185 protein-coding genes and 7 tRNA genes (2 of these 192 cut by a window edge) are annotated in these 230,686 nt (G+C 70.9%); 72 read left to right on the top strand and 120 right to left on the bottom strand.

The genetic code is table 11. The annotated features are described in order from the left end of the window. On the top strand, positions 1 to 197 hold the 3' portion of the coding sequence (locus tag IA22_RS0102660; protein WP_030122622.1) for a TerC family protein. 871 nt of this gene lie to the left of the window's left edge; 197 of the gene's 1,068 nt are visible here — the last part of the coding sequence; its start codon lies beyond the left edge, outside the window; it ends in the stop codon at positions 195 to 197. Positions 198 to 660: 463 nt separating this feature from the next. Here IA22_RS0102660 and IA22_RS0102650 read toward each other — a convergent pair whose 3' ends face one another. The 5 genes from IA22_RS0102650 to IA22_RS0102630 form a co-directional block, all read right to left on the bottom strand. Beyond that, positions 661 to 1,068 (bottom strand): PIN domain nuclease, encoded by a 408-nt coding sequence (locus IA22_RS0102650; RefSeq protein ID WP_030122620.1) that lies wholly within the window; start codon positions 1,066 to 1,068, stop codon positions 661 to 663. Next, positions 1,065 to 1,298: a type II toxin-antitoxin system VapB family antitoxin gene (locus IA22_RS0102645; protein ID WP_015577068.1), complete on the bottom strand. Its 234-nt coding sequence runs from the start codon at positions 1,296 to 1,298 to the stop codon at positions 1,065 to 1,067. The genes IA22_RS0102650 and IA22_RS0102645 overlap by 4 nt, the downstream gene beginning before the upstream one ends. A 365-nt stretch (positions 1,299 to 1,663) precedes the next feature. Further along, positions 1,664 to 1,740 (bottom strand) — tRNA-Ile (locus tag IA22_RS0102640). A gap of 211 nt (positions 1,741 to 1,951) precedes the next feature. Continuing rightward, positions 1,952 to 2,024, bottom strand: a tRNA-Asn gene (locus IA22_RS0102635). A 5-nt stretch (positions 2,025 to 2,029) separates the two neighbouring features. Continuing rightward, a tRNA-Asn gene (locus tag IA22_RS0102630) sits at positions 2,030 to 2,102 on the bottom strand. A gap of 181 nt (positions 2,103 to 2,283) precedes the next feature. On the opposite strand from IA22_RS0102630, the gene IA22_RS0102625 reads away from it, so the two are divergent. The 4 genes from IA22_RS0102625 (at position 2,284) to IA22_RS0102610 (ending at position 7,906) form a co-directional block, all read left to right on the top strand. Then, the gene (locus IA22_RS0102625; protein WP_015577069.1) at positions 2,284 to 2,586 is read left to right on the top strand and encodes a YtxH domain-containing protein; all 303 of its coding nucleotides are present in this window, start codon (positions 2,284 to 2,286) and stop codon (positions 2,584 to 2,586) included. An 82-nt stretch (positions 2,587 to 2,668) separates the two neighbouring features. After that, positions 2,669 to 4,114, top strand: coding sequence for an FGGY family carbohydrate kinase (locus IA22_RS0102620; protein WP_014156407.1), 1,446 nt, complete (start codon positions 2,669 to 2,671; stop codon positions 4,112 to 4,114). 136 nt (positions 4,115 to 4,250) lie between these two features. Beyond that, a complete protein-coding gene (locus IA22_RS0102615) occupies positions 4,251 to 5,984 on the top strand; it encodes an ABC transporter ATP-binding protein (RefSeq protein ID WP_030122619.1) in 1,734 nt (577 codons plus the stop codon). After that, positions 5,984 to 7,906, top strand: a complete 1,923-nt coding sequence (locus IA22_RS0102610; protein WP_014156405.1) for an ABC transporter ATP-binding protein — start codon at positions 5,984 to 5,986, stop codon at positions 7,904 to 7,906. Before IA22_RS0102615 ends, IA22_RS0102610 begins: the two co-directional genes overlap by 1 nt. Positions 7,907 to 7,986: 80 nt before the next feature. On the opposite strand, the gene IA22_RS0102605 is transcribed toward IA22_RS0102610, so the two are convergent. The 5 genes from IA22_RS0102605 to IA22_RS0102585 all read right to left on the bottom strand — a co-directional run bounded on the left by IA22_RS0102605 (position 7,987) and on the right by IA22_RS0102585 (position 14,873). Continuing rightward, positions 7,987 to 9,063: an RNA polymerase sigma factor gene (locus IA22_RS0102605; RefSeq protein WP_030122618.1), complete on the bottom strand. Its 1,077-nt coding sequence runs from the start codon at positions 9,061 to 9,063 to the stop codon at positions 7,987 to 7,989. A gap of 176 nt (positions 9,064 to 9,239) precedes the next feature. Next, positions 9,240 to 11,147: a DNA primase gene (dnaG, locus tag IA22_RS0102600; RefSeq protein ID WP_014156403.1), complete on the bottom strand. Its 1,908-nt coding sequence runs from the start codon at positions 11,145 to 11,147 to the stop codon at positions 9,240 to 9,242. Positions 11,148 to 11,242: 95 nt separating this feature from the next. After that, positions 11,243 to 12,502: an NAD(P)/FAD-dependent oxidoreductase gene (locus IA22_RS0102595; RefSeq protein ID WP_014156402.1), complete on the bottom strand. Its 1,260-nt coding sequence runs from the start codon at positions 12,500 to 12,502 to the stop codon at positions 11,243 to 11,245. A gap of 118 nt (positions 12,503 to 12,620) precedes the next feature. Then, entirely contained in the window at positions 12,621 to 13,931 is a 1,311-nt protein-coding gene (locus IA22_RS0102590) for a deoxyguanosinetriphosphate triphosphohydrolase (protein WP_014156401.1), read from the bottom strand. 36 nt (positions 13,932 to 13,967) lie between these two features. After that, a complete protein-coding gene (locus IA22_RS0102585) occupies positions 13,968 to 14,873 on the bottom strand; it encodes a sirohydrochlorin chelatase (protein WP_014156400.1) in 906 nt (301 codons plus the stop codon). Between the two features lie 186 nt (positions 14,874 to 15,059). Between IA22_RS0102585 and IA22_RS0102580 the strand changes: the two genes are divergently transcribed. Together IA22_RS0102580 and IA22_RS0102575 are read left to right on the top strand one after the other, a co-directional pair. After that, positions 15,060 to 15,821 carry a SanA/YdcF family protein gene (locus IA22_RS0102580; RefSeq protein ID WP_030122617.1) on the top strand — a complete coding sequence of 254 codons (762 nt, stop codon included), beginning with the start codon at positions 15,060 to 15,062 and terminating at the stop codon, positions 15,819 to 15,821. 67 nt (positions 15,822 to 15,888) lie between these two features. Beyond that, positions 15,889 to 17,964, top strand: a complete 2,076-nt coding sequence (locus IA22_RS0102575) for a molybdopterin oxidoreductase family protein (protein ID WP_015577075.1) — start codon at positions 15,889 to 15,891, stop codon at positions 17,962 to 17,964. Here IA22_RS0102575 and IA22_RS0102570 read toward each other — a convergent pair. The 3 genes from IA22_RS0102570 to IA22_RS0102560 form a co-directional block, all read right to left on the bottom strand. Continuing rightward, entirely contained in the window at positions 17,927 to 18,385 is a 459-nt protein-coding gene (locus IA22_RS0102570) for a gamma-glutamylcyclotransferase family protein (protein WP_014156397.1), read from the bottom strand. The two genes, IA22_RS0102575 and IA22_RS0102570, sit on opposite strands and share 38 nt — an antisense overlap. Continuing rightward, on the bottom strand, positions 18,382 to 18,720 hold the full coding sequence (cutA, locus tag IA22_RS0102565; protein WP_030122616.1) for a divalent-cation tolerance protein CutA: 339 nt from the start codon (positions 18,718 to 18,720) through the stop codon (positions 18,382 to 18,384). Before cutA ends, IA22_RS0102570 begins: the two co-directional genes overlap by 4 nt. Before the next feature lie 80 nt (positions 18,721 to 18,800). Further along, complete coding sequence (locus tag IA22_RS0102560) at positions 18,801 to 19,379, bottom strand: NADPH-dependent FMN reductase (RefSeq protein WP_014156395.1); 579 nt, start codon at positions 19,377 to 19,379, stop codon at positions 18,801 to 18,803. A 69-nt stretch (positions 19,380 to 19,448) separates the two neighbouring features. Here IA22_RS0102560 and IA22_RS0102555 point away from each other — a divergent pair, with 69 nt between their 5' ends. From IA22_RS0102555 to IA22_RS0102540, 4 genes are all read left to right on the top strand, one after another. After that, a complete protein-coding gene (locus tag IA22_RS0102555; protein ID WP_014156394.1) occupies positions 19,449 to 20,243 on the top strand; it encodes an aminotransferase class IV family protein in 795 nt (264 codons plus the stop codon). Between the two features lie 29 nt (positions 20,244 to 20,272). Continuing rightward, on the top strand, positions 20,273 to 20,743 hold the full coding sequence (locus IA22_RS0102550) for a DUF5990 family protein (RefSeq protein WP_015577077.1): 471 nt from the start codon (positions 20,273 to 20,275) through the stop codon (positions 20,741 to 20,743). A 410-nt stretch (positions 20,744 to 21,153) separates the two neighbouring features. Then, the gene (locus tag IA22_RS0102545) at positions 21,154 to 21,819 is read left to right on the top strand and encodes a hypothetical protein (protein ID WP_030122615.1); all 666 of its coding nucleotides are present in this window, start codon (positions 21,154 to 21,156) and stop codon (positions 21,817 to 21,819) included. Between the two features lie 24 nt (positions 21,820 to 21,843). After that, the gene (locus tag IA22_RS0102540; protein ID WP_014156391.1) at positions 21,844 to 22,476 is read left to right on the top strand and encodes a class F sortase; all 633 of its coding nucleotides are present in this window, start codon (positions 21,844 to 21,846) and stop codon (positions 22,474 to 22,476) included. A 36-nt stretch (positions 22,477 to 22,512) separates the two neighbouring features. Here IA22_RS0102540 and IA22_RS0102535 read toward each other — a convergent pair whose 3' ends face one another. Beyond that, positions 22,513 to 23,304 (bottom strand): sulfite exporter TauE/SafE family protein, encoded by a 792-nt coding sequence (locus tag IA22_RS0102535; RefSeq protein ID WP_014156390.1) that lies wholly within the window; start codon positions 23,302 to 23,304, stop codon positions 22,513 to 22,515. Positions 23,305 to 23,455: 151 nt separating this feature from the next. Here IA22_RS0102535 and IA22_RS0102530 point away from each other — a divergent pair, with 151 nt between their 5' ends. The 4 genes from IA22_RS0102530 to IA22_RS0102515 all read left to right on the top strand — a co-directional run bounded on the left by IA22_RS0102530 (position 23,456) and on the right by IA22_RS0102515 (position 28,939). Further along, positions 23,456 to 24,712 (top strand): NAD(P)/FAD-dependent oxidoreductase, encoded by a 1,257-nt coding sequence (locus IA22_RS0102530; RefSeq protein ID WP_030122614.1) that lies wholly within the window; start codon positions 23,456 to 23,458, stop codon positions 24,710 to 24,712. Then, entirely contained in the window at positions 24,712 to 27,297 is a 2,586-nt protein-coding gene (gene nirB, locus IA22_RS0102525) for a nitrite reductase large subunit NirB (RefSeq protein ID WP_030122613.1), read from the top strand. The genes IA22_RS0102530 and nirB overlap by 1 nt, the downstream gene beginning before the upstream one ends. Beyond that, positions 27,297 to 27,656, top strand: coding sequence for a nitrite reductase small subunit NirD (nirD, locus tag IA22_RS0102520; protein WP_014156387.1), 360 nt, complete (start codon positions 27,297 to 27,299; stop codon positions 27,654 to 27,656). Before nirB ends, nirD begins: the two co-directional genes overlap by 1 nt. 116 nt (positions 27,657 to 27,772) lie before the next feature. Continuing rightward, positions 27,773 to 28,939: an alkaline phosphatase PhoX gene (locus IA22_RS0102515; protein ID WP_030122612.1), complete on the top strand. Its 1,167-nt coding sequence runs from the start codon at positions 27,773 to 27,775 to the stop codon at positions 28,937 to 28,939. Positions 28,940 to 28,995: 56 nt separating this feature from the next. Here the strand turns inward: IA22_RS0102515 and IA22_RS0102510 are convergent, their stop codons facing one another. Next, entirely contained in the window at positions 28,996 to 29,412 is a 417-nt protein-coding gene (locus tag IA22_RS0102510; protein ID WP_030122611.1) for a VOC family protein, read from the bottom strand. A 196-nt stretch (positions 29,413 to 29,608) separates the two neighbouring features. On the opposite strand from IA22_RS0102510, the gene IA22_RS36740 reads away from it, so the two are divergent. Then, positions 29,609 to 29,785, top strand: a complete 177-nt coding sequence (locus IA22_RS36740; RefSeq protein WP_157840917.1) for a hypothetical protein — start codon at positions 29,609 to 29,611, stop codon at positions 29,783 to 29,785. A gap of 73 nt (positions 29,786 to 29,858) precedes the next feature. Here the strand turns inward: IA22_RS36740 and IA22_RS36735 are convergent, their stop codons facing one another. The 5 genes from IA22_RS36735 to IA22_RS0102480 form a co-directional block, all read right to left on the bottom strand. After that, the gene (locus IA22_RS36735; protein ID WP_157840916.1) at positions 29,859 to 30,155 is read right to left on the bottom strand and encodes a hypothetical protein; all 297 of its coding nucleotides are present in this window, start codon (positions 30,153 to 30,155) and stop codon (positions 29,859 to 29,861) included. 191 nt (positions 30,156 to 30,346) lie between these two features. After that, positions 30,347 to 31,363 carry an ArsR/SmtB family transcription factor gene (locus IA22_RS0102495; RefSeq protein ID WP_014156384.1) on the bottom strand — a complete coding sequence of 339 codons (1,017 nt, stop codon included), beginning with the start codon at positions 31,361 to 31,363 and terminating at the stop codon, positions 30,347 to 30,349. Between the two features lie 481 nt (positions 31,364 to 31,844). Beyond that, positions 31,845 to 34,556: a pyruvate, phosphate dikinase gene (gene ppdK, locus IA22_RS0102490; protein WP_030122609.1), complete on the bottom strand. Its 2,712-nt coding sequence runs from the start codon at positions 34,554 to 34,556 to the stop codon at positions 31,845 to 31,847. Positions 34,557 to 35,131: 575 nt separating this feature from the next. Next, entirely contained in the window at positions 35,132 to 36,280 is a 1,149-nt protein-coding gene (gene dusB / locus IA22_RS0102485; RefSeq protein WP_014156382.1) for a tRNA dihydrouridine synthase DusB, read from the bottom strand. 118 nt (positions 36,281 to 36,398) lie between these two features. Further along, a complete protein-coding gene (locus tag IA22_RS0102480; protein WP_030122608.1) occupies positions 36,399 to 37,262 on the bottom strand; it encodes a helix-turn-helix transcriptional regulator in 864 nt (287 codons plus the stop codon). 53 nt (positions 37,263 to 37,315) lie between these two features. Between IA22_RS0102480 and IA22_RS0102475 the strand changes: the two genes are divergently transcribed. Next, on the top strand, positions 37,316 to 38,833 hold the full coding sequence (locus tag IA22_RS0102475) for an MFS transporter (RefSeq protein ID WP_202435992.1): 1,518 nt from the start codon (positions 37,316 to 37,318) through the stop codon (positions 38,831 to 38,833). Positions 38,834 to 38,906: 73 nt separating this feature from the next. Here the strand turns inward: IA22_RS0102475 and IA22_RS0102470 are convergent, their stop codons facing one another. From IA22_RS0102470 to IA22_RS0102460, 3 genes are all read right to left on the bottom strand, one after another. After that, positions 38,907 to 39,125, bottom strand: coding sequence for a DUF6243 family protein (locus IA22_RS0102470; protein WP_030122606.1), 219 nt, complete (start codon positions 39,123 to 39,125; stop codon positions 38,907 to 38,909). 194 nt (positions 39,126 to 39,319) lie between these two features. Further along, positions 39,320 to 39,523 carry a hypothetical protein gene (locus tag IA22_RS0102465; protein WP_030122605.1) on the bottom strand — a complete coding sequence of 68 codons (204 nt, stop codon included), beginning with the start codon at positions 39,521 to 39,523 and terminating at the stop codon, positions 39,320 to 39,322. A gap of 94 nt (positions 39,524 to 39,617) precedes the next feature. Then, entirely contained in the window at positions 39,618 to 41,000 is a 1,383-nt protein-coding gene (locus tag IA22_RS0102460; protein WP_014156377.1) for a glycine--tRNA ligase, read from the bottom strand. A 216-nt stretch (positions 41,001 to 41,216) separates the two neighbouring features. Between IA22_RS0102460 and IA22_RS0102455 the strand changes: the two genes are divergently transcribed. The 4 genes from IA22_RS0102455 to IA22_RS0102440 all read left to right on the top strand — a co-directional run bounded on the left by IA22_RS0102455 (position 41,217) and on the right by IA22_RS0102440 (position 44,420). Then, the gene (locus IA22_RS0102455) at positions 41,217 to 42,209 is read left to right on the top strand and encodes a metal ABC transporter substrate-binding protein (protein WP_030122604.1); all 993 of its coding nucleotides are present in this window, start codon (positions 41,217 to 41,219) and stop codon (positions 42,207 to 42,209) included. Positions 42,210 to 42,244: 35 nt separating this feature from the next. Beyond that, positions 42,245 to 43,021, top strand: a complete 777-nt coding sequence (locus IA22_RS0102450; RefSeq protein WP_014156375.1) for a metal ABC transporter ATP-binding protein — start codon at positions 42,245 to 42,247, stop codon at positions 43,019 to 43,021. Continuing rightward, positions 43,021 to 43,920 carry a metal ABC transporter permease gene (locus IA22_RS0102445; protein ID WP_179831140.1) on the top strand — a complete coding sequence of 300 codons (900 nt, stop codon included), beginning with the start codon at positions 43,021 to 43,023 and terminating at the stop codon, positions 43,918 to 43,920. Before IA22_RS0102450 ends, IA22_RS0102445 begins: the two co-directional genes overlap by 1 nt. Positions 43,921 to 43,985: 65 nt before the next feature. After that, positions 43,986 to 44,420, top strand: coding sequence for a Fur family transcriptional regulator (locus IA22_RS0102440; protein WP_014156373.1), 435 nt, complete (start codon positions 43,986 to 43,988; stop codon positions 44,418 to 44,420). Positions 44,421 to 44,481: 61 nt separating this feature from the next. Here the strand turns inward: IA22_RS0102440 and IA22_RS0102435 are convergent, their stop codons facing one another. The 4 genes from IA22_RS0102435 to leuA form a co-directional block, all read right to left on the bottom strand. Further along, complete coding sequence (locus IA22_RS0102435) at positions 44,482 to 45,312, bottom strand: isoprenyl transferase (protein ID WP_014156372.1); 831 nt, start codon at positions 45,310 to 45,312, stop codon at positions 44,482 to 44,484. A gap of 22 nt (positions 45,313 to 45,334) precedes the next feature. Beyond that, positions 45,335 to 46,081: a DNA repair protein RecO gene (gene recO, locus IA22_RS0102430; RefSeq protein WP_014156371.1), complete on the bottom strand. Its 747-nt coding sequence runs from the start codon at positions 46,079 to 46,081 to the stop codon at positions 45,335 to 45,337. Positions 46,082 to 46,182: 101 nt separating this feature from the next. After that, complete coding sequence (locus IA22_RS0102425) at positions 46,183 to 46,884, bottom strand: TerB family tellurite resistance protein (protein WP_014156370.1); 702 nt, start codon at positions 46,882 to 46,884, stop codon at positions 46,183 to 46,185. Between the two features lie 235 nt (positions 46,885 to 47,119). Continuing rightward, positions 47,120 to 48,913, bottom strand: coding sequence for a 2-isopropylmalate synthase (gene leuA, locus IA22_RS0102420; protein ID WP_030122603.1), 1,794 nt, complete (start codon positions 48,911 to 48,913; stop codon positions 47,120 to 47,122). Between the two features lie 292 nt (positions 48,914 to 49,205). On the opposite strand from leuA, the gene IA22_RS0102415 reads away from it, so the two are divergent. Both IA22_RS0102415 and IA22_RS0102410 read left to right on the top strand, forming a co-directional pair. Then, entirely contained in the window at positions 49,206 to 50,282 is a 1,077-nt protein-coding gene (locus IA22_RS0102415; RefSeq protein ID WP_014156368.1) for a M4 family metallopeptidase, read from the top strand. Positions 50,283 to 50,357: 75 nt separating this feature from the next. Beyond that, on the top strand, positions 50,358 to 50,624 hold the full coding sequence (locus tag IA22_RS0102410; RefSeq protein ID WP_030122602.1) for a protealysin inhibitor emfourin: 267 nt from the start codon (positions 50,358 to 50,360) through the stop codon (positions 50,622 to 50,624). A gap of 75 nt (positions 50,625 to 50,699) precedes the next feature. Here the strand turns inward: IA22_RS0102410 and IA22_RS0102405 are convergent, their stop codons facing one another. The 7 genes from IA22_RS0102405 to IA22_RS0102375 form a co-directional block, all read right to left on the bottom strand. After that, positions 50,700 to 51,728 (bottom strand): GTPase Era, encoded by a 1,029-nt coding sequence (locus IA22_RS0102405; RefSeq protein ID WP_179831125.1) that lies wholly within the window; start codon positions 51,726 to 51,728, stop codon positions 50,700 to 50,702. 51 nt (positions 51,729 to 51,779) lie between these two features. Then, the gene (locus IA22_RS0102400; protein ID WP_014156365.1) at positions 51,780 to 52,133 is read right to left on the bottom strand and encodes a hypothetical protein; all 354 of its coding nucleotides are present in this window, start codon (positions 52,131 to 52,133) and stop codon (positions 51,780 to 51,782) included. A gap of 85 nt (positions 52,134 to 52,218) precedes the next feature. After that, positions 52,219 to 52,572 carry an MmcQ/YjbR family DNA-binding protein gene (locus IA22_RS0102395; protein WP_014156364.1) on the bottom strand — a complete coding sequence of 118 codons (354 nt, stop codon included), beginning with the start codon at positions 52,570 to 52,572 and terminating at the stop codon, positions 52,219 to 52,221. Continuing rightward, entirely contained in the window at positions 52,569 to 53,852 is a 1,284-nt protein-coding gene (locus tag IA22_RS0102390) for a hemolysin family protein (RefSeq protein WP_014156363.1), read from the bottom strand. The genes IA22_RS0102395 and IA22_RS0102390 overlap by 4 nt, the downstream gene beginning before the upstream one ends. Further along, the gene (gene ybeY, locus IA22_RS0102385; RefSeq protein WP_014156362.1) at positions 53,849 to 54,346 is read right to left on the bottom strand and encodes an rRNA maturation RNase YbeY; all 498 of its coding nucleotides are present in this window, start codon (positions 54,344 to 54,346) and stop codon (positions 53,849 to 53,851) included. Before ybeY ends, IA22_RS0102390 begins: the two co-directional genes overlap by 4 nt. Positions 54,347 to 54,358: 12 nt before the next feature. Beyond that, complete coding sequence (locus IA22_RS0102380; RefSeq protein ID WP_014156361.1) at positions 54,359 to 55,381, bottom strand: PhoH family protein; 1,023 nt, start codon at positions 55,379 to 55,381, stop codon at positions 54,359 to 54,361. Between the two features lie 127 nt (positions 55,382 to 55,508). Then, on the bottom strand, positions 55,509 to 56,612 hold the full coding sequence (locus IA22_RS0102375; RefSeq protein ID WP_030122601.1) for a carbohydrate kinase family protein: 1,104 nt from the start codon (positions 56,610 to 56,612) through the stop codon (positions 55,509 to 55,511). A 369-nt stretch (positions 56,613 to 56,981) separates the two neighbouring features. On the opposite strand from IA22_RS0102375, the gene IA22_RS0102370 reads away from it, so the two are divergent. Then, positions 56,982 to 58,340, top strand: a complete 1,359-nt coding sequence (locus IA22_RS0102370) for an MFS transporter (RefSeq protein WP_030122600.1) — start codon at positions 56,982 to 56,984, stop codon at positions 58,338 to 58,340. Here the strand turns inward: IA22_RS0102370 and IA22_RS0102365 are convergent. From IA22_RS0102365 to hrcA, 7 genes are all read right to left on the bottom strand, one after another. Beyond that, positions 58,304 to 59,296 (bottom strand): adenosine deaminase, encoded by a 993-nt coding sequence (locus IA22_RS0102365; protein ID WP_014156358.1) that lies wholly within the window; start codon positions 59,294 to 59,296, stop codon positions 58,304 to 58,306. The two genes, IA22_RS0102370 and IA22_RS0102365, sit on opposite strands and share 37 nt — an antisense overlap. Positions 59,297 to 59,306: 10 nt before the next feature. Continuing rightward, entirely contained in the window at positions 59,307 to 60,215 is a 909-nt protein-coding gene (locus tag IA22_RS0102360; RefSeq protein WP_014156357.1) for a ribonuclease Z, read from the bottom strand. A 13-nt stretch (positions 60,216 to 60,228) separates the two neighbouring features. Further along, positions 60,229 to 60,588 (bottom strand): histidine triad nucleotide-binding protein, encoded by a 360-nt coding sequence (locus IA22_RS0102355; RefSeq protein WP_014156356.1) that lies wholly within the window; start codon positions 60,586 to 60,588, stop codon positions 60,229 to 60,231. 77 nt (positions 60,589 to 60,665) lie between these two features. Next, positions 60,666 to 61,412, bottom strand: coding sequence for a 16S rRNA (uracil(1498)-N(3))-methyltransferase (locus tag IA22_RS0102350; RefSeq protein ID WP_030122599.1), 747 nt, complete (start codon positions 61,410 to 61,412; stop codon positions 60,666 to 60,668). Then, the gene (locus IA22_RS0102345; RefSeq protein ID WP_014156354.1) at positions 61,409 to 62,482 is read right to left on the bottom strand and encodes a nitronate monooxygenase; all 1,074 of its coding nucleotides are present in this window, start codon (positions 62,480 to 62,482) and stop codon (positions 61,409 to 61,411) included. Before IA22_RS0102345 ends, IA22_RS0102350 begins: the two co-directional genes overlap by 4 nt. Before the next feature lie 121 nt (positions 62,483 to 62,603). Then, positions 62,604 to 63,740, bottom strand: a complete 1,137-nt coding sequence (gene dnaJ, locus IA22_RS0102340; RefSeq protein WP_014156353.1) for a molecular chaperone DnaJ — start codon at positions 63,738 to 63,740, stop codon at positions 62,604 to 62,606. After that, complete coding sequence (gene hrcA, locus IA22_RS0102335) at positions 63,741 to 64,757, bottom strand: heat-inducible transcriptional repressor HrcA (RefSeq protein ID WP_014156352.1); 1,017 nt, start codon at positions 64,755 to 64,757, stop codon at positions 63,741 to 63,743. Positions 64,758 to 64,922: 165 nt separating this feature from the next. Here hrcA and IA22_RS0102330 point away from each other — a divergent pair, with 165 nt between their 5' ends. The 3 genes from IA22_RS0102330 to IA22_RS0102320 all read left to right on the top strand — a co-directional run bounded on the left by IA22_RS0102330 (position 64,923) and on the right by IA22_RS0102320 (position 69,495). After that, complete coding sequence (locus IA22_RS0102330) at positions 64,923 to 65,645, top strand: MBL fold metallo-hydrolase (RefSeq protein ID WP_030122598.1); 723 nt, start codon at positions 64,923 to 64,925, stop codon at positions 65,643 to 65,645. 25 nt (positions 65,646 to 65,670) lie between these two features. Next, positions 65,671 to 66,489, top strand: coding sequence for a DUF3097 domain-containing protein (locus IA22_RS0102325; protein ID WP_015577098.1), 819 nt, complete (start codon positions 65,671 to 65,673; stop codon positions 66,487 to 66,489). Positions 66,490 to 66,609: 120 nt separating this feature from the next. Continuing rightward, positions 66,610 to 69,495, top strand: coding sequence for an ABC transporter substrate-binding protein (locus IA22_RS0102320; RefSeq protein ID WP_030122597.1), 2,886 nt, complete (start codon positions 66,610 to 66,612; stop codon positions 69,493 to 69,495). 75 nt (positions 69,496 to 69,570) lie between these two features. Here IA22_RS0102320 and hemW read toward each other — a convergent pair whose 3' ends face one another. The 4 genes from hemW to lepA form a co-directional block, all read right to left on the bottom strand. Continuing rightward, positions 69,571 to 70,803 (bottom strand): radical SAM family heme chaperone HemW, encoded by a 1,233-nt coding sequence (gene hemW, locus IA22_RS0102315; RefSeq protein WP_037659337.1) that lies wholly within the window; start codon positions 70,801 to 70,803, stop codon positions 69,571 to 69,573. An 11-nt stretch (positions 70,804 to 70,814) separates the two neighbouring features. Next, positions 70,815 to 72,773 carry a SpoIIE family protein phosphatase gene (locus tag IA22_RS0102310; protein ID WP_014156347.1) on the bottom strand — a complete coding sequence of 653 codons (1,959 nt, stop codon included), beginning with the start codon at positions 72,771 to 72,773 and terminating at the stop codon, positions 70,815 to 70,817. A 281-nt stretch (positions 72,774 to 73,054) separates the two neighbouring features. Then, positions 73,055 to 74,944, bottom strand: coding sequence for an AMP-dependent synthetase/ligase (locus tag IA22_RS0102305; protein ID WP_030122596.1), 1,890 nt, complete (start codon positions 74,942 to 74,944; stop codon positions 73,055 to 73,057). A gap of 281 nt (positions 74,945 to 75,225) precedes the next feature. After that, complete coding sequence (gene lepA, locus IA22_RS0102300) at positions 75,226 to 77,100, bottom strand: translation elongation factor 4 (protein WP_014156345.1); 1,875 nt, start codon at positions 77,098 to 77,100, stop codon at positions 75,226 to 75,228. Positions 77,101 to 77,315: 215 nt separating this feature from the next. On the opposite strand from lepA, the gene rpsT reads away from it, so the two are divergent. Continuing rightward, a complete protein-coding gene (gene rpsT, locus IA22_RS0102295) occupies positions 77,316 to 77,582 on the top strand; it encodes a 30S ribosomal protein S20 (RefSeq protein WP_014156344.1) in 267 nt (88 codons plus the stop codon). 431 nt (positions 77,583 to 78,013) lie between these two features. Here rpsT and holA read toward each other — a convergent pair whose 3' ends face one another. After that, complete coding sequence (gene holA / locus IA22_RS0102290) at positions 78,014 to 79,003, bottom strand: DNA polymerase III subunit delta (RefSeq protein WP_014156343.1); 990 nt, start codon at positions 79,001 to 79,003, stop codon at positions 78,014 to 78,016. Between the two features lie 89 nt (positions 79,004 to 79,092). Between holA and IA22_RS0102285 the strand changes: the two genes are divergently transcribed. Beyond that, entirely contained in the window at positions 79,093 to 79,338 is a 246-nt protein-coding gene (locus IA22_RS0102285) for a hypothetical protein (protein ID WP_014156342.1), read from the top strand. Positions 79,339 to 79,482: 144 nt separating this feature from the next. On the opposite strand, the gene IA22_RS0102280 is transcribed toward IA22_RS0102285, so the two are convergent. Continuing rightward, on the bottom strand, positions 79,483 to 80,367 hold the full coding sequence (locus IA22_RS0102280) for a YceI family protein (RefSeq protein WP_014156341.1): 885 nt from the start codon (positions 80,365 to 80,367) through the stop codon (positions 79,483 to 79,485). Between the two features lie 292 nt (positions 80,368 to 80,659). Next, entirely contained in the window at positions 80,660 to 81,484 is an 825-nt protein-coding gene (locus tag IA22_RS0102275; protein ID WP_051694759.1) for an arylamine N-acetyltransferase family protein, read from the bottom strand. 122 nt (positions 81,485 to 81,606) lie between these two features. Here IA22_RS0102275 and IA22_RS0102270 point away from each other — a divergent pair, with 122 nt between their 5' ends. Then, positions 81,607 to 82,062, top strand: a complete 456-nt coding sequence (locus IA22_RS0102270) for a pyridoxamine 5'-phosphate oxidase family protein (RefSeq protein ID WP_014156339.1) — start codon at positions 81,607 to 81,609, stop codon at positions 82,060 to 82,062. A gap of 250 nt (positions 82,063 to 82,312) precedes the next feature. On the opposite strand, the gene IA22_RS0102265 is transcribed toward IA22_RS0102270, so the two are convergent. The 5 genes from IA22_RS0102265 to leuS form a co-directional block, all read right to left on the bottom strand. Continuing rightward, positions 82,313 to 84,988, bottom strand: a complete 2,676-nt coding sequence (locus tag IA22_RS0102265) for a ComEC/Rec2 family competence protein (RefSeq protein ID WP_030122593.1) — start codon at positions 84,986 to 84,988, stop codon at positions 82,313 to 82,315. Beyond that, positions 84,985 to 85,929: a ComEA family DNA-binding protein gene (locus IA22_RS0102260; protein WP_245229539.1), complete on the bottom strand. Its 945-nt coding sequence runs from the start codon at positions 85,927 to 85,929 to the stop codon at positions 84,985 to 84,987. The genes IA22_RS0102265 and IA22_RS0102260 overlap by 4 nt, the downstream gene beginning before the upstream one ends. Before the next feature lie 566 nt (positions 85,930 to 86,495). Next, positions 86,496 to 87,341 carry a DegV family protein gene (locus IA22_RS0102255; RefSeq protein ID WP_014156336.1) on the bottom strand — a complete coding sequence of 282 codons (846 nt, stop codon included), beginning with the start codon at positions 87,339 to 87,341 and terminating at the stop codon, positions 86,496 to 86,498. Between the two features lie 174 nt (positions 87,342 to 87,515). After that, complete coding sequence (locus tag IA22_RS0102250; RefSeq protein WP_014156335.1) at positions 87,516 to 88,211, bottom strand: hypothetical protein; 696 nt, start codon at positions 88,209 to 88,211, stop codon at positions 87,516 to 87,518. 268 nt (positions 88,212 to 88,479) lie between these two features. Continuing rightward, positions 88,480 to 91,353: a leucine--tRNA ligase gene (gene leuS, locus IA22_RS0102245; RefSeq protein WP_014156334.1), complete on the bottom strand. Its 2,874-nt coding sequence runs from the start codon at positions 91,351 to 91,353 to the stop codon at positions 88,480 to 88,482. A gap of 429 nt (positions 91,354 to 91,782) precedes the next feature. Between leuS and IA22_RS0102240 the strand changes: the two genes are divergently transcribed. Further along, positions 91,783 to 93,096: a ferric reductase-like transmembrane domain-containing protein gene (locus IA22_RS0102240; protein ID WP_051694758.1), complete on the top strand. Its 1,314-nt coding sequence runs from the start codon at positions 91,783 to 91,785 to the stop codon at positions 93,094 to 93,096. After that, entirely contained in the window at positions 93,093 to 94,667 is a 1,575-nt protein-coding gene (locus tag IA22_RS0102235; RefSeq protein WP_030122590.1) for an NADH-quinone oxidoreductase subunit NuoF family protein, read from the top strand. The genes IA22_RS0102240 and IA22_RS0102235 overlap by 4 nt, the downstream gene beginning before the upstream one ends. Positions 94,668 to 94,749: 82 nt before the next feature. On the opposite strand, the gene IA22_RS0102230 is transcribed toward IA22_RS0102235, so the two are convergent. The 9 genes from IA22_RS0102230 to IA22_RS37020 form a co-directional block, all read right to left on the bottom strand. Next, positions 94,750 to 94,822, bottom strand: a tRNA-Ala gene (locus IA22_RS0102230). Positions 94,823 to 94,981: 159 nt separating this feature from the next. Next, positions 94,982 to 95,215, bottom strand: a complete 234-nt coding sequence (locus tag IA22_RS0102225) for a hypothetical protein (protein WP_014156331.1) — start codon at positions 95,213 to 95,215, stop codon at positions 94,982 to 94,984. A gap of 437 nt (positions 95,216 to 95,652) precedes the next feature. Continuing rightward, positions 95,653 to 95,725, bottom strand: a tRNA-Ala gene (locus tag IA22_RS0102220). A gap of 116 nt (positions 95,726 to 95,841) precedes the next feature. Next, positions 95,842 to 96,495, bottom strand: coding sequence for a histidine phosphatase family protein (locus IA22_RS0102215; RefSeq protein WP_030122589.1), 654 nt, complete (start codon positions 96,493 to 96,495; stop codon positions 95,842 to 95,844). Next, positions 96,492 to 96,923, bottom strand: a complete 432-nt coding sequence (gene rsfS / locus IA22_RS0102210) for a ribosome silencing factor (protein WP_006124372.1) — start codon at positions 96,921 to 96,923, stop codon at positions 96,492 to 96,494. Before rsfS ends, IA22_RS0102215 begins: the two co-directional genes overlap by 4 nt. Positions 96,924 to 97,006: 83 nt before the next feature. Continuing rightward, positions 97,007 to 98,779, bottom strand: a complete 1,773-nt coding sequence (locus tag IA22_RS0102205) for an LCP family protein (RefSeq protein WP_030122588.1) — start codon at positions 98,777 to 98,779, stop codon at positions 97,007 to 97,009. A 19-nt stretch (positions 98,780 to 98,798) separates the two neighbouring features. Continuing rightward, positions 98,799 to 99,416, bottom strand: a complete 618-nt coding sequence (gene nadD, locus IA22_RS0102200) for a nicotinate-nucleotide adenylyltransferase (RefSeq protein ID WP_014156328.1) — start codon at positions 99,414 to 99,416, stop codon at positions 98,799 to 98,801. A 38-nt stretch (positions 99,417 to 99,454) separates the two neighbouring features. Beyond that, a complete protein-coding gene (locus tag IA22_RS37025; protein ID WP_014156327.1) occupies positions 99,455 to 99,616 on the bottom strand; it encodes a hypothetical protein in 162 nt (53 codons plus the stop codon). Positions 99,617 to 99,700: 84 nt separating this feature from the next. After that, positions 99,701 to 99,853: a hypothetical protein gene (locus IA22_RS37020; protein ID WP_037659313.1), complete on the bottom strand. Its 153-nt coding sequence runs from the start codon at positions 99,851 to 99,853 to the stop codon at positions 99,701 to 99,703. 110 nt (positions 99,854 to 99,963) lie between these two features. Here IA22_RS37020 and IA22_RS0102185 point away from each other — a divergent pair, with 110 nt between their 5' ends. Further along, positions 99,964 to 101,100 carry a M48 family metallopeptidase gene (locus tag IA22_RS0102185; RefSeq protein ID WP_030122587.1) on the top strand — a complete coding sequence of 379 codons (1,137 nt, stop codon included), beginning with the start codon at positions 99,964 to 99,966 and terminating at the stop codon, positions 101,098 to 101,100. On the opposite strand, the gene IA22_RS0102180 is transcribed toward IA22_RS0102185, so the two are convergent. The 5 genes from IA22_RS0102180 to proB all read right to left on the bottom strand — a co-directional run bounded on the left by IA22_RS0102180 (position 101,033) and on the right by proB (position 106,539). Beyond that, positions 101,033 to 102,151: an SCO2583 family membrane protein gene (locus tag IA22_RS0102180; protein ID WP_030122586.1), complete on the bottom strand. Its 1,119-nt coding sequence runs from the start codon at positions 102,149 to 102,151 to the stop codon at positions 101,033 to 101,035. The genes IA22_RS0102185 and IA22_RS0102180 overlap by 68 nt on opposite strands. A 521-nt stretch (positions 102,152 to 102,672) precedes the next feature. Then, a complete protein-coding gene (locus IA22_RS0102175; RefSeq protein ID WP_030122585.1) occupies positions 102,673 to 103,284 on the bottom strand; it encodes an SCO2584 family spore wall biosynthesis protein in 612 nt (203 codons plus the stop codon). Between the two features lie 92 nt (positions 103,285 to 103,376). Continuing rightward, positions 103,377 to 104,660 (bottom strand): glutamate-5-semialdehyde dehydrogenase, encoded by a 1,284-nt coding sequence (locus IA22_RS0102170; RefSeq protein WP_014156322.1) that lies wholly within the window; start codon positions 104,658 to 104,660, stop codon positions 103,377 to 103,379. A 142-nt stretch (positions 104,661 to 104,802) separates the two neighbouring features. After that, positions 104,803 to 105,288 (bottom strand): hypothetical protein, encoded by a 486-nt coding sequence (locus IA22_RS0102165; protein ID WP_014156321.1) that lies wholly within the window; start codon positions 105,286 to 105,288, stop codon positions 104,803 to 104,805. Positions 105,289 to 105,420: 132 nt separating this feature from the next. Then, positions 105,421 to 106,539: a glutamate 5-kinase gene (gene proB / locus IA22_RS0102160; RefSeq protein WP_014156320.1), complete on the bottom strand. Its 1,119-nt coding sequence runs from the start codon at positions 106,537 to 106,539 to the stop codon at positions 105,421 to 105,423. A 294-nt stretch (positions 106,540 to 106,833) separates the two neighbouring features. Between proB and IA22_RS0102155 the strand changes: the two genes are divergently transcribed. After that, positions 106,834 to 108,258 (top strand): polysaccharide pyruvyl transferase family protein, encoded by a 1,425-nt coding sequence (locus tag IA22_RS0102155; RefSeq protein ID WP_014156319.1) that lies wholly within the window; start codon positions 106,834 to 106,836, stop codon positions 108,256 to 108,258. A 26-nt stretch (positions 108,259 to 108,284) separates the two neighbouring features. Here the strand turns inward: IA22_RS0102155 and IA22_RS0102150 are convergent, their stop codons facing one another. The 8 genes from IA22_RS0102150 to IA22_RS0102115 all read right to left on the bottom strand — a co-directional run bounded on the left by IA22_RS0102150 (position 108,285) and on the right by IA22_RS0102115 (position 120,397). After that, positions 108,285 to 109,511, bottom strand: a complete 1,227-nt coding sequence (locus IA22_RS0102150; protein ID WP_014156318.1) for a glycosyltransferase family 2 protein — start codon at positions 109,509 to 109,511, stop codon at positions 108,285 to 108,287. 254 nt (positions 109,512 to 109,765) lie between these two features. Continuing rightward, the gene (locus tag IA22_RS0102145) at positions 109,766 to 111,859 is read right to left on the bottom strand and encodes a hypothetical protein (RefSeq protein WP_202435991.1); all 2,094 of its coding nucleotides are present in this window, start codon (positions 111,857 to 111,859) and stop codon (positions 109,766 to 109,768) included. Positions 111,860 to 112,083: 224 nt separating this feature from the next. Next, a complete protein-coding gene (locus IA22_RS0102140; RefSeq protein ID WP_014156316.1) occupies positions 112,084 to 113,583 on the bottom strand; it encodes a bifunctional cytidylyltransferase/SDR family oxidoreductase in 1,500 nt (499 codons plus the stop codon). A gap of 279 nt (positions 113,584 to 113,862) precedes the next feature. Beyond that, a complete protein-coding gene (obgE, locus tag IA22_RS0102135) occupies positions 113,863 to 115,299 on the bottom strand; it encodes a GTPase ObgE (protein WP_014156315.1) in 1,437 nt (478 codons plus the stop codon). Between the two features lie 139 nt (positions 115,300 to 115,438). Then, positions 115,439 to 115,696, bottom strand: coding sequence for a 50S ribosomal protein L27 (rpmA, locus tag IA22_RS0102130; protein ID WP_014045902.1), 258 nt, complete (start codon positions 115,694 to 115,696; stop codon positions 115,439 to 115,441). A 14-nt stretch (positions 115,697 to 115,710) separates the two neighbouring features. Continuing rightward, positions 115,711 to 116,031, bottom strand: a complete 321-nt coding sequence (gene rplU, locus IA22_RS0102125; RefSeq protein WP_015577124.1) for a 50S ribosomal protein L21 — start codon at positions 116,029 to 116,031, stop codon at positions 115,711 to 115,713. A 629-nt stretch (positions 116,032 to 116,660) separates the two neighbouring features. Further along, the gene (locus tag IA22_RS33895) at positions 116,661 to 116,891 is read right to left on the bottom strand and encodes a DUF7683 domain-containing protein (protein ID WP_157840915.1); all 231 of its coding nucleotides are present in this window, start codon (positions 116,889 to 116,891) and stop codon (positions 116,661 to 116,663) included. Next, positions 116,888 to 120,397, bottom strand: coding sequence for a colicin E3/pyocin S6 family cytotoxin (locus IA22_RS0102115; RefSeq protein WP_038271626.1), 3,510 nt, complete (start codon positions 120,395 to 120,397; stop codon positions 116,888 to 116,890). Before IA22_RS0102115 ends, IA22_RS33895 begins: the two co-directional genes overlap by 4 nt. A gap of 484 nt (positions 120,398 to 120,881) precedes the next feature. Between IA22_RS0102115 and IA22_RS0102110 the strand changes: the two genes are divergently transcribed. From IA22_RS0102110 to IA22_RS0102085, 6 genes are all read left to right on the top strand, one after another. After that, the gene (locus IA22_RS0102110) at positions 120,882 to 121,397 is read left to right on the top strand and encodes a hypothetical protein (RefSeq protein ID WP_030122582.1); all 516 of its coding nucleotides are present in this window, start codon (positions 120,882 to 120,884) and stop codon (positions 121,395 to 121,397) included. 159 nt (positions 121,398 to 121,556) lie between these two features. Further along, positions 121,557 to 123,404 (top strand): FG-GAP-like repeat-containing protein, encoded by a 1,848-nt coding sequence (locus IA22_RS33890; protein ID WP_157840914.1) that lies wholly within the window; start codon positions 121,557 to 121,559, stop codon positions 123,402 to 123,404. 115 nt (positions 123,405 to 123,519) lie between these two features. Next, positions 123,520 to 125,646, top strand: coding sequence for an FG-GAP-like repeat-containing protein (locus IA22_RS0102100; protein WP_051694755.1), 2,127 nt, complete (start codon positions 123,520 to 123,522; stop codon positions 125,644 to 125,646). 343 nt (positions 125,647 to 125,989) lie between these two features. Continuing rightward, the gene (locus IA22_RS0102095; protein ID WP_081889738.1) at positions 125,990 to 127,177 is read left to right on the top strand and encodes an acyltransferase family protein; all 1,188 of its coding nucleotides are present in this window, start codon (positions 125,990 to 125,992) and stop codon (positions 127,175 to 127,177) included. A 166-nt stretch (positions 127,178 to 127,343) separates the two neighbouring features. Continuing rightward, complete coding sequence (locus tag IA22_RS0102090; RefSeq protein WP_030122578.1) at positions 127,344 to 127,946, top strand: acyltransferase; 603 nt, start codon at positions 127,344 to 127,346, stop codon at positions 127,944 to 127,946. A 361-nt stretch (positions 127,947 to 128,307) separates the two neighbouring features. Further along, positions 128,308 to 130,584, top strand: coding sequence for a glycosyltransferase family 4 protein (locus tag IA22_RS0102085; protein ID WP_081889736.1), 2,277 nt, complete (start codon positions 128,308 to 128,310; stop codon positions 130,582 to 130,584). 116 nt (positions 130,585 to 130,700) lie between these two features. On the opposite strand, the gene IA22_RS0102080 is transcribed toward IA22_RS0102085, so the two are convergent. The 3 genes from IA22_RS0102080 to IA22_RS0102070 are packed head-to-tail and all read right to left on the bottom strand — an operon-like array spanning position 130,701 to position 133,817. Continuing rightward, on the bottom strand, positions 130,701 to 132,083 hold the full coding sequence (locus IA22_RS0102080; protein WP_030122576.1) for a glycosyltransferase: 1,383 nt from the start codon (positions 132,081 to 132,083) through the stop codon (positions 130,701 to 130,703). A 21-nt stretch (positions 132,084 to 132,104) separates the two neighbouring features. Beyond that, complete coding sequence (locus IA22_RS0102075; RefSeq protein ID WP_030122575.1) at positions 132,105 to 132,653, bottom strand: hypothetical protein; 549 nt, start codon at positions 132,651 to 132,653, stop codon at positions 132,105 to 132,107. A 9-nt stretch (positions 132,654 to 132,662) separates the two neighbouring features. Then, positions 132,663 to 133,817, bottom strand: coding sequence for a glycosyltransferase family 4 protein (locus tag IA22_RS0102070; protein WP_051694753.1), 1,155 nt, complete (start codon positions 133,815 to 133,817; stop codon positions 132,663 to 132,665). Between the two features lie 243 nt (positions 133,818 to 134,060). Between IA22_RS0102070 and wecB the strand changes: the two genes are divergently transcribed. Continuing rightward, on the top strand, positions 134,061 to 135,149 hold the full coding sequence (gene wecB / locus IA22_RS0102065; protein ID WP_030122573.1) for a non-hydrolyzing UDP-N-acetylglucosamine 2-epimerase: 1,089 nt from the start codon (positions 134,061 to 134,063) through the stop codon (positions 135,147 to 135,149). Positions 135,150 to 135,229: 80 nt separating this feature from the next. On the opposite strand, the gene galU is transcribed toward wecB, so the two are convergent. The 18 genes from galU to IA22_RS0101975 form a co-directional block, all read right to left on the bottom strand. Next, the gene (galU, locus tag IA22_RS0102060) at positions 135,230 to 136,123 is read right to left on the bottom strand and encodes a UTP--glucose-1-phosphate uridylyltransferase GalU (protein WP_030122572.1); all 894 of its coding nucleotides are present in this window, start codon (positions 136,121 to 136,123) and stop codon (positions 135,230 to 135,232) included. Between the two features lie 81 nt (positions 136,124 to 136,204). After that, the gene (locus IA22_RS0102055; protein ID WP_030122571.1) at positions 136,205 to 137,488 is read right to left on the bottom strand and encodes a nucleotide sugar dehydrogenase; all 1,284 of its coding nucleotides are present in this window, start codon (positions 137,486 to 137,488) and stop codon (positions 136,205 to 136,207) included. Beyond that, positions 137,485 to 139,113 (bottom strand): glycosyltransferase family 2 protein, encoded by a 1,629-nt coding sequence (locus IA22_RS0102050; RefSeq protein WP_030122570.1) that lies wholly within the window; start codon positions 139,111 to 139,113, stop codon positions 137,485 to 137,487. Before IA22_RS0102050 ends, IA22_RS0102055 begins: the two co-directional genes overlap by 4 nt. Next, positions 139,110 to 140,132: a Gfo/Idh/MocA family protein gene (locus tag IA22_RS0102045; RefSeq protein WP_030122569.1), complete on the bottom strand. Its 1,023-nt coding sequence runs from the start codon at positions 140,130 to 140,132 to the stop codon at positions 139,110 to 139,112. Before IA22_RS0102045 ends, IA22_RS0102050 begins: the two co-directional genes overlap by 4 nt. Then, positions 140,129 to 141,247, bottom strand: a complete 1,119-nt coding sequence (locus tag IA22_RS0102040; RefSeq protein WP_014156303.1) for a DegT/DnrJ/EryC1/StrS family aminotransferase — start codon at positions 141,245 to 141,247, stop codon at positions 140,129 to 140,131. Before IA22_RS0102040 ends, IA22_RS0102045 begins: the two co-directional genes overlap by 4 nt. A 343-nt stretch (positions 141,248 to 141,590) precedes the next feature. Next, a complete protein-coding gene (locus tag IA22_RS0102035) occupies positions 141,591 to 145,799 on the bottom strand; it encodes a ribonuclease E/G (RefSeq protein WP_030122568.1) in 4,209 nt (1,402 codons plus the stop codon). 229 nt (positions 145,800 to 146,028) lie between these two features. Beyond that, a complete protein-coding gene (locus tag IA22_RS0102030; RefSeq protein WP_014156301.1) occupies positions 146,029 to 146,808 on the bottom strand; it encodes a TIGR03936 family radical SAM-associated protein in 780 nt (259 codons plus the stop codon). A 422-nt stretch (positions 146,809 to 147,230) separates the two neighbouring features. Then, positions 147,231 to 149,156, bottom strand: a complete 1,926-nt coding sequence (locus IA22_RS0102025) for a TIGR03960 family B12-binding radical SAM protein (RefSeq protein WP_015577133.1) — start codon at positions 149,154 to 149,156, stop codon at positions 147,231 to 147,233. Positions 149,157 to 149,206: 50 nt separating this feature from the next. Continuing rightward, on the bottom strand, positions 149,207 to 150,736 hold the full coding sequence (locus tag IA22_RS0102020) for a CYTH and CHAD domain-containing protein (RefSeq protein WP_030122567.1): 1,530 nt from the start codon (positions 150,734 to 150,736) through the stop codon (positions 149,207 to 149,209). Positions 150,737 to 150,787: 51 nt separating this feature from the next. Beyond that, positions 150,788 to 151,981 (bottom strand): rod shape-determining protein RodA, encoded by a 1,194-nt coding sequence (gene rodA / locus IA22_RS0102015; protein WP_014156298.1) that lies wholly within the window; start codon positions 151,979 to 151,981, stop codon positions 150,788 to 150,790. Continuing rightward, a complete protein-coding gene (mrdA, locus tag IA22_RS0102010; RefSeq protein WP_014156297.1) occupies positions 151,981 to 154,155 on the bottom strand; it encodes a penicillin-binding protein 2 in 2,175 nt (724 codons plus the stop codon). The genes rodA and mrdA overlap by 1 nt, the downstream gene beginning before the upstream one ends. 76 nt (positions 154,156 to 154,231) lie before the next feature. Next, entirely contained in the window at positions 154,232 to 154,894 is a 663-nt protein-coding gene (gene mreD, locus IA22_RS0102005) for a rod shape-determining protein MreD (RefSeq protein WP_014156296.1), read from the bottom strand. An 11-nt stretch (positions 154,895 to 154,905) separates the two neighbouring features. Continuing rightward, positions 154,906 to 155,952 carry a rod shape-determining protein MreC gene (mreC, locus tag IA22_RS0102000; RefSeq protein WP_015577136.1) on the bottom strand — a complete coding sequence of 349 codons (1,047 nt, stop codon included), beginning with the start codon at positions 155,950 to 155,952 and terminating at the stop codon, positions 154,906 to 154,908. Positions 155,953 to 156,071: 119 nt separating this feature from the next. Then, positions 156,072 to 157,091, bottom strand: coding sequence for a rod shape-determining protein (locus tag IA22_RS0101995; protein ID WP_015577137.1), 1,020 nt, complete (start codon positions 157,089 to 157,091; stop codon positions 156,072 to 156,074). Positions 157,092 to 157,383: 292 nt separating this feature from the next. Continuing rightward, complete coding sequence (ndk, locus tag IA22_RS0101990) at positions 157,384 to 157,797, bottom strand: nucleoside-diphosphate kinase (RefSeq protein WP_014156293.1); 414 nt, start codon at positions 157,795 to 157,797, stop codon at positions 157,384 to 157,386. An 86-nt stretch (positions 157,798 to 157,883) separates the two neighbouring features. Next, positions 157,884 to 158,252 (bottom strand): DUF4233 domain-containing protein, encoded by a 369-nt coding sequence (locus tag IA22_RS0101985; protein WP_014156292.1) that lies wholly within the window; start codon positions 158,250 to 158,252, stop codon positions 157,884 to 157,886. Positions 158,253 to 158,256: 4 nt separating this feature from the next. Further along, a complete protein-coding gene (folC, locus tag IA22_RS0101980; RefSeq protein WP_030122566.1) occupies positions 158,257 to 159,780 on the bottom strand; it encodes a bifunctional tetrahydrofolate synthase/dihydrofolate synthase in 1,524 nt (507 codons plus the stop codon). Positions 159,781 to 159,902: 122 nt separating this feature from the next. Then, on the bottom strand, positions 159,903 to 162,524 hold the full coding sequence (locus IA22_RS0101975; RefSeq protein WP_015577140.1) for a valine--tRNA ligase: 2,622 nt from the start codon (positions 162,522 to 162,524) through the stop codon (positions 159,903 to 159,905). A gap of 136 nt (positions 162,525 to 162,660) precedes the next feature. Here IA22_RS0101975 and IA22_RS0101970 point away from each other — a divergent pair, with 136 nt between their 5' ends. Continuing rightward, positions 162,661 to 163,665 carry a hypothetical protein gene (locus IA22_RS0101970; RefSeq protein ID WP_030122565.1) on the top strand — a complete coding sequence of 335 codons (1,005 nt, stop codon included), beginning with the start codon at positions 162,661 to 162,663 and terminating at the stop codon, positions 163,663 to 163,665. A gap of 69 nt (positions 163,666 to 163,734) precedes the next feature. Here IA22_RS0101970 and clpX read toward each other — a convergent pair whose 3' ends face one another. From clpX to IA22_RS0101945, 5 genes are all read right to left on the bottom strand, one after another. Beyond that, positions 163,735 to 165,033, bottom strand: a complete 1,299-nt coding sequence (gene clpX / locus IA22_RS0101965; RefSeq protein ID WP_014156286.1) for an ATP-dependent Clp protease ATP-binding subunit ClpX — start codon at positions 165,031 to 165,033, stop codon at positions 163,735 to 163,737. Positions 165,034 to 165,189: 156 nt separating this feature from the next. Continuing rightward, the gene (locus tag IA22_RS0101960; RefSeq protein WP_030122564.1) at positions 165,190 to 165,873 is read right to left on the bottom strand and encodes an ATP-dependent Clp protease proteolytic subunit; all 684 of its coding nucleotides are present in this window, start codon (positions 165,871 to 165,873) and stop codon (positions 165,190 to 165,192) included. A 67-nt stretch (positions 165,874 to 165,940) separates the two neighbouring features. Continuing rightward, a complete protein-coding gene (locus IA22_RS0101955) occupies positions 165,941 to 166,546 on the bottom strand; it encodes an ATP-dependent Clp protease proteolytic subunit (protein WP_030122563.1) in 606 nt (201 codons plus the stop codon). A 287-nt stretch (positions 166,547 to 166,833) separates the two neighbouring features. Beyond that, the gene (tig, locus tag IA22_RS0101950; protein ID WP_014156283.1) at positions 166,834 to 168,234 is read right to left on the bottom strand and encodes a trigger factor; all 1,401 of its coding nucleotides are present in this window, start codon (positions 168,232 to 168,234) and stop codon (positions 166,834 to 166,836) included. A gap of 150 nt (positions 168,235 to 168,384) precedes the next feature. Beyond that, positions 168,385 to 168,461, bottom strand: a tRNA-Pro gene (locus IA22_RS0101945). A gap of 178 nt (positions 168,462 to 168,639) precedes the next feature. Here IA22_RS0101945 and IA22_RS0101940 point away from each other — a divergent pair. Beyond that, a tRNA-Gly gene (locus tag IA22_RS0101940) sits at positions 168,640 to 168,713 on the top strand. A gap of 81 nt (positions 168,714 to 168,794) precedes the next feature. Here IA22_RS0101940 and IA22_RS0101935 read toward each other — a convergent pair. Beyond that, complete coding sequence (locus IA22_RS0101935) at positions 168,795 to 169,142, bottom strand: DUF1330 domain-containing protein (protein ID WP_030122562.1); 348 nt, start codon at positions 169,140 to 169,142, stop codon at positions 168,795 to 168,797. 249 nt (positions 169,143 to 169,391) lie between these two features. Beyond that, positions 169,392 to 169,586, bottom strand: coding sequence for a hypothetical protein (locus IA22_RS0101930; RefSeq protein ID WP_014156281.1), 195 nt, complete (start codon positions 169,584 to 169,586; stop codon positions 169,392 to 169,394). A gap of 481 nt (positions 169,587 to 170,067) precedes the next feature. Between IA22_RS0101930 and IA22_RS0101925 the strand changes: the two genes are divergently transcribed. Further along, on the top strand, positions 170,068 to 171,231 hold the full coding sequence (locus IA22_RS0101925; protein ID WP_030122561.1) for an acyltransferase family protein: 1,164 nt from the start codon (positions 170,068 to 170,070) through the stop codon (positions 171,229 to 171,231). Positions 171,232 to 171,280: 49 nt separating this feature from the next. On the opposite strand, the gene IA22_RS0101920 is transcribed toward IA22_RS0101925, so the two are convergent. Continuing rightward, entirely contained in the window at positions 171,281 to 171,781 is a 501-nt protein-coding gene (locus IA22_RS0101920; RefSeq protein ID WP_030122560.1) for an HD domain-containing protein, read from the bottom strand. Between the two features lie 150 nt (positions 171,782 to 171,931). On the opposite strand from IA22_RS0101920, the gene IA22_RS0101915 reads away from it, so the two are divergent. Then, positions 171,932 to 173,110 carry a cation:proton antiporter gene (locus tag IA22_RS0101915; protein ID WP_015577147.1) on the top strand — a complete coding sequence of 393 codons (1,179 nt, stop codon included), beginning with the start codon at positions 171,932 to 171,934 and terminating at the stop codon, positions 173,108 to 173,110. 131 nt (positions 173,111 to 173,241) lie between these two features. Here IA22_RS0101915 and IA22_RS0101910 read toward each other — a convergent pair whose 3' ends face one another. Beyond that, positions 173,242 to 174,387: a PP2C family protein-serine/threonine phosphatase gene (locus IA22_RS0101910; RefSeq protein WP_015577148.1), complete on the bottom strand. Its 1,146-nt coding sequence runs from the start codon at positions 174,385 to 174,387 to the stop codon at positions 173,242 to 173,244. A 105-nt stretch (positions 174,388 to 174,492) separates the two neighbouring features. Between IA22_RS0101910 and IA22_RS0101905 the strand changes: the two genes are divergently transcribed. Then, entirely contained in the window at positions 174,493 to 175,725 is a 1,233-nt protein-coding gene (locus tag IA22_RS0101905) for a GNAT family N-acetyltransferase (protein WP_030122559.1), read from the top strand. Between the two features lie 21 nt (positions 175,726 to 175,746). Here IA22_RS0101905 and IA22_RS0101900 read toward each other — a convergent pair whose 3' ends face one another. Next, positions 175,747 to 176,568, bottom strand: coding sequence for an Fpg/Nei family DNA glycosylase (locus IA22_RS0101900; RefSeq protein ID WP_030122558.1), 822 nt, complete (start codon positions 176,566 to 176,568; stop codon positions 175,747 to 175,749). Between the two features lie 74 nt (positions 176,569 to 176,642). After that, positions 176,643 to 177,131, bottom strand: a complete 489-nt coding sequence (locus tag IA22_RS0101895; protein WP_014156274.1) for a ribose-5-phosphate isomerase — start codon at positions 177,129 to 177,131, stop codon at positions 176,643 to 176,645. Between the two features lie 253 nt (positions 177,132 to 177,384). Between IA22_RS0101895 and IA22_RS0101890 the strand changes: the two genes are divergently transcribed. Then, positions 177,385 to 178,824 (top strand): amino acid permease, encoded by a 1,440-nt coding sequence (locus IA22_RS0101890; protein WP_014156273.1) that lies wholly within the window; start codon positions 177,385 to 177,387, stop codon positions 178,822 to 178,824. Positions 178,825 to 178,914: 90 nt separating this feature from the next. Further along, positions 178,915 to 180,213: an FAD-binding oxidoreductase gene (locus tag IA22_RS0101885; protein WP_030122557.1), complete on the top strand. Its 1,299-nt coding sequence runs from the start codon at positions 178,915 to 178,917 to the stop codon at positions 180,211 to 180,213. A gap of 41 nt (positions 180,214 to 180,254) precedes the next feature. Here the strand turns inward: IA22_RS0101885 and IA22_RS0101880 are convergent, their stop codons facing one another. After that, positions 180,255 to 180,848, bottom strand: a complete 594-nt coding sequence (locus IA22_RS0101880; protein WP_030122556.1) for a biotin transporter BioY — start codon at positions 180,846 to 180,848, stop codon at positions 180,255 to 180,257. 262 nt (positions 180,849 to 181,110) lie between these two features. Here IA22_RS0101880 and IA22_RS0101875 point away from each other — a divergent pair, with 262 nt between their 5' ends. Both IA22_RS0101875 and IA22_RS0101870 read left to right on the top strand, forming a co-directional pair. After that, complete coding sequence (locus tag IA22_RS0101875) at positions 181,111 to 182,499, top strand: amino acid permease (protein WP_030122555.1); 1,389 nt, start codon at positions 181,111 to 181,113, stop codon at positions 182,497 to 182,499. 122 nt (positions 182,500 to 182,621) lie between these two features. Beyond that, positions 182,622 to 184,031 carry an amino acid permease gene (locus IA22_RS0101870; protein ID WP_014156269.1) on the top strand — a complete coding sequence of 470 codons (1,410 nt, stop codon included), beginning with the start codon at positions 182,622 to 182,624 and terminating at the stop codon, positions 184,029 to 184,031. Positions 184,032 to 184,135: 104 nt separating this feature from the next. On the opposite strand, the gene IA22_RS0101865 is transcribed toward IA22_RS0101870, so the two are convergent. After that, positions 184,136 to 185,200 (bottom strand): hypothetical protein, encoded by a 1,065-nt coding sequence (locus tag IA22_RS0101865; RefSeq protein ID WP_030122554.1) that lies wholly within the window; start codon positions 185,198 to 185,200, stop codon positions 184,136 to 184,138. 86 nt (positions 185,201 to 185,286) lie between these two features. Continuing rightward, positions 185,287 to 185,754, bottom strand: coding sequence for a GNAT family N-acetyltransferase (locus tag IA22_RS0101860; protein ID WP_030122553.1), 468 nt, complete (start codon positions 185,752 to 185,754; stop codon positions 185,287 to 185,289). 143 nt (positions 185,755 to 185,897) lie between these two features. Between IA22_RS0101860 and IA22_RS0101855 the strand changes: the two genes are divergently transcribed. Then, positions 185,898 to 186,539 (top strand): superoxide dismutase, encoded by a 642-nt coding sequence (locus tag IA22_RS0101855; protein WP_014156266.1) that lies wholly within the window; start codon positions 185,898 to 185,900, stop codon positions 186,537 to 186,539. Between the two features lie 126 nt (positions 186,540 to 186,665). Here the strand turns inward: IA22_RS0101855 and IA22_RS0101850 are convergent, their stop codons facing one another. Both IA22_RS0101850 and IA22_RS0101845 read right to left on the bottom strand, forming a co-directional pair. After that, positions 186,666 to 188,135 carry a pyridoxal phosphate-dependent decarboxylase family protein gene (locus tag IA22_RS0101850; RefSeq protein ID WP_030122552.1) on the bottom strand — a complete coding sequence of 490 codons (1,470 nt, stop codon included), beginning with the start codon at positions 188,133 to 188,135 and terminating at the stop codon, positions 186,666 to 186,668. Next, a complete protein-coding gene (locus tag IA22_RS0101845; protein WP_030122551.1) occupies positions 188,125 to 189,498 on the bottom strand; it encodes an MFS transporter in 1,374 nt (457 codons plus the stop codon). The genes IA22_RS0101850 and IA22_RS0101845 overlap by 11 nt, the downstream gene beginning before the upstream one ends. A gap of 120 nt (positions 189,499 to 189,618) precedes the next feature. Here IA22_RS0101845 and IA22_RS0101840 point away from each other — a divergent pair, with 120 nt between their 5' ends. Further along, positions 189,619 to 189,891 carry a DUF3253 domain-containing protein gene (locus IA22_RS0101840; RefSeq protein ID WP_014156263.1) on the top strand — a complete coding sequence of 91 codons (273 nt, stop codon included), beginning with the start codon at positions 189,619 to 189,621 and terminating at the stop codon, positions 189,889 to 189,891. 79 nt (positions 189,892 to 189,970) lie between these two features. Here the strand turns inward: IA22_RS0101840 and IA22_RS0101835 are convergent, their stop codons facing one another. Then, positions 189,971 to 190,621, bottom strand: coding sequence for a mycothiol-dependent nitroreductase Rv2466c family protein (locus tag IA22_RS0101835; RefSeq protein WP_014156262.1), 651 nt, complete (start codon positions 190,619 to 190,621; stop codon positions 189,971 to 189,973). Positions 190,622 to 190,764: 143 nt separating this feature from the next. Here IA22_RS0101835 and pepN (IA22_RS0101830) point away from each other — a divergent pair, with 143 nt between their 5' ends. The 4 genes from pepN (IA22_RS0101830) to IA22_RS0101815 all read left to right on the top strand — a co-directional run bounded on the left by pepN (IA22_RS0101830) (position 190,765) and on the right by IA22_RS0101815 (position 199,198). Then, positions 190,765 to 193,353, top strand: coding sequence for an aminopeptidase N (pepN, locus tag IA22_RS0101830; protein WP_030122550.1), 2,589 nt, complete (start codon positions 190,765 to 190,767; stop codon positions 193,351 to 193,353). Positions 193,354 to 193,524: 171 nt separating this feature from the next. Continuing rightward, complete coding sequence (locus tag IA22_RS0101825; protein WP_015577162.1) at positions 193,525 to 194,532, top strand: hypothetical protein; 1,008 nt, start codon at positions 193,525 to 193,527, stop codon at positions 194,530 to 194,532. A 144-nt stretch (positions 194,533 to 194,676) separates the two neighbouring features. Further along, entirely contained in the window at positions 194,677 to 197,985 is a 3,309-nt protein-coding gene (locus tag IA22_RS0101820) for a S8 family serine peptidase (RefSeq protein WP_030122549.1), read from the top strand. 184 nt (positions 197,986 to 198,169) lie between these two features. Beyond that, positions 198,170 to 199,198, top strand: a complete 1,029-nt coding sequence (locus IA22_RS0101815; RefSeq protein ID WP_015577164.1) for an aspartate-semialdehyde dehydrogenase — start codon at positions 198,170 to 198,172, stop codon at positions 199,196 to 199,198. Positions 199,199 to 199,295: 97 nt separating this feature from the next. Here the strand turns inward: IA22_RS0101815 and IA22_RS0101810 are convergent, their stop codons facing one another. After that, entirely contained in the window at positions 199,296 to 199,817 is a 522-nt protein-coding gene (locus IA22_RS0101810) for a DUF1203 domain-containing protein (protein ID WP_030122548.1), read from the bottom strand. A 114-nt stretch (positions 199,818 to 199,931) separates the two neighbouring features. On the opposite strand from IA22_RS0101810, the gene pepN (IA22_RS0101805) reads away from it, so the two are divergent. Then, a complete protein-coding gene (pepN, locus tag IA22_RS0101805) occupies positions 199,932 to 202,508 on the top strand; it encodes an aminopeptidase N (protein ID WP_030122547.1) in 2,577 nt (858 codons plus the stop codon). 140 nt (positions 202,509 to 202,648) lie between these two features. Here the strand turns inward: pepN (IA22_RS0101805) and alc are convergent, their stop codons facing one another. From alc to IA22_RS0101780, 5 genes are all read right to left on the bottom strand, one after another. Then, a complete protein-coding gene (gene alc / locus IA22_RS0101800) occupies positions 202,649 to 203,794 on the bottom strand; it encodes an allantoicase (protein WP_014156255.1) in 1,146 nt (381 codons plus the stop codon). 59 nt (positions 203,795 to 203,853) lie between these two features. Next, positions 203,854 to 204,795, bottom strand: a complete 942-nt coding sequence (locus tag IA22_RS0101795) for a LysR substrate-binding domain-containing protein (protein WP_030122546.1) — start codon at positions 204,793 to 204,795, stop codon at positions 203,854 to 203,856. Between the two features lie 77 nt (positions 204,796 to 204,872). Then, positions 204,873 to 205,103 carry a hypothetical protein gene (locus tag IA22_RS0101790; RefSeq protein WP_432783174.1) on the bottom strand — a complete coding sequence of 77 codons (231 nt, stop codon included), beginning with the start codon at positions 205,101 to 205,103 and terminating at the stop codon, positions 204,873 to 204,875. A gap of 20 nt (positions 205,104 to 205,123) precedes the next feature. Next, positions 205,124 to 207,271 (bottom strand): 4-alpha-glucanotransferase, encoded by a 2,148-nt coding sequence (gene malQ / locus IA22_RS0101785; protein WP_030122544.1) that lies wholly within the window; start codon positions 207,269 to 207,271, stop codon positions 205,124 to 205,126. Further along, positions 207,272 to 207,604, bottom strand: coding sequence for a hypothetical protein (locus tag IA22_RS0101780; RefSeq protein WP_014156251.1), 333 nt, complete (start codon positions 207,602 to 207,604; stop codon positions 207,272 to 207,274). A gap of 348 nt (positions 207,605 to 207,952) precedes the next feature. Here IA22_RS0101780 and IA22_RS0101775 point away from each other — a divergent pair, with 348 nt between their 5' ends. Beyond that, positions 207,953 to 210,994 carry a glycoside hydrolase family 84 protein gene (locus IA22_RS0101775; RefSeq protein WP_038271617.1) on the top strand — a complete coding sequence of 1,014 codons (3,042 nt, stop codon included), beginning with the start codon at positions 207,953 to 207,955 and terminating at the stop codon, positions 210,992 to 210,994. Here IA22_RS0101775 and IA22_RS0101770 read toward each other — a convergent pair. Further along, positions 210,986 to 211,522 carry an HNH endonuclease gene (locus IA22_RS0101770; RefSeq protein ID WP_014156249.1) on the bottom strand — a complete coding sequence of 179 codons (537 nt, stop codon included), beginning with the start codon at positions 211,520 to 211,522 and terminating at the stop codon, positions 210,986 to 210,988. The two genes, IA22_RS0101775 and IA22_RS0101770, sit on opposite strands and share 9 nt — an antisense overlap. A 317-nt stretch (positions 211,523 to 211,839) precedes the next feature. Here IA22_RS0101770 and IA22_RS0101765 point away from each other — a divergent pair, with 317 nt between their 5' ends. From IA22_RS0101765 to IA22_RS0101695, 14 genes are all read left to right on the top strand, one after another. Further along, a complete protein-coding gene (locus IA22_RS0101765; RefSeq protein ID WP_014156248.1) occupies positions 211,840 to 212,901 on the top strand; it encodes a mechanosensitive ion channel family protein in 1,062 nt (353 codons plus the stop codon). A gap of 134 nt (positions 212,902 to 213,035) precedes the next feature. Beyond that, a complete protein-coding gene (locus IA22_RS0101760) occupies positions 213,036 to 214,196 on the top strand; it encodes an ROK family transcriptional regulator (protein WP_030122542.1) in 1,161 nt (386 codons plus the stop codon). A 133-nt stretch (positions 214,197 to 214,329) separates the two neighbouring features. Further along, entirely contained in the window at positions 214,330 to 215,670 is a 1,341-nt protein-coding gene (locus IA22_RS0101755; protein ID WP_030122541.1) for an ABC transporter substrate-binding protein, read from the top strand. An 11-nt stretch (positions 215,671 to 215,681) separates the two neighbouring features. Next, on the top strand, positions 215,682 to 216,680 hold the full coding sequence (locus IA22_RS0101750; protein ID WP_014156245.1) for a carbohydrate ABC transporter permease: 999 nt from the start codon (positions 215,682 to 215,684) through the stop codon (positions 216,678 to 216,680). Position 216,681: 1 nt separating this feature from the next. Next, the gene (locus tag IA22_RS0101745; protein ID WP_030122540.1) at positions 216,682 to 217,584 is read left to right on the top strand and encodes a carbohydrate ABC transporter permease; all 903 of its coding nucleotides are present in this window, start codon (positions 216,682 to 216,684) and stop codon (positions 217,582 to 217,584) included. 5 nt (positions 217,585 to 217,589) lie between these two features. Continuing rightward, complete coding sequence (locus IA22_RS0101740; protein WP_030122539.1) at positions 217,590 to 218,855, top strand: 6-phospho-beta-glucosidase; 1,266 nt, start codon at positions 217,590 to 217,592, stop codon at positions 218,853 to 218,855. Beyond that, positions 218,846 to 219,814 carry an N-acetylglucosamine kinase gene (locus IA22_RS0101735; RefSeq protein WP_014156242.1) on the top strand — a complete coding sequence of 323 codons (969 nt, stop codon included), beginning with the start codon at positions 218,846 to 218,848 and terminating at the stop codon, positions 219,812 to 219,814. The genes IA22_RS0101740 and IA22_RS0101735 overlap by 10 nt, the downstream gene beginning before the upstream one ends. 306 nt (positions 219,815 to 220,120) lie before the next feature. Next, positions 220,121 to 221,509 (top strand): hypothetical protein, encoded by a 1,389-nt coding sequence (locus IA22_RS0101730; protein ID WP_014156241.1) that lies wholly within the window; start codon positions 220,121 to 220,123, stop codon positions 221,507 to 221,509. A gap of 11 nt (positions 221,510 to 221,520) precedes the next feature. Next, on the top strand, positions 221,521 to 222,555 hold the full coding sequence (locus IA22_RS0101725; protein WP_030122538.1) for a glutamate ABC transporter substrate-binding protein: 1,035 nt from the start codon (positions 221,521 to 221,523) through the stop codon (positions 222,553 to 222,555). A 47-nt stretch (positions 222,556 to 222,602) separates the two neighbouring features. Then, on the top strand, positions 222,603 to 223,940 hold the full coding sequence (locus tag IA22_RS0101720) for a coiled-coil domain-containing protein (RefSeq protein ID WP_014156239.1): 1,338 nt from the start codon (positions 222,603 to 222,605) through the stop codon (positions 223,938 to 223,940). Beyond that, the gene (locus IA22_RS0101710; protein ID WP_081889734.1) at positions 223,937 to 226,669 is read left to right on the top strand and encodes a serine/threonine-protein kinase; all 2,733 of its coding nucleotides are present in this window, start codon (positions 223,937 to 223,939) and stop codon (positions 226,667 to 226,669) included. The genes IA22_RS0101720 and IA22_RS0101710 overlap by 4 nt, the downstream gene beginning before the upstream one ends. A 2-nt stretch (positions 226,670 to 226,671) precedes the next feature. Beyond that, positions 226,672 to 228,075 (top strand): PP2C family protein-serine/threonine phosphatase, encoded by a 1,404-nt coding sequence (locus tag IA22_RS0101705; protein WP_030122536.1) that lies wholly within the window; start codon positions 226,672 to 226,674, stop codon positions 228,073 to 228,075. A gap of 207 nt (positions 228,076 to 228,282) precedes the next feature. Further along, a complete protein-coding gene (locus IA22_RS0101700; RefSeq protein ID WP_014156236.1) occupies positions 228,283 to 229,644 on the top strand; it encodes a vWA domain-containing protein in 1,362 nt (453 codons plus the stop codon). A gap of 111 nt (positions 229,645 to 229,755) precedes the next feature. Then, a protein-coding gene (locus IA22_RS0101695; protein ID WP_030122535.1) for an FHA domain-containing protein crosses the window boundary here: on the top strand, positions 229,756 to 230,686 show its 5' portion. 443 nt of this gene lie beyond the right edge of the window; the window shows 931 of its 1,374 coding nt (coding positions 1–931); it begins with the start codon at positions 229,756 to 229,758; its stop codon lies off the right edge, out of view.

Below are 230,686 nucleotides of genomic sequence, written 5' to 3'. Positions count from 1 at the left end.
TCATCGCCCTCACGATCACCGTCTCCATCGCCTGGTCCCTGATCGCCACCCGGAACCAGCCCGCCGACAGGTGGGAACAGCCGGTCGGGACTGACACAGGCAGCACCAGCGGAGCCCACGAGCCTCCCGCCGACGACGACCTCACACACCACCAGCCTCATGCCGACCGCAGCCCGCACGGAAAAGACTCGCCATGACAACGCCCCCAGGCGCCCCAGTGGGCCACCCCGCCCCCGGCTCCTCGATCGCACTGCAGATGACCGGCGTGCCGCGCGAGGTTCCGACGGGCACAACAACCGCTGGTTCCTCGACCCCGCCCCAGCCGCCGGTTCCCAGCCGACATGCAGGAGGTGTACGGCGTCGACCTGCCCGTGCGGCCCGGCGACGCCGCGATCATGGCCGCCCCGATAGATCACCACGACGTCAACTACCACTTCCGGCAGTTCGTCGTAGACGCGCCCCGGCAACCGGCGCCTTCATTCAGGGCACCCGACCGACCGTTCTCATGCGCTCTCCGCAGCGCCCGACGAAGGCGACCCCAGCTGTACGACCTTGGAGATGACCTCAAGTTCACCACCCGCACGGTCAGTGAACTCGTCACCGTCACCGGGCAAGGTGGCTAACTGAGTTGATCGAGCGTTGTTCGAACTCGATGGAGGTTCAGGTGCGTACGTCTCGTTGCTGCACTTCCTTCAGGACCGCCCCCACCGTGGCGAAGTCGTTGTCCACGTGCAGCACCGTGTGACCGTGATGGACCGCCGTCGCACACACCAGGAGGTCGATGGCTCCGGCGGCACGATGCTGCCCCCGCTGGGTGAGCTTGTACTGCGCGGTGTCGACCCAGCGCCACGCACTCTTGGGAACCGGGGCGAGATGACAGAGGTCATCCAGCTCCTCGGCCAACTCGTCCCGATCAGCCGGGCTTGTGGCCGAGAAGAGGAACTCCGCCCTCGTGGGCTCGCAGATATGGAACACACCGGCAGCGATGTGCCCCTCCCAGGGACGCAGTGCCCCCGGCGTACGGAAGAGGTGCCAGAGGGCGGACGTGTCGAGGAGGTATGTGATCACTCGAAGGCTGCCCGCCGGGCCTGCTTGGCCGCTGCATGCGCCGCAGCCGCAGCCTCGAACTCGCCCCGCTCACCCCTCGCGGCCAGCTTCTCGGCAGCCTCCAGCCGCTTGATGCGCGCCACATAGTCCCGTAGGGCCCCGTTCACCGTCTCCTTCTTCGTCGAGACACCCATGAGCCGCATCGCCTCAGCCAGCGCCTCATCATCGAGATCGACCTGGGTCACAGACATAACAGCCGCCCCTCACCTTGAGTCCATGATGTACATAACCACGATACATCACCAACATTCACGGACGGCAAATCATCGAGCACGAGACAGAGAGGATCCGACCCGGTCGCGAGGCCGGCGGCCACGAGCCACCTACCGAGTGGATGATGTCGATGCGGTGAAGACAGGCCGCTGCCTCAGCAACCGTGGGAGCCATCAACGACGCTCTCTCCGGCGGTCGTCACAAAAGGCCAGGTCAGAAGAGTCTGACGGGTTCCGCCGCCACAAAAAGCGGCCCAGTACCGCACCGCGTGCGGCGAGTACCGCACGGAAAACAGCCACAAAACCACGTTTCCGCAGGTCAGAACGTTTCCGCAGGGTAAAACTGGTGGGGCGGGTGGGACTCGAACCCACGGCCGACGGATTATGAGTCCGCTGCTCTAACCGGCTGAGCTACCGCCCCGTATCGGCGTGGCGCGTACACGTGTGCGCGCCGTCTGCCGCAGCATAGCCGGTCATACGATCTCCTGCTGCGGATGCCCGGCTTCGCGTGACCATGAAGACCTCGCTGCGTGCTGCCCGGTTCCCGCCGGTACGGAAACACCCCGAAAGAGTCACGGACACCCCTGTGCGGGCACACGAAAAAGGACCCCGAAGGGTCCTCTTCCGTTTCGCTCCCCCGACTGGACTCGAACCAGTAACCCTCCGGTTAACAGCCGAATGCTCTGCCAATTGAGCTACAGGGGATCGCGCTCCCCCGACTGGACTCGAACCAGTAACCTGCCGGTTAACAGCCGGCTGCTCTGCCAATTGAGCTACAGGGGATTGCTGCGGTGCCTCGAATCGTACCTGCCTGGCTGCTGCCGAGCGGCGCGCGTTCGCTGCGACACATACATTAGCGCAAGCAGGGGGGTGCTCCGCCAATCGGTATCCCCCGGGGTGATCTCGGGTGTCCGCGGGTAGGCGGGCAGGACACGTCGCACGGAGCGAAGGAAGGGTGGCACCCATGCGGTACCGGCTCACGTTCATCGCCGGAGTGGCGCTCGGTTACGTGCTCGGCACGCGAGCCGGGCGCGAGCGTTACGAGCAGCTGAAGAAGGCCGCGCAGCAGCTGGCCGAGAATCCCGCCGTGCGGAACGCGGCGGAGTCCGCCGCGCACGGCGGCCGGGACTTCGCCGGCAAGGCGTACCACTCGGTGAGCGAGAAGGTCGGGGACAGGGTTCCCGTGTCCGTCTCCGAACGGGTGCGCTCGCTGCGGGACCGCAGCGGCCAGAACGGCAGCGACGACTGGGGGACGACGAACACCTGAGGCCCGGTCCCGTGCCGGGCCACTCCCGGTACGGGACCCGCCCGGTACGGGGCCGACCCGCGGGTGCGGCAGAATCGTGTGCATGGGCATAGTGGCCGGCTTGGACAGTTCATCCGCCTTCACGCACATCGTCGTCTGCGATACGGACACCGGTGAGGTGCTGCGGCAGGGGTACGCCGCGCATCCCGTCGAGGCCAAGGCCTCCGAGGTGGATCCGCAGGCGTGGCTGCTCTCACTCGGTGAGGCGGCCTCCGGAGGGCTGCTCGAAGGCGTACAGGCCATCGGTGTGTCCGCGCAGCAGCACGGGCTGGTGCCGCTGGACCACCAGGGCAATCTCGTACGGCCGGCGATGCTCGGCAACGACCGGCGTGCCCAGGCCGCCGCGGCGGATCTGATCGACGGGCTCGGCGGGCGGCAGCCCTGGGCCGAGGCGGTCGGGGCGGTGCCCCAGGCCTCGCAGCCCGTGGCGAAGCTGCGCTGGCTGGCGCGGAGCGAGCCGGAGAACGCGCAGCGGGTCGCCGCGGTCCTGCAGCCGCACGACTGGCTGGTGTGGCAGCTCCTCGGCCGGCCGGCCCGCCGGACGACGGACCGCGGTGCCGCGTCCGGTACGGGTTACTGGTCGGCGGGTTCCGGTTCCTACCGGCCCGACCTCGTGGAGCTGGCGCTCGGCCACCAGGCCGCGCTGCCCGAGGTCCTCGGCCCGGCCGACGCCGCCGGGACCACACCGGAGGGGCTGCTGATCTCGGCGGGCACCGGCGAGACGATGGCCGCCGCCTTCGGGCTGGGTGTCGCCGTCGGGGACGCCGTCGTGTCGCTCGGCGCCTCGGGCTCGGTGATGGCCGTGCACCACGAGGCCCTGGCCGACCCCACGGGGATGATCACCTCCTTCGCCGACGCGACGGGGATGCACCTGCCGGTGGTCCACACCTCGAACGCGGTGCGCGCCCTGCGCGGCACGGCGGAGATGCTCGGCCTGGAAGGGCTCGACGAACTGTCCGCGCTGGCGCTGAAGTCGACGCCGGGAGCCTCGGGGCTCGTCCTGCTGCCGTATCTGGAGGGCGAGCGGACCCCGCAGCTGCCGCACACCGCCGGAACGCTCAGCGGGCTGCGGCGTGAGTCGATGAAGCCCGAACACCTGGCACGGGCCGCGTTCGAGGGGATGCTGTGCTCGCTGGCCGACGCACTGGACGTGCTGCGGGACCGCGGCGTGGAGGTACGGCGGGTGTTCCTGCTGGGGGCCGCGGCCGAACTGCCCGCCGTGCAGGCGCTGGCGCCCGCGCTGTTCGGCAGCCAGGTCGTCGTGCCGCAGCCCGCCGAGTACGCGGCACGGGGCGCGGCCCGGCAGGCGGCGTGGGCGCTCGGGGTGTCGCAGGGGACGCTCGATCCGCGCACTCCCCCGGCCTGGCAGGGTGCGTCCGCACAGGTGCTGGAGCCGGGTGAGGAGCTCGCGGTGGGCGGCGCGGTGCGCCAGCAGTACGGGGCCACCCGGGACCAGATCCACCCGGGGGCGTTCGGCGGATCCGTCTGAGAGGGAGCGCCCGCGCGGCCGAAAACCGCGCGGGACCCGTGATTTGACCCGGGCTTGAGCAAAAGCGTTGGCAGTCGGGGACCGGAGTACCGGAGTATGTATCGGCCTCTTCCTTCGCCGACTCCGAGAGACTCGTGTGCTCATAAAACTCCTGCGGACCTATCTGGGCCCGTACAGACGTCCCATCGTGCTGCTGGTGCTGCTCCAGCTCCTGCAGACCTGCGCCAGCCTCTATCTGCCCAGCCTCAACGCGGACATCATCGACAACGGTGTCGTGCGGGGTGACACGGGTTACATCCTGGAGTTCGGCGGCGTGATGATCGCCGTCAGCGTCCTCCAGATCGTCTGCAACATCGGGGCGGTCCACTTCGGGGCCCGGACGGCGTCCGCGCTCGGGCGGGACGTGCGTGCGTCGGTCTTCGGCCGGGTGCAGTCGTTCTCCGCGCGCGAGGTGGGGCGGTTCGGGGCCCCTTCGCTGATCACCCGGACCACCAACGACGTGCAGCAGGTCCAGATGCTCGTCCTGATGGCGTTCACCCTGATGGTCTCGGCGCCCATCATGTGTGTCGGCGGCGTCATCATGGCGCTCGGCCAGGACGTCCCGTTGTCGGCGGTGCTGCTGGCCGTACTGCCCGTCCTCGGTGTCTCGGTGAGCCTGATCGTGCGGCGGATGCGGCCTCTGTTCCGCACGATGCAGGTACGGCTGGACGCGGTCAACCGGGTGCTGCGTGAGCAGATCACCGGTAACCGCGTCATCCGCGCCTTCATCCGTGACGGCTACGAGGAGGAGCGCTTCCGGGGCGCCAACACGGAACTGACCGACGTCGCGCTGTCGACGGGGCGGCTGATGGCCCTCATGTTCCCGACGGTGATGACGGTCGTGAACCTGTCGTCGATCGCGGTGGTCTGGTTCGGGGCGCACCGCATCGACAGCGGCGGGATGCAGATCGGGGCGCTCACCGCGTTCCTCGCGTATCTGATGCAGATCGTGATGTCGGTGATGATGGCCACCTTCATGTTCATCATGGTGCCGCGCGCCGAGGTCTGCGCCGAGCGCATCCAGGAGGTCCTGGAGACCGAGTCGAGTGTGGTGCCGCCCACCGCTCCGGTGACGAAGGTGCTGAAGCACGGGCATCTGGAGATACGGGGCGCGGAGTTCCGCTTCCCGGGCGCCGAGGAGCCGGTGCTGCGCTCGGTCGATCTGGTGGCCCGGCCCGGGGAGACGACCGCGATCATCGGGTCGACGGGCAGCGGGAAGTCGACGCTGCTCGGGCTCGTACCGCGGCTGTTCGACGCGACGGACGGCGACGTCCTGGTCGACGGTGCGGATGTGCGGACGCTGGATCCCGTCCTGCTGGCGAAGACCGTGAGCCTGGTCCCGCAGAAGCCGTACCTGTTCTCGGGGACGGTCGCGACGAATCTGCGGTACGGCAATCCGGACGCGACCGACGAGCAGTTGTGGCACGCGCTGGAGGTGGCGCAGGCGAAGGACTTCGTGGAGCGGCTGGAGCACGGCCTGGACGCGCCGATCGCGCAGGGCGGGACGAACGTCTCCGGCGGTCAGCGGCAGCGTCTCGCGATCGCGCGGACGCTGGTGCAGGAGCCGGAGATCTATCTCTTCGACGACTCGTTCTCGGCTCTGGACTACGCGACGGACGCCGCGCTGCGCGGGGCGCTGTCCCAGGAGACGGCGGGGGCGACCGTGGTGATCGTGGCCCAGCGGGTGTCCACCATCCGTGACGCCGACCGGATCCTGGTGCTGGACGAGGGCCGGGTCGTCGGGACGGGCAGCCATCACGAGCTCATGGAAGGCAACGAAACCTACCGGGAGATCGTGCTCTCCCAGCTGACGGAAGCGGAGGCCGCCTGATGGCAGGACCGGGCGGACGGATGATGATGGGGCCCACCGAGCGCTCCATGGACTTCAAGGGATCCGGGAAGCGGCTGCTGAGGAGGTTCAGCAAGGAGAAGGCGTCGCTGTACCTGATGCTGGGTGCCGTGGCGCTGAGCGTGGCGCTCTCCGTCGTGGGGCCCAAGATCCTCGGTGCGGCGACCGACCTGATCTTCGCGGGTGTCGTCGGACGGCAGATGCCGGACGGCACCACCAAGGAACAGGCCATCGAGAGCCTGCGCGCGAAGGGCGACGACGGGCTCGCCGACATGCTGACCGGGGTGGACTTCACGCCGGGCACCGGCATCGACTTCGGCGCCGTGGGACAGGTCCTGCTCGCGGTGCTGGTGGTCTACGTCGGCGCGGGGCTGCTGATGCTGGTGTCGACCCGGGTGTCGATCCGGGTGATCAACCGGGTCGTCTTCCAGCTGCGCGAGGACCTGCAGACCAAGCTGGCACGGCTCCCGCTCTCGTACTTCGACCGGCAGCAGCGCGGTGAGGTGCTGAGCCGGGCGACGAACGACATCGACAACATCTCCCAGACGATGCAGCAGACGATGGGCCAGCTGATCAACTCCCTGCTGACCATCGTCGGCGTGCTGATCATGATGTTCTGGATCTCGCCCCTGCTGGCCCTGGTCGCGCTGGTGACGATCCCGCTGTCGGTGTTCGTCGCGGCGCGGGTCGGCAAGCGGTCGCAGCCGCACTTCGTGGCGCAGTGGAAGGTGACGGGCAAGCTCAACGCCCACATCGAGGAGATGTACACCGGCCACACCCTGGTGAAGGTCTTCGGTCGGCAGGAGGAGTCCGCCCGGGACTTCGCCGAGCAGAACGAGGCCTTGTACGAGGCGGGCTTCAAGGCCCAGTTCAACAGCGGGATCATGCAGCCGCTGATGATGTTCGTGTCGAACCTGAACTACGTGCTGGTCGCGGTCGTCGGCGGGCTGCGGGTGGCGTCGGGTGCGCTGTCGATCGGTGACGTGCAGGCGTTCATCCAGTACTCGCGGCAGTTCTCGATGCCGCTGACCCAGGTCGCCTCGATGGCGAACCTGGTGCAGTCGGGGATCGCGTCGGCGGAGCGGGTCTTCGCCCTGCTGGACGCCGAGGAGCAGGCGCCCGACCCGGATCCCGCCGAGCGGCCCGAGGAGCTGCGCGGCAGCGTCGCGCTGGAGCACGTGTCCTTCCGGTACGACCCGGACAAGCCGCTCATCGAGGATCTCTCGCTGAGCGTGGAGCCCGGCCACACGGTCGCCATCGTGGGGCCGACCGGTGCCGGCAAGACGACCCTGGTCAATCTGCTGATGCGGTTCTACGAGGTGACGGGCGGCCGGATCACCCTCGACGGGGTCGACGCGGCCCGGATGACGCGCGACGAACTCCGCTCGGGCATAGGGATGGTGCTCCAGGACACCTGGCTGTTCGGCGGCACGATCGCGGAGAACATCGCCTACGGCGCCTCGCGCGAGGTGACCCGGGAGGAGATCGAGGAAGCGGCGCGTGCGGCCCACGCCGACCGTTTCGTCCGTACGCTGCCCGACGGGTACGACACGGTGATCGACGACGAGGGCGCCGGGGTGAGCGCGGGCGAGAAGCAGCTGATCACGATCGCACGGGCATTCCTGTCCGACCCGGTGATCCTGGTGCTCGACGAGGCCACCAGCTCGGTGGACACCCGTACCGAGGTGCTGATCCAGAAGGCGATGGCGCGGCTGGCCCACGGCCGTACGAGCTTCGTGATCGCGCACCGGCTCTCCACCATCCGGGACGCGGACGTGATCCTGGTGATGGAGAACGGCTCGATCGTCGAGCAGGGCACGCACGACGAGCTGCTGGCGGCCGAGGGGGCCTACGCCCGGCTGTACGCGGCCCAGTTCGCCCAGGCGCTGGCCGAGGTCGACTGACGGCGCCGCCCCGCGGCCGTCGTGGGAGAGGGAGGGCGGGGACGGCTCATGGGAGCCGTCCCCGCCCTCCGGCGTTCCGGTCAGTCGAGGTAGCCGCGGAGCTGGTCGGCGAAGGCGTGGCCCCGCAGCTTGTCGAGGGTCTTGGACTCGATCTGGCGGATGCGCTCGCGGGTCACGCCGAAGATCCGGCCGATCTCCTCGAGCGTGCGGGGCCGTCCGTCGTCCAGTCCGTAGCGCAGCTGGACGACCTTCCTCTCGCGCTCCCCGAGCGTGGAGAGGACCACCTCCAGGTGCTCGCGCAGCAGGAGGAAGGCCGCCGTCTCCACCGGTGAGGCGGCGTCGCCGTCCTCGATGAGGTCACCGAAGGCGACGTCGTCCTCCTCGCCGACGGGGGCGTGCAGGGACACGGGTTCCTGGGCGAGGCGCAGGACCTCGGAGACGCGTTCGGGGGTCAGGTCGAGCTGGGCGGCGACCTCCTCGGGAGCGGGCTCGTGGCCGCGTTCCTGGAGCATGCGGCGCTGGACGCGTACGACCCGGTTGATCAGCTCCACGACGTGCACCGGGACCCTTATGGTCCGGGCCTGGTCGGCCAGTGCGCGGGACATCGCCTGGCGGATCCACCAGGTCGCGTACGTGGAGAACTTGTAGCCCCGTGCGTAGTCGAACTTCTCGACCGCCCTGATCAGTCCGAGGTTCCCCTCCTGGACCAGGTCGAGCATGGTCAGACCGCGGCCCACGTACCGCTTGGCCACGGAGACCACGAGGCGGAGGTTGGCCTCGATGAGCCGGCGCTTCGCCATCCGCCCCATCACCACGAGCCGGTCCAGATCGACGGCGAGCCCGGAGTCGGGGTCGGGGGTGCCGGCGAGCCGTTCCTCGGCGAAGAGTCCCGCCTCGACACGGCGGGCGAGCTCCACCTCGTCGGCGGCGCTGAGCAGCGGTATCCGTCCGATCTCGCGTAAGTACTGGCGGAAGAGGTCGGAGGTCGGGCCGCCCGACTCCGGGCGGCTCCGGGGCTCCGGGAGCTCCCGGGGCTCCACCGGTTCCTCCAGCACCGGTTCGGGCGTGCCCGCCGTCTCCGGGTGACGTGTGACCCGGTTCTGCGCGGGAATCGCCGGGACATGCTCGGTCGTGGTCGGCACGGTCCGGGTCTGCACGGGGGCGACCTCCAGGTGATCGCTGCCGGACCGCGGGGATGGGGTCCGCCCTGGGCGGACCGGCCGCGCTCCGATGACTCAGGCACCGCCACCCAGTGTGGGGTACGACACATCGCCGCCACGAGGGGCGTGCGGTGACTTTTTGCGTCCGGAGCGTGACGGGGTGCTGATGCGCCTCAGAGGGCGGCGGCGCCGTGGCTGCGCAGCGACTGCGCGTACTGCTGGAGGACCCAGACCTCGTTCTGGGCGGCGGCCAGGTGGTCCGGGGCGACGTTGCTGCCGAGCCGGGCGAGGCTGCTCTGCACGTCGTCGATCCTGCGGTCGACGGCGCGCAGGCGGACCTTGACCAGGTGCTCGCCCGCGTAGGTCTCGTCGATGGACTTGCCGTGGAAGACCTCGACCGCGAGCTCGGTGACGAGCTTGCGGACGGTGTCGTCGGGGGTCGCGTCGAGCACCTGGACGAGGTAGTCGCGGGTCTCGGCGACCCCCATCTCGGCGCCGCCCGCCTCCGCGATGCACTGGCGCACCGCCGCGTAGGGCGGGGCGGTGAACTCGTCGATGCCGTACGCGTCGAAGGCGGGCGAGACCAGTGCGGGCTTCTGCAGGGCGAGCTTGAGCAGCTCGCGCTCCGTGCGGTGCGCGGGGCTGCGGAGGTTGAGCGCGGGGCCGGGAGGTGCCGTGGGCGCCTGGATCTGGTGCTGCGGGGCACCGCCCCGGGAGGGCTTGCCCGGCGCGGGTCCGCGCTCGCCCCGGCCGCGGGCCCACTGGGCGAGCTGGTTGACCCGGTGGACGACGAACTCCTGGTCGAGGATGCCGACGAAGCCGGCGAGCTGGACGGCCACCTCCCGCTGCACGCTGCTCGTCTTGATCTTCGCCACGACGGCGGCCGCCTCGTCGAGCGCGGCGGCGCGCCCGGCGGGGGTCTCCAGGTCGTACCGGCCGACGATCTGGCGGAGCGCGAACTCGAAGAGCGGGGTGCGGGGCTCGACCAGGTCGCGTACGGCGTCGTCGCCCTTGGCGAGCCGCAGGTCGCACGGGTCCATGTTGTCCGGGGCGATCGCGATGTATGTCTCGGCGGCGAACTTCTGGTCGTCCTCGAAGGCGCGCAGGGCGGCCTTCTGGCCCGCCGCGTCACCGTCGAAGGTGAAGATCACCCGGGCGCTCCCGTTGTCCATCAGGAGGCGCCGGAGGATCTTGATGTGGTCGTTGCCGAACGCTGTGCCGCAGGTGGCGATGGCGGTCGTGACCCCGGCGAGGTGGCAGGCCATGACGTCGGTGTAGCCCTCGACGACGACGGCGCGGCTCGCCTTGGCGATGTCCTTCTTGGCCAGGTCGATGCCGTACAGCACCTGGGACTTCTTGTAGATCGACGTCTCGGGGGTGTTGAGGTACTTCGGGCCGTTGTCGTCGTCCCGGAGCCTGCGGGCGCCGAAGCCGACGATGTCGCCGGAGGTGTCGCTGATCGGCCACATCAGCCGGCCGCGGAAGCGGTCGATGGGGCCGCGGCGGCCGTCCTGGGAGATGCCGGAGCTGATGAGCTCCTTGTCGCTGAAGCCCTTGCCGCGCAGGTAGCGGGTGAGGTGGTCCCAGCCCGCCGGGCTGTAGCCGACGCCGAAGTGGGCGGCGGCGTCCTGGTCGAAGCCGCGCTCCGCGAGGAACCTCCGGCCGATCTCGGCCTCCGGGCCGTTCAGCTGCTCGCGGTAGAAGTCGGCGGCGATCTTGTGCGCCTCGACCAGCCGGATCCGCTCACCGCGCTGGTGGGAGGGGTTGTAGCCGCCCTCCTCGTACCGCAGGGTGATGCCCGCCTTGGCGGCGAGGCGTTCGACCGTCTCGGAGAAGGTGAGGTGATCGATCTTCATCACGAAGGCGATCGTGTCGCCGCCCTCCTGGCAGCCGAAGCAGTGGAACAGGCCCTTGCCCGGGCTCACCTGGAAGGAGGGGGACTTCTCGTCGTGGAAGGGGCAGAGTCCCTTGAGGTTGCCGCCGCCCGCGTTGCGCAGTTGGAGGTACTCGGACACGACGGCGTCGATCGGGACCGCGTCCCGGACCGCCTTCACGTCGTCGTCATTGATCCTGCCTGCCACGTGTGAAGTCTACGGGTGGGGCCGGGCGTCCGGGACCGGCCGGTCGCGGGGAAGCTCCCCGGGCGGCGGACGGGTCCCGGATGGCCGGGCAGCTGTCAGAACAGGGAGTCCAGGGGCACCGACGGGTCTCCCAGGGCGTCCGCGTCGACCGGCCGGGCGGCCTTGATCAGCTTCTGGATGTCCTCGGTGACGTCCCACACATTGACGTTCATCCCGGCCAGGACCCGGTGGTCCTTCAGCCAGAACGCGATGAACTCGCGCTTGCCGGCGTCGCCCCGGATGACGACCTGGTCGTACGAGCCGGGCGGCGCCCAGCCGGAGTACTCCAGGCCGAGGTCGTACTGGTCGGAGAAGAAGTACGGCACGCGGTCGTACGTCACGTCCTGGCCGAGCATGGCCTTCGCCGCGGCGGGTCCGCTGTTCAGGGCGTTCGCCCAGTGCTCCACGCGCAGCCGGCCGCCGAAGAGCGGGTGGTGGACGGACGCGATGTCCCCGGCGGCGTAGATGTCGGGGTCGGAGGTGCGCAGCGAGGCGTCGACGACGACACCGCCGCCCTGGGACCGGTCCGCCATGTCGAGCCCGGCGGCCTCGGCGAGCGAGGTGCGCGGGGCCGCGCCGATCGCGGCGAGCACGTCGTGGGCGGGGTGCTCCTCGCCGTCGTCGGTCCGGACGGCGAGGACCAGGCCGTCCTGCCCGGTGATCTCGGTGAGGCGGGCACCGAAGTGGAAGCGGACGCCGTGTTCGGCGTGCAGGTCGGTGAAGATCTGGCCGACCTCCGGTCCGACGACGTGGTGCAGCGGGGTCGCCGACGGGGCGACGACCGTGACCTCGGCGCCGTATTCGCGTGCGGCGGCGGCGATCTCCAGGCCGATCCAGCCGGCGCCGGCGATCACAAGGTGTCCGTTGTCGCGGCCGAGGGCGGAGAGGACGCCCCTCAGCCGCTCGGAGTGGGCGAGACGGCGCAGGTGGTGGACGCCGGCCAGTTCGGTGCCCGGGATGTCGAGGCGGCGGGGCTCGGCGCCCGTGGCGAGGAGCAGCTTGTCGTAGTGGACGACCGTGTTGTCGCCGAGCTGCACGGACCGGCCGGCCCGGTCGATGGAGGTGACCACCTGGCCGAGGTGCAGCTCGATGTCGGCGCCCGCGTACCAGGCGGTCTCGTGGACGAAGACCGACTCGCGTTCGTCCTTGCCCAGCAGGTAGCCCTTGGACAGGGGAGGCCGCTCGTACGGATGGTCGCGCTCGTCGCCGATGAGGATCACCCGGCCGCTGAAACCCTCCGCCCGCAGTGTCTCGGCCGCCTTCGCTCCGGCGAGTCCTCCGCCGATGATGACGAACGTCCGATGTGCGTCGACCACTTGATGCCTCCTCGGTACTTGGCTGCGCGGCGCCTCCACCTGCGAGCGTCCCGCACGCAGCGTGATGGCGAAAGAGGGTGTGCCCCGATCAGGTCACGGCCTGTGGCATGTGGCCCGGTCATGGTCCAGTGTGCCGGGCGCCCGTGAGTGTTCCGTGAAGGGACCGGGCGGAGGCGTCGGTGAGTGCGGCGATCTGGTCGACGAGGACCCGCTTGCGGGCCCGGTCGTCGGGGGCCGCCGTGTACAGGGCGCGGAACTGCGGCTCCAGTCCTTCGGGCGCGCGTGCGGTGAGGGCGGCGGCGAGTTCGGCGATGACGACGCGCTGTCCCGCGCGGATGACCTCCTGCTCGGCGCGCTGCATGACGTAACGGTCCGCGACGGCCTTGAGCACGGCGCACTCGTTGCGCACCTCGCGCGGGACGATGAGCTCGGCACCGTGTCTGGCGAGCCGTCCGGGGCCGTACGCGGTCCGGGTCGCGGTCTCGGCCGCGAGGCAGAACCGGCCGATGAGCTGGCTCGTCGCGTCCTTCAGCCGGGCCTGGGCGACCGCGGTTCCGTCGTAGCCGCGCGGCCACCACTCCTGGGCGGTGAGCCGGTCGAGGGCGTCGGCGAGCTCCTGCGGGTCGGTGTCCGCCGGGACGTACCGGCCGACGGCGACGGCCCAGATCTCCGCGCGCTCCGGCCCGGCGAAGAGACAGCCCGGGTCGATGTGGCCGGCGTGCAGCCCGTCCTCGAAGTCGTGCACCGAGTAGGCGACGTCGTCGGACCAGTCCATGACCTGGGCCTCGAAGCACCTGCGGTCCCGTGGCGCGCCCTCACGGACCCAGGCGAAGACGGGCAGGTCGTCCTCGTACACACCGAACTTCGGTGAGCCGGGGTCGGTGGGGTGCGCGCCCCGGGGCCAGGGGTACTTGGTGGCGGCGTCGAGGGCGGCGCGGGTGAGATTGAGCCCGACGCTGACGTGCTCCCCGCTGCGGGGGTCGCGGACGAAGCGCTTGGGTTCGAGGCGGGTCAGCAGGCGCAGCGACTGGGCGTTGCCCTCGAAGCCGCCGCAGTCCGAGGCGAAGTCGTCGAGGGCCTGTTCGCCGTTGTGGCCGAAGGGCGGGTGGCCCATGTCGTGGGAGAGGCAGGCCGCCTCGACGAGGTCGGGGTCGCAGCCGAGGGCGGCGCCGAGCTCCCGGCCGACCTGGGCGCACTCCAGGGAGTGGGTGAGCCGGGTGCGCGGGCTGGCGTCCCAGGCCCCGCTCAGGGTGCCGGGCGTGACGACCTGGGTCTTGCCCGCGAGCCTGCGCAGGGCGGCGGAGTGCAGCACCCGTGCGCGGTCGCGCTGGAAGGCGGTGCGGCCGGGCTGTTTGTCGGACTCGGTGTCCCAGCGCTCGGTGTCGGCTGCGCCGTAGGGCGTGTCCCTGGGGTCGTGCGTACCGTCCATGGTCCCGACATTAGACCGACGGACTGACGGGGCGGGTCAGGCGCCGGCCCGTAGGGGCGGACGCGTCAGGGCTCCGTGGGCGGGCGCGGCGCCGGTCAGGGCCTGGTCGTAGCGGTGCAGCAGGAGGCGTGCCATCGCCGGGTGCGCGCCGAGCGGCGCGGCGGCGACGCCCGGCGCGGCCGCTGCCGAGACCGTCGCGAAGCGGCCGGGGGCCGTGAAGTACGAGGCGAGGGCAACCCGGTGGCGGCCGCGGGCGGCGAGTGCGCGCAGGGCGGTCGGCACGTCGGGCGTGGCGGCGGAGGCGTAGGCGGGGACGACGGGGACGCCGCCGAGGCGGTCGCTGAGCATGGCGGCGCTGCGGCGCGCGTCGACGTCCGAGTCCGGGTCGCGTGACCCCGCGGCGGCGAGGACGACGGCGGCGCTGCGGCTCGTGCCGTCCTCGTCCCGCCAGCCGGCCTCGACGAGACGCCCGTACAGGGCCTCGACGAGCAGCGGGTGCGGTCCGAGCGGGGCCGCGACACGGGCGCGGAGGTGGCACGCGGCCGCCGCGGCGAGGGGCAGGTCGTGCCGGACGTGGTGGCCGCGGCCGAGCAGCAGCGGTACGAGCACGGCGTCGCCCCGTCCGACGCGGTCGAGTGTGTCCGGCAGCAGGGGCTCGTTCAGTTCGATGTGGCCGAGCCGGACGTCGAGGCCGGGCCGCAGCTCCCGCACCCGGTCCAGGAGCTCCAGGACGGTGCACAGGGCCTGCGGGTCCCGGCTGCCGTGCGCGACGGCGACCAGGGTGGGGGCGGATCTGCGGATGCGGTGCATGGGCCTGCGGGTTCCGTTCGGGGAGACGAGGCTGAGCTGGGTTCCGAGCTGGGCGGTGATACGGGTCAGGAGTTGCGCCGTGCTGTCGAGGGGCAGGGCGTCACGGGGGTGTTCCGGTGCCGGCTCCGTCATGGACCGATGGTGCGGGGCGGACGTTGCGGGGCCGTTTCGCCTCGGTCACGGGTGTTTACCTCCGTCTCACGGGGAGAGCGCTCGCGGTGTCGGTCGCCATGCTCCTCCCCGCCGGCGGCGTGAACCATTCGCCCTCGTCGTTCGTCCCCTTCCACGAGGAATCCGGTACGAGGGCGGGGGCAGGGCATGCGGCTGAGGACACCGTGGGAGCGGGGCCGTGCGGGGGCCGCGGTTCCGGGACGGCTCACGGTCGCCCGGCTTCGGCTGCGGCCGCCGCGGACCAGGCGGGGGCAGCGGCGGCTGGTGCAGGCGCTGATGGTGGCCTGCGCGGTGGCGCTGGCGCCCGCGACGTGGCTGCACACCACGGCCGACGCCCGGGTGAGGACGACGGCCGGGGCCCCGGCGCAGGAGGTCGCCGTGGTGTTCGGGGCCGGGCTGTGGGAGGGACGGCCGTCGCCGTATCTCGCGCGCCGGCTGGACGCCGCCGCCGAGCTGTACCGGACCGGGAAGGTCAGGGTCGTGCTGGTCACCGGGGACAACAGCCGCGTGGAGTACGACGAACCGAATGCCATGCGCACGTACCTCACGGCACAGGGGGTGCCGGACGGGCGGATCGTCAGCGACCACGCGGGCTTCGACACCTGGGACTCCTGCGTCCGGGCGAGGAAGGTGTTCGGGGTCGACCGTGCCGTGCTGGTGAGCCAGGGCTTCCACATCCGGCGGGCGATCGCGCTCTGCCGCTCGGCGGGGATCGACGCGTACGGGGTCGGGGTCGACGACGTGCACGACGTGACCTGGTACTACGGCGGGACGCGGGAGGTGTTCGCCGCCGGCAAGGCGCTCCTGGACGTGGTGTTCGAGCCGGATCCGCACTTCCTGGGCCCGCGCGAGCCCGGGGTGGCGGAGGCGCTCGCGGAGGACCTCACCGCGGCGGGCGGGGCGGGCTGAGGTGCGCGTACCGGGGGCGTAACCGGGCGCACCGGCAGCTGTAATACCGGCCTCGCACGCTGGGCGCATGGCCCGCACCGAGACGTCCACCCACTGCCCGTACTGCGCGCTCCAGTGCGGGATGAAGCTGCGACCGGTCACCGACGGCGGGGTGGTCGAGGTCGTGGAGCGTACCGGGTTCCCCGTCAACCGGGGTGCCCTGTGCGGCAAGGGGCGCACCGCGCCCGCCGTGCTCGCCTCCGGGGTGCGGCTCACGGGGCCCCTCGTCCGGGACGCGGGCGGTGAGCTGGCCCCGGCGAGCTGGGACGAGGCGCTGGGCAGGGTCGCGGACGGGCTGCGCGGGACACGGGCTGAGCACGGCGCGGACGCCGTGGGGGTCTTCGGCGGGGGCGGGCTCACCAACGAGAAGGCGTACGCGCTCGGGAAGTTCGCCCGGGTGGTGCTCGGGACCTCGCAGATCGACTACAACGGCCGCTTCTGCATGTCGTCGGCGGCCGCCGCGCACCAGCGCGCGTTCGGCCTCGACCGGGGGCTGCCGTTCCCGCTGGAGGACATCCCCCGCACCGGATGCGTGATCCTGGTCGGTTCGAACCTCGCGGAGACGATGCCGCCCGCGCTGCGCTATCTGACCGAGCTGCGGGAGAACGGCGGCCGGCTGATCGTCGTCGATCCGCGCCGGACCAGGACCGCCGAGCAGGCTGACCTGCATCTGGCGCCGCGTCCCGGCACCGATCTGGCGCTCGCGCTCGGGATGCTGCACCTGGTGGTGGCGGAGGGCCGGGTGGACGAGGAGTTCGTCCGCACCCGGACGAACGGCTGGGACGAGGCCCGGGCGGGTGCGATGGCGCACTGGCCGGAACTGGTGGAGCGCCTCACCGGGGTGTCCGTGCCGCGGCTGCGCGAGGCCGTGGAGATGTTCTGCGGGGCGGAGGACGGGATGGTGCTCACCGCGCGGGGCCCCGAGCAGCAGGCCAAGGGCACGGACACGGTCGGCGCGTGGATCAACTTCTGTCTGGCCACCGGCCGGGCGGGCCGCCCGCTGTCCGGCTACGGCTGCCTGACCGGGCAGGGCAACGGCCAGGGCGGGCGGGAGCACGGCCAGAAGGCGGACCAGCTGCCCGGGTACCGCAAGCTCACGGATCCTGCGGCCCGCCGCCATGTGGCCGGGGTGTGGGGGGTCGACCCCGACTCCCTGCCGGGGCCGGGCCGAAGCGCGTACGAGCTGCTGGACGCACTGGGGCGGGATGTGCGGTCGCTGCTGGTCATGGGGTCCAACCCGGTCGTGTCGGCGCCCCACGCGGGGCACGTCGAGGAGCGGCTGAGGTCGCTGGACTTCCTGGCGGTCGCGGACGTCGTGCTGTCGGAGACGGCGGAGCTGGCCGACGTGGTGCTGCCGGTGACGCAGTGGGCGGAGGAGAGCGGGACGACGACCAGCCTGGAGGGCCGGGTGCTGCTGCGGCAGCGGGCGGTCACTCCCCCGCCCGGGGTGCGCAGCGACCTGGAGGTGCTGCACGCGCTGGCCGGGCTGCTGGGGCACGGGAAGGGCTTCCCGGCCGATCCGGAGGAGGTCTTCGACGAGCTGCGCCGGGCGTCGGCGGGCGGCCCCGCCGACTACGCGGGGATCACCTACGCCCGGATCGCGGCCGAGGACGGGGTGTTCTGGCCCTGCCCGGACGAGGACCACGCGGGGACTCCGCGGCTGTTCCTGGAGCGGTTCGCGACGGACGACGGGCGGGCGCGGTTCGTCCCGGTGACGCACCGGGCCGCCGCCGAGGAGACGGACGCGGAGTACCCGGTGGTACTGACGACCGGCCGGGTCGTGTCCCAGTACCAGTCGGGGGCGCAGACCCGCCGGGTGGCCGAGCTGAACGCCGCCGCGCCGGGGCCGTTCGTGGAGCTGCATCCCCGGCTCGCGGAGCGGATCGGGGTGGCCGAGGGCGAGGATGTCGCCGTCACCTCCCGGCGGGGGCGGGCGGTGGCACCGGCGCGGATCACCGTGGGGATCCGTCAGGACACCGTGTTCATGCCGTTCCACTGGCCGGGCGCGGGCCGGGCCAACTCCCTGACCAACCCGGCGCTCGACCCGGTCTCCCGGATGCCGGAGTTCAAGGTGTGCGCGGTGCGCGTGGAGGCCGCCGGCTGAGCCAGTCGCCGCCCGGCACGGGTGTGCCGCCGGTGCGCAGCGAACGGGTGACGGCAGCCGCGGCGAGGTAGACCCAGGCCCGGACGGGTTCACCGGGGGCGTCGGGCGGCAGCACGGGTACGGCCCGGCGGGCCACCCTCTCGTACAGGTTGCGCGGGTGCTCCGGTCCCAGGTACTGCTCGAGGCCGTCGAGCAGCCCGAGCAGTTCCTCGTACGCCCCGGGCGCCGCGGTGACCAGGGCGCCGCGGACGGTGCCGTGGCCCTCGATCGCGTACGGGTAGCCGGGGCCCTCGTAGAGGAGGGCCCCCGGCAGGACCGCGGGACGTTCCTCGCGGGTGCGGCCGCGGAGGAACCGGTCGTGGTTGGGCTCGCCCGGCAGCAGCGTGCCGTACACGAAGAAGGGCAGCGGGGCGTCCGTCACAGCGTCGCCGTGGGCGCCGTTTCGGCGGTCACCCAGGCGAGGTAGCGCTCGCTGCCGCGTACGACGGGCGTCGCGATGATCTCCGGCGTCGCGTAGTCGTGCGCCGCGACGAGGTGGGCCTCCAGCCCGTCGTAGCGCGCGGACGTCGTCTTGAACAGCACCTGCCACTCCTCGGCCGTCTCGACCGCGTCCTGCCAGCGGTAGACGGAGGTGACGGGGGCCGAGATCTGGGCGCAGGCGGCGAGCCGCGCCTCCACCGCGTCCCGGGCCAGGACGCGGGCCTTCTCCTCGCTGTCCGTGGTGGTCAGTACGGTCAGCCATGCGGGCTCGGTCATCCCGGCTCTCCCTGCTGTCGGCGTATCGGCGTCTCTGCGTATCGGCGTCCGTGGCCCCTCGATTGTGGGCCCACGGAGCGTCAGGCGCCGTACGGGTGACGGGCCCTGGCCTCCCTGAGGGCACGGCCCCACCAGACCAGCTGGTCGAGCATCCGCTTGGCGGCGCCGTCCGCCTGGGCCGGGTCCGTGAGCTCGCCCAGGTCGTCGAAGAGGGCGCCCGCGTTGTGGAAGGAGACGGTGTCGCGCACGGAGACGGCGTGCAGTTCGGCGAAGACCTGGCGCAGGTGCTCGACGGCCCGCAGGCCGCCGGAGACCCCGCCGTACGACACGAACGCGACGGGCCGGGCCTGCCATTCGGCGAAGTGCCGGTCGATGAGGTGCTTCAGCGGGGCCGGGTAGGAGTGGTTGTACTCGGGGGTCAGCACGACGAAGGCGTCGGCGCGTGCCAGCCGCGCGGTCGCCTCGGCGGCCCCGGTGCCGGGCGGCTCGGTGTCGGCGACGTCGATCAGTTCGGTCTCGATGTCCGGGTGTCCGGCCGCCCGCCTGAGGAACCACGCGGCGACGACGGGCCCGAAGCGGCCTTCGCGGTTGCTGCCGAGGATGACGGCCACCTTCAGCGGGGCGTCGGACGGGGTGGGGGCAGAGGTTTCGGTGTCCATGCACCGAAGACTCACACCTCGACCGGGCTTGAGGTCAAGGGCGGTGGCGCGAAGCCTACGCTGGAGACCATGACGACCTCCGTACCGGACCTCCACGTCGAGTTCGACGGGCACCCCGCCACCGAGGAGGATCTGCGGATCCCGGCCTTCGCCGGGTACGGCCACTTCACCGCGATGCAGGTCAGGGACCGCGCGGTGCGCGGGCTCGCCCTCCATCTGGACCGCCTGGACTCCGCGAGCCGGGAGCTGTTCGGAGCCCCGCTGGACGGGGAGCGCGTGCGGGGGCTGATCGGGCACGCGCTGGACAGCACCGGGGCCCGCGACGCGTCGGTGCGGGTGCACGGCTACCTGCCGCCGACCGGCACGGCGACGGTGACCATGGTGACGGTGCGGGAGCCGGCGCGCATGGACGGGGCGCCGCGGAGCCTGATGTCGGTCCCGTTCTCGCGCTCCGTACCGCACATCAAACGTCCTGGAGAATTCGGCCAGATCTACTACGGTCGGCAGGCCGGGCGGGCGGGCTTCGACGAGGCGCTCCTCACCTCGCCCGGGGGCATGGTGACCGAGGGCGCGATCACCAACATCGGCTTCTGGGACGGCACCTCGGTGGTCTGGCCGGACGCCCCGGCACTGGCCGGGATCACCATGTCGCTGCTGGAGCGGGGGCTGGCGCGGACGGGCCGGCCCTCGGTGCGGCGCGGGGTGACCCTGGAGGGGGCGGGCGCCTACCGGGCGGCGTTCGTCACCAACTCGCAGGGCATCGCGCCGGTCCACCGGATCGACGACACCGCCTTCGCGGTCGACACGGACCTGATGGAGCTGCTCGCCCGGGTGTACGAGGAGACTCCCGGCGAGCCCGTCTGACGTCGCCGGCGTACGCGACGATGGGGCGCATGCAGATCCACATCGAGGCATCGGACCTCCCCGGCCGCACCTGCGGGCCCGACACCGACTTCGCCGGTTTCGACAACGTCCACGTCGGCGTGCAGCGCAAGGACCGTCCCGGGGAACTCCTCGGCCTGCATCCCGGCGACGCGGCCCGCGCCTCCTGGACCCTGGACTGCACCGCCGTGTCCACCACGGAGGGCGTCGAGGTGTCGGGGCCGTACATCCAGAACCGGCTCGGGGGGCGCTTCGTCCATCTGTCCTGGGGCACCGTCGACGACTCCGGCGTCTTCACCATGTTCCGGCGGGCCAAGCTGATGATGAGCGACATCGACCCGGAGGTCCTCCGGGCCGCGGCACGGACGGGGCACCTCACGGCGCGGCTGCGCCTGAGCGACGACCTGGGCAGGCCGAAGTGTGCCCGGGTGCGCCCGCCGGACATCAGCTGGTCGGCGATCAGGAGCGCGCCGGGGGCCTGAGGGGCGGGAGCCGGGGCGGTGGGGCCCGAGGGGGCGGGCGGCGGAAGTCCGGGAGACGGCAGACATGACACCGCCCTCACCGGTCCCGGGGGGGTGGGCCGGTGAGGGCAGTTGCCATGGGAGCGGCCGGGGGGCTGCCGTCCCGTGGGGGGGGTAGAGACCGTTTGCCCGACCACCCCGAGGGGCATTCCTGTGACCTGCGTCACTTGGCCTGAAAGGCGCGAGGTCACCCGATCGGCACCGGCCGGGCATCGCGGTCCCGGCCACCGTCGCGACCTGCGCGGGCCGGGCGGACGGACGCACCCCGTCAGGTCCGTACGGGTGAAAGCTGACGGCGCGTCAGCATGCGGGCGGCCGGTCCGGCCCGTTACCTCGAAGGCAGGACACATCCGTCTGCCCGGAGGATTCCCATGCGCAGCCCCGCCCGCCTCGTGACCGGTACCGCCGCCGCGGCCCTCACCGCCGCAGCGCTCGGCCTCGCCATCCCGTCGGCCCACGCGGACGGGCTCGGCGGGCCGGAGCCCACGGTGGCGACGGCGGCGCCCGACCCGGCGGACTGCGGCTCCGCGGACACCGCCCCGGCGGTCACCTGCGACAGCGGCGGGGTGGCGGCCGACGACCCGGGAGGGACCGAGGACGGCGTGGACCCGCCGGCGGGTCTCGGGGCCGAGGATCCGGACGCCCTCGACGGGCCGGACCCGGCAGGCGAGCCGGGGGCACCGGACGATCCGGCGGCGGAGTCGGAGCTCTCCTGGCCGCGGACCGAGGAGGGCGGCACGGGGACCGGGGACGAGGCCGGAGCGGTCCAGCGGCCCGGAACCGGGACGGGAACCCGGCCCGCACCTCCCTCGGAGACCGCCCCCGGATCCGCCGAGCCGCCCGTGCCCCCGGGGCACAGGCCCACGCCCACAGCCGGCCCCAGCCGGCCCTCCGGGCACGTGGGGACGGGCGTCGGCGGCAGTGCGGCCCCCGACACCGCCCAGCTCGCCACGGGCGCGGGCCTGGTCGCGGCGGCGGCCGTGGCCGGTGTCCTGCTGCTGCGCCGCAGCCGCCGCGCGTACGGCACGCGCCGCTGAGAGCGGCCGGGCGGAGGGCGGGACGTGGACAGGGCGACACTCAGGGCCAGGGCCTGGCTGGTGGGGATCGCCGCGTTGTGCGGGACCTGGCTGGTGCACAACGGGGCGGCGGTCCGGACCGAAGCCCCCCAGCCGTCCGCCGCCGAGGCCTTCACCGCCGGTGCCGGACCGCGGCCGGCCACCCGGGCCGCCGATCCGCTGCGCCCCTCCGTCCCGGTCAGGATCCGTATCGCGGCCATCGGTGTGGACGCGCCCATGACCGGCCTCGGGCTGGGCCCGGACGGCAGCCTCGACGCACCGCCCGAGGGGGACCGCAACCTCACCGGCTGGTACGAGGGCGGCACCCCGCCCGGCACCAGGGGCACGGCTGTAGTCGCGGGCCATGTCGACGACGCCGAAGGGCCGTCGGTGTTCTACTCCCTCGGGTCCCTCAAGAAGGGGGCCGAGGTCGAGGTCGACCGCCGGGACGGCCGCACCGCCGTGTTCGCGGTCGACGCGGTCGAGGTGTACGAGAACGACACGTTCCCGGACGAGCGGGTCTACGGCGCCACCCCGGACGCCTCGCTGCGGCTGATCACCTGCGGCGGCGGGTACACACGGGAGACCGGCTACCAGGGCAACGTGGTGGTGTACGCCCACCTCACCGGGGTGCGCTGACCGGCCCGGCCACCGGACGGACCGGGCAGGCGCCGGTCAGGCGTTCCACTGGTCGAAGCCGAGCTTGGCGACCAGCGAGAACACCACGACCAGCAGCACCCCGCGGACGAAGTCGCTGCCCTTCCGGAGAGCCATCCGCGCCCCGAGCATCGCGCCCGCGAGATTGAATACCGCCATCAGCGCGGCCAGCTGCCACAGGACGGTCCCCTGGTAGGCGAACATCGCCAGCGCGCCGGCGTTGGTGCAGACGTTCACGATCTTGGCGTTGGCGGACGCGGTGACCAGGTCGAGGTGGAGCACGGCGGTCAGCGCCAGCACCAGGAAGGTACCCGTACCGGGTCCGAACAGCCCGTCGTAGAAGCCGATACCACCGCCGACCAGCACGATCGCGGTGACCGTGCGGGCCCTGGTGACCTTCTCGCCGGCGCCGTCACCGGCCGCCGCCGTGCCGAAGGACGGCCGCAGCATCACGAAGGCGGCGACCGCGAGCAGCACCACCATGATCACCGGGCGCAGCACGTCGCTGCTGATGCCGGCCGCGAAGAACGCGCCGGTCATCGATCCCGCGAGCGCCATGAGTCCGATGCGTACGGCGGTCCCCACCCGCACCGGCGCCTTGCGCAGGTAGGTGACGGCAGCGCCGGACGTGCCGACGATGGCGACCGCCTTGTTGGTGCCGAGGACGTGCGCGGCCGGTACGTGCGGAAGCCCCAGCAGCAGGGCGGGCAGGAGGAGGAGCCCGCCGCCGCCCACCACCGCGTCGATCCAGCCGGCCGCCGCCGCGGCCAGACAGAGGACGACCAGGGTGGTGAGGGTGATCTCAGGCATGCTCGCGACTAAAGCAGATGGTGGGTACACCGTCCAAACGGCGGTGTACCGGCGCCCTCACAGACGGCGCCGGGACGCGCTGAGCGCAAGGTTCCTCCCGGGAAACAGGAGGGATGCGGTCGGGTAACACCCGCCGCGCACTCTCGACGGCATGAGGACACAGTCGGAGAACACGGCGCGGGTGGTGGTGATCGGCGCCGGGATGGCGGGCGCGCGGCTCGCCGCCCGGGTGCCCGGTGTCACCGTCGTCGGCGAGGAGCCGCACGCACCGTACAACAGGGTGCTGCTCGCCGAGGTGCTCGCGGGCCGGTACGAGCCGGACGTCATCGCCCTGCCGCCCGCCGAGGTGCGGCGCGGGGTGCGTGTCGTGCGGATCGACCGGGCGGAGCGCCGGGTGCTCTGCGACGACGGCGGCGTCATCGGCTACGGGCGCCTGGTGCTGGCCACCGGCTCCAACCCGGTGCTGCCGCCGCTGCGGGGCCTCGGCCGCACGCTGCCGGACGGGGTGCATCCGTTCCGCACCCTCGACGACTGCCTGGCCCTGCGCGCCGCGGTGCGCCCCGGTGTGCGCGCCGTCGTCATCGGCGGCGGGCTCCTCGGGGTGTCGGCGGCCCGCGCCCTGGCGGAGTGCGGCGCCCAGGTGGTGCTGGCCCAGCAGGGCGAGCACCTCATGGAGCGGCAACTGGACGCCGAGGCCGCCGGGATGCTGCGCCGCCACCTGGAGGCCCTCGGGGTCGAGGTGCACACCGAGTGCCGGGTCCGCGGACTGCGCTGCACCGACGGGGACACCCCGGCGGTGCGGGCCGTGGAACTCGCCGACGGCTACGAGCTGGAGGCCGAGCTCACCGTGCTGGCGTGCGGCGTCCGCCCCAGGACGGGGCTGGCGAAGGCCGCAGGGCTCGAGGTCCGCAAGGGCGTCGTCGTGGACGACGAGCTGCGCACCTCGGACCCGTACATCCACGCGGTCGGCGACTGCGCCGAGCACGACGGGACGGTCTACGGGCTGGCGGGCGCCGCGCTCGACCAGGCCGACGTCCTGGCCGAGGTCCTGGCCGGGCGTCCGGCCGGCTACGGGGGTACCAGGGCCCTGACACGGCTCACCCTGCGGTCCCCCTCCGTCGCGCCCGCGCCGTCCGGAGCCGCCGTCGCCTCCGGGACGTCGGGAGGTCTCGACCTGGCCGCCTTCGGCGACTCCCGCCCGATGCCCGGCGACGACGTGGTCCGGCTGGCCGACGCCACCCGGGGCGCGTACCGCACGGTCGTCGTCCGGGGCGACCGGCTGGCGGGCGGGGTGCTGTTCGGCGACCTCGCCGCGGTCGGCACCCTCGCCCGGACCTGGCAGGACGACGAGCCCCTCCCCGCCGACATGTCCCTGCTCCACCTGCTCACCAACGACGGAGGCTTCTGATGCCGGTGTCCACTCCCCCGACCGCCCTCACCGCGGGCGTGCCGACGATCGTGGTCGTCGGGCACGGCATGGTCGGTCAGCGGTTCCTGGAAGCGCTCGCCGACCGCGGCCTGACCCCCGCGGCGGGTACCGCCCGGGTCGTCGTGCTCTGCGAGGAGCCCCGCCCCGCGTACGACCGCGTCCAGCTGACCTCGTACTTCTCCGGGAGGACGCCGGAGGACCTCTCGCTCGTCGAGCCCGGATTCATGGAGCGCCACGGCATCGAGCTGCGCGTCGGCGACCCGGCGGAGAGCGTCGACCGTGAGGCGCGCACCGTCACCGCGCGCTCCGGGGAGACGTTCTCCTACGACACGCTGGTGCTGGCCACCGGCTCGTACCCCTTCGTGCCGCCGGTCCCCGGCAAGGACGCCGAGGGCTGCTTCGTCTACCGCACCATCGAGGACCTCCTCGCGATCGAGGAGTACGCGAGGAACGCGCGGACCGGCGCGGTCGTCGGCGGCGGGCTGCTCGGCCTGGAGGCCGCGGGCGCGTTGAAGGGACTCGGACTCGACACGCACGTCGTGGAGTTCGCGCCCCGGCTGATGCCCGTCCAGGTGGACGAGGGCGGCGGCGCGGCGCTGCTGCGCACCATCGAGAACATGGGCCTGACCGTCCACACCGGTGTCGGCACCCAGGAGGTCACCGCGGGCGAGGACGGCCGGGTCGACGGCATGTGTCTGTCGGACGGTTCCTCGCTGGAGACCGACCTGGTCGTCTTCTCCGCCGGTGTGCGCCCCCGGGACCAGCTGGCCCGCGACTGCGGTCTGGCGGTCGGCCCGCGCGGCGGCATCGTCGTCGACGAGGAGTGCCGCACCTCGGACAGCGCCGTCTTCGCGATCGGCGAGTGCGCGCTCGCGTCGGACGGCCGGGTCTACGGACTGGTGGCGCCCGGCTACGAGATGGCGCTGGCGGTCGCCGAGGTGATCGCGGGCAACGCGGCCTCGTTCACGGGCGCCGACCTCTCCACGAAGCTGAAGCTGCTGGGTGTCGACGTCGCCTCCTTCGGCGACGCGCACGGCGCTGCCGAGGGCTGTCTCGACGTCGTGTACGCGGACTCCCGCTCGGGTCTCTACAAGAAGCTGGTGATCGGCCAGGACGGCACGCTGCTCGGCGGTGTGCTGGTCGGTGACGCCGACCAGTACGGCACGCTGCGGCCGATGACCGGCACGGTCCTGCCCGTCGCACCCGAGCAGCTGGTGCTGCCGGCCGGTGCGGGCGGCCCGGTCACCCTCGGTCCGTCCTCGCTGCCCGACGACGCCGTGATCTGCTCCTGCCACAACGTCACCAAGGGCGCGATCTGCGAGCACACCACACTGCCCGAGGTGAAGAAGTGCACCAAGGCCGGCACAGGGTGCGGAAGTTGCGTCAAGGTCATCGGACAGCTGCTGCCCCAGCCCGCGGACCAGGGGCTGTGCGGCTGCTTCGAGTACACCCGCAGTGAGCTGTACGAGATCGTCCGCACCCTCGGTGTCACGACGTACGCCGGACTCCTCGACTCGCACGGCCGCGAGCAGGCCCGCGGAGGCGACGGCTGCGAGGTCTGCAAGCCCACGGTCGGCTCGATCATCGCCTCGCTGGCCCCGACGGTCGGTGCGAGCGGGTACGTCCTGGACGGCGAGCAGGCCGCCCTGCAGGACACCAACGACCACTTCCTGGCCAACCTCCAGCGCAACGGCTCGTACTCCGTCGTGCCGCGCATCCCCGGCGGTGAGATCACCCCGGAGAAGCTGATCGTGATCGGCGAGGTGGCCCGGGACTTCGGCCTCTACACCAAGATCACCGGCGGCCAGCGGATCGACCTCTTCGGCGCCCGCGTCGACCAGCTGCCGCTGATCTGGACGCGCCTGGTGGACGCGGGCTTCGAGTCCGGGCACGCCTACGGGAAGTCCCTGCGCACGGTCAAGTCCTGCGTGGGGCAGACCTGGTGCCGCTACGGGGTCCAGGACTCCGTGAAGATGGCGATCGACCTGGAGCTGCGCTACCGGGGGCTGCGTTCCCCGCACAAGCTGAAGTCGGCGGTCTCCGGCTGCGCCCGGGAGTGCGCGGAGGCCCGCGGCAAGGACTTCGGGATCATCGCCACGGCGCAGGGCTGGAACCTCTACGTGGGCGGCAACGGCGGCGCGACGCCGCGCCACGCGGACCTGCTCGCCCAGGACCTGTCCGACGCCGAACTGGTCCGTCTCATCGACCGCTTCCTCATGTTCTACATCCGCACGGCGGACCGTCTGGAGCGCACCTCGACCTGGCTGGACCGGATCGAGGGCGGCCTGGACCACGTCCGCGACGTCGTCGTGCACGACTCGCTGGGCCTCTGCGACGAGCTGGAGCGGCTGATGGCCGACCACGTCGGCGGCTACCGCGACGAGTGGGCCGCGACCATCGGCGACCCGGAGCGGCTGAGGCGCTTCGTGACCTTCGTGAACGCCCCCGACGCACCCGACCCCTCGGTCAAGTTCGTCCCCGAGCGGGACCAGGTCAAGCCCGACCTCGACATCCTCGCGGGCCCGGTGCTCGCCATCCGCACGCTTGAAGGGACTTCCTCCTGATGACGACGCAGACGCTCGAAACGGCGCAGGACACCCGGACGATCCGGCTCGCCGACGGGGACGGCTGGTTCACGGTCTGCGACCGCGAGCTGCTGACCCCGGGGCGCGGTGTGGCCGCGCTCCTCCCGGACGGCCGTCAGGTCGCCCTGTTCGTGGACCGGTCGGGGCGGGTGCACGCGATCGACAACCGTGACCCCTTCACCGGCGCGTACGTCCTCTCCCGCGGCCTGGTCGGATCGGCCGGGGGCCGGCCGTTCGTCGCGTCGCCGCTGCTGAAGCAGCGCTTCGACCTGGAGACGGGGGCCTGCCTGGACGACGACGAGGTCTCCGTGCCGGTCTTCGCGGTCCGCGCGGACTGATCCCACCCTGTTCATGACACGTTGGAGCTCCGGCAACCACGCGCCTCTACTGTCCTGACGTTCGACCCGCCGGGCCGACCGGACCGGCGGGCCAGCACGTCACCCGTGGAGTGATCGTGGAACGTCGGACCTTCTTGCGCACAGCGGTGATCGGCACCTCGGCGGCGGCCTTCGGCGGCACCCTGTGGCGGGGTGCCGCCTTCGCGGACCCCGCCCAGCCGGCCACCGGCCCCTACGGCGCGCTGCAGGCGGCGAACAGCAACGGCATCCTGCTGCCGAGCGGCTTCACCAGCAGGATCGTCGCCCGTTCGGGACAGGCCGTCCCCGGCACCTCGTACACCTGGCACAGCGCGCCCGACGGCGGGGCCACCTTCACCGACGACGGCGGCTGGATCTACGTCTCCAACGCCGAGGTGTCCTCGGGCAGCGGCGGCGGGGCGAGCGCGGTGCGCTTCAACTCCTCGGGGACCGTCACCTCGGCCTACCGGATCCTGTCCGGCACGAACAACAACTGCGCCGGCGGCAGGACTCCGTGGAACACCTGGCTCTCCTGCGAGGAGGTGACCCGCGGCTTCGTGTACGAGACGGACCCGTGGGGAGTGAACGCGGCCGTCCAGCGCCCCGCGATGGGCCGGTTCAAGCACGAGGCGGCGGCCGCGGACCCCGACCACGGCTACGTCTACCTCACCGAGGACGAGACGGACGGGCGCTTCTACCGCTTCCGTCCCACCACCTGGGGCAACCTGTCCTCCGGCACGCTCCAGGTACTGGTCGCGGGAACCGGCACCTCGGGCCCGGTGACCTGGACGACCGTCCCCGACCCGGACGGTTCGCCCACCCAGACCCGCTACCAGGTCTCCGGCGCCAAGGTGTTCAACGGCGGTGAGGGCTGCTTCTACGCGGCGGGCACCTGCTGGTTCACCACGAAGGGCGACAACAGGGTGTGGGCGTACGACGCGAACGCCTCGTCGCTCTCGCTCGTCTACGACGACTCGCTCGTCACGGGCGGCAGCGCCCCGCTGACCGGCGTGGACAACGTCACCCGTGCCGCCTCGGGCGACCTGTACGTCGCGGAGGACGGCGGGAACATGGAGATCTGCCTGATCACCCCGGACGACACCGTCGCCCCGTTCCTGCGGATCAGCGGCCAGTCCGGCTCCGAGATCACCGGCCCGGCCTTCTCCCCGGACGGCCGCCGGCTCTACTTCTCCTCGCAGCGCGGCACCGCCGGAAGCTCGTCCGGGGGTATCACCTACGAGGTCACGGGGCCGTTCCGCTCCTGATCCGCCCTGGGGCGGCGGTCGCGGGGCCGGCTCCGCGACCGCCGCCCCGCCGTGCGTCAGGCCTGTCCCGCGACCGCCGCGGGGTCCATCCAGACGACCTCCCAGATGTGACCGTCCGGGTCCTGGAAGGAGCGGCCGTACATGAAGCCCTCGTCCATGGGGTCGTTGGCGGGCGACCCGCCGTTGGCCAGTGCCGCGTCCGCCAGCTCGTCGACCTTCTCGCGGCTGTCCGCGCTCAGGGCGATCAGGACCTCGGTCGTCCTGGAGGCGTCGGCGATCTCCTTCCTGGTGAAGTCCTTGAAGCGCGGCTCGGTGATGAGCATGGCGAAGATGGTGTCGCTGATGACGAGACAGGCCGTCGTCTCGTCGCTGAACTGCGGGTTGAAGCCGAACCCGAGCTCCGCGAAGAAGTTCTTCGTCGTCCCGAGGTCCTTGACGGGCAGGTTCACGAAGATCATCTGAGGCTGAGGCATGATGTCCCACTCTTCCGTCCGGCACTCTGCGGTGCTCCCGCGCGCTCCGTGCGAGCGCTTACGAGGGGTAGACGGCCGGCGCCCCCGGAACTCATCGCCGGCGAGCGTCCGCCGGACGGAATTCCGGCATTCCGCGCCCGTACCCGGTGCTACCGGGGGGAACTGGGCGTGGTCGCGGTGCCGGGGGTCCGCCGACATGGTGCGGCGGAACGCCGTGCGTACGGTCGAGGAGGCGCACCGCAGGATGCTCGTGGACCTGATGGGCCGCTGCGGCCCCGACTCCTTGCTCGTCGACCGCCGGCCCGACGGGGCGGGAACTGACCGTGCGCTCAGCCACGGCGCTCCGTCGGAGCGGGGCGAGCGCCGTGGCTGAGCGGGATTCCCGGGGCGACGGGCTCCCGGGCGGCGGGCTCGAGTTCTCCGACTTCTGCACGGCTTACCGCCCGTCACTCGTGGCCCTGGGCGGGGCGAACGGCCTGGTCGCCGCGTACGTGGGGTTTCCCCGACTGCTCACGGGCGCCTACGTCCGGCTGTTCCGCTGGATCGTCCAGCCGGTGCGACGGCGCCAGGAGCTGGAGGCGGACGCGGCGGCAGCGGAGGTCTGCGACGCCCCGCAGCGCGCCGAAGCCCTCGTCCGGCAGGCCACGGAAGCGGCTGCCGGAAGCGGAGGGCGACGCCGACCCGTTGGACCTCCTGGCCCGGGCACTCCTGGCGCTGGTCTGCTCCGGGCTCGGGGAGCACAACGGCTCCCAGGCCGAGCTGAGAGCGCTGGTGAGGGAGACGGTGCGGGAACCGGGTCGGATTCCGGTCTCACGCTCTTCCTGGGCGTTCCGGGGCTGCCGGGGGCATGCCGACGGACCCGTTCCGACGATGCGTTTCCCCGCCCCGGTCACGAGGTGACGCCGGGGTGCGCCCCACCGGGCGGGACGCACCCTCAGGGCACCGCGATCGGGGCTCCGCCCCTGATCAGGGCGGCGCCCAGGGGCGTCAAGGTGTGCAGGACCGAGCTGCCGTGGCGCAGGGTGCGGACCAGCCCGGCCTCGCGCAGCACACAGGCGTGCTGGCTCGCCGAGGCCAGGGAGACCCCGGTCCTGCGGGCCAGCTCGCTCGTCGTGCAGCCGTTGTCTATGGACCGCAGGACCGCCGAGCGGGTGTGTCCCACCAGCCGGCCCAGCCAGGGGCCGGGCTCCGGGACGGCCGGGGCACCCGGGTGGGTGACCGGGTAGACGAGGACGGGCGGGAGCGCGGGGTCGCGACAGACGACGGGAGTGGTCCGGCAGAAGAACGAGGGCTGCAGGAGCAGCCCCCGTCCGTCCAGTCTCAGCTCCCGGTCGACGGGGTAGTCCGCCTCCAGCACGGGGGCACGCCAGCGGATCATCGGCGGCAGGGTGGCCAGGAGTTCGTCCGCGCCGCCGTCCAGCAGGGCACGGCCCCGGACGGCGCGGTCGGCCTCGACGCTCGCCCGGATGTGCGGCCAGTACGGCTCCACCGCGGCACGGTGGTAGGCGCGCAGAGTGGAGATGAGACGCCCCAGCGGCTCCGTGCGCCCCTCGGCGAGCGCCTCCGGCAGCGCGGGCCCGGCCGGGGGTCGGGAGGGCGGCCTGCGCGTGAGGGAGGCCTGTGCCGTCAGCAGCCCGATCTCGGCACGGATCCGGTCCACCGGGGTGTCGCGCAGCGCCTCCATTCCGGCGTCCAGTCCGAATGGCTCCGCACTCCCCTGAGAAGGTGTCAGGAAGTCGGGGAAATAGCCGCGGGGTGGAACGACGGTGGACAGCAGGCGTGCTTCACCATTCAACCTGGTTCGGGATTCCTTCCGCCATTTCCCGAACACGGTGGAACCCCGCCGGTCCCTCAGCCGGTGGAAACTGAGAATGGTTTCCCACATCGCGTCCGGCCTCGTGGCCATCCGCACGCGCGAAAGGTCCACCCCGGACACATGGATACGCAGCACCGAACCCCCACCTGTTGCACCCGCAATTGCCCCCGCCGTAGCGTATGCGCGGCGTCACAGGAGGTCACCACGGGGTTTCGGCCACAGTTGAAATGTCTCGCCCGTATCCCTGCCACCCGAAAAGCTGTACGACGTCGGGTGCGTTACCGGAGTCACCGAAGAGCGGGTGAGGGCCGTGGGGGGCTTTGCCCGTTCGGCGGCGGTGAACGATGGTGCGGCTCCGCACCCGGCAGGGGTAAGCGGGTGCGGTCCGGGGGTGGGGATCCCCGGGCCGCACCCAGGCCGCACGTCCCCGATTTGCGCACCGAACGGTGAAAAGCCAACCACTTCGAATGGTTCGCCATTCAATTGACGAAGCGGCGGCACCCCCGCACAGGGTGCCGCCGCTTCCGGGTAATCCGGGCCCGCCGTCGGATCCCGGTGAGGGTCTCTGTGATCCGACGGCGGTATCCGGAGTCGTGACGATCGCTGGGAGCTGAACTCAGCGGCTGTCGCTGCCCCGCGATTCGGCGGCGGCGCGGCCCGCTTCGAGCCGGGCGACCGGAATGCGGAACGGCGAGCAGGAGACGTAGTCCAGGCCCACCTCGTGGAAGAAGTGCACCGACTCGGGGTCCCCGCCGTGCTCGCCGCAGATGCCGAGCTTGAGGTCCGGGCGGGTGGCCCGGCCCGCTTCCACCGCACTGCGCACGAGGGCGCCGACGCCGTCCTTGTCGATCGTCTCGAACGGCGACACCCCGAAGATGCCCTTCTCCAGGTACGCGGTGAAGAACGAGGCCTCCACGTCGTCGCGGGAGAAGCCCCACACCGTCTGGGTGAGGTCGTTGGTGCCGAACGAGAAGAACTGGGCGGCCTCGGCGATCTGACCGGCGGTCAGGGCGGCACGGGGCAGCTCGATCATGGTGCCGATGGTGAGCCTCAGTTCCGTACCGGTGGCCGCCTCGACCTCGGCGATCACCTGGTCCGCCTCCTCGCGGACGATCTCCAGCTCCTGGACCGTGCCGACGAGCGGAATCATGATCTCGGCGCGCGGGTCGCCCTTCGCGTTCTTGCGGTGTGCGGCCGCCTCCGCGATCGCACGTACCTGCATCGCGAACAGCCCCGGGATGACCAGGCCGAGACGGACACCGCGCAGCCCCAGCATCGGGTTCTGCTCGTGGAGCTTGTGCACGGCCTGCAGGAGTCGCAGGTCGTTCTCGTTGGCGTCCTTGCGGGACTCGGCCAGCGCGACCCGCACGGAGAGCTCGGTGATGTCGGGCAGGAACTCGTGCAGCGGCGGGTCGAGCAGCCGGACGGTGACGGGCAGGCCGTCCATCGACTCGAAGAGCTCGATGAAGTCGGCCTTCTGGAGCGGCAGCAGGGCGTCCAGCGCGGCCTCGCGCTCGCCGTCGGTGTCCGCGAGGATCAGCTTCTCGACCATCTCGCGGCGCTCACCGAGGAACATGTGCTCGGTGCGGCACAGGCCGATGCCCTGGGCACCGAAGCGACGGGCCCGCGAGGCGTCCTCGGCGTTGTCCGCGTTCGCCCGTACCCGCAGCCGGCGTACCCGGTCGGCGTACGCCATGATCCGGTGCACGGCGGCGACGAGCTCGTCGGCGTCGTCGGCGCCCGCGTGCATGCGGCCCTCGAAGTACTCGACGACCGGGGACGGCACGACCGGCACCTCGCCGAGGTACACCTTGCCGGTGGATCCGTCGACGGAGACGAGGTCCCCCTCCTCCACGACGGTGTCCCCGACCGTCAGCCGGCGGCGCTTGGTGTCGACCTCGATCTCCTCGGCGCCGCAGACACAGGTCTTGCCCATGCCGCGGGCGACGACGGCGGCGTGCGAGGTCTTGCCGCCGCGCGAGGTCAGGATGCCCTCGGCGGCGATCATCCCGTCGAGGTCGTCGGGGTTGGTCTCCCGGCGGATCAGGATGACCTTCTCGCCCGACCGCGACCACTTGACGGCGGTGTACGAGTCGAAGACGGCCTTGCCCACGGCCGCACCCGGCGAGGCGGCGATGCCGCGGCCCAGCAGCACGCTGGCGGCGCCGTGGTCGAAGCGCGGGAACATCAGCTGCGCGAGCTGGGCCCCGTTGACCCGCTGGAGCGCCTCGGCCTCGTCGATGAGCCCCTGGTCGACGAGCTGGGTGGCGATGCGGAAGGCGGCGCCGGCGGTGCGCTTGCCGACCCGGGTCTGGAGCATCCAGAGCTGGCCGCGCTCGATGGTGAACTCGATGTCGCAGAGATCCTTGTAGTGGGTCTCCAGCGTCTCCATGATCTTCATCAGCTGGTCGTACGACGCCTTGTCGATCGACTCCAGCTCGGCGAGCGGCACCGTGTTGCGGATGCCCGCGACGACGTCCTCGCCCTGGGCGTTCTGGAGGTAGTCGCCGTAGACACCCTGGTGGCCGCTGGCCGGGTCACGGGTGAAGGCGACCCCGGTGCCGGAGTCGGGGCCGAGGTTGCCGAAGACCATCGAGCAGATGTTGACGGCCGTGCCGAGGTCGCCGGGGATGCGCTCCTGGCGGCGGTAGAGCTTGGCCCGGTCGGTGTTCCACGAGTCGAAGACCGCGTTTATGGCCAGGTCCATCTGCTCGCGCGGGTCCTGCGGGAAGTCCCGCCCGGCGTCCCGGGTGACGATCTTCTTGAACTGCTTGACCAGCTTCTTCAGGTCGGCCGCGTCCAGGTCCACGTCGACCGTGACGCCCTTGGCCTCCTTCGCGGCCTCCAGCGCCTCCTCGAAGAGGTCGCCGTCGACCCCCAGCACGGTCTTGCCGAACATCTGGATGAGACGACGGTAGGAGTCCCAGGCGAAGCGCTCGTCACCCGCCTGCGCGGCGAGGCCGACGACCGAGGCGTCGGAGAGCCCGATGTTGAGGACCGTGTCCATCATGCCGGGCATCGAGAACTTCGCACCGGAGCGGACGGAGACCAGCAGCGGGTCGTCGGCCTGGCCGAGGTTCTTGCCCATCCGCTTCTCGAGCGCGTCGAGGTGCGCACTGACCTCGTCGCGCAGCTCCGCCGGCTCGTCACCGCTGTCGAGGTAGACCTTGCAGGCCTCGGTGGTGATCGTGAAGCCCGGAGGGACGGGCAGCCCGAGGTTGGTCATCTCGGCGAGGTTGGCACCCTTGCCGCCCAGAAGGTCTTTCAGATCCTTGTTGCCCTCGGTGAAGTCGTAGACGAACTTCTGGGGACCTTTGTTTTCCGACACGGGTCTCGACTCCTCGAGGACGCGGTGGCTGCCCTGACGGCGAGGAACATACCCAGATCGAAGGTGTCGCGGTACGGCCACTTGCGCGTCGCGAGGGCTCAACCACCCGTCCGCCAGCAGATCGAAAGTAACGGGCCGGTAGCCCTCGACAGGGCGGTGCCTTCACCTCTTGAAATCAATATCACCGACAGTGCATCACGAACCTCACTCTCGCAACTCACCGCAACGGATGGCTTGATCGATCAAAGTAAACCTGCCTGGCACCCAGTGCCGTCATTTGAGAAGTACACCCTCCCTTGAAGCGCTCATCTGAGCCAAACACACCTCAGAGGTGGCGAGAATCACGCTGCATCGCCCGCTCAGATGTCACCATCCGGACGACGTCGGGACAACGGCAGGTCACCAGGGAGCAACGCAGCGTTCGCGGAGCACCTCCGACCGCTGCCCGGGGAGCCCCTGAACGCGGGCTCGGCGTCGAATCGGTCAGCGACGGGGCCCATTCGACGAGAAAAGCCCGCTCATATGAGCGGTCCACTCGAAGGGCACTCGGTGCCCTGAGACAGCGGGCTGGGTGCTCAGCCGCCCGAGGTGTCCAGCTCCGCGTCGGCGCTCACGCCCGCGCAGTCGTACGGGTCCTTCAGCCAGCCGTCCGGCAGTGCCACCCGGTTGTTTCCGGAGGTGCGCCCCCGGGGTCCGTCCGCGCCGTCCGGCCAGGGCTGGTCCAGGTCGAGCTCCTGGAGCTGCGTGCCCAGCTCCTCCAGCGAGGAGGTGACCGCGAGCTTCCTGCGCATGTCCGAGCCGACCGCGAAGCCCTTGAGGTACCAGGCGACGTGCTTGCGGAAGTCGATCACGCCCCGGCTCTCGTCGCCGATCCACTCCCCCAGCAGCGTCGCGTGGCGCAGCATGACGTCCGCGACCTGGCGCAGGACGGGCGCCTGCCGCGTCCCCGTGCCCTCGAAGGCGCTGACCAGATCACCGAAGAGCCAGGGGCGCCCCAGGCAGCCGCGCCCCACGACGACACCGTCGCAGCCGGTCTCACGCATCATCCGCAGGGCGTCGTCGGCGCTCCAGATGTCGCCGTTGCCGAGGACGGGGATCTCGGGGACGTGCTCCTTGAGGCGCGCGATGGCGTCCCAGTCGGCCGTGCCGCCGTAGTGCTGGGCGGTGGTCCTGCCGTGCAGGGCGACGGCCGTGACGCCCTCCTCGACGGCGATGCGGCCCGCGTCGAGGTAGGTGGTGTGGTCGTCGTCGATGCCCTTGCGCATCTTGATGGTGACCGGGAGGTCGCCCGCCTGCGCGACCGCCTCACGGAGGATCGCGCGCAGGAGCGGCCTCTTGTACGGCAGGGCGGACCCACCGCCCTTGCGGGTGACCTTGGGGACGGGGCAGCCGAAGTTCAGGTCGATGTGGTCGGCCAGGTCCTCGTCGACGATCATGCGCACCGCCTTGCCGACGGTGACCGGGTCCACTCCGTACAGCTGGATCGAGCGCGGCGTCTCGCTCGCGTCGAAGTGGATGAGCTGCATGGTCTTCTCGTTGCGCTCGACCAGCGCCCGCGTGGTGATCATCTCGCTGACGAACAGCCCCTTGCCGCCCGAGAACTCGCGGCACAGGGTACGGAAGGGCGCGTTGGTGATGCCGGCCATGGGCGCGAGCACGACCGGCGGCTGCACGGTGTGCGGGCCGATCCGGAGCAGCGGGAGGGCGGGGGCGAGCGTGGTCATGGCCCCATTGTCCCGCACCCGCGCGATGGCCCGGAGACCGCCCGCCCGGGCCCTCCGGAGGCCGCGTACGGGGCCGCCTGCCGGGGGCCCCGGAGAGCCCGCCCGTGCGGCTGCCCGCTCAGGCGTCCGCGAGGGCCGACTCCATGAGCCGTTCGAGCCCCAGCCGGGACTCCTCGTCGGAGGGGACGTACGTCACCAGACGCGGGCCCGCCGAGGGGCCCAGCCACAGGTCGGTGTGTTCGAGCCTGAGCACCCCCACCCGGGAGTTGCGGAAGACCTTGGTGCGGTTCGCGGGCCCGACGACCTCGTGCCGTGCCCAGACCTCACCGAACTCGGGCGAGGCCGCCTCCAGCCGCGCCAGCAGTGCCTTCCAGGCCGGCTCGGCCAGGTGTTCCGCCATCGACGCGCGGAACTTGGCGGCCATCGTCCGGTGCACACCGGGCAGATCGACGACGGAGGCGCGCCAGTCCTCGTTGACGTAGGCGAGCAGCATGCAGTTGCGGTCCTCGGGCGCGACGTCGTCCAGGTCGCACAGCAGCCTGCCGTAGGTGCGGTTGTAGGCGAGGATGTCGTACCTGCTGTTCTGGATGCAGGCCGGGAAGGGTTCCAGGCGCGTGAGCATCTCCTGGAAGGCCGGGGTCACGCCCGCGCAGTCGGAGCCCGGAGCGGGGTCCACTGCCCCGGCGAGGGCGAAGAGGTGGGTCCGCTCGCTGCGGTCGAGCAGCAGGGCGCGGGCCAGCGAGTCGAGGACCTGCGGCGAGACCTGGATGTCGCGTGCCTGTTCCAGCCACGTGTACCAGGTGACGCCGACGGCCGAGAGCTGCGCGACCTCCTCGCGGCGCAGGCCCGGGGTGCGTCTGCGGGGCCCTCGGGGCAGCCCGACCTGCTCGGGCGTGATCCGCTCACGACGGCTGCGGAGGAAGCCGGCGAGCTCGCTGCGCCGGACGTCCGTCCCGGACACCTCGGTCTGCGTGGTCGTCATGCTCCCAGCCTGCCGAACGTCCCGGCGTATCGCCAGGTGCTCCTGGTACCAGGATGAAGAGACTCTGGTACCAGGCTGGGTACCGGTCCAGAGTCGGTGGGGTGAGTGAATCATCCGTACTGACGAAAACCTCCGCCACGGGCACCCCCGTGGCGCGCCACGACCACCCCGCCCCGGTGCTCGGCGGGCTCGGGCTGTTCACGGTGCTGATCGGCGCGGCACTGCCGCTCGTCGACTTCTTCATCGTGAACGTCGCCCTGCCCACCATCGACCACGACCTGGCCGCGGGCCCCGCGCTGCTCGAACTGGTCGTCGCCGGCTACGGCCTCGCGTACGCCGTGCTGCTCGTCCTCGGCGGACGCCTCGGCGACATGGCGGGGCGGCGCAGACTCTTCCTCGTCGGCATGGCCGCCTTCGGCCTCACCTCCCTCGCCTGCGGGCTGGCGCCGGACGCCTGGACCCTGGTGGGCGCGCGCGTGGCCCAGGGCGCCGCTGCCGCGCTCATGCTGCCGCAGGTGCTCGCCACCATCCAGGCGTCCACGGCGGGCCCGCGCAGGGCACGGGCCATGAGCCTGTACGGGGCGACCGCCGGGCTCTCCATGGTCGCCGGGCAGATCCTCGGCGGTGTCCTGGTCTCCGCAGCCCCGCTGTCCTCGGTCCTCGGCGAGAGCGCCGGCTGGCGGTCGGTGTTCCTGGTGAACGTCCCGGTGGCGGTGGTGGGGCTGGTCCTGGCCGTCCGCTCGGTGCCGGAGAGCCGCTCGGACCGCCCGGCGCCCGTCGACGTACCGGGCACGCTCCTGCTGGCCCTCTCGCTGGTCACGCTGCTCGCCCCGCTGACGGAGGGACGGGCCGCGGGCTGGCCGCTGTGGACCTGGGTGTCCCTGGGCCTGTTCCCGTTCGCCGCGGTGGCCTTCTACCGGGTCGAGCGGCGGGCCGACGCCCGGGGGCGGGTCCCGCTGGTGCCGCCGAGCCTGCTGCGGCTGGAGTCGCTGCGGCGCGGCCTCGTCCTGGTGGTGCCGTTCTCGGTCGGCTTCGGCGGCTTCATGTTCGTGATCGCGGTGGCCCTCCAGCAGGGTCTGGAGATGGGTCCGGCCGCGGCGGGACTGTCCCTGGCCCCGATGGCCGCGGCCTTCTTCGCCGCGTCGCTGGCCGGCCCCCGGCTGGTCCGGCGCTTCGGCAGCCGGGTGGTGACGGCCGGCGGGGTGATCCAGGGTGTGGGTGTCGTGGTGCTGGCACTGACCGTGTGGCACGGCTGGCCGGACCTCGGGCTGCTGGGGCTGCTGCCGGGCTTCGCGGTCGCGGGACTCGGACAGGGCCTGCAACTGCCGGTCCTGATGCGGATCGTGCTGTCCGACGTGCCGGCCGAGCGGGCCGGGGTGGGCGGCGGCGTGATGACGACGACCCAGCAGGCGTCCCTGGCGCTCGGGGTCGCCACGCTGGGGACGCTGTTCCTGTCCGTGGCGTCCGGTGCGGGGATGCGGGACGCGCTGATCGTGACGCTGCTGGTGCAGCTCGCGGCCGTCGTCCTGACGACTCTGCTGAGTCTGCGGCTGCCCCGCACGGTGCGGTGAGGGGGACGGATACGGGCTCGGGCCCGGATCACGAGGTGATCCGGGCCCGAGCCGTGCGGGTCGTGCGAGGAGGTCAGCTCCCGGCAGGTGCGTCCTGCGCCGGGGCGTCCTGCGCCGGAGCGGCCTCCGCGGCGGCGGCGCGCTCACGCATCATGCGCACCAGCTCCTGCTTCCGGTCCTCGGCGACCTTGCGGTCCTTGTCGCGCGCGGGGCCCGCGCCCTGTCGTTCGGCGGCGGACAGCTTCTTGCGCTGCCCGCCCACGCCGAGAAGGTTGTTGCGGCTCTTTGCCACGGCGTTCTCCCGTTCATGGTGAGGAAGTGAGGATGACGTGTCGTGTATCGATCCGATGGGCGACGGGCGGTCGGGCCCGTCGCGCGCTCACTCGTAGATCTGGAAGAACGAGGACATGACGAAAAGGTACCCCGGCCGCCGAGGTACCTCATCCGGTTTTTCGGGCCACGCCCCGGCCGGGCCGCGGCGCCGGTTCAGGCGGTCGGGTCGATCGTGGCCTGGTGGGCCTCGGTCAGGTGCTCCTCGGCCTTCAGCCAGGGCAGGAACTGCGCGCCCTTGCGCCACCCGCAGGTCTCGCAGGTCAGCTGCCGCCGCGTCCCCGACTTCCTTACCTGGACGACGTGTTCACGGCCGTGCCGGTCCCATCTGCTGACCTTGCTCGTGGTCATGGACGGCATCCCGGGCCTCCCTGTGGACGGGTGCGCCCAGTGTGCACGAGGCCCCCGGTTCCGCGCGGCGGAACCGGGGGCCTCGTACGGACGGCGGGTGCGGTCAGCAGCCCAGCAGACGGGAGCCGAGGTAGCTCTGGATCTGGTCCAGGGAGACGCGCTCCTGCTTCATGGTGTCGCGCTCGCGCACGGTCACCGCGTTGTCGTCGAGGGTGTCGAAGTCGACGGTGACGCAGAACGGCGTACCGATCTCGTCCTGACGGCGGTAACGGCGGCCGATGGCACCGGCGTCGTCGAACTCGATGTTCCAGTTCTGCCGCAGGTCGGCGGCGAGGCCCTTGGCCTTCGGCGAGAGCTGCGGGTTGCGGGACAGCGGGAGGACGGCGACCTTGACCGGCGCGAGGCGCGGGTCCAGACGCATGACGGCGCGCTTCTCCATGACGCCCTTGGCATTGGGCGCCTCGTCCTCGCTGTAGGCGTCGAGGAGGAAGGCCAGCATCGAGCGGCCGACACCGGCCGCGGGCTCGATGACGTACGGCGTGTAGCGCTCGCCCTTCTCCTGGTCGTAGTAGAAGAGGTCGGTGCCGGAGGCCTCGGAGTGCGCCTTGAGGTCGTAGTCGGTGCGGTTCGCGACGCCCTCGAGCTCGCCCCACTCGCTGCCGCCGAAGCGGAAGCGGTACTCGATGTCGGCGGTGCGCTTGGAGTAGTGGGAGAGCTTCTCCTGCGGGTGCTCGAACCACCGCATGTTCTCCTCGCGCAGGCCGAGACCGGTGTACCAGTTCCAGCGCTGCTCCATCCAGTACTCCTGCCACTGCTCGTCCTCGCCCGGCTTGACGAAGAACTCCATCTCCATCTGCTCGAACTCGCGCGTGCGGAAGATGAAGTTGCCCGGAGTGATCTCGTTCCGGAAGGACTTGCCCATCTGCGCGATGCCGAACGGCGGCTTCTTGCGCGAGGTCTGCTGCACCTGGCCGAAGTTGGTGAAGATGCCCTGGGCGGTCTCGGGGCGCAGGTAGGCGACCGAGCCGGTGTCCTGGGTGGGGCCGAGGTGGGTGGAGAGCAGACCAGAGAACGCCTTGGGCTCGGTGAAGGTGCCCTTGTTGCCGCAGTTGGGGCAGTTGAGGTCGGCCAGGCCGTTGACGGGCGGCTTGCCGTGCTTCTCCTCGTACGCCTCCTCCAGGTGGTCCGCGCGGTAGCGCTTGTGGCAGGAGGTGCACTCGGTGAGCGGGTCGGAGAAGGTGGCGACGTGGCCGGAGGCGACCCAGACCTCGGGGGCCAGGATGACCGACGAGTCGATGCCGACCACGTCCTCGCGCGCGGTCACCATGTAGCGCCACCACTGGCGCTTGAGGTTCTCCTTCAGCTCGACGCCCAGCGGCCCGTAGTCCCAGGCGGCCCGCTGGCCGCCGTAGATCTCACTGCAGGGGTAGACGAAGCCACGGCGCTTGCTCAGGCTGACGATGGTGTCGATCTTGTCGGCGGCCACGGTGCTCTCTTCATTACGACGGCGAAATTGGACAGGGGCGGCGCGGAGCGCCTCGCTGGGGGCTGTACGCGAGACGGGCGGGCGAATGCACCAGATTACCGGCGGGCGCACCCCTTGGATCAAATCGGTGGGGCGCATCGCGGTCACCACGTTCGGATCCGGGCATCTCATCAGCCTTGTTGACAATCGTTTCCACTTTTGTTGAAAATGACTGTCATGAACGTACGCCGCCTCATACCCACAGCCGCCGTCGCCGGAGCAGTCGCCCTCGGCCTCACCACGCTCTCCGCCTGCTCCTCCTCCGACGCGGCCGAGGGCGGGAGCGACGGCAAGCTGAACGTCGTGGCGTCCTTCTACCCGATGCAGTTCCTGGCCGAGGAGATAGGCGGGTCGCACGTCTCCGTCACCACGCTGACGAAGCCGGGCACCGAGCCGCACGACCTGGAGCTCTCCCCGCGGCAGACCGGCGGTCTGAGCGACGCCGACTACATCCTCTTCCTCAAGGGCGTCCAGCCCGCCGTCGACGACGCCGTCGAGCAGGCCGGCGTGAAGAACACCGTGGACGCGGCGAAGCTCACCACGCTCGAGAACCACGGCTCCGAGGTCGGCCACGACCACGGACACGAGGAGGAGGGCGAGGAGCACGGGCACGAGGGCGAGCACGGGCATGAGGGCGAGGAGGAGGCCGGACTCGACCCGCACATCTGGCTGGACCCCGTGAAGTACGCCGAGGTCGCCGAAGGTGTGGGCAAGTCCCTGGAGAAGGCCGACCCGGACCACGCCGCGGACTACCGCAAGAACACCGACACCCTGGTCACCGAGCTGAACACCCTGAACACGGCGTACGAGACCGGGCTGAAGAACACCTCCACCAAGACCTTCATCACCACGCACTCCGCCTTCGGGTACCTCGCCGAGCGCTACGGCCTCACCCAGGAGGGCATCGCCGGCATCGACCCCGAGGCCGAGCCCAGCCCGGCCCGGATCGACGAGATCCACACCGTCGCGGAGGAGAGCAAGGCGACCACCGTGTTCTTCGAGACGCTCGCCAGCGACAAGACCGCCAAGACCCTGGCGAAGGACCTCGGACTGAAGACCGGCGTCCTGGACCCGCTGGAGGGAATCACCGACAAGTCCGCCGGCGCTGACTACATCGAGGTCATGAAGTCCAACCTGACCGCGCTGCAGAAGGCACTCGGCGCGAAGTGACCCAGGCAGCACCCCGAACCGCACAGGAGGCGATCGTGCCCGAGCCCAGTACGCCAGAAGCCGTGATCAGCATGCGCGGAGCCACGGCGACGCTCGGCGCACGCGCCGTGCTGCGCGGAGTCGACCTCACCGTCCACCGCGGCGAGGTCGTGGCCCTGCTCGGTGCCAACGGATCCGGCAAGTCCACCGCCGTGCGCTCCGCCATCGGCCAGGTGCCGCTCACCGGCGGGACCGTCGAGCTGTTCGGCACGCCGCTGCGCCGCTTCCGCGCGTGGTCCCGCGTCGGATACGTGCCGCAGCGCACCACGGCGGCGGGCGGCGTCCCCGCGACGATCCGCGAGGTCGTCTCCTCCGGGCGCCTGTCCCGTACGAAGCTCGGACTGCCCGGCCGGGCGGACCGCGCGGCCGTGGACCGGGCCATCGAGCTCGTCGGCCTCTCCGACCGCGCCAAGGACTCCGTGAACGCCCTCTCCGGCGGCCAGCACCAGCGGGTGCTGATCGCCCGCGCGCTCGCCTCCGAGCCCGAGGTGCTGATCATGGACGAACCGATGGCCGGCGTGGACCTGGCCAGCCAGGAGATCCTCGCCTCGACACTGCGCGAGCAGGTCGCCGGCGGGGCGACGGTGCTGCTCGTCCTGCACGAGCTGGGCGCCCTGGAGCCGCTGATCGACCGGGCGATCGTCCTACGCGACGGCTGCGTCATGCACGACGGACCGCCCCCCGAGGCCGTCGGCCAGCACGCGCTGCCCGGCCACGACCACGTACACCCCCACGCGGCCTCCGAGCCCGTCCGGACGGGACTGCTGACCTGATCATGCTCGAATTCCTGAACCCCCCCTTCATGCAGCGGGCCCTGATCGCGGCGGTCCTGGTCGGTATCACCGCGCCCGCCATCGGCATCTACCTGGTCCAGCGCCGTCAGGCCCTGATGGGCGACGGCATCGGGCACGTCGCGATGACCGGTGTCGGCCTCGGCTTCCTGCTCTCCACCAACCCGGTGTGGATGGCGACGCTCGTCGCCGTGGCCGGCTCGGTCGTGATGGAGCTGATCCGCTGGTACGGCCGCACCCGCGGCGACATCGCCCTGGCCATGCTGTTCTACGGCGGCATGGCGGGCGGGGTGATGCTGATCAACCTCTCAGACACCGGGTCCAACGCCAACCTGACGTCGTTCCTCTTCGGCTCCCTGTCGACGGTCTCCGAGGAGGACGTCACCGCGATCGTCGTGCTGGCAGCCTTCGTGGTGCTGGTCACCGTGGGGCTGCGGAGGCAGCTGTTCGCCGTCAGCCAGGACGAGGAGTTCGCCCGGGTCACCGGGCTGCCCGTGCGGGCGCTGAACCTGCTGGTCGCCGTGACGGCGGCGATCACCGTCACCGTCGCGATGCGGGTCGTCGGCCTGCTGCTGGTCAGCGCGCTGATGGTGGTGCCGGTCGCCGCCGCGCAGCAGATCGCGAAGTCCTTCAAGGTGACGTTCGTCCTGGCCGTCGTCATCGGTACGGCCGTCGCCCTGGCCGGCACCGTGACCTCGTACTACCAGGACGTACCGCCCGGCGCGACGATCGTGCTCCTGGCCATCGCCGCGTTCATCGTGCTCACGGCGCTCGCCACGCCGCTGGCCCGCAGGCGCGCCAAGGGCGGCGGGAGCGACGCCGACCGGTGCACCCTTGAGGTACCGGCCGCCCGCACGCCGAAGGACGACGTGCAGGTGTGACCGTGACCCCGGGCCGGGCTGGCACAATGGCCCGACAGACGTACGGGCGACACGAGGAGGCAGCTGTGGCGACGGCGCCGATCAGTGGCACGAACGCGGCTCCGGTACGCGGCCGGTCCACCCGGCAGCGGGCGGCGGTCGCGGCGGCGCTCGACGAGGTCGACGAGTTCCGCAGCGCCCAGGATCTGCACGACGTGCTCAAGCACCGGGGCGACTCGGTCGGGCTGACCACGGTCTACCGCACGCTCCAGTCCCTCGCCGACGCCGGTGAGGTGGACGTCCTGCGCACCACGGACGGCGAGGCCGTCTACCGGCGCTGTTCGACCGGCGATCACCACCACCACCTGGTCTGCCGCGTGTGCGGCAAGGCCGTCGAGGTCGAGGGACCCGCGGTGGAGCAGTGGGCCGAGACGGTCGCGGCGCAGCACGGCTATGTGAACGTGGCCCACACGGTGGAGATCTTCGGGACCTGCGCCGACTGCGCGAACACCGAGGGCTGACCCCGCGGGGCTCAGCACGGACGGCTCGCAGGGGCCCCGGCGACGGGGCCCCTGCGGCGTCTCAGCCCTCGGTCCTCTTCTCGTCCTTGGTGATCTCCTCGGCACCGCCGAACCGCCGGTCGCGCCGGGCGAACTCCAGGCAGGCGTTCCACAGGTCACGCCGGTCGAAGTCGGGCCACAGGACGTCCTGGAAGACCATCTCGGCGTACGCGCTCTGCCAGATCAGGTAGTTGGACGTGCGCTGCTCCCCGCTGGGGCGCACGAAGAGGTCCACGTCCGGCATGTCCGGGTAGTAGATGTACTTCGCGAAGGTCTTCTCGTTGACCTTGGACGGGTCGAGCCTGCCCGCGGCGACGTCCTCGGCGATGCGCTGCGCGGCGTCGGCGATCTCGGCGCGGCCGCCGTAGTTGACGCAGAAGTACAGCGTCATTTTGTCGTTGTCCTTGGTCTGCTCCTGGGCGACCTGGAGCTCCTGGACGACGGACTTCCACAGCTTCGGCATGCGGCCGACCCAGCGGATGCGGATGCCGAGCTCGTCCATCTCGTCCCGGCGGCGGCGGATGACGTCCCGGTTGAAGTTCATGAGGAACTTCACCTCGTCCGGCGAGCGCTTCCAGTTCTCCGTGGAGAACGCGTACAGCGAGAGGTTCTTGACGCCCATCTCGATGCAGCCCTTGAGGACGTCCATGACGACGCCCTCACCGACCTTGTGGCCCTCGGTGCGCGGAAGTCCCCGCTCCTTGGCCCAGCGGCCGTTCCCGTCCATCACGACGGCCACGTGCTTGGGCACGAGCTCGCCGGGGATCTTCGGCGGGGTGGCGCCGGAGGGGTGCGGCTCGGGGGTCTTGTACTCACGCCGGTTACGACCGCCGAGCATCCCGCGTACTGCCATGGGCTTCTCTCGTCTCCCTGTGTCACTTTTCCACGTACCGCAGCGAGCGCAGGCCGCGCTCGAGATGCCAGTGCAGATAGGCGGACACGAGTCCGCTCCCCTCCCTGACATGACGCGCCTCGGACGCGTCCGCCGTCTCCCAGTCACCGGTGAGCAAGGCGCTCAGCAGTTCGACGGCCTCCGCCGAGGGTACGACGCTCCCGGGTACCCGGCAGTCGCCGCATATGACGCCGCCCGCCGCCACGGAGAAGAACCGGTTCGGTCCGGGCATACCGCACTTGGCGCAGTCGACGAAGCTGGGGGCGTAGCCGTTGACGGCCAGGGAGCGCAGCAGGAAGGCGTCCAGGATGAGGTTCGGCGCGTGTTCGGCGCGTGCGAGGGTGCGCAGCCCGCCGACGAGCAGCAGGTACTGCTGGACCGCGGGCTCGCCCTCGTGGTCGGTGAACCGCTCGGCGGTCTCCAGCATCGCGGTGCCGGCGGTGTAGCGGGCGTAGTCGGAGACGATGCCGCCGCCGTAGGGGGCGATCGTCTCGCTCTGGGTGCACAGCGGCAGGCCGCGGCCGATCAGCTCGCTACCGCGCGCGAAGAACTGCACGTCCACGTGGGAGAAGGGCTCCAGACGGGCCCCGAACTTCGACTTGGTGCGGCGCACCCCGCGCGCCACGGCACGCACCCGCCCGTGGCCGCGGGTCAGGATCGTGATGATCCGGTCGGCCTCGCCCAGCTTCTGCGTGCGCAGCACGACGCCGTCGTCCCGGAACAAGCTCATGGGTCCATTGTCGCCCACCGGGCCGGGCGCCTGTCGGCGGTCCTCGGCGGGGGTGTCACCCGCTCAGGGCCCCGGGAGGCGCCGACGGGCCCCGGGAAGCCTCAGGAGGGCGTACGCGCCGCCTCGAGCAGCTTCGCCGTGTCCGCGGGGCAGAGCTGCAGCGCACCGCCCACCGTGGTCAGCACCTCGCGCTCCGCCTGGCTGTACGGGCCGTCGGCGAGGGCGATCCGGGCGCCCCGCAGGAGGATCGCCTCCCGGCCGGGCACGGCCAGGTGCGGTGCGAGCGGCTTCAGGACCTCGTGCAGCTCGATGGCGAGGGCGGCACCGCAGGCCTCGGCCGCCGCGTCGCTCCCGTCGCCGTGGCCGGCGTCGGCGGCGAGCACCTCGACGATGGTGAAGAGCTGCTCCTGGGAGCAGTCGTCGAGTCCCGCGTCACGGACGACGGCCGCGGCGGTCTCCAGGACCGTGCGGGAGGTGGTGCCGCCGGCGGCGAGGACCGCCAGGGTGACCGTGTGCACGGCCTCCCGGAGCATGGCGGAGAAGCGGGTGGTGGTGGGGTGGTCGAGGGTGTCCGGCTCGAAGTGCGTCCCGCAGGCGGCGCATTCGACCACGGGGCCGGCGGTTCCCCGGGCCAGCAGTGGCAGTCCGAGGACGGTGAGGCGGTGGCGGCCGGTGAGGCGCCGGTAGTTGCGGTCGCCGCCGCAGCAGGGGCAGAAGAACTCGCCGTCGCCGACGGTGTCCCAGACGGTGCGGATGCCGTAGAGGCGCAGTCCTACGGCGCGTTGTCCTTTGGCTGTCCGCACGTCGCACACCTCCGTGACTCCCCCGTACGCCTTGCGGGCACGGGAGGTGACCCCGCGGCCACATTGCCGCGTTGGACGTGATGTTAGCCACATGCGTGATGTGGCGTCAGCATCCCGGACGTCACAACACCCGGATATGGCCGAACCCCGCCCACCCTCGACGGGTGGGCGGGACTCTCGGGCCATGCGGTTCAGGGGCGTATCCGGCGTTTGTCCGGAATGCCGACTGCGGCGGTCAGCGGGTCGCGCGGTTGACCGCGGAGACGACCGCCTTGAGCGAGGCACGGGTGGTGTTGGCGTCGATGCCGATGCCCCACAGCACCCTGCCGTCGATCGCGCACTCGATGTAGGAGGCGGCCTGGGCGCTCGCGCCCTCGCTCATCGTGTGCTCGGTGTAGTCCAGCAGACGGGCGTCGATACCGATGGCCTGCAGCGCCTCGAAGAAAGCGGAGATCGGGCCGTTGCCCGTGCCGGTCAGCACCGTGTCCGTGCCGTCGACGGTGGCCTCGACGGTGATGGTGTCCTGGCCGTCGCTCCCGGTGGTCGTCTGACCGGAGCGGATCTGCACGCGTCCCCAGGCGTTCTCGGGGCTCGGCAGGTACTCGTCCCGGAAGGTCGACCAGATCTGGGTCGGCGTGACCTCGCCGCCCTCGGCGTCGGTCTTGGCCTGAATGATCCGGGAGAATTCGATCTGCATCCGGCGCGGCAGGTCCAGCTTGTGGTCGTTCTTCAGGACGTAGGCGATCCCGCCCTTGCCGGACTGCGAGTTGACCCGGATGACGGCCTCGTAGGAGCGGCCCACGTCCTTGGGGTCGATCGGCAGGTACGGCACCGCCCACTCGATGTCGTCGACGGTCACGCCCCGGGCGGCCGCGTCGGCCTCCATGGCGTCGAAGCCCTTCTTGATGGCGTCCTGGTGGGAGCCGGAGAAGGCGGTGTAGACCAGGTCGCCCGCGTAGGGGTGGCGCGGGTGGACCTCCATCTGGTTGCAGTACTCGCTGGTGCGGCGGATCTCGTCGATCTGCGAGAAGTCGATCTGCGGGTCGACGCCCTGGGAGAACAGGTTCATGCCCAGGGTGACCAGGTCGACGTTGCCGGTGCGCTCGCCCTGGCCGAACAGGCAGCCCTCGATGCGGTCGGCGCCGGCCATGATGGCCAGTTCGGCGGCGGCGACGGCGGTGCCGCGGTCGTTGTGCGGGTGGACCGACAGGCAGACGTACGGGCGGCGGGTCAGGTTGCGGGACATCCACTCGAACCGGTCCGCGTGGGTGGAGGGCGTCGAACGCTCCACGGTGGCGGGCAGGTTGAGGATGATCTCGCGGCCCTCCTCGGGCTGCCAGACGTCGCAGACGGCCTCGCAGACCTCCAGGGCGAAGTCCAGCTCGGTGTCGGTGAAGATCTCGGGGCTGTACTGGTAGCCGAAGATCGTCTCGTCGCCCAGGATCTTGTCGGCGTACTCCATGACCAGCCGGGTGCCGTCCACGGCGATCTGCTTGACCTCCTCCTTCGAGCCGCGGAAGACCACACGGCGAAAGGTGGGGGCGGTGGCGTTGTACAGGTGGACGGTGGCGCGCCGGGCACCGACCAGCGACTCGACGGTCCGCTCGATCAGTTCCTCACGGGCCTGCGTCAGGACGGAGATCGTCACGTCCTCGGGGATCGCGCCCTCTTCGATGATCGAGCGTACGAACGCGAAGTCGGTCTCGCCGGAGGACGGGAAGCCGACCTCGATCTCCTTGTAGCCCATGCGTACGAGCAGGTCGAACATCTCGCGCTTGCGGGCCGGTGACATCGGGTCGATCAGGGCCTGGTTGCCGTCCCGCAGGTCGGTGGACAGCCAGCGGGGCGCCACGGTGATGCGGTTGTCCGGCCACGTGCGGTCGGCGATGTCGACGGCCTCGTAGCCGCGGTACTTGTGGACCGGCATCCCGGACGGCTTCTGCAGCTGCTTCGCGTTCGTCACCGGCGTCGGGCCGCCGACGGGTTCAGTGTCGGCATCGGTGCGCGCGGGGGGATTCACTGCGGTCATGGCGTACGGCTCCTCTGAGGTCCAGCAGGGGCGGCCGACTGTGTCGCTGCAACAGCGAACTCCGCGGGGAGGGAGCCGGCCTACGACTACAGGCCCTCGCCGCGGCAGCTAAGAAGGAGCAGCCCGAAACGCATGATGCGGCAACACTAACCGAGGGGAGCCTGGTGCGTCGGTCCGTATCAGTATGCGGGATCGGGGGCCCATGGGGACAGAACGGTGATACATCACTCCATTTCGTCAATCGCGATCGCAACCAGTGACAGCGCGATGACGGAGTGCCACAGTCGAATGCATGCAGCCTCGACCGAACAACGGGCTCCAGCCCGTCTTCTGCACCATCGTGCCGCCCCACGTCCTCGACAAGCTGTCCCAGGCCGACGACCCGCTCCTGGCCGATCCCGCACGGCGCACCCTGGAGGCCGACGGGGCCCGGCGCCACCATCGGCGCGTGACCGCGCTCGCCTGGACACCGCAGGCCGCCCGCACCTCGGCCGCGGTTCCCAGCAAGCCCCACCGCACCCTGTACGACTGCCGCCACGGCACGGACCTGCCGGGCGTCAAGGTCCGTGACGAGGGCGACGACCCGACCCGGGACGCCAGCGTCAACCGCGCGTACGCGGGGCTCGGCGCCACCTTCGACCTGCTGCTCACCGAGTACGGCCGCAGCTCGATCGACGGCAAGGGCCTCCCGCTCGTCGGCTCCGTGCACTACGACGAGAAGTACAACAACGCCTTCTTCGACGGCGAGCAGATGGTCTTCGGGGACGGCGACGGCGAGATCTTCCTCGACTTCACCATCGCGATCGACGTCATCGCCCACGAACTGGCGCACGGGCTCACCCAGTACACGGCCAACCTGGCGTACGAAGGCCAGTCAGGCGCGCTGAACGAGTCGGTGTCGGACGTCTTCGGCTCCCTGGTCAAGCAGTACTCGCTGGGCCAGAGCGCGGACCAGGGCGACTGGCTGATCGGCGCCGGGCTGCTCGCCCCACGGGTCAGTGGGGTCGCGCTGCGCTCGATGAAGGCCCCGGGCACGGCGTACGACGACGACGTGCTCGGCAAGGACCCGCAGCCCGCCTCGATGGACGACTACGTCGACACGGACGAGGACAACGGCGGGGTCCACATCAACTCCGGCATCCCCAACCGCGCCTTCTACCTGCTGGCGACGGCCCTCGGCGGCAACGCCTGGGAGCGGGCCGGACGGATCTGGTTCGACGTGCTGACCGGCGGCGAGCTGGCCCAGGACGCGTCCTTCACGGACTTCGCCAGGCTCACCGTCAAGGCGGCGCAGCAGAGGTTCGGGGAGGGCGACGAGGCCGAAGCCGTCCTCAAGGCGTGGTCGGAGGTGGGTGTGCCGACCCGGTGACCGGGTGGATAGCCGCCCGGCGACCGGGTAGATACGGGCAGGGCCGTCCGGACGGGGCAGGCAGGAGCCAGACGCATGCGTATTCAGGTGAGCCGGACCGGCGGGTTCGCCGGTATCGCGCGCCACGGTGAGATCGACACCTCGGGACAGCCCGACGCCTCGGAATGGGAGGCTCTGGCCGAGGCCGTGCTCGACTCCTCGCGGGGCGGGCCGCCCGCGGGAGTACCCGACGGTTTCCGCTACCGGATCACGGTGGGCGACCGGACGGTCGACTGCGCGGACCCTCGGCTCACCCCGGAGCAGCGGACGCTGATCTCCCGGGTGCTGAAGGAGGGCGCGTAGCCCTCGGGTCCCGAGGACGTACACCCCTGGGCCGTGCCCCGCACCGCAGGCGGGGCACGGCCCAGGGGTTCTCGCTCAGAATCCGAGCTTGCGCAGCTGCTTGGGGTCGCGCTGCCAGTCCTTGGCGACCTTCACGTGCAGGTCGAGGAAGACCGGGGTGCCGAGCAGCGCCTCGATGTGCTTGCGCGACTTCGTGCCGACGTCCTTGAGCCGCTTCCCCTTCGGGCCGATGATGATGCCCTTCTGGCTGGGCCGCTCGATGTAGACGTTCGCGTGGATGTCCAGCAGCGGCTTGTCCGCCGGACGGTCCTCGCGGGGCAGCATCTCCTCGACGACGACCGCGATGGAGTGCGGCAGCTCGTCCCGTACGCCTTCGAGCGCGGCCTCGCGGATGAGCTCCGCGACCATGACCATCTCGGGCTCGTCGGTGAGGTCGCCCTCCGGATAGAGCGGGGGGCTCTCGGGCAGCAGCGGGGCGATGAGATCGGCGAGCAGGTCCACCTGGCCTGCCCCACGCCCGTCACCGCTCCTGTCCGAGGAACCGCGTCCCGCCTCCTGCTCCGCCTTGACCGCGGAGACAGGAATGATCTCGGCCCACTCGAAGCCGAGCTCGTCGGCCAGCGCGGAGACGGCGAGCAGCTGCTCGGCGAGCGCCTTGGACTCGACGAGGTCGGTCTTGGTGATGATCGCGATCTTCGGGGTCTTCTTGATCCCGGCGAGTTCCTTGACGATGAACTTGTCGCCGGGGCCGAGCTTCTGGTCGGCGGGCAGGCAGAAACCGATGACGTCGACCTCGGCCCAGGTGGTCCGCACGACGTCGTTCAGCCGCTCCCCGAGCAGGGTGCGCGGCTTGTGGAGGCCGGGCGTGTCCACCAGGATCAGCTGGGCGTCGTCACGGTGCACGATGCCCCGCACCGTGTGCCGGGTGGTCTGGGGGCGGTTGGAGGTGATCGCCACCTTCTGACCGACCAGAGCGTTCGTGAGGGTGGACTTGCCCGCGTTGGGGCGGCCCACGAAGCAGGCGAAGCCGGCCCGGTGGGGGGCGGTGTTCTCAGCCTGCTGCGCAGCAGCTTCTGTGTTCGGTCGAGCGCTCATGGCGCCCATTCTCCCCGATCCGCGCGGCGGCGGTGCACAGCAGGGCGCCGCCGCCCCGGATCAGCCCGCGGTCACCGTGGACCGGAGTGCTCCGTCGGGCCCCGCGAGCAGCACCGGGGTGTCGGGTCCGCCCAGGTCACGGACGGCTGCGCGGTCGGCGTCGGAGGGGGTGGCGGCCTCGGAGACGACGGCCGCCGCCTCCAGGGACGTGGCGCCGGCGGCCACCGCCATGGCGACGGCGGTCTGCAGTGCGCTGAGTTTCAGCGACTCCAGGGCCACGGTGCCGGCGGCGTACGTGCGTCCGGTCTCGTCCCGTACCGCCGCGCCCTCGGGCACGGCGTTGCGGGCTCGGACGCTGCGGGCCAGGGTGACGATCTTGCGGTCCTCGGGGCCGAGGTCGTTGCTGTCGGTCATGCGCCGAGCATACGAAGTGGGAGGGCACCTGCCCCGCGACGGGGTCCGTTCACCCCGGCGCGGGGTACATCTGGCCGCGCCGGGCCTACGGCCGGTCCAGGCGGAGGCGTTCCGCCTTGGGGAGCCCGGCCACCACGAGGTCGTAGCTGTCCTCCACGAGCTCCCGGACCAGCCGGTCCGGGAGTTCGGAGACGGTGACGGTGTTCCAGTGCCGCTTGTTGAGATGCCAGCCGGGGACGATCGCGGGGTGCTCCTTGCGGAGCCGCAGCGCCTCGTCCGGATCGCACTTGAGGCTGACCGTCAGCGGCTGTCCGTCGAGCGCGCCGAGGGCGAACATCTTTCCCAGGACCTTGAAGACGGAGGTCTCCGGCCCGAAGGGGAACTCCTCCGCGCTCGCGTTGAACTCCAGGCAGAACGAACGCAACTCCTGCGGCGTCATACGGCTTCCGTTCCCTCCGGCTCCACCAGCACCGTGACGATCTTGTTCCTGCGGCCCGCCGGGGACTCCGCCGTGAGGCGGAGCTTGCGCCCGTCGGGGAGGTCCACGATCGAGGAGGCCCCGGAGATCGGGACCCGCCCGAGCGCCTTCGCCAGCAGACCGCCGACCGTCTCCACGTCCTCGTCGTCGTAGGCGTCGAGGCCGAAGAGCTCCCCGAGGTCGCCGATGTCGAGCCGGGCGGTCACCCGGAAGCAGCCGTTCTCCAGCTCCTGGACCGGCGGGAGTTCGCGGTCGTACTCGTCGGTGATCTCGCCGACGATCTCCTCGAGGATGTCCTCGATGGTGACGATGCCGGCCGTGCCGCCGTACTCGTCGATGACGACGGCGACGTGGCTGCGCTCCTGCTGCATCTCGCGCAGCAGGTCACCGGCGTTCTTCGTGTCGGGGACGAACGCGGCGGGGCGCATCGCCGTGGAGACCAGGTCCGCCTCGGCCTCCCGGTTGATGTGCGTCTTGCGGACCAGGTCCTTGAGGTAGACGATCCCGACGATGTCGTCCTCGTTCTCCCCGGTGACCGGGATCCGGGAGAAGCCGGAGCGGAGCGCGAGGGTCAGGGCCTGGCGGACCGTCTTGTACCGCTCGATGCAGACCAGGTCGGTGCGGGGCACCATGACCTCGCGCACGAGGGTGTCGCCGAGCTCGAAGACGGAGTGCACCATGCGGCGTTCGTCGTCCTCGATGAGCGACTCCTGCTCGGCGAGGTCGACCATCGCGCGCAGTTCGGCCTCGCTGGCGAAGGGGCCCTTGCGGAATCCCTTGCCGGGGGTCAGCGCGTTGCCGAGGAGGATCAGCAGCTGCGGGACCGGCCCCATGATCCTGGCCAGCGGCAGCAGCACGTACGCCGCGGCCGTGGCGGTGTTCAGCGGGTGCTGGCGGCCGATGGTGCGGGGCGAGACCCCGATGGCGACGTAGCTGACGAGGACCATGACGCCCATGGCGAGGGCCAGCGCCTGCCAGGTCTCCGTGAACTCCTGGAGGCAGGCGTAGGTGACGAGGACCCCGGCCGACATCTCGCAGGCGACCCTCACCAGGAGCGCGACGTTGAGATAGCGGGTGGGGTCGGCGGCGACCTGCTCCAGCTTGGCGCTGCCCCGGCGCCCCGCCCGTACCGCCTCGGCCGCCCGGAAGCTGGACGTGCGCGCGATGCCCGCCTCGGCACAGGCCGCGAGCCAGCCGACGACGATCAGCAGGACGGCACCGGAGATGAGGGGGACGCTCACGAGACGGTGGGGGCGGGGGACGGCCCGGTCAGCCCGCGCTCGCCGCGCCAGCCGTCGACGATCGCCGCCTGGAGACCGAACATCGCGGCCTTCTCGTCCGGCTCCTCGTGGTCGTACCCGAGGAGGTGCAGCACCCCGTGGACGGTGAGGAGCTGGAGCTCCTCGTCCATCGAGTGCTGCGTCTCGGCGTCCTCGCCCTGCTTCTTGGCGACCTCCGGGCAGAGCACGATGTCACCGAGGAGCCCCTGCGGGGGCTCCTCGTCGTCCTTCGCCGGGGGACGGAGCTCGTCCATCGGGAAGGACATGACATCGGTCGGGCCCGGGAGGTCCATCCACTGGATGTGGAGCTGCTCCATGGCGGCGGTGTCCACCACGATCACCGAGAGTTCGGACAGCGGATGGATCCGCATCCGGGCCAGGGCGTAGCGGGCGATGTCGAGGATCGCCTGCTCGTCGACCTCGGTTCCGGACTCGTTGTTGACGTCGATCGACATGGTGCGCTGCGACTACTTCCCGTTGCGGCCGGTACGGCCCTCTGCGTTGTCGTACTTCTCGTACGCGTCGACGATACGGCCGACGAGCTTGTGCCGGACGACATCCTGGGAGGTGAGCCGGGAGAAGTGCACGTCCTCGACGCCGTCCAGGATCTCCTGGACCTGCCGCAGACCGCTCTTCGTGCCGGTCGGGAGGTCGACCTGGGTGACGTCACCGGTGATGACGATCTTCGAGTCGAAGCCGAGACGGGTGAGGAACATCTTCATCTGCTCGGCGCTGGTGTTCTGCGCCTCGTCCAGGATGATGAACGCGTCGTTCAGGGTGCGACCGCGCATGTAGGCCAGCGGCGCGACCTCGATCGTGCCCGCCGCCATGAGGCGGGGGATCGAGTCGGGGTCGAGCATGTCGTGCAGGGCGTCGTAGAGCGGGCGCAGATACGGGTCGATCTTGTCGAAGAGCGTGCCGGGCAGGAAGCCGAGCCGCTCCCCCGCCTCGACGGCGGGCCTGGTCAGGATGATCCGGCTGACCTGCTTGGACTGCAGGGCCTGGACCGCCTTGGCCATCGCGAGATAGGTCTTGCCGGTGCCCGCGGGGCCGATACCGAAGACGATGGTGTGCTGGTCGATCGCGTCGACGTAGCGCTTCTGGTTGAGCGTCTTGGGGCGGATCGTGCGGCCTCGGCTGGAGAGGATGTTCTGGGTGAGCACCTCTGCGGGAGTCTCCGCGCCCTCCCCGTTGCCGTTCCCGCTCGCCCTGAGCATGGCGATCGAGCGTTCCACAGCGTCCTCCGTCATCGGCAGACCGGTGCGCAGCACCAGCACCATCTCGTCGAACAGGCGCTGGATCAGGGCGACGTCCGTCGCCCCTCCCGTCGCACTGATCTCGTTGCCCCGGACATGGATGTCGACGGCCGGGAACGCCGTTTCGATCACGCGCAGCAGTGAATCGCCCGACCCCAGGAGCATCACCATGGGGTGCGCGGCCGGAATGCTGATCCGGGCCGTCGCCTGCTTCTGTGTGGGTGACTGAGTCATGGGCCGGCCCTCGGGCCTGCGCATACCTCCCGTTGCAGGGCTGTCGCGGCTCGACCGCCTCTGGAGTACCAGCGTACGACTCCCCGCCGACAACGCCGAGAGGTTTTACCCGGTGATCATCTGCCTTTCACTGGCGGAAGCCGATGGTCGGCACGGCGCGGCGCCGGGACCAGGACGCGCAGGTGGCGGGGAGCAGTTCCTCCAGGAAGGCGTAGCGCTCCAGGGCCGCCGGGTCCTGGTCCGCGCAGGTGCGCACCTGCTGCCACCAGGCGGCGACCTCAGCCCATCCGGGGGCGGACAGGGATCCGCCGAACTCCTGCACCGACAGGGCGGCGGTGAGACCGGCGAAAGCCAGACGGTCGGCGAGCGGCCAGCCCGCCAGCGTGCCCGTGACGAAGCCGGCGACGAAGACGTCGCCCGCCCCTGTGGGGTCGAGGGCCTCCACCTCGATGGCGGGCACCTCGGCCGCCGCCCCCGTCCGCCCGTCCACCGCGTAGGCCCCTTCCGCCCCGAGGGTGACCACGGCGAGGGGGACCCGCTCGGCGAGGGCGTGGGCGGCGGTCCGCGGGCAGTCCGTGCGGGTGTAGCGCATGGCCTCCTCCGCGTTGGGGAGGAAGGCCAGGCAGTGTCCGAGATCGGGCAGGGCGTCCAGGTCCCAGCGGCCGGTCTCGTCCCAGCCGACGTCGGCGAAGACCAGCGCGCCGTTCCGGGCGGCCGCGGCGACCCAGGGCTCGCTGCGGCCGGGGGTCAGCGAGGCGATGGCGGCCCGGGCGCGGGGCGGGCAGTGGGGAAACGTGCCGCCGGGCACCTCGGCGGCGGCCGGGGCCGGGGCCTCGTGACCGTGCGAGACCATCGTGCGCTCACCCTCGTACGCCATCGAGACCGTGACGGGTGAGTGCCAGCCGGGCACCGTGTGGGACATCGACAGGTCGATGCCCTCGCCCTGTTCGAGGGCGTCCCAGCAGTACTCGCCGTAGTGGTCGTCGCCGAACGCGGCGGCCAGCGAGGTGCGCAGGCCGAGCCGGGCGAGCGCGGTGGCCATGTTGGCGACGCCTCCGGGGCTGGACCCCATCCCCCGCGCCCAGGACTCCGTCCCGCGTACCGGAGCGCTGTCCAGGCCGGTGAAGATGATGTCCAGGAAGACCGTGCCGGTCAGGAAGACGTCGCAGGCCGGATCCTGCGGGGCGCGCAGCCCGAGCAGCGGGTCGATGCCTGGATTCGTAGTGCCCACCTTGCGCTCCCCGGCCGTGGCAGATCTGAACAGTGCGAGATCCGGCCAGTGTGCCGGATGCGCCGCCCTATCCGGAGGGCCCGCGCCGGGCCGCGCACACTCACTCCCACCTGCATAAACATGCGCAGCTACCCGGCCTGACACTGCATAAACATGTATGTGACTCAGATCACATCGAGCCGACTTTCCGTCGCCTGGACGCGCTTGATACAAATTGCCCCGCGAGCACCGATCGGGACGGTCGACGACGAGTGCCGCTTCTCCGCTTTTCTCGCTCCACCCTCCCCTGACACACCTCTGTCTCGCCTTCCCCCGCCTTACCCTCCCCTGCCTTCTTCCGCCTCCTCAGGCATGTCTTCAGGAACGCCCATGTCCTCGCGCCCTCGCGCCGCGTGGCCCCTGGTCGCCGTGTTCACCGCCGGTTACCTCGCCGCCTATCTGCTCCCCACCCTCGTCGGCCGTCTCAGCACCTATCTGGGGCTGAGCTCCGCCCAGGCCGGTCTGGTCGGCAGCGCCCTGCTGCTCAGCTCGGCCTCGGCCGGCTTCGCGCTGGCGGGGCGCGTCGAAAGATTCGGGTCGCGGAGACCGGCGCGCGCGGGGCTGCTGCTCGCCGCGCTCGGGTACGGCTGCGCGGCGCTGACCACCTCGATGCCGCTGGTGGTCGTGGGAGTCGTCGTCGGCGGTTTCGGCTCGGGCACGGCGACCGCCGTCGCGGCCTCCGGCATCGCCGCGCAGAGGGATCCGCACCGGACCTCGTCACTCGGGCTGCTCAGCGTCTCGGCGACGGCGGGCGCCCTCTACCTGACGATCCCTCACCTGGGTGGGGGTCACCGTCTGCCGTTCGCGTCCATCGCGCTGGTCGCCCTGCTCGTCTGGCCCGCCACCTCCAGGCTGGGAGGCTCCTCGCCGGTCGGCGGGGCGTCACCGGTGCAGGGGCGGCTGCCGCACCGGCGGTCCGGGCTGGTGCTGGCGGGCGGGATGCTCGTCTGGTCCATGGCGCAGAACGCCCTGTGGGGGGTGAGCAGCCGCATCGGTGCCGTCCAGGTCGGCCTCTCGGAGGTGACCATCGGCGCCGTGTTCGCCGCCGCGCTGGGTGCGGGGCTGCTCGGAGTGATGGGCGCGGGCATGCTGGGGGCCCGGCTCGGGCGCGCGGTTCCGATCGGCCTCGGGACGATGATCATCGCCGGGAGCATCGTGCTGAGCTCCTCGGCCGAGGACCTGGGGTCGTTCGCGACCGGTGAGATCGCGTGGAACACCTTCTACCCGGTGGTCCTGTCGTACCTCATCGGGCTGGCCGCCTCGCTGGACGTGCGCGGCCGCTGGGCGGTCCTCGCGGGCTCGGCCTCGTCCGTCGGCACGGCGTGCGGTCCCCTCCTCGGCAGCGTGCTCTCCGAGCAGGCGGGTTACGCGGTGATGGGACTGATCCTGGGGGCCGCGACGCTCCTGGTCGCGGCCCCTGTCACCGCGGTGGCCCTGCACACCGGCGGCCGGCCGCTGGTGCCCGGCTCCGTCCGGCGCAGGGGCGGTGCCCCGGCGGCGCTGCTCGCCGCCACGACCAACAGCCTGTCCGGCGCGGTGCCCAAGCTGGGCGCGCCGGAGCAGGCGGTCGCGGAGATCAGCGTGCCGGCGCTACGGCGCAGGAGGCTGGGCCGGAGCGCGTTCCGCACGGCCGGGCCGGCCGGCGGTGCCGGTCAGTCGAACGCGTACGCCTCGACCTCGGACAGGTAGCGCGCCCTGCGCTCCTCGTCGTGGTCGAGGAAGGCCGCCTCGAAGGAGTTGCGGGCCAGGGTGCGCAGCTGCTCGCGGTCCAGGCCGAGCGCCTCGTGCACGGCGTGGAAGGTGTCTCCGACGTATCCGCCGAAGTAGGCGGGGTCGTCGGAGTTCACCGTGCAGAGCAGCCCCGCGTCCATCATCGAGCGCAGCGGGTGCTGCTCCAGGACGTCGATGGCGCGCAGCCGTACGTTGGACAGCGGGCAGAGCGTCAGCGGGATCCGTTCGGAGACCAGCCGGTCCACCAGGTCCGGGTCCTCCATGCAGCGCAGCCCGTGGTCGATCCGCTCGACGCCGAGGACGTCGAGGGCCTCCCGGATGTACTCCGGCGGGCCCTCCTCGCCCGCGTGGGCGACCTTGCGCAGGCCGAGGGCCGTGGCCGCCGCGTACACCTCGCGGAACTTCGCGGGCGGGTGGCCGACCTCCGCCGAGTCGAGGCCGACGGCACTGATGCGGTGGAGGTACGGCTTCGCGGCCTCCAGTGTCTCCAGCGCCGACTCCGCGGACTTGTCGCGCAGGAAGCACATGATCAGCTGGGTGGAGATGCCGTGCTTCTCCTCGCTGCGGTCCAGCGCCCTGCCGAGCCCCTCGACGACGGTGCCGATCGGGACGCCGCGGTCGGTGTGGGCCTGCGGGTCGAAGAAGATCTCCGCGTGCCGGACCCCCTGGGCGGCGGCGCGGGCGAGGTAGGCGTCTGCCAGCTCGGCGAAGTCGTCCTCGGTGCGCAGCACGGCCATCAGGGCGTAGTACAGGTCGAGGAAGGTCTGCAGGTCCTCGAAGAGGTACGCCTTGCGCAGCTCCTCGGTGTCCGCGTAGGGCAGGTCCACGCCGTTGCGCGCGGCCAGTGCGAAGGCCAGCTCGGGTTCGAGGGTTCCTTCGATGTGGAGGTGGAGTTCGGCTTTGGGGAGGTGCACGGGGATCTCGTTACGTGTGGCGGGTGGGTACCGGGACCCTGATCAGGTCCTGGGCGATGGTCAGTTCACCGTCGAAGCCGGCTGCCCTGGCCTGGCGCTCGAAAGCGTCGGGGTCCGTGTAGCGCTGGGAGAAGTGCGTCAGCACGAGGTGCCGTACGCCGGACTCCTTCGCCACCCGGGCCGCCTGGCCGGCGGTGAGGTGACCGTGGTCGTCGGCGAGCCGGCCGTCCTCGTCGAGGAACGTCGACTCGATGACCAGCATGTCGCATTTCTCCGCGAGGGCGAACGCGCCGTCGCAGAGCCGGGTGTCCATGACGAACGCGAAGCGCTGTCCCCGGCGGGTCTCGGAGACCTCCGCGAGGGGGACGCCGCGCAGCACGCCGTCCCGCTGGATCCGTCCGACGTCGGGCCCCGCGATGCCGTGCTCGGCCAGCTTCGCCGGCAGCATGCGCAGCCGGTCGGGCTCGGTGAGGCGGTAGCCGTAGGACTCGACGGGGTGCGAGAGCCGGTGGCCGTCGAGGGTGTACGCGTCGGTGGTGGCGAGGACCCCGTCGGCGGCGACCGGGGCCTCGGTCAGCTCGACCGACTCCCGGTAGGCGGTCGCGTACCGCAGCCGGTCGAAGAAGTGCTGCCCGCTCGCCGGGAAGTGGGCGGTGACGGGGTGCGGGACCTGGTCGAGATTGATCCGCTGGATCACGCCCGCCAGGCCCAGCGCGTGGTCGCCGTGGAAGTGCGTGACGCAGATCCGGTTGATGTCGTGCGCGGCGACGCCGGCCCGCAGCATCTGGCGCTGGGTCCCCTCGCCCGGGTCGAAGAGGATGCCCTCGCCGTCCCAGCGCAGCAGATAGCCGTTGTGGTTGCGGTGGCGGGTCGGCACCTGACTGGCGGTGCCGAGGACCACGAGCTCTCGTACGGACACGGGTGGTGACCCGCTAACCGGGGGGCCACTGCATCCCGCGTCCGCCGAGGACGTGGGCGTGCGCGTGGAACACGGTCTGTCCGGCACCGGCGCCGGTGTTGAGCACGATGCGGTAGCCGGTCTCGGTGATCTTCTCGTCGGCGGCGACCAGACCCGCCTCGCGCAGCACGTCGGCCGCGGCCTGGGGGTCGCCCGCGGCGAGCGCGGCGGCGTCCGGGTAGTGCGCCTTGGGGATGACCAGGACGTGCGTCGGGGCCTGGGGGTTTATGTCGCGGAAGGCGACCGTCGTCGCGCTCTCGCGGACGATGGTCGCCGGGATGTCCCCTGTAACGATCTTGCAGAACAGGCAGTCGGTCTGCGGCTCTCCCGCCATGGCCCGGCCTCCTCGGTCGTTGGGTCCTCGTGATCAGTACACCGGCATGCTATCCGGCCCGGCCGGGCGGGCGGCTCTCAACTCCAGCGCCCGGTGCGTCCCATCAGCAGGGCCGCCGCGGCGGTCCCCGCGGTCGAGGTGCGCAGCACGCTGGGCCCGAGCCGGTAGGCGGGGGCTCCCGCCTCGGCGAAGGCGGCCAGCTCCTGAGGTGACACCCCGCCCTCCGGTCCGACGACCAGCACGATCGTGCCCTCGGCGGGGAGTTCGGCGGTGGCGAGCGGTTCGCTGCCGCTGTCGCGGTCCTCGTGCAGGACACCCGCGAAGTCCGCCCCGGCGAGCAGGGCCGCGACCTGCTTGGTCGTCATGGCGTCCGCGACCTCGGGGAAACGCACCCGGCGGGACTGCTTGCCCGCCTCGCGGGCCGTGCTGCGCCACTTGGCGAGGGACTTGAGCCCGCGGTCGCCCTTCCACTGCGTGATGCAGCGCGCGGCCTGCCAGGGCACGATCGCGTCGACGCCCGTCTCGGTCATGGTCTCCACGGCGAGCTCGCCGCGGTCGCCCTTGGGCAGCGCCTGCACGACGGTGATGCGGGGCGCGGGAGCCGGCTCCTCGTGGACGCTCACCAGGCCGGTGACCAGCAGCCGGTCCTTGCCCTCGGCCGCCCGTACGACGCCTTCCGCCCAGCGGCCCCGGCCGTCGGTCAGGACGAGGTCCTCCCCCGGGTTAAGCCGGCGCACGGACACCGCGTGCCGCCCCTCGGGGCCGTCCAGGACGAACTCCGGTCCGCCGGGGAGCTGTTCGACGACGAAGACAGGTGCCGTCACCGGGCACTCCTCACATTCACGGCCGCACGCGCGGCCTCCGTTTCCGCTGCGAGCAGTTCCACGAGTTCCCCGGCGGGCAGCTCGCGTGCCAGCCGGTGTCCCTGGCCCGCCCAGAGGGCCATGCCCTGGGCGTCCCCGGCCTTGGCCGCCGCCGCGCGCAGTCCGCCGGTCAGCTGGTGCACCTGCGGGTAGGCGGCGGGGGCGTACGGGCCGTGCTCCCGTACGAACCGGTTGACCAGTCCGCGTGCGGGGCGGCCGGAGAACGCCCGGGTCAGCGCCGTCGTCACGAACAGCGGATTGGTCAGGGCGTCCTTGTGCAGCGGGTGCGCACCCGACTCGGGGCAGGGCAGGAAGGCCGTGCCGAGCTGTGCGGCGTCGGCCCCGGCCGCCAGGACGGCGGTGATCTGTGAACCGCGCATCAGTCCCCCGGCCGCGACGACCGGCAGGTCGACGGACTCACGGATCCCGGCGATCAGGGCGAGCAGTCCGGTGCCGGTGAGGCCGCCCTGGGGATCGTCGCGGTGCGTGGACTGGTGGCCGCCGGCCTCGGCTCCCTGGACGCAGAGCGCGGCGGCGCCCGACCATCCGGCGTTCCGCGCCTCCTGGGGCGAGGTGACCGTGACGACGGTGAGCGTGCCGACGGCGGCGAACGCGTCGAGGACCTCGCGGGTGGGGCAGCCGAAGGTGAAGGAGACCACGGGTACGGGGTCGTGCAGCAGGATTGCGACCTTGGCGTCGTAGCCGTCGTCCCCGCCGGCGTCCGTGTCACCGAGGGGGGTCTCGTACCAGGCCGCCTCGCCGGCGAGCTGATGGCGGTAGATCTCGACGGCGCCCGGGTCGGCGACGAGGGGCTGCGGCATGAAGAGGTTGACGCCGAAGGGCCGGCCGGTCGTCCTCCGGAGCTGCTTGATCTCGTTGTACATCCCGTCCGCCGTCTTGTAGCCGGCGGCGAGGAACCCCAGCCCTCCGGCCTCGGAGACCGCGGCGGCCAGCTCCGGCCGGGAGACGCCTCCCGCCATCGGGGCCTGCACGATCGGGTACCGGCAGAGATCGGTGAGGGGCGAGGACATGAGCGCATCGTGCCACGTCCGGCGGATCGTGCCGAATCAGCCCTTTACCCGGACGGGAACACCGCCGGGACACGACGACGCCCGCCGGTACGGGGACCGGCGGGCGTCGTGGTGACAGGGTTCAGCGGCCGTTGAAGGCGTCCTTCAGGCGGGAGAACAGCCCTTGCTGTCCCGGCTGGAACTGGCCCGTGGGCCGCTCCTCGCCGCGCAGCTTGGCCAGCTCCCGCAGCAGGCGCTCCTGCTCGGGGTCCATCTTCGTCGGGGTCATGACCTCGACGTGCACGATCAGGTCGCCGCGTCCGCCGCCCCGCAGGTGCGTGATGCCGCGCCCGTGCAGCGGGACCGACTGGCCGGACTGGGTGCCCGGCCGGATGTCGATCTCCTCGAGGCCGTCGAGCGTCTCCAGTGGCACCTGGGTGCCCAGCGCGGCGGCCGTCATCGGGATGGTGACCGTGCAGTGGAGGTCGTCGCCGCGCCGCTGGAACACGGCGTGCGAGACCTCGTGGATCTCGACGTACAGGTCGCCGGCGGGGCCGCCGCCGGGGCCGACCTCGCCCTCTCCCGCGAGCTGGATCCGGGTGCCGTTGTCGACACCTGCGGGAATCTTCACGGTCAGGGTGCGCCGCGAGCGGATGCGGCCGTCACCGGCGCATTCGGGGCACGGGGTCGGCACGACCGTGCCGAAGCCCTGGCACTGCGGGCAGGGACGCGAGGTCATGACCTGGCCGAGGAACGACCGGGTGACCTGGGAGACCTCTCCGCGGCCGCGGCACATGTCACAGGTCTGCGCGGAGGTGCCGGGTGCGGCACCCTCGCCGCTGCAGGTCGTACAGACGACGGCCGTGTCGACCTGGATGTCCTTGGTCGTGCCGAAGGCCGCCTCGTTGAGGTCGATCTCCAGCCGGATCATGGCGTCCTGGCCGCGCCGGGTCCGCGAACGGGGCCCGCGTTGCGTCGCGTTGCCGAAGAACGCGTCCATGATGTCGCTGAAGTTGCCGAAGCCGCCGGCGCCGAAGCCACCGGCCCCGCCGCCGCCCGACTGGGAGAGCGGGTCCCCGCCGAGGTCGTAGACCTGCTTCTTCTGCGGGTCCGACAGCACCTCGTAGGCGGCGTTGATCTCCTTGAACCGCTCCTGGGTCTTCGGATCGGGGTTGACATCCGGGTGCAGCTCGCGGGCGAGCCTGCGGAATGCCTTCTTGATCTCGTCCTGGGAAGCGTCGCGGCGCACGCCGAGTACGGCGTAGTAGTCCGTGGCCACTTACGACTCCGCCAGGATCTGTCCGACGTAACGTGCCACTGCGCGTACCGCTCCCATCGTTCCGGGGTAGTCCATGCGGGTCGGTCCGACCACGCCGAGTTTGGCGACTGCCTCGTCGCCCGAACCGTAGCCGACCGCGACGACGGACGTGGCGTTGAGGCCCTCGTGGGCGTTCTCGTGCCCGATCCGTACGGTCATGCCTGAATCCGTAGCCTCACCCAGCAGCTTCAGCAGGACGACCTGCTCCTCCAGCGCCTCCAGCACCGGACGGATCATCACAGGGAAGTCGTGTCCGAAACGGGTGAGGTTGGAGGTGCCGCCGATGATCAGCCGCTCCTCCGTTTCCTCGACCAGAGTCTCCAGGAGAACGGAGAGCACCGTCGAAACGGTTCCCCGGTCCTCCGTCTCGAAGGACTCCGGCAGGTCCTGCACCAGCCGCGGTACGTCCGCGAAGCGCCGTCCGACGACCCGGCTGTTCAGCCGGGCCCTCAGATCCGCCAGTGACGTGTCACCGAACGGTGCAGGGCAATCGATCATACGCTGCTCGACCCGGCCCGTGTCCGTGATCAGCACGAGCATCAGCCGGGCCGGAGCCAGCGACAGCAGCTCCACGTGCCGGACCGTCGACCGGGTCAGCGAGGGGTACTGCACGACGGCGACCTGCCTGGTCAGCTGGGCGAGCAGCCGGACCGTGCGGCCCACGACGTCGTCGAGGTCGACCGCGCCGTCGAGGAAGTTCTGAATGGCACGGCGCTCCGGCGACGACAGGGGCTTGACGCCCGCCAGCTTGTCGACGAAGAGCCGGTACCCCTTGTCCGTCGGAATGCGCCCCGCACTCGTGTGCGGCTGGGCGATGAAGCCCTCGTCCTCCAGCACCGCCATGTCGTTGCGGACGGTCGCCGGGGAGACCCCGAGGCTGTGCCGCTCCGTGAGCGCCTTGGAGCCGACGGGCTCCTCGGTGCCGACATAGTCCTGGACGATGGCGCGCAGCACTTCGAGTCTGCGTTCGCTGAGCACCGCGCACACCTCCAGCTGTGGTTCTTCGGCGTCTGCCTGGCACTCTGTGCGTTCGAGTGCCAGCAATCCCCCCGGTCAGTGTACGGGGGCGGGGTGGGGCCGGGGCAAGGGCGACCGGCCACGCCGTCGTGCGACTGTGCAGGTCGTTGCCGATAGCGTCGCGGTATGGACGTCTCTTGGGAAGAGTTCGGCTGGGAGCGGTTGGGCAACGGTACGGGGCGGCGGCGCCTGCCCGTCTGGGACGCGACCGTGGCGCTGGTGGCCGGGGCGGACGGCGTGCTGCTCTACGACACGGGTTCGACGCTCCGCGAGGGCGTGGAACTGCGGACCCAGGCGGAGGCCCTGCTGGGCCGGAGGGTGACGCATATCGCACTGAGCCATCCGCACTTCGATCATGTGCTGGGCACCGCCGCCTTCTCCGGGGCGGAGGTGTACGGAGCGGTCGGGACGGCGGACCTCCTGGCGCGGGGAGCCGAGGAGCTGCGCGCGGACGCGCTGCGCCACGGCATGAGCGAGGCGGACGCGACCGCGGCCACGGACGCCCTGGTGTCCCCGCGGCACCAGGTGACCGGCGAGTGGACGCTCGACCTCGGTGACGGGTTCCAGGTGCTGCTGGCCAATGTGGGCCCCGGTCACAGCGGCCACGATCTGGCCGTCCTGGTGCCCGGCTCACCCGTCGTGGTGCTCTGCGGGGACCTGGTCGAGGAGTCGGGCGAACCCCAGGCGGGCCGGGACGCGGTCCCCACGCACTGGCCGGCCGCTCTGGACCGGCTGCTCGAACTGGGCGGCGAGGACGCGCTGTACGTACCGGGGCACGGGGCGGTCGTGGACGCGGCGTTCGTACGGGCGCAGCGTGATCGACTGGCCGTCCGGTTCGGCGTGTCGTGAGCGGGCGCCCGTTTATCGTCGTGCCATGCGCAGCTACCAGCCGGACCTGACCCCGCCGTGGAAGAAGTCCACCCCCGCCCCGGAGGTGCCCGCCGAGCCCGATCTGGTCGTGGAGGAGGCCGTCAGCGGCTTCTGCGGCGCGGTGATCCGGTGCGAGAAGACGGCGCAGGGGCCGACGGTCACCCTGGAGGACCGCTTCGGCAAGCACCGGGTCTTCCCCATGGAGCCGCGCGGCTTCCTGCTGGAGGGGAAGGTCGTCACGCTCGTACGTCCGTCGGCCGGGGGCCCGGTCCGCCCGGCGCGGACCGCCTCGGGTTCGGTGGCCGTCCCCGGGGCGCGGGCACGGGTGGCGCGCGCGGGCCGGATCTACGTGGAGGGGCGGCACGACGCCGAGCTCGTGGAGCGGGTCTGGGGCGACGACCTGCGCATCGAGGGCGTGGTGGTGGAGTACCTGGAGGGCATCGACGACCTCCCGGCGATCGTGCGGGAGTTCGCGCCCGGCCCGGACGCCCGGCTCGGTGTGCTGGTCGACCACCTGGTCCCCGGCTCGAAGGAGTCCCGGATCGCCGCCCAGGTCACCGACGCCGACGTGCTCGTGGTGGGGCACCCCTACATCGACGTGTGGGAGGCCGTGAAGCCGTCGTCCGTGGGCATCCCGGGGTGGCCGGCCGTGCCGCGCGGCCAGGACTGGAAGACGGGCGTGTGCCGCGCCCTGGGCTGGCCTGAGAACACGGGGGCCGCCTGGCAGCACATCCTCTCCAGGGTCGGCTCCTACAAGGATCTGGAACCGCAACTGCTCGGCCGCGTGGAGGAATTGATCGACTTCGTCACTCTTCCTGCCTGATGTCCCGGTAACGTCGAGGAGGATCCGGTATCGATCCCCGTGAACACCTGCGCCACACCTGGACCATCCGTTATTGAGTGATGACGGCAGGGCCGGGCTCAGGGGAAGGCACGGGGGCTGATGACGCGCGAAGTGTGGCGGGACAGTGCGGAGAACGAGGCGGCCTCCGCCGTCTTCCACCTCATGCAGCAGCTGATCGATCAGTACCGGGTCAACCGGCCGGTGATGCCGCTGGTCGTCGCCCAGGCCGAGGACGCCTCCGCCGGCCCGGGGGCGGACGCCAGGGTCGAGCAGATCGTCCGTCAGGTCCACCGGGCGAACCAGTTGCGCCGGGTCCCGGTGAAGCTCCTCGAAGGCGGCGGCGACACCCCGTACGAGGCGGCGCTCTCCATGGTCCGCGCCCTCACCGAGCGCCCCTGGGAGACCCGGGGCACCTCGCAGTACAAGCCGTTCGTCTTCCCCCGCTCCCGGCTGCTCGCCGCCATCGAGCAGGCCACCGCGGCGGTCGTCGCGCAGCCGGGCCCGGGTTCCGCCCGTGAGCGCGAGGAGCGGATCCTGGAACAGCTGGGGAGCCTGCGCTGGCGGCCGAGCCGGTCGGGGCGCAACAGCTGGTGGGACTCCCTGCGCGCCTCGGTCCGCCCGGAGACCTTCCTGGGGGCCGTCTTCATCGCCGTGCTCAGCGTGCTGCTGGGCGAGATCGGCTGGCTGCTCACCGCCCTGGTGGCCGCCGCGGCCCTGCTGGGTCTGGCCGTCGTGCGGCTGATGACGAGGGCGGCGCCGCCGCTGCTGTGGCTGCGCAGGGCCAGCAGATGGCTGGCGACCACGTCGTCGCTGGCCGCGTCGAGCACCGCGTACCCGTCCGACGGCTGGTCGCGCTTCTCACCGAGCGGTTCGTGGCGGGTGATCCGGGCGCGGGCGGCCGCCGTGGCCGAGCGGGTGGCCGACGCGGGGGCCGGCGACGAGCACGCGCGCCAGTTCCACCTGGAGCTGCGGGTCCAGGCGCTGCTGGAGGATCTGCTGGACAGCTACCGGGCGCACGCCCCGGACTGGCGCCGCAGCAAGCGCACCGTCCCGCCGGTGGTCTTCCTTCCCACGGCGACCCAGGACAACGGCGGCGTCCTGCTGATCAACGCCGTCAACAACGTGCGTTCGCGGCGCAGCGAGGTGGACCCGCTGCTGCTCCTGGCCTCCCTGCCCGCCGACCGGATCCTGCGCCACACCCCGCCCCTGCCGCCGGAGCCGCCGGCGAACGCCGGGGCCAGCACAGGGGCCCGCGCACGGTACGAGACCTGGGTCGAGGACCTCAGCGTGGGCCAGGCGCCGGCGGCCGCCGTGTCGCTCGCCTGGGTGCTGCGGCTCCCCCTGACGTCCGAGCAGCTGACCCACGAGCACGCCCACCTCCAGCTCGTCACCCACCGGGTACGCAGGACCTGGGCGTGGTGGGTGATGTCGCGGAGGACCGTCACGCTCGCGCTGGTCTGCGCGCTGCTGGGGACGTTCCTGTGGAGCGCGCACTGGAAGGAGACGTACTGCTACGGCCCGCTCGTGGGCCGGAACACGGACTCGGTGAGACTGACCGGGCCCGGGGGCGCCGAGGAGTGCGTGGGGGTGGCGACGGTCGCGCAGGTGCGCTTCGCCGAGGGCAACACCCTCCAGCTGAACGGGGTGGGCAAGGGCGTCACCTTCGAGCGGATCGAGCAGGCGATACGCGAGCAGAACGCCGGCATCCCGCCGGGAGCACCGCACGTCACCGTCGTCTACGCGGGCCCGCTGACCGGCACCGACGCGAACCGTGAGGACACCCGCAAGGGCCTGGAGGAGCTGACCGGCGTCTATCTGCACCAGCGGTTCGTCAACGACACGGCGAATCGTTCCGTCAAGCTCCGGGTCCTGACGGCCAACGGCGGCCAGGACATGCTGCGGCAGACGACCGCGGTCAAGAAGATCATCGAGGTGGCCCGGCGGGACTCCTCCGTGGTCGGCGTGGTGGGCCTCGGACGCAACACCACGGAGAGCGCGACGGTCACCGGGCTCCTCCAGCGCGCCGGGCTGCCCGTGGTGGACACCACCAACTCGGGCAGCGACCTGGCCCGTGAGTACCCGAACTACTTCGGTCTCGCCGCCACCGACGAGGAGCAGGCGGACGCCGTCGGGCTGATCGCCGGCCAGCTGGCGGACCGGCTGGACGATCCGCAGGCCGTCGTCCTGTCCCGGAAGGTGGGCAACGAGGACAAGGACCGTTACACGACCGAGCAGCGCCGGGTCGGTCTGGCGATGCTGAAGGAATCGGGCTTCACCCTGGTCTCCGACACCCGGTACTCCCTGTCCAGGGACGGCAGCTCCGCCAATCTCGACGCGCCCCTGCACGCCATCTGCGGGGCGGAACGCGTGCCCGACGCCCTGTACTTCGCCGGCCGGGTCGAGGACGTCAACACCCTGATGTCCGGCCTCGGACAGACGGCGGGCTGTTCGGACAAGGCCATCACGGTCTTCACGGGCGACGACCTCACCAAGGCGCGCTTCGACGACGCGACGAAGCTCGCGGACAAGGTCACGCTCTACTACGGGGCCCTCGCGCCCATGAGCCAGGGCGGGGGCCGGGCGTTCTACGAGGACTCCCGCAAGGCGCTGCAGTCGCTGCTCCCCGAGGGCCGGCAGCTGCCGGCCCTGCCGAAGGAGCGCCCGTACGAGGACCGGCTGTTCACCAGCGGGCAGACCGTCATCTCCTACCAGGCGACGGCGGCCCTCTACGCGGCGGCCACCCGCAGCGACAACCCGCAGAGCGCCGCGGAGACCTGGGCGACGCTGTACTCGGTGGCCCTGCACGACATGCCGACCGGAACGATCACCTTCCGGGGGACGATTCCGTACACCGACCAGCGGGTGCACGGCCTGGACGTCGTCGAGGTCACCCGTCCGGGCCCGGACGCGCGGAGCCGCAGCGTGTGCGGCCGGGCCGCGGGTGACCGCACACCGCTCACCCGCGCGGACTGCCGGGTGCCTTAGGGGTGCTCGGGCGGCAGGGCCCTCCCGCGGCCGGGCGGGCGTCTCCGCGGGCCGCCGGGCGGGGGGCCTGGCCGGCTAGTCCACCAGGTCCCGCACCACGGCGTCGGCCAGCAGCCGGCCGCGCAGGGTGAGGACCGCGCGTCCCTCACCGTACGGTCCGGGCTCCAGCAGCCCGTCGGTCACGGCACGGGCGGCCGCCGCGAGGCCGGCGGGGGCGAGCAGGGAGAGCGGGCAGCCCTCGACGAGCCGCAGCTCCAGCAGGATCCGCTCGACCCGCCGGTCCTCGTCCCCGAGCACCTCGCGGCCGGCCCCGGGCGAGCGGCCCTCGGCGAGTGCCTGCGCGTAGGCGCCCGGGTGCTTGACGTTCCACCAGCGCACCCCGCCGACGTGGCTGTGGGCGCCCGGTCCGGCGCCCCACCAGTCGGCCCCGCGCCAGTACAGCTCGTTGTGCAGACAGCGGCCCTCGGGCGTGCGGGACCAGTTCGACACCTCGTACCAGGAGAAGCCAGCGGCCGCCATCGCCTCGTCGGCGATGAGGTAGCGGTCGGCGTGGACGTCGTCGTCCGTCATCGGGACCTCGCCGCGGCGGATGCGGCGGGCGAGCTGGGTCCCCTCCTCGACGATCAGCGCGTACGCCGAGACGTGGTCGGGTCCGGCTCCGATCGCCGCGTCCAGGGAGGCCCGCCAGTCGTCGTCGGACTCACCGGGGGTGCCGTAGATCAGGTCGAGGTTGACGTGGTCGAAGCCGGCCGCCCGGGCCTCGGCGACACAGGCCTCGGGCCTGCCGGGCGTGTGGGTGCGGTCCAGGACCTTCAGGACGTGCTGCCGGGCGCTCTGCATGCCGAAGGAGACGCGGTTGAAGCCGCCCTCCCGGAGTGCCGCGAGATAGGCCGGGTCGACGGACTCGGGGTTGGCCTCCGTGGTGATCTCCGCGTCCTCGGCGAGCCCGAACTCCTCACGGATCGCCGCGAGCATCCGGACGAGGTCGGCCGCGGGCAGCAGTGTCGGCGTACCGCCGCCGACGAAGACCGTGCGGACGGGGCGGGGGTCGTCGCCCAGCACCTTGCGGGCCTGGCGGACCTCCTCGACCAGGTGGGCGGCGTAGTTGTCCCGGGAGGCCAGGGCTCCGCCGGAACCACGCAGCTCGGTCGCGGTGTAGGTGTTGAAGTCGCAGTAGCCGCAGCGGGTGGCGCAGTAGGGCACGTGCAGGTAGAAGCCGAGCGGACGGCTCGCGGCGCCTTCCAGGGCATGGCGGGGCAGCGCCCCGTCGTCGGGCACGGGTTCACCATCGGGCAGTACGGAAGGCATACCGTCCATTGTCACTCGCCGGCGGAGTCGCCCCGCACCGCCGTGTGCCGTTCCGCGTCGACCTGGAGCACGAGCAGGGCGAGGTCGTCGTCCGGCGGGCGCTCGGCGAAGGTGTGGACGGCCTGCTTGATCCGGTCGGCGATCCCGGCGGCCGTGAGCCCCGCGCAGCCCGCCAGGACCCGTGCGAGGCCGTCACCGTCGTCGAACATCCGCCGCCCCGAGCGCCGCTCCGTGACCCCGTCGGTGACGCAGAGGAGGCTGTCGCCGGGGGCCAGGTCGAAGCTCTGGCTGTCGTACGCCACGTCCTCGACGATCCCGAGCAGCACCTGCGGCTCGGCGGCCGGGCGCACGGAGCCGTCGGGGCGCAGCAGCAGGGGAAGGGGGTGGCCGGCGCTCGCCACGGTGCAGCGCACCCCGCCGTCCGGGAGCGGTACGAGGGAGCCGTAGAGCAGGGAGAGGAAGCGGGACTGGGTGCCGTCCTGGATCTGCTCGCCGTCCTGGAGCTGCTGACCGCCGGCTGCCGCGACCATGAGGGCGGCGGCCTCGGCCGCCTCCATGGCGTCGTCCAGGAGGAGCCGGTTGAGCCGGTCGAGGACCTCCCCCACGCGGAAGCCCTCCCGGGACAGCAGACGCAGCCAGGGCCGGGCGAGGCCGGTGACGACGGCGGCCTCGGGTCCGCTGCCCTGGACGTCCCCGAGCACGAAACACCAGCGGCCGCCGGGGCAGGGGAAGAGGTCGTAGAAGTCGCCGCCGACCACGCCGTCGTCACCCGGCTCGTACACCAGGGCGCTGGAGACCCCGGGTATCTCGGCGACCTTGCTGGGCAGGAGGCCGCGCTGCAGGATGCGGCTGATGGTGGCCTGCCGGGTGTAGGCGCGGGCGGCGCCCACGGCGAGGCCCACCCGGCGTACGAAGTCCGCGAGGAGGATGGCCACCTCGTCGGGGATGTGGTCGTCGCCTTCCCGGCCCACGAGGAGGGCGCCGAGCGTGCGGCCGCCCGAGACGATGCGGTGGGCGAGCGCGGCTCCCGTCCGGTCCCCGCGCTGCGCGGCGCCGCCGGGCCAGGGTATGGGGACGGGGCCGGCACCGACGCTGCCGGGTAACCGCAGCGGTTCCTTCTCCAGCGTGGGGCGCAGCAGCTCGGTCCGTGTCTCGTCGCTGTGCCAGACCCCCGCCAGTCTGGGGGCGGCCGCAGGTCCGCCGCCCTCGCTCTCCAGCCATATCGCGCACCAGTCGGCGAGCCGCGGCACCAGGAGGCGGCCCGCCGTCGCGGCCACGGTGTCCTCGTCGAGCTGGCCGGCGAGCAGGCCGGAGGCCTCGGCGAGGAAGGAGAGCCCGCCACGCCCCGCCCAGCCCGCGTCGTCGCGCACGGCATGTCCGGCCGCGGGGGTGCGGCTCCCGCCGTCGCCCAGCCGGTGCCCGCGCGGGGCGTCGTCGGCGGCCGGGGTGTCGGGCAGTCCGTAGCGGTCGTCGCCGAGGAGGCGGGCCCAGACGGTCTTGAGGCCGGTGCGGTAGGTGATGCCCCAGGATTCGGCGAGGGTGGCGACGAGCTGGAGGCCCCGGCCGTACTCGGCGGGGTCGGGCCGGTCGGCCCGCTCGTCGCGCACCGACCGGGCGGGATGGTGGTCGGTGATCTCCAGCACGAGGGCGGCCGGCTCGGGACCGGACGAGTCCTCCAGCCTGAGGAGCAGCTCGACGGTCGTACCGGCGTGCACGACCGCGTTGGTGACCAGTTCGCTGGCCACGGTCAGTGCGTCGTCGGTCAGCCGCTCGCCGAACTCACCTGTGGAGGGCAGGCCGAGCCCCGTCCATTCGGTGAGCGCGGTCCGGACGAATCGGCGGGCCGCGGCCGAGGCCTGCGGGATGCCGGGCAGGCTCGTGCGGGCGGCCGGGCGCGGATCGCCGCCCTGACCTGCGACGACAATGCCGGGACGCTGGACGATGTCCCGCTGCGAGGGAATGGACCCCACGGTGCGGCTCCTGACGGTTTCGCGAAACGCCGCTGACGTATCCCGACAGGGTGACAGACCGGGCGCGCCCATAAGCGTCGAGTGACGGAAGTCGCTCGGGCCGGACGGGAACGGGCCGGGGCCGGTGGGTGCTCCCGCACTCGCCGACCCCGGCCCCTGCCTGCCGTTTCGGCCGTCCTGCAGCGCCGCGTCCCGGCCTGCCGGGCCGTGTCCCGACCTGCTGCGCCGTGTCCGGTCTCCGCGGACGTGCACGCCGCTCGGGGCGGGCGTACCGGCGTCGTCTAGGCCTCCCGGGAACCCGCGTACATGTCGTCGATGAGGTCCTTGTACTCGCGCTCGACGACCGGGCGCTTCAGCTTGAGGCTGGGGGTGAGCTCGCCGTGCTCGATGTCGAGGTCGCGCGGCAGGAGCCGGAACTTCTTGATGGTCTGCCAGCGCTGGAGTCCCTCGTTGAGGCGGTTCACATAGCCCTCGATGAGCTCCACGGCCTGCGGGGACGCCACCACGTCGGCGTACGGCTTGCCGCCCAGGCCGTTCTCCTCCGCCCAGCCGAGGATGGTCGGCTCGTCGAGGGAGATGAGGGCGGTGCAGAAGTTACGGTCGGCGCCGTGCACCAGGATGTTGGAGACGAACGGGCACACCGCCTTGAACTGTCCCTCGACCTCCGCCGGGGCGATGTACTTGCCGCCCGACGTCTTGATCAGGTCCTTCTTGCGGTCGGTGATCCGCAGGTAGCCGTCCTGGGAGAGCTCGCCGATGTCGCCGGTGTGGAACCAGCCGTCGGACTCCAGCACCTCGGCGGTCTTCTCGGGCAGCCGGTGGTAGCCCTCCATCAGCCCGGGACCGCGCAGCAGGATCTCGCCGTCGTCCGCGATCCGGACCTCGGTGCCGGGGAGCGGCTTGCCGACGGTACCGGTGCGGTAGGCCTCGCCCGGGTTGACGAAGGAGGCGGCGCTGGACTCGGTCAGGCCGTAGCCCTCCAGGATGTGGATACCGGCGCCGGAGAAGAACAGGCCGATGTCGGGGGCGAGGGCCGCCGAGCCGGAGACGCAGGCTCGGAGCCGTCCGCCGAAGGCCTCACGGATCTTGGCGAAGACGAGGGTGTCGGCGACCTTGTGCTTGGCGCCGAGCGCGAACGGCACCGAGGCCCTGCCCGTGCGCCGGAAGTTGTCCTGCGACACCGTGGCGTATTCACGGGCGACGCCGGCCGCCCACTGGAAGATCTTGTACTTGGCCCCGCCGCCGGCCCGCGCCTTGGCCGCGACGCCGTTGTAGACCTTCTCGAAGATGCGGGGAACGGCCGCCATGTAGGTCGGCTGGACCACCGGCAGGTTCTCGATGATCTTGTCCACGCGGCCGTCGACGGCCGTGACGTGCCCGACCTCGATCTGGCCGGAGGTGAGCACCTTCCCGAAGACGTGCGCGAGCGGCAGCCAGAGGTACTGGACGTCGCCCTCGGTGATCAGACCGGTCGCCACGGTCGCCTTGGCCATGTACGACCAGTTGTCGTGCGGCAGCCGCACCCCCTTGGGCCGGCCCGTGGTGCCGGAGGTGTAGATGAGGGTGGCCAGCTGGTCGGGGGTGATCGCGGCGACCCGGTCGGTGACCGCGTCGGGGTTCTTCACCAGGTGCTCGGCGCCCCGGGCCTCGAGCTCGGCGAGGGTGAGGACCCAGCCCTCGGGGTCACCCTCCACGGGCTCGGCGCCGGCCGGGTCGATGACGACGACGTGCGCGAGCTCGGGCAGGTCGGCCCTGCTCTCCCGGGCCTTCGATAGCTGGGCGGCGTCCTCGGCGATCAGCACGCGGCTGTCGGAGTCGGCCAGGATGAAGGCGGACTCCTCGGTGTTCGTGGAGGGGTAGATCGTCGTGGTCGCGGCGCCCGCGCACATCACACCGAGGTCCGCGAGGATCCACTCGACACGGGTGGACGAGGCGAGCGCGACCCGCTCCTCCGGCCGGACACCCAGGTAGATCAGACCGGCCGCGATGGCGTGGACCCGTTCCGCGGCCTGCGCCCAGGTGAGCGACTTCCAGTCGTCCGGGCCCTGCCCCGATGCGGAGGGCACCGGATAGCGGTACGCCTCCCCGTCCGGAGTGGCCGCCACGCGGTCGATGAAGAGAGTCGCCACGGAGGGCGGTCGGCTATCGATCAAGGTCTGTGTGTCGCTCACGACGTCCTCCGGGCCTGCGGCATTGCTACGACCGGCTTATGGGTGCTGCTGCTTGTATGTCCTGCTTCTCGTTCCCGCTCGGCCTGCTTGTTTAACTGGCGAGTAACTAACGGGTGGTGATCAGACTAGAGCGCGTGGGACCGTCGCGTAAGAGGCAACGGGCCGCCGCTTGATAACGAAGCGGGCCCCTGTGCCGCGGTGTCCGCGGCACAGGGGCCCGTCGGGCCGGCTCCGGGTACGCCCGACGGCGTACTCCCGGGTCACCCCGGGCGGGGCGGGTGCTACTTCTTGCCCTTGCCCTCGCCGGCCGACTCGTCGGTCGACAGGACGGAGATGAACGCGTCCTGCGGCACCTCCACGTTGCCGACCATCTTCATCCGCTTCTTGCCTTCCTTCTGCTTCTCCAGCAGCTTCCGCTTACGGGAGATGTCACCGCCGTAGCACTTGGCGAGGACGTCCTTGCGGATGGCGCGGACGGTCTCACGGGCGATGACCCGGGAGCCGATGGCGGCCTGGATCGGCACCTCGAAGTTCTGCCGGGGGATGAGCTTCTGCAGCTTGGCGACCAGCCGGACGCCGTACGCGTACGCCTTGTCCTTGTGCGTGACCGCGGAGAAGGCGTCGACCTTGTCGCCGTGCAGCAGGATGTCGACCTTGACGAGCTGGGCGGACTGCTCCCCCGTGGGCTCGTAGTCGAGCGAGGCGTAACCCCGGGTCTTGGACTTCAGCTGGTCGAAGAAGTCGAAGACGATCTCGGCGAGCGGCAGGGTGTAGCGGATCTCGACCCGGTCCTCGGACAGGTAGTCCATGCCGATCAGGGTGCCGCGCCGGTTCTGGCAGAGCTCCATGATCGCGCCGATGAACTCGCTGGGCGCCAGGACCGTGGCCCGGACGACCGGCTCGTGCACCTTGTCGATCTTGCCCTCGGGGAACTCGCTCGGGTTGGTGACCGTGTGCTCCGAGCCGTCCTCCATCTCCACGCGGTAGACCACGTTGGGGGCGGTGGCGATGAGCTCGAGACCGAACTCGCGCTCGAGGCGCTCACGGATGACGTCGAGGTGCAGCAGCCCGAGGAAGCCGACACGGAAGCCGAAGCCGAGCGCGGCGGAGGTCTCCGGCTCGTACACCAGGGCCGCGTCGTTGAGCTGGAGCTTGTCCAGGGCCTCGCGCAGGTCCGGGTAGTCGGATCCGTCGAGGGGGTAGAGCCCCGAGAACACCATCGGCTTGGGGTCCTTGTAGCCGCCCAGCGCCTCGGTGGCCCCCTTGTTCAGGGAGGTGATGGTGTCACCGACCTTGGACTGCCGGACGTCCTTCACACCGGTGATGATGTAGCCGACCTCGCCCACGCCGATGCCGTCGGCCGGGGTCATCTCCGGGGAGGAGACGCCGATCTCCAGCAGCTCGTGGGTGGCGCCCGTCGACATCATCCTGATGCGCTCACGCTTGTTGAGCTGGCCGTCGACGACCCTGACGTAGGTGACGACACCGCGGTAGGCGTCGTAGACGGAGTCGAAGATCATCGCGCGGGCGGGGGCGTCCGCCTGGCCGACGGGGGCCGGGACGTCCCGGACGACCCGGTCGAGCAGCGCGTCCACGCCGACGCCGGTCTTCGCGGAGACCTTGAGCACGTCCTCGGGCTGGCAGCCGATGAGGTTGGCCAGTTCCTCGGAGAACTTCTCCGGCTGGGCGGCCGGCAGGTCGATCTTGTTGAGCACCGGGACGATGGTGAGGTCGTTCTCCATCGCCAGGTAGAGGTTGGCCAGCGTCTGCGCCTCGATGCCCTGGGCGGCGTCGACCAGGAGGACGGTTCCCTCGCACGCGGCCAGCGACCGGGAGACCTCGTAGGTGAAGTCCACGTGGCCCGGGGTGTCGATCATGTTGAGGATGTGGGTCGAGCCCTGACCCTCACCCTGAGTGGGCGCCCACGGCAGACGGACCGCCTGGGACTTGATGGTGATGCCGCGCTCGCGCTCGATGTCCATCCGGTCGAGGTACTGGGAGCGCATCTGCCGCTGATCGACCACTCCCGTCAGCTGGAGCATCCGGTCGGCAAGGGTCGACTTGCCGTGGTCGATGTGCGCGATGATGCAGAAGTTACGGATCAGCGCCGGGTCGGTACGGCTCGGCTCGGGCACGTGGGTAGGAGTCGCGGGCACGCAGGGTCCTGATTCTTGAGACGCCGGACGCCGTGTCTCGGGTCGATGTCGGGTCGGACGGATCGATACGTAGCCTCCATGGTCCCACGCCTGCGGGGCCATGACGGGTTTGGGCCGTTCCGAGGGTGGCTGCTACCGTGGGCAGCTGTGCCTCGTGGCCCTCAGAAGCGGCGTGGCGCACATAGAAGATCCAACGAACCTGAAAAGGCTCTTTCGTGGCGAACATCAAGTCCCAGATCAAGCGGAACAAGACGAACGAGAAGGCACGCCTGCGCAACAAGGCCGTCAAGTCCTCGCTCAAGACCTCGATCCGCAAGGCCCGTGAGGCTGCCGCTGCCGGTGACGTCGAGAAGGCCACTGTGGCCGTCCGCGACGCCTCCCGCCAGCTCGACAAGGCTGTCTCGAAGGGTGTCATCCACAAGAACGCCGCCGCCAACAAGAAGTCGGCGCTGGCGCTCAAGGTTGCCGCCCTCCAGGGCTGAGCTACTGATGTGATCGCCGGAACGGACACAGCGGGCCCTCTCTCCCGCTCCTGACCGGCACCCCGCGCCGCACACCGAACCTGCGTTCGCCACGCGGGTGCGGCGCACCAAGCGTGAACCGAAGGCCCCGGCCACGTCCTCCCCAGGACGACGGCCGGGGCCTTCGTCTGCCTGGGGTGGGTGCGGCGGTGGCTCGGGGACGTCACTTGCCCCGCAGTGCGGTGGGACGGAACGGCCACCACAGGGGGGACGCAACGGCCCCCGCAGAGGCCCGGGGACCTGTCACGTGCCCCGGAGCGCACGGTACGGCTCAGCGGCCACCGGAGCGCGAGTACGACGCCGCGCCGTCCGGAGCGTGCGGGGCAGGCTCAGCGACCACCGGAGCGCGCCGCGCGGGCGACGGCGTGACCTCCGGAGCGTGCGGGGCAGGCTCAGCGACCAGCGGAACGCGCCGCGCGGGCGACGGCGACCACGGCCTTCTCCAGGGCGTACTCGGGGTCGTCCCCGCCTCCCTTGACACCGGCGTCGGCCGCCGCGACCGCCATCAGCGCCGTCGCCACTCCGTCCGGTGTCCATCCGCGCATCTGCTGGCGGACCCGGTCGATCTTCCAGGGCGGCATACCGAGCTCGCGGGCCAGGTCCGCCGGTCGTCCTCCCCGGGCGGAGGAGAGCTTGCCGATCGCCCGCACGCCCTGCGCCAGGGCGCTGGTGATCAGGACGGGAGCGACACCGGTGGACAGTGACCATCGCAGCGCTTCGAGCGCTTCCGCCGCCCGGCCCTCGACCGCGCGGTCGGCGACGGTGAAGGACGAGGCTTCGGCCCGCCCCGTGTAGTACCGGCCGACGACCGCTTCGTCGATGGTGCCTTCCACGTCCGCCACCAGCTGCGAGACGGCGCTCGCCAGTTCCCGCAGGTCGCTGCCGATGGAGTCGACCAGCGCCTGGCATGCCTCGGGGGTCGCGGAGCGCCCGAGCGCCCGGAACTCCGACCGTACGAAGGACAGCCGCTCAGCCGGCTTGGTGGTCTTCGGACACGCGACCTCACGCGCGCCCGCCTTCCGTGCCGCGTCCAGCAGACTCTTGCCCTTGGCCCCGCCGGCGTGCAGCAGGACGAGGGTGATCTCCTCGGCAGGGGCGCCCAGGTAGGCCTTGACGTCCTTGACCGTGTCGGCGGAGAGGTCCTGCGCGTTGCGCACGATCACCACCTTGCGCTCGGCGAAGAGCGAGGGGCTGGTGAGCTCCGCGAGCGTGCCGGGCTGCAGCTGGTCCGGAGTCAGATCACGGACGTCCGTGTCGGAGTCGGCGGCTCGGGCGGCCGCCACCACGTGCTGCACCGCACGGTCCAGGAGCAGGTCCTCCTGGCCCACGGCGAGCGTGACGGGGGCGAGCGGATCGTCGGTGGAATTGCGTCTGGTGGCCATCGCCGTCCAGCATCCCACGCCCCTGTGACAACGACGCGGGGCAGCCGCCCCGGCGTACCGCCCCACCCGACCTGCCGGACAATGACCGGGTGAGCGATGTGAGACATGTACTGGTGCTGCCCGACCGCGACGCCGCCGAAAAGGTCGCAGCAGAACTGGCCGACCGGTTCGGCGTCACCGAGGAACCGCAGCTCGTGCGGGACGCGCTGGCCGGCGAGGACGACGCCGACGACGCGCAGTGGCTGGTGGTGGTGGAGGACCCGGCCTCGCGGCTGGACTCCACGGCGCTCGACGCGTTCGCCGCGGAGTACGAGGGCTGGCTGGAAACACCATGACGGCCGGCCTCCGCGCCATGGGCCGGTCGGCCCTGCCGGATCGCCCCGCCGGTGCGACGTGCCGGTCCGGCAGCCAGGCAGGGGGTCCGGCAGGCCCGCCGTCCGGCCGTCCCGCTGTCCCGCGTGACGGGTGGGTGAGCGTCGTCAGCTCTTCGGGACGATCTGGATGTCCATGTCGATCTTGATGCTCGGGCCGACCACGGCGATGCCGCGTGCCAGCATCGTCTGCCAGGTGAGCGTGAAATCCTCACGGTGCAGCTCGGTGGTCGCCCGGCAGGCGGCCCGGGTCTCGCCCTCCAGACCGCTGCCCAGGCCCAGGTACTGGGTGTCCAGGGTGACGGTGCGGCTCACACCGTGCAGGGTGAGCGCGCCGGTGACGCCCCAACGGGTGCCGCCTCGGTGGACGAAGCGCTCGCTGTAGAACTCGAGGGTCGGATAGCGCTCGACATCCAGGAAGTCACCGGACCTCAGGTGGTCGTCACGCATCCGGACGTTCGTGTCGATCGACGAGGCGTCGATGACGACGTGCATGGCGGAGTCCTCCATGCGGTCGGCTATCCGCACGGCACCGGCGAACGTATTGAACCTGCCGTGGATCCGCGCCATGCCGATGTGACGTGCCGTGAAACCGATCTGGGTGTGCGCGGGCTCGATCTCCCAGTCACCCGGATCCGGCAGCTGCGGAGGCTGGGCGACCTGGAGGAAGACATCTCCGAGGCTCACGTGATCGCCCTGGTCCAGGGTGAGCGAGCGGTGGAAGGGGGTGAACCCCTCGGCTGTGACACCCAGCCGGTAGTCACCTGCGGGAACGGTCGCGACCACGTTCCCGAAGGGGTCCGTCTCCCCGCTGACGACCTTGCGGCCGGCGCTGTCCGTGACGACGAAGTCGGCCTGCTGTACGGGCTCGGAGACGGGGTCCAGCACCCGGCAGCTCAGCATGGCGGCATCCTGCGGCACCGGGAACCCGGCGGGAGCGTTGCCCTGTGCGGTGCCGGACCTGCCTCTGCTGCTTAGCCAACGGCCGAACATGCGCACGTACTCCCCAGGGGTGGTTCTCACCTCGGACCCTGACAGCCGGACGTCGTTGTCGGAGCAGCGGCCCGCCGACGAATATGCATTCGATCACCGTTGCGACGTTCGAGGCAAACGCAGCAGCTCAGAGTGGGTTGTGCCGAGCTGTGCCCAGCTGTGCGTCACTGTACGCAGGTGCCACCGAAGGTCCGTATTGCGCAGGTTGGAGCACCCGTCGACGTCCGGGCATACGGTGCCAGGCACATCACACACATCACACACGTCACCCACCTCATGTACGTCACACACGTCATACGGTCAGGGGCGGGCGTACCACCGGCGGGTGGGTCAGCTCAATGCCGAAGTGGTCGCGGTAGGCGGCGAGTACCTCGGCGTCGTCCCGCAGCTCCGTCTCATGACGCTCGCCCCGCTCGGTCGTGATCAGCGTGCGGCCGCGGAGCGTCACCCGGCCGCCCTCCGTGCACCGGGAGCAGATCAGCGACCGGGTGAAGTGGGAGTCCGGTGAGGTCCGGTGGTACCAGGACCCGGCTCCGAAGTCCGCCAGCACACGCGGCCTCAGGTCGAGGCGGAACTGCTGCGAGCCGTCGCGCAGCAGATCCAGATCCCCCTGCGGCGCTTCCCGGAAGCGGAACATGCCGCTGGGGTCGTCCTGTTCCGTGCGGGCCTCCAGCTCGAGCGGATGCAGGGCGTGGTCACCGAACCCGACATCCGCGAGCCAGGGGCCCGTAGCGTCGTCGGTCTCCACGCGCAGGGCGATGTGGTCGTACGGGATACCGAGGCTGCCTCCGTCGCCGAACACCCGCGCCTGAAGCGGGACGACGCGAAAACCCAGCTCGCGCAGCAGCGCGGCAAAGGCGCCGTTGAGCTCGTAGCAGAAGCCGCCGCGGCGGTCCGTCACGATCTTGTCGACGAGCTTCTCCTCCTCCAGGACCACATCCTGGCCGAGATGGACGGAGAGGTTCTCGAAGGGCACGGTCATCAGGTGGCGCAGCTGCAACTCGCGCAACGCCGCGGCATCGGCCCGGGGTGGGCGGGCGGCGCCGATCCGTTCCAGATAGGCGCCCGTCCAGCCGGGGGTGGGTGCGTGAGCAGGCTGCCGCGCGTATTCGTGCATCCCGGAAGTCTGTCGCGGTCCGCCGGGCAGCGCCATTGGCCCCTGGGCCTAGGACGGGCGCAGGACGGGCCTAGGACCGCCGACCGAGGCGACGGCCACAGCCGGTGGCTAGCGTGTGAGCCATGACGGAGCGAGAGCCGGCCCGCGGCCCTGAGCAGCGCAAGCAGGACGTACTTGATCATCTGGAGAGGGACGAAGACCTCTGGGTGGCGACCGCCTCCGCCGACGGTGTGCCGTGCCTGGTGCCACTTTCGTTCGTCCTGGACCGTCATACGTTGTTGCTCGCCACCCGGCGCACCAACCCGACAGCAGTCAACGTGACCCCGACCGGACAGGTCCGGGTCACCCTGGGCCACACCCGTGATGTGGTGCTGATCGAGGGAACGGCCGAGGTCGTCGAGGGCTCGGACCTTCCGGCCGAATCGGGCGACGCCTTCGCCGAGAAGCTCGGCTGGGACCCTCGCGGACGCCCCGCGTGGGTGTATCTCCGCATCACCCCGCACGCCGTCAAGGCGTGGCGGGAGGTGAACGAACTGGCAGGGCGCGAGTTGATGGTCGCGGGGACCTGGCTGGTCTGACAGCCGAGCCGCCTCCTGACACGCTGAGCCCGGCGGCCCGGCGGCTCTCCTGACCACAGGACCCGTCCGTGGGTCACCCCTCCGGCACACAGGCACGAGCTGGACGGGGTCCCGGGCCACTCCCCCGGCAACTACGGGACCCCGCGCGGCCGTGACAGGCCGGGGCCGTGAGGGGGCCGGGCCGTAGGACCGTGGGGCCGCGAGGGGGTGGGGCCGCGAGGGGGTGCGCGAGCCAGGACGTACCTCGAGGTCATGACCTGCCCGCCGCACGCAACTGCGAGCCCGCGCCGGTCACCGCGATCGGACCGTTGATGTCGGTGCGCAGAACCTTCGCTCCCGTCGCTTCGAGTGCCTCGACCGTACGGGCCGCCGGATGGCCGTACGGATTGTCCGAGCCGCAGCTGATCAACGCGAGCCTCGGGCGTGTGCTGCGCAGGAGCGCTGTGTCCTGGTGCGCGGAGCCGTGGTGCGCGACCTTGAGCACATCGACCCGGGGCAGGGCCGGGTGGCTGCGCAGCACTCCCCGCTGTGCCGGTGGTTCGAGATCGCCGAGGAGCAGCAGGGTCAGCCCACCGGACCGGATGAGGAGCGTGACGCTGGAATCGTTCGGTTCCCCGGTCACGTAGGAGGACGCCGCCCCCGGCGCACCGGCCGCCGGCCAGAGCACCTGCCAGTCCAGAGGACCCGTCCGTCGCCGCTCCCCCGGCACGGCCCGGGTCGTCGGGACGTGCGCCTCTGCGGCCGTCCTCCGTACGAACGCTGCCTGCTCGGGTGGTTCGTCGAGACTCGTCGTCTGGATCGTGCCGACCTCGCGCCCCTTCAGTACGCCGGGCAGGCCTCGCACATGGTCGGCGTGGAAGTGGGTCAGGAGCAGGAGCGGTACACGGGTGACACCGAGATCGCGCAGGCACCTGTCGACAAGACGGGGTTCAGGGCCGGTGTCCACGACCACTCCCGTGCCGTCCCCCGCGGCAAGCACCATGGCGTCCCCTTGTCCCACGTCGCAGAGGGCGAAGGCCCAGCCGGGCGGCGGCCATCCCGTCATGAACCGGGTGAGCGGCACCGGCCGCAGCACCGCGAGGACCAGCAGGAGCGCGGCAGCGGAGCACACCCATGGGTGGCGGGCCAGACGGCGGGCCGACAGCGTCAGCACGATCGTGAGGACGGCCAGGAGGGCCGCTCCGCGCCAACCTCCCGGCCAGTCCAGTTCCGCCCCGGGTAGTGCGGCGCCCGTGCGGGCCACGGACGCGATCCAGCCGACCGGCAAGCCGGCGACGTGGGCCAGCACGCCCGCCACCGGTAGGGAGACGGGCGCCACGGCGAGCACGGCAAAGCCCAGGACCGTCGCGGGTGCCACCGCGAACTCCGCCAGCAGGTTGCAGGGAATCGCCACCAGGCTGACCCTCGACGCGAGGACCACGACCACAGGCGCGCAGACGGCTTGAGCGGCTCCCGCCGCGGCCAGCACCTCGGCGAGCCGTGCCGGGACCCCGTGCCGCTGGAGAGCGTCGCTCCATCTCGGTGCGAGTGTCAGCAGTGCCCCGGTCGCGAGCACGGAGAGGAGGAACCCGTAACTACGGGCCAGCCACGGGTCGTAGAGCACCAGCAGCAGAACGGCCGCGGCCAGTGCCGGGATCAGCGATCTGCGCCGGCCCGTCCCGATGGCGAGCAGTGTGATCAGGCCGCAGGCGGCCGCGCGCAGCACGCTCGGCTCCGGACGGCAGACGATCACGAAGGCCAGCGCCACCGCGCCACCGGTCAGGGCTGTCATGCGCAGGGAGATACCCAGCCGGGGTGCCAGACCTCGGCGTTCGCTGCGCAGCGCCGTGCTCGGGGGGCCGATGAGAAGGAAGAGCAGAATCGAGAGGTTGGCACCTGAGACGGCGAGCAGGTGGGTGAGGTCGGTGGCTTTGAAGGCGTCGTGCAGATCCGGCGGCACCCGTGAGGTGTCTCCGACCACCAGCCCCGGCAGGAGTGCCCGCTCATCGGTGTCGAGTCCGTCGGTGGCTTCCCGCAGACCGGACCTCAGCCGCCCCGCGACGCGTTGCAGCAGGGAGGGCTCCTGGATGACCCGTGGCGGTTCGTCCGCGTCGGTACCGAGTACCGCCGCGACGCGCTCCGCCTCGTGACGTGGAGGGGTGAGCCCTCCGCTGATGCGGAGGCCTGTCGAGGGCAGCAACTGTTGCCACCGCGCCGCCGCGGCGCCCGGGGCGACCATGACCAGGACGGGAGTCCGGAGTCTGGTGACCGTGCCGTCGGGGGCGGTGAGCTGATCGACCTCGGCATCCAGGAGCAGGGACACGGGCGTGCTGTGATCACCCCGCACACGGGGCCGGGTCTGCCGGGGATCGGACGTGACGGTCACCTCCGCTTCGACCCGCTCGTACGACTCCGCCAGTCCGGGGACCGGGCCCCTGCGGGTATCCGCGCCGTGGAGCCCGGCCACCGTCGCCCCCGCCGCGGCGCAGAGCAGCGCGGCGGCTGCCGCCGTGAGGCGCGGTCCCCGGCGCCTGTTGCTTCCGGCGGGCGTCGGCGGCCCGGCCGGCGGAATCGCTGGTCCTGCCCGACGCGCCCGGTCCCCTGGGAAGGCGGGAGCCGGAACCGGCGAGGACTCCGAATCCGCACCCACCGGATCATCACCGACCGGGCTCGCGGCCTCCGCGCCCGGTGGGACTGTCGGACCAGCCCTGCCCCGGGGTGCGTGGCGCGCCAGGACTCCGGATACGGCGAGGAGGCCCAGGCCGGTGCACGCGCAGAGAACCGATCCGGCCACCACCCACCTGCCCGGCGCCCCGAGCGCAAGAGCCGCTGCCGCCCAGGCCGCCAGGGCGGGAGGGACCAGACGCAGATCATCCGGGAGCGCCTGGCGCGGTTCGGCAGCACCGAGCCGTCGGCCCGCATCGGCAAGGACGTCGGAACCGTTCACGGCCTGACCAGCGGCCGGAGGTCGGCGAACCGGCGGTCCCCGATGCCGTTGACCTCGCGGAGCTCGTCGACGGAACGGTAACCCCCGTGCTCGGTCCGGTAGTCGATGATGTGCTGCGCGAGCACCGGGCCGACACCGGGCAAGGTCTCCAACTGCTCGGCGGTGGCCGTGCCGAGGCTCACCACTGCGGCTGGGCCGGCCGGTCCCCCTGCGGATCCGCCTGTTCCCGTCCCGCTGACCGGTGGTGGCGCGCCGGGCAGGCCCACCGCCACCTGCTCGCCGTCCGTCAGGACCCGTGCGCGGTTGAGTGCGGTGACATCGGCTCCCTCCCTGACGCCTCCCGCGGCACGCAGCGCGTCCGCGACACGTGAACCGGCAGGCAGGTACTGGATACCCGGCCGCCGCACCTTGCCGCTCACGTCCACGACGATCTGGCCGCCGGCGGTTGTGCCGGTGCTCGATCCCGTGTGCGGAACGAGTGCGGGGCCGGAGATCCGCGCGCTCGGGGTCTCCTCCCCGCCCGCCCGTACCGCGGCGGCCTCCGTGACCCGGTCGGGAGCGCTCACCGCCTCCGGACCGGACGACCAGAAATGTGTCGCCGCGAGTACGGCGGCTCCGACCAGGACGACGGCCAACGCGGCAAGAGCGCGCGGCTCGAGGCCGCACCGCAGCTGCACCCACAGAGGTAACCGGTCGCGCAGCGCGGGGCCCGCTTCTCGCCACCACCGGGACCTCGTGCCCGACGCGTCGGGCGCCTCGTGCCGCAATGGCAGTTCCGATCCGTGCGACGGGGCCGCCGTCGTGGAGCGGGCGTCGGGTGCTGAGTGGGATGACGGAACCGCGGCCCAGGACGGCGCCGCGCGGATGCGTCCGGCCTCGTCACAGGACGGCGAGGCCGTGGGCACCCCGGAAGCCGCCGCATCCGCCCCCACCCCCTGCATCGTCGCCCCACCGGCCGCCCCCGCCGTCCCCCTACTCGCCGTCGTCGTCCCCGCCGCCGCCGCAGTCGTTGCCGCGACCACCGGCGGGCCCGCCCCCAGGAGCGCGTCCGCACGGAGCCGCGAGGCTGCCGCGGTCCCGGTGTCCGTTCCACGCGTGGGGCGCCGCCGGCGACCGTGCCGGGCCCTGGAGGCGGCCGTGCCGGGCGAGGTTCCGGCTCCTCCGGCGGGGCGGACACCGGGCCTGAAGCGGGCCCGTCCCGCCGGGCCTGCTCCCTCGGAGGCACCGCGCGCGGGCCTGTGCGCGCCCCGAGGCGCGGCCGCGTACACCGCCGCGTGCCGAGGTGGGTCCATCGCCGCGTGCGCGGGAAGATCCGGGAGTCGGTGCGAGGCCGAGACCTCGGCGTCACTGCCGAGGCCCTGCGGGTCGGTGGCACGGCTGGGTGGGGAGAGCGGTCGGAAGGTCATGGATCAGACGCTAGACACATCCGGGAAAATCCGTCGGGACGCCCCGATTGTGGTGGATTACTCGCCAGTTGTGGATAACTGCGTCACCTGACGAGGTGAATTCAGCGCGGTGCGACGACAGCGCCCAGCAGTCCCGGACCGGTGTGCGCTCCGATCACCGCACCGACTTCGCTCACATGCAGATCCGCGAGCCCCGGGATTCGTCCCCGGAGCCGTTCCGCCAGGCGCTCGGCCCCCTCGGGAGCGGCCAAGTGGTGGACGGCGATGTCCACGGCACCTGTTCCGGCCTGCGCTGCGACGATCTCCTCGAGACGGGCGATCGCCTTGGACGCGGTCCGCACCTTCTCCAGCATCTCGATACGGCCGTCCTCGAGCCGGAGGAGCGGCTTGACGGCCAGAGCCGATCCCAACAGCGCCTGCGCGGCGCCGATGCGCCCGCCTCGGCGCAGGTAGTCCAGCGTGTCGACGTAGAAGAAGGCCGACGTGCCGGCCGCCCGCTTGTCTGCCGCCGCGACCGCCTCGTCCAGACCGCCGCCCGCCTCGCCCGCCTCGGCGGCCGCAAGGGCGCAGAACCCCAGGGCCATGGCGACCATGCCGGTGTCGACCACCCGCACCGGAACAGGCGCTTCCTTCGCCGCGAGCACGGCGGCGTCGTACGTCCCGGAGAGCTCCGACGACAGATGGAGAGAGACGATGCCGGTGGCGCCTGCCTCCGCCACCGCTCGATAGGTGGCGGCGAAGACGTCCGGGCTGGGCCGTGAGGTGGTCACGGACCGGCGCTTCTGCAGAGCGAGGGCCAGTGACCGGGCCGAGATCTCCGTGCCTTCCTCCAGTGCCTGATCGCCCAGGACGACGGTCAGCGGCACCGCGGTGATGCCGTGCCGTTCCATCGTCTGGGGCGGCAGGTAGGCCGTTGAATCGGTGACGATCGCGACATGGCGGGACATGAGCCGGAGGTTACCTTCCGAGGCGGGAACACGGCAGCCCGGGACCGGACCGCTGATCATTTCCGGTCTGCCCCGCATCCGCCCTGATGTGCCTCCGGCCTGTCCGGAGACATTCAGCAAGCACACGTCCCGCGGCTGCCACGCCGTGGGCGGTGGAACCGAGTTGGATGCGTGTCAGTTCGTCGTCTCCGGCTTCGCGGACTTCTGCCAGGGATGGCCCGTGCGCAGCCGGGGGTCCGGAGGGGTGAGTGACGGTGGCGTCTGCTCGTCGGCCGGTGCCGTCCAGTTGTGCCCTGCGGCCTCGCTCCGGGAGGCGGTCGGCTCCTCGGTCGTCCAGTGGCGCAGGGCCCCGGCCTCCAGGTCGATCTGCGCGCCGAGCGCGGCCAGATCGTCCTCGGCGAACTGCCTCGCCCGGTCACGGGCAGCCCAGCGGAGTGATTCCGCCGCGTGTGTGATGCGTTCCGTGCGCTCCTTCAGGCCCGGCAGCAGCGTGGCCACCGTCGCCCGATCCGGCTCGCGTTCCAGCCGCTTGAGGTCGTTGTCGAGTTCCTGTCCGTGCGCGCTCAGACGCTGGAAAAGACCCAGCGACTCCGAGAGTGAGGCGTCCTCCCTGGCCCCGGCGTTCAACGCGTCCTGGGTGGCCCGCATCGATGTACGCAGCGAGAGCCTGAGCTGGGCGAGCTCTCCCGGCACGCCCGGCTGGCCGTAGCTCTTGGCCCGGAGCGTGGTGTCCTCCACGGAGCGGCGGGCCTGCGTGATCGTCCGGTCCACACCCCGCTTGGCCGCGCGCACCGCCTTCACACCGGCGTACACACCGAGCGCCATGAACGCCACGAACAGCAGCGTCAGGATCAGGATCACGGCTTCCATGAACGCCCCTCGGTCGTCGAATCGGCTGCCCGCCTGGGGTCACCCCTTCTACCGTAAACGGAACGGGCAGGCCGAGGGTTCCAACGGAACCCCCAACCTGCCCGTAGGGGAAAGCCCTGGCACGCCGCCCGACCGTCGGCGCCACGCTTAGCCTGCCCGTGGCAGCGCGCCGGTCAGCACCTCAGGCCGACCGCGCGGCGCGGGCGACCGAGCGCGCCGACCCGCTCGACGCCGTCACGCGTCGGCGCCGCGGGCCACCCCAGCGCCGCTATGCGGGGACGATGTTGACCAGCTTCGGCGCCCGCACGATCACCTTGCGGATACCGGCCCCGCCCAGCGCGGCGACGATGTTCCCGTCGGCCAAGGCCAGCGCCTCCAGTTCCTCGTCCGTGATGGACGGGGAGATCTCCAGGCGGGCCTTGACCTTGCCCTTGATCTGCACCACGCAGGTCACGGTCTCGTCCACGACGTACGCCGGGTCCGCGACCGGGAAGTCCTGGTGCACCACGGACTCGCTGTGGCCCAGCCGGCGCCACAGCTCCTCCGCCACGTGCGGCGCCAGCGGCGCGGTCAGCAGCACCAGCCGCTCGGCGACCGAGCGCGACAGCGGGCCGCCCGCCTTCGTCAGGTGGTTGTTCAGCTCGGTGATCTTGGCGATGGCGGTGTTGAAGCGCATCCCCGCCATGTCCTGGCCCACACCGTCGATGGCCTTGTGCAGCGCGCGCAGCGTGTCCTCGCCGGGCTCGGTGTCCACGACGGTGACCTCACCGGTCTCCTCGTCGACGACGTTGCGCCACAGCCGCTGCAGCAGCCGGTACTGGCCGACCACGGCGCGGGTGTCCCACGGACGCGAGACGTCCAGGGGTCCCATGGCCATCTCGTACAGCCTCAGGGTGTCCGCGCCGTACTCGCCGCAGATCTCGTCGGGCGTGACGGCGTTCTTCAGGGACTTGCCCATCTTGCCCAGGACACGGCTGACCTTCTCGCCGGCGTGGTAGTACGCGCCGTCGCGCTCCTCGACCTCGACCGCCGGGACCGCGATACCGCGGCTGTCCCGGTAGACGAACGCCTGGATCATGCCCTGGTTGTACAGCTTGTGGAACGGCTCGGCCGACGAGATGTGCCCCAGGTCGTGCAGCACCTTGGACCAGAAACGCGCGTACAGCAGGTGCAGGACCGCGTGTTCCGCTCCCCCGACGTACAGGTCCACGCCACCGGTGGGCTGTCCCTCGCGCGGCCCCATCCAGTACTGCTCGATGGCCGGGTCGACCAGCCGCTGGTCGTTGTGCGGGTCCAGGTAGCGCAGCTCGTACCAGCAGGAGCCAGCCCAGTTCGGCATGGTGTTGGTCTCGCGGCGGTAGTTCCGCGGGCCGGAACCGTCACCCAGGTCCAGGGTGACGTTGACCCAGTCGGCGTTCCGGGACAGCGGGGTCTCGGGCTGTGTGTCGGCGTCCTCCGGGTCGAAGGTCCGCGGCGAGTAGTCCTCGACCTCGGGCAGTTCCAGCGGCAGCATCGACTCGGGCAGCGCGTGGGCGATGCCCTCCTCGTCGTAGACGATCGGGAAGGGCTCTCCCCAGTAGCGCTGGCGGCTGAACAGCCAGTCACGCAGGCGGAAGTTGACGGTCCCCTCACCGACACCGTGCGCCTGCAGCCACTCCGTGATCCTCGCCTTGGCGTCGACGACACCCAGGCCGTCCAGCGAGACCTCGTCGTTGGCCGAGTTGACCAGCTTCGCCTCGTACGAGGCGAACGCGTCCTCCCACGTCGAGGTGTCCAGGCCGCGGTCGTCCGAGGGCTCGACGACGCAGCGCATCGGCAGCTCGAAGGCGCGCGCGAAGGCGAAGTCGCGCGCGTCGTGCGCCGGCACCGCCATGATCGCGCCGGTGCCGTAGCCCATCAGGACGTAGTCGGCGATGAAGACGGGGACCTTCTCACCACTGACCGGGTTGGTCGCGTAGGCACCGGTGAAGACGCCTGTCTTGTCCTTGGCCTCGGCCTGCCGCTCGACGTCGGACTTGGCGGCGGCCTGCTTGCGGTACGCGGTGACGGCCTCGGCCGGATTCGCGTGGCCGCCGGTCCAGACCGGGTGGGTGCCCTCGGGCCAGGCGGCGGGGATGATCCGCTCGACCAGTTCGTGCTCGGGAGCCAGGACCATGTAGGTCGCGCCGAACAGGGTGTCCTGACGGGTGGTGAAGACGGTGATGTCTCCCGCACCGTCGACGGGGAAGTCGACGCGCGCCCCCTCGGATCGGCCGATCCAGTTGCGCTGCTGCAGCTTGATGGCCTCCGGCCAGTCCAGCCCGTCCAGGTCGTTCAGCAGCCGGTCGGCGTAGGCGGTGATGCGCATGTTCCACTGGCGCAGCTTGGCCTTGAAGACCGGGAAGTTGCCGCGCTCGGAGCGGCCGTCCGCCGTCACCTCCTCGTTGGCCAGCACGGTGCCCAGCCCGGGCGCCCAGTTGACGGGTGCGTCCGAGGCGTACGCCAGGCGGTACTGCCCCAGGATGTCGGCACGGTCGGCGGCGCTCAGCGCGCCCCACTCGCCGCCGCCCGGTACCGGACGCTCACCGCTCTCGAACTGGGCGACCAGGTCGGCGATCGGGCGGGCCTTGTCGGCCTCGGTGTCGTACCAGGAGTTGAAGATCTGCAGGAAGATCCACTGGGTCCACTTGTAGTACTCCGCGTCGATGGTCGCGAAGGAGCGGCGCTTGTCGTGGCCCAGGCCCAGCCGGCGCAGCTGGACCTTCATGTTCTCCATGTTGGCCTCGGTGGAGGCGCGCGGGTGGGTGCCCGTCTGCACGGCGTACTGCTCCGCCGGCAGGCCGAACGCGTCGAAGCCCAGGGTGTGCAGGACGTTGTGCCCGGTCATCCGCTGGTGGCGGGCGTAGACGTCGGTGGCGATGTAGCCCAGCGGGTGGCCGACGTGCAGACCGGCGCCCGAGGGATACGGGAACATGTCCATGATGAAGCGCTTCGGCTTCGCGGCCAGCCCGGAACCGTCCGCCAGATCACCGGTCGGGTTGGGCGCCTCGTACGTCCCCTCGGCGTCCCAGAAGTCCTGCCAGCGTGCCTCGATGTCGGCGGCCATCGCTGCCGTGTAGCGGTGCGGCGCGGCCACCTCGGCCGCGGAATTCGTCTCGCTCATGATCCTCAAAGCTCCATCGATCGTCATCTGCCGGCGCCCACGTCTACGGACACACGTCTACGGAAACGAAAAATCCCCTCGCACAGGAGGGGACGCCGCGCCGAGTCCGACCAGGCATTCTCACCGGTCGGGAGTGATCAGCGCGGCTCGCTAAGCAGAAGGCGTACGGCACGCATGGCGTCAGGGTACCGCACGGGCCCGGAGCCCGGCCCGGCACATATACCTCCGGAAGGCCGCACGGGTCGCGCCACGCCGGTACGCACAGTCACACCGTCGGCGCGAATCTTCCACAGGACCCACACACTCCGGAGGTTACTCCGCGTACTGCCTCCTATCGGGGCAACCGCTCAAACCTCGTACCGGCCGGTAGACGGCGACCTAGCATGCGGCAACGGGACCGCTTTGCCGAGCCATTCGGAGTCGCCCCCCATGAAGCCTCATCGCAGGATCCGCTCCTCCCCCTCCCTGGGTTCCGGCCCAGGAACGAGCCGCCCGGTGCAGGGCGGACTGACCGTCGCGGCACTGGTGCTCATCCCCCTGCTCGCCGTCGCGGGGAGCGACGGCATGCGTGCCACGTTCGACTTCACGACCGGCGTACTGACGCTGGTCTCCCTCACCGCGGCAGTCGGCTGGGGTCTGCTGGCCACCGACCGGGTGTTCCTCTCGACGCGTCAGCGGCTCGTCTGCCAGGGCGTCCACCGAGCAGCCGCCGTCGCCTCGCTGTGCTTCCTCCTCCTGCACGGCACCGTGAAGGTCGCGCTCGGGCACGTCGGCCTGCTCGGCGCCCTCGTACCGTTCGGTACGGGTGTGAGCGGTACCGCGGGCCTCGTCGGCTTCGGCGCACTGGCCGGGCTGCTGATGATCGTCGCCGCGGCGACGGGGGCGATGCGCAGCGCGTTCGCCACCCCCGGCAGGATCGCGGGCCGCTGGCGCGCCCTGCACGCGCTGGCGTATCCCGCGTGGTGCGCCGCCCTGGTCCACGGCCTGTACGCCGGACGCCAGCCCGCGACCTGGGTCGTCGTGATGTACATGCTCTGTCTGACCGCCGTGGCCGCCGTGCTCGCGATGCGCCTGCTCCCCGGCCCGGCAAAGCGCCTGCTCATCGAGCTCGCCGCCAGTCTGACGGGCCCGGACGCCCCTCCGTCCGCGTCCGATCCGGTCATACGCACCTCACCGCTCCCCGGTGCGGAGTCCCCGCCTGCGCCGTCGGGCCGCGGCCTCCCGCCCGACGCCCCCGGCTGGGGCGACGACCGGGGCCTGCGCGGCACCCCGGTCCGCCCCCGGACGCTCGCCGCCCCGGAAACGCCCGGAGCACTCGCGCACGAACCGGCGGACTACGCGTCCCGGCCGTTCGGGCGGGCGCCGCAGGAACACCAGCCGTACGGTGCGGCTGCGTACGTATCGCCACCGCCGTGCGAGCCGCCGCCGCGCAGCTCCGAGCGGCTCGCCCCCGGCACCTTCCCCACCCCGGCGCCGGCAGCGCCCCAGGGCTCCCGGCCCGGTATCTCTGCGGCGTACCGAGCCGTCTCCCGGCTATCCGGGCCGCCCCCGGGTCTGACGGGCGACCGCTGGCCCTCCCCCTCCCCCACGCCTCCCGCACAGGCGCTGAGGCCCGCGTACGCATCGCCCCCGGGGCCCGCCCCGGCCTCCGCCTCCGACCAGGTGACCGAGCAGCTGCCGGGGCCGCTCTATCCGCCCTCGGCGGGAGAGCCCTGGCACCCACCAGCAGGAGACCGCCCGTGAAAGCGCCCCTCCCCGATGTCCCGGAGGTCCGCGTCGTCGGACTCCCTCAGTTGACCAGCGGGTTCGACCTGGTGGAACGCCTTGACCTCGCCATGCACCTCAAGGTGCACGGCCCGCTCGACCCGATGACCGGTGAGCGGCTGGCCGAGCTCGCGGAGTCGGTGTCGCTGCGTGGCCGCGGCGGCGCGGGCTTCCCCTTCGGGAAGAAGCTGCGGGCGGTCGCGAAGGCCTCGATACGCCGTGGGGTGAGGCCGGTCGTCGTGATCAACGGGAGCGAGGGCGAACCCGCCTGCCGCAAGGACACCGTGCTGCTCAACCGCGCCCCGCACCTCATACTCGACGGCGCCCTGCTCGCAGCGGAAGCACTCGGCGCACGCACTCTGGTCGTGGCTGTCACCCGGAACTCCACGGAGATGTCCGTGCGGTCCGCCCTGGCCGAACGAGGACTGTCGGACAGGCGCGGACAGCACCTTCGCGCCCGGGTGGTGCGCACCCCGGAGCGCATGGTCTCCGGGGAGGCGTCGGCGGTCATCCGCGCGGTGAACGGCGGCCCCGCCCTGCCCCCCGGCCGCCGTGAGCGGGCGGCGGAGTCCGGGGTGGCCGGCGCGCCGACTCTCCTGTCGAACGCGGAGACCTACGCACAGCTCGCCGTCGCCGCCCGGCTGGGTCCCCGCCGCTACGGACACACCGGCCTGGCCGACGAGCCCGGCACGGTCCTCCTCACGGTCTCAGGGGCCGTGGCCCGTCCGATGGTCGTCGAGGTACCCACAGGGGTGCCCCTGCGCTACGTCCTGCAGTTGGCGGGAGCACCGCCGCTGCCCCAGGGCGTACTCACCGGCGGCTACCACGGCAACTGGATCGACTCGACGGCCTTGCACGACGCGGTGGTCTCCAGAGCCTCACTGGCCGCGGTGGGCGGGGCGCTCGGCGCCGGTGCCGTTCTGCCGATCGGGCCGGAGACCTGCCCGATCGGGGAGTCGCTGAGGATCGCGAACTGGCTGGCCGCCGAGACCGCGGGCCAGTGCGGGCCGTGCAAGCTGGGTCTGCCCGCTGCCGCGGGCGGCCTCTCCGACGTCCTCAACGGCGGCGGTCCCGCCGCCCTGGAGGCGCTCCGCGAGGTGACGCAGGCGGTGAAGGGCCGCGGTGCGTGCAAGCACCCGGACGGATCGGCCCGCTTCCTGTCGTCCACCCTCTCCGCCTTCACCGACGATCTCGCAGCGCACGTGCTGGACGGCGGTTGCGGACGGGAGACCCTGGGCGTGCTGCCGTTGCCCTCCCCCGGCTACGAGGACCTGGAGGAGTCCCTCCCCAGCGGTGAGAAGCTGGCGGTGGACTGGACGCTCTGCCAGGGGCACGGCCTCTGCGCGGACATCGTTCCAGAACTGATCAGGCTGGGTCCGGACGGTTATCCGGCGCTCGCGGACGCCTCCGTTCCGGTGCACCTGAGAGGCCGGGCCCAGCGCGCCGTACGGCGGTGCCCCGCCCTTGCGCTCCGCATCGAGCAGGCTCCCGCGGAACGGCCCGCACTGCCGAGTGCCCGGCGCAGGGCCCTGGGCAGCGGGCGCGACTGATCCGCGCGCCGACGAGCACACCAGGAGTGGCGGACACGACAAGAAGCGGGCCATCCGATTCGGATGGCCCGCTTCCCCACTGTGGAGCTAAGGAGAATTGAACTCCTGACCTCCTGCATGCCATGCAGGCGCTCTACCAACTGAGCTATAGCCCCGTGCTGTTTGCCGCTCGGTTTCCCTGGCGACATCGAGAACATTACACGGTCCCACCGGCCCATCAAAAATCGTTTCCGGTCTGTCCGGATATGCCTGATGAGCGACGCTCTGACCAGCGGTTGCTTCGATCTTGAACGGCTCCGGGAGGAGCCACCCCGTCAGGCAGTGGCGAAGGAGTAGAACCGCTTGAGGGTGCAGTGCTCCTCCAGGAGCCGTCCGTAGATGGGCTCACCTTCGAGCTCCCGGTACGTCTCGATGGGGTCGCCCTTTATGATCAGCGCCCGCGCGCACTCCTCGCACCAGTACTGGAACTCGGTGTTGACGGGGTCCATGTCCCTGACGATGGGCGTACCGCTGCCGCACCAGTCGCATTTCCGCCTGTGTGCACCCATCCGGTCAGCTCCGACGGTGGCCGCAGGCCGTGCGCGCGAAGGGACCGTCGTGCGAGCTGCCGAGGGAGCAGGGCGCGGCGGGAACGGGGGTGGTCGAGCGATGGAGCGCCGTGGACGCAAGGAGCGGGCCCGGGACCCGTACGCGGCTCGCAGGCATCGCGCTCCCTCCCGATCGGTCCGTCGCCCCTCCGACGCTCCGATTCTGCCACGGCGCCGTAAGGAGGTCAGCCCGACGAACGCCCCGCCTAGCGCCTTTGTCCTGAAGGAGGCCCATGGGGACGGCCCTCGCACCTGCGATGACAGCGCCGGAACACCCTTACGACCCTTGTCCCAGGCGGGCCACGGCAGTTGGGGCACGACCGGCGCACGTCACCGGCTCGATTCCGGATCGCCGCAAAAAAAGATCCCGCCCCCTGCCGGGGACGGGATCTTGACTGTGGAGCTAAGGAGAATTGAACTCCTGACCTCCTGCATGCCATGCAGGCGCTCTACCAACTGAGCTATAGCCCCGCTGTCCGCTGTGTTTCCCTGCGTTTCCGCGCTGCGAACAAGAAGAACTTTAGCCTGCGACGAGCCGGAAAGTGAAATCCGGTCCCCACCGCCCGGAGAGAGCCTCCGGGCGACGGCTAATCGTCGTCCCCGAGCACCGGTTCGGGGAGGGTCCCGGCGTTGTGCTCGAGCAGGCGCCAACCACGCGCGCCTTCGCCCAGCACCGACCAGCAGCAGTTGGACAGCCCGCCGAGCCCCTCCCAGTGGTGGGACTCGAGCCCGAGCAGACGGCCGATGGTCGTCCGGATGGTGCCGCCATGGCTCACGACGACGAGCGTGCCGGCGTCGGGCAGCTTGCCTGCGTGTTCCAGCACCACGGGGGCCGCGCGGTCGGCGACCTCCGTCTCCAGCTCGCCACCGCCCCTGCGGACCGGCTCACCGCGCTTCCAAGCGGCGTACTGCTCGCCGTACTGTCCGACGATCTCCTCGTGCGTGAGCCCCTGCCAGGCGCCGGCGTACGTCTCACGCAGCGCGGAGTCGTGTGCGACGTCGAGGCCGGTGACCGCGGCGAGCTCGGCGGCCGTGGCCGCGGCGCGCCGCAGGTCGGACGCCACGATCGCGTCCGGCTTCAGCGATGCGAGCAGCCGGGCGGCGCGGCGTGCCTGCCCGAGACCGGTCTCGGTCAGCTCGATGTCCGTGGAGCCCTGGAAGCGGCGCTCCAGATTCCACGCCGTCTGGCCGTGCCGCCAGAGGACGATCTTGCGGCCCCTGCCGCTGCTGCTGCCGTTCAGCTCTGGTCACCTTCCGTGCCGCCGTTGAGCTGGGCGTGCTCCTCGGCCTTGCCCCGGGTCTTGACCGCGTCCTCGGGGAGGGCGATCTCGGGGCAGTCCTTCCACAGGCGCTCGAGCGCGTAGAACACGCGCTCCTCGCTGTGCTGGACGTGGATCACGATGTCGACGTAGTCGAGCAGGATCCAGCGGGCGTCGCGGTCGCCCTCGCGGCGAACCGGCTTGGCGCCGAGCTCCTTCTGTAGCCGCTCCTCGATCTCGTCGACGATCGACTTGACCTGGCGGTCGTTGGGAGCCGAGGCCAGCAGGAAGGCGTCGGTGATCGACAGCACATCGCTGACGTCGTAGGCGATGATGTCGTGCGCGAGCCGGTCGGCCGCCGCCTGGGCGGCGGCGTTGATGAGCTCGATGGAGCGGTCCGTGGCGGTCACATGCAGGCTTTCGTCGGCGGTCAGATCAACCTCTAGGGTCTCACGGACCGCCGACAGCCCTTACGACGTCTGCCCGGGGATCCCTACGAGGTCTGCTCGGGGATCTTGTAGTCCTGTCCGAGGACGACGGACACGTCGGCGTTCGCCGCCGGCTCGCCCTTCTCGACCGAGCCCTCCGGCAGCCCCAGGGTCTTGGCGACCTCGACCGCCTTGGCCTTGTCCTCCGCGGTTCCGTACACCACCTGCGACGACGTCGCGGTGTCCGCCTTGCCGCTGTCGACGAAGGCGTAGCCGCCGTTGACGAGCTTGACCCTCGCGGACTCGGTGCCCTTCGTGTTCCCCGTGGCGTTCTTGATGCCGACGCGCACCGCCGCGCCCTGCTCCGGGGCCTTCACCTTGCCTCCCAGGACGTCCTTGACCACGCTCGCGGTGGCCTTGTCCGTCAAGGTCCCGTCGCTCTGGACCGGGAGGAGCTCCGTCTTGTAGTCGCCCACCTTCGCGTGTCCGGCGAGCTTGGCCAGCGAAGCGCCCAGGTCCTGCTCCGGCAGGGACGGGTCGAGGATCTGGGCGAGTGTCTCGATGGTGACGGTGGCGGCCTTGGGGTCCTCGGACAGCTTGCGCAGCACACTGCGCATGACCTGGCCGAAGCGCATGAGCTGCTTGGCCTCCGGTTCGCCCTCGCCCTGGTAGGTGGCGTACGCGACGGCCATCGGGCCGCTCAGCGTCTGCCCCTCCCCCTCTTCCACGAGCGGCGAGGCGCCCTTCTTGGAGTCGGGCACCGCCGTGTCGGTGTCCACCTCGATGTTGCCCACGAGCTCGACGAGGTTCTCGAGGTACGGCGTGTCGAGCCGCCATGTGCCACTGATGCTGGTGCCGAGCAGGGTGTCGATCGCCTCGCGGGTGCCGGTGGACCCGTCGTCGTCGACGGACTTGCCGAGCGTGGTGGTGGATCCGTCGTCCCCTGCCACCGCCAGCGAGTTGGGGAGCAGGACGGTGGTGCCCTGCTTGGTGGTGACGTTGTCGACGAGCAGCGCCGTGGAGGTGCCGCCCTTCTTGGTGTTGTGCAGGTGGACGACGATGACGTCGCGTTTCTGCGGGCCCGTCGCCGTGGCGCTCCGCCCGTCGGCGTCCGAGACACCCGGGATGTCCCCGGCGAACCAGAGATAGCCCGCCCCGCCGACGACGACCAGGACCGCCACGACTATGAGCGCGACCATCCGGTTGTGGCCGCGCCGTCGCGCCTCCTCGCGCCGCTCACTGCGGCTCTCGGTGAATTTCAGCCAGTCGATGACGTCTTCGGAGTCCTCGTCGGGCTCCTCGATGAAGGCGAACTGCTCGGTGCCGGGTTCTCCCTCCGCACGACGCTGCCCTGGAACGGCCGGGTCGGCCGCCGGTTCGGGGCCACGCCGCTGTTCCGGCATCGGCGGTGGCGGGGCCGCCGCAGGGGCGGCCGGGGCCGCGGCCCACTGCTGGGTGGAGTCGTCTACGGCGGGCTGCCGGCCGGTGTCATAGCCGTACGCGGCGTCGCCGTAGCCCTCGCCGTACCCGTACCCCTGCTGCGTGGGCTGCTGCGCCTGCTGCTGGGCGGCGTGCGGGTCGTACTGCTGCTGGGCACCGGCGTACGGGTCGTACTGCTGCTGCGTACCGGCGTACGGGTCGTACCCGTAGCCGTAGCCCTGCTGTGCCTGCCCGTCCTGCTGCTGGGGCTGCTGCTGGGCGTACGGGTCGTACGGCTGCTGCCCGTGCGACTGGTCCTGCGCCTGCCCCTGCTGCTGGTAGACCGGCTGCCCGTACTCGTCGTAGCCGATGATCTGCGGCTGCTGGTACGGGTCGTACGGGTTCTGTCGGTCGTTCACAGGTGCCCCTCTACGTGGCTCATTCGCCGCGGTACAGCTGGCGCTTGTCGATGTAGCGGACGACGCCGTCGGGTACCAGGTACCAGACCGGTTCACCCTGCGCGACCCTGGCGCGGCAGTCCGTGGACGAGATCGCCAGTGCGGGCACCTCCACCAGCGAGACCCCGCCCTTGGGCAGGCCGTCGTCCGTCAGCAGGTGACCCGGGCGGGTCACACCGATGAAGTGGGAGAGCGAGAACAGCTCCTCGGCGTCCCGCCAGGTCAGGATCTGGGACAGCGCGTCGGCGCCGGTGATGAAGAAGAGGTCCGCGTCGCCGTGGGCCGTGCGCAGATCCCGCAGCGTGTCGATCGTGTACGTCGGTCCGCCACGGTCGATGTCGCTCCGGCTGACCGAGAACTGCGGGTTGGACGCCGTCGCGATGACCGTCATCAGGTAACGGTCCTCGGCCGGGGACACCTGCTTGTGACTCTTCTGCCAGGGCTGCCCGGTCGGGACGAAGACGACTTCGTCCAGCTGGAAGTGGGCGGCCACTTCACTGGCCGCCACCAGGTGTCCGTGATGGATCGGGTCAAAGGTCCCGCCCATCACGCCGATTCGGCGCTTGCCGCGGCCGGTAGGCACTTCCTGCTCTCCCATGCGTGCAGACCCTACTGGTACAGCTGTTCGCCTCGGACTCAGCGGTCCCGGTTGAAGCGCGTCGTGATCCACAGCAGGAGCAACAGGGCGACGAGCGCGCCGCCACCGGTGAGATACGGGCTGAGGCTTTCGTGGTTACCACCCTGCTCGCCTTCGGAGGCGAGGGTGACCAGCTGGTGCGCGGTGCTCGAGAGGCTCATCTTCTGCGGGACCTATCCATCGGGAATCAGGAGGGAGACGTCGGGCACATCGTATGCGGGCGTCACGGGCACGCTCACGCCGACTCAGTCGTTGTTGTCGTCGTTGCGGTATCCACGCAGCAGGAACCAGGCGAGCATGGCTGCTCCGACAAGCGCCACGAGCAGGACGACGCGAAGCGTGTTGCCCGGTCCCTGGTCCTCGGACACGGCGGCGAGCATGACGGCGGTATGCGGCATTCCGGGCGCTCCTCAAAGTTATCCACAGCCCCCCGCACACCGTAGCGCCAGCACATACGCTGGCATTTGTCAGGGGGACGAGCAACGTCTCGTACGAACAGGGGGCATCCATGACCGACACCAGTCACGAAAGCGTGCCGAGCAGGCAGCGCAGGCGATTTCCGGACATCTCCTCACGGGCCTACGAGCACCCGGCGGACCGCTCGGCCCTGGTGGCCCTGCGCAAGCTGAGCGGTTTCGACACCGTCTTCAAGGCGCTCAGCGGCCTGCTTCCCGAGCGCAGCCTGCGGCTGCTCTTCCTGTCGGACTCCGTCCGGGTGAGCGACGCCCAGTTCGCCCACCTCAACGACATGCTGCGGGACGCCTGTTACATCCTGGACCTCGAGAAGGTCCCTCCGATGTACGTGACGCAGAACCCGCAGCCGAACGCCATGTGCATCGGCCTGGACGAACCGATCATCGTCGTGTCGACCGGGCTGGTGGAGCTGCTCGACGAGGAGGAGATGCGGGCGGTCGTCGGCCACGAGGTGGGCCATGCGCTCTCCGGTCACTCGGTGTACCGCACGATATTGCTCTTCCTCACCAACCTCGCGCTGAAGGTGGCCTGGATCCCGCTGGGCAATGTCGCGATCATGGCCATCGTGACCGCGCTGCGGGAGTGGTTCCGCAAGTCGGAGCTCTCCGCCGACCGGGCCGGACTGCTGGTGGGGCAGGACCCGCGTGCCTCGATGCGCGGGCTGATGAAGATCGCGGGCGGCAACCATCTTCACGAGATGAACGTCGACGCCTTCCTGGCACAGGCCGACGAGTACGAGAAGAGCGGCGATCTCCGTGACTCGGTGCTGAAGATTCTCAACGTGCTGCCCCGGACTCACCCGTTCACGACGGTCCGGGCGGCCGAGCTGAAGAAGTGGTCGGAGAGCCGGGACTTCCAGCGCATCTTGGACGGCCACTACCCGAAGCGCGGAGAGGACAAGGACACGTCGGTGACGGACTCCTTCCGTGAGTCCGCCGCGCACTACGCGGACACGGTCCGCACCAGCAAGGACCCGCTGATGAAGCTCGTCGGTGACATCGCGGGCGGTGCGGGTGACCTGGGCGGCAAGCTCCGGGACAAGTTCACGGGCACGGCCGGCGGGAGCGCGGGCGGTGGCAACGCGGGCAAGGGCCGCCCGGGCGCTACGGACGGCTCCGAGGGGAGCTGGAGGCGTCCGGACCCTGAGGAGGGGCCTGAGTCGGGGACGTGACGGCCAGAGTGCCGCAGAGCGCCGCTGACGGCACACCCGTGGCGTAGGGGTCGGTGCCCGCGGGTCCGCGGGTGTCCGCTCGCCCGCCGGCGAGCAGAGGGCGCAGGGCTCCTGTCGTCACGGCCGAGCACGACTGGGGGCCGGCCTGGACGTAGGCGCTGCGGACCTCCAGCCTGTGCAGCCTGATGTCCTCCCGGTCGAGCAGGAAGTGCAGGACGCGACGCACGGTGAAGAGGGAGGCTCCGTCGGCCCGGTGGGGGCCGGGTACGGCGGGCCGCAGGGCGTAGGTGAAGGTGTGGTCGGACACCACCTCCAGGGTGTCCGCCCCCGCCTCCGCGTAGCTGAGAGTGCCGTGGGCCCGGATGTCGGGGTCGGCGAGTTCCACTTCGGCCGGGTCGAATCGCACCAGCCAGCCGGTCGCGCTGTGCCGGCCGTCGGCGGCCGGGGATTCCATGCTCCGGTCGAACTGTGCCGTCTGGTCCGGGTCGAGGAGGCGTCCGACCGGCCGGACCACCCCGCCGGTGATGACGTCCGGGTCGAGAGAGGAGTTCACCAGGTAGTCCTTGACCGTGGTGAGGGCCATGCTCACCTGGCTGTCCGAGAAGTTCTTGGTCCGCCTGACCGACGGCAGGTTGATGCCTGAGGCTCCGGTGGCGTGGGCCGCCGCCGGACCGCCGTCAAGAAGCGACTCTGCGGTTCCTCCGGGTACGCGGCCCTCCGGGGCCAGCGGGATCACCGTCGTCTGCAGCGGCTCCGCGCGCCTGCCGACGGGCGTCGGGTAGGGGTTCCGGAAGCCGAGGTACACCGCGGCGACGAATGCCAGCGCGATCAGCAGCACGAGAGCGATACCGGCCCGCGGTCGGCGCCGGCGGGTGCCACGGCCGGGGAGGGAGCGTACGGCGCGCGCATGCATGCCCATGCGCTCCTGCGCCGAGAATTCCTGCAGCCGGGCAGCGCGGACGAACGATTCGTCGAAGACGAGTGAGCGGTACTCGTCCTCCCCGCCCGTGTTGTCGGGCGGCCCTTCCGGCGGTTCTCCGCGGCCTGTCATGACTTCTCCCGATCTCCGCGCCGCCGGCGAGGGCTGGCGCCGGGATCCGCCTGGGCACTCGGCCCCGGGCGGACCTGTCCGTCACGGGTCGACAGATGGGCAAGTGGCTGGCCCTCTCCCCGGGGACGGGGACGGGAGGAGGGATCACAAGGTCATACCTTCAGATTGGGTCGATCCTCATCAAGGTAAACGCCTCGCAGGTGAGAACGCAGGCGGAGCGCGGCCGGGAGGGGCAGGAGCCTCGAGGGAAAAGACTCGTCCTAGCTCGGACTCGGGCCCGGGCGCGGGCTCGACGAGAAGAACAGCCGGGAAGGGCCGGACAGGGCAGAGAACGGCCCCTGGAGGGCCGGGGAGGCCACCCAGCCGGAAAGGGGAAGCCGCGGGGACCGGGGAGGGCGCCCGGCCGGAAGGGCAGCCGCGGCTGAGGAACCTGGGACAGGCTACGCGTTCACCGATACCGGTGTTCGGCCGGTGTTCGGCCGGGTCTCATCCCGGCGGATGTGGGGCCGTCGCGCCCCTGGTCATTCGGCGGCTGACGGTGTGCGGGGGACAGCGGAAACCGCGGGGCGGGAGTAGTCGGCCGAGGCGGACGGGACCGCGCCCGGCTCACCGACGCCGCTGGTGACCGGTGACGGCACCTCCTCCTGACGGTGGGAGGCCGCGCCCCGGTACACGGCGCTGAAGGCGAGCGCCACCATCCCGATACCCATGAGCAGGGCGAGCAGCCAGGCGACCGGCCGGTGCCAGCGCGCCGAGCACCGGTAGGGGCGCAGGGCACCGCCGTGACGTCCGTACGGGCTGTCGTCGTCCTCGTGGACGGCGTCAGGGTCGTCGGGGTCGTACGAGCCGCCGTAGCCTCTTCCCCGGCCGTACAGGCCGTCGGGGCCGTAGCCGTCGTCGTAGAGGTCGTCGTCCAGGGCCCCACCGCCCGAACGCGCTCTGTAGGCCTCGGCCTCGGCTCGGTCCTGGGCTGCGGCGAGCAGGCGCTCGACCGCGGTGGGCTCGTGGATCTCGGCCGACCGGACGAAGTCCTCGTCGAACACCACGGAGGCGAAGTCCTCGTCCGCGCCCCCGCGGTCGTCGTCGGGCTCCCAGCCGTCCGGGAACGGCCTGCCCCCCACGTCGTCCGGCACGGCTTCAGCGTAGCCTCGGCGGGGCGTTTTGGGCAGGGAGCCCGCAAAGTCGGGAGACCTCCCGCCTCGTCCGACCCGCCGGAAGAGTCCCTCTAACGGATGTGGCCGTCGCCGGTGACGATGTACTTCGTGGACGTCAGCTCGGGCAGCCCCATCGGCCCACGGGCGTGCAGCTTCTGCGTGGAGATTCCGATCTCGGCGCCGAACCCGAACTGGCCGCCGTCGGTGAAGCGGGTGGACGCGTTCACGGCGACCGTCGTCGAATCCACCAACTGGGTGAACCGGCGGGCAGCCGCCTGCGACGTGGTGATGATCGCCTCGGTGTGGCCGGAGGACCAGAGCCGGATGTGCGCCACGGCGGACTCCAGGGACTCCACCACAGCGGCGGCGATGTCGTACGAGAGGTACTCGGTCTCCCAGTCCTCCGGTGTCGCGGCCACGACGGTGGCCTTGGACCCCTCGGCGAGGGCGAGCACCCGCTCGTCACCGTGCACGGTGACCCCGGCCTCGGCCAGCGCGTCCAGGGCCAGGGGCAGGAAGTCCGCGGCGATGTCCTTGTGGACCAGAAGGGTCTCGGCGGAGTTGCACACGCTCGGGCGTTGCGCCTTGGAGTTGACCAGGATCTCGACGGCCATGGCGAGATCGGTCTGCGCGTCGACGTACACGTGGCAGTTGCCGGTGCCGGTCTCGATGACGGGGACCGTCGACTCCTCCACCACGGTGCGGATCAGGGAGGCACCGCCGCGCGGGATGAGTACGTCGACGAGGCCGCGTGCCCGCATCAGTTCGCGCACCGAGTCGCGGCTCTCGCCCGGGACGAGTTGCACGGCGTCCGCCGGAAGCCCGGACCCGCCCACCGCGTCACGGAGCACCCGCACGAGTGCGGTGTTGGAGGCGTACGCCGACGAGGAACCACGCAGCAGCACCGCGTTGCCGGACTTGAGGCAGAGCGCGGCGGCGTCGACCGTCACGTTCGGCCGGGCCTCGTAGATGATGCCGACGACTCCGAGCGGCACCCGCACCTGACGCAGATCGATGCCGTTGGGGAGGGTGGAGCCACGGACCACCTCGCCGACCGGGTCGGGCAGGGCGGCCACGTCCCGCACGTCCGCGGCGATCGCGCGGATCCGGTCCGGCGTCAGGGTGAGCCGGTCGACGATCGACTCGCTCGTGCCGGCTGCCCGGGCCTTCGCGACGTCCTCGGCGTTCGCCTCGACGATCTCGCTGGTGCGGACCTCGAGCGCGTCCGCGACCGCCATCAGGGCGTCGTCCTTCGCCGCGCGCGGGAGTGGCGCGATGTCGTCGGCGGCGGCGCGTGCCCGGTAGGCGGCCTGGGCGACCGGGGACATGTTGTCGTACGGCGAAAGCGTGGTCATGCCCGCAGGGTAGTGCGCACACTGCGGGCATCCGTCACGTATCCCGTGATGCGAGACAGCCGTACCGGTGCCCGGGACCCCGACGGGACCGCATCGTCGGGGCACCTCACGAGGACCGCCCGGCCGGCAGGCACGGCTCCGCTCAGTACGGGTGGACCCCGACGGGGGAGGCAGGCGGAGGGCCGTACCCCTCGGCGACCCGCAGGTGGTACGTCTCCCGGTCGATGACCTCCAGGCCGACGATCTCCCAGGGCGGGAGCCGTGCGCTGGACCGGTGCTCGCCCCACAGCCGCAGAGCGACCGCTGCGGCGTCGTGCAGGTCCCGGGCCTCTTCCCAGTACCGGATCTCCGCGTGGTCGTCGGCGTACCGGCTGGTGAGCAGGAAGGGGTGGTCGTGCGCCAGCTGCTCCAGTCCGCGCCTGACCTCCTTCAGGGGCGTCTCGCTGCCGGAGACACTGAGGGTGATGTGCCACAGCTTGGAGCGGATCAGTTCCTCGTTCGTCACCACCGGTTCCTGTTCGAGGGTCTGGTCGGTGGGGGTACCGACGAAGTCGGATCCCGCCCCGACGCTGGTCAGGGCACGGCTGCCCGTTCCGCGGGGCAAAGCCCCCGGGCGCGCTCGTCTCACCGGCGGCCTCCTGTGAATGTGTAGCTGTCCCGACCCCTTTTTGTGTCCCTCTGACAAAGTTGACCAGCCCGGGGCCGGGCGTGGGGCGGTTTTCGTGAAGGTCTCAACCCGAAGGCTGGACTTTCAGCCGTTTCAGGGGGCCGTACGAGGCGTGAGGACGACGAGATCGTCCCTGTGTACGACTTCGCGCTCGTAGGCGGGGCCCAGTTCACGTGCCAGGTCGCGGGTGGAGCGGCCCAGCAGCTGAGGGATCTCCTTGGCGTCGAAGTTGACCAGCCCCCGGGCGACCGCCAGTCCGGCGGGGTCCCGCAACTCGACCGGGTCGCCGGCGGAGAACTCGCCCTCGACCGCAGAGATCCCGGCAGGCAGCAGGGAGGTGCGGCGCTCGACGACGGCGCGCACGGCTCCGTCGTCGAGCGTGAGGGCGCCCTGCGGGGTCGAGGCGTGGGCCAGCCAGAGCAGCCGGTCGGCCGAGCGGCGACCGGTGCGGTGGAAGTACGTGCCGGTGTCGCGCCCCGCGAGCGCGTCCGCGACGTGGCTCGCCGAGGTCAGGACCACGGGGATGCCCGCGGCGGTGGCGATCCGGGCCGCCTCGACCTTGGTGACCATGCCCCCGGTACCGACGCCCGCCTTCCCCGCGCTGCCGATGGTGACGTCTTCCAGGTCGGCCGGTCCGCTCACCTCCGCGATGCGGGAGGTGCCCGGTGTGCTCGGATCCCCGTCGTAGAGGCCGTCGACGTCCGACAGCAGTACGAGGAGATCGGCATGGACGAGATGCGCGACGAGCGCGGCGAGCCGGTCGTTGTCACCGAACCGGATCTCGTCCGTCGCGACGGTGTCGTTCTCGTTGACGACGGGGAACGCACCCATCTCGAGGAGCTGGTCGAGCGTGCTGTACGCGTTGCGGTAGTGGGCGCGCCGACTGGTGTCGTCGGAGGTCAGGAGCACCTGTCCGACCCGTACGCCGTAACGGGCGAAGGAGGCGGTGTAGCGGGCGACCAGCAGTCCCTGGCCGACGCTGGCGGCGGCCTGCTGCCGAGCGAGGTCCTTGGGCCGGCGGACGAGGCCGAGGGGGGCGAGGCCGGCGGCGATGGCGCCGCTGGAGACGAGGACCACCTCGCGCTCCCCGCCGCTCCTGACCTTGGCGAGGGCGTCGACGAGGGCGTCGACCCGGTCGGCGTCGAGGCCTCCGGCCGCGGTGGTGAGTGAGGAGGACCCGACCTTGACGACGATCCTGCGGGCTTCCGTCACACCCGGCCTGCTCCCGGCGCCTGCGCCGGAGGAGGTGCGGGCCGCGCCTTCGGAGCCGTCTGCCGCGCCTCGAGTTTTCCTTGCCCCTGACACGTACGCCGTCCCCACATCACGTCGTCCTGCTCCGTCGTCCTCAATCTACGCGAGCGGGGCACGCGGGCACCCCGCTGTCTCAGCTGCTGTCACCGCCGGGCCCCTTACACAGAAGCAGTGTGGACTCCGGCCGCCGACATACGCCCGAATGGAGTCATTTACGTAATCTCCACCGGGCATTCATCGGGCTACCCTCTTCAGGTGACAGATGAACCGGCCCGCCAGAGGCGCATCCTCCTCCGATCAGGCAAGAGCCCCTTCGATGTGGCCTCGCTCGAACAGTCCCTCCACAGAGATGTCTTCGCGACGAACGCGGGCAATCTGATCTTCAGTGACGCGGCTCACAAGCTTCTGACGACGTCGCGGGCCGAGGTCTTCTCCAACGGCATCCGTACGGACCCGTCGGCGGCCGACCGCATAAACGAGGAGTTCGACGTCTTCGTCGTACCTCTGGCGAACGCGTTCCGTCCGACGTTCGAGCGCCCCCTGAAGCGGATGACGCAGCTGATCAAGAAGCTGCGGATCCCCGTCGTCGTCCTGGGGGTCGGCGCACAGGCGGACCTCAACTACAACGCGGACCGTCTGAAGCCGATGGAGCCGACGGTCAGGGAGTTCGTCACGGAGGTGCTCAACCGCAGCGCGTCCATCGGCGTGCGAGGTGAGTTCACCGAGCAGTACCTGAACAGCATGGGCTTCAAGGACGTCGAGGTCATCGGCTGTCCCTCGATGTTCATGCACGGCGAGACGTTCACGCTCGAGAAGAGGGCCGAGTCGCTCACCGCGGAGTCCCGCATCTCGGTGAACGGCTCGCACAGCGCCGTGCGCTCGCACGGCCTCGACGCCATCATCCGGCAGGCCCACGAGCGCTATCCCCATCTCCGGTTCGTGGGACAGAACCTTCTCGAGGCCCAACTGCTCCACTGGCGGGAGACGTCGAACCCGATCGGCGCCCAGACCTCGATGCCGACCCATCCGTCCCACCCGATGTACCGCGAGGGCAAGGTCCGGCTCTACGTCGACCCGGCCACGTGGATCGAGGAGCTACGCGCGTTCGACTTCTCGTTCGGCTCCCGTATCCACGGCAACATCGCGGCGCTGCTGGCCGGCGTACCGAGCACCGTGCTCTGCAGCGACTCGCGGACCCTGGAGCTCTGCCGGTACTTCGGCATCCCGCACCGCAAGATCTCCGAGACGCCGAAGGACATCGACCCGGCCGAGCTGTACGAGGCCGCCGACTTCGGCGAGCTGGTGAACGGCCACAAGGAGCGCTTCCTCCGCTTCACCGGCTTCATGGAGAAGAACGGCCTGGAGAACACCTTCCACCACGGCGACAGCGGGAAGGCGTTCGACGCCCAGCTCTCCAAGCTCGCCCTGCCGCCCGCCGTCCGCCCGTGGACCGACACCGATCCCGATGAGCTGAGCAGCCGCTTCAGCTTCATGCAGAGCCGGCTGGACGAACTGGCCGCGCAGAACGTCAAGCTGCGCAGTCAGCTCGAGAAGAAGACCGGCCCGGTCAGCATCAAGGTGCACGCGGGCGACAGCGCCGCCACGTGGCCCTCCGCCTACAAGCGTGCCCGTCGCGTGGTGGGGCGCCCGGTCAGAAGGCTGCTGCGCCCGGAGCAGTAGGCATCACTCGCGCCGCCGCGCCCGCCTCAGACCTTGTGGGCGCGGCGCGGCATGTGCAGGCCGGCCGATCGTGCCGTCCTGCGTGCCTTGCCCGCCAGCCGCCGCAGGAAGGCAGCAGCGGTCTGGGGCCCCGGCACGTCGATCCGCTTGCGGCCGATCCATTCGGGGACGGTCAGTTCGTAGGCCGACAGGGGCAGCACTCCCTCGCCGAAGTGGGGGTAGACCAGGTGCAGCCGGCCCCGGAGCCCCTTGCGGACCATCCGGGGCCTCTTCTCGTCCTTCATGAACTGCAGCACGTCCAGGAGCAGGTCGAGCCTGCCCTCCGCGATGCAGATCAGCCGGAGCCGCTCGTTGACCTTGAGCCGGCGGGCCAGGCCGGGTGACCAGTAGGACCGCAGGATCGGCGCCGCCAGCTCCATCTTCTTCTTCCGCACCTCGTCGGACTGCCGCAGCAGCGCCGGCCCGAACTGCGGGAGGAGGGTGATGACGAACGGGCGGACCATCAGGATGTCCCGCTTCGGCCCCGGCGGCACGTGCTCGGCGATCAGCGCGGTCAGCGCCCGGGCGGAGTCGAAGCGCAGCACGTAACTGCCGCTCTTGGTCACGTGCTTGCCGTCGTCCCGGCCCACCAGGTAGTAGCAGGTGTAGTCGGCCACGACGGAGACGCCGTTGCCCCGCAGATACGCCTCCATGGTGAAGAGCGCGTCCTCACCGGTCTTGAGGCTCTCGTCGAAGGTCATCCCGAGCCGCACGAGGAGGTCCCGGCGGAACAGCTTCTGGGCGCTCAGGGTGAACTTGATGTTGGAGGAGTACAGGTCCGCCCGCTCGACCGTCTGCTTCCACATCGACTTCGCGGCGCCGCGGTTGACGCCGACGACCTTGCCGAGCACCACGTCGGTACCGGCCCGGTCGCCCATGGCGACCATGCGTTCCAGCGCTTCCTCACCGAAGTAGTCGTCCGCGTCGAGGAAGAAGACGTACCTGCCGCGGGCGAGACCGATACCGCGGTTGCGCGGGCCGCTGGGACCACCGGAGTTCTCCTGGCGGACGACACGCATGTCGATGGCGGTCCGGGCCGCGAACTCCTCCAGGTACTCCCCCGTGCCGTCGGTCGACCCGTCATCGATGGCCACGATCTCCATGCGCCCGGCAGGCAGCGTCTGCGCCTCGACGGACTCCAGGCAGCGGATCAGGTACGGCATCGCCTGGTAGGCGCCGATGATGACGGTCACGTCCGGTGTGCTGCTGCTCATCTCTCCCCGGTTCACGCATATACGTATCAATCAGGAGAAACGATAGAACGACGACACATCACGTGCTGCATGCACGAACACGCCGAACGGCCCGCACGTTCCCCTCCCGGAGGAAGAGACGGACGGGCCGTTCACTGGGTTGCCTCACGAACCGGACGTCTTTCGAACAAGTGCATGACAGCTGGATTACACCCGGCGGTCAGCTCCGCGGCCGGCCGACGACGACGCTTCCCGCCGGCGGCCGGCTCATGACGTCAGCGGATCACCGAGGGGTCCGCACCGATTTCCGCATCGGGGGACGGAGTGTCGGGATCGACCGCGACCTCGACCTCGGCGATGATCTCGGCCGACCCGTCGCCGGCACCGCTGGACGCGGCCTCGGGGTCCGGAAGCGGCTCGGGGAGCTGCTCGCCCACGCGCTGCGCGACGCCCGCGTTACGGGCTTCGGCCTTGGCCGCGAGTGCCCGGACAGCCGCGTCGAACTGCTCCATGGAGGTCGGCTCGTCCGGACCCAGCAGATAGGTCTTCAGCTCATGACGGGCCTCGGCCAGTGAGTCGGCCGCCGGGTCGGCGACCGCGCTCAGCAGCTGGTCGATCTCCTGAGCACCGTTGGAGAGGATGACGGCCGCCCGCACCGCGGTGTTCTGGCGCTTGAACTCATCGGCGCCGAGCTCCGCCGAGTCCGTGACCGCGTACGGCTTGCCGCTCGCGATGAAGTCGGACACGACGCTGGAGATGTCCGACACCATGGCGTCGGACTGGTTGAAGCAGTCGTACAGCTTGGGCCGCGCGCCGGTGACCGTCTTGTGCTCCCACCAGCCGAAGGAACGCCAGTAGGCGTCGTTCCACTCGGTCCGCAGGGCGGCGATCTCCGCCTGGCGGGCCGGGTCGGCGAGTGCGACCCTGGACTCCTCCGACTCGTCGCCGCCCGCACGGCCAGGCTTCGCCAGCTCCGCCAGACGGGACTCGATGCGCACCAGTTCCGCCTTGGCGGCGCGCTGACCGGCAGCGGCAGCCGAGGCCTCCTGCGCCCAGCGCGACTCCGCGGCACGGTCCTGGGCGGCCTTGGCGACCAGGGCCTTGATCCGGGCGTCGACGGCCTTCGCCTTGGCGCTGCGGATACCGGTGAAGGGGTGCGGCTTGTAGATGACCCGGACGGGGCTGTCCGCCGTCAGCAGGCGGCGGACGATGTTCTCCCCGGCCAGCAGCAGCGAGGTGTTGCCGGGGTTGTCGTCCCAGCCTTCCCAGGTGGGGGCGTACAGCACCGTCGGGATGGGGTTCCTGGTGGTGCCGGTCCAGCTCTCGATGGGCGCCAGCTGCGGCCGTCCGACCTCGACGATGTCCTCGTCACGGATGCCGACATCGGCCAGGGCGTAGCGGTCGCGGCCCGCGCGGCCGGCCGTCCACACCTCGTCGTACACCTTGGAGTACGGGTTGACGCTGGCCAGCTTGTCGCTGTCGCCGTGACCGATGAACACGTGCTTCATGGTCGGGACGCGCAGCATGTGGATGTTCTTGCCGACGTTGGCCGGATACAGGCACACACGGACCGTGGAGAGGTTCATGTTCATCAGGTGGGTGCCGGCGGGCACGCAGACCACGGGTACGGAGGTGTCCGCGAGCTGCGCGACCAGGTTGCGCTCGCGCATCACGATGAGCGGGCGGCCCTCGACGGCTGCCATGGTGTCGAGCCACATGTTGCCCTGGTAGGCGGACTCGTTGGAGCCGGAGAAGTAGAGCACGACGGTCGGCTGGTACTCGCCGAGCCAGGTGTCCAGGGCCTTCAGCACGGCGGGGGCCGAGGGTGCCCGGCGGCTCCGGCGCAGATACGGGACGAGCAGGGCGTTGTACCCGAGGGCCAGCAGCAGCGTCACCCCGGCTCCGATGTACCCGACGTAGTCCTCACCGGTGCCCGCGGCGACGATGACCCCGACCACCGCGGGAAGGTCCAGGTGGAGCATCTTCTCGCTGGAGCGGTACAGCAGCGAACGCGGCGGGGCGTCCGGGATACGGACGGCGTGCAGGTCCACGTTGCGGGTGACGATCGGCAGGGTGCGACGCAGCTTGATGAGCGTCGTCAGCGCGCCGTGCGGTGCCTGCAGACCGTAGAAGACGAGGAAGCACGCCACCGCCGCGTAGAAGAGCGGTTCCTCGGCGAGGTCCAGGCGCGCCAGCAGCAGGATGACCATCAGCTGACGCAGCAGGAAGCGGATGGAAAGCCCCGCGCGCACCTTGCCGAGCCGGTTGATCAGATAGCTGCCGCGCTGATGCAGGTACCAGTCAGCGATGTAGGTGACAGCCGTGGCCGCCGCGAAGAGCCAGATGTCGGGCAGGAGAGCCGCGACCATCACGCAGGGATATCCCAGCACCATCAATATGGCTGCCAGCAATTCTGACCGACTGCCCACACGGGCCAGGCGGATGGCTGTCGAAATCACGAAGGACCTGCTCCAGGGGGTGCCGGTTGTTTCACGTATAGAGGGAAATGTGAAGATGCGGCTTCACGCACTCGGGCCTCCGAGTTCACCGAAGTGAACGCGGAGGCCCGTAAAAGTACATTTGTCAAGAATTATTACACATCTTCCTGACGGTCCAGGACGGAGGCCAGAGCCTGCTCGAAACCGGAGGCTTCGCTGACGTCGCGGGTCGGGTCCTGCTGCCGTACGTCGATGACGTGCCCCGTCATCGCGGACAGGAGGACGTCGAGCGAGGTGCGCGCCACGGCCTCGGAGGAGAGCAGCGAGCCCTCCGGCTCCTGGCCGAACGCCTTGGTCCGCATGGGGGTCGCGGTGCGCTCCGGGTTCACGCAGTTGACCCTGATGCCCTCGCCCGCCCACTCGTCGGCGAGCGCCTGGGTGAGGTTCACCATCGCGGCCTTGGTGGAGGAGTAGAGGCTGTACTCGGCACGGCCCCGGGTGTAGCTGCTGGAGGTGTACAGGAGGAGCTGCCCCTGGGTCTCCGCCAGGTACTTGTACGAGGCGCGGGCGATCTGCACGGGCGCCAGGTAGTTGACGTTCAGCGCTTCCTGGATCGTCGTGTTGTCCGTCTCGGCCAGCTTGCCGATGCGGAGCACACCCGCGGTGTTGATCACGTAGTCGACGCGGCCGGTCTCGGCGTACGCCTTGGACAGCGCGTCGTCGATGTGCTCGGGGTTCTCGACGTGCGTACCCGTGGTGGAGCGGCCCAGGGCGTACACGTTCGCGCCGTACTGCTCGGCCAGCGTGGCGATGTCGGCGCCGATGCCGTACGAACCGCCGAAGACCACCAGGGTCCTGCCCGACAGCAGCTCGCGGTACGCGGCCTCGTCGGCCTGGCGCGGAGCGGCCGTGGAAGCCAGCTGGAAGAGCTTGTCGGTGATGAAGACGTCGACCGGCTGGGTCACCTTCATGTTGTACTCGTCGCCCGCGACCACGAAGATCGGCACGTCGGGGAGGTACCGCAGGACGACGGAGCAGTCGTCGGTGGCCTGGAAGTTCGGGTCGCCGGCCGCGACCTCGTACGCCTTGCGGATCGTGGACAGCTTGAACGCCTGCGGGGTCTGGCCGCGGCGGAGCCGGGAACGGTCCGGGACGTCGGTGATGAACTCGCCGTCCTCGCCATGGGTCCTGGTCACGATGATCGTGTCGGCGGACGGGATGGCGACGTCGACCGCCTGGTAGCGGCCGAGGGCGTCGACGCAGTCCTCGATGACACGCTGTGACAGCAGCGGGCGGACCGCGTCATGGAAGAGGACGTTTCGGTCCTCGCCCTCCGCGAGCCCTTCGCCGAGGGCCGCGATGGCACGCTCGGTGGTCTCGTTGCGGGTGCTGCCGCCCTCGATGATCTTGATGACCTTGGTCAGCCCGGCCTTGGCGACGATCTTCTCGACGTCGGGCACGAAGCCCGGTGCCATCAGCACGATGACATCGTCGATGCTCTCGGCGTTCTGGAAGATGCTCAGCGTGTGCTCGATGACCGCCTTACCGGCGATCTTCAGCAGCTGCTTGGGGATCGAGAGTCCCACACGCTGACCGGTCCCACCGGCGAGCACGACCGCTGTGGTCCGGGGCTTGGCTTCGGGCGGCACAGACACAGACGACCTACCTTGCGATGACAGGGGGGAACAGTGTGATGGTCGCACTCTCCGTGACCGTCTCGCAAGGCGGACGTTTAACTGCGCTCGCCCCTGGGAAACCCGCCGTTCACCGCCTGGCCAGGCGGATTGGTTCCTCCGGGGAGGACGCCCGGAGTGACGGACTCCACAGACGTGTCACGCAATCCGCACATCCTGAGTCCCCGCACCCCCCGCCACCTGGCAGTTCCCTGTGGATCCGGGCACCCCCGCAGTGCGGGAGCGCCCGGAGGCGGCGGCCTAGAAGGGGTCGAACTCGTCGTACTCGCGCTGCGGGTCGTCCCGCTCCGACTCGCGCTCGCGCCGTCGCTGCGCGGCGGGGCGGGGCGCCTCCATGCGGTGATCCTCACCGCGACGGCCCAGCATCTCGGCACCGGCGGCCATGGTCGGCTCCCAGTCGAAGACGACCGCGTTGTCCTCGGGGCCGATGGCCACACCGTCGCCGGCCTGGGCGCCCGCCTTGCGGAGCTCGTCCTCGACACCGAGGCGGTTGAGACGGTCGGCGAGATAGCCGACAGCCTCGTCGTTGTTGAAGTCGGTCTGCCGGATCCAGCGCTCGGGCTTCTCGCCGCGCACGCGGTAGATGCCGTCCTCCTCGACCGTCACGGTGAAGCCTGCGTCGTCGACGGCCTTGGGACGGATGACGATGCGCGTCGACTCCTCCTTCGGCTTCGTGGCCCGCGCCTCGGCGATGATCCCCGCCAAGGCGTAGCTCAGGTCGTTGAGACCCTTGTGCGCGATGGCCGAGACCTCGAAGACGCGGTAGCCGCGCTCCTCCAGGTCGGGGCGGATCATGTCGGCGAGGTCCTGGCCGTCCGGGATGTCGACCTTGTTGAGCGCGACGATGCGCGGGCGGTCCTCGAGGCCGCCGTACAGCCGCAGCTCCTCCTCGATCATGTCGAGGTCGGAGAGGGGGTCGCGGTCCGACTCCAGCGTCGCGGTGTCCAGGACGTGCACCAGGACGGAGCAGCGCTCGACGTGCCGCAGGAACTCCAGGCCGAGGCCCTTGCCCTGGCTGGCGCCCGGGATGAGGCCAGGGACGTCCGCGATGGTGTAGACGGTGGAGCCCGCGGTGACGACGCCCAGGTTGGGGACCAGGGTGGTGAACGGGTAGTCCGCGATCTTCGGCTTGGCGGCGGAGAGCACCGAGATCAGCGAGGACTTGCCCGCGCTCGGGTAGCCGACGAGCGCGACGTCGGCGACGGTCTTGAGCTCCAGGACGATGTCCCGGCTCTCCCCCGGCTCACCGAGCAGGGCGAATCCGGGCGCCTTGCGGCGGGCGGAGGCCAGCGCGGCGTTGCCGAGGCCGCCGCGGCCGCCCTGGCCCGCGACGAAGGTGGTGCCCTGGCCGACGAGGTCGGCCAGGACGTTGCCGGCCTTGTCGAGGACGACCGTGCCGTCCGGGACGGGCAGCACGAGGTCCTGGCCGTCCTTGCCCGAACGGTTGTCACCCGCGCCGGGCTGGCCGTTCGTGGCCTTGCGGTGAGGGTGGTGGTGGTAGTCGAGCAGCGTGGTCACGGACTGCTCGACGACGAGGATGACATCGCCGCCGCGTCCGCCGTTGCCCCCGTCGGGGCCGCCCAGCGGCTTGAACTTCTCACGGTGCACGGAGGCCACGCCGTGGCCTCCGTTACCCGCGGCGGCATGCAGCTCGACGCGGTCCACGAAGGTGGTCATGGTGGGGCCTCCAGGTACTGCGGAAAAATACGGAATTGTCTCTTGACGTAACGCGCCGAGGGCGGACCCGCTTCCCCGGTTACCGGGAAAGCTGAGATCCGCCCTCGGAAGGTGCTGTGACGTTCAGCCGTTGCCTGGATCAGGCAGCGACGGGAACGATGTTCACGACCTTGCGGCCACGGTGCGTACCGAACTCCACCGCACCGGCGGTCAGCGCGAACAGCGTGTCGTCGCCGCCACGGCCGACGCCCGTGCCCGGGTGGAAGTGGGTGCCGCGCTGGCGGACCAGGATCTCACCGGCGTTGACGGCCTGACCGCCGAAGCGCTTCACGCCGAGCCGCTGAGCATTGGAATCGCGCCCGTTCCGAGTGGACGATGCGCCCTTCTTGTGTGCCATGTCTCCTCAGTCCCTTACTTCGCAGCCGCGGGGATACCGGTGACCTTGATCGCCGTGTACTGCTGGCGGTGACCCTGGCGACGGCGGTAACCCGTCTTGTTCTTGTAGCGAAGGATGTCGATCTTCGCGCCCTTGTGGTGGTCCACGATCTCGGCCTGGACCTTGATGCCGTCCAGGACCCACGGGTCGCTGGTCACGGCGTCGCCGTCGACAACGAGCAGGGTCGAGAGCTCGACCGTGTCGCCAACCTTGGCGGTGGAAATCTTGTCAACCTCAACGATGTCGCCGACAGCAACCTTGTGCTGGCGACCACCGCTGCGCACGATGGCGTACACGCGGATCTCTCTCTCACTCGGAACGGATCCCCTGATGCCAGCCGCCCGCACGGGCCGGGGCCCGCGACAGTCCGGAAGGATGAGCGGCCTCCCCCGGGGACGGATCACCGGGAGGGATGTGCTCAGGGGGTGGGCGCACATGGAACACGCCGGGGGTCAAGGCTACGGGGGCGGGGTTGGAGAGGTCAAACCGAGCAGTAGTGCCGAGTCGTACACATCGGACCCGGCTCCGCGGCCGAAACATGACGGCACGGCTATCGCATCGGTCGGCATGACCGTTCCGACACAGTCCACATTCGAAAGTCCCGTTTCACACGGGGCGCCGCCAATCGAGCCGAACGAGAGGCCGCTTGCGTGGGTCTGGATCACTCAGCTTGAAGGACCGGCTGACAACTGCTGAGGGCGAGGCTGACATGTGGAACGGCGGTTGAGGTCCGTACATGGCGTACGGACCTCAACCGCCGTCAGGCATACATTGCGACGACGTGCCCTCTCACCGCATCGGGATTACGGCCAACCACGAACCTTCGCTCTGCGACCAAAACCACCGGCACTAAGCCTCACCGGACTGCAATGATCGCTTACGATCCGAGATGCGCAGTTGCCGGCAGGAGAATCGTGGAGCCATCTCAATCCGCGAGGGCTTCCAAGAAGTATTCGTGTGTGGACAGATCGAATGTCATCCCCGTCAGCCTGCCGAGAGCCTCAGCTTGACTTTCGTTGATCGGATACACGTCCACCAGACTCCCCGACTCCCTCCCAAGAATCCTTGCGAGGGAATCCCCACCAACTTCGGATATGTCGAACTCGCCGTCCGGCTCGTCCGACTCCCCTTTGTAGGAAACAATCACAAATTTCATGGCTGCACTTCTCTGCTGGGGTCGGCGGGCTTGGTCTGAGCTCCGGTATCAGGGTCAAACTCCCCCTGGTGTTTTCCGCGCTTATTGTACTTCTCTACCGCCCCATGCTGAGAGTCCCACTCGTAGATCGTTCCCTTGCCGTCCTTCCAGCGCTTGCGCAGGCCTCCACCGCCCTGCACAGGCGTCTTGGGCTTGGCCCGCTGCGCGCTGGGGAACCCCTTGAGCGTCGACGGCGCGGGAACAGGGCCGGTTACCACCTTCTGGGTTGCGCTTTGCCTCGCCTGAGCCTCGCGAAGCGCCGTTCCGAGACCCTGATCGAATCGGCCGATCCCGTCGGCGGCGCCGTAGGCACCTGAGACGATGAGCCCTGCGCTCATGGCAATTGCAGGAGCGCCGGCAAGACAACCGACTCCGGTGAGACAGACGGCACCTCCGAGGAGCCCTTCACCCATCCCGCCCCCCATCATGACGACACCCAGGGCCATCTCGCCTGCACCTATCCAGATATCGGGGTTACCCAGAATCGAAGTGGCGTAGATGCCGAAAGTCTCAGCTCCTGCTTCCAGCCAGTCCGGTATCCAGCCGTCATCTGTTTCTTCGGCCGGTCCCTCTTCCGCTTCAGCCTGCCGCCAGGCTTCCTCTGATTCGCGCCACTCCTTGAGTTCCGCCTGCTGCTTGGCGACAGCCGCCGAAAATGCCTCCGTAGCCGCTTGGTCGGCCGCCTCGGCATCCTTGCCTGCAGCAGTGGCGGCCCTGCGCGCTTGCTCGACATCCGCCCACGCGGCGGCGGCGGAGTTGCGCGCCCAGCCGGCCGACGCTTCGGCTTCCGTGGCGTACTGAACTGCTCGCGTGACGGCTTGGTTCGCGTCAGCTTGGGCATTGCGCGCAGCCGTTGCCGAGGCGGCGGCATTCGCCGCGGAGGCCTCCGCGTCCTTGGCTGACTGAACCGCTTGCGCGGCATAACCCTGAGCGTCAGCCGCCGAATCCTTGGCCTGTTGCGCGTAGACGGCAGCCTCCGCCGCGGCCTTGCGGGCCTTCGCCGCGACCTCTTGAGCGAGTGAAGCGTCCCGCTGTGCCGTAGCAGCGGAACGAGACGCTTGGGCGATCAGCTGGTCGACCTGGGCAACGTGCGTGGCACTGAGCTCATCTTGGCGTTTTGCCCTGTATTGACCGTTCTTGATAAATTCGTGCAGCTGCTGCTCCGGGCCTTCCAGAGCAACGCGGGCACCAGCCTTGACTTCAGCACCACCACTGGCGATGAGCTGGGCAGCACGAACACGTTCGTCCTGGGTTCGGGCAGCGTACTGACCGGTGGTGGCGAACTGCCTGTAGGCGTCGACCGATCCCGATGCCAGCGCCGCACGCCCCGCATCTCGAACCACCTCGCCCCCCACTGAGATGACCTGCGTGATGTAGACGCGCAGGTCATCGGTGAAGGCCTGGTACTGACCCTCAGTCAGGAAGGTGTTGATGGATGCCTGGTCGCCCGTGAGCGCTGTCTCGGCCGCAGCACGAATTTTGTCGGACGGCGATTCCAGGGCGAGGGTCTCCACACGAGTGCGGTTGTCCTGCTCGACAGCTTCCGCTCTGCCGGTACGGATGTACTCGACGACCACATCGTCCGCGCCGGCCAAAGCAACTTCAGCGGCCGCACCGCTCCAGGGCCCCCGGATCTGCAGGGTCCGGAGTGCGATCTCCCGGCCCTCCTCCGCGAGAACCGGAATGTCAGCTCCGGACTCAGCAGCTGTTGCGGCCAGGCGCTGGGCGTCCGCGTCAAGATCCTTCAACTCTTCGACCGACGCCTCACCGGCCGCCTTACGGGCATCCTGCTGTTCCTTCTGATCACGGGCCCGCTCTATGGCAGCGTTGGTTCGGGCGGTCAGCTCTTCGGCCTCGATCTGGCGAGCCAGAGCGTGCACTTCGTTGGCCTTCTTGACCGCGTCCGTAGCCGTGTTCGCTGCTGCCTGAGCGGCCGCGGCATGCGCGGTGGACTTGGTCGCGGCTGTGGCCGCCTCACCGGCGTGTTCCGCGGCTTCGTCGGCAGCGTCGGCCGCGTTCTCCGCGTGGTTGGCAGCAGAGTTCGCCGCGTCCCGAGCTTCGTTGGCGGCGGCTGCTGACTTGCGGGAGAGGGCGACGGCCGCGTTGGCCGCACGGGTCGCCTCAGCCGCGTGACGGCGGGTGGCCGCAGCAGCGGTACTCGCTTGTGCGGAGTGCGCTCCGGCTTGATCGGCATACTCGCTTGCCTGGCCGGCCGCATTGGCGGCCGCAATGGCATTGGCACCGGCCCCCGCTGCTGCCTGGGCCGCGTCACCCGCGGCGGTCGCGGCAACGCCGGCCTGCTCGGCGGCGCCTGCAGCGAGCCTCGCTCCCTTGGCGGCAGTCCGCGCTTCTTGGGCAGCCTTACGCGAGGATTCAGCCTGAGTGGCATCTGTGGCTGCACCCGCAGCCGCGTTGCGGGCACGCGACGCAGCCTGCGCGGCGCCTGCGGCCGCAGACGCCGCTTGAGCAGCGGCACTGGCTGCCACATTGGCGGAGTTGTTCGCCGCACGTGCCGCATCAATTGCTTGCTGGGCTGCCGCAGCAGCCTGCTTCGCCGCCGAAGCGGCGCGGGAGGCAGCGGACGCAGCGGCCAGGGAATCGTTCCTAGCCGCCTCCGTCTCGTCACGTGCGCGCTCCGCCGCCTTCTTCGCAAGCGCTGCCGCTGCGACGGCACGCGCTGACGTTTCCTTCGCTGCGGTCGTCTCGATGGCAGCCTGCCGGCCGGCTTCCCGAGCCTGCTCGGCGAGTTGCGCCACGCTGGCGTACTCCTGGTCCCTGGAACGCGCTACATGCTGACCAACTTCCAGGAACTCCCGGATCTCGTCGGCAGAGCCACTAAGCGCGAGGCGACCCGCGGCTCGCACATTGGGACCGCCGATGCTCAGGATCTGGACAAGCTGAACACGCTCGTCCTGCTCCCGCTGAACGTATTGCCCCTCCTCCAGGAAGGCTTTGAGATCCCCGGACGCGCCGTTCAGCGCTGCACGCCCCGCCTCTTGCACGCCGGGTCCACCAGCGTCCACGATCTGCGCGACACGCACTCGCTGGTCCTGCTCCATCGGAGTTTTCCAGCCGTCTTCCAGGAATGTCTTCAACTGGGCGGGATCGTCGGCTCCGAGAGCGAGACGAGCGGCCTCCAGCAGGCTCTGGCCACTCACCGAGGCGATCATCGCCACAGCCACCCTGCTGTCTTGGTACTGGTACTGGGGTGCCTGCGCGAGAAACCTTGCTACGTCTTCGTCGGTACCCACCAGAGCGACCTCGGCGGCTGCCCTGAGACCAGGGCCTCCCGTCTTCCAATAGTCCACTACCCGGCCACGGTCGGTCGGCGTCGCCTCTGCCAAGGCCGCCAACTGTCCGGCGGCAACATCAGGCTCTGCTGCTGTAGCGGGTGGTGACCCGAGCGAGCCAAAAGTGAGGGCCAGCGGCAGCAGGCTCAGGACAAGGGCGCGTGTCGCGCGGCGCATGCCCCTCCGGTGGTCAGGTCGGGTGAATCTTCGCTTCACGGATTTTCCGTCTCTGATGTCGGTAACTCCCACTACCGATCTCCGAATATCGACACCGCGATCGTAAAGGAAATCCAGACAAGACAAGTCCAAACTGCCCCTTTTGTGAAACACGGGAGAGCGCAAGGGACAGCGACTTTCGGCCTGTTTGCAGTCTTGAAGCTTTCACACACCTTCGCCTCGAACACCTCCAGAGCGCAACGGAGCCCAGGAGCGAGCGAACAAGAACCATGGACCGAAATGCAGCATTGGTCGCAATTATGGACACCCACCCAAACGGACATATAGCGAGATAATGAATCATTATGGCGACCTTACCCGCAATTCGACTGTTTGACGTTCCATCACTCTCCGGCTACATTGCACTTACACCCTTTACTTTTTGCACACATATCTGGGCGGGGGCCTCCGGGTTCGCGGGCTGTCACGCCCGAAAGGAATCCGAATGACTTTCCGTACGCGCGCATTGTTCATTTCAGGAGCGATGGGCGCCCTGGCGGCGTTGATCGGTGTGCCGCTCGCTTTCGCCTCCGAAACCACCGCGTCCGCAGTGGGTGAAGAGGTCCCGCCGTCAGCAGTCGAGGACTTTTCCTATCCCGGCGCCGCCGACATCCTGGCGACCAAGGGCATCATCCTGAAAAAGGGTGACGGCCACATCCTCCTGGCCGACTGCGACCCCGCCGAGGACCAGATCCTTGTCAGGACCGTCGGTGACCCGGCCGTGGGCAGGGCAGACGAGTACTGCTTCCGCGCCACCGCCAAAACTGGCTACCTCACGCTTGAACTCCCCCGGGTGTTCATGCTCGAGCTCGCCACCTCCGAGCAGCCCGTCAGCGCCGACCTCACCGCAGGGGGCAAGACCACGACCGTGGACGTCGAAGCAGGCGGCTTCGCAAGCGTTGGCGAAGGCACCGTCGGCGGCGCCCGCTCCGTCCTCGTCGAGCTCCGCATCACCGGCTGACCCGGTTCGCGCTCAGGCAGCTCCCAGCAGACCGGATGCAGCACAGACCAAATTCGGGAGAAGCGTTCGCCGACCCCCGCCTGGCCTGTGACCAAGCGCAGACGCCGCTGCGTCGCCTGGAACCCATCCGTCTCTTTGCCCAAACTGCAAGGAACCCACGTGAACCTCAACCCTTCCCGCAGAGTGCGCGCCCTATCGCTGCTGGCCGCCACGGCCGCAGTCGGCGCCCTCACCCTCACCAGCCCCGCCCAGGCCGTCATCGGTGACGCCGTAGCCGACAACGCCTACGCCTTCACCGCGCAGATCCAGATCGGTGCAGGCGAGACCAGCCGTGCCTGCACCGGCTCCCTCGTCGACGCCCAGTACGTCCTCACCGCCAGCAGCTGCTTCGCGGCCGCCGGGCAGCCCGCCTTCCCGGTACCCGCCGGCGCACCGGCCGAGAAGGCCACGGCGACCATCGGGCGTAGGGACCTGACCGGCACCGCCGGCCAAGTCGTCGAGATCACCGAGCTGGTGCCCAGGGCGGACCGCGACCTGGTGATGGCCAAGCTCGCCACCCCGGTCACCGACATCACCCCGGCCCTCCTGGCCGCCACCCCGCCCACCGCCGGTGAGACGCTGCAGGCCGTGGGCTACGGCCGCACCGCCGACACCTGGGTGCCCGACCGCCTGCACGCCGGTGCGTTCACGGTCACACAGGCCGATGCCACCACCGTCGCCGTGACCCGGGACGGCGGCAGCATCTGCAAGGGCGACGCCGGCGGTCCCGCGCTGCGCGAGACGAACGGCAAGGCCGAACTCGTCGCCGTGCACAGCGCGTCCTGGCAGGCCGGCTGCCTCGGCTCCGAGGAGACCCGCACCGGCGCCGTGGAGACCCGCCTCGACGACATCACCGAGTGGGTGCAACAGGTCCGCGCCCTGCCCGGTGAGTCGCAGGTCACCTCCGGCGACTTCAACGCGGACGGCAGGGAGGACATCGCCGCCTTCTACGACAACGGCACCTCCCCCGAGGGCAAGAACCGGTCCTCGCTGTTCGCCTTCTACGCGACCAGCACCGGCTTCGCCGCTCCCAAGAACGTGTGGAGCACGCCCGGTGGCTTCACCTGGAGCAAGAGCAAGCTGACGGCGGGCGACTTCGACGGAGACGGCAAGGACGACGTTGCCGTCTTCTACGACAGCGGAACCTCCGACACCGGCGCCGTCTCCTCCCTCTACACCTTCACCAGCACCGGCACCGGCTTCAAGGCCCCCCGCAAGTCATGGACCACCACCGGCGGATTCAACTGGGCTGTCAGCAAGGTGACCTCCGGCGATTACAACGGGGACGGCAAGGACGACGTTGCCGTCTTCTATGACAACGGAACCTCCGACACCGGCGCCGTCTCCTCCCTCTACACCTTCACCAGTAACGGCACCGACTTCACCGCCCGCAAGACATGGACCACCACCGGCGGATTCACCTGGTCCGCCGGCCAGGTCACCTCCGGCGACTACAACAAGGACGGCAAGGACGACGTCGCCGTGCTCTACAACGGAGGCAAGTCGGCCGACGGCAAGTTCGTCTCCTCCCTCTACACCTTCCTCAGCGACGGCACCGTCTTCAACAACCCCCGCAAGTCCTGGACCAGCAGCGGATCATTCAACTGGAGTGCCAGCAAGCTGACCTCGGGCGACTACAGCGGAGACGGCAGAGCCGATATCGGCATCCTCTACAACCGCGGCACCACCGCAGAAGGCGTCCACCAGTCCGCGCTCTTCACCCTCACCAGCGACGGCACCGACTTCGCCGCGCCCCGTGAGGCCTGGACGAGCACCGGGTCCTTCAGCTGGGCCGCGAGCCAGCCCGTGAGCGGCGACTTCAACAAGGACGGCAAGGACGACATCGGCGTCCTCTACCGCTCCGGGACGACCGCCGACGGCCGACGTATCGACTCCCTGTTCTCCTTCACCAGCACGGGCACCGACGTACAGGCACCTGTCAGGCACTGGAGCGGCAGCGTCGTCTGACACGGCGCGGCAGGTCTTCCGAACCGCCACCGACGAAGAGGCCCGGCGGCAAGGTCCGGCCTGCGACAACGTAACTCCGGGCCCGCCCGCTCCGATACCCAGTCGAGGAACACAAGTGAACTTCAGACGCCCGCAAACGGTGCGTGCACTGTCGCTGCTGTCCGCCACAGCAGCCGTAGGCGCCCTCACCCTCACTTCCCCAGCCCAAGCGATCGTCGGGACTCCGGTCGCCGACAGCACTTATGCCTTCACCGCCCAGATCGAGATCGGTGACGGCGACAGCAAACGGGCATGCACCGGAGCCCTCGTCGACGCGCAATGGGTCTTGACCGCAAGCAGCTGCTTCACCGGCGGTACCACCGAGCTGCCCGTGGGCAAGCCGGCGCTGAAAACGGTGGCCACGATCGGTCGCGCCGATCTGAACGCCACCGGGGGCCACGTCAGCGAGATCGTCGATCTGGTGCCGCGGGCAGGACGCGATCTGGTCATGGCCCGCCTCGCCACCCCCGCGACCGGCATCACCCCGGTAGCAGTGGCCGACTCCCCCGTCGCCGCGGGCGACACCCTCACAGCTGCCGGATACGGCCGCACGAAGACCGAATGGGTGCCTGACAGGCTCCATACCGCGGCCTTCACCGTCGACACCGCCGGCGCCACCGAACTCGGCATCACCGGCAAGAGCGCCACCGACGCCATATGTAAGGGCGACACCGGCGGCCCTCTGCTGCGCGCCGTCGGCGGGAAGTTCGAACTCGTCGGCGTCAGCAGCCGTTCATGGCAGGGCGGCTGCTTCGGCGAGACCGAGACCCGCACCGGCGCGACAGCCGCCCGAGCGGACAACACCGTCCTCGGCTCCCGCCTCACCCCCGGCCAGCGCCTGCTTCCCGGCGAGACCCTCGCCTCCGCCTCGGCCAAGCTCACCATGCAGACCGATGGCAACCTGGCCATCACTTCCAACGCGGGCAAGGTCCTCTGGTCCACGGGAACCACCGACGCCGGTGCGACCGCGCTGCTGGACACCGGCGGTAACCTCGTCGTCCGTAACTCGGCCGACACCGCCAACCTCTGGGAGGCCGGGACGTCCGCCGCCGGCGGCGCCGCCGTCCTCCAGGACCGTGGCAACTTCGTCGTACTCAACGCGCAGGCCCAGTCGGTCTGGTCGAGTGGAACGGCCATCCGCCACGACTACAACGGCGACGGCCGCAGCGACATGGCTGCCTGGTACGACTACACCGACGGTCGAGACGCCATACACAGCTTCCTCGGTGGCACCGACGGCGCCATCACCAAGCCCTTCCTGTCCTACGATGTCGCGGACGGCGTCTGGGACACGAAGGCGATGAAGTACATCACCGGTGATTTCAACGGCGACGGCCGTGGGGACATGGCCGTTCTCAAGGGCTACAGCGACACCAGCGTCAAGCTGTGGGTCGCGCTCGGCAGGGCCGACGGCGGTTTCGGCACCCCGTACACCGCATGGAGCGCCCCGGCAGGCAGCTTCCACATCAGCTACATGACCCCCCAGGCCGGCGACTTCAACGGTGATGGCCGCGACGACATGGCGGTCTGGTACGCCTACGCTGACGGGACCACCAAACTCTGGACGTTCACCAGCACCGCCACAGGCACCTTCAGCGCACCTTTCAGCTCCTGGTCCGCTCCGACGGGTTCCTGGCTGCGTACCCGTACCAAGTTCATCACCGGCGATTTCAACGGTGACGGGCGCGACGACCTGAGTGTCTTTTACGGCCAGGGCGACGACACGGTGAAGACCTACGTCTTCCCGGCCGCTGCCAACGGAGGTTTCGCCGCTCCCGCCACGTGGTGGCAGAGTTCTTCCCTGGACTGGAACCGCACCACCCCGCACGCCGGCGACTTCAACGGCGACGGCCGCGACGACGCACTGGTCTGGTACGACTACACAGACGGCAGCGACAAGACGTCCACCATGCTCTCCGAGAAGGTCGACGGCAAGGACCGCTTCGGTTCCGCCAAGCTCACGCTCAACAGCCCTCCCGGCAATCTCGACGTCAGCCGCATGCAGTTCGTCACGGGCGACTACAACGGCGACGGCCGTGACGACCTCGCCACCATGGTCCACCAGGCTGACGGCACCGTGAAGATGTGGACTTGGACGGCCCGGGCCGACACCCTGTTCAACGGCGGGCTCGCCGGCTGGAGCGCCCCCGCCAGCAGCTGGGCCTTCGCCTCTGCACGGTTCTTCAGCGCCTACAACAACTGATACAGAAGTGGCCCTGTGCGGCTGCTCCGGCACCCTTCTGCCGGTGCAGCCGCACAGGTGTACCACGTAGGGATCCGTCGGGGCGGCAACGCACTGCCAGCCCCACAGACACCTCAGGCGGCTGTGCCGAAAGCGAGCGGCCTGCGGAAGGTACGCGCAGTCGGCGGAGCACGTCCCGGGCGGCCCCGAGAGCCTCACCTGGCGCTCGGCACCTGTGACGCCCAGTACGCTGCTCTGCAGATCGTTCAGGGGTGGCCGACACTGCCCATCCCACGCACACGGACGGCTCGTCGAGGGGGCGTTCGCCCCGGACGAATTCCCCGCACTCGAAGATGGTGACCCTATGCCGGCGGGCCTGATATCCACGCGAGAAACCCGTGACCGGCTCCCCTCGCTGACCGGGCTGCGCTTTTGGGCAGCTCTGGCGGTCGTTCTCTATCACCTGTCGCGGCAGACGGGAAAGCTGCCCTGGATCAGCGACCTGACCTGGTACGGGCGCAGTGGCGTCACCTTCTTCTTCGTGCTGTCGGGCTTCGTGCTGGCTTGGACGTACGACGGGAAGGCCGTGCCTCCCAGCGTCTTCTTCTGGCGGCGCTTCGCCAGGATTTGGCCTCTGATGGCCGCATCCGTCGTCGCCTCCGTCGCGGTATGGCGTTTCATGGGGACCGAGGTCTCCCTCCGGGGCGTCGTCGCCACACTGGGCCTGGTCAACTCCTGGACGCCCGAGCACCAGTACCTCGTGGGCGGCAATCCCGCCGCCTGGTCACTCAGCGACGAGGCCTGGTTCTATCTTCTGTTCCCGCTGGTAATGATGCTGCCGCTACTCCGCTCGACACGCGGGAGAACGTGGTGTGCCATCGCGCTGTGCGCCGCCTCGGTGGCCGTATGGGCGTGCGGCGCGCTGTTCGACGATCCGGCGATCCGGCTCTGGGCGCTCGACTACTTCCCGCCGACGCGCACTCTGCAGTTCGTTCTCGGTGTGGTCCTGGGCCTGGCGGTCAAGCGCGGGTGGCGCCCCCCGGTCCGGCTCCCGGTGGCGATCGCACTCGTCCTGGCCGGCCACCTCGCGCTGATCCCGTGGTCGCGCGCTGTCCCGGACGGCTTCTGGTACAGCCCTTACAGTGCCTCGCACCTGCTGTCCGCGCCACTCTTCGCCCTTCTCGTGGCCGCGGCGGCGGCAGCTGACCTCGATGGCCGCCGGACAGGGCTCGGCGGCTCCTGGATGATCCGGCTAGGGCACTGGTCCTTCGCCTGGTACCTGTTCCACGAGATCGTGATCAGATCGCTCGTCGGTCATCTGGGCCGGCCGGAGACGCAGGCCGGAACCCTGAAGATCTGGCTGCTCGCGCTGGGGATCAGCCTGATCGTCGCGGCCATGGCCTATTACTGGCTGGAACACCCGCTGGAACGCCTACTCCGCCGCCTGGGGCCGGGCGGGGGCACAGGTTCCCGTCGCCCCGCCAGGAGACCGCGGCGCGAGACGCTCCAGCCGGCCGCGTCGGGTGCGGCCCCGCCGAACGGGGAGAAGTAGGACCTTCGCCGGATGCACGCCCGGGTGAGGGCCTCTCCAGGCAGCCATGCCACGCGGAACCTCTCCGGCGGACGGCGGCCACACGTCCACAGGGGGTATCGGCACACAGCGGCCTCACCCCAGCTCGTATGCTCTCGGCAGGTCCACTCTCCGGAAGGTATGACACGTGAACTACAGGGTCCAGCCCACCGCACAGGTCGACGACAGCGCCGAGATCGGCGCCGGCAGCAGCGTGTGGGAGCTCGCCCAGATCCGGGAGGAGGCCAAGCTCGGCGAAGGCTGCGTGGTGGGCCGAGGGGCGTACGTGGGTACAGGCGTACAGATCGGTGACAACGTCAAGCTGCAGAACTACGCCCTGGTGTACGAGCCGGCCGAGCTCGGCGACGGTGTCTTCGTCGGTCCTGCCGTGGTCCTCACCAACGACCACAACCCGCGCTCGGTGGATCCCGAGGGCAAGCAGAAGCGCGGCGGCGACTGGGAGGCCGTCGGTGTGAAGGTCGCGGAAGGCGCTTCTCTGGGCGCCCGCTCCGTCTGTGTCGCTCCCGTGCGGGTCGGACGCTGGGCGATGGTGGCGGCCGGCGCCGTCGTCACGAAGGACGTACCGGACTTCGCGCTGGTGGTCGGCGTACCGGCACGCCAGGTCGGCTGGGTAGGACGGAACGGACAGCGCCTCACCGAGAAGACGGGCGAGCCCGGGATCTGGGTCTGCCCGCAGAGCGGCGAACTGTACGAGGAGCGGGACGGACTTCTGTCGGAGCGCCGGGCCTGACCCCCCGGGCGGCCGGATTTTTCGCTCCGGCGACGAGCGGCAGTCCCGGGTGGGCGTGTCTTCCGTCCGGCCCCCTGTGGAAAACTGCCTCATCAAGCTGTTCACAGGCTCGGCAGCCGGTTGCCGGTCCGCACGCGTCCTCCTGCGACGCCCCGCTCGAACTCGCGGTGATCAATCGGTGGATGGCGCCCCGACCGGCCGGCCGATCTCCCGCCGCAAGTGCCTGCGGCGCTTCCGTCAGCGTCTCGTCGCGGTGCGCCCGCGATAAGCTGGCCCCGCTGCGCCGCACGGATGTGCGACCTTCTTGATAACGCCTCTATATGATCATCAGGGCGCAGAGTGAACGTGCGAAGGGATTCAAATGAATAGCCACGTGCTCTATCTCGCACACGGCAGTTACCGAGTGCGAGCGGCACGCGAGCACGTGAAGAGCCTGGCGGGTTCCGGCGATCGGGTCTTGCTCGTGGTACCGGCCACGGAGAGCTGGGCGGAGGCCGTCGCAGAGCTGGAGACCCTGGACAACGTCGAAATCGTCCAGCTCACCCCGGACAAGAAGGGGTCGCTACTGAAGGCGGCGAAGAAGTTCGTCCTGGCCAGGACGGGACCCGCCGCTTCCGTCGACACGGTGGTCGCGGGCGACGCCCAGGCCCTGCCGACAGCCTGGATGCTGACGAAGAGGCGCCCCGACGTCACACTCCGCCTGGAGCCGTACGCGTCCGACGGCCGAGTCGCGGAAGCCGCCGACATCGCCGTGATCACCCCCTGGTACCCGTCGTCGAACAATCCCTATGCGGGCGCCTTCGTGAAGGCGGCAACCCGCAGCGTCGCCGACAAGTTCGACCGGCTCTCCATCATTCACACCGAGGACTGGTCCGGCCCCGCGGACGCCGCACTGAACGACGCGATCAAGATCACGACCGACCGTCTCCAGGACAACAGGGACCTGATCCCGGTTTTGGACACACCCGAAGGCACCCTTCTGCGAGTCCCGGTGCCTCTGGTTCACCGGAAGAACTACAGCCCCTGGGTCACCGCTCAGGAAACGGCGTTGCGGAAGGCGCTGCCCGGCGGCCGGATCAAGGCCCCCGTCATCCATGCCCACGCCGGCATCTACGGCGGTGTGCTCGCCATGCGGCTGGCCCAGCCCGACGCCCGCATCGTGGTGACGGAACACGCGACATTCCTGAACAAGGTCTTCTCCCAGCCTGCCGCACGCGCTCTCTACCACGACGTGCTGGTGCGGGCCGACGCTTTCCTCTGTGTCAGCACGTACCTGCGCGATCAGATCGCGGCCGAATTCCCGGACGTCGCCGACAAGCTGCGAGTGGTCCCGAACGTCATCGATTTCGACTCGTTCTCGACGGGCTGCGATTACTCTTCGGAACTGCGCAAGTGGCTGTATGTCGGCCGGCTGGTCAAACACAAGGGAGTGGGTGAACTGCTGGAGGCCTTCGCGCTGGTCGCGGAGAAGGACCCCCAGGTCACGCTCACCATGGTGGGCAGCGGCGCCATGGAGGAGGCACTCCTCATCCGCGCCGCGGACCTGGGACTGGCCGATCGCTTCACGGTTCTTCCCCCGGTGACGCCTGACGAGGTCAACGGGCTGATGCACCGGCACGATCTGCTCGTGCACGCGAGCAAGATCGAGACCTTCGGGATGACGATAGTCGAGGCTGTCGCTGCCGGACTTCCCGTCCTCGTGACCCGGAGCTTCGGGCCGGAGGAGACACTGTCCGGCATCGAGACCTTGGCCGGCTCGATGATGGAGGTCAGCGACGACCCTCAGGTCATCGCGGACGCCTACTGGGAGCTTCGCGCACGCGCGGCGGAGCTCGATCTCCCTGCCGCCCGCCGTGTCCTGGAGCAGCGGTACGGCGCTCCTGCCGTGGCCCAGCAGTTGATGGACGTGTACCTGGACCGTCCGTCGGCCCCATCAGCTGTCAAGGCGCCGGGCTCCCCCGAGGCAGACGTCGCCGCGGCGGAGGAACCGCAGGCCCCCGGCCTTTCCGCTCCCCTCGGGTCTGCGGAACCGGAGACCTCCGCCGGCCCACTTGCCATAGGGGCCGAGAGGGTCGGCAGGGCTGTGCTGCTCGCGCTCGCACCTCCCAAACCACGCCGTATCGCGGACTTCGCAAACCACCTGCTGGAACGTGGTGTGCACGTCACAGTGGTGACCGCCAACAACTCCGCGTGGCAGCGCACCGGCCTGGACCCGCGCGTGGCCATGGTCAGCATCGAGCAGGGCGAGAAGCGGCTGCTGATCCCCCGTGGTGAACGCTTCGTCGTCTACAAGGCACCGCGTGCCCTGCTCGGTAGAGCTCGCAGGACGGCCCGGAAGCGGAGGACGGCCATCACCTCCGAACTCGCTGTCGCTGCCACGCAGCGGATGCACAGCAGGGCAGCCAACGCGTTCCACAAGAACGTGTTCAACCGCGGGTACCGCGAGGTGAGGCCGCAACTGCTCGCCCGCATCGCTCGGCGCAAGGCACTTCCCGAACTCCGGCTGGACCTCACTGATCACGTGTTCGTCTGTGACATCAACAGCACCGTGACCGGCTGGAAGTGGGCCAAGTCGTACCCGAACCTCACGGTGACCACGAACCTCGACCGGACGATCTACGCGACACCGAAGGCCTGACAGGGGCGGGTTGCGGGCCCGGGCTCCATTCCAGGGCCCACAGCCGGTGAAAAGCAGAAAGCTGATGCCCGAATCATTAGGATTCGGGCATCAGCTATTCGTCGGGCATTGCCGAGCTATTCCGTGACCGGACGGCCCACGATTTCCCTCAGCCGTTCCTCGAACGGGATGAGGACTGCTTCTCGCGTATAGATGTCAGCGTGCCTGCGCGCTGCTTCACGCTGCTCCGGCGTGAGATCCCTGGCGGCCTTTCCGGCCGCCACCATTGATGCGGCCAGGGCATCCACATCGAGACCGTTCGCGTTGAACCACAGGGGATAGCCTTCAAGCACGTCTTGAGCGGCGATATCAGGCGCGTGCACGGAAACGATGGGGTGCCCGAACGCCATGTACTCAAAGATTTTTCCGGAGGTCACGTACTTACCGCCGCCGGCCAGGAAGACCAGAACATCGGCGTCCTCGTAGACCTGGCCCACATCCGTCTTGGACACCGGGCCGCAGTAGCGCAGACCGGTGTCCTCCTCACCGCGCTCGCGGGCGGCGTCGTCAAGCCCGAGGCGTATGAGCAGGGACTGCGGGCTGTTCTTGAAGAAGCCAAGGTGGCCATGGATCTGCAGCTCGGCGTCGGCAAGCTCCGGGTGCCGACGGGCCATCTTGAAGGCGTCAGCCATCTCCTCGACCGGCTGCTTGGCGGTCAGTGTGCCCAGGTAGGCGAATTTGAGCGGCCGCTGCGGCTGGTCGGTGGCGATCGGGGTTTCGCCCTGTTCCACCGCCCCGGCGGCAGGGATCACGTCGGCGTCCCAGCCGTTGGGGACTACCATCATGCGTTCCGCCACATCCGGGTAACGATCCGCGTGCCAGCCGCGCAGGGCTTCGTTCACGAAGACCGCGGCGGAGGCCTTCTCCAGGCACTTCCTTTCCCAGTTCCAGGCGATGTGGTCCTCAGGGAAAGCGGGCTCGTCCGTGAACAGGTCCAGTGTCCATGAATCGCGGTAGTCCATGACGAAGGGGACACCGGTGAGCCGGTTGAACAGCCAGGCGGCGCCGAAGGAGGCGAACGGGTTTCCGGTCGCCACGACCACGTCGAAACGCTTCCTGGCGTGCAGCTTCAGGCCGCGGGCCACTGACGCCCATGCCCACGAAGCGTAACGCTCGGGGAAGATCTTCTCCTGGCCGAACTCGTAGAAACGCTTCGCCATGAGCGGGAACGTACGACGCAACTTGCTGTAGCTGCGCAGGTCCTGCTGCCACGAATACTGATTCAGCGAGGGCCGCTCGACACGGATCCGAGGGTCGACCGTTTCCGAAAGCCCCTCGTCGACCGATCCGATGATGTCGTAGAGGAAGTCGAGGGGGGCGGCGCAGACCGTGACATCCCAGTCGTTCGCCGCCAGATGGTTAGCTGTTGCCCTGGCCCGGTATACGCCACTCGCACGAGACGGCGGGAAGTAGAAGGCCAGATACAGTACCCGGAGGCGTCGGCCACTACGGTTGTTCATCGAAGTCCCTATCGGAGGCGATCAGCGACTGCTGAGAGTTCGGGGTGCGTCGTAATCCAGGCCGTAGCAGACTCGCGGGGCGGCCTCGTTGCCCGCCCACGCACCCAGCAGCTGCACGGCACGGGGCACGGAGAGCGCGTCACTCACGACCAGCAGGTCGAGCCCCCCATGTGCCTCGAAAACTGCGCGAACCATACGGGCCCGCGCATCCGGCCACAACCGGCGGTGGAGAGGGACGAAGACCTTGCGGTGCAGCCTGCCGGCGACACCCCGCTCATACGACTTGAGCACCCGTCGCGCACCGCCGCGCAAGGGCCCTCGCCCGACGGCCCGGGCAGTCGCCCGCGGCGCCCTGTAGAGCACTGCGTGCTCCACCCGCCTCGGCAGATGGCGTGCCTCCAGCGCGGCCAGCGTGGTCACCACGACTCCGGGCGCGAACTGGGCACCGGCCCAAGCCTGCTTCTTACCTACGACCACCATGACCCGGGCACCGTTCGACACGGCCTCGGCTGACTCCTCCAGCACGGCGCGCTTCCGCGATCCGTCCAGGGCCAGGAACAGAACCTGCATGTCACTCCATCAATCGAGGGCGCCGGCGCATTCGGTACCCTCGCTCCGGCCCTGAGCCGATGCGGGGAACCAGAGCCGGTAATGAGCTTCAGCAACGGCCTCGTAGCCGTAGCGGCCTGCCAGGACTTCTTGGGCGTGACGCAGGTCCAGGCCGCGCTCGAAACGCTCGCGGAGCCTCCAGTAGCCCTCGCTGATCGACTCCGCGTTCTCTTCGACGTCGATAAGTTCGCCGGCATCTTCCTCTATGCCGGCGAGCGTCTCCTCGGGGCCGCCGCACCGGGTGACGAGGACCGGCATGCCCGCGGCCACCGCCTCCACCACGGTCATGCCGAACGTCTCGTAACGGCTGGGGTGCACCAGGAGATCGTGTTCCCGCATCAGCGTCAGCGCCTGCGCGGGCGGAACGGCTCCGAGGAATTCGACAGAGTCGGAAAGGCCCAGCTCCGCGACCCGCTCCGTGAGCTGCGCCCGCAGCTCACCCTCGCCCACCATGGTGAGCTTCAGCTGGGGATCCTTGGCGTGGCATTGAGCGAAGGCCTCGATCAGCCAGGCGACACCCTTGCGCGGGATCAGGCCGCCCAGGAAGAGCCACCGCTGCAGAGCGGTGACCGGTGCGGCGCGCTGTGTGTCGAACGAGATCGGGTTGGGAATCTGTTGGATCTTGTCCGCGTGGTGCGGGAACTCCGCAGCGAGCACATTCCGGATCGGGTCACCGACGGCGAAGAAGCCGTCGACCCGGTGCAGGAGCTCGTCGTACAGGGCGCGTGCTTCCGGTTCGGCCAGCACGCGGTCCAAGTAGGTGGCGTGCTCGGTGACGAACACACGGGCCCCGGGGCGGGCGTTCTGCAGGGCCGCCCACCCTCCGGGAAGCCCGACATGTGCGTGCACCACGGGCGCGTCGATGGGCTTGCCACCAAGAGCCGCACGCAACTGTCGTTCATGGTTTCGGGCCAGTGGCCCGAATTGCTGCGAACGCGGAGTGGTGACGGCGAGATGCACGAGTTGCGCACCCCCCACGGTCGGCACCGACCGGACAGCGAGAGGGGCCAGGGTACGGTTGGCGGCTTCCACCACTTCCACGGTGTGCTGGTCCATCCGGGAAACCCAGGTGTCGCAGTGATAGACGTCCATGCTGTCGCAGCCCGGAGCGGTCGCGTCGACCATGGCTTGGACGAACGCCCCTCGGAAAGGCAGCTGCCGCGAGGGGTACCACGGCGTGACAACAGCCGCGTCCCGAGACGCTGCCTCACTCATTTTTGACTTCTTCCCTAGCACAACCGGTAGGAAGACACTTTATCATCGGGGCGATTCCCAACAGTAATCGCGTCTCGCCCGCAGTTGCGTCGAGCGGCACCCTGTAAAACACGTAGCCTGCCGGTATCCATCTCTGCAAGGAGCACAAACACCGTGAAGGTCCTTAGCGTCGTCGGGGCGCGCCCTCAGTTGGTCAAGCTCGCGCCGATCGCTGCAGCGTTCGCCGGAACCGGGCATCAGCATGTAATCGTGCACACAGGCCAGCATTACGACGCGGACCTGTCCGATGTCTTCTTCTCCGGCCTGGGCATCCCCGACCCGGATGTTCACCTCGGCATCGGTTCCGGCAGCCACGGCACTCAGACCGGCGGAGTACTCACGGCCATGGATCCGGTGCTCGAAGCCGAACGGCCCGACTGGGTTCTGGTGTACGGGGACACGAATTCGACGCTGGCCGGTGCGCTCTCCGCCGTCAAGATGCACCTTCCGGTGGCCCACCTGGAAGCCGGCCTGCGTTCCTTCAACCGCCGGATGCCGGAGGAGCACAACCGCATCCTCACCGATCACGCGGCCGACCTCCTCCTCGCCCCGACACAGGAGGCCATGCGCCACCTCGCCGGCGAAGGGCTGTCCGAGCGCTCCGTGCTGGCCGGCGACGTCATGGTGGATGTATGTCTGCGCATCCGGGACGCGGTCACGGCCGGTGAGCACCCGAAGCCCGTGCTGCCGGAGGGCATCGACCCGGGCGCGCCCTACCTGCTGGCGACCCTCCACCGGCCTGACAACACCGACTCCCCTGAGCGGCTCGCGGCACTGCTCGACTCGCTGGCAGCTCTGCCCGTGCCGGTGGCTCTGCTGGCACACCCCCGCCTCGTCGCACGCGCCGAGGAACACGGTATCGATTTGAACCGCGGTTCCCTGCACGCCGGGAGGCCGCTCCCCTACGCCGGTCTGGTGGCCGCGGTCATGGGCTCCGCCGGTGTGGTCACGGACTCGGGCGGACTACAGAAGGAGGCCTTCCTCCTGGACCGCGTCTGCACGACCATCCGTCCGGAGACCGAGTGGGTGGAGACGCTTGAGGGTGACTGGAACCAGCTGGTTCCCGACCCGCACCAGCTCTCGGCCTCCGCATGGGCCGACATCGCGCTGCGCCCCACCCCGGCCACGGACCGCGGCCTGCCCTACGGCGACGGCAAGGCGGCCGAGCACGTGGTCGCGCTTCTGGAGCGCCACCGCCGCTGACCCGAAGCCCCGTGACGCGAGTACGTCCGCGCCCGTCGGAACGACGCGCGTCACGGGTCCCGGGCAGGCACCGACGCCGGTCAGTCCCTGGCCATCTCATCCGCGACGAAGTGACGGAGCCACTTCCGGAAACCGGGGCCAAGGTCTTCGCGTTCGCAGGCCAGTCCCACGATGGCCCGCAGATAGTCGCCTCGGTCCCCTGTGTCGTAGCGCCGCCCGTCGAAGACGACCCCGTGGACCGGCCCGCCCAGCTTCTCGTCGCCTGCCAGTTCCTGCAGGGCGTCGGTCAACTGGATCTCGCCCCCCCTGCCGGGTTCCGTCCGGTTCAGGACGCCGAACACGGATGGGTCCAGCACGTACCGGCCGATCACCGCGAGATTGCTCGGGGCGTCCGCAGGATCGGGCTTCTCGACGAGCCCGGTGATCCGGACGACGTCCGGATCACCGGTCCTCTCGGCGGCAGCGCAGCCGTACAGGTGCACCTGCTCAGGGGCGACTTCCATCAGCGCGACAACGTTGCCGCCTTCACGCCCCTGGACCTCGATCATCCGGGCCAGCAGCGGGTCGCGGGGGTCGATGAGGTCGTCTCCGAGAAGTACTGCGAACGGCTCGTCCCCGACGTGCGGTTCCGCGCAGAGCACCGCATGTCCGAGTCCCCTCGGGTCCCCCTGGCGCACGTAGTGCATCGTGGCAAGTTCACTCGATTCCTGGACCTTCAGCAGCCGCTCGGCGTCGCCCTTGCGCGTGAGGGCCGACTCCAGTTCGTAGTTGCGGTCGAAGTGGTCCTCCAGGGGACGCTTGTTACGACCGGTGATCATCAGGACGTCGGACAGACCAGCTGCGGCGGCCTCCTCCACGACGTACTGGATGGCCGGCTTGTCCACGACCGGGAGCATTTCCTTGGGCGTGGCCTTGGTGGCCGGCAGGAAACGCGTCCCGAGACCTGCGGCGGGGATGACAGCTTTCTTGATCATGTGTGCCCGATGCTCGCTTTCCTGGGCAACGAGAGGGCCCCGGCGCCGGGCGCCGGGGCCTCCTGTACGGAACGGACGGGCTCAGCCGCCGATGACGACGCGGCGGACACCGGCCCAGTTGGCCGGGTCCGTCGTGCGGCGTCCGTCGACCAGGACGCGGACGTCGGGGAGGTCGGCGGAGGCCAACTCGCGGTACTCCGCGTGGTCAGCCTGGAGGATCGCGGCGGTGACGGTCTGCTCCTCGTGCGGCACGAGGCCGTGCGCCGTCAGCTCGTCGGCCGTGTACATCGGGTCCGAGACGAACGGCACGGCGCCACGGGCCTTCAGCGCCTCCACGACGCCGAAGACACCGGAGAAGGCGGTCTCCTTGACTCCGCCTCGGTAGGCGGCACCCAGCACCAGCACACCGACGCCGTCCAGGTCGCCGTAGGCGGCGGCCAGCAGGTCCACGGAGTACTCGGGCATCGCGGCGTTGGCCTCGCGGGCCGAGCGCACGACGGTCGCCTCCGGGTCGTTCCACAGGTACATCCGCGGGTAGATCGGGATGCAGTGGCCGCCGACGGCGATGCCCGGCTGGTGGATGTGGCTGTAGGGCTGGCTGTTGCAGGCCTCGATGACCTTCTTGACGTCGATGCCGTTCTTGTCGGCGAACCGGGCGAACTGGTTGGCCAGACCGATGTTGACGTCGCGGTAGGTGGTCTCGGCGAGCTTGGCAAGCTCGGAGGCCTCCGCCGTACCGAGGTCCCAGACGCCGTTCGGACGCGGCAGGTCCTCACGGTCGTCGAAGTCGAGCACCGCCTCGTAGAACTCCACGCCACGCTGCGAGGACGCCTCGTCGATGCCGCCCACGAGCTTGGGGTAGCGGCGCAGGTCGGCGAAGACACGGCCGGTGAGCACCCGCTCCGGGGAGAAGACCAGGTGGAAGTCGCGCCCGGGGGTGAGACCCGAACCCTCGGCGAGCATCGGCGCCCAACGGGTGCGAGTGGTGCCGACCGGCAGCGTGGTCTCGTAGCTGACGAGGGTGCCGGGCTTCAGGCCTGCGGCGATGGCCTTGGTCGCGGCATCCATCCAGCCGAAGTCCGGGGTGCCCTCGGCGTCCACGAAGAGCGGGACGACGACCACGACGGCGTCCGACACGGCGACCGCGGCGGTGGTGTCGGTGGTCGCCGAGAGGAGGCCCGCTCCCACGGTCTCCTTGAGCTGGACGTCCAGGTCGTGCTCGCCGGGGAACGGCTCGGTGGCCGCGTTGACCAGCTCGACGACCTTCTCGTTGACGTCCGCGCCAATGACCTTGTGGCCCTTGGCCGCGAACTGCACGGCGAGCGGAAGGCCGATCTTGCCGAGCGCGACTACACAGATGTTCATCGGGTTACTTTCCTCTTCAGCCTGGACAGCATGTGGCGCAGCCGCTTGCCCGCGCCAGGTTTGATTTCCCACAGGGGCGCCGTGGTGATCACCAGTCGGCCCTTGGGGTTCTGGTTCGCCGACACCCTGTATGGGACCGCCTGCCGCCAGCGGCGGGCCAGGGGCAGCGGCTCTCCACCGGTCTTGACCGGGATCTCGTAAGTCGAGCCTGCCACGTCCACGTACAGGCGGACGCCGAGCTTGGCCTTCGCGGCACGGACCGGGATCCGGCCACGCACCGTGGTCGCCTGACCGTCGCCACTCACAGCGAGAGTGAACTCCCCCTCCGGCAATGAAAGTTCGTGACCAACTGGCAACCGGCGAGCACCGGGCTTGTCCGCACTCTTCGGCATGGCGCCCTTGGCCAGACGCACCGTGAGGGAGCCGGTGTCACCCAGGACACCCACCCGGGCGGTGAGGACCAGGTGCAGGTCGTCCCCGGACTGGTCCCACTCGGCATCGACCAGCTCGGTCCCTTGAGCCAGCCGCCCGGCCACGGACTCGCCGACCAGCTCGTAGTGCCGGTCGGGAAGCCTTGGTGCGGCACGGCGGAAACCGGGGTACATGGCGAAGGCCCGGCCGTCCTCGATCCAGAAGGGCGGAGCGCCGTGCCCCGCCTCCTCCGTGATGGCCCGTACCAACTCATCGACCGCGCCGACCTGGGCGAGACAGATCCGCACCCGGCGTGTGACGTCCAAGGAGTCCCTGAGCTCATCCGTGAGGTAGTCGTCGGCGAGCGTCGCGATCCCGTCACAGACCTCGCGCTGTGTGCCGGGGTCCAGCGTCGGGAAATCGTCCTGGATGAGCTTTGCGAGCTCCCAGGTGAAGTGCCGCTTGAAGAGCGCGTCCCTCTGCGGGCCCGCGGCCACGAGCGAGGACGCATGCCTCATGATCGCAGCCGTGCAGCGCAACCGGGACAGGTGGTTGGCCCTGTAGGTGATGTTGCTGGCGTCCCCGCGCTTCACCGCGTAGTAGTAGGTGTAGTCGGCGAGCACGGAGATCTTCCGTGCGCGGACGCACGCCTCGATGGTGAAGGGCTGGTCGCTCCCTACCGGCAGGTCCTCGGGGAAGCGCAGTCCATGTTCCTCCACCAGCGCACGTCTGAAGAGCTTGGTGTTCGCCAGCGCGAAGGGCAGCGCCGAGTCGTAGAAACTGACGTCCGGATCGCTCTTCTTGAAGAGCGCCTGGTGGACGTAACGACCGTTGGTGCCGACCATCTTGCCCACCACGACGTCGGAGCCGTGCTTGTCCGCACACTCCACCATGCGTTGCAGCGCCTCCGGACCGAGGTAGTCGTCGGAACCGATGAAGTACACGTACCGCCCCGTGGCCACCTCCAGGGCACGGTTGCTCGGCGCTGCCGGACCGCCGGAGTTCTCCTGGTGGAGAACCTTGACGGTGCCCGGGTATTCCGCCGCGAAGCGGTCCAGTTCCGCACCGCTCCCGTCAGTGGATCCGTCGTCCACGGCGATGACTTCAAGTCGGTCCACACCGATGCTCTGCCCCACGAGCGAGTTCAGGCACTCGGTGAGGTATGGCATCGTGTTGTACACGGCCACGACCACGGAAACATCAGGGTCGGTCAATTGGCCACGCCCTCGGTCTCTCTGTCCTCCAGTCGGACCGAGTGACCGGCCGACGCGGATTCCAGTACCGCGGCAGCCACCTCGACCGTACGCAGTCCCTGCCGCAGCGTGCAGATGTCGGCCGCCTCGCCCCGGACCGCGTCCCTGAAGAGCTCGTGCTCGACCAGCAGCGGCTCCCGCTTCGGGATCGCGTAACGGATCATGTCGCCCTCGGAGACACCGCGGAACGCCCGCAGCGCCTCCCATTCGGTGGTCACCGCCGCGTTCGAGTGGAACGTGAGGTCCGCGGTGAGGGTGTCGGCGATGTAGCAGCCGCGCTCGCCGGTGACCGACGTGAAGCGCTCCTTGAGCGGGCTCAGCCAGTTGACCAGGTGGTTGACCATGGTCCCGTCGGAGAGCTGGCCCACGGCGGAGACCATGTCCTCGTGCGGACGGCCGGACTTGGAGACGGTGTGGGCCGCGATCGACGCGTACGTACGGCCGGTCACCCAGCCCGTCAGGTCGATGTCGTGCGTGGCCAGGTCCTTGACCACGCCGACGTCCGCGATGCGGTGCGGGAAGGGGCCCTGGCGTCGGGTGACGACCTGGAAGACGTCGCCGAGTTCGCCTGCCTCCAGTCGGCTGCGCAGCGAGCGCAGTGCCGGGTTGCAGCGCTCGATGTGCCCGACGCCCGCGACCAGGCCGCGTGACTCGAAGGCCTCGACGAGGCGGCGGGCGCCCTCGACGGTGTCGGCCAGCGGCTTCTCGATCAGGGCGCAGACGCCCGCGTCGGCGAGCTGGAGGCCGACCTCTTCGTGCAGGGCGGTCGGGCAGGCCACGACCGCGTAGTCGATGCCGAGCGCGATGAGCTCGTCGACGGCCGACAGCACGGGGGCGCCCTGCGCCCAGCCGTTCTTGTCGCCCATCGGGTCGACGACGCCGACCAGTTCGACGCCTTCGAGGCCGGCGAGGACCCGGGCGTGGTTACGCCCCATGGAGCCGAGGCCGATCAGGCCGGCCCGCAGTACGGCGGTGCTCACAGGCTCTCCCCCAGTGCGTTCACTGCGTTCACGATGCGTTCGAGGTCACCCTCGCCGAGCGACGGGTGGACGGGGAGCGAGACGACCTCGGCGGCGGCCCGCTCGGTCTCGGGCAGGTCCCAGTTGCGGCCGGCCTTCTGGTCCGGCTCCCAGTACGGCTTCAGCCGGTGGATCGGGGTCGGGTAGTAGACGGCGTTGCCGATGCCCGCCTCCGTGAGCTTGGCCATGGCCGCCTCACGGTCACCCTGCACCCGGATCGTGTACTGGTGGTAGACGTGGCGGGCGCCTTCGGCGACCGGCGGCTTCGTCACGTTCGCGGCGGTGATGTGCGCGTCGAGGTACGCGGCGTTGGCGCGGCGCTGCTCGGTCCAGCCACCGACCTTGGTGAGCTGCACGCGGCCGACGGCGGCGGCCACGTCGGTCATGCGCATGTTGGCACCGACGATCTCGTTGGCGTACCGCTGCTCCATGCCCTGGTTGCGCAGGAGGCGCAGGGTGCGGGCGAGTTCGGCGTCCGCCGTGGTGACCATGCCGCCCTCGAGGGCGTGCATGTTCTTCGTCGGGTAGAAGCTGAACGTTCCGCCTTCGCCGAACGCGCCGACGGGGGTGCCGTTCAGGGCCGCGGCGTGCGCCTGGCACGCGTCCTCGACGACGGCCAGCTTGTGCTTCGCGGCGATGGGCATGAGCTTGTCCATGGCAGCCGGGTGACCGTAGAGGTGCACCGGCATGACGGCGGCCGTGCGCGGGGTGACGGCTGCCTCGACGGCGGCCGGGTCCAGGCCGAAGCTGCCGGGCTCGATGTCGGCGAACACCACGTCGGCGCCGACGAGTCGGACGGCGTTGGCGGAGGCGGCGAACGAGAAGGACGGGACGATCACCTCGTCGCCCGGACCGATGCCCAGGGCGAGCAGGAGCATGTGCAGCGCGGAGGTACCGGAGTTGACGGCGACGCAGTGGCGGCCGTCGACCAGCTCGGAGAAGCCCTCCTCGAAGGCGGCTACCTCCGGGCCCTGCACCACGCGACCGCTGCGCAGCACACGTACCGCGGCCTCGATCTCCTCTTCACCGATGACCGGGCGGGCAGCAGGAATCGGCTGCTCGTTGATGCTCGTCATGGACGTCCTCCTTGAACACCGCAAGAGCTCTTCACAGGCAGAGATCTGGGGTGCGGGACGTCTCACGAGGCCGCGCATAACCCCGCCGGCGCGAATGCCGACGCCCTACCGAGGAAACTGGGCCCGGTCGGTCCTGAACCGGGCCGGTCACCGACCGTAGTTCCCATACGGGAACTTCACAGCCAGCGACCGCCGTCACATTATCAGGGATTTCTCAGGTGATTTCGGGCCCGTTAACCGGCTACTGCATCAGTTCTGAAACAAAGCACGTGTCCCGCCCCGAAGGCTTCGGGGCGGGACACGGATCGATGAACAACCGGTTACGGAATGCCCGGCAGGCGAATCAGTCGGAGTCGGCCGCCGGGGCCGAAACCGTCACGGAAGGCGACGACTGCTCGGTGGCGACGGTCTTCTTCGCCGCCGCCTTCTTCGTCGTCGTCTTCTTCGCCGTGGCCTTCTTCGCGACCGTCTTGGTGGCGGTCTTCTTGGCCGGTGCCTTCTTGGCCGTTGCCTTCTTGGCGGTCTTCCGCGCCGCGGTCTTCTTGACCGGCGCTTCCGATTCCGTCTGTCCGGCATCCGAGGAGTCCGGCGTGTCGGATCCGGTGGCTGCGACGACCACGGCCGACGCCTCCTCGGTTCCGGCAGGCGAACCGGCCGGAGCGGTGGCCTTGCGGGTCGCCCGGCGACGGGCACGCGGCGGTGCGGCGGGAGCGGACTCCTCGTCGGCCGCCGGGGCCTCGGGCGCCTTCGTGTCCTCCGAGGGTGCGGGCGCCGGGGCCGCTGGGGCCTCGACGACCGGGTCCTCGACGGCGACGGGCTCCGTCGCGGGCTCGGCCGGCTGCACCGGAGGCGTCACGTCGGCCTGCTTGGGCGAGCCCGCCGGAGCGGTCGCCTTGCGGGTCGCCCTGCGGCGCGTCCGGGCCGGCGCGGCCTCGGCCTCGGGGGCGGCGGGTGCCTCCACCGGGGCCTCGGTGACCGGTTCGGACCGGGGCTTCTCCTCGGTAACCGGGGCCGCCGGAGCGGTCTCGGCAGCGGGAGCGGTCTCGGCAGCGCGGGCGGGAGCGCCGGCCGGAGCCGTCGCCTTGCGGGTCGCGCGCCGGCGGCCACGGCCGCGGGACGCCGCCGCCTCGGCCTCGGCCGGGCTGCTGTACAGCTCCTCGTCGGCCACGAACTCCGGCTCGGGCAGGGCCACCGGGGCGGCGACCTCGGCGGCCACCTCTGCCTCGGTCTCGGTCCCGACCTCGGCCGGCTGCTCGGCGTGCGCGTGCTCCTGGCCGTGCTCGTGCTCGTGCCCGGCGCCGCGGCCGCGCTTCTTGGACCTCTTGCCGCCACCGCCGCCCGTGGACGTGGGCTGCTCCATGTGGACGATCACACCGCGCCCGTTGCAGTGGACACAGGTCTCGGAGAAGGACTCCAGCAGGCCCTGGCCCACCCGCTTGCGGGTCATCTGGACCAGGCCCAGCGACGTGACCTCGGCGACCTGGTGCTTCGTGCGGTCGCGTCCCAGGCACTCCAGGAGCCGCCGCAGGACAAGGTCCCGGTTGGACTCGAGCACCATGTCGATGAAGTCGACGACCACGATGCCGCCGAGGTCGCGCAGCCGCAGCTGGCGCACGATCTCCTCGGCCGCCTCCAGGTTGTTCTTGGTGACGGTCTCCTCGAGGTTTCCGCCCTGCCCGGTGAACTTGCCGGTGTTGACGTCGACGACGACCATCGCCTCGGTCTTGTCGATCACCAGCGAGCCGCCGCTCGGCAGGTAGACCTTGCGGTCCAGCGCCTTCATCAGCTGCTCGTCGATGCGGTACGTCGCGAAGACGTCGACCTCGGACGTCCAGCGCGAGAGGCGGTCCGTCAGGTCCGGCGCCACGTGCGAGACATAGCCGTGGATGGTCTCCCAGGCGTCGTCACCGCTGACGATCACCTTCGAGAAGTCCTCGTTGAAGATGTCCCGGACGACCCGGACGGTCATGTCCGGCTCGCCGTACAGCAGCGTCGGCGCGTTCGAGCTGCTGGTGTTCTTCGCCTTCTTCTGGATCTCTTCCCACTGCTGCTGCAGCCGCTCGACGTCACGGCGCAGCTCGTCCTCGCTCGCGCCCTCGGCGGCGGTCCGCACGATGACGCCCGCGTCCTCGGGAACGATCTTCTTGAGGATGGTCTTCAGCCGGGCGCGCTCGGTGTCGGGCAGCTTGCGGCTGATGCCGGTCATGGAGCCCTCGGGCACGTAGACCAGGTAACGGCCGGGCAGCGAGACCTGGCTGGTCAGGCGGGCGCCCTTGTGGCCGATCGGGTCCTTCGTCACCTGGACGAGGACGGACTGGCCGGACTTCAGCGCGGTCTCGATACGACGCGGCCCGTGGGCCATGCCGAGCGCCTCGAAGTTGACCTCACCCGCGTACAGGACGGCGTTGCGGCCCTTGCCGATGTCGACGAACGCGGCCTCCATGGACGGCAGTACGTTCTGCACCTTGCCCAGGTAGACGTTGCCGACGTAGCTCGTCGCCTGCTCCTTGTTGACGTAGTGCTCGACGAGCACGTTGTCCTCGAGGACGCCGATCTGGGTGCGCTCGCCGCTCTGGCGGACGACCATGACGCGCTCGACGGCCTCACGGCGGGCCAGGAACTCGGCCTCGGTGATGATCGGGACGCGGCGGCGGCCCTGCTCACGGCCCTCGCGGCGGCGCTGCTTCTTGGCCTCCATCCGGGTCGATCCCTTGATGGACTGGACCTCGTCGAAGCCGGTGCCGGGCTCGCGCTCGGCCTCCTTCTTGCGGGGCTCGCGGACCTTGACGACGGTGCGCTCCGGGTCGTCCGTGCCCGTGGCCGTGTCCTCACCGGAGGCGTCACCGCTGCGGCGGCGACGGCGACGGCGACGACGGCTGCTGCTGGAGCCCGAGGCGGACTCGTGCTCGTCGTCCTCGTCGTCGTCGTGGGACTGCTGCGCCTCGTCCTCGGAGTGGTCCGCGGCGCTGTCGTCCTGCTGCTCCGCGTCGTCCGTGTCGTTGGCCTCGCCTCGACGGCGACGGCGGCCACCACGACGGCGACGGCGCGAGGGCCGGTCCCCGTACTCGTCCGTCTCGTCGCCCTCGTGCTCGGCGTCCGCCTCGGACTCCTGCTCGTCCTCGGCGGTGACGGCGGGCTGCTCGGCCGGAAGGGTGACCGGGGTGGCGGCCGGCTCGGTCTCGACGGCCTCGCCCCGACGGCGGCGGCGACGGCGCGAACCGCCCTGGGAGCCGGACTCGGACTCGGCGGGGGCGACCTCGGCAGTCTGCTCGGCCTTGCGCGGCGCGCGCTCGGCGGTCAGCTGCTCCTCGGTCTCGTCGCTCTCGTCGTACGCCGTGGCGGGGCCCGCGGCCGCCGCCGCGGCGGCGGCGGTCTCCGGGGTCTGGAACATCGGCTCGGCGAAGACCGGGGCCTGGAACACGGCCACTGCGGGGCGGGTGGCACGACGGCCCTTACGGGCGGGCTCCTCGGCCTTGCCGGTGAACTCGGGACGGCCCGCGGCGGCGGTGGCCCGGCGGCGCTGACGGCCTCGGGGCGCGGCCTCCTCGACCTGCTCGGTCTCGGTGGCCAGCTCCTCGGCGACGGCGGCGGGAAGGCTCTCGGCCTTCTCTGCGGCGACCTCGGCCACCTCCTCGGCGGGCTGCGGGGAACCGGCCGGCGCGCTCGCCTTGCGGGAGGCGCGGCGACGGGTACGCGCCGGCGGCGCGGCCTCGTCGGCCTCCTCGTTCCTGGCGGGCTCGGCGCGGGCGGGCTCGGCGCGGGCGGGCTCGGCGGCGGGCTCGCTCACCGGCTCGGCGACGATCTCGGCCGGGGCCTCGGCGGTCTGCGCACCCTGCGGCGCACCGGCAGGGGCCGAAGCACGGCGGCGGGTACGGCCGCGCGGGGCGGCCACGGGCTCGGCGGCCTCTTCGGCCGTGGCCTCGGGGGCCTTCACGGGCTCGGTCGCGGCGGTGTCCTGCGTGACGGTCTCGGCGGACCGGGGCGCACCCGCGGGAGAGGTGGCCTTACGCGTGGCACGGCGGCGGCCGCGGGGGGCCTCCACGACGGGGGCCTCGACGGTCTCCTCGGCCTCTTCGGCCTCCTCCTCGGCCGGTGCGGTCTCGGTGACCGGCTCCACGACCTCGGCGGCCTGCGGCGCACCCGCCGGGGCGGTCGCCTTGCGGACCGCACGACGACGGGCACGCGCCGGAGGCGCGGCCTCGACCGTTTCGGTGGTCTCCTCGGCCTCCTCCTCGGCCGGAGCGGTCTCGGCGACCGGCTCCACGACCTCGGGGGCCTGCGGCGCACCCGCCGGGGCGGTCGCCTTGCGGACCGCACGGCGACGAGGACGCGCCGGCGGCGCGGCCTCGGCCTCCGCCGTTCCGGCGTCGGCGGCCGGTGCGGCGGGCGTGACGTCCTCGGGGGCAGCCGCACCCGGCGCGCCCGACGGCGGGCCCGCGGGGCGGGACGCGGCGCGGCGCCTGCGGCGCGGCGGCAGCTTGTCCCCGGGGGCGTTGTTGTCCTCCGCGTTCGCGGGGTTTCCGGTGGTACCGGCTTCGTTCGGCTCGTGCATGCGGGCGGTTCTCCCGTCGCGCTCCCGGGCGCCGCGCCTTGTTCCGGTCCGACGCGATGCGCGTGATGTACGCGATACCGCCGTCCGGGGCGCGGGCGCCGCACGGGAGCTGATGTCTGGCTCGCCGGTTCCGTACGCGCTACGCACGGCCTGGCGAAAGTCTTATGGGGCGGTGCGCGGCCCGACCCAGGTGGCTCCCGAGTCCAAGGGCTGCGCTACAACGACCGCCTTACGCGGAACCTGCACCTTCAGGCGCCGTCGCGGCGGCGGCCGGATCGGCCGTGGTAACGGCCGGGGCTGCCTCGCGGTCGGGCGCGAGCGGGTCGGTCACCGTGCCGGACTCCTCGTCGAAGAGCCCCTGCGCCAGCCTGGTCACCGCTGCGGGGACCGGCGGCGTTAGGTCGGCCACGGCTCGGAGACCGGACAGGACGTCGTCGGGTCGCACGGCAGGTGTCACGTGCCGTACTACCAGCCGCAGTATCGCACAGGGCTTGTCCCCGGACCTATCAGGCTGTGGATCAAGGGCCTGCAGATCGACGACGGCGGCACGGGCGTCGAAGGTCCTCACGCCGTTCTTGGCACGGCGCTGGACCTCGACGGTCTCGGCGTCCATGAAGGCGACGACGGCCTTCTCCGCGTCCTCGGCCGCCACGCCGTCCAGCCGCATCTCCCATACGGAGGCGGTCAGCCGGTCGGCGAGGCCGGAGGTCCTGGCCTCCACGGCGTCGACGACGTCGAGGCCGTCGGGCATCGACGCGTCGAGCAGTGCGCGGAGGGTGTCGGGATCCCGCGCCTCGGTGAGGGCGATCTCCAGGAACTCGGCCTCGCTGCCCGTCCCCGTGGGGGCGGCGTTGGCGTACGACACCTTCGGGTGCGGGGTGAAACCGGCCGAGTAGGCCATGGGCACCTCGGAGCGGCGCAGCGCCCGCTCGAAGGCACGCTGGAAGTCTCGGTGACTGGTGAACCGGAGGCGGCCCCGCTTGGTGTAGCGCAGTCGGATGCGCTGCACCGCCGGTGCGGGCGGCGGGCCTTCGGGCTGTCGCTTGCCCAGTGGTTCTTCTCCTCGGTGCGGGGCGGCCGCGTCGGCGTGCCACCCACGAAGTTCGGGGTGCCCCGGGGTGCCGCTCCGGCTCACCCCCGCCGACGGTTTTGCCGGTGAGCGGGGAGATCTCGGGCGCGGGCGCCGCGCTGGGGACAGTCCTTGTCCTACCCAGGGTACGCGCAGCGGACCCTCCGAGTTCCCGCCCGTCCGTGGCCTGCGGTGTTCCGACCGGTGCGCGCCAGGCGTCCCGGCGGGCGGAGCGGGGCGTAAGCCGGGCTCCGGCCAGGGCGGCGCGGGCGGCGCGTCCCGTTCGCGCCGGGGTGACGCGAACGCCCGGCCCGGGGTCTCCCGGGCCGGGCGTTCGTCACCGGGCTGTCACTCGGAGGGGCCTACTTCACGACGGTCAGCGGCAGGAGCTTCCTGCCCGTGGGGCCGATCTGGATGTCCAGGTCGAGCTGCGGGCACACGCCGCAGTCGAAGCAGGGGGTCCAGCGGCAGTCCTCGACCTCGGTCTCGTCGAGCGAGTCCTGCCAGTCCTCCCAGAGCCAGTCCTTGTCGAGGCCGGAGTCCAGGTGGTCCCAGGGCAGGACCTCCTCGTAGGTCCGCTCGCGGGTGGTGTACCAGTCGACGTCCACGCCGAAGGCGGGCAGCGTCTTCTCGGCGCTCTTCATCCACAGGTCGTAGCTGAAGTGCTCGCGCCAGCCGTCGAAACGGCCGCCGGACTCGTAGACCTCGCGGATGACGGAGCCGACGCGGCGGTCGCCGCGGGAGAGCAGTCCCTCCACGATGCCGGGCTTGCCGTCGTGGTAGCGGAAGCCGATGGAGCGGCCGTACTTCTTGTCGTCGCGGATCTTGTCCCGGAGCTTCTTCAGCCGGGCGTCGGTGTCCTCGGCGCTCAGCTGCGGGGCCCACTGGAACGGGGTGTGCGGCTTGGGCACGAAGCCGCCGATGGAGACGGTGCAGCGGATGTCGTTCTGCCCGGAGACCTCACGGCCCTTGGCGATCACGTTGACCGCCATGTCGCCGATCTGGAGGACGTCCTCGTCGGTCTCGGTGGGCAGGCCGCACATGAAGTACAGCTTCACCTGGCGCCAGCCGTTGCCGTACGCGGTGGCGACCGTACGGATCAGGTCCTCCTCCGAGACCATCTTGTTGATGACCTTGCGCATGCGCTCGGAGCCGCCCTCGGGGGCGAAGGTGAGGCCCGACCTGCGGCCGTTGCGGGTCAGCTCGTTGGCCAGGTCCACGTTGAACGCGTCGACGCGGGTGGAGGGCAGCGAGAGCCCGATCTTGTCGTCCGTGTAACGGTCGGCGAGGCCCTTGGCGATGTCACCGATCTCGGTGTGGTCGGCGGAGGAGAGCGACAGGAGCCCGACCTCTTCGAAGCCGGTGGCCTTGAGGCCCTTCTCCACCATCTCGCCGATGCCGGTGATGCTTCGCTCCCGCACGGGGCGCGTGATCATGCCGGCCTGGCAGAAGCGGCAGCCGCGGGTGCAGCCGCGGAAGATCTCCACGGACATCCGCTCGTGCACCGTCTCGGCGAGGGGGACGAGCGGCTGCTTCGGGTACGGCCATTCGTCGAGGTCCATGACGGTGTGCTTGGACACGCGCCACGGCACGCCGGACCGGTTGGGCACGACGCGGCCGATGCGGCCGTCGGGCAGGTACTCGACGTCGTAGAAGCCGGGGACGTAGACGCCGCCCGTCCTCGCGAGGCGGAACAGCACCTCCTCCCGGCCGCCGGGACGGCCCTCGGCCTTCCAGGCGCGGATGATCTCGGTGATCTCCAGGACCGCCTGCTCACCGTCGCCGATGACCGCGCAGTCGATGAAGTCCGCGATCGGCTCGGGGTTGAACGCGGCGTGGCCGCCCGCCAGCACGATCGGGTGGTCGACGGTGCGGTCCTTGGACTCCAGCGGGATGCCCGCGAGGTCCAGGGCCGTGAACATGTTCGTGTAGCCCAGCTCGGTGGAGAAGCTCAGGCCGAAGACGTCGAACGCGCCGACGGGACGGTGGCTGTCCACGGTGAACTGCGGCACCTTGTGCTCGCGCATCAGCTCCTCGAGGTCCGGCCACACGCTGTACGTGCGCTCGGCGAGGACACCCTCGCGCTCGTTGAGCACCTCGTACAGGATCATGACGCCCTGGTTGGGCAGTCCGACCTCGTAGGCGTCCGGGTACATGAGTGCCCAGCGGACGTCGCATTCGTCCCAGGGTTTGACGGTGGAGTTCAGCTCACCGCCGACGTACTGGATGGGCTTCTGCACATGCGGGAGCAGAGCTTCGAGCTGCGGGAAGACCGACTCGGCAGACATCTGTGGACCTTCGTAGCTGGCAGGGGTGACCACCAAGCGTAACCCGATGCTCAGCCTTTCAGCGCCGCGCGCAGTCCTGGGCGGGACGCCCGTGCCCAGACCTCGGGCAGCTCGCGCTCCCGCGCCCGGGCCGTCGCCTCCTCCCTGCCGTACAGGAGCCCCCAGGTGAAGGCGGACTCCCCCGCGTCGTGCGCCTGGACGGCCAGGGTGCACAGGGCGTCCCTGGCGACGACGCTGTCCTGGTGGTCGCCGAGGACCGACTGCACGGACTTCATCCGCTTGGCGAACCGCTTGGCCGGTCCGCCCAGGGCCGGCCTGGCGGCCTCGGCGGCGTAGCGGACGCGTTTTGCGGCCTTGCGCGCCTCGTGCAGGGCGATGTCGCGCTCCTCGCCCGCGGGCAGGCCCAGGGCGTTCCCGACGCGCGTGGCGAGGCGTTCGTACTCCTTGAGCACGGCGCGGGGCAGGACGTCCCTCGGTCTCCGCGCGGCGGCGGGGCGCAGTGGCGGGTCGGCGAGGAGGCCGTCCAGCGCGTCCAGCAGGGTCAGGTAGCGCTCCGCGTCGAGCACGGCGACGGCCCGCCCGCGCGAAGCGCTGCGCCGGGCCACGGAAGTGAGCCGCAGCCGGGCGTCCACGGGCCCCAGGACCAGGGCCTCCGGCAGCGCGGCGACGCGGGAGCCCAGCCGTGCGTCGAGGACCTCCTGGTCGCGGTCGACGCCCAGCTCGGCGGCGAGCCACTTCAGCTCGTCGCGGAGCGGATCGGTGACGCCGCGGTCGAGCACCTTGCGGTACGTCCTGAGGGCACTGCGCAGTCGGCGGGTGGCGACCCTCATGCGGTGGACGCTGTCGGGCAGGTCCCGGCGTACGGCGGGGTCGAGCTCGACGAGGGCCGTGACCTGGCGGCGTACGTAGGCGAGGACGTGGTCACCGGCGGTGCGCGGGGAGGGTTTACGCCTCTTCGTGCGCCGGGGCTCGTCCGGAGCGGTCTCGGCCAGGGCTCTGGAGAGTTTGGACGGCGCGGCCGCCGGCCGGACGCCGGCCTTGCGCAGCCGCCGCTCGACGGCGTCGAGGAGGGCGGGGTCGGCGTCGTCGGCCAGTTCGACCTCGATCTCGGTCCACGCCGAGGTCGTGCCGCGTCCGTCCTCGGTCAGGCGCTCCGCGAGGACCTCGTCGACGCTCAGCTCGGCGAGCAGGGCGCCGTCCGCGTCGAGGAGGTGGTGGACGTCCCGGGCGGAGAGGATCCGGACGACGGGGTCCACCGGGGTACGGCGCACACGGGAGCGGAGCAGGTCGCCGAGGGCGGGCGGCAGGGCGTCGGTGAGCGGCGCCCGGATCTCGTCGCGTACGTCGGCGGAGACGGGGATCTTGAGGTGCCATCCGGCGTCGTCACCGCCGGTCCTGCGCCGGAGCGTCAGGGAGTCCGCGGCGAGCCGGAGGTCCACGGTGTCGTAGTAGACGGCGTCGAGTTCGCTGAGGCCCCGGTGGACGACGGCCGAGACCCCGGCCGCACGGGTCAGGTCCGGCAGCCGGGTCTCGGGAGTCGCTTCGTACTTCCGCTCGACCTCGCGCTTCGCGTCCGTCATATGACGAATCTATCCGCGATGCCCCGGGATATGCAGGGCGGAGTGAATCGCTCAGGCCGACATCGGCCGTTGCACCTTGATCGACTGGAGCAGCCCGATCGCCACCCAGACGGCGAACATCGACGAGCCTCCGTACGAGACGAACGGCAGGGGCAGTCCGGCCACCGGCATGATCCCGAGGGTCATCCCGATGTTCTCGAAGGACTGGAAGGCGAACCAGGCGATGATGCCGGCGGCCACGATCGTGCCGTAGAGCTCGGTCGTACCGCGGGCGATACGGCAGGCGCGCCACAGGACGACACCGAGCAGGACGATGATCAGCCCGGCTCCGAGGAAGCCAAGTTCCTCGCCCGCGACGGTGAAGACGAAGTCCGTCTGCTGTTCGGGGACGAACTGGCCCGTCGTCTGGGACCCGTTGAAGAGCCCCGTGCCGGTGAGGCCGCCGGAGCCGATGGCGATGCGGGCCTGGTTGGTGTTGTAGCCGACGCCCGCCGGGTCGAGCGCCGGGTTGGCGAAGGCCGCGAAGCGGGCGATCTGGTAGTCGTCGAGGACGCCGAGCTGCCAGACGGCCACCGCGCCCGCAGCGCCCGCGCCGAGGAGCCCGAAGACCCAGCGGTTGGAGGCGCCGGAGGCGAGGAGCACGCCGAGCACGATGACGGCCATCACCATGACCGAGCCGAGGTCGGGCATCAGCATGACAACGGCCATCGGCACGAGCGCCAGCCCGAGCGCCTTGGCGACGGTCCGGTGGTCGGGGTGCAGCTGGTCACCCGCGTCGACGCGGGCGGCGAGCAGCATCGCCATGCCGAGGATGATCGTGATCTTGGTGAACTCGGACGGCTGGAGCGAGAAGCCGCCGGGCAGCAGGATCCAGGCGTGCGCGCCGTTGACGGTGGCGCCCAGCGGGGTGAGGACCGCGAGGACGAGCAGGACCGACAGCCCGTAGAGGACCGGCACCGCTCCCCGCAGGGTGCGGTGCCCGAGCCAGATGGTGCCGATCATCAGCGCGAGGCCGATGCCGGTGTTGAGCGCGTGCCGGAAGAGGAAGAAGTACGGGTCGCCGTGGGTGAGGGAGTCCCGGCCGCGGGTCGCCGACCAGACCAGCAGCGCGCCGATGAAGGAGAGCGCGACGGACGATCCGAGCAGGGGCCAGTCCAGCCGCCGCACGACGGAGTCGCGAGCGGTGAGCCGGCCCCAGACGGAGCGTTCCTCGGGGACGTAGCGCGAGACGGAGAATCCGGCCATCAGTCACGCCTCCCGGCGGTCGCCGGCAGGGCACCCGCAAGCGCCTGCGTGCCGTCGTCGACGGGTGCGGGGACGTACGGCTTGATCTTGGGCGACACGATCTGGCCGTCCGGCTTGATCTTGGGCAGTGCCTTCTGGGGCTGGGGCAGCAGCGCCTTCTTGAGGTTCTGCTTGCCGCTGGCGTCGAGCCCGTAGAGCGCGTTGTAGATGTTGCGCACGGCGGGGCCGGACGCGCCGGAGCCCGTACCACCCTGGGAGATCGTCATGACGATCGAGTAGTCCTTGGTGTACGTGGCGAACCACGAGGTCGTCTGCTTGCCGTAGACCTCGGCCGTGCCCGTCTTGGCGTGCATCGGGATCTTGTCCTGGGGCCATCCGCCGAACCGCCAGGCGGCGCTGCCCCGGGTCGCGACACCCGCGAGGGCTTCGTCTATCTCGTCGCGGGTGTTTCCCTTGAAGGGGAGCTTGCCGTGGGCCTGGGGCGCGATCTCCTGGACGGTCTTGCCGTCGCCGCTGATGATCGCCTTGCCGACGGTCGGGTCGTACAGGGTGCCGCCGTTGGAGATCGCGGCGTAGATGGTCGCCATCTGGATCGGGGTGACGAGCGTGTCGCCCTGGCCGATCGAGTAGTTGACGGAGTCACCGGCGCGCATCTTGTTGCCCTCGAGGCAGCCTTCGTACGCGATCTTCTCGACGTACGTGCCGTCCTTCTTGCCCTGCTTGCACCAGGACGCCTTGTTGACGTCGTAGAAGTCCTGCTTCCACTGCCGGTCCGGGACACGGCCGGGGACCTCGTTGGGGAGGTCGATGCCGGTCTCCTTGCCGAGCCCGAACTGGTGGGCCGTCTTGTAGAACCAGTCGGCGGGGTTCTTCTTCGGCTTGTTGCCGCCGTCCTTCGCCCATTCCTTGTGCGCCAGGCCGTAGTAGACCGTGTCGCAGGAGACCTCCAGGGCGCGTCCGATGCTGATGCTGCCGTAGCCCTGGGACTCGAAGTTCTTGAAGACCTGCCCGCCGATGGAGTACGAGCTGGGGCACGGGTAGTTCCCGTTGAACGGGTATCCGGCGTTGACCGCCGCGGTGGAGGAGATGACCTTGAAGATCGACCCGGGTGCGGCGGTGCCCTGGATGGCCCGGTTCAGCAGCGGGAAGTTGGACTTCTTGCCGGTGAGCTTCGCGTAGTCCTTGGCGGAGATGCCGCCGATCCAGGCGTTGGGGTCGTACGTCGGCAGGGACGCCATGGACACGATGCGGCCGGTCTTGGCCTCCATGACGACGACGGCCCCGGAGTCGGCCTTGTACAGCTCGTTGGTGTTGCGGTCCATCTCCTTGCGGGCCGTCTCCATGGCCTTGTTCAGCTCGTACTCGGCGACGGCCTGGACCCGTGCGTCGATGGAGGTGACGACGCTGGAGCCGGCTTCGGCCTCGTCGTTCTGGGCCTGGCCGATGACGCGGCCGAGGTTGTCGACCTCGTAGCGGGTGACGCCGGCCTTGCCGCGCAGTTCCTTGTCGTACGTGCGCTCCAGGCCGGAGCGGCCGACCTGGTCGGAGCGCAGGTAGGGCGAGTCGGTGTCCTGGGCCTTGGTGACCTCGTCGTCGGTGACGGGCGAGAGGTAGCCGAGGACCTGCGCGGTGTTGGCCTTGCCGGGTGCGGCGTAGCGGCGCACGGCGGTGGGCTCGGCGGTGATGCCGGGGAAGTCCTCGGCGCGTTCACGGATCGTGAGGGCCTGCTGGGTGGTGGCCTCGTCGGTGACCGGGATCGGCTGGTAGGGCGAGCCGTTCCAGCAGGGCTGCGGGGTCTTTGCGTCGCAGAGCCGGACCTTGTCCCGGACGTCCTTGGGCTTCATGTCCAGGACATCGGCCAGACGGTTGAGGACGCCGACGCCGTCGTCCTTCATCTTCATCAGCTCGGTGCGGCTCGCGGAGACGACGAGGCGGGTCTCGTTGTCGGCGAGGGGCACCCCGCGCGCGTCGAGGATGGCACCGCGTACGGCGGGCTGCACGACCTGCTGGACGTGGTTGTTCTTGGCCTCGTCGGTGTACTCCTGGCCGTTGCGGATCTGGAGGTACCAGAGCCGGCCGCCGAGCGTCAGGAGCAGGGAGAACACGAGGACCTGGATGACGACGAGACGGATCTGGACCCGCGGGGTCCGGCCCGTCTCCGGAATGTTGCTCACGGGGCGCCCCCGGTGGTGGGTCGGCCGGAGGTACGGGGGTGGACGCCCCCGGTGCTCGTCCGGTGCCGGTACGGACTCACAGTCGCTTGACCCCCTTGATCCTTCCTGCGCGTGCGGCACGGCTGCGGGCCGCCCTCAGGCGCATCCCGTTCCGCTGGTTCCCGATCCGCAGCCCGGTGCCGGAGGCGAGCCAGCCGGCGGCGACGTCACCGCTGCCGGAACTGTCGGCGACCGGGTCGTTCTCGGTGCGTCTGGCGAGCGCCATGATCAACGGAACGGTGAACGGCGCGAGGAGCAGGTCGTACACGACGGCGGTGAACAGCAGACTGCCCAGGCCCACGTGGCGGGCGGCCGTGTCACCGACGAGCGAGCCGACACCGGCGTAGAGCAGGGTGGAGCCGAGTGCCGCGACGACGACGAAGGCCATCGGGGTGAAGGCCGACTTGAGCCGGCCGTTGTCGGGACGCGTCATGCCGGCGACGTAGCCGATGACGCAGAGCACCAGGGCGTAGCGCCCGGCCGCGTGGTCGGCGGGCGGTGCCAGGTCGGCGAGGAGCCCCGCGCCGAACCCGATCAGGGCGCCGCTGACGGGCCCGTACACGAAGGCCAGTCCGAGGACCACGAGGAGCAGCAGGTCGGGCGTGGCGCCGGGGAGCTGGAGCCGGGCGAGGACGGACACCTGGATGACGAGGGCGACCACGACCAGGGCGACGGAGAGCAGCATCCTGTTGATACGCATGGGGATCAGCTCTATTCCTGCTCGTTCGCCGCGTCACCGGCGGCCGGGTCGGCGTCGCCGGAGGCGTTCGGGGAGGCGGAGGAGCCGGGCTTCTCGTTGATGTTCCCGACGACCTTCCCGTCGCTGTCGACGAGGTCGCCGTTGGGCTGGGCGGTGACGGTGACCGTCGGGGTGGGCTTGGGCTTCTCCGGCTTCTTGGGCTGCACGGGGAGGACCATGTCACGGGGGTTCTCGCGGGGCGCCTGGACGACGATGCCCACGATGTCGAGCTTGGTGAAGCCGACGAACGGGCGGACGTAGACCGTCCGGGTCAGGTCGCCGCCCGAGGGGTCGACACGGACGACCTCGCCGACGGGGACCCCCGGGACGAAGGGCTTGTCCTTGCTGGACCCGAAGGTGACCAGCCGGTCGCCCTTCTTCACGTCGGCCTTGCCGTTGAGGAACTGGACCGAGAGCGGCCGGGCCCCCTGCCCCTTGGCGAAGCCGAGCTCGTCCGTCTTCTCCAGCCGGGTGCCCACGGTGAAGTCGGGGTCGTTGGCCAGCAGGACGGTCGCGGTGTTCGGCCCGACGGTGGTGACCCGGCCGACGAGCCCTTCGCCGTTCAGTACGGTCATGTCGCGCTGGAGGCCGTCACGGGCCCCGGCGTCGATGGTGACGGTCCAGGAGAAGCCCTGGGCCGCTCCTATGGCGATGACCTGGGCGGCCTTGATGCCGTACTGGCCGGCCCCGGCGCTCTTCAGCATGGTGTCGAGCTGGCGGACCTTGCTGGTGTTGCGGTCGTCGCTGCCGAGCTTCGTCTTCAGCGCGGCGTTCTCGTGCTCCAGGGCCGCGATCCGGTCGTGCCGGTCACCGGAGTCGCGTACGGCGCCGATGGCGTTGCCCACCGGGTCCACCGCCGCCGCCACGCCGTTCTCGACCGGTCCGAAGACCGTGGCCGCGGCCTGCCGGGCTCCGTCCACCGGTGACTCCTCGCCACCGCGGATGTCCACCGTGATCAGGGCGAATGCGATGGCGATCAGCAGCACCAGGAGCAGCCGGCTCTCTCGTGTGTCCCTCACGTGCGGCGGCCGTGCCTTCCTCGTCGGAATGTTCGTGCCTGTATGCGAAATGTTGGTGCCTGTCATAGCGGTGTTCCGCCGTACGGGACGGCAGTGCCCGTACGGCGGAACGTCGCTGCCTACCGCCGGGGCTGGGCGTCCAGCACCTGCTGGAGCGCCTCGAACTCCTCGACGCACTTCCCGGATCCGAGGGCCACCGAGTCGAGCGGGTCCTCGGCGATGTGGATCGGCATGCCCGTCTCGTGGCGCAGCCGCTCGTCGAGTCCGCGCAGGAGCGCGCCGCCGCCGGTGAGGACGATGCCGCGGTCCATCACGTCGCCCGAGAGCTCCGGCGGGCACTTGTCGAGCGTCGTCTTCACGGCGTCGACGATCGCGTTGACCGGCTCCTCGATGGCCTTGCGGACCTCGGTGGCGGAGATGACGACGGTCTTGGGCAGGCCCGAGACGAGGTCGCGGCCACGGATCTCGGTGTGCTCGTCCTTCTCCATCTCGAACGCCGAGCCGATCGTGATCTTGATCTGTTCGGCGGTGCGCTCACCGAGGAGGAGGGAGTACTCCTTCTTGACGTGCTGGATGATCGCGTTGTCCAGTTCGTCACCGGCGACCCGGATCGACTGGGCAGTGACGATTCCGCCGAGCGAGATCACGGCGACCTCGGTGGTGCCGCCACCGATGTCGACGACCATGTTGCCGGTGGCCTCGTGGACGGGCAGACCCGAGCCGATGGCCGCGGCCATGGGCTCCTCGATGATGTGCACCTGCCGCGCACCCGCCTGCGTCGACGCCTCGATGACGGCGCGTCGCTCGACCCCTGTGATGCCGGAGGGCACACAGACGACGACTCGCGGGCGGGCCAGGTAGCGGCGCTTGTGGATCTTGAGGATGAAGTAGCGGAGCATGCGCTCCGTGATCTCGAAGTCGGCGATCACGCCGTCCTTCAGGGGCCGCACGGCAACGATGTTGCCCGGCGTGCGGCCGATCATCTTCTTGGCCTCGGAGCCGACCGCCAGGATTCCGCCGGTGTTGGTGTTGATGGCCACGACGGACGGCTCGTTCAGAACGATGCCGCGCCCCCTGACGTACACCAGCGTGTTGGCAGTCCCGAGGTCGATAGCCATGTCACGGCCGATGAACGACATTGAGTTCCCCTTGTTCCCCATGAGGATGCGTCGGGCCTTCCCAAGAAGCGAAGAATGGCTTGTTCCAGGTAGGCGAGGTTGGCGCTGCGGGCGTGGAAGCTTCCATCGTAGTGCCGTATGCACGGACACAGCGCGAGGGTCCTTCGCCGTGGCGGGCGGAACGGCTGCCCGTTCCACCCATGGTGACGTTACGTCGGAGGGATGCGTTCCCGCGAGACCTGACCCTATGCCGAAGGGCGACCGAATTACTTCGGTCGCCCCAGGTCATGAGCGCTGATTGGCGGAGCCGAAGTCAGGAAAGTCCGGGAAAGAACAGCTTGAGTTCTCGCTCTGCGGACTCCTCGGAGTCCGAGGCGTGGATGAGGTTCTCCCGGGTGATCGTGCCGAAGTCACCACGGATCGAGCCGGGCGCGGCGGCGATCGGGTCGGTGGGACCGGCCAGCGCGCGGACACCCTCGATCACCCGCTCGCCTTCGGCCACCAGAGCGACGACGGGGCCGGACGCCATGAACTCGACGAGCGGCTCGTAGAACGGGCGGCCCTTGTGCTCACCGTAGTGCTGCTCCAGCGTCTCCTGGTCGAGCGTGCGCAGCTCCAGCGCGGTGATCGTCCAGCCCGCCTTGCGTTCGATGCGGCCGACGATCTCGCCGATCAGCCCACGCCGGACGGCGTCGGGCTTGAGAAGGACGAGGGTGCGCTGAGTCATGTGCGGCTCCTTGGAGACTTTCGGGTGCGGGTGAGGGCGAGATTACAGGGGTACGCCGGCCGGGCTACGACCGGGCTCACGCTGCGTCATCCTTGGGCCGGAGCCTCCGCGCTCTCCTGGGCCTCGGCCTGGGCCGCCCACCGAGCCTTGGCCTCGTCGATCCTGCGGCCGTAGTGCACCGAGGCCCACCACAGGGCGGCGAAGATGACACCGAGGATGAACATCATCGGGACGAAGAAGCCGCTGAGCACGAGCAGGATCTGGAGACCCCAGCCGAGCTGGACGCCGCCGGGGCGGGTGATCACACCGCAGAGCAGGACGGAGAGCAGCATGCCGATGCCGCAGACCGTCCAGACCGTGGCCATGGACAGGTCGTCGGACTTCATCGCCACGAGCCCGGCGAAGCCGATCACGAAGAATTCACCGATCAGCGTCGAAGCACAGAGCGTACGCACAGGGTCAGCGCCTTCCCAGAAGCAGCCGGGCCTCGCCGACCGTGATCACGGATCCGGTCACCAGGACCCCGGCGCCCGCGTACTCGGCCTCTTCCTCGGCGAGGGTGATCGCCGCCTCCAGGGCGTCGTCCAGGCGTGGCTCGACCTGGACGCGCTCGTTGCCGAAGACCTCGACGGCGACGGCGGCGAGCTCGTCCGCGTCCATGGCGCGCGGGCTGGAGTTCTGGGTGACGACGATCTCGGCGAAGATCGGCTCGAAGGCTTCGAGGAGCCCCCGGACGTCCTTGTCGCCGCTCGTGCCGACGACCCCGATCAGCCGGGAGAAGCTGAACGCCTCGGAGATCCCCTCGGAGGCGGCGAGTGCGCCGGCCGGGTTGTGCGCCGCGTCCAGGACGACGGTCGGGCTGGACCTGACGACTTCCAGGCGGCCCGGCGAGAGGACGGACAGGAAGGCCTTGCGGACCGCCTCCACGTCGAGACTGCGGGCCTGCTCCGCGCCGATGCCGAAGAACGCCTCGACGGCGGCGAGCGCCACCACGGCGTTGTGCGCCTGGTGCGCCCCGTAGAGCGGCAGGAAGATGTTGTCGTACTCGCCGCCCAGGCCCCGCAGGGTCAGCAGCTGGCCGCCGACCGCGATCTCGCGGGAGACGATGCCGAACTCCATGCCCTCGCGGGCCACCGTGGCGTCCACCTCGACGGCCTTCTTCAGCATGACCTGCGCGGCGTCGACCGGCTGCTGCGCCAGGATCACCGTTGCGTCCTGCTTGACGATGCCGGACTTCTCGCCGGCGATCTCGGCGGGCGTGGAGCCGAGGCGGTCGGTGTGGTCCAGGGAGATGGGGGTGACGACGGCGACCGAGGCGTCGATGACGTTCGTCGCGTCCCAGGTGCCTCCCATGCCGACCTCGACGACCGCGACGTCGACCGGCGCGTCCGCGAAGGCCGCGTACGCCATGCCGGTCAGCACCTCGAAGAACGAGAGGCGGTAGGGCTGCTGGACGTCGACCATCTCGACGTACGGCTTGACGTCGTTGTAGGTCTCGATGAAGCGCTCGGCGTCGATCGGGGCGCCGTCCAGGCTGATCCGCTCGGTGATCGACTGGACGTGCGGGGAGGTGTAGCGGCCGGTGCGCAGGTCGAGGGCGTTCAGCAGGGCCTCGATCATGCGCGCCGTGCTGGTCTTGCCGTTCGTCCCCGTGATGTGGATCGACGGGTAGGCGCGCTGGGGCTCGCCCAGCACGTCCATCAGAGCCGCGATACGGGTCACGGACGGTTCGAGCTTGGTCTCGCCCCAGCGGCCCGCGAGCTCCTGCTCCACCTCGCGCAGCGCGCGGTCGGTCTCGGGGTCGGCGGGACGGTCGGGAACCGCCTCGCCCTGCGGCGGGCCCGACTGGGTGCGCAGCGTGCGGCTCCCGGCCTCGATCACCGCCAGGTCGGGATCGCGCTGGGTCTCCTCGTCGACGATCTCCGCGAAGGTGTCGTCGGGATCGGACGCGTCGTGCCGGTCTGAAGGGCGGGGCTCACTCACAGGGCCAGTCTACGGATGGCCGCGGACATCGCGCGCAGCGCCCGGCGCCGCGCTCCCCCGGACACGGCGGAGCCCCCGCGCTCCCGGTCGGTCGGGGGCGCGGGGGCTCCGCACTCAGGTCATCAGCCCTTCGGCAGATTCGCCAGCTGGGCGCTGATCCGCTCGATGTCGGCGTCCGCCTTGGCGAGCCGGCCACGGATCTTGTCGACCACGTTGTCCGGGGCCTTCGCCAGGAAGGCCTCGTTGCCGAGCTTCCCGTTGGCCTGGGCCTTCTCCTTCTCGGCGGCACCCAGGTCCTTCGTCAGGCGCTTGCGCTCCGCCTCGACGTCGATGGTGCCGGAGAGGTCGAGGGCGACCGTGGCACCCGCGACCGGCAGCGTGGCCGTGGCGTGGAAGCCGTCGCCGGCCGGCTGCAGGCGCAGCAGCTGACGGATGGCCGCCTCGTGCGGGGCGAGCACCGTCCCGGTGACGGTCAGCTCGGCCGGGACCTTCTGGCCGGGCTGGAGGCCCTGGTCGGAACGGAAGCGGCGGACCTCGGTGACGACCTGCTGGACGAGCTCGATCTCCTTCTCGGCCGCCGCGTCGCGGAAGCCGCTGTCCTGGGGCCAGTCGGCGACGACGACGGACTCCTGGCCGGTGAGCGTCGTCCAGAGCTGCTCGGTGACGAAGGGGACGATCGGGTGCAGCAGCCGCAGCGTGACGTCCAGGACCTCGCCGAGGACCCTCGCGGAGACCTTGGCCTGCTCGCCGCCGGCGAAGAACGTGGTCTTCGACAGCTCGACGTACCAGTCGAAGACCTCGTCCCACGCGAAGTGGTAGAGGGCGTCGCTGAGCTTGGCGAACTGGAAGTCCTCGTAGAACGCGTCGGCGTCGGCGACCGTCTTGTTCAGCCGGGACAGGATCCAGCGGTCGGTGGCCGAGAGCTGCTCGACGGGCGGGAGCTCCCCCTCCACCGTCGCGCCGTTCATCATCGCGAAACGGGTCGCGTTCCAGATCTTGTTGGCGAAGTTGCGGGATGCCTGGACCCAGTCCTCGCCGATCGGGACGTCCGTACCGGGGTTGGCGCCCTTGGCCAGGGTGAAGCGGACGGCGTCGGAGCCGTACGTGTCCATCCAGTCCAGCGGGTCGACGACGTTGCCGAAGGACTTCGACATCTTCTTGCCGCGCTCGTCACGGACCAGGCCGGTGAGCGCGATCGTCTTGAACGGGGCCTCACCGTCCATGACGTACAGGCCGAACATCATCATCCGGGCGACCCAGAAGAAGATGATGTCGTGGCCGGTGAGGAGGACGTCGGTCGGATAGAACTTCTTGAGGTCCGGGGTCTCCTCGGGCCAGCCGAGCGTGGAGAACGGCCACAGGCCGGACGAGAACCAGGTGTCCAGGACGTCGTTGTCCTGGGTCCAGCCCTCGCCGGTGGGCGGCTGCTCGTCGGGGCCGACGCAGACGACCTCGCCCGCGGGGCCGTACCAGACGGGGATGCGGTGGCCCCACCAGAGCTGACGCGAGATGCACCAGTCGTTGAGGTTGTCGACCCAGTCGAAGTACCGCTTCTCCATCTCCTTCGGGTGGATCGCGACCCGGCCGTCACGGACCGCGTCACCGGCGGCCTTGGCGAGCGTCTCGACCTTGACCCACCACTGGAGGGAGAGGCGGGGCTCGACCGTCGTACGGCAGCGGGAGCAGTGGCCGACGGAGTGGACGTAGGGCCGCTTCTCGGCGACGATCCGGCCCTGTCCGCGCAGCGCGCCGACGATGGCGGACCGGGCCTCGAAGCGGTCGAGGCCCTCGAACGGGCCGGCGACGGTGATGACGCCCCGCTCGTCCATGACGTTCATCGACTCCAGGCCGTGGCGCTGGCCGATCGCGAAGTCGTTCGGGTCGTGCGCCGGGGTCACCTTGACGGCGCCGGTGCCGAACTCCGGGTCGACGTGGTGGTCGGCGACGACCGGGATCGTGCGGTCGGTCAGCGGCAGCTTGATCCGCTTGCCGATGAGGTGCGTGTAGCGCGCGTCGTCCGGGTGGACGGCGACCGCGGTGTCACCGAGCATCGTCTCGGCGCGGGTCGTGGCGACGACCAGGGTCTCCTCACCCTCGCCGTACGTGATGGAGACGAGCTCACCGTCGTCGTCCTGGTAGTCGACCTCGATGTCCGAGATGGCCGTCAGACAGCGCGGGCACCAGTTGATGATGCGCTCGGCGCGGTAGATCAGCTCGTCGTCGTACATCTTCTTGAAGACGGTCTGGACGGCGGCGGAGAGGCCCTCGTCCATGGTGAAGCGCTCACGGGACCAGTCGACGCCGTCGCCGAGGCGGCGCATCTGGCCGAGGATCTTGCCGCCGTACTCTTCCTTCCACTGCCAGACGCGTTCGACGAACGCCTCGCGCCCCAGGTCGTGGCGGGACTTGCCCTCCTCGCCGAGCTGCTGCTCGACCTTGTTCTGGGTGGCGATGCCGGCGTGGTCCATGCCCGGCAGCCACAGCGCCTCGTAGCCCTGCATCCGCTTCCGGCGGGTGAGGGCGTCCATCAGCGTGTGCTGGAACGCGTGGCCGAGGTGCAGGGAGCCCGTGACGTTGGGCGGCGGGATGACGATCGTGTACGGAGGCTTCTCGCTCTCCGGGTCCGCCGTGAAGTAACCGCGCTCCACCCAGCGCTCGTACAGCTTCCCCTCTACGTCGGCCGGCGCGTACTGGGTCGGCAGTTCGGGGATGCTGGCTGGCTGCTGCGCTGCGTTCTCGGTCACGCCAGACAGTTTAGGGGCGTCACAGTCGTGCACTGAAACCGGTTTGTTGAGTAACGGTGTGTACCTGGGTGACCTGAGTGGACGCGGCTTCCGTCAGGATGTCCGGAACGCATAAGCATTCGGAGGGGACAGCACCATGAGCTACAACCAGCCGGGCCCGTACGGCGGCCAGCCGCCGCAGGGCCAGCCCGGACCGTACGGCCAGCAGCCGGGTCCGTACGGCCAGCAGCCCAACCCGTACGGCCAGCAGCCGCCGCAGGGCGGCCAGCCCGGCTACGGCTACCCGCAGCAGGCCCCCCAGGGCGTCCCGCCGCAGCAGCAGCCCCCGCAGCCGGGCTACGGCTACCCGCAGGGCCAGCAGCCCGGCCCCTACGGCCAGCAGCCGCCCACCCCGCCGTACGGCGGCCAGCAGGCGTACCCCGGCATGCCGCCGCAGCCGGGCGCCCCGAAGAAGAAGACCGGCCTGATCATCGGCGCCGCCGTGGTGGCGCTGGCCGTGGTCGCGGGTGGGGTGTACTTCCTCACCTCGGGCGGCGGCAACGGTGACGTGGCCGACTCGACCAAGGGCTACAAGATCACGCCGGCCGCTTCGGTGGGCGACTACAAGAAGGGCGACAGCGGCTCGTCGTCGGACACGATGTCGAGCAAGGAGAAGTCCGAGGCCGAGGCCCTGGGCATCAAGGACGCCCACAAGGCCCAGGCGCGGTACCAGAGCGGCGACCTCGAGAAGAACCCCCTCACGACCAAGATGCTGATGCTCTTCGGCAACTGGGGCGAGGTCTCCGACCCGGCGAAGGCCCTGGACGGCATGTTCACGCAGGCCAAGATCGGAATGGCCCAGAGCGAGAGCGACGGCAAGGCCACTCTGGTCGGCAGCCCCGAGAGCGTCACGCCCGAGGGCTTCGAGGGCGCGCTCATGAAGTGCCAGCAGATGAAGGTGGTCAACGACGAGGCCGACGGCACGGCGGCGGGAGGCCCCAAGGAGATGCTGATGCCTGTCTGCATCTGGGCCGACTACAGCACCGTCGCGGCGGTCGTGGGCGTCGACATCGGCGCGGCGATGACCAACAAGTCCATGACGCAGGACGAGGTGGCCGCCCTGGCCGCCAAGCTGTACAACACCTCGCGCACCAAGGTCTGATCCTCGACGCGAAGGGGCGCCCGGCCGGTGGCCGGGCGCCCCTTCGCGTGCGCGTCGTCGGTGCTGCCGCTACGCGGACTTCTCGTGCCGGCCGCCGTCGTTCTTGCCGATCGTGCGCGGCTCGCGCGGGACCAGCGTCGGGTTGACGTTGTTGCGGACGACGTCCGGGGTGATGACCACGCGGGCCACGTCCTTGCGGGACGGCACCTCGTACATCACGGACTGGAGGACTTCCTCCATGATGGCGCGCAGACCGCGCGCGCCCGTCTGGCGCAGGATCGCCTGGTCGGCGATCGCCTCGAGGGCCTCGCGCTCGAAGTCCAGCTCCACGCCGTCGAGTTCGAAGAGGCGCTGGTACTGCTTCACCAGGGCGTTGCGCGGCTCGATCAGGATCTGGAGCAGTGCCTCGCGGTCCAGGTTGTGGACCGAGGTCAGCACGGGGAGACGGCCGATGAACTCGGGGATCATCCCGAACTTCACCAGGTCCTCCGGCATGACCTCCTGGAACTGGTCGCTCGCCTGGATCTCCAGCTTGGAGCGGATCGTCGCCCCGAAGCCGATGCCCTTGGCGCCGGCCCGCGACTCGATGATCTTCTCCAGGCCCGAGAAGGCGCCGCCCACGATGAACAGGACGTTCGTCGTGTCGATCTGGATGAACTCCTGGTGCGGGTGCTTCCGTCCGCCCTGCGGCGGCACGGAGGCGGTGGTGCCCTCCAGGATCTTCAACAGGGCCTGCTGGACGCCCTCGCCGGACACATCGCGGGTGATCGACGGGTTCTCGCTCTTGCGGGCGACCTTGTCGATCTCGTCGATGTAGATGATCCCGGTCTCGGCCTTCTTGACGTCGTAGTCGGCCGCCTGGATCAGCTTCAGCAGGATGTTCTCGACGTCCTCACCGACATAGCCGGCCTCCGTCAGCGCCGTCGCGTCCGCGATGGCGAACGGGACGTTGAGCATGCGGGCCAGTGTCTGCGCGAGAAGCGTCTTGCCCGAGCCCGTGGGGCCCAGCAGCAGGATGTTCGACTTGGCGAGCTCGATGGCGTCGTCGCGATTCGAACCGCCGCCGTTCTCCCCGGCCTGGACCCGCTTGTAGTGGTTGTACACAGCGACCGAGAGGGCCTTCTTCGCGGGCTCCTGCCCGACGACGTACCCCTCGAGGAACTCGTAGATCTCGCGCGGCTTGGGAAGCTCCTCCCACCGCACCTCGGAGGTCTCCGCGAGCTCCTCCTCGATGATCTCGTTGCAGAGATCGATGCACTCGTCGCAGATGTACACACCGGGTCCCGCGATGAGCTTCTTCACCTGCTTCTGGCTCTTTCCGCAGAACGAGCACTTGAGCAGGTCGCCGCCATCACCGATGCGTGCCACGAGGTGCTTCCCCTTCGCCTGGGAGCAGCCTGGTTCAGCGGCTCCTGGTGCCTCTATCCGACGGTACCTTGCCTGGCCCCCCGTTCGGGCCCCCCTTGGCACGGTTCACACGGCCGGGGCCGTGCGGACGGAATGTGCCAAGGGGAAAGACCGACGTCAGACCGACGCGCCCGCGGTGGTCTTACGGGTGGAGACGATCTGGTCCACCAGACCGTACGCGAGTGCGTCGTCGGCCGTAAGGATCTTGTCGCGCTCGATGTCCTCGCTGATCTTCTCCAGCGGGGTGGTGGAGTGCTTGGCCAGCATCTCCTCGAGCTGGGTGCGCATCCGCAGGATCTCGTTGGCCGCGATCTCCAGGTCGGAGAGCTGCTCGCGGCCGGTCTGCGAGGACGGCTGGTGGATGAGCACACGGGCGTGCGGGAGCGCCATGCGCTTGCCCGGGGTGCCGGCGGCCAGCAGGACGGCGGCGGCGGAGGCGGCCTGGCCCATGCAGACGGTCTGGATGTCCGGCTTCACGAACTGCATCGTGTCGTAGATCGCGGTGAGCGCGGTGAACGAGCCGCCGGGGCTGTTGATGTAGATCGAGATGTCGCGGTCCGGGTCCATCGACTCCAGGCACAGCAGCTGCGCCATGACGTCGTTGGCCGAGGCGTCGTCGATCTGGACGCCGAGGAAGATCACGCGCTCCTCGAAGAGCTTCGCGTACGGGTCGTACTCACGCACACCCTGCGAGGTGCGCTCCACGAAGCGCGGGACGACGTAGCGGTTGTCCACCTGCGGGCCGGTGTAGAGGCCGCTCGCGGAGGCGCCGGAGAAGTTGTTCATGTGGGTCTTCACCATCCTGGTGGCGTATCTGGGGGCTGGAGGTCTCGGCGTACGAGAGGGTGCGGGGTGCTGCACGCCCGGATCAGGCGCCGGTGCCGCCGCCGCCCGGGATGCCCGACGCGACCGTGATGATCTCGTCGATGAGGCCGTAGTCCTTGGCCTCCTCGGCGGTGTACCAGCGGTCACGGTCGCCGTCGCGGATGATCGTCTCCACGGTCTGGCCGGAGTGGTGGGCGGTGATCTCCGCCATCCGCGTCTTCGTGCGGAGCAGGTACTGCGCCTGGATCTTGATGTCCGAGGCGGTGCCGCCGATGCCGGCCGAACCCTGGTGCATGAGGATGTCGGTGTTGGGGAGCGCGAAGCGCTTGCCCGCCGTGCCACCGGTGAGCAGGAACTGGCCCATCGAGGCCGCCATGCCCATACCGATGGTGACCACGTCGTTCGGGATGTACTGCATGGTGTCGTAGACCGCCATGCCGGCCGTCACCGAGCCGCCGGGGCTGTTGATGTAGAGGTAGATGTCCTTGTCGGGTTCCGCGGCAAGGAGCAGAAGCTGTGCGGTGATCTTGTTGGCGATGTCATCGTCGACCTGCTGACCGAGGAAGATGATGCGCTCGCCGAGCAGTCGGCTGTAGACCTGGTCACCGAGGCCTCCACCGAGGGACGGCTCTCCGGCGGCGTAGGGCATCAGATTCGTCACGTATCCACCTGCTCGTCTCTGACGGCTCCGGCCGTCTCAGCGTCTTCGTACCGGGTGGGCCGGGACTACCCGACCCTTCCTCTTCATGGACCCTAACGCGCAGGTGGGACAACGCCATCCCGCTTCCCCAACTGTTCGCTGGGAGCGCAAGGTGAGCAGTCCGCACAAGGGTTCCCGGGTGCTTCCCCGGGCGCGATGGCCGATACGACGGCGGGCCCCGGACGTCGTACGTCCGGGGCCCGCCGCGTGGATCAGGTCAGCGAGCGGAACGGGGCTCAGGCCTCGTTCTTCTCGTCCTTCTCCTCAGCCTTCTCGGTGCCCTCGGCGGCCTCGACCGTCTCGGCGGCCTCGTCCGCTGCCTCTTCCTCGTCCTCGAGCTCGACGATCTCACCGTTGGTGTCCGTGACCTTGGCGGCCTCGACGACGACGGCGAGCGCCTTGCCGCGGGCGACCTCGCCGACGAGCATCGGCACCTGGCCGCCCTCGACGACGGCCTGGGCGAACTGGTCGGGGCTCATGCCGGAGGACGCCGCACGCCGCATGAGGTGCTCGGTGAGCTCCTCCTGGTTGACGTTCAGCTTCTCCTTGTTGACGAGCTCATCGAGGATGAACTGCGTCTTGATGCCCTTGATCGCCTGCTCGGAGGTCTCGTTCTCGAACTCCTCCAGGGTCTTGCCCTGGATCTCGAGGTACTTCTCGAGGTCGAGACCCATCTGACCGAGCTGGTGGTGCTCGAGGTTGTGCTTGCGGGTCTGGACCTCGTCCGCGAGAAGCTTCTCGGGGATCGGGACCTCGGCCAGCTTCAGCAGCTCCTCGAGGACGCGCTCCTGGGCCTGGGTGGCCTGGTCGTACTGCTTGGTGTTCTCGAGGCGCTTGCGGCTGTCCTCGCGAAGCTCGGCGAGCGTGTCGAACTCGCTCGCCATCTGCGCGAAGTCGTCGTCCAGCTCAGGCAGTTCGCGGGCGGAGACGGCGGTGACCTTGACGGTGACCTCCGCTTCCTTGCCCTCGGCGGAGCCGCCCTTCAGCTCGGAGGTGAAGGTGGCCTCGCCACCGGCCTCCAGGCCGGTCACGGCCTCGTCGATGCCGTCGAGGAGCTCGCCGGAGCCGATGGTGTACGAGACACCCGCGGCCACGCCGTCCTCGAGGACCTCTCCGTCGACCTTGGCCTCCAGGTCGATCGTCACGACGTCGCCCTCGGCGGCGGCGCGCTCGACCGGGTTGGTGGAGGCGAAGCGCTCACGGAGCTGCTCCACGGCCTTGTCGACGTCCTCTTCGGTGACTTCGAGTGCGTCCACGGTGACCTCGATGCCGGAGTAGTCCGGAATCTCGATCTCGGGACGGACGTCCACCTCGGCGGTGAAGGCCAGCAGCTCGCCGTCCTTGAGCTCGGTGATGTCGACCTCGGGCTGGCCCAGAACGTTGAGCTCACCCTCGTTGACAGCTTCCGTGTAGAACTTCGGAAGGGCGTCGTTGACGGCCTCCTCCAGCACTGCACCACGGCCGAACCGCTGGTCGATGACGCGGTTCGGGATCTTGCCCTTACGGAAGCCCTTCACCGTGACCTGCTGGTTGATCTTCTTGTACGCCGCGTCGAGGCTGTCCTTGAGCTCCTCGAAGGGCACCTCGATGCTGAGCCGAACCCGAGTCGGGTTCAGGGTCTCCACGGCGCTCTTCACGGTTCGGTCTCCTTGGTGGCTGACTTCTTGGGGTTCTGCTGGGCCGCCGAGAGGCGGCTTCGCGGATCGAGCCCGGTACATCAGACACACGGGCACGCAATTTGCATAGTAACGGCAAGGTGGAGGACTCCCACAATGCGATCTTGCTGGTGGTCGGGGTGGCCGGATTCGAACCGACGACCTTCCGCTCCCAAAGCGGACGCGCTACCAAGCTGCGCCACACCCCGTCGGTGCGACACGAAGGGTACATGCAGACGAGCGCTGCGTCGGCCGCTTTGCACGGGCCGTCACCGGCGGTGTCACGGGGGCGGGCCGATACGGGTGTGCACGCACCTTCCCCGACCCGCTAGGATGCTGTCCGTACCGAGTTCCACCGGGCCCTGCCGGACCCGTGGTGCGGTGCTTGCGGGCGTAGCTCAATGGTAGAGCCCTAGTCTTCCAAACTAGCTACGCGGGTTCGATTCCCGTCGCCCGCTCCAACGGCCCAGGGCCGGGCGGAGGATCTTTCCTCCGCCCGGCCCTGAGTGCTTCCGTGACGCCCCACGCGGGCGCGCCGGCCGCTACGCGGGAGGCAGCGCGTCCCGCAGCGCCCGGGCGGAGGCGGCCGGGTCGTAGCCCTCCGGGACGCCCTCGACCAGGATGATGTCGCCCTTGATGTGCCGCGAGCGCAACGGCGCGATCTCCTGGTACGCGGGCGAGTCCCACCAGGCCCGCGCCTCCTGGATCCCGGGGAAGCCGATCACCACGACGGCGCCCGGCCAGCTTCCCTCCTTCACCTCGTGCGGTGTGACGTGCACCAGGAAGCTGCCGCCGTACGGCTCGAACGTCGCGGGGATCCGCTCGATGTACTCGGCGATCTCCGGGTGCGGGGCGGCGTCCTGCAGGTGGGCTATCGCATAGGCGGGCATGGCGTCCTTCCGGTCGGCGGGGCTGCTGCGTCCGACCGGAGCATGGCACTCACGCGTGCCGGGTTCGATGACCCGTCAGGTAATGGAGGTCCGCCCGCGGGGAGCCGGGCGTCCGAGGCCCTCGTGGGGCGGGCGCGCCGCGGTGCCGAACGCATCGACAGGGCGGGCGGGTCGACCCCGGGCCATCGGGCACCCGCGCGTGCGACCCGGCGGGCGGGTCGCCTGCCGGGCCGGGCGCTTCCGTGTGCCTCAGAAGCTGATCTGGTTGAGCGTGTCGGCTATCGAGTTCATGAATCTGTTGATCGACGGAGCCATGCCCGTCGACGCCAGGAAGAAGCCGAACAGCACGGCGACGACCGCCGGGCCGCCCTTGATCGACCCGCCGCGGATCAGCACCACCAGGACGACCCCCAGCAGAAGCACCACAGACAGTGAAATGGCCACGACTGATCACACCCTTGGTCGGTCCGCCTTGCCGGCCCGGTGGCATGCGGTCGGCACACACCTCCGTCGCGCCCATCGTGCCACCAACTCCCCTGCCGATGCTGCCGGGTGAAGGTGGGAAACGGCCGGATCGCGCCATCCTCACGCCCGCGTGCGCCCGGGCACGCACGGGCGCACGCCGTGTCGCACAGGGGGAGCACGGGCCTGGGCGAAAAGGCTGTGCGCCCGCTGTGCGCAGGGCAGTTCGAATAACGATCGATGTGATCGTTTCCGTATCCCCACACTTCATTCACAGCGATTTGCCAGGAGTTCGTGCGACGAAATTCACTCTCGCCAACCTCCCGCCGATATGCGCCATTTAAGACGGATGAATCAGCACGTAACGGGCATCTGCTGATGGTTTTACTTTCGAATGACCGGGAACACGCGTTATTTCTTGAGAGTTTTACGCATGCCGATCGACGGGTCTAAGGTGCAGCAGATGTCCAAAGCTCCGAGCGAAATTCAGAGGGCCCCGTTCACCCCGGAGAGCCGGGAGTCGGAGCCGAGACACGAGCAGGTCCTGACGGCCGAGCGCACTCCCGCCGCCACCTCGAGGCCCGCCCAGGACCGCGCCGGGGCCCCCGCACCGGCCAAGCGCCGTGACGCGTACTTCGACAACGTGAAGTACCTCGCGATCGTGCTCGTCGCCGTGGCCCACGCCTGGGAACCGGTGATGGACGGCAGCCGCATCACACGTGCCCTGTACATGGTCGTGTACACGTTCCACATGCCGGCGTTCATCCTCGTCTCCGGATACTTCTCACGGTCCTTCGACATGAGCTCGCCCAAGGTGAAGCGCCTCGTCACCGGGGTCGTGGTGCCCTACGTGCTCTTCGAGACGGCGTACTCGCTCTTCAAGCGGTACGCGGACGGCGCGGCCGACACCTCCATCACCCTGCTCGACCCGTTGTTCCTCACCTGGTTCCTGATCGCTCTGTTCATCTGGCGCGTGACAACGCCGCTGTGGCAGTCCCTGCGCCACCCCCTGCCGGTCGCCCTCGTCATCGCCATGCTCGCCTCGGTGTCGCCGGAGATCGGTGACGATCTGGACCTGCAGCGCGTCTGCCAGCTCCTGCCGTTCTTCGTGCTCGGCCTGCTGATGAAGCCCGAGCACTTCCAGCTCGTGCGGCGTCGCGAGGTGCGGCTGCTGGCCGTACCGCTGGCCCTCGGGGCCCTGGTGTTCGCCTACTGGGCCGCGCCGCGCATGCGGCTGGGCTGGTTCTACCGCAGCAACAGCGCCCAGGAGATGGACTTCCAGTGGTGGACGGGGCCCGTGATGACCCTGGCCATGTTCGGATGCGCGATGCTGCTGACGGTCGCGTTCCTCGCCTGGGTGCCCCGCCGTCCCATGTGGTTCACCGTGCTGGGGGCCGGAACCATCTGCGGCTACCTGCTGCACGGCTTCCTGATCAAGGGCGCCGTCTACTACGGCCTGTTCGACCGCTACGAGTGGCTCTCCGGCCCCGTCGGGATCGTCCTGGTCTCCGTCGTCGCGGCCGTCGCCGTGACCCTGCTCTGCACCCCGCCGGTCCGGCGCGCCCTGCGCTTCGCGACCGAGCCGGACATGAAGTGGGCGTTCCGCCGGAGCCCCGCCAAGCGCTGAGCCTGTCCGGATCGGCCCCCCTGACGCCGGGGGCCGATCCCCCGGGGCGTCAGCCTGCGGCGGGGTTGGCTTGATCCCGCCGTTCGGTCGGCCCGGCACCCCCGTCGAGCCCCAGCAAGCCGCGTACCTGCGCATATTTCTCGGTCAGACGGGTATGGGTCGTCGGCTCGAGCACCGCGAGCCGGTCCGGGTCGGCGTTGTGCGCCAGATCCGACTCCTTGATCAGCAGCGCTCCGGGCGTGGCGAGAATCCGCCCGGTGTACGCGAAGAGGTCCTCGCCGTCCCGCTTGGTGACGGCGAGGACCATGTCTTTCACCCGCCCGGACAGCGGGGCCTCGTCCAGCCACCGCCGCGACAGCGCGCCGTCCTCGATCGCGTCGTGCAGCCAGGCCGCGGCGATCTGCTCCTCGCTCCCTCCCCGGATCCGCACGCCCTCGGCCACCGCGGCCAGGTGCTCCGCGTACGGGCGTCCCGCCTTGTCGGTCTGCTCCCGATGGGCCTCGCGGGCGATCAACTCCACCTGGGACAGGTTCAGATACGGCATCGGCATGGGCCGACTCTACGCCCGGCCCCGCCTCCTCGGACGGTTCCACGAGTGCACCCCTGATCGTTCGGTAAACTAATTACTGACGATTCCTTGACGCGCTCTTGACCGAAAGAAGGAGACAGGCTCATCGGACACGCAGACACGCTCATCGCCATGGGGGGCGCGTTCCTCGCCGCGGCCGTCCTCGCCCGCGTAGGCGGTCGTATCGGACTGCCGACCATCCCCCTGTTCATCCTGGCCGGGATCCTGCTCGGCCCGCACACCCCCGGGGTCGTCCTCCTCGACGATCCGCACGACCTGGAGATGCTCTCCGCGCTCGGCCTGGTGCTGCTGCTCTTCTACCTCGGCCTCGAGTTCCACCTGGACGACCTGAAGAAAGGCGGGCGCAAGATGGCGCTCGCCGGCGGCACCTATCTCGCTCTGAACGTCGGCGCCGGTCTCGGCTTCGGCTTCGCGCTGGGCTGGGGCACCTCGGAAGCGCTGGTGCTGGCGGGTGTGCTCGGCATCTCGTCGTCCGCCATCGTCACGAAGGTCCTGGTCGACCTCGGCCGGATCGGGAATCCGGAGACCCGGCCGATCCTCGGCATCATCGTCGTCGAGGACGTCTTCCTCGCCCTCTATCTCGCCGCGCTGCAGCCGATCCTGTCCGGGGCGGACAGCCTCGGGGCCGCGGTGCTCGACGGCGGCAAGGCCTTCGGATTCCTGCTGCTGCTCGCCCTGATGGCCCGGTTCGGCACGAAACTCGTCGGCAAGCTGATGAACACCAAGGACGACGAACTCCTCGTCATCTCCTTCCTCGGTGTCGCCGTCTTCGTGGCCGGGGTCTCGGAGTGGTTCGGCGTGGCCGACGCGATCGGCGCCTTCATGGTCGGCCTGATGCTGGGCAGCACCACCTCGGGCCCCCGCATCCTGAAGCTCGTCCATCCCCTGCGGGACGCGTTCGGAGCGATCTTCTTCTTCGCCTTCGGACTCTCCATCAACCCGGGCGACCTGCCGAGCGTGCTGTGGCCGGTGCTGGCCGCCGTCGCGGTGACCGTGCTGATGAACGTCTTCGCCGGTATGGCCACGGCCAAGATCTACGCCTTCGGGCCGAAGGCCACGGCCAACGTCTCCACCACCCTGGTGGCGCGCGGCGAGTTCGCGCTGATCCTCGCCACCATGGCAGCGGGCGCGGGCCTGGACGAACGGCTCTCGCCGTTCATCGCCGGGTACGTGCTCCTGCTGGCGGTCCTGTCGCCGCTGGCGGCCGGCCGGTCGCACTGGCTCGCCCGGATCCTCCCCGGCGGGCGCACACGGGACCGGGAGACCGAGAAAGAGGCGGTACCGGTCTGAGGGGCGGCCGACCCGGGTGGGGAGGCCCTGGCCGCGCACCCGGGACGACGCCCGCCGGGACTTCTCCACCTTCGGGTGACCGCATGACACGTGCATTGACGTCCGTGCGGTTTCGACCGCTTCCGTACGGTTCAGCCGCGACGGGACAGCAGCAGGAGGGCGCGGTCGTCGTTGACGTCCTTCGCGCAGGCCTCGATCAGATGCCAGGCCGCGCCCTCGAAGCCCGTCGCGACGTAGCGGTCGGCCTCGCCGGTCAGCCGGTCGATGCCCTCCGCGATGTCGCGGTCGGACGCCTCCACCAGGCCGTCGGTGAACAGCATCAGGACGTCCCCGGGCGCCAACGAGCCCTTCACCGCGTCGAACTGCGCTCCGTCGTAGACGCCGAGCAGGGGGCCTTCGGCCGCCTTCTCCTCCCACAGGCCACTGCCCGCGTGCAGTTGGAGGGCGGGGGGATGGCCGGCGGAGAGGAGTTCGTAGTCGCCGGACTCCAGGTCCAGGACGAGGTGGATCGAGGTGGCGAAGCCCTCGTCCCAGTCCTGGCGCAGCAGGTAGCCGTTGGCGGCGGGCAGGAAGCCGTGCGGCGGGAGGGATCCGAGGAGTCCGCCGAAGGCGCCCGACAGGAGGAGGGCGCGGGATCCGGCGTCCATGCCCTTGCCGGAGACGTCCGTGAGGACGACTTCCAGGGTGCGCCCGCCGTGGGTGCGGGCGGCGACGACGAAGTCGCCCGAGAAGGACTGGCCGCCGGCGGGGCGCAGCGCCATCTCCCGGTGCCAGCCCTCGGGCAGTCGCGGCAGGGCGCTCTGGACCCGGATCCGCTCGCGCAGGTCGAAGAGCATCGTGCCGCCGCGTCGCCACGGCACCCCGACCCTGGCTCGGAACTGGGCGAGGACGAGCCCGAAGAAACCGCAGGCCGCGACGACCAGGACGGTGCCCGGTGTGACCCGGGCGGGGCCGTCCGCGTAGGGGCCGAGGGCGATGGACTCGACGATCAGGGCGGCGGCCGCCGTCGCGTAGAGGCTCAGCAGACTGGCCGGACGCAGCAGGAGACCGCCCGCCACGATCGGCAGGGCCAGGGCGGTCGGGGAGCACCAGACGGGGTTGAGCAGCGTGGTGCAGGTGATCACCGGGATGATGACCAGCAGGCCGGCCAGGGCTATCCAGTCGGACCCGTCGCCGCGGAAGTAGTCCACCCCGGACCGGCGCAGCGCGATGCGCGCCCGGTGTGCCGATCTGCGCCACCGGGCGGTGAAGGTCTCTGCTCCACTGCGACGTGCCATTGTCGGGACCTTATCCACCCGACGGCCTCCGGTGCAGGGGGACCCGGTGTCAATGTGTTCGAAACCAGGTCGCCCCAGGTCGCACGCCCCTGATAAGCAGGGCTCATGAACACGGATTTGCGCACATTGTCGGCCACGGCGTGGGACTCCTGGCTCGGCTGTATCGAGTTGGCGTTCGGCGGCGTCCCCCTCTCCCCCGAGTCCCGCGAGCTGTACGCCGCGCTGGCCGAACCGGAGCGGGCGCTGGGGCACTGGGACGGTGCCGAATGCGTGGGTACGGCCGGTGCGTACGGTTTCCGGCTGACCGTCCCGGGCGGGGCGGCGGTGCCGGCCGCGGGGATCACGATGGTGAGCGTCGCCTCGACGCACCGGAGGCAGGGGCTGCTGACGTCGATGATGCGGCGCCAGCTGGACGACGTCCGCTCGTGGGGCGAGCCGCTCGCGGTGCTGACGGCCTCGGAGCCCGGCATCTACGGCCGGTTCGGCTACGGCGCGGCGTCGGCGGAGGCGAAGCTGCGGATCGACAGTTCCCGGGTCGGGCTCGCGCTGCCGCCCGGCACGGACGGGGTGCGGGTGCGCCGGTCGTCCCCGCGGGAGGCGCTCGACGCCTGCGAGGCGGTGTACGCGCGTGTGGCGCCGGACCGGCCCGGCACCCTGGTGCGGCAGCCGGGCTGGGAGAGGGTGCCGGTGAGCGACCCGGAGAGCTCCCGGGGCGGGGGCTCTCCGCTCCAGTGCGTGCTCGCGGAGCGGGACGGCGAGGTCACGGGTTACGTCACGTTCCATCTGCGGCCGGGCTGGGACGGCGCCGTACCCAACGGCACGGTCGCGGTGCGCGACCTCGCGGCACTCGACCCCGCGTCGTACGCGGCGCTGTGGCGCTTCCTGTTCGGCATCGACCTGACCTCGGTGGTCGAGTGCGGCAGCCGGCCCGTGGACGACGCGCTGCTCCGGCTGGTCTCGGACGTCCGGCGCTGCGAGGTGCGGGTGCGGGACGGGCTCTACGTGCGGCTGGTCGAGCTGGGTGCGGCGCTGGAGGCCCGCGCCTACCGGGCCCCGGTGGACGTGGTGCTGGAGGTGGAGGACGCCTTCTGCCCGTGGAACGCGGGGCGTTGGCGGCTGACCACCGACGCGGAGGGCGCGGCCACCTGCCGGCGGACGGAGGACGAGCCCGAACTGGCCCTGTCCGTGAACGACCTGGGCGCCGCCTACCTGGGCGGGGTGTCCCTGACGACGCTGGCGGCGGCAGGGACGGTGCGCGAGCTGCGGGAGGGGGCGCTGGCCGCGGCCTCACTGGCGTTCGGCTCGGACACGCAGCCGTGGTGCCCGCACGGTTTCTGATCCGGGCCCTCCCCGGCCTGCCTACCTGCCCGCCGCGGAGGGCTGGCAGGCCGGGCACCAGAAGAGGTTGCGGGCCGCCAGGTCCGCGGTCCGGATCTCGGTGCCGCAGATGTGGCAGGCCTGCCGGGCCCGGCGGTAGACGTACACCTCGCCGCCGTGGTCGTCGACCCGCGGGGGACGGCCCATGGCCTCCGGGAGGTGCTCGGGGCGGACCGTGTCGATGCGGTTGTTCCGCACGCCCTCGCGCATCAGGACGCCGAGGTCGGCCCAGATCGCGTCCCACTCGGCCCGGGTGAGGTCCTTGCCCGCGCGGTACGGGTCGATGCCGTGCCGGAAGAGGACCTCGGCGCGGTAGACGTTCCCGACGCCCGCGACGACCTTCTGGTCCATCAGCAGGGCGGCGACGGTGACGCGGCTGCGGGAGATGCGGAGCCAGGCGCGTTCGCCGTCCTCGTCCGCGCGCAGCGGGTCGGGGCCGAGCCGGTCGTGTATCGCCCGCTTCTCGGGGCCGGTGATCAGGGCGCAGGTGGTGGGGCCGCGCAGGTCGGCGTGGTGGGAGTCGTTGAGCAGGCGCAGCCGGACGGTGTCGGTCGGCGGAGGCGCGGGGACCGTGCCGAAGCCGAGCTTGCCGAAGAGGCCGAGGTGGATGTGGACCCAGGCCGATCCCTCGAAGCCGAGGAAGAGGTGCTTGCCGTGGGCGTCGACACCGGTCAGGACACGTCCGTCCAGCAGGGCCGCGCTGTCGGAGAACTTCCCCTGGGGGCTGCTCACCCGCACCGGGCGGCCCGCGAACCGCTCGTGGTGGTCTGCGGCGAGACGGTGGATCGTATGCCCCTCGGGCACGGCTGTTCTCCTGGTGACGCGCTCGTGCCGCCGGGCGGGAGCCCGGCGGCACGAGGGAAGCGGGTGCGGGCCGTTCAGCCCTGCTGCGGATGGTGGGCCGGGATCGGGGGCAGCTCGCCGGTGTTCTCGTACGCCGAGAGCATCTCGATGCGGCGGGTGTGACGCTCCTCACCCGAGTACGGCGTGGCCAGGAAGATCTCGACGAACTTCGTGGACTCCTCCAGCGTGTGCATGCGGCCGCCGATGGCCACCACGTTGGCGTCGTTGTGCTCGCGGCCGAGCGCGGCGGTCTGCTCGCTCCAGGCGAGCGCGGCGCGGACGCCCTTGACCTTGTTCGCGGCGATCTGCTCGCCGTTCCCGGAGCCGCCGATGACGATGCCGAGGCTGTCCTTGTCCGCTGCCGTCCGCTCGGCGGCGCGGAGGCAGAACGGCGGGTAGTCGTCCTGGGCGTCGTAGATGTGGGGACCGCAGTCGACGGCCTCGTGGCCGTGGGCCGTGAGCCACTCGACGAGGTGGTTCTTCAGTTCGTAGCCGGCATGGTCGGAGCCGAGGTACACGCGCATGGTGCGAAGTGTGGCACGGACCGGGCGGGGTAATGGTCAGCGGGGTCGGGAGCCACCGGGGTTTCCCGGAGGCCCTGTTCAGGTCCGGACCTGTGTGCCGTGCCACTCGGGCAACGATCGGGTCAAGGAAACGGATGAGGGGGTTCCGCTTCTGGTGCCGGCCGGGCTTGAATGCGTGGCCTTGCCTTCGCACCACCACCGCCAAGGCAAGTAATACCGACACACATGATCAGAAAACCTAAGGATTCGATCCATGACGTCGCAGACGACTCTGGCCGGACCGGGTCAACAGCCCGGCGAGCCAGGTAAGCCCGACTCCCAGGACGGGCTCCAGGCAGGTCTCAAGAACCGTCACCTCTCGATGATCGCCATCGGCGGTGTGATCGGGGCGGGCCTCTTCGTCGGCTCCGGAGCCGGCATCGCGGCAGCGGGACCGGCCATTCTCCTGTCGTACGCGCTGGTCGGCCTCATGGTCGTCTTTGTCATGCGAATGCTCGGCGAGATGGCGGTCGCCCGGCCGAGCTCGGGTTCCTTCTCCGCCTACGCCGACCAGGCCCTGGGCCGCTGGGCCGGTTTCTCCATCGGCTGGCTGTACTGGTTCTTCTGGGTCGTGGTGCTCGCCGTCGAGGCCACGGCGGGTGCCAAGATCCTGGAGAGCTGGGTACCCGGCGTCCCGCAGTGGGCCTGGGCCCTGATCGTCATGGTGGTCCTGACGGCGACCAACCTCGTCTCCGTCGGCTCGTACGGCGAGTTCGAGTTCTGGTTCGCCGGGATCAAGGTCGTGGCGATCGGCGCGTTCGTCGTCGTCGGTCTGCTCGCCGTCTTCGGCGTCCTGCCGGGGTCTGACCACGCGGGATCGGGCCTCGCCCACCTCACGGACACCGGCGGGTTCTTCCCCGAGGGGCCGGGGGCCATCCTCACGGGTGTGCTGATGGTCGTCTTCTCCTTCATGGGCAGCGAGATCGTGACGCTGGCGGCGGGTGAGTCCGAGGACCCGCGCCGTGCCGTCTCCAAGGCCACCAACAGCGTGATCTGGCGTATCGCCATCTTCTACCTGGGCTCGATCTTCGTCGTCCTGACCCTGTTGCCGTGGAACGACCCCTCGATCGTCGAGGACGGCTCGTACGTCGCCGCGCTGAACGTCATCGGCATTCCGCACGCCGGGCAGGTCATGGACGTCATCGTGCTGACGGCCGTGCTGTCCTGTCTCAACTCCGGCCTCTACACCGCCTCGCGCATGGCCTTCTCGCTCGGACAGCGCGGGGACGCGCCGAAGGCGTTCTCCACGGTGAACAAGCGGGGCGTGCCGCAGGCGGCGATCCTCTCGTCCGTCGTGTTCGGCTTCGTGGCCGTGTTCTTCAACTACCAGTGGCCCGACACCGTGTTCGCGTTCCTGCTGAACTCCTCCGGCGCGGTCGCCCTGTTCGTGTGGCTGGTGATCTGCTTCACCCAGCTGCGGATGCGCGGCATCATCCTGCGCGAGTCGCCCGAGAAGCTCGTCGTGCGGATGTGGCTCTTCCCGTACCTGACCTGGGCGACGATCGCGATGATCTCCTTCGTCCTCGTCTACATGCTGACCGACGACGCCGGGCGCGAGCAGGTTCTCCTCTCACTGCTGGTCGCCGCCCTGGTCGTGGCGGTCTCGCTGGTGCGGGACGCGCGCAGCAGGAAGGCGGCGGCACCGGTCGAGTGATCGGTACGCATACCTGACGGCGGATGTCAGGTATACCCGGAAGGCTCTCCCTCGCCACGCGGTCCCGCGAGCGAACGGAGAGCCTTCGTCATGACAGCCACACCCACGGCCGGGAGTTTCCAGACCGGTTTCGCCATCCGTCCCGATCTCCTGGTGGAGGCCCGCGGGGCCGCCGACGTACGGGCCGCCGTCCGGGACGCGGCCGCACACGGCCGGTCCGTGGCCGTCCGCGCGACCGGCCACGGGCTGCCGGGTCCGGTCGAGGGCGGCGTGCTGGTCGACACCCGCCGGATGGACACCGTGGAGATCGATCCGGTGCGCCGCACCGCGCGCATCGGGGCGGGTGCCACCTGGGGGCGGGTCGTCGAGGCGGCCGCCCGGCACGGGCTCGCCCCGCTGAACGGATCGGCGCCGGGCGTCGGCGCCGTCTCGTACACCCTGGGCGGCGGTCTGGGGATCCTGGGCCGGGAGTTCGGCTACGCGGCCGACCATGTGCGCGCGCTGGACGTGGTGACGGCCGACGGCGTCCTGCGCCATGTCACCCCGGACGCCGAACCGGACCTCTTCTGGGGGCTGCGGGGCGGCGGGCACCGGCTGGGTGCCGTGACGGAACTGGAGACCGGCCTGGTGGCCGTGGACCGGCTGTACGGCGGCTCGCTGGCCTTCGACGGGGCCGCGGCCCCACAGGTGCTGCGGCACTACCTGGAGTGGACCCGGACCGTGCCGGACACCTGCACCTCGTCGCTCGCGGCGCTGAGCTACCCCGACGTCCCGCAGATGCCGCAGGCCCTGCGGGGGCGGTACGCCGTCTCGGTGCGCGTCGCGTACACCGGCTCCCCCGTCGCCGGCGAGGCGCTGGTGGCGCCGCTGCGGGCGATCGGCCCGGCGCTCTCGGACTCGCTGCGGGAGATGCCGTACACGGAGAGCCACACCATTCACAGCGACCCGCCGTTCCCGCACGCGTACTACGGCGAAGGGCTGATGCTGCGCGAGCTGGACGCGGGGAGCGCGGCGCGGGTGCTGGAGCTGACCGGGCCGACGGCCCCGATGATGACGGTGGTCCAGATCAACCACCTGGGCGGCGCCCTGGCCTCGCCACCCCCGGCCGGCAACGCGGTGCCGCACCGGGAGGCCGGCTTCCTGCTGCGGCTGCTGGCCATGACGGCCGGGACGGACGTGGCCGCCGCACGGCACCTGTTCGCGCGGGCGGCCGGGGAGACGGCGCCCCACGGCCTGGGCCGCGCGCTGAACTTCTCCTTCGGCGGCGGGGACCGCACCGGAGGCCTGCACGGCCCCGGGACGCGCGAGAGGCTCGCCGGTCTGGTGTCGCGGTACGACCCGGCGAGCCTCTTCGGTGGTGCCTACGGCGTCGGTGACGACGCCGTGTGACCAGCGGCGGCGTCGGAGGCGACGCCCGCCGGCCGTGGTCGTCAGCCTCGGCGGCCGGCCAGCTTCCAGGAGGCGGGCAGGGCGCCCATGGCCAGCGCGGCCTTGAGCGCGTCGCCGATCAGGAACGGCACGAGACCGGCCGCGACGGCCGCGCTCATCGACATGCCCGTGGAGAGCGCCAGGTACGGCACGCCGACCGCGTAGATGACGAGGGAGCCGACCGCCATCGTGCCCGCGGTGCGCAGGACGGACCGGTCCCCGCCCCGGCGGGCGAGACCGCCGACGACCGTGGCGGCGAGCAGCATGCCCAGGACGTAGCCGAAGGACGCGCCGCCCGGGCCGGAGGTGCCCTCGGAGAACCACGGCATACCGGCCATGCCGACGAGCGTGTACAGGGCGAGGGAGAGGAACCCGCGGCGGGCGCCGAGCGCGGTGCCGATGAGCAGCGCGGCGAAGGTCTGGCCGGTGACGGGGACCGGGGAGCCGGGGACGGGCACGGCGATCTGGGCCGCGATGCCGGTGAGTGCGGCGCCGCCGACGACCAGCGCGGTGTCCACGGCGTAGCGGTGCCGGGCTGCGGGCAGCAGGTCGGCGAGGACCGCTCCGGAACGGGCGGGGGCGGCAGCAGTATTCATCGGGACTCCGCGGGTGAGGTCGGCAGGCAGGGACGGACTGGAGGTGACGTTAGCCGACGTGCCATCGCTCCATCACCATCAGCCGCCCACAAAGCGGTGGTTGAGGGCTTAGTCGGGTTCGCACAAAGAGCGTTGCGCAACAATCCCTCGGCGTGATGCTGGTCACTGAGGCTGAGGTGTACGCGGCCCTCCGTTCGGGAAGGGGCGCCGTCCCGTGAGACTGTAGGTTCCCCATAAATGATCCGAGAGTGATCCGCAGCTCATGCACGACGCGCCCCCCACGCACCCCCCTGTTCCGCCCGAGCCCCTGGCCCAGGGTCTGAAACAGCGCCATCTGACGATGCTCGGCCTGGGCGGGGTGATCGGCGCCGGGCTCTTCGTCGGGTCGGGCGCCGGGATCGCGGTCGCCGGGCCCGCCGTCGTCGTCTCGTATCTGATCGCGGGCGCGCTCGCGATGCTGGTGATGCGGATGCTCGGCGAGATGTCGGCGGCGATGCCGGCGTCCGGGTCGTTCTCCGTCCACGCGGAGCGGGCGCTGGGGCGCTGGGCCGGGTTCAGCGTGGGCTGGCTCTACTGGTTCCTGCTGGTGGTGGTCCTCGCCGTGGAGGCGACGGCCGCCGCGCAGATCGCCCACGGCTGGGTGCCCGCGGTGGACCAGTGGCTCTGGGTGCTGCTGTTCATGGTGGTGTTCACGGTGGCCAACCTGACGGCCGTGAAGAACTTCGGGGAGTTCGAGTTCTGGTTCGCCGCGCTCAAGGTGGGCGCGATCGTGGTCTTCCTGGTGCTCGGTCTGCTGGCCGTCCTCGGCGTGCTGCCCGACACCCGTCCGGTGGGGCTGACGAACCTCACCGGCCAGGGCGGCTTCCTGCCCAACGGCTGGGACGGCGTGGTGTCCGGGGTGCTCACCGTGGTGTTCGCCTTCGGCGGGCTGGAGGTCGTGACGATCGCGGCGGCCGAGACCGACGACCCGGCGCGTGCCGTGGGCCGCGCGGTGCGCAGCGCGGTGGTGCGCATCCTCTTCTTCTACGTCGGCTCGATGCTGGTGATCGTGACCGTGCTGCCGTGGACCGCGCAGCAGGCCGGACTCAGCCCCTACGTGAAGGTCCTGGACTCGATCGGGGTGCCGTCGGCCGGGCAGATCATGAACATCGTGGTGTTCGTGGCCCTGCTCTCGGCGCTCAACGCCAATCTCTACGGCTCGTCCCGGATGATCTTCTCGCTGGCCGAGCGGGGAGAGGCGCCGCGGGGGCTGCTGAGGGTGTCCGGCGGGCAGGGGGGCGGCGTGCCCCGCAGGGCGGTGCTCGCCTCGGTGGCCTTCGGCTTCGTCTCGGTGCTGCTCAATCTGAAGTGGCCCGACTCCGTGTTCCTCTACATGCTCAACTCGGTCGGGGCGGTCCTGCTGTTCGTCTGGGGCCTGATCGCCGCCTCCCAGCTGCGGCTGCGGCGCCGGCTGGAGCGGGAGGCGCCGGGCGCGCTGACGTTGCGGATGTGGTGCTTCCCTTATCTGACCTGGGTGACCCTGGCCGGTCTGCTGGCCGTCCTGCTACTGATGCTCACCGACGACGTGGCCCGCCCGCAGGTGCTGTGGTCGGCGGGTGCGACCGGTCTGGTGCTGCTCGTCGCGGTCGTACGGGAGCTGCGCTCGAGATAGTAGGCAGGTGCACACCTTGTGTGAGCCTGGTGACCGTATAGCGGACGTCCGTTCCCCCTGGGCGGGGCCCGTGGCAAGACTGTGGCCCGACCCCTGTCCCGACCAGTGAACAGAGTTTGTCCATGTCCCGGACCTCCGCGCCGCCCCCCACGGACGCCACCGCCCCCGCCGCCGACTCCGCGCTCACCCACGGACTCAAGCAGCGCCACCTGTCGATGATCGCCCTGGGCGGTGTGATCGGAGCGGGGCTCTTCGTCGGCTCGGGTGCGGGCATCGCCGCGGCCGGTCCCTCGATCGTCGTCGCGTACGGCATCTCCGGGCTGCTCGTCATGTTCGTGATGCGGATGCTCGGTGAGATGTCGGCGGCCAACCCCGCCTCCGGCTCCTTCTCCGTCCACGCGGAACGGGCGATCGGCCCCTGGGCGGGATTCACCGCCGGGTGGTCGTTCTGGGTGCTGCTCTGTGTCGCGGTCGGGCTGGAGGGCATCGGCGCCGCGCAGATCGTCACCGGCTGGCTGCCCGGCACCCCGGAATGGGTCTGGGTCGCCCTGTTCATGGTGATCTTCCTCGGCACGAATCTCGCCGCCGTCAAGAACTTCGGTGAGTTCGAGTTCTGGTTCGCCGCCCTCAAGGTCATCGCGATCACCCTGTTCCTGGTGCTGGGTCTCCTCGCGATCCTGGGGGTGCTGCCCGGAACGGACTCCCCCGGCACGTCGAACCTCACCGGCGACGGCGGCTTCATGCCGAACGGTTCGGAGGGACTCATCATCGGTCTGCTCGCCTCCGTCTTCGCGTACGGCGGCCTGGAGACCGTCACCATCGCCGCGGCCGAGTCCGAGAACCCGGTCCAGGGTGTCGCCAAGGCGGTGCGTACGGCGATGTGGCGCATCGCCGTGTTCTACATCGGCTCGATGGCGGTCATCGTGACCCTCGTGCCGTGGGACGACCCCCAGGTCGCCGAGGTCGGCCCGTTCTACGCGATGCTCGACCACCTCGGTATCGGCGGTGCCGCGGAGATCATGAACGTGGTGATCCTCGTCGCCCTGCTGTCGGCGATGAACGCCAACATCTACGGCTCCTCACGCATGGCCTGCTCCCTCGTCGCCCGCGGCCAGGGCCCGAAGGTCCTCGGCAGGATCTCCTCCGGTGTCCCGCGCAACGCCGTGCTCGCCTCCTCGGTGTTCGGCTTCCTGTGCGTGCTGCTCAGCTACTGGCGTCCCGAGGACGTCTTCCCCTGGCTGCTCAACATGATCGGCGCGGTGATCCTGGTCGTCTGGATCTTCATCGCCGTCTCGCAGCTGATCCTGCGCAAGCGGACCGAGCGTGAGTCCCCGGAGCGCCTGGTCGTGCGGATGTGGCTCTTCCCGGTCCTGACGATCGTGGCGCTGGTGGCCATGGCCGGGATCTTCGTCCTGATGCTGCGGCAGCCCGACACCCGGGACCAGCTGCTGGCGACCGGCGTGCTGACGGCGGTGCTGATCGTGATCGGCGTGGTGCGGCAGAAGCGGGCGGGGCGCACGCCGGACGCCTGATGTTCCGTGGCCGCCGCACGCCCCGGCGGCCACGCGAGCGCCTCGGCACGGCGGCCGCCGTACGCGGGCGAGGACAGCGGCCCGCGCGTGGCGAGGTGTCGCCGTCAGTCGCCCCCGCCGCCTCCGCCGTCACCGCCGCCGCCGTCACCACCGCCGCCGGAATCCCCGCCGTCGCCGCCGTCCGCGCCCCAGCCGTCGCCGCCGCCGGACTCGTTGTCCTCGCGGCCGTTGCCCAGGTTGCTGAACCAGGGGCGGTCCCAGGACACGTCGTCGGCCACCGGCTCGCCGCCCCCGCCGTCCGTGTACCGCTCCGGCCGGAAGCGTGCGGTACCTGTCGTGTCGCCTATGCCGAAGGTGACGGCGAAGGCCTGGGCCATGACGGCGTCCAGCGGGTCGTCGGTCTCGTGGCGCACCGGGGACAGCGGCCTCAGCACGGTGTCCGGCGTGCGCGCCGGCCGGTGCGGCGGGCGGGCCAGCAGGGCGACGCGCCGACCGTCACGCAGCAGCCACGAACGCGTGGCGCTCTCCCGCCTCAGCACCCAGTGCGCTCCCGGCAGCCGTACCTCCACCGCGCTTGCGGCCTTGCGCAGCTTCTTCCTGAGCACGAGTTCCGCCGTGGCCTCACCGACCGTCAGGCGCAAACCCTTCGAGGGGTCGCGGGCGTCGCTCCGGAAGCCCCGCGGCGCGCGGACGCGTACGGCGGGCGCGTGCGGGCCCCACACATCCACGCGCACCAGCCGCCGGTCCACGGCGACGGCGACAGGCCCGGCGGGTCCGTCCGCGAACCTCCGCGCGATCCACAGGGGTACGCCCTCGGCGCGTGCCCGGTCCGCCAGGGCGGCCACCCGCCCGGGCCCACCGCAGCGCCGGACGGCCAACTCGCCGAACGCCCGGGCGAAGGCGGCGGCCTCCCGTGCCTTCAGCGGGGTGGCGGTGCCGGTGACGCGGGTGAGCGGGACGGACCCGGAGCCCTCGGCGAGCCGGTCCAGCGCGCGCTCCGCTCCACCGCCTCCCAGCCAGTGACCGCGCAGGTACGCCTCGGCCATGGCGCCGAGGTTCAGCTCGTCCAGCGGTATGGTCCTGCCGCCCCTGCGCAGCCGCTCCTCGGTCAGTCCCACGGTCTGCGCCAGCGGATTCCAGGACCGCTCGCCGTACAGCACCTGGCTCACGTCAACCCCCCGTGATTCGAGCGTGGCTCGGGCAGGAGGACACCTTCACACACGGTGCGCACCGCCCGGCCGCCGGGGTCGCGCCCTCAGTCCGCCCGCCGCCCGACGAGGCCGAGCTCCAGCAGTGGCAGCGCCCGGCCCGGCACCGAACCCGACGGCGTCGATCCGATCCGTACCGCTCCCATCGCCGTGTAGAAGGGCTCGGCGTTCGGGTCGGCGTCGATGGTGAGCCGGACGAACCCGGAACGACGCGCCCGCGCGACGGTGTGCTCGAACAGCAGCCGTCCCACACCCCGGCCGATGGCGTCCGGCTCGACGAACATCATGGCCAGGGCGCCTTCGGGCGGTTCCCCGGCCAGGGTCGTGAAGCCCAGGATCCGGCCGTCCTGCTCGGCGACCATCGTGCGTCCGTGCGCCATGTCCGGAGTGACCGTCAGTTCGTCGCGGCAGGCGGCCATGAACGCCTCGTCGTACCCCCAGTGCGCCTTGGACCGCAGGGCCAGTCCGGTCAGCTCGGCGGTCTCCTCGGGCCGCCCCTCCCGTACGTACGTCAACGTCTCCCCCTTCTGTCGTGCCGTCGCCGTGATTATCCGCGGACCGGAACCGAGGACTGATCACTTCCGCCGCTTCTCCCTGCTAGCCTGCAATTGCGAAAGACTTGCAATAACAACCAGGCAGCAGTTGGAGGGTTCGCCCCATGGCCACGTACACGCTTCCGGAACTCCCGTACGACTACGCGGCGCTCGAACCGGTCATCAACCCGCAGATCATCGAGCTCCACCACGACAAGCACCACGCGGCGTACGTCAAGGGTGCGAACGACACCCTGGAGCAGCTGGAGGAGGCCCGCGACAAGGAGGCCTGGGGCGCGATCAACGGCCTGCAGAAGAACCTCGCGTTCCACCTCTCCGGCCACATCCTGCACTCGATCTACTGGCACAACATGACCGGTGACGGCGGCGGCGAGCCCCTCGCGGCGGACGGCGTGGGCGACCTGGCGGACGCGATCGCCGAGTCCTTCGGCTCGTACGCGGGCTTCAAGTCGCAGCTGACGAAGGCCGCAGCGACCACGCAGGGCTCCGGCTGGGGCGTCCTCGCCTACGAGCCGGTCAGCGGCAGGCTGATCGTCGAGCAGGTCTACGACCACCAGGGCAACGTCGGACAGGGCTCCGTCCCGATCCTGGTCTTCGACGCCTGGGAGCACGCCTTCTACCTGCAGTACAAGAACCAGAAGGTGGACTTCATCGAGGCGATGTGGCGCGTCGTCAACTGGCAGGACGTGGCCAGGCGCTACGCCGCCGCCAAGGAGCGCGCGGACGTCCTGCTGCTGGCCCCCTGACGGCCCCGACACGTCCTGCCTCGTGATCGTCTTCTCAACCTTCACCCGGCAGGCGGATGGACGGAGGACCCCCGCGAGGACATGACTCGCGGGGGTCCTCCCATGCACGGGCGCGGTGGTGGCCCCTCAGATCCGGAAGACGGACCCGATGAACTCGGCGAGCAGCCGCTCCTTGAGCGGACCCGGCAGCGCGTCCAGCAGGACGAGTACGGGCGCCGCCCGGCGCGGGAGCCCGGCGCCCTCGCCGAGCCCGGCGAACGCGAGGACGCCCGCCACCTCGTCCGGCCCGAGCGTCTCGGGGTCCAGCCCGGCGGCGAACGAGGCCAGCTCCGGGTCCACCACCACAGGCTCCAGGGCACGGGCCGTGTCCAGCGCGACGGCGAGGTCGTCGAGCAGGGAGCCGACCTGGCCGACGGTGGCGGGGGTGAGCGTGAGGTGGAGGTTGGGCGGCAGCCCGTCGAAGGAGAGCTGCGGCTGGAGGTACCAGCCCAGCTCGCGCATCTCGTCGGCGAGGTGCAGGAGCAGGCTGAGGTCCGGGGTCACGCCGTCCTCCCCCGCGACGGTGAACGCGACGAGCCCGGCGGCGGGATCGCCCAGGACCCGTACGCCGTCCATGGACCGCAGCCCCGCGAGCAGCCGGTCCGAGGCCTCCCCCACCCGGCCCGCGAGAGCGGTGTAGCCCTCCTCGCCCACGTGCCGGAGGACCGCCCACGCCTGGGCCAGCAGACCACCGGACTTGGTGCCCTGCACGGTCGGGTTGACGACGGGGTAGCCGGGCCAGCCGGCGTGGGCGAAGTACTGGTGACGGCGGAGCGCGGCGTCGCGGTGGAGGACCACGGAGGCGCCCTTGTCCGCGTAGCCGTACTTGTGCAGGTCCACGGAGAGGGAGGTGACACCGGGGACGGACAGGTCGAAGGGCTCCACCGCGCGCCCGGCCCTCCGGAGGTACGGCAGGATCCAGCCCCCGATGCAGGCGTCGACGTGGCAGAGCACTCCGCGTGCGGCGGCGGCCGCGGCGATCTCGGCGACCGGGTCGATCACCCCATGGGCGTACGAGGGGGCGGAGGCGACCACCAGCGCGGTGCGGTCGGTCAGCGCGGCGGCCATGGCCGCCGCGTCGGCGCGGAAGGTGACGGGGTCGACGGGCACCACGACCGGTTCCAGGCCCAGGTAGGCGGCGGCCTTGTGGAAGGCGGCGTGGGCGGTGGACGGCAGCAGCAGCTGGGGTGCGGTGATCCCGCGCTCCGACCGCGCGTGGTCGCGGGCGGTCTTGACTGCGAGCAGGATGCTCTCGGTGCCACCGCTGGTGAACGTCCCCTGGGCACCGGGGGCCCCGAGCAGCGCGGCGACCGACCCGACCACGTCGTTCTCCAGCCGGGCCACGCTCGGGAAGACCGTGGGGTCGAGCCCGTTGACCGTCGCGAACGTCGTGTACGCCTCGGCGGCCAGTTCGTCGAGGCCGTCCAGCCCCGCGTCGTAGACGTAGGCGAAGGTGCGGCCCCCGCGGGTGGGCGCGTCCGCCTCGCGCAGCGCGCGCAGTTCGGCGAGCACCTCGGTGGCGGGGCGGCCCTCGGGCAGGGCGGGTTCAGTCGGCACGGGCGGGCTCTTCCTGGAGGGGCCGGTTCACGGCCGGGGTCACGCGGTAGCGGCTCAGCAGGACGAGGCTCACCGCGGCCAGCAGGGCGGGCAGCACGCTCATCCCCGCGGTGATGCCGGTCAGGGCGGCGTCCGGCTGTTCCACCTGGTGGGCCGCGTCGGAGGAGCGGAAACCGGTCACGGCGAGGACCATGGCGAACACCCCGGCGCCCAGGGCGAAGGCGAGGGTCTCGGCGGCGGTCCACAGCCCGGTGAAGGTGGCGGCCCTGCGCCTGCCGGTGGCGGCGGCGTCGGCTGCCAGGGTGTCCGCGAGCATCGTGAGGGGCAGCAGCTGCAGGCCGGCGTAGGCGATTCCGACGAGGACGACCGCCGGGTAGCCGACGGCCGGCCCCCCGGATCCGGTGAAGGCGAGGAGCACCGCGCCGGCGGTGTAGAGGAGCGACGCGCACCACTGGGCGTACGTCACGCCCTTGCGGCGGGCCAGCCGGTTCCACAGCGGCATGAAGAGGACCAGCGGGCCGATGAGGCAGGCGAACAGCGGGGTGACCGCGCCCGCCGAGCCGAGGGTGTACGTCGCGAAGTACTGGACGCCGGCGAGCATCACGCCGATGGCGAGGGCCTGCAGTGTCCACATGCCGGCCAGGTGGAGGAACGGCCTGCTGGACCGCGCGGCGGCGAGCTGGGCCCGGAGGGAGGGTTCGGCCTCGCCGCGGGCGACGGCCGGGGCCCGGCGGGTGGCGGACCAGGCGCCGAACATGCCGACGGCCAGGAGCACCGCGACGGCGACGCCCATCAGCCGGTAGCTCCCCGGGGTGTCGCCGTCTGCGTGCGCGATCGCCGGGGCGAGCGCGCCGGACAGCAGGATCGCCACACCGAGGAACCCCACGCGCCAGCCGAGCACGCGTCCGCGTTCACCCGGGTCCTCCGTCATCTCCGCGGGCATGGTCACATACGGCACCTGGAAGACGGCGTACGCGGTGGCGGCGAGCAGGAACAGGGCGGCGACGTAACCGGCGGCCGGTGCGCCCCGGAGCGGCGGCGCGGCGAAGATCAGCGCGAAGAGCGGCGGCAGGGTGCAGGCGCCGATCAGCAGGAACGGCCGGCGCGGGCCGCCGCGCAGCCGGCTGCGGTCGGAGAGCGCGCCGACCAGCGGGTTGATCAGGACGTCCCAGGCCTTCGGCAGGAAGACGGCCGCACCCGCGACGGCGGCGGGGACGGCGAGCACATCGGTGAGGTAGTACAGCAGGATCAGACCCGGCACCGTCGCGAAGGTGCCGGTGCACAGCGAGCCGAGCCCGTACCCGATCCGCACGGTGCGCGGCAGGGGCGGGGCCGCGCGATGGTCCGTGCCCGCAGCCGGCATGGGCAGATCATGAACGACGGTCCGCGCGGTCGGCAATACCCGCGGACCCCGCGACACATGACCGGAACACCGTGGACCGGCGTCCCCGCGTCCTGCCGGAGCAGCTGCGACACTGACGGGATGACGGACGACGGACGGCAGACGGACCGGGGCCTGGAACGGGCCATCCTGGACCTGCTGGAACGGCGCGGACCCGATGCGACGATCTGCCCCTCCGACGCCGCGCGAGCGGTGTACGAGGGGGACGGCGACGGCTGGCGCGCGCTCATGGAGCCGGTGCGCAGGGCGGCCGGGCGGCTCGTCGAGGCGGGCGAGGTGGAGATCACCCAGGGCGGCAGGCCCGTGGAGCCGGCGAAGGCCCGCGGTCCGGTACGTATCCGCCGGGTCCGCTGAGCCCGGACGGACCGCCGGCACCAGGGCGGCGGGCGCGGTGCGGGCCCCGGGATCCGGAGCCCGCACCGGCCGGACCGGGTCAGTCGAAGACGGGGCCCTGCGTACGGGTCCGCTTGATCTCGTAGAAGCCGGGGATCGACGCCACCAGCAGCGTGCCGTCCCAGAGCTTCGCGGCCTCCTCGCCCTTGGGGGCGGGGGTGACGACCGGGCCGAAGAAGGCGATCTGCTCGCCGTCGGCACCGGGCACGGCGATGACCGGGGTGCCGACGTCCTGGCCGACCTTGTCGATTCCCTCCTTGTGGGAGGCGCGCAGCTCCTTGTCGTACGCGTCGGAGTCGGCGTACTCCAGGAGCTCGGCCGGGAGGCCGACGTCGGCCAGGGCGCCGGCGATCGCCTCGCGGGTGGGGCCCTCGCCGTTGTTGTGGATGCGGGTGCCCAGGGCCGTGTAGAGCGGGCCGACGATGTCGTCGCCGTGCTTCTGCTGGGCGGCGACGACGACCCGGACGGGCGCCCAGGCCTGCGTGCGCATCATCTCCTGGTACTCCTCGGGCAGCTCGTCGAGCCTGGGCTCGTTGAGGACGGCGAGGCTCATCACGTGCCAGCGCACCTCCACGTCACGGACCTTCTCCACCTCCAGCATCCAGCGGGAGGTCATCCAGGCCCAGGGACAGAGCGGATCGAACCAGAAGTCGGCCGGGACCTTGCCGCCTGCCGTGCTGTTCTCGGGCATGTCTCTCCTCATGAGATCGGTCTGGCACCTGCCTGCCCGAACACCACCGGGCCCTCCCACCATTCCCGTGCACCGGCTCCGACGGCCGCATGGGAGGATCAAAAGTCTTCGAATGAGACACATGAGACACGAAGGAGTGCTCCGTGCCCGGTGAGAACCTGTCCCGCGACGAGGCCCGCGAGAGGGCCGAGCTGCTGACCGTCGACGGTTACGAGGTCGCCCTCGACCTCCGCTCCGCCGTCGGCGAGCCCGACGGGGGCGACGAGGCCGGTCCGCGCACCTTCCGCTCGCAGACCACGATCCGCTTCCGCGCGGCCCGCGCCGGGGCCTCGACCTTCGCCGACCTGCTGGCCCCGTCGGTGGACGCGGTGACGCTGAACGGCAAGGACCTGGACCCCGGAACCGTCTTCGACGGCACCCGGATCGCCCTGGACGACCTCGTCGCCGGTGAGAACGTCCTGGTGGTCGACGCCCGGTGCGCCTACAGCCGGACCGGCGAGGGCATGCACCGCTTCGTCGACCCGGAGGACGGCGAGGTCTACCTCTACACGCAGTACGAGCCGGCCGACGCGCGTCGCGTCTTCGCCAACTTCGAGCAGCCCGACCTCAAGGCGCCCTACCGCTTCGAGGTGACGGCACCCGAGGGCTGGCAGGTGTGGAGCAACGGCGCGGAGGAGTCGCGGGACGGCGAGGTCCACCGGTTCGCGGAGACCCTTCCCATCTCGACGTACATCACCGCGGTCGTCGCGGGCCCGTACCACTACGTGAGCGACGTCTACACCCGGACGTCCGACGACGGCGAGAAGCTGGAGATCCCCCTCGGCGCGATGTGCCGCAAGGGCCTCGCGCGCCACTTCGACCCGGACGACGTCTTCCTCGTCACGAAGCAGGGCCTGGACTTCTTCCACGACCACTTCGACTACCCGTACCCCTTCGGGAAGTACGACCAGGCGTTCGTGCCGGAGTACAACCTCGGGGCGATGGAGAACCCGGGCCTCGTCACCTTCCGCGAGGAGTACATCTACCGCGGCAAGGTCACCTCGGCGTCCTACGAGCGCCGCGCCAACGTGATCCTGCACGAGATGGCGCACATGTGGTTCGGCGACCTGGTCACCATGCAGTGGTGGGACGACCTGTGGCTGAAGGAGTCCTTCGCCGACTTCATGGGGACGTTCTCGATGGTGGAGGCGACCCGCTTCACCAACGGCTGGATCACCTTCGCCAACAACCGCAAGGCGTGGGCCTACCGGGCCGACCAGCTGCCGTCCACGCACCCGGTCACGGCCGACATCCGTGACCTGGAGGACGCCAAGCTGAACTTCGACGGCATCACGTACGCGAAGGGCGCCTCGGTGCTCAAGCAGCTCGTGGCGTACGTGGGCCGGGACGCGTTCCTGGAGGGCGCGCGCCGCTACTTCAAGCGGCACGCGTACGGCAACACGCAGCTGGGCGACCTCCTCTCGGTACTGGCCGAGACGTCCGGCCGCGACATGACGGCCTGGTCGCGCGCCTGGCTGCAGACGGCAGGGGTCAACGTCCTGACGCCGGTCGTGACGTACGACGGCCAGGGCCGGATCGCCGAGCTCGCCGTGACCCAGGAGGCCGCGGCCTCCCACCCCGAACTGCGCCCGCACCGGGTCGCGGTGGGCCTGTACCGGCTCTCCCCGGAGGGCGAGCTGGTGCGGTTCGCACGCGCCGAGACCGATGTCGCCGGGGAGCGGACCGTGGTCGCGGAGCTCGCGGGGTCCGAGAGGCCGGACCTGGTGCTGGTCAACGACGACGACCTCACCTTCTGCAAGATCCGCTTCGACGAGGGGTCCCTGGCCACCCTCCGCGAGCACCTCGGTGACATCACCGACCCGCTGGCACGGGCGCTGTGCTGGTCCGCGCTGTGGAACCTGACGCAGGACGCGCTGCTCCCGGCCCGGGACTTCGTGTCCCTGGTGCTGTCCTTCGCGGGCCGCGAGTCGGACATCGGTGTCCTGCAGATGCTGCACGCGTGGGCGCAGTCGGCCCTGGTGCACTATGCCGCGCCGGCCTGGCGCGAGGAGGGCGGCCCGGCGCTGGCCGGGGGCGCGCTGGCGGAGCTGCGGCGGGCCGAGCCCGGCAGTCAGCACCAGCTGACGTGGGCGCGGTTCTTCGCCGCCGTCGCGGCGTCGGACGCGGACTTCCAGCTGCTGGGCGGACTGCTCGACGGCACCGCGGTGATCGAGGGTCTGGACGTCGACCAGGAGCTGCGGTGGGCGTTCCTGTCGCCGCTGGCCTCGCACGGCAGGGCCGACGAGACCGCCCTGGACGCCGAACTCGCCCGGGACGACACGGCGTCGGGCAAGCGGCACCACGTGCGATGCCTGGCGTCCCGCCCCTCGGAGGCGGTCAAGGCCCAGGCGTGGGCGGCGGTGGTGGAGTCCGACAAGCTGTCCAACGCCTTCGTCGGGGCGACGATCGCCGGCTTCGGACAGCCGTCGCAGCGCGAGCTGCTGGCGCCGTACACGGCCTCCTACTTCGAGGCCATCGAGCGCGTGTGGGCGGAGCGGTCCATCCAGATCGGGATGGACGTGGTCAAGGGCCTGTTCCCCGGGCTGCAGGACGACCCCGCGACCCTGTCCGCGACGGACGCGTGGCTGACCTCGCACCCGGACGCGGCACCGGCGCTGCGGCGGCTCGTCCTGGAGGCCCGGGACGATCTGGCGCGGGCGCTGCGGGGGCAGGAGCGCGACGCGAGGGCGTGAGCATCCGGCGCGCGCCCCGCACACGTGTGGGGGGCGCGCGCCGCCCAATTCCTGCCGCGACCACCCTTTTCGGCACTCGAACTACCGTGCTTCTGTGTGGCGTTGTCCTGGAATGTCGACGGGCTTGTAACACCGGCCATCGGGTGGCGTGGCTGGGGGAATCTCCCCCGCATGACCCAGAACGCCCCGCTGCCCCCGCACCCCGGCCACGAAGCGGCCCACCGCGTGCAGTCCGCCGCCCAGCTGCGCGCCCGCGGTGTGACCGCCGCGCACACCGCCGCGCAGTGCCTGCCCGGCGGCCCTTGGCAGCAGCTGCTCCCCGGCGTGTACCTCCTGCACCGGGAGTCCCCCACGAACGACGACCGGGTGCGCGGCGCCCTGCTGTACGCCGGACGGCCCCCGGCCGGTGCCCGCCGGACCGTATCCGCCCAGCACGGCCCCGCCTACGGCGGGGCGATGGTGACGGGCCTGGCGGCCCTGGCGCTGTACGGCTTCACGTCCGCGCCCCCCATGATCGCCCTGCACCGGATCGACGTCCTGGTGCCGCGTGCCAGGCGGCTCCGCTCCACGCGGTTCGTCCAGGTGATCCGGGCCGCCGCCCCACCCCGGCCACAGCGCCGGCACGGGGTGCCGCTGGCCCCGGTGGAGCGGGCCCTGGCCGACGCGGTGGCCTCACTCACGGACGCCCCCACGGTGCGCCGGATCCTGACGGAGGCGGTGCGTGACGGGCACTGCGAACCCGGTTCCGTCGTGCGGGAACTGAGCGACGCGAAGCTGCTGGGCCGCGCGCACGTGGCCGACACCGTCGAGGCGCTGCTCGTCGAGGGGCGGGCGGTGGCGGAGGGCCGGCTGTACGGGATGGTGCGCGCCCACGGTCTGCCCCAGCCGCTGTGGAACGTCGAACTGTCCCTGCCGGGCGGCGGATTCCTGGGCGGGGTGGACGCGTACTGGCCGGAGCAGGCGGTCGCGCTCGAGATCGGCACCCGCTCGCCCCGCGAGGAGCGCGTCTCCTTCGCCGCGGAACGGGAGCACCTGGAGCGGCTCGGGGTGACGGTGGTGCGGGTGACACCGAAGCAGCTGCGCGAGTCGGCGGCCCAGCAGTCGGTGGTGCTGCGCACGGCGATGATGGCCGCCGAGGACCGCGAACCGGCCGCCTACGTGGTGGTGGTGCCACGCTGAGTGGCGCGATCGCACAGGTGGCGGATCTACGCCATGTCCGTTTTCGATCACCGTCAACTCTCCACAAAACCCTGTCTTCTACGAAAGGCTGAGCGGTCATCGGGTACCGAATTCCGGACTCTCTCTTTCGTTCACACAACAGGGATGCTGATGACCAAGGAATCCCCCAGCTCCATACCCGGGGCGAGACGCGCGGCGCGGATAGCAGCCGCAGCAGGTCTGGCGGCCGCACTGGCCGCCTCCGGTGCGTCCCCCGTCCTCGCCGCCGACGACCCGGCCGTCCCCCCGGTGAAGCCCGCCGCCACGAGCGCGGAGGGCGACAAGCTGGGCGAGGCCGACGCCGACGTGCTGGCGAAGGCCGAGGCCAAGGGCGAGAAGAACATCACGATGATGGTCGCCACCACCCCGGGCGCGACCGAGAAGGTCGCCGAACAGCTGGACTCCGTCAAGGGGTCCGTGGTGGGGCAGACGTACGACAAGCTCGGCTACGTCCGGGCGACCGTACCGACCGCGACCGCCGAAGCCACCATCAAGGCGGCGCAGAAGCTCTCCTCCGTCCAGGGCATCGATCTCAAGCAGGAGATCAAGCTGGACGACCCGACGCCCGCGGGTGACCGGGCCGCCGGGGCGAAGCAGCCGAAGGCCACCGGAAGTTACGCGGCCCCGGACAAGAACACCCCCGCGAAGAACCCGTACAACCCGTCCTTCGAGACGGGCGCGGTCGACTTCGTGAAGCAGCACCCGAAGGCCGACGGCCGCGGGATCACCATCGGCGTCCTGGACTCCGGTGTCGACCTCGGCCACCCCGCGCTGCAGAAGACCACCACCGGCGAGCGCAAGATCGTCGACTGGGTGACGGCGACCGACCCGGTCAACGACGGTGACGGCACCTGGCTGAGGATGACGGCCTCCGTGTCCGGCCCGACGTTCACCATCGGCGGCCGCACCTACTCCGCGCCGGAGGGGTCCTACAAGATCCAGCTGTTCTCCGAGGCGGCCACCCGCGGCGGCGACATGGCCGGGGACCTCAACCGGGACGGCGACACCACCGACGTCTGGGCCGTGCTCTACGACCCGGCCGCCGGCACCGTCCGCGTCGACCTGGACAACGACGCGGACTTCCGCAACGACGCCGTGATGAAGCCGTACAAGGAGAAGCAGCAGGTCGGCTACTTCGGTACGGACAACCCGGCGACGCAGATCGTCGAGCGCATCCCGTTCGTCGTCGAGACCCGCAAGGACGTCGTCTACAACGCGGCCGGCGCCAAGGCCGACTACGTGAACATCGGCGTCATCGAGAGCGAGCACGGCACCCACGTCGCGGGCATCACCGCGGCCAACGGCCTGTTCGGCGGCAAGATGAACGGCGCGGCGCCCGGCGCCAAGGTCGTCTCCTCGCGCGCCTGCACCTGGTCCGGCGGCTGCACCAACATCGCGCTGACCGAGGGCATGATCGACCTCGTCGTCAACCGCGGCGTCGACGTCGTCAACATGTCGATCGGCGGCCTGCCGCCGCTCAACGACGGCAACAACGCGCGTGCCGAGCTCTACAAGCGCCTCATCGACATCTACGGCGTCCAGCTGGTCATCTCGGCCGGCAACGAGGGCCCGGGCCTGAACACCATCGGTGACCCCGGTCTCGCCGACCACGTCATCTCGGTGGGCGCGTCGATCTCCAAGGAGACCTGGGCCGCCAACTACGGCTCGAACGTCACCAAGAAGTACGACATGCTGCCCTTCTCCTCGCGCGGTCCGCGTGAGGACGGCGGCTTCACGCCGACCCTGACGGCACCGGGCGCGTCGATCAACACCACGCAGACCTGGTTCCCGGGCGGTCCGGTCAAGGAGGCGGGCTACTCCCTCCCCGCCGGCTACTCCATGCTGCAGGGCACCTCGATGTCCTCGCCGCAGGCCGCCGGCGCCACGGCGCTGCTGCTGTCCGCCGCGAAGCAGAAGCACATCGAGCTGCCGCCGGCCGACCTGCGGACCGCGCTGACCAGCACCGCCACCCACATCGCCGGTGTGCCCGCGCACGCCCAGGGTGCCGGTCTGATCGACATCGTCGGCGCCTGGAAGCAGATCGAGAAGCAGGGCGCCCCGGCGCACGAGTACACGGTCAAGGCCCCGGTCGACACCGCGATCGACTTCGCGCTGAAGGACCCGGGCTTCGGCACCGGCCTGTACGACCGCGAGGGCGGTCTGAAGACCGGCCAGAAGAAGTCGTACGACGTCACGGTCACCCGCACCACGGGTCCGGACAAGGCCGTGAAGCACAAGCTGTCGTGGAAGAACAACGACGGCACCTTCTCCCTGACCGGTTCGAGCACCGTCTCGCTGCCGCTCGGCAAGCCGGTCACCGTCAAGGTCCAGGCCAAGCCGCGCACCGCGGGCGTCCACAGCGCGATCCTGCAGGTGGACGACTCGAAGACCAGCGGCGTCGACCAGCAGATCCTCTCCACGGTGGTCGTCGCCAAGGAGCTGGTGAAGCCGGGTTACGCGTTCTCGACGACCGGCTCGGTGCAGCGCAACGGCACCACGTCGTACTTCGTGAACGTGCCGGAGGGCGCCGAGACGCTCGAGGTCGCGCTGAGCGCCCTGCGCTCGGGCAGCCAGACGCGGTTCATCTCCATCCACCCCTACGGGGTCGCGGTGGAGGACAGCTCCACGATCTACTGCTACCCGAACTACGAGAACCCGACCAACACCTGCCGTCCGGACACGCGCTCCTACAAGGCGCCGCAGCCGGGCGTCTGGGAGATCGAGGTCGAGTCGCGCCGTACGTCGCCGCTGCTGGACAACCCGTACAAGCTGGACGTCTCGCTGCTCGGCGCCTCCTTCGACCCGGCGGTGCAGACCATCGGCGAGGCCAAGATCGGCACCCCCGCCGCGGTGGACTGGACCGTCACCAACAACGCGGGCGACCTGCAGGGCAAGCTCAAGGGCGGCTCGCTGGGCTCGGCCGACGTCGAGCGTCCGTCGATCTCCACGGGTGGCGAGTACACCAGGACGATCACCATCGGTGAGGGCGTCGAGAAGCTCGACGTCGCCATCGGCAGCACGACGGACGCCAACGCGGACATCGACCTGTACGTCTACAGGGGCGACACCGAGGTCGGCGCCTCCACGACGGCGGGCTCCGAGGAGTCCGTCAGCCTGGTGAAGCCGGCGGCCGGCACCTACACCGTCGTCGTCGACGGCTACTCGGTCCCGGCCGGGACCACCGAGTACGACTACCGCGACGTGTACTACGCCTCGTCGCTCGGTGAGATCAAGGTCGACGAGTCGAAGGCCGTGAACCTGGCCAACGGCGCGTCCGCCAAGGTCGGCGCCGAGGTCGTGGTCGCCGGAGCGGCTCCCGAGGGCCGTCAGTTCTTCGGCGAGGTCCAGCTGGTGAACGCCCGCGGCACCGCGGCCGGCACCGGCAGCGTCGTGATCGAGAAGGTCGCGCCGTAGCCGTCACCACGGTGTGATCCGTACGACACCTCATGACTGTGGGGCGGGAGCTCTCAAGGGCTCCCGCCCCACAGCTGCGTGCGGGGTCCGTCCGCCTGCCGGACAATGGATTGGACAAGGGAGCCGGGGACATACGCATCATGGACCGGCAAACGTGCCCGTTCGCATCTGTGAGGGAGTCCCCGTGAAGGTCGGAATCGTCGGCGCCACCGGTCAGGTCGGCACAGTCATGCGCAGCATCCTGGCCGAGCGGAAGTTCCCCGTCGCCGAACTGCGGCTCTTCGCCTCCGCGCGCTCCGCGGGCTCCACCCTCTCCTACGAGGGCACGGACATCACCGTGGAGGACGCCTCCACCGCGGACTACACCGGTCTGGACATCGTGCTCTTCTCCGCGGGCGGCGCCACGTCGAAGGCACTGGCCGAGAAGGTCGCCTCCCAGGGCGCCGTGGTGATCGACAACTCCTCCGCATGGCGTAAGGACCCCGAGGTACCTCTCGTCGTCTCCGAGGTCAACGCGCACGCGATCGCGAACCGCCCCAAGGGCATCATCGCCAACCCGAACTGCACCACGATGGCCGCCATGCCCGTGCTGCGCCCCCTGCACGACGAGGCGCAGCTCGCCGCGCTGACCGTGGCCACCTACCAGGCGGTGTCCGGCTCCGGGGTCGCCGGCGTCGCGGAGCTGCACGGCCAGGCGTCCAAGGTCGTCGCCGACGCGGACAAGCTGACGCACGACGGCGACGCGGTCGACTTCCCCGAGCCGGGCGTCTACAAGCGCCCGATCGCCTTCAACGTGCTGCCGCTCGCCGGTTCGATCGTCGACGACGGTTCCTTCGAGACGGACGAGGAGCAGAAGCTCCGCAACGAGTCCCGCAAGATCCTGGAGATCCCGGACCTCAAGGTGTCCGGCACCTGTGTGCGGGTCCCGGTCTTCTCCGGTCACTCCCTCCAGATCAACGCCCGTTTCGCCCGTCCGATCAGTGTCGAGCGCGCCTACGAGCTGCTGAAGGACGCCGAGGGCGTCGAGCTCTCCGAGATCCCGACGCCGCTCCAGGCGGCCGGCAAGGACGCCTCGTACGTGGGCCGCATCCGCGCCGACGAGACCGTCGAGCACGGCCTCGCGCTGTTCGTCTCCAACGACAACCTGCGCAAGGGCGCCGCGCTGAACGCGGTCCAGATCGCCGAGCTGGTGGCGGCGGAGCTGAAGGGCTGACCCCACGCGTCCGCGGAAGGGCGGCCCCCGGGGATCCGGGGCCGCCCTTCCGCATGCGTGCCCGCACCCCGGGCGGGAGTCCCCGGGCGGGCGCCGGCTAACCGAGCGGCACCCCGGCCCCCTCCCGCCGGACCTCGAAGTGGAAGCACCCGTACTCCACCGCGCGTACATGCACCAGCGCCACCTCCGGGTCGGCGAAGGCCTCCGCGAAGGCGGCGTCGAAGCCGCTCTCCTCGTCGGCCGGGATCTCCAGCAGCCGGCCGCCGATGATCGCGCCCTCCGCGTCGTAGCGCCGGACCGTGCGCAGGGCGCCCGCGCGTGAGAACGGGTATCCCGGCCGGCCCTCCGCCGGGCCCTCGCAATCCCCGGCGTGGATGAAGACCGGGCCCTGTTCGTCGTACGCCCCCGGGCGGGCCCAGGTCTCCGCCGCCCAGCGTCTCAGCGGCGCGTAGGAGACGAGCGCGATCCTCTCCCCCGGCGCCGCGCCGCGCAGACAGCAGCGCAGGGGATCGCCGCCCTCCGCCGCCGTGTACGGAGCGCAGGGGCGTCCCGCGTCGTCGGTCGTCCGGAGCTCCTTCAGGGCGCCGGGGGTGATGGGCCGTGCCTCGTATGCGGTCATGGTCCGAGGGTGGCCCGGCCAGCCGCGCGGGTCCGGCGGAAAACGGACATCGCGCTGTGCCCTCCCCACGTGGAAGGATGGCCGGAAACGTCGCAATATCAAGGAGATGACCGCGTGCCTGGCACGAATCTGACCCGCGAAGAGGCACAGGAGCGGGCGCGCCTGCTGACCGTGGACGCGTACGAGGTCGATCTCGACCTCTCCGGCGCACAGGAGGGCGGCACCTACCGGTCCGTCACCACCGTGCGCTTCGACTCCGCCGAGGCCGGGGCGGAGACCTTCATCGACCTGGTCGCCCCGGCCGTGCACGACATCGTGCTGAACGGCAAGGACCTGGACATCGCCGCCGTCTTCCGGGACTCCCGGATCACGCTGAAGCACCTGCGCGCGGGTGCCAACGAGCTCAAGGTCGTCGCCGACTGCTCGTACACGAACACCGGTGAGGGCCTGCACCGTTTCGTCGACCCGGTCGACGAGCAGGCCTACCTCTACACCCAGTTCGAGGTCCCGGACGCCCGCCGGGTGTTCGCCAGCTTCGAGCAGCCCGACCTGAAGGCAACCTTCCGGTTCACCGTGAAGGCGCCGTCCGGCTGGACCGTCATCTCCAACTCGCCGACGCCCGAGCCGAAGGACGACGTCTGGTCCTTCGAGCCGACGCCGCGCATCTCCACGTACATCACGGCGCTGATCGCCGGTCCGTACCACTCGGTGCACAGCAGCTACGAGAAGGACGGCCAGTCCGTCCCGCTCGGCATCTACTGCCGGCCGTCGCTCGCCGAGTACCTCGACGCCGACGAGATCTTCGCGGTCACGCGGCAGGGCTTCGACTGGTTCCAGGAGAAGTTCGACTACGCGTACCCCTTCGCCAAGTACGACCAGCTCTTCGTCCCGGAGTTCAACGCGGGCGCGATGGAGAACGCGGGCGCGGTCACCATCCGCGACCAGTACGTGTTCCGTTCGAAGGTCACGGACGCGGCCTACGAGACGCGCGCCGAGACGATCCTCCACGAGCTGGCCCACATGTGGTTCGGCGACCTGGTCACCATGGAGTGGTGGAACGACCTCTGGCTGAACGAGTCCTTCGCGACGTACACCTCGATCGCGTGCCAGGCGGACGCCGAGGGCTCGAAGTGGCCGCACTCCTGGACCACGTTCGCCAACTCCATGAAGACCTGGGCGTACCGGCAGGACCAGCTGCCGTCGACGCACCCGATCATGGCGGACATCCAGGACCTCGACGACGTCCTGGTGAACTTCGACGGGATCACGTACGCGAAGGGCGCCTCGGTCCTGAAGCAGCTCGTGGCGTACGTCGGCAAGGACGCGTTCTTCCAGGGCGTGCAGGCCTACTTCAAGGCGCACGCCTTCGGGAACACCCGTCTGTCGGACCTGCTGGGCGCGCTGGAGGAGACCTCGGGCCGTGACCTGAGGACCTGGTCCAAGGCGTGGCTGGAGACGGCCGGGATCAACATCCTGCGCCCGGAGATCGAGACCGACGCGGACGGCCACGTCACGTCGTTCACCGTGCTGCAGGAGGCCCCCGCGCTCCCCGCCGGCGCGAAGGGCGAGCCCACCCTGCGTCCGCACCGGATCGCCATCGGCTGCTACGACCTCGACGCCGCCGGGAAGCTGGTCCGCACGGACCGGATCGAGCTGGACGTGGACGGCGAGCGCACCACGGTGCCGTTCCCGTCGGGCACGGCGCGTCCGGCGGTCGTCCTGCTCAACGACGACGACCTGTCGTACGCGAAGGTCCGTCTCGACGAGGAGTCGCTGCGGGTCGTCACCGAGCACCTGGGTGACTTCGCGGAGTCCCTGCCGCGCGCGCTGAGCTGGGCGTCGGCCTGGGACATGACGCGCGACGGCGAGCTGGCGACGCGTGACTACCTGGCGCTGGTCCTCTCCGGGATCGGCAAGGAGTCGGACATCGGCGTCGTGCAGTCGCTGCACCGTCAGGTGAAGATGGCCCTCGACCTCTACGCCGCCCCGGAGTGGCGCGAGGCGGGCCTGAACCAGTGGACCGAGGCGACGCTGGCGCATCTGCGCGCGGCCGAGCCGGCCGGTGACCACCAGCTGGCGTGGGCGCGTGCCTTCGCCGCGACGGCGCGCAGCCCGCTCCACCTGGACGTCCTGCAGTCGCTGCTCGACGGCACGCAGGAGATCGAGGGCCTGGTCGTGGACACGGAGCTGCGGTGGGCGTTCGTGCAGCGCCTGGCGGCTACGGGTCTCCTGGACGAGGAGGAGATCGCCGCGGAGTACGAGCGCGACAGGACGGCCGCGGGTGAGCGTCACGCGGCGTCGGCGCGTGCGGCCCAGCCCTCCGAGGAGGCGAAGGCCGAGGCGTGGGCGTCGGTCGTCGAGTCGGACAAGCTGCCGAACTCTCTTCAGGAGTCGGTCATCACCGGTTTCGTGCAGACGGACCAGCGTGAGCTGCTGGCTCCGTACACGGAGAGGTTCTTCACGGCGGTCAAGGACGTCTGGGACTCGCGGAGCCACGAGATGGCCCAGCAGATCGCGGTCGGCCTGTACCCGTCGCTCCAGGTCTCGCAGGAGACCCTGGACGCCACGGACGCCTGGCTGGAGTCGGTGCAGCCGAGCGCCGCGCTCCGCCGGCTGATGTCGGAGTCCCGCTCCGGTGTGGAGCGCGCGCTGAAGGCGCAGGCGGCCGACGCCGCGGCGGCCACCGCGTAGCGGTCCTCCGGCACGCGCGACGAGGGGGCGCCTCCCGTGGGAGGCGCCCCCTCCGTCGTGCGGGGCGGCGGGCGCGGACGCCCGCTGGAAGCCGCCCGGCGGGCGGGCGCGGGTGCGCAGCCGTCCGCCGGGCGGGGGCTTCAGGCGCCGGACTCCTGATGGCGGCGGGCCAGTTCGGCCGCACCCGCCTCCGTCAGCGAGCCGTGGAGCCGCATCCGGGCCACCCCGCCGTCGGGGTAGGCGTCCAGGCGTACGTGGGTGACCACGGCCTCGGCGTCGAGGACGAAGCGGTGGAGGGTGTCGGGCTGGAGCCGGGTGCGGGGCAGGATCTCGAACCACTCGCCCGTCTCGCCGTCGCGGCCCTGGAGGCCGATCCAGCCCGCCGCGTTGCCCTTGAGGTAGGCGGTGTCGATCTCGACCGCGCGCACCGCGCCCTGGGCGGGCAGGCGGAAGCGTACCCAGTCGTTCGTGTCGCGGACCCGGCGGCGGCGGTTCTCCCAGCCGTCGTCCATCTTGCGGGAGGTGCCGGGCAGGATGATCTGGGCCGGCGAGGAGTAGAAGCGGTCCGAGGCGTCCTCGTACGTGCCGCCGTTGAGGATCGAGATCAGGTCGATCGTGCCCAGCGCCGCGAGCCAGGCCGGGTCGGGCACGACCTCGCCGTGGACGCGGAGACGGGCGATTCCGCCGTCCGGGTGCTGGCAGACCCGCAGATGCGTCCAGCGGCGGCCCCCGGTGACCTCGAAGCCGTTGGCGGCGTGGCCGCGCACAGGGGTGGGCGGGACGAGCTCCTCCCACTTCACGTCGTCGGCGAGGAGTTCCCCGGGTCCGGGGGCGCCTTCCACGGCCGTCGCCTGGACGGAGACGCGCTGCGGATAGTTGCCCCGGAAGTGGGCGGTGTCGACGACGATGCCGCGGATGATCCCGGGCGCGCCCAGCCGGACGATCGCCCAGTCGTGGTCCTCGGGGGCCGGGAAGGGGTGCTCCGCGTCCGCGCCGCGGCGGCGGCGGGTCTCCCAGCCGTCCATGATCTTGCCCTTGTGGCCGAAGCGCTCGGGGTCGAAGACGGCGGGCTCGCGGATCAGGAGGTTCTCACGTTCGGCGAAGAACTCGTCGTTGGCCGCGATCACTCCGGCGCCGAGACGGCGGTCCGCGAGGTCGACCAGCCCGGTGAAGGGGAAGTCGCCCGCGCGGTAGTCGGCGTAGGGGTCACCACCGCCGTAGGGGGCCGCGTCGTTGGCGTGCGGGTCGCCGGGACTGTACTCCGTCTGGTTCTCGTCGCTGGGCATGGGGCCACTGTGCCGCCGCGCCTACCATCAGGTCCATCGAAAGTTTTCGTACGGTCCTTTCAGTTCTGTTTAACAACAGCGGACCGCCCGGCGGAATCCGCTGCCGCCCGTTCCAGCGCGTCCAGCACCCGGGCGACCGCCGGGCCGCGTTCGGCGCCCTGGCGGACGGCCGCCACCACATGCCGACAGGGCCGGTCCGACTCCAGGACCCGCATCGCCACACCGTGGTGCGGCCGGTCGGACGACGAGACCATCCGGGGGACCAGCGCGACCCCCATGGACGCCCGCACCATGGCGAGGATCGCCGTCCAGCCTGCGGCGCTGTGGGCCTGTTCGGGGACGAAGCCCGCGGCCTCGCACGCGGCGGTCGTGATCTCCGACCAGGGGCCCGACCCGCCGAAGATCCAGGGCTCCCGCGACAGGTCGGCCAGCCGCAGGGCCGGCGCCCCGGCGAGGCGGTGTCCGGCGGGCAGCGCCACGTCCAACGGGTCCGCGAGCAACGGCAGCAGGGTGAAGCGGGGGTCCCGGACCGTCGGGGCGTGGGCCGCCAGGGAGAGCGCCAGGTCCACCTCGCCGGCCGACAGCAGCTCGAAGGCCTGGGCCGCCTCCGCCTCCCGTACGCGCACCTGCGGCCCGGGACGCCCTTCGGCCCCCAGCAGCCGCACGGCGGGCACCACGAGGGCGGGCACGGCGGTCGAGAAGGCGCCGACGCGCACCTGGCCCGCCTCGCCCCGCAGATACCCGGCGAGTTCGGCGTCTGCCCTCTCCAACTGGGCGAAGACCGCCTCGGCGTGCCGCAGCACGAGGTGTGCGGCGTCGGTGAGCCGCACACGGCGGCCCTGTGCCTCCAGCAGTCGCACCCCGAGCTGGCCGGCGAGATTGGTGAGCTGCTGGGAGACGGCGGACGGCGTCATGCGGAGGGCTTCGGCGGTGGCGGTGACGGTGCCCCGGTCCCGCAGGGTGCGCAGGATGCGGAGCTTCTTGACGTCCCACTCGGTCATGCCCGCAACCTACCCGGGTCCGGACATGCCGGTGCGCCGCGCGGTACGGAGTACCGGCGGCGCACCCGGGAGAATCCCTAGGCCTGCTTCTTGGACTTGTCGAGGACCATCACGAGGCCCGCGATCACCAGGAAGAGGACGATCGGCAGCGCGACGTAGAGACCGAGGGTCTCCAGCACGTTCAGCCCCGGGCCCGGGTCGTCACCGTCGTCGCGGGTGAGCGCGAGCGCCGGGGACGACATCAGCAGCATCATCAGCGTCGTACCGGCCGCGACGGCGCCGGCGCGCATAGCGTTCTTCTTGTCCACGGTGCAAACGTAGCGAACGCCTACGAGGGGCGCGCGTCCGGGGGTGCCGTACGGGACTCCGGACCGTCCGTCAGGACGGCCATCAGCCGGTGCAGCCGGGGTGAGGCCGTGATCTCCTCCAGGGTGACGGGATGGCCTTCCGCGTCGGCGACGGGCAGGCGCCAGTTGGGGTACTGGTCCCAGGTCCCGGGCAGGTTCTGCGGGCGGCGGTCCCCCACGGCGTCCGGGAGCCAGACGCCGGACATCAGGGCCGGGGTGCTCCGCAGGAAGCGGTGGACCGCGCGGACGGCCGCCTCCTCGTCCCCCTCGCCCTCGGGCAGCAGCCGGAGCCGGGCCAGGTAGGCGAGCCATTCGGCGGTGTCGGCCGCGTCCTCGGCCAGCTCCCGCTCCAGAGGGTGGGTCAGCAGCCCGAGCCGGTGGCGGAGCGTCACGTGTTCACCCGTCAGCCGCGCGGCGGTGGAGGGCAGGTCGTGGGTGGTCGCCGTGGCCACACAGCCCTGGCGCCAGGCCCCGGGGGCCAGCGGGCGCCCGCTCCCCGCCCAGTCGCGCTCGAACCAGAGCACGGAGGTGCCGAGCACCCCGCGCCGGGCCAGCGCCTCGCGCACGCCGGGCTCGACGGTGCCGAGGTCCTCCCCTACGACGACGGCACCCGCCCGGTGCGCCTCCAGGACGAGGACGGCGAGCATCGCCTCGGCGTCCTGGGCGACGTAGGCACCCTCGGTGGGCGGGCGCCCCTCGGGGACCCACCAGAGCCGGAAGAGGCCCATGACGTGGTCGATGCGCAGCGCGCCGGCGTGGGCGAGGAGGCCCCGCAGGAGGTCGCGGTAGGGGGCGTACCCGGACGCCGCGAGGGCGTCCGGCCGCCAGGGGGGAAGTCCCCAGTCCTGGCCGTGGGCGTTGAAGGCGTCGGGGGGCGCGCCGACGGACATGCCCCGGGCGAAGGCGTCCTGCTGCGCCCAGGTGTCGGCGCCGTCGGGGTGTACGCCGACGGCGAGGTCGTGGACGATCCCGACGGGCATCCCGGACTCCCGGGCGGCGCTCTGGGCGGTGGCGAGCTGGGTGTCCGTGAGCCAGGCGAGCCGGCAGTGGAAGTCGACCCTGTCGAGCAGTTCGGTGCGGGCCCGGGCGCTCTGCGGGGAGCGGGGGTCGCGAAGCCCTGCGGGCCAGGCGCGCCACTGCGGGCCGTGCACCTCGGCCAGGGCGCACCACAGGGCGTGGTCCTCCAGGGCCTGCCCCTGCGCGGCCAGGAAGTCGCAGTAGGCGGCACGGCGACCGGGGGTCAGGGGGACCTCGTGGACGATCTCCAGGGCCTGCTTCTTGAGCGCCCAGACGGCGTCACGGTCGATCAGCGCGCCCTTGTTCAGCACGGCCTCGCGCAGCGCCGCGGCTTCCTGGCGCAGGTCGTCCAGGGCCGCCCTGCCGGGCTCGCCGACGTGGCCGTACTCGGGGATCGACTCGATGTGCAGATGCACGGGGTCGGGGAAGCGGCGCGAGGAGGGCCGGTACGGGGACGGGTCGGTGGGCCGGCCGGGCACGGCGGCGTGCAGCGGGTTGACCTGGACGAATCCGCTGCCGAGGGTCCGCCCCGCCCATGCGGCGAGGTCGGCCAGGTCCGCGAGGTCGCCCATGCCCCAGGAGCGGGCAGAGAGCATCGAGTAGAGCTGGACGAGGAATCCGTGCGTGCGCGGGGGCGGCTGGGGTACGCGGTCCGGAGCGACGACGAGCGTGGCGGTGAGGTGGCGGTGGTCCGGGGTGCGGACGGTCAGCCGGTGGACGCCCAGGGGCGGTTCGGTCCACCAGGTGGGCGTCTTCGGCGCGTTCTCGACGGGTGCGGGGGCGGGCAGGACCCGCATACGCAGGGGCCGGGGTGCGCCGGTGGTGCCCGGCTCGGGGTCGACCGTGAGGAGCGCGCCGGCCGGCAGTGCGGCGAGCGCGGCCGGCAGCGGCTCCCCCGACCAGGCCACCACCGTCGGCGGGAGCAGTCGGGAAGCCGCCGCCGATTCGGCTGCGGCGAGCGATCTCCGTACGTCGGCGGGCGTGTCGGCGTCGACGCCCAGCGCGGCGAGCACGGCCGTGACCGTGTCGTCGGGGACGGACACCGTGACGTCCGCGGACGGAGAGAAGGAGGTGGCGACGCCGTGCAGTGCGGCGAGCCGGGACAAGCCCATTCAGACTCCTGGGGACTCCATGCCTCCCGCGGTGCCGGGTGCTGTCGGCTCGCTGGTCAGAGGGGCGACGGCGGCGAGCGGTGGCTCGCTCGTGAGGGGTGTGGCGTCGGCGAGCGGAGGCTCGCTGGTGAGCGGGGGCTCACTGATGAGCGGGGCGCTGTCGGCGAACGCGGGCTCGCCGGTCAGGTGGGACACGTCGGCGAGCGGCAGCTCGCTGATCATCGGAGGGGCGGTGAAGTCGGGGGACGTCTTGCCTGCCAGCGGATCGGGGTCCATGGGGCTCGGTACCTGTTTGGAGAGGGCGGAGAGCAGAAGCTGCGCGGATGCGGGCACGTTGGCCTCCTGGCCGTGGACAACAGGACACAGCAGGCCTACCCAGCGAGGGCGGGTGCAGGCGTGGACGTGACACAGGCGTTATGACTAACGAGCCCAACGTGCCGTGGGTCACACCACGTTCCCGTACTCGCCGGGTATGCGTGGTTTTCGGCCACTCGGCGACTCTTCCCCGAACGCCCACGCGCCACACCCCGCAGCACATCCGGCATATCGGGTGAAACGGCCACGCGCATTGACACTCCCTCGCGCGAGTGGTGGGCTCGGACGTCAATGCCGGGGCACGGTCCCGCTCGGATCGGGGCCCGGTCCGGACGACGGACCCGGGCCAGGACGAAGGGGTACGGCGTGCAGCTCGGGCGCAGGAGACACGCGACGGCCGTCGCCGTCGCCGTGATCGGCGGGCTGCTCGGCCCGTTCGGGCCGGCCGCCGTCGCGGCCCCCGTCACCCCCGCCGCGACGGCGGCGGACCGTACCGGTGACACCGGGATGCCCGCGGTCTGGCCCCGTCCGCAGTCCGTCGAGGCGTCGGGGCGGGCCGTCACCCTGGGGACGGAGGTCACCCTCCTCCCCGCCCCGGAGGCCGATCCGTACGCGGTGGACGCGCTCAGGGGGCTCCTGCGCGACTCCGGCGTACGCACGGTGCACGACGCCCTGCCCGGCGGGGGGCCGGTGATCCGGCTCGGCGGCACCGACGCCGGCCTCGCCCTGCGGGCCCTGCGCGCACCGGAACGCGCCGATCTGCCGTCCGGGGGATACCGCCTGGCCGTGGGCGAGACCGGTGGCCGTCCCGTGATCGCCCTGGACGGCGTCGGCGAGGACGGCCTGTTCCACGGCGTCCAGACCCTGCGTCAGCTCGTGAAGGACGGGACCGTCGCCGGGGCCGTGGTCCGCGACTGGCCGGGTACCGCCGTACGCGGTACGACCGAGGGCTTCTACGGTCAGCCGTGGACCCGCGAGGAGCGGCTCGCGCAGCTCGGTTTCATGGGCCGCACGAAGCAGAACCGCTACCTCTACGCGGCCGGTGACGATCCCTACCGGCAGACCCGCTGGCGCGATCCGTACCCGGCCGACGAGCGTGCGGACTTCCGTGCGCTGGCGGCGAAGGCACGGGCCGAGCACGTGACGCTGGGCTGGGCCGTCTCCCCCGGGCAGGCCATGTGCATGGCCTCCGACGCGGACGTGCGGGCCCTGAACCGGAAGATCGACGCGATGTGGGCCCTGGGGGTGCGGGCCTTCCAGCTGCAGTTCCAGAACGTCAGCTACAGCGAGTGGCACTGCGACGAGGACGCGGAGACGTTCGGCAGCGGGCCCGAGGCGGCGGCCAGGGCGCAGGCCCGGGTCGCGAGCGCGGTCGCCCGGCACCTCGCGGACCGGCACCCGGACGCGGAGCCGGTGTCGGTGATGCCGACCGAGTTCTACCAGGACGGCGCCACCGACTACCGCACGGCGCTCGCCGCCGCGCTGGACGAACGGGTGCAGGTCGCCTGGACCGGCGTCGGGGTGGTGCCGAGGACGATCACCGGACGGGAGCTGGCGGGCGCGCGGGCGGCCTTCCGCCGCCCCCTGGTCACCATGGACAACTACCCGGTGAACGACTACGCGCAGGACCGGATCTTCCTCGGCCCGTACACCGGGCGGGACCCCGCCGTGGCCGGAGGGTCCGCGGCGCTGCTCTCCAACGCCATGGAGCAGCCGTCGGCGTCCCGCATCCCGCTGTTCACGGCCGCCGACTTCGCCTGGAACCCGAAGGGCTACCGGCCGCAGGAGTCCTGGCAGGCGGCGATCGAGGACCTGGCGGGCGGCGACGCCACCGCACGGGCCGCCCTGGAGGCGCTGGCGGGCAACAGTGCCACCTCGCTGCTGGGCGGCGACGAGTCCGCGTACCTCCGGCCCCTGCTGTCCGCGTTCTGGGCGACGCGTCCGGCCGCGCACTCCTCGGACCGGGCCGCCCGCGACAAGGCGGCGCGTGAGCTGCGGGCCGCGTTCGGCGTGATGCGGCAGGCTCCTGAGCGGCTGAGCACCCCGGCGGACGGCCGGCTGCAGGACGAGGTGCGGCCGTGGAGCGGACAGCTGGCCCGGTACGGCAGGGCGGGCGAGCTCGCCGTCGACCTGCTGCTGGCGCAGGAGCGTGGCGACGGGGCGGCGGCCTGGAAGGCCCAGCTGGCGCTCGAACCGCTGCGCGAGAAGATCGCGGCGAGCACGGCGACGGTGGGCAAGGGTGTCCTGGATCCGTTCCTGAAGCGGGTCGTCGCGGAGGCGGACGCGTGGAACGGCACCGACCGCGACACGGGCACGACGAGCCGTGACGCGCACGGCTACACGCTGCGCCTGGACCGCGCGCGCCCGCTGGAGGCCGTCACCACCCTGACCCGGCCCGGTGACGAAGCCGCGGGCGCCGTCCTGGAGGTCCATGTCCCCGGCGAGGGCTGGCGCGGTCTGGGCCCCCTGTCGGCGGCGGGCTGGACGCAGACGGCGGCGAAGGGGCTGCGGGCGGACGCGCTGCGGGTCGCCGTGCCGTCCGCCCGCCCGGCCCTGGTCGGCCCCCCGGCACCGGGGGTCGCGGGCACGCGTCCGCCCTCGGACGGGGCCCCGGAGGTGCGGGCGCTCGTCCCCTGGTTCGAGGACGAGCCGGCCGCCCGTCTCGCCCTCGCCCGCGACAGGACGGACGCGGTGATCGGCGGCGGTACGCAGCGGGTCGAGGCGCGGCTGGCGGGCGGGCGCCCCGGCGAGGTGAAGGGCAGGCTCACCGCGAAGGCCCCCAAGGGCATCGAGGTGAAGGTCCCGGAGCAGACGACGGTGACGGGCGGCTCGCGCACCGACGTCCCCGTGGACATCACCGTCCCGGCCGACACGCCGGCCGGTGAGTACGAGGTGCCGCTGCGCTTCGAGGGTGAGGAGAGCACGCTGACCGTGCGGGCCTTCCCCCGCACGGCGGGCCCCGATCTGGTGCGGACGGCCACGGCGTCCTCCTCGGGCGACGAGACCCCGGACTTCCCGGCCTCGGCGGCCTCCGACGGCGATCCGGAGACCCGCTGGTCCTCACCGGCCGAGGACGGCGCCTGGTGGCAGGCCGAGCTGCCCGCCCCGGTCCGGCTGGGCCAGGTCGTGCTGCGGTGGCAGGACGCCTACGCCTCCCGTTACCGCGTGCAGGTCTCGCCGGACGGCCGCACCTGGCGCACGGCGGCGACCGTCCGGGACGGCGGGGGCGGGCGCGAGAGCGTACGGATGGACGCGAAGGACACCCGCTTCATCCGGGTCCAGGGCGACGGACGGGCCACGGAGTACGGCTACTCGCTCTGGTCGGTCGAGGCGTACGCCGTGGAGGCGGAGGGCACGGACGCGCGTCCCGGGGCCCCGGAGACACCGAAGGCCCGGTCCTCAGGCTGACACGCCGTCGATCCGGGCCATCACGTCGTCCGCTCCGAACGGCTGCAGATAGGGCAGCCAGCGCGGGTCGCGGTGCCCCGTCCCGATGATCCGCCACGCGAGCCCGCTGGGCGGCGCCGGCTGGTGGCGCAGCCGCCAGCCCAGCTCGGGCAGGTGGCGGTCCGCCTTGACGTGGTTGCAGCGGCGGCAGGCCGCCACGACGTTGTCCCAGGCGTGCTGCCCGCCCCGGCTGCGCGGGATGACGTGGTCGACGCTGGTCGCGGCGGCCCCGCAGTACATGCAGCGGCCGCCGTCCCTCGCGAAGAGCGCCCGGCGTGTGAGGGGAACGGGCCCCCGGTAGGGGACCCTCACGAACCGCTTGAGGCGGACGACGCTGGGCGCCGGTACCGCGCGGCTCGCACTGTGCATGAAGGCGCCGGACTCCTCGAGGCAAATGGCCTTGTTCTCGAGGACGAGGACGAGTGCGCGGCGCAGGGGTACGACGCCGAGCGGCTCGTACGAAGCGTTGAGAACCAGGACGTGCGGCACGTGGATGCCTCCTTGTACGCCGGCGACGCGTGGCTCGCGCCGGGACGATCCGATCTCAGTCTCTCCTCATGCCTGGTCCGAGCGCCACCACGTGCGGGTAACGGGCCGGGGGGATTTTCCTCACGTGCCCGCCTCCCGGGCGGCCCCGCGACCTCGTGACAGGCGCTCCGGCAGGGCGTCCGGCACCGCCGGACGATCGTCCGCACGCCTCGTGTGCCCGGGTGAGACGTGTCTCTCCCCCGCCTGCGGCAACGAACCACGCCCCCTGCTTCGTTAGTGTTGTCGATCTGCTGTCGCCCCATCTGGAGGTCCCCGCCGTGTCCCTGTACGCCCTCCTGGCCGCGGCCCCGTCCCCCGGGGCCGCGGGCTCGCTGGACGAAGCCGCCGAGCGGGCCGGGAACGCCGCAGGCTGGGTCGAGGAGAACTGGTCCACCTGGCTGAACACCGGTCTGCGCATCCTTCTCATCGCGGCCATCGCGATCGTGCTGCGCTATCTGATCCGGCGTGCCCTGACCAACCTCATCGACCGGATGAACCGCAGTGCCCAGGCGGTGGAGGGCACGGCCCTCGGCGGCCTGCTGGTCAACGCGGAACGCCGCCGCCAGCGTTCCGAGGCGATCGGGTCCGTGCTCCGCTCGGTCACGTCGTTCCTGATCCTGGGGACCGCGGCCCTGATGATCCTGGGCGCCTTCCAGATCAATCTGGCGCCTCTGCTGGCCTCCGCGGGGGTCGCGGGTGTGGCGCTGGGCTTCGGCGCGCGCAACCTCGTCACCGACTTCCTCTCCGGCGTCTTCATGATCCTGGAGGACCAGTACGGCGTCGGGGACTCGATCGACGCGGGTGTCGCCTCCGGCGAGGTCATCGAGGTGGGCCTGCGGGTCACCAAGCTGCGCGGCGACAACGGTGAGATCTGGTACGTCCGCAACGGTGAGGTGAAGCGGATCGGCAACCTCAGCCAGGGCTGGTCCACCGCGGGCGTCGACGTCACGGTCCGCCCGGTGGAGGACCTCGACCTGGTCCGCAAGGCGATCGCCGAGGCCGGCGAGACCATGACCAAGGAAGAGCCCTGGTCGGAGCGGCTGTGGGGCCCGGTGGAGGTCCTGGGGCTGGACGCGGTGCTGCTCGACTCGATGACCGTGCGGGTCACGGCGAAGACCATGCCGGGCAAGTCCCTGGGCGTCGAGCGCGAGCTGCGCTGGCGCGTCAAGCAGGCCCTGGACGCGGCCGGGATCCGGATGATCGGCGTGGTTCCCGCGCAGCCGGACGCCGCCACCGCCGACCCGACGGCGTCCATGGCGGCCCCGTCCGCGTACGCCTCGGCGACCTCCCCGCAGTCGCTCGCGGCCACGCCGATAGCACCGCCCAACCTGTCGAAGTGAGCACAGGCGCACAGCGCCCCCGAGGTAACGCTTTGGTTGCCTCGGGGGCGCTTCCCATTGACGGGTCCGGCACGTCGCCCTACCGTCCTCCCATCGACAGTAAAGTTTCCTAACAGAAAGCGGGTGCGGCGCTCATGGCCGGAACGACACCGGGTACCCCTCGCGTGCTGCGGGCCATGAACGACCGGGCGGCGCTCGATCTGCTGGTCGCCCAGGGGCCCCTCACCCGCACCCGCATCGGTGAGCTGACCGGCCTGTCCAAGCCCACCGCGTCCCAGCTGCTGGCGAGGCTGGAGGACGCCGGCCTGGTCCGGTCGACGGGCAGCCAGGGCGGTCGGCCCGGGCCGAACGCCGTGCTCTACGAGATCGATCCGGCCGCCGCCCACGTCGCCGCGCTCTCCGTCGGCCCGACCGGGATAGACGCCGTCGTCGCGGACGTCACCGGCACCGTGGTCGGCTCCTGCCGTGTCGAGGCGGACGCCGTCGCCGAGGACGTGCGTCACCGCACAGCCCAGCTCGTCGCCGAGGCCGTGGACGGCGCCCTGCGTCCGACCGGTCTCGGCCACGACGACCTGGACGCCGTGGTGATCGGCACACCCGGCGCGATCGACCCGCACACCGGTCAGCTGCGGTACGCGCCCCATCTGCCCGGCTGGCACTCCCGCACCCTGCTCGCCGACCTCGCCGAGGTGGTCGGACGGCCCGTGGTCATCGAGAACGACGTGAACCTCGCGGCCGTCGCCGAGCAGTACGAGGGCGCGGCCCAGGACCACGACCACTTCGTCCTCGCCTATCTCGACGAGGGCGTGGGCGCCGCGATCGTGCTGGGCGGCACGCTCCTGCGCGGCGCCACGGGCGGCGCCGGGGAGATCGGCTACATGCCGTTGCCCGGCGCCCCGCTCGCCCGCGGCGGCGCGGCCGACTGGGCGGGCCCCGACGCGGGGGGCGGCTTCCAGAGCCAGGTCTCCTGCCCCGCTGTACGCGACCTGGCCGGGGGCCGGCCGCTGGCCGAGGCCCTCGCCGACGAGGCCGTGCGCGCCGAGGTCGCCCGCAGGCTGGCCACCGGTCTGGCGTCCGTGGTCGCCGTGGTCGACCCCGAACTGGTGGTCCTCTCCGGCCGGGTGGCCCAGGAGGGCGGGGAGGAACTCCGCGAGCGGGTCGAGGCCGAGATGACCGGTCTCGCCCTGCCCCGGCCGCTGCTCCGCATCAGCGACATCGAGGGGGACCCGATCCTGACCGGCGCGCTGCGGACGGCCCTCGCCCAGGCGCGCGACAGCGTCTTCGACACCGCCTGACCCGCCACCACCGCACCTCGCCACCCGTGACCGGTGGCCTGTACGGCACCCCCATACCCCGACGGCCCCTCCCCCGGTGCCGCGTCCCCCGCGCAATCCCGACGCAACGATCCCGCCGCAAAGGAAGTCCGCTATGGCGCTATGGCGCTTTCGTACCCGCGTGCCCCTGGCGCTCGGCGCAGCCGCGCTGCTGCTGTCCGGCTGCGCCAATCCGAGTAACGGCAGCAACACCGACGACCCCACGAAGCCCGTCACGCTGAAGTTCTGGCACGGCTGGTCGGCGCCCGGCGAGGTCGAGGCGATCGACGAGAACATCGCCCGCTTCGAGAAGCTCCACCCGAACATCGACGTCGTCTCCACCGGCAACGTCAGCGACGAGACGATCAACCAGGCGCTGCGTGCGGGCGGCGGCGACGCACCCGACGTCGTCACGTCCTTCACCACCAACAACGTCGGGCAGTACTGCTCGTCCGGCATGTGGGTGGACCTCGACCCCTTCATGAGGAAGAGCGGGATCGACAAGACGAAGGTCTTCCCGAAGACCCTGCTGGACTACACGCGGTACGAGGGCGTCCAGTGCGCGACGCCTCTCCTCGCCGACGCGTTCGGCATGTACTACAACAAGGACGCCTTCGAGGCGGCGGGGATCACCCGGCCCCCGCGCACCATGTCGGAGATGAAGGCCGACGCGGTGAAGCTGACGCAGAGGAACAAGGACGGCTCGCTGAAGCGTGCCGGCTTCATGCCGAACTTCCAGCTCTACCAGAACTCCCCCGACCGGATGTTCGCCCAGTGGGGACCGGAGTACTTCGACGCCGAGGGCAAGGCGAAGCTCGCCGACGAGCCGAAGACCGAGGACTTCTTCACCACCATGCGCGATCTCTCCGACGCGCAGGGCGGCTACGCGGCCATGGAGAGGCTCCGCGCCCGTTTCGGCGACGAGATGTCGTCCCAGAACGGCTTCCTGACCGGCAGGCTCGCCATGCACCTGGACGGTGAGTGGCGCGGGCTGATGCTGGACGAGGCGAAGGCGGACTTCGACTGGGCGGTCGCCCCGCTGCCGGTCCCCGACGACCAGGCGGACACCTACGGGCGCGGCTATCTGACGGGCACCGTGGCCGGTATCGCGCACAGCAGCCGGCATCAGAACGCGGCCTGGGAGCTGGTGAAGTACCTGACGATCGACACCGAGCCGGTCGTCCGCTTCGCCAACGCGATCCACAACGTGCCGTCCACCTTCGAGGCGCTGAAGTCCCCCGACCTGGACGCGGACCCGGCGTTCCGCGCCTTCATCGAGATCGCGCGGAACCCGCACAGCCAGGCCGTTCCGCCCTCGAACAACGGCGGTCAGTACATCAACTCGTTCGGTGACTTCTCGCAGTCCGTCGAGGCAGGCAGGACGAAGGACCTGCACCGCGCCCTGGAGGACCTCGACGAACAGATCGACGCCGACAACGTCCAGTCGGAAAACTGAGGAGCCGCGTCATGGCACTGTCCCTCTCCACCCCGGCGAAGTCCGCCGGACGGGCGACCGATCCGGCCCCCCGCGACTCGCCCCTGCGGCGCAAGCGGAACCGTGAGCGGCTGCGCAACCTGGGGTTCCTCTCGCCCTGGATCGTCGGGTTCTCGGTCTTCTTCGGATACCCGCTGGTCGCGACCGTCTACTTCTCGTTCATGCACTACAACCAGATCAAGGCGCCCACCTTCGTGGGGCTGCGGAACTGGCGGTACGTACTGGAGCAGATGCCGCTGTTCGGCCCGGCCCTGTGGAACACGCTGTGGCTGGTCGTCGTGATGGTCGCGCTGCGCGTCGTCTTCGGCCTCGGGATCGGCCTGCTGATCACGAAGATCAAGACGGGCGTGGGACTCTTCCGCACGGCCTTCTACATCCCGTACCTGGCCCCGCCCGTCGCGGCGACGGTCGCCTTCGTCTTCCTCCTGAACCCGTCCACCGGGCCGGTCAACGAGATGCTGTCGTGGATCGGCCTGCACGGCCCGAACTGGTTCAACGACCCGAACTGGTCGAAGCCCTCGCTGGTCCTGCTCTCCCTGTGGGGCATCGGCGACCTGATGGTCATCTTCATGGCCTCGCTGCTGGACGTGCCCAAGGAGCAGTACGAGGCCGCCGACCTGGACGGCGCGGGTGCCTGGGCGAAGTTCCGCTACGTCACCTGGCCCGCCATCACCCCGATCGTGCTGTTCGCCGTCGTCACCGGAGTGGTGCAGACGATGCAGTACTACACGCAGGCCCTCGTCGCGGGGAAGCTCGCCTCGGGCGTCTCCATCGGCCCCGGCACGGTGATCCAGCCCGGATATCCGGACCACTCCACCCTGACGGTTCCGCAGCTCGTGTACTCGCTGGGCTTCCAGAACTTCAACACCGGCGCCGCGTGCGTCCTGTCCCTCGTGCTCTTCGCCATCGCCATGGCCGTGACCCTTCTGCTGATGCGCAAGAGCGTCGGCCTCATCCCGGCGGAGGACTGACATGACCACCACCACCCTGAACAGGCCGGACACCGCCGTGCGGAGCCGTCCGAACGGCCCCGGCACGGCCGGGCACCGCCGTGGGCGGATCCTCCACTGGATCGCGGTCCACTCCGTGGCCGTCGCGCTCGCCCTGTTCTTCGTCCTGCCGTTCGTGTTCGTGTTCCTCACGTCCGTGATGAGCGACGAACAGGCGATGAGCGGCGACCTGTGGCCCGGCTCCTGGAACTGGTCGAACTACTCCACGGTCTTCCACACACCCGGATTCCTCGGCTGGTGGCGCAACTCGCTGATGTACGCGCTGCTGGGCACCGTGTTCACCGTGTGCTCGTCGGTGCCGGTCGCCTACGCGCTGGCCAAGTTCCGCTTCCGTGGCCGGCGCACCGCGATGATCCTGGTCATCTCCACGATGATGCTGCCGCCGCAGGTCGTCATCATCCCGATGTACCTGGTGTGGGCGCAGCAGTTCCACCTGTCGGGCTCGCTCTGGCCGCTGATCATCCCGATGGCGTTCGGCGACGCCTACTCGATCTTCCTGCTGCGGCAGTTCCTGCTGACCATTCCGCAGGAGTACGTCGAGTCGGCGAAGGTCGACGGCTGCGGCGAGTTCCGCACCCTGCTCAGGATCGTCGTCCCGATGGCCAAGCCGGGGATCGCGGCCGTGGCGCTCTTCCAGTTCTTCTACTGCTGGAACGACTACTTCGGGCCGCAGATCTATGCCGCGCAGAATCCGGGCGCCTGGCCCCTGAGTTACGGCCTGGAATCCTTCAAGAGCGCCCACGCGGTCAACTGGAACCTGACGATGGCCGCGACCCTGCTCGTCATGGCGCCGGTCGTCATCGTTTTCTTCTTCGCACAGAAGGCCTTCGTAGAAGGCGTCACCCTCACCGGAGTAAAGGGCTGAGAACCATGAAGCTCGCAGTAGTTGGTGGCGGGTCCACCTACACCCCCGAACTGATCGACGGTTTCGCGCGGCTGCGGGACACCCTGCCGGTGGAGGAGCTCGTGCTCGTCGACCCGGCGGCCGACCGGCTGGAGCTGGTCGGCGGCCTGGCGCGGCGGATCTTCGCCAGGCAGGGCCACCCGGGGAAGATCGTCACCACCTCCGACCTGGACACCGGGGTGGCCGGCGCGGACGCGGTGCTGCTCCAGCTCCGTGTCGGCGGGCAGGCCGCGCGCAACCAGGACGAGACCTGGCCGCTCGAATGCGGCTGCGTCGGTCAGGAGACCACCGGGGCGGGCGGGCTGGCCAAGGCGCTGCGCACGGTGCCGGTCGTCCTCGACATCGCCGAACGGGTCCGCCGCACCAACCCCGACGCGTGGATCATCGACTTCACCAACCCCGTCGGGATCGTCACCCGGGCGCTGCTCCAGGCCGGGCACAAGGCGGTCGGACTGTGCAACGTGGCCATCGGCTTCCAGCGCAAGTTCGCCGCTCTGCTCGACGTGACGCCGGGTGAGGTGCACCTCGACCACGTCGGGCTGAACCACCTGACGTGGGAGCTCGGGGTCCGGCTGGGCGGTCCGGACGGCGAGGACGTCCTGCCGAAGCTGCTCGCGGAGCACGGCGACGCGATCGCCGGCGACCTGCGCATGCCCCGGCAGCTCGTGGACCGGCTCGGCGTCGTCCCCTCGTACTACCTGCGGTACTTCTACGCACACGACGAGGTGGTGAGGGAGCTCGGCACGAAGCCGTCCCGTGCCGCCGAGGTCGCCGCGATGGAGAAGGAACTCCTGGAGATGTACGGCGACCCGGCCCTGGACGAGAAGCCCGCGCTGCTCGGCAAGCGGGGCGGGGCCTTCTACTCGGAGGCCGCCGTGGACCTGGCGTCCGCGCTGCTCGGCGGGGGCGGTTCGGCGGTGCAGGTGGTCAACACCTCCAACAGGGGGACGCTGCCGTTCCTGCCGGACGACGCGGTGATCGAGGTCCAGGCCCGGGTCGACGGTACGGGCGCCGCCCCTCTCGCCGTCCCCGCGCTGGACCCGCTGTACGCCGGGCTGATCGGGCACGTCACCGCCTACGAGGACCTGGCCCTGGACGCCGCGCTGCGCGGCGGCCGTGACCGGGTGTTCAAGGCGCTGCTGGCCCACCCCCTGGTCGGCCAGTTCGAGTTCGCCGAGGCGCTCACCGACAAGCTGATCGCGCACAACCGGGAGCACCTGGCGTGGGCCTGACCGCACATGTGCTCGCGATCGACGCGGGCAACAGCAAGACCGACGTGGCCGTGATCGGCGCCGACGGAACGGTCCTCGGCCACGCGCGCGGGGGCGGGTTCCAGCCGCCGGTCGTCGGGGTCGACGTGGCCGTGGACGCGCTGGGGACGGCCGTGCTCGCCGCGTTCGCGCAGGCCGGAGTGGTGGGCGTCGAGCATGTGTCGGCCTGCCTCGCCAACGCCGATCTCCCCGTCGAGGAGCGGGAACTGGCCGGGGCACTGGTGGCCCGCGGCTGGGGCCGGACGGTGGAGGTGCGCAACGACACCTTCGCGATACTGCGCGCGGGGGTGGACGAGCCCCGCGGGGTGGCCGTGGTGTGCGGCGCGGGGATCAACTGCGTCGGGATGAGGCCGGACGGCGCCACCGCCCGCTTTCCCGCGATCGGCCGCATGTCCGGTGACTGGGGCGGCGGTTCGGGGCTCGCCGAGGAGGCGATGTGGTTCGCGGCGAGGGCCGAGGACGGGCGCGGTGAGCCGACCGAGCTGGCCCGGACCCTGCCGGGGCACTTCGGGCTCGACTCGGTGTACGCGCTGATCGAGGCCCTGCACCTGGGACACATCCCGTTCGGGCGCCGGCACGAGCTGACCCCGGTGCTGTTCGCCACCGGCGCTGCGGGCGACCGGATCGCCCGTGGCCTGGTCGAGCGGCAGGGGGACGAGGTCGTGGCCATGATCTCGGTCGCGCTGACCCGGCTCGGTCTGCTGGAGGAGGAGACGCCGGTGGTGCTGGGCGGCAGTGTGCTGGCGGCCCGCCATCCGGCGCTGGACGACCGGATCGCCGAACTCCTCTCCGTACGCGCCCCGAAGGCGGTGGTCCGGGTGGTGTCGGCTCCGCCGGTCCTGGGTGCCGCGCTGCTGGGTCTGGACCACACCGGTGCCGCCCGGGAGGCCCACGACAGGCTACGGGCGCAGTACGCCTGAGGTCCCGTGGTGAAGGGCGCCCCGTGGCCGTGCCGCACGGGGCGCCCCTTCGCGCGGTGGGGGAACCGGTGCGGTCTCCCGGACGTGTTCACGGAGGGGAGGCCGGGGCGCGGGGGAGCCGACGCACGGGGCCGAAACGCCTTGATCGCCTGCGCTCGTCCTGGTCGAATACGGGCAACGACGCGTGATCCGGGCGCTCCTGGTGGATGGAGGGCGGCGCCGGGGGTCATACTTCTGGCCAGGACCAGTCGTCCTCCGATCGGCCGGGGGGCCCGGGCCGTCGTCAGTGACCGAGGGGGAGGTCAAGTGACATACCCGCCGAGCGGGACCGCGCCGCGGGAGCCCGGCCCGGGCCGGCCGTCCGCGCCCGTGACCGTACCGGCGCAGCGCCGTGGCGTCGGCGCCGAGGCCGCCGCGCGGCTGCGCGCCGCGGCGACGACCGAACCGGGCAGGCTGCAGATCTACGGTGCCGTACTGGCCCTGCTGGTCGTGGTGTTCGGGGCCGTCACCTATCTGGAGATCGCGGCGAGGGCCTCGTCCGCCGACGACGTGGTGACCCGGAGCCAGCCGCTGAGCGCGGACGCCGCGAGCATCTACCGGTCGCTGGCCGACGCGGACACGATGGCGGCGAGCGGCTTCCTCGCGGGTGCGCAGGAGCCCTCCGAGGTGCTCGCACGGTACGACGCGGACATCGAGGAGGCCTCCCGGCTGCTGGTCGACGCGGCGGCGAGCACCGACCCCGCCACGGCTTCGCACAAGGAGATCACGACGCTGAGCCGGCTGCTGCCCGTGTACACCGGCCTGGTCGAGCGTGCGCGGGCCAACAACCGGCAGGGCCTGCCGCTCGGAGGCGCCTACCTCCGGTACGCCAACCAGAAGATGACCGGTGAACTCCTGCCCGCGGCCGAGCGGTTGTACACGGCGGAGACCGGCCGGCTGGCCACCGACTCGGCCGACGCGCGGCGGTTCCCCTTCCTCTCCCTGGGGGCCGGGATCGTCGCGCTGGGCGCGCTGGTGTGGATGCAGCGGCGCAACTACCGCAGGACGAACCGCGTCTTCAACCACGGGCTGCTCGCCGCGACGGCCGCGGCCACGGTGGTCCTGCTCTGGCTGGCCGTGGGACACACGGTGGCCAGGGCCGAGCTGCGGGGCGCGATGGCGCACGGACAGGAGTCGCTGGACGTCCTCAACAAGGCCCGGATCAACTCCCTGAAGGCACGGGCCAACGAGAACCTCACGCTGGTCGCCCGGGGCGCCGTGCTCACCCCGGACGGCACCAGGGACCAGTACGAGACCGACTACGGCACGGGCATGAAGGAGCTCGGCGCACAGCTCGAAGAGGCGCGGGAGCTCGCCGACGACGCCCGTGGGAGCAAGCCGGTGAAGGACGCGATCGACGGTGTGTCGACGTGGCAGGACCGCCACAGGAAGGCCCGGACGACGGACGACCGGGGCGACTACGACAGTGCGCTGCAGCAGGTCATCGGCCCCGAGGGTTCCACGGGTGAGTCCTTCGAGCGGGTCGACGACGCGCTGGAGCGGGCCCTCGCCCACGAACAGGACGAGTTCGACACGGCGGCACAGGACGGGCGCGGGGCGCTGGGCGGGCTGCCCTTCGGAGCGGCCGCCCTCGCCGTACTGGGCGCCGTGGCCGTGATCGTCGGCGTCAACCGCAGGCTCTCGGAGTACCGGTGAGGGGACGAGCGATGACCAGGGCGAAGGGCCGGGGCACACGCGGCGGGCTGCGCGGCTGGGGCGGAGTGACGGGCATGGCGGTCGCCTGCGCCGTCACCGCCTCGCTCACCCTGCTGCCGCTGGCGCACGGCGACGGGACGTTCGGCGGGCAGAGCGCCGGCCACTCCTCCGCCTCGACGGTGCCCACCGTGGCGGAGGAGTGCGAGGACCCGGAGGCGAGCCTGCCCGCGCGGGACGCGGACGGCCCGAACATCCAGAAGATCAGGAAGCGCGGCAAGCTGATAGCGGGCGTCGACCAGAACAGCTTCCAGTGGGGCTACCGCAATCCGGAGAGCCGCACGCTCGAAGGCTTCGACATAGATCTCGTGCACGCGATCGCGGAGGACATCCTCGGCGACCGCGACGCGGTGATCTTCCGCGCCATCCCCACCAACCAGCGCATCGCGGCGCTGGAGAACGACAAGGTCGACGTCGTCGTCCGCACGATGACGATCAACTGCAGGCGCATCGGCCAGGTGGCCTTCTCCACGGCCTACTTCCAGGCCGGCCAGCAGGTCCTGGCGCCCAAGGCGTCCACGATCGACGGCTACAACGAATCGCTGAAGGGCAAGCGGGTCTGCACGGCGGAGGGTTCGACGGCGTACGACGCGCTGAAGGAGAAGTCCTTCGGCGCCGTCTACGAGGACGAGCACGACGGCACCGGGCAGGACGAGGACCTGCTGACCGTCCCCAACCAACTGGACTGCCTGGTGCGCCTGCAGCTCGGCGAGGTCGACGCGATCGTCACGGACAACGCGCTGGCGGCCGGCCAGGCGGCCCAGGACCCTGCCGTGGAACTCAAGGGCGACAAGCCGTTCACGACGGAGTACTACGGCGTCGCCGCGAAGCTCGGCGCGGACGACCTGGTGGCCAGGGTCAACCACGTGCTGGAGGATTACCGCCGGGGCGGTGCCGACAGCCCCTGGATGACGTCGTACCGGACGTGGCTGGCGACGGGACTGCCCGGGATCCCGGGCCCTCCGGCGCCCAGGTACCGGAGCAACTGACCCCGCGCGGGCCCCCGGGTCCGGCGGAACGAGCGGAGAGGTGATCGATGGGCGTCGCGGGTTCCTTCCCCAGCTTCGCGGGGAGGCCACCCGGCCCGGTCATGGGCCGGGACGAGGCGGACCGTACGCTGGCCCGGCTCGGTGCGGAGCACGAGGCCATCGAGACCTCGCTCCTCGCCCTGGAGGAACACGCCGGCCGCCGGCTCCTGGAGGGCGCCACCCTGTCCGGTGTGACCAAGGAGCGCTGGGGGCCCACCAAGCGGTCGATCACGCTGCTCTGGCAGTACTTCGACACCTACGCCGGGACGCTGGCCTCGGCCCGTGAGATCCGGGCCAGGCGGCGCTACCCCGGCAGGAGCGACCTGGTGGCCCTGACCGACCTGCTGCGGGGCGACGGTGTGACCGTGGCGCACCAGGCGGTGGCCGGTCCGAGCGCCTCGCTCACCGGTCCGGCCCGGCTCTCCGAGCGGTTCACGCTGGAGGAACTGGTCGCCCGGATGAACGAGCTGTACGCCCAGGCGCTGGACATGGTCCTCGCGTCGGACTCCGTGTGGTCGGCGCTGCCCGCCCGGATCGATCTGCTCGCCGCCGAGCTGCGCCGCACCGGCTCGCTGGCGCACTCCGTCGGGGTGCGGCCCGGGGAGCATCCGGCCGGCGACGACCTGGAGTCGATCGCCGAGGAGCTGACCGCGCTGCGGGAGCAGGTGATCTCCGACCCGCTGGCGTTCTGGGTGCCGGGCCCCGGCAGTGCCGCGCCCGGCGGAGGCCGGCCCGACACCACGCGCTACGACCGCGCGGCGCGCGCCCTGGAGGACGTGCGCCGGGAGATCGAGGCGGTGCTGGCGGTCCGGCAGGACGCCGAACAGCGTCTGGTCCAGGTGCGTGACCTGCTGTCGCGCGCGAACCGCACGCTGGCGGAAGCCCGGCTGGCGCGCGGCGAGGTGCTGGCGAAGATCGCCGCCTCCGAGGTGCCCGCGGTCAGCGGGCCCCCCACCGTGCTGCAGGAGCGGCTCGCGACGGCGTCGGCGTACCGCAGGCACGCGCAGTGGAACCGGCTGTCGCCGCTGCTGGAATCGCTGGAGCGGGAGGCGGAGGACGAACTGCTGCGCGCCCGCGAGTCGCTGACGTCCGTCACCGAGCCGCTCGCGGTCCGGGCGGAGCTGCGCGGCAGGCTGGACGCGTACCGGGCGAAGGTGGTCCGGCACGGTCTGGCGGAGGACCCGCTCCTCGTCGAGCGTTACGACGCGGCCCGGCGGATGCTGTGGAGCGCGCCGTGCGATCTGCGGGTCGCCGAGCAGGCGGTGCTGCGCTACCAGCGCGCCGCCACGGATCAGCTGACACCGCGCGGTCCGGGCGGGCACGACGGACAGGGGGAGACATCATGAGTACGGAGTGCCAGCGCCCCACCTGTGAGGGCGCCTACGAGGACATGGGCGGCGGGGAGCTGTACTGCGACACCTGCGGCCTCGCCCCGGTCGTGTCGCCGACGGGCCTGGTGAGTTCGCCGCCCACCGGCATCGCGGCCGGCGGCCGGGGCGGCGACAGCGCCTCGCAGCGGACGGGGTCGCGGGCGTCCGCGCGTTCCTCGTCCCGCTCGTCGACCTCCCGGCGCTCGGTGTCGGGGAGGCTCTCGCGCTCGTTGTCGGGGAGCCCCACGTCCCGCTCGGTCTCGGTGCGCTCCTCGGGCACCTCGACGGGCTCCGCATCCGGGCGCGGCCGGCTGGGCGCGGGCCTGGTGCTCGTCCCCGACGTGCCGCGGCCCGACCCGCGCACCGCGGTGATGGAGAATCCGGAGGTCCCCGAGCGGAAGCGGTTCTGCTCGCGCTCCGACTGCGGGGCGCCGGTGGGCCGTGCCCGCGGCGAACGGCCGGGCCGTACCGAGGGGTTCTGCACCAAGTGCGGTCACCCCTATTCCTTCGTGCCCAAGCTGCGCGGCGGTGACGTCGTGCACGGGCAGTACGAGGTGGCGGGCTGCCTGGCACACGGCGGGCTCGGCTGGGTCTATCTGGCCGTGGACAGGGCGGTCTCCGACCGCTGGGTCGTCCTCAAGGGCCTGCTGGACACCGGGGACCAGGACGCCATGGCCGCGGCCATCTCCGAGCGGCGCTTCCTCGCGGAGATCGAGCACTCCAACATCGTCCGCATCTACAACTTCGTGGAGCACCTCGACGCGCGCACGGGGTCGCTGGACGGCTACATAGTGATGGAGTACGTCGGCGGGAAGTCGCTCAAGGAGATCGCCAACGAGCTCCGCACACCGGCCGGGAGGCGGGACCCGCTGCCCGTGGAGCAGGCCTGCGCGTACGGGATCGAGGCGCTGGAGGCGCTCGGCCACCTGCACAGCCGCAACCTGCTGTACTGCGACTTCAAGGTCGACAACGCGATCCAGACCGAGGACCAGCTCAAGCTCATCGACATGGGCGCGGTGCGCCGGATGGACGACGACGAGTCGGCCATCTACGGCACCGTCGGCTACCAGGCACCCGAGGTGGCCGAGGCCGGCCCGTCGGTGGCCTCGGACCTCTACACGGTCGCGCGGACGCTCGCGGTGCTGACCTTCGACTTCCAGGGGTACACGAACGTCTTCGCGGACTCCCTGCCCGATCCGGACAACATCGAGGTGTTCCGGAGGTACGAGTCGTTCTACCGGCTCCTCGTGCGCGCCACCGATCCGGACCCGGCCCGCCGGTTCTCCTCGGCCGCGGAGATGGCGGAGCAGCTGACGGGTGTGCTGCGGGAGGTGATCGCCCTGCAGACGGGGCGTCCGCGCCCGGCGCTCTCGACCCTGTTCGGGGTGGAGATGCGCGTGACGGACACGGAGTTGTTCGCGGAGCTGACCGAGGAGGTGTCGCGGCTCGGCGTCCGGGAGGATCCGCCGGGCCGCAGGGGGCGCTTCGGGCGGCGCGGCGCGGCGGCCGTACCGGCGGCCGCCCTCCCCGCCCCGGCGCCGACCGGGACGCCCGCTCCTCCCGTCGCCGTCCCGCAGGCGGTGGGTGCCGCTCCGCTGCACGCGCCCGACACCCATGTCCGGGGCAGCGCCGGTGGCGGGTACGCGGGCGGCGCGGTGGCCCAGGTCCCGCACCGGGCGTCCGTCCCCGCGCCCCGCCCCGCGGTCCCGGCCGCCGTCGCCCCGCCGTCCGTCCTCGCCGGCGCGGGTCCCCGGCTCGCCGCGTTCGACGCGCGGGGGACGTCGCTGGCCCTGCCGGTCCCCCGGGTCGACCCGAACGACCCCAACGCGGGGTTCCTCGCCGGAGTGATGGCCTCGGCACCCGCGGAGCTGATCTCCGCACTGCACTCGGTGCCCGCCGCCTCGCTCGAGACCCGGCTGCGGGAACTGCGGGCCCGCCTGGAGCTGCGCGAACCCGACTCCGCCGTGCGGGCGTTGACGGCGGTGGAGGCGCAGCATCCGGACGACTGGCGGGTCGTCTGGTACCGGGGTGTCACCTCGCTGGTGACCGGTGACAACGAGAACGCCGCGCTGTCCTTCGACGCGGTCTACGACGCCTTCCCGGGCGAGCCCGCGCCGAAGCTCGCGCTGGGGGTGTGCGCGGAGGTGCTGGGACAGCTGGACAACGCGGCGGAGTACTACCACCTGGTGTGGGCGACGGATCCGAGCTTCGTCAGTTCGGCGTTCGGCCTGGCCCGGGTGCAGATCGCCGCCGGGGACCGGGCGGCGGCGGTGCGCACCCTCGAGTCGGTGCCGGAGTCGTCGATCCACTACACGGCGGCCCGGGTGGCCGCGGTGCGTGCGAGACTCCGCGGACGTGCGCCGCAGGAGCCGCTGATCGACGACCTGTCGGCCGCCGCGGACCAGGTGACCGCGCTGAAGGGCTACGGCCTGGACGCGGTGAGACGCGAACGGTTGTCGACCGAGGTACTGGGTACGGCACTTGACTGGGTACTCTCCGGTAGTCCCACGGCTCAGCCGGCGGCTCCGTCCTCCCCCGCAGCGGCGGGGCCGGGGACGGTACTGGGCAGCGAGCTGGACGAGCGGGGCCTCAGGTCAGGTCTCGAACGCTCGTACCGGATGCTCGCCCGGCTCGCGCAGCGGGGCGACGAGAGGATCGAACTGGTGGAGCGGGCCAACCGCCTCCGCCCCCGGACCTGGGTGTGAAGATGTCACAGAGCCACCAGCAGGCCTCCTTGCCGGGGTGCCCCAGCTGCGAGGAACCGCTGGAGCCGGGCGACCGCTTCTGCGGTGCGTGCGGGTACGACCTCTCGGCCGTGCCCGCGCCTCCCGTTGACCGTCCGACGGTCGCCATCACCGTGCCGGCGCAGGGTGTCGGCACGCCGGTCGCCGCCGGGCAGGTGGAGTGGCCGCGTGCCTCCGAGGCGGACAGCTCCGACCTTCCGGCGCCGACGCACCGTCCGGCCGATCTGCCGGGCGTGGACTCGGGCGGGAGGCCGCTGCCCCTCGCGGAGGGTGCGGCGGTCCGCTTCGACGGACCCGATGCCCAGGCGGCTCGCGGCCCCGGGGATCCGGACGCCCGGGCGGCCTCCGCTCCCGGTGGGCCGGGCGGCTCCTCGGGCGACTTCGAACTGGCCGCGCCCGATCCCCGTGCCGCGGAACACGCGACGGCCGGCGGCTCCGTGGCCGGTGCGAAGGTCTGCGTGGCCTGCCGCTCGGGTCAGGTGGACACCGACGGGTACTGCGAGAACTGCGGGCACGCCCAGCCCCGTGAACGCGACCACATGGAGCAGGAGCTCGATGCGGTCGCGGCGGTCAGCGACCGCGGTCTGCGCCACCACCGCAACGAGGACGCGTTCGCGGTGTCGTCGACCGCCCTGCCGGACGGCTCCCCCGCCGTCGTCGCCATCGTGTGCGACGGCGTCTCGTCGGCGAGCCGCCCGGACGAGGCGTCGGCCGCGGCGGCGAGCGCGGCCAACGAGTCGCTGCTGGAGTCGCTGCCCCGCGGGACCCACCCGCAGCAGGCCATGCACGAGGCGATCGTGGCGGCCTCCGAGGCCGTCAACTCGCTCGCCCAGGAGGAGGGCCAGGCGCTGGAGCACGACCAGCACCGCCATCAGAACGCCCCGGCCTGCACCGTGGTCGGCGCGGTCGTGGCGGGCGGTCTGCTGGTCATCGGCTGGGTCGGCGACAGCCGCGTCTACTGGGTCCCCGAGGACCGGACCCACCCGCCGGCCCGCCTCACGGAGGACGACTCCTGGGCGGCGCAGATGGTGGCGGCCGGTCTGATGAACGAGGCGGAGGCGTACGCCGACGAGCGCGCCCACGCCATCACGGGGTGGCTCGGCGCCGACGCGTACGAACTGGAGCCGCACACGGCGTCGTTCGAACCGGACCGGTCCGGTCTGGTGGTGGTGTGCACCGACGGCCTGTGGAACTACGCGGAGGGCGCTGCGGAGATGGCCGCGGCCGTCCCGGGCGACGCGTTCGAACGGCCGCTGCACGGTGCTCAGGTGCTGGTCGGTCACGCGCTGGACGGCGGGGGCCACGACAACGTAACAGTGGCGCTGCTGCCGTTCACCGTGGCGGCGCCAGGGGCAGGATCCGCCTGAGCCGCGGCCGGTCCGCCGGCCCGCGGTCCCGGACCGCCCCGTCCCGGAGCCCTGTCCGACGCTTCGTCCCGACGCCCCTCGTCCGCCCGCGCACGTCCCGTCCGGCGACCGGCTTCTCGCATCCCGCGCGTCCGCGTCCCCCGTCCCGCAGTCCGTCCGCACCACTGTCCTGGTCCGACACAGATGGAGCCTCAAGGAGCCGATCAGATGGCCAACTTCTCCAAGTCCCACGTGCCGCAGTTCTCCGTCGAGGTGTACCAGAACGAATATCTGCCCGAGGGCGGCCGTGACGTCAATGCGATCGTCACCGTCACCTCCACGGGCGGCGGTACGACCGGCGGCGTGCCGCTGGCCGACGGGGCGGGGCCGTCCGCGCGCGTCCCGGGGCAGGCTCCGGCTGCCGCCGTGGTGCTCATGGTCGACTGCTCGGGCTCGATGGACTATCCGCCGACCAAGATGCGTCACGCGCGTGACGCGACGGCGGAAGCCATCGACACGCTGCGTGACGGCACCCGGTTCGCGGTGGTCGCGGGGACGCACGTGGCCAAGGACGTGTATCCGGGCAACGGGCGGCTGGCGACGGCCGGTCCGCAGACCAAGGCCCAGGCGAAGGAGGCCCTTCGGCGGCTCAGCGCCGGCGGAGGCACCGCGATCGGGACCTGGCTGCGGCTGGCCGACCGGCTCCTGGGCGCCGCCGAGGTGGACATCCGGCACGGCATCCTCCTCACGGACGGGCGCAACGAGCACGAGTCCCCGGAGGATCTGCGGGCAGCGCTGGAGTCCTGCGCGGGCCGGTTCACCTGTGACGCGAGGGGCGTCGGGACGGACTGGGAGGTGAAAGAGGTCACAGCGATCGCCTCGGCCCTGCTCGGCACGGCGGACATCGTGGCCGATCCCGCCGGGCTCGCCGCGGACTTCACCGAGATGATGGGGAACGCGATGGGCAAGGAGGTCGCGGACGTCTCGCTGCGGCTCTGGACCCCCGTCGGCGTCGAGATCGTGTTCGTCAAGCAGGTGGCGCCCACGGTCGCCGAACTGACCGGCCGCCGCACCGTGGCGGGGCCGCGCGCCGGTGACTATCCGACCGGTTCCTGGGGTGACGAGTCCCGGGACTACCACGTGTGCGTCAGGGTCCCCGAGGCCGGCATCGGCCAGGAGATGCTGGCGGCCCGGGTCTCGTTGATCCTGCCGCCCGCCTCCGCGGACGGTGTCCCGCAGACCCTCTCGCAGGGGCTCGTCCGGGCGGTGTGGACGGACGACATGGCCGCGTCCACCTCGATCAACCCCCAGGTGGCGCACTACACAGGACAGGCGGAACTGGCGCAAGTCATCCAGCAGGGACTGGATGCGCGTAAATCGGGTGACTTCGACGGCGCGACGGCGAAACTGGGCCGTGCGGTGCAGCTCGCCTCGGCCTCCGGAAACGCGGATACTGCGAAACTGCTTTCGAAGGTGGTCGACGTCGTCGACGCGGCGACCGGTACTGTGCGACTGAAAGCGAGGGTCGCGGATGCGGACGAGATGACACTCGAAACGCGCTCGACCAAGACAGTTCGCGTCAAGAAGTAGCAGCACGAACCACACGAAACAGCCGTACGAAGAGCCGCCCCGGCCCACCGGACGGTGCACCGACGAGCATGGCGGCCTCCGGGCCGGACGAGGAGAGGAGGAAGCGCCGACATGCCGACCTGCCCGAACGGACACCAGTCGGGTTCCGAGGACTGGTGCGAGGTCTGCGGACATCGCATGGCCGGGACGGGCGCGCCCGCGGGCTCGGTCCCGCCGCCGCCTCCTCCCCCGCCCGCGCGCGGTTACGGCTATCCGCCCCAGGGCGGGGAGCCGACCGCACAGGCCGAGCTCTGCCCGCAGTGCCGCACCCCGCGTGAGGCGATGGCGCCGTTCTGCGAGGAGTGCCGCTGGAACTTCCTCACGAACACGGCGACGTCGTACACCCCGCTGGCCCCGCAGGGCGGGACCGGTGCCCCTCCCGGGCTGAACCTTCCGCCCGGCTTCCAGGCGCAGCAGGGACCGCCGCAGCCGCAGCGGGACTCGTTCGAGTACCAGGGCTCCCGGCCTTCCCAGGTGAACCGGCCGGCCGAACCGCTCTCGCCCGAGCAGGGTGAACGCCCGGGTCCGCCGCCGCCTCCGCCGTCCTTCCAGCAAGGGCCGCCGCCCCCGCCTGCGTTCCAGCAGCAGTCGCCGTCCCCGTTCGGTTCGCCGGGCCGGCCCGGTCCGCCCGGTCAGCAGGGCCCGGATCAGCCGGGCCGGAGCGCGCAGGGGCCCGGCCCGGGCGGCCCCGGTGCGGATGGTCCCGGCCCGCAGGGCCCCGACCGGTCCGGCCCGCCCTCGCCGTTCGAGTCCTCGCGGCAGGGGCCGCCGCCCCCGTCGTTCCAGCAGCAGTCCGCGCCGCCCGCGCCCCCGCGGCCGCAGGCGCCGGGGACCGGTGGGGGTGACGACTGGATGCTGCCGCCGCCTTCGCAGCAGCAGCCGCCGGCCGCCTTCCAGCAGGGCCCGCAGGCTCCACAGGGCCCGCAGTCGCCGCAGGGCCCGCAGGCTCCACAGGCATCCCAGCCGCCGCAGCAGCAGTTCCCCGGCCAGGGCCCGGGCCCCG

The sequence above is a fragment of the Kitasatospora papulosa genome (genome assembly GCF_000717245.1).
GTDB lineage: Bacteria > Actinomycetota > Actinomycetes > Streptomycetales > Streptomycetaceae > Streptomyces > Streptomyces papulosus.
Note: the sequence above shows the minus strand (reverse complement) of the source record. Positions and strands in the feature narration are given on the sequence as shown.

Excerpts from the sequence above, each read along its gene's own strand:
- rpmA (WP_014045902.1), bottom strand. The coding sequence starts at position 115,696 with ATGGCACACAAGAAGGGCGCATCGTCCACTCGGAACGGGCGCGATTCC.
- IA22_RS0102550 (WP_015577077.1), top strand. The coding sequence starts at position 20,273 with ATGCAGATCCACATCGAGGCATCGGACCTCCCCGGCCGCACCTGCGGG.
- IA22_RS0102080 (WP_030122576.1), bottom strand. The coding sequence starts at position 132,083 with ATGAACAACCGTAGTGGCCGACGCCTCCGGGTACTGTATCTGGCCTTC.
- IA22_RS0102590 (WP_014156401.1), bottom strand. The coding sequence starts at position 13,931 with ATGGACGGTACGCACGACCCCAGGGACACGCCCTACGGCGCAGCCGAC.
- IA22_RS0102040 (WP_014156303.1), bottom strand. The coding sequence starts at position 141,247 with ATGACGAGCATCAACGAGCAGCCGATTCCTGCTGCCCGCCCGGTCATC.
- IA22_RS0101870 (WP_014156269.1), top strand. The coding sequence starts at position 182,622 with ATGTCCCGGACCTCCGCGCCGCCCCCCACGGACGCCACCGCCCCCGCC.
- nirD (WP_014156387.1), top strand. The coding sequence starts at position 27,297 with ATGACGACGCAGACGCTCGAAACGGCGCAGGACACCCGGACGATCCGG.
- IA22_RS0102250 (WP_014156335.1), bottom strand. The coding sequence starts at position 88,211 with ATGGAAGCCGTGATCCTGATCCTGACGCTGCTGTTCGTGGCGTTCATG.
- IA22_RS0101835 (WP_014156262.1), bottom strand. The coding sequence starts at position 190,621 with ATGCCCGAGAACAGCACGGCAGGCGGCAAGGTCCCGGCCGACTTCTGG.
- IA22_RS0101960 (WP_030122564.1), bottom strand. The coding sequence starts at position 165,873 with ATGGTGAAGACCCACATGAACAACTTCTCCGGCGCCTCCGCGAGCGGC.
- recO (WP_014156371.1), bottom strand. The coding sequence starts at position 46,081 with ATGAGCTTGTTCCGGGACGACGGCGTCGTGCTGCGCACGCAGAAGCTG.
- IA22_RS0102330 (WP_030122598.1), top strand. The coding sequence starts at position 64,923 with ATGGACGTCTCTTGGGAAGAGTTCGGCTGGGAGCGGTTGGGCAACGGT.
- IA22_RS0102405 (WP_179831125.1), bottom strand. The coding sequence starts at position 51,728 with ATGGGCGCCATGAGCGCTCGACCGAACACAGAAGCTGCTGCGCAGCAG.
- IA22_RS0102610 (WP_014156405.1), top strand. The coding sequence starts at position 5,984 with ATGGCAGGACCGGGCGGACGGATGATGATGGGGCCCACCGAGCGCTCC.
- IA22_RS0102580 (WP_030122617.1), top strand. The coding sequence starts at position 15,060 with ATGCGGCTGAGGACACCGTGGGAGCGGGGCCGTGCGGGGGCCGCGGTT.
- rodA (WP_014156298.1), bottom strand. The coding sequence starts at position 151,981 with ATGGCCGGATTCTCCGTCTCGCGCTACGTCCCCGAGGAACGCTCCGTC.
- malQ (WP_030122544.1), bottom strand. The coding sequence starts at position 207,271 with ATGGGCTTGTCCCGGCTCGCCGCACTGCACGGCGTCGCCACCTCCTTC.
- IA22_RS0102270 (WP_014156339.1), top strand. The coding sequence starts at position 81,607 with ATGACGGAGCGAGAGCCGGCCCGCGGCCCTGAGCAGCGCAAGCAGGAC.
- obgE (WP_014156315.1), bottom strand. The coding sequence starts at position 115,299 with ATGACCACCTTCGTGGACCGCGTCGAGCTGCATGCCGCCGCGGGTAAC.
- IA22_RS0102435 (WP_014156372.1), bottom strand. The coding sequence starts at position 45,312 with ATGGCAGTACGCGGGATGCTCGGCGGTCGTAACCGGCGTGAGTACAAG.
- IA22_RS36740 (WP_157840917.1), top strand. The coding sequence starts at position 29,609 with ATGGTGCGGCGGAACGCCGTGCGTACGGTCGAGGAGGCGCACCGCAGG.
- IA22_RS0101795 (WP_030122546.1), bottom strand. The coding sequence starts at position 204,795 with ATGACCGAGTGGGACGTCAAGAAGCTCCGCATCCTGCGCACCCTGCGG.
- IA22_RS0102085 (WP_081889736.1), top strand. The coding sequence starts at position 128,308 with ATGAATAGCCACGTGCTCTATCTCGCACACGGCAGTTACCGAGTGCGA.
- galU (WP_030122572.1), bottom strand. The coding sequence starts at position 136,123 with ATGATCAAGAAAGCTGTCATCCCCGCCGCAGGTCTCGGGACGCGTTTC.
- IA22_RS0102355 (WP_014156356.1), bottom strand. The coding sequence starts at position 60,588 with ATGGCGGGAGAGCCGCAGACCGACTGCCTGTTCTGCAAGATCGTTACA.
- IA22_RS0101855 (WP_014156266.1), top strand. The coding sequence starts at position 185,898 with ATGGCCACGTACACGCTTCCGGAACTCCCGTACGACTACGCGGCGCTC.
- IA22_RS0102070 (WP_051694753.1), bottom strand. The coding sequence starts at position 133,817 with ATGGTCGACGCGACCGCTCCGGGCTGCGACAGCATGGACGTCTATCAC.
- IA22_RS0102170 (WP_014156322.1), bottom strand. The coding sequence starts at position 104,660 with ATGACCACGCTTTCGCCGTACGACAACATGTCCCCGGTCGCCCAGGCC.
- IA22_RS0102075 (WP_030122575.1), bottom strand. The coding sequence starts at position 132,653 with ATGCAGGTTCTGTTCCTGGCCCTGGACGGATCGCGGAAGCGCGCCGTG.
- IA22_RS0102275 (WP_051694759.1), bottom strand. The coding sequence starts at position 81,484 with ATGCACGAATACGCGCGGCAGCCTGCTCACGCACCCACCCCCGGCTGG.
- IA22_RS0102555 (WP_014156394.1), top strand. The coding sequence starts at position 19,449 with ATGACGACCTCCGTACCGGACCTCCACGTCGAGTTCGACGGGCACCCC.
- leuA (WP_030122603.1), bottom strand. The coding sequence starts at position 48,913 with ATGACCGCAGTGAATCCCCCCGCGCGCACCGATGCCGACACTGAACCC.
- IA22_RS0102325 (WP_015577098.1), top strand. The coding sequence starts at position 65,671 with ATGCGCAGCTACCAGCCGGACCTGACCCCGCCGTGGAAGAAGTCCACC.
- mreD (WP_014156296.1), bottom strand. The coding sequence starts at position 154,894 with ATGCGTATCAACAGGATGCTGCTCTCCGTCGCCCTGGTCGTGGTCGCC.
- IA22_RS0101705 (WP_030122536.1), top strand. The coding sequence starts at position 226,672 with ATGTCACAGAGCCACCAGCAGGCCTCCTTGCCGGGGTGCCCCAGCTGC.
- dusB (WP_014156382.1), bottom strand. The coding sequence starts at position 36,280 with ATGACCACGCTCGCCCCCGCCCTCCCGCTGCTCCGGATCGGCCCGCAC.
- IA22_RS0101920 (WP_030122560.1), bottom strand. The coding sequence starts at position 171,781 with ATGCCGATGCCGTATCTGAACCTGTCCCAGGTGGAGTTGATCGCCCGC.
- IA22_RS0101750 (WP_014156245.1), top strand. The coding sequence starts at position 215,682 with ATGGCACTGTCCCTCTCCACCCCGGCGAAGTCCGCCGGACGGGCGACC.
- cutA (WP_030122616.1), bottom strand. The coding sequence starts at position 18,720 with ATGACCGAGCCCGCATGGCTGACCGTACTGACCACCACGGACAGCGAG.
- IA22_RS0101720 (WP_014156239.1), top strand. The coding sequence starts at position 222,603 with ATGGGCGTCGCGGGTTCCTTCCCCAGCTTCGCGGGGAGGCCACCCGGC.
- IA22_RS0101875 (WP_030122555.1), top strand. The coding sequence starts at position 181,111 with ATGCACGACGCGCCCCCCACGCACCCCCCTGTTCCGCCCGAGCCCCTG.
- IA22_RS0101955 (WP_030122563.1), bottom strand. The coding sequence starts at position 166,546 with ATGCCCTACGCCGCCGGAGAGCCGTCCCTCGGTGGAGGCCTCGGTGAC.
- IA22_RS0101810 (WP_030122548.1), bottom strand. The coding sequence starts at position 199,817 with ATGACCGCATACGAGGCACGGCCCATCACCCCCGGCGCCCTGAAGGAG.
- IA22_RS0102535 (WP_014156390.1), bottom strand. The coding sequence starts at position 23,304 with ATGCCTGAGATCACCCTCACCACCCTGGTCGTCCTCTGTCTGGCCGCG.
- IA22_RS0101760 (WP_030122542.1), top strand. The coding sequence starts at position 213,036 with ATGGCCGGAACGACACCGGGTACCCCTCGCGTGCTGCGGGCCATGAAC.
- IA22_RS0102480 (WP_030122608.1), bottom strand. The coding sequence starts at position 37,262 with ATGACGACCACGCAGACCGAGGTGTCCGGGACGGACGTCCGGCGCAGC.
- IA22_RS0102145 (WP_202435991.1), bottom strand. The coding sequence starts at position 111,859 with ATGGTCGCGGCTCTCCTGCCCGACATCTGGCTCTTCGCGGCGGCCACG.
- alc (WP_014156255.1), bottom strand. The coding sequence starts at position 203,794 with ATGCCCAGCGACGAGAACCAGACGGAGTACAGTCCCGGCGACCCGCAC.
- IA22_RS0102560 (WP_014156395.1), bottom strand. The coding sequence starts at position 19,379 with ATGGACACCGAAACCTCTGCCCCCACCCCGTCCGACGCCCCGCTGAAG.
- IA22_RS37025 (WP_014156327.1), bottom strand. The coding sequence starts at position 99,616 with ATGAGCCTCTCGAGCACCGCGCACCAGCTGGTCACCCTCGCCTCCGAA.
- IA22_RS0101895 (WP_014156274.1), bottom strand. The coding sequence starts at position 177,131 with ATGCGCGTGTACCTCGGCTCCGACCATGCCGGCTACGAACTGAAGAAC.
- IA22_RS0101740 (WP_030122539.1), top strand. The coding sequence starts at position 217,590 with ATGAAGCTCGCAGTAGTTGGTGGCGGGTCCACCTACACCCCCGAACTG.
- IA22_RS0101820 (WP_030122549.1), top strand. The coding sequence starts at position 194,677 with ATGCTGATGACCAAGGAATCCCCCAGCTCCATACCCGGGGCGAGACGC.
- IA22_RS0102645 (WP_015577068.1), bottom strand. The coding sequence starts at position 1,298 with ATGTCTGTGACCCAGGTCGATCTCGATGATGAGGCGCTGGCTGAGGCG.
- IA22_RS0102465 (WP_030122605.1), bottom strand. The coding sequence starts at position 39,523 with ATGCCGTCCATGACCACGAGCAAGGTCAGCAGATGGGACCGGCACGGC.
- ndk (WP_014156293.1), bottom strand. The coding sequence starts at position 157,797 with ATGACTCAGCGCACCCTCGTCCTTCTCAAGCCCGACGCCGTCCGGCGT.
- IA22_RS0101710 (WP_081889734.1), top strand. The coding sequence starts at position 223,937 with ATGAGTACGGAGTGCCAGCGCCCCACCTGTGAGGGCGCCTACGAGGAC.
- IA22_RS0102620 (WP_014156407.1), top strand. The coding sequence starts at position 2,669 with ATGGGCATAGTGGCCGGCTTGGACAGTTCATCCGCCTTCACGCACATC.
- IA22_RS0101890 (WP_014156273.1), top strand. The coding sequence starts at position 177,385 with ATGACGTCGCAGACGACTCTGGCCGGACCGGGTCAACAGCCCGGCGAG.
- IA22_RS0101915 (WP_015577147.1), top strand. The coding sequence starts at position 171,932 with ATGGGGGGCGCGTTCCTCGCCGCGGCCGTCCTCGCCCGCGTAGGCGGT.
- IA22_RS0102530 (WP_030122614.1), top strand. The coding sequence starts at position 23,456 with ATGAGGACACAGTCGGAGAACACGGCGCGGGTGGTGGTGATCGGCGCC.
- IA22_RS0102255 (WP_014156336.1), bottom strand. The coding sequence starts at position 87,341 with ATGTCCCGCCATGTCGCGATCGTCACCGATTCAACGGCCTACCTGCCG.
- IA22_RS0101755 (WP_030122541.1), top strand. The coding sequence starts at position 214,330 with ATGGCGCTATGGCGCTTTCGTACCCGCGTGCCCCTGGCGCTCGGCGCA.
- IA22_RS0102395 (WP_014156364.1), bottom strand. The coding sequence starts at position 52,572 with ATGACGCCGCAGGAGTTGCGTTCGTTCTGCCTGGAGTTCAACGCGAGC.
- IA22_RS0101970 (WP_030122565.1), top strand. The coding sequence starts at position 162,661 with ATGAGCTACAACCAGCCGGGCCCGTACGGCGGCCAGCCGCCGCAGGGC.
- IA22_RS0102260 (WP_245229539.1), bottom strand. The coding sequence starts at position 85,929 with ATGCAGGGGGTGGGGGCGGATGCGGCGGCTTCCGGGGTGCCCACGGCC.
- IA22_RS0101880 (WP_030122556.1), bottom strand. The coding sequence starts at position 180,848 with ATGAATACTGCTGCCGCCCCCGCCCGTTCCGGAGCGGTCCTCGCCGAC.
- IA22_RS0102475 (WP_202435992.1), top strand. The coding sequence starts at position 37,316 with ATGAAGAGACTCTGGTACCAGGCTGGGTACCGGTCCAGAGTCGGTGGG.
- IA22_RS0102095 (WP_081889738.1), top strand. The coding sequence starts at position 125,990 with ATGCCGGCGGGCCTGATATCCACGCGAGAAACCCGTGACCGGCTCCCC.
- IA22_RS0102185 (WP_030122587.1), top strand. The coding sequence starts at position 99,964 with ATGACCGACACCAGTCACGAAAGCGTGCCGAGCAGGCAGCGCAGGCGA.
- IA22_RS0101885 (WP_030122557.1), top strand. The coding sequence starts at position 178,915 with ATGACAGCCACACCCACGGCCGGGAGTTTCCAGACCGGTTTCGCCATC.
- IA22_RS0102025 (WP_015577133.1), bottom strand. The coding sequence starts at position 149,156 with ATGTCTGCCGAGTCGGTCTTCCCGCAGCTCGAAGCTCTGCTCCCGCAT.
- IA22_RS0102020 (WP_030122567.1), bottom strand. The coding sequence starts at position 150,736 with ATGACGGACGCGAAGCGCGAGGTCGAGCGGAAGTACGAAGCGACTCCC.
- holA (WP_014156343.1), bottom strand. The coding sequence starts at position 79,003 with ATGGCCACCAGACGCAATTCCACCGACGATCCGCTCGCCCCCGTCACG.
- IA22_RS0102400 (WP_014156365.1), bottom strand. The coding sequence starts at position 52,133 with ATGACCGACAGCAACGACCTCGGCCCCGAGGACCGCAAGATCGTCACC.
- IA22_RS0102115 (WP_038271626.1), bottom strand. The coding sequence starts at position 120,397 with ATGCGCCGCGCGACACGCGCCCTTGTCCTGAGCCTGCTGCCGCTGGCC.
- IA22_RS0102035 (WP_030122568.1), bottom strand. The coding sequence starts at position 145,799 with ATGCACGAGCCGAACGAAGCCGGTACCACCGGAAACCCCGCGAACGCG.
- IA22_RS0102510 (WP_030122611.1), bottom strand. The coding sequence starts at position 29,412 with ATGCCTCAGCCTCAGATGATCTTCGTGAACCTGCCCGTCAAGGACCTC.
- IA22_RS0102380 (WP_014156361.1), bottom strand. The coding sequence starts at position 55,381 with ATGACTCAGTCACCCACACAGAAGCAGGCGACGGCCCGGATCAGCATT.
- hemW (WP_037659337.1), bottom strand. The coding sequence starts at position 70,803 with ATGCCTTCCGTACTGCCCGATGGTGAACCCGTGCCCGACGACGGGGCG.
- nirB (WP_030122613.1), top strand. The coding sequence starts at position 24,712 with ATGCCGGTGTCCACTCCCCCGACCGCCCTCACCGCGGGCGTGCCGACG.
- IA22_RS0101700 (WP_014156236.1), top strand. The coding sequence starts at position 228,283 with ATGGCCAACTTCTCCAAGTCCCACGTGCCGCAGTTCTCCGTCGAGGTG.
- IA22_RS0102180 (WP_030122586.1), bottom strand. The coding sequence starts at position 102,151 with ATGACAGGCCGCGGAGAACCGCCGGAAGGGCCGCCCGACAACACGGGC.
- ybeY (WP_014156362.1), bottom strand. The coding sequence starts at position 54,346 with ATGTCGATCGACGTCAACAACGAGTCCGGAACCGAGGTCGACGAGCAG.
- IA22_RS0102585 (WP_014156400.1), bottom strand. The coding sequence starts at position 14,873 with ATGACGGAGCCGGCACCGGAACACCCCCGTGACGCCCTGCCCCTCGAC.
- IA22_RS0102225 (WP_014156331.1), bottom strand. The coding sequence starts at position 95,215 with ATGGGTGCACACAGGCGGAAATGCGACTGGTGCGGCAGCGGTACGCCC.
- IA22_RS0102545 (WP_030122615.1), top strand. The coding sequence starts at position 21,154 with ATGCGCAGCCCCGCCCGCCTCGTGACCGGTACCGCCGCCGCGGCCCTC.
- IA22_RS0102345 (WP_014156354.1), bottom strand. The coding sequence starts at position 62,482 with ATGTCCTCGCCCCTCACCGATCTCTGCCGGTACCCGATCGTGCAGGCC.
- IA22_RS0102055 (WP_030122571.1), bottom strand. The coding sequence starts at position 137,488 with ATGAACATCTGTGTAGTCGCGCTCGGCAAGATCGGCCTTCCGCTCGCC.
- IA22_RS0101725 (WP_030122538.1), top strand. The coding sequence starts at position 221,521 with ATGACCAGGGCGAAGGGCCGGGGCACACGCGGCGGGCTGCGCGGCTGG.
- IA22_RS0101910 (WP_015577148.1), bottom strand. The coding sequence starts at position 174,387 with ATGGCACGTCGCAGTGGAGCAGAGACCTTCACCGCCCGGTGGCGCAGA.
- IA22_RS0102410 (WP_030122602.1), top strand. The coding sequence starts at position 50,358 with ATGCGTATTCAGGTGAGCCGGACCGGCGGGTTCGCCGGTATCGCGCGC.
- nadD (WP_014156328.1), bottom strand. The coding sequence starts at position 99,416 with ATGGGAGAGCAGGAAGTGCCTACCGGCCGCGGCAAGCGCCGAATCGGC.
- IA22_RS0102150 (WP_014156318.1), bottom strand. The coding sequence starts at position 109,511 with ATGAGCAGCAGCACACCGGACGTGACCGTCATCATCGGCGCCTACCAG.
- IA22_RS0101845 (WP_030122551.1), bottom strand. The coding sequence starts at position 189,498 with ATGCCGGCTGCGGGCACGGACCATCGCGCGGCCCCGCCCCTGCCGCGC.
- IA22_RS0102110 (WP_030122582.1), top strand. The coding sequence starts at position 120,882 with ATGACTTTCCGTACGCGCGCATTGTTCATTTCAGGAGCGATGGGCGCC.
- IA22_RS0102625 (WP_015577069.1), top strand. The coding sequence starts at position 2,284 with ATGCGGTACCGGCTCACGTTCATCGCCGGAGTGGCGCTCGGTTACGTG.
- IA22_RS0102280 (WP_014156341.1), bottom strand. The coding sequence starts at position 80,367 with ATGTTCGGCCGTTGGCTAAGCAGCAGAGGCAGGTCCGGCACCGCACAG.
- IA22_RS0101925 (WP_030122561.1), top strand. The coding sequence starts at position 170,068 with ATGTCCAAAGCTCCGAGCGAAATTCAGAGGGCCCCGTTCACCCCGGAG.
- IA22_RS0101905 (WP_030122559.1), top strand. The coding sequence starts at position 174,493 with ATGAACACGGATTTGCGCACATTGTCGGCCACGGCGTGGGACTCCTGG.
- IA22_RS0102320 (WP_030122597.1), top strand. The coding sequence starts at position 66,610 with ATGACGCGCGAAGTGTGGCGGGACAGTGCGGAGAACGAGGCGGCCTCC.
- IA22_RS0101935 (WP_030122562.1), bottom strand. The coding sequence starts at position 169,142 with ATGCCCGCCTATGCGATAGCCCACCTGCAGGACGCCGCCCCGCACCCG.
- IA22_RS0102575 (WP_015577075.1), top strand. The coding sequence starts at position 15,889 with ATGGCCCGCACCGAGACGTCCACCCACTGCCCGTACTGCGCGCTCCAG.
- IA22_RS0101840 (WP_014156263.1), top strand. The coding sequence starts at position 189,619 with ATGACGGACGACGGACGGCAGACGGACCGGGGCCTGGAACGGGCCATC.
- IA22_RS0102370 (WP_030122600.1), top strand. The coding sequence starts at position 56,982 with ATGTCCTCGCGCCCTCGCGCCGCGTGGCCCCTGGTCGCCGTGTTCACC.
- IA22_RS0102455 (WP_030122604.1), top strand. The coding sequence starts at position 41,217 with ATGAACGTACGCCGCCTCATACCCACAGCCGCCGTCGCCGGAGCAGTC.
- IA22_RS0102240 (WP_051694758.1), top strand. The coding sequence starts at position 91,783 with ATGAAGCCTCATCGCAGGATCCGCTCCTCCCCCTCCCTGGGTTCCGGC.
- IA22_RS33895 (WP_157840915.1), bottom strand. The coding sequence starts at position 116,891 with ATGAAATTTGTGATTGTTTCCTACAAAGGGGAGTCGGACGAGCCGGAC.
- IA22_RS37020 (WP_037659313.1), bottom strand. The coding sequence starts at position 99,853 with ATGCCGCATACCGCCGTCATGCTCGCCGCCGTGTCCGAGGACCAGGGA.
- IA22_RS0101995 (WP_015577137.1), bottom strand. The coding sequence starts at position 157,091 with ATGTCGTTCATCGGCCGTGACATGGCTATCGACCTCGGGACTGCCAAC.
- IA22_RS0101825 (WP_015577162.1), top strand. The coding sequence starts at position 193,525 with ATGACCCAGAACGCCCCGCTGCCCCCGCACCCCGGCCACGAAGCGGCC.
- IA22_RS0102415 (WP_014156368.1), top strand. The coding sequence starts at position 49,206 with ATGCAGCCTCGACCGAACAACGGGCTCCAGCCCGTCTTCTGCACCATC.
- leuS (WP_014156334.1), bottom strand. The coding sequence starts at position 91,353 with ATGAGCGAGACGAATTCCGCGGCCGAGGTGGCCGCGCCGCACCGCTAC.
- IA22_RS0101745 (WP_030122540.1), top strand. The coding sequence starts at position 216,682 with ATGACCACCACCACCCTGAACAGGCCGGACACCGCCGTGCGGAGCCGT.